We start from the raw sequence: 228,480 nt of genomic DNA on the forward strand, positions 1-228,480 counted from the left end.
GGACCCCGCACCCCGCACCCCGCACCCCGCACCCCGCGGCTGGCGCGGCAATCCGCATCCGCGCACCACCGGCTCATGCGCGTGCCGACACCCGGCGAAATGCATCTCCACTCACTGTAGACGCAACCCCACCTTGATTCCGGATCGTATGAATTAAGATGCAGCCGGCACTTCGGGGTGTCCGGTGCTGGGCGACAGAGGCAGTACGCAAGCCGTCGTCCGTACCGGAAGCAAAGGCCGTCCGCGCGATCGAACCGGGCGAGGCTCGACGAAAGCGCGGCATTCCATATCCATTGAATGGCACTGCTTATCAATATGCGCGGCAGGTTCGACCTGCTGCACGGGCAAGCACATGCCGTCAATCCAGAACAAGAGGATTGTGATGAAACCCGTTACCTGGACGGCCATGGCCGTCGTTCTCGCGTTGACCGCATGCGGCGGCGACGACGTCTCGACCAAGAGCGGTGCGTCGCAGTCGACACCGACCTCTCCCGGATCACCTTCAGGCACGACATCGCCCGGCGGCGGCTCGAACGGCGGCTCGAATGGCGGGCCGACCGGCGGCGGAACCACGCAGCCGCAGGCCGGCTGGTCGACGGCCGTCGCGGTGGACGGCAAGGGGCCGGAAGGCGACCCCAGCGTGACGATCGACGCGAGCGGCAATGCGCTCGCCACCTGGATGACCGTCGACCCGGCCAGTCCGTACGGCAACAAAATGTGGGGCGCGCGCTATGTCCCCGGTTCGGGCTGGCAAAGCGCGACGCGGCTCGACACGAGCGACGGTACGCATTCGATGAACGGGTTGACCGGCGTTCCGCCGCAGCTGGTCGGCAATGCGAGCGGCCAGGCGGTCGCGTTCTGGACCGAATGGATGCCGGGCCCCAACACGTACGCATTGTGGGCGCGCCCGTACAGCCCGGGCGCCGGCTGGGGCACGGCGTCCGAACTGGCAGCGGACATGAGTGGGTCGTCCTATACGGCCGGGATCGACAGCCAGGGCAACGCGCTCGTCGCCTGGACGCAGTCGATCAGCCTGCTCGATACGCGCATCGCCTGGACGCGCTATGCGCAGGCGGGACAGTGGTCGCCCACGGCGCTGATCCAGATGCCGGTGCAGACCGGGCCGGGTGCGGTGACCGGCGATACGGACAACGTGAGGCCGATGATGTCGGTCCTGTCGTCCGGCCGCGCGGTGCTCGCGTGGCGGCAGACCAACCATACGCATTCGGCGCTGTGGACGGCCACGTACGACCCGACCAACGGCTGGACCGACGTCAACCAGGCCGTGTCGAACACGAGCTTGTTTACGACGATCATCTCGCCGGCGGCCGGCATGGACGCGAAGGGCAACATCACGCTGGTGTGGGGGCAGCTCGACGTGACCGGCGGGCATCTCGAGACGACCACGATGGCGCAACGCTTCGTCGCCGGCACCGGGTGGCAGCCGGCCGCGCCGGTGGCGCCGGCGATCACTGAGCCGACCGGCTTCATCGCGACGCCGATGCTGACCGTCAACGACAACGGCATCGCGGCCGTGATGTGGGCGGAGGGCGGCGCGGTGCTGCAGGCGAGCGTGTCCGATGCCGGCGGAAACTGGGGGCCGCTGCAGCGGCTGACGGAACACCTGAACGGGGCGGCCGCCCAGTACCCGCCGCTGGTGATCGACGCGGCGGGCCACGTGACGGTCGCATGGCAGGACACGGGCTTGCCGGGCGCGTCGGCCGTCATCGCGGCCCGCTACCGGGACGGGGCGTGGAGCGCGTCGACGGTGGCGGCACAGAGCGCATCGTGGCCGGCGCTGGCCGTCAACGCGACGGGGTCGATGGCACTCCTCTGGCAATCGTACGTCGCGAGTATCGGCAGCCAGCTGCAGTCCAGTTTCTATACCCCGGGCTCGTGATCGCGTTGCGCGGGAAACCGAAGGAGAAGCCATGAAGAAGACCTTGCTTTGCACCGTACGGACCGCGCTGGGCGCCGCGGCCGCCGGCCTCGCGCTGGCCGGTTGCGGCACGACGCAGATGAACATGACCGACGTGCAGACATCGACCGCGAAGACGATCGGCCTTGCGTCGTCGGACGAAATCACGATCGCCAACGTGCAGTACGGGAAGAAGAACGGGCTCGGCGGCCAGCAGGTGAGTTACGACGCGACCACCGGCAAGGGGCGGCGCTTCACCTGCACCGTGTTCATGATTCCCGGCCTCACGCCGATCGACCGGCCGACGTACAACGACTGGGAATGCCATCCGCGTCGCTGACGCCCGCGCTGCCCGCCGCGCGCATGTCGATCGACGGCGCGGCGGGCACTGCGACGAACCCGCTGTCCACCGCCGCATTTTGGTCCGATAATCGACGAACCGATCCCTTCCTTTCCTGTCGGCTCGAATGAAAACTGCCATGGATCAAGCGGATGCCATCCCCGTCTTCAAGTTTCGTACCACCGACTATCCGGTGCGGGACCGATTCCACGTGTGGGTCAAGGACATGCTCTGCGACTACCGGCTGGACGACCTCGGCGACTACGGCGCGTTCAACGCGGAAGCGACCGGCGCGGCGCTCGGCCCGCTGATCTTCTCGAGCCGATGCTGGCGGTCGCGCGCGCCGACCTACTCGGTGCACCGCACGACGCGGCGGATCCGGCTCGACGGCCAGGATTCGGTCCGCTTCACGCTGCTGCTGGGCGGGCATCTTACGTGCCGCACAGGCGGGCCGGAACTGGTCAAGCGCGCGGGCGACCTGTTCGTCTATGACGTCGCGCAGGTCAACGATTGCCGGGTCGAGGCCGGCGACGTGATCAGCCTCGTGGTGCCGCGCTATCTGCTGCCGCCCCATGCGGCGAACGCGCACGGGCAGACGCTGGCGAGCGGTGTCGGGCGGCTGCTCGGCGACCAGATGCTGTCGCTGCACCGCAACCTGCCGAACCTGCGCACGCACGAATTGCCGAGCGTCGTGCAATCGTTGCTGCTGCTCATGAGCGCGGCCGTCGCCCCGAGCGCACAGGCGTTCGACGAGGCGCGCGGCCCGATCGACACCGCGCTGATCGAGCGCGTGCGGCGCTATATCGACGCGCACCTGCTGGAGCCCGACCTCGCACCCGAGCGGATCTGCCGGGACATCGGCGTGTCGCGGGCGCGGCTTTATCAGCTGTTCAAGGAAGAGGGCGGCGTGATGCGGCAGATCACGCGCAGGCGGCTGCGTCACGCGTACCACGTGCTCGGCGATCCGCAGCGCCGGCACCAGCGCATCGCGGAGATTGCATGGGCGCACGGCTTTCCGGACGAGAAGTACTTCCATCGGCTGTTCAAGGCCGAGTTCGGCCATACGCCGAAGGAAACGCCGGCATGCGCGGCGGCGCCGGTTCTGCTGCCGTTCGGCGCGGACGATGACAGCCGCTGGGGAGACGGCGGGCGACTGAAGGGGTGGACGCTACCGTTCGGGGTACTCAACAACTGAGCGGATCACGCGTGACGATTCAACGCGGAAGTCGCGCCATTCGTGCCATTCGCGCTCGCACGTCACGCCTCGTTCGCAGCGCTGTCGCCCATGTCGCCTTCGATCGCGGCCATCAGATCGTCGACGCCCACCATCAGCGCCCGAACCTGCCGCAGCGATTCGTACTGGTGCAGCACCGTGCGCCATGACGGCAGTTCCAGCAGCGCTTGCCAGACGGCGCCGAGGCCGTGGTGATCGGCATCCGTGCATTGCGCGAGCGCGCTCGCGTATTCGAGGCTCGCCGGCGCCGACAGCAACTGCATCCGGCTTGCGGCACCCAGCAGGCGCGGCGCCGGGTCTGCCGACGCATCGCAGCAGTACAGCACTTCGCGCTGCAATGCCGCGTCGTCGATCGTCAGCGCGCGCAGCGACGCGCCGTGCAGGCGTACCGTGCCTTCGCGCGTGTCGAACGCATAGACGGTGTCCGGATCGGCTTGCGCGAGCAGGCTCAGGCCGCGCAGCAGGCGCGGCAGATCGGTCGTCGCGGCATCCGCGGACGCTTTCGCTTCGACGAGAAACACGACGTGCCACGCGGCCGACGGATCGTCGCCGCGCGCGCGAGCGAGCAGCACCGCATCCCACTCGGTTTTCGCGCGGTCGTGCTTGGCCGGTATCGAGGCCGGCACGCGCATCGACGTGACCACGCGATACGTGCGCTGCGCATCGCTCGCGTCGAGCTGCGCGGCCAGGGCGTCGAGCGCCTGCGCGGCCAGCGCCTCGACGGCCGCGCCCCGCTGTTGCGACGTGACACCTTGCGCGACGGCGAGCGCGCTGCCTTCGAGCGGACCCTGGCGGCTCCACAGCGTGCGGTACAGCCGGACGTCCGGATCCGGCGCCAGCGCATCGAGACGCCGCAGCCGCCCGAGCGCGGCGCTGTCCTTCAGTCTGGCGACGTCCTGTTCGAACGCGGTGTCGGTCGCCATCTCCGGCCGCGCGAGCAGCTGCCGCAGCGCGGCGTCGAGATCATCCCACGACGCGCCGGCCGCGGCCGCATGCAGCCGCGCGAGCGGCTCGCGTTGCCATGCCTGCGCATGCCGTTCGAGCCGGGCCGGATGCGCGATCGTGTTGACGGCCGAGCGCAGCGCGCGCCGGTCCTGCTCGGCATGCGCGGCGAGCGAAGCGTATTCGCGCACGGCCGCCGCGCGATGCCGAAGCACCGCGGCCTGGAAGGCGGGGTCGCCGGATTGCGGGTCCATCGCGTCGCCGATCATCCGCGCGAGCGCATCGATGAAGCGGCGTTGCAATGCGGGGTCGGGCGTGCGGCCGTCGGCCTGCATCCGGCGCGCTTCCTCGATCGCGACGGCGATGACGACGGCCGGGTTCGCGGCGTCGGCCAGCGACGGCGCATGCACGAGCGGCGGCAACCGGTAGCGGCGATCGACGGTGCGCAGGACTTCGTCCAGCAGGGCGGGCAACGGTGTCGGCGGCATGGCGAATGACGGAAAGGCACGCGGTTCAAGCGTGACGGGCGTTGTGCAACGGTATCACGCAGCGTCGGCAGGCGGGGCGGGCGCCGCGTTCGTCGCGAGCCGCGCCCGCCGCTGAACGTCAGGCCGTCAGCCCGTCAAGCCGTCAGCGTCACCGACAGGCTGCCGAGTTCACCGAAGCGCACCGTCAGCGCATCGCCGAGCGGCACGTCGATCGCACCCGCATACGAACCGGTCGTCACGATCTGGCCGGCCCGCGCGCCGTCGCCGCGCGATGCGAGGAAATTGACCAGCCATACCAGCGGCTTGAGCGGATCGCCGTCCGGATGACGGCCGTCGATCGTGCGATTCAGCGCACCCTCGAACGACAGCGCGAGCGTCTCGAGCGGCACGTTCAATCCGTCGGGCACGACGGGACCCACGCACAATCCCTGGTTGAACTGCCCGTCGGCGAGCAGTTCGAACTTCGATGCGCGCGCGGGCTCCGCATAGCGGCAACCCAGCACCTCGAGCACGATGCGCACTTCGCGGATCGCGCCGCGCACGTCGTGCTCGTCGTACGGCTGCGCGCGGGCGGGCAGGTCGCGATCGAGCACGAACGCGATTTCCGGCTCGATCCGCACGATCGGGCCGCCGACGACGCGGTACGGCGCATCGGCTGCGCGGATCGTCGACGCGAAGATCGGCGCGACGATCACGCGGTCGGGCGGCGGCAGCGCGCATTTCCATCCGCCGATGGATTCGCCGAGCAGGTCGGCGACGCGATGCTGGATCGCGAGTGCGGTATCGACGTTCTCGGGGCGCAAGGCGTCGGGCAGCAGCGGGCCGGGCACGCCGGCATGGCGGGCGGCGACGAGATGCTGGGCGGCGCCGTCCACGCGTTCGGTAGTCGTTGTCATGTCGGTTGAGCGAGTTGAAAGTGAGCCGGCAAAAAAGGGCCGGACGAAGGTCGTAACGTCGATGATAGCGCCTTCGGCGGCATGGCCGCTCGGCAGCCCGGTTCGGCCACCGGGACGGCGCCCCGGCTGCTCCGCGTGGCGCTTTGCCGCACGACCCGCTGTCGGGGGAATCTTGATCGCCGTCAACCTTCGAACCGGCCGTCCGCCGATGATGGGCACATGGCCGCGCGCGACCGCGCCCGGCAACTCACCCCAGCGAGGTTCGCATGTACAAGAAGATCATGGTGGCCGTCGACGGCAGCGCTTCGTCGAAACAGGCGCTTGCCGAGGCAGTGAAGGTGGCACTGGCGGGCGACACGCACGTCAGCGCCGTCTATGTGGTCGACAAGTCGGTGCTGTTCACGTACGCGGGCCGTTTCGACCCGCACGCGCTCATCGAGGAAATCCGCGACGACGGGCGCAAGGTGCTGCGTGAAGCCGAACAGATCATCGCACTGGCCGGCGCGAAGGGCGAGGCCGAGCTCGTCGAAACCGAGAGCATCGGCGAGGACGTCGCGGAACGCCTGCAGCGTTACGTGACGGAGCGCGGGATCGACCTCGCGGTGGTCGGCACGCACGGGCGGCGCGGCATCCGGCGCGTGCTGCTCGGGAGCGTCGCCGAACGCTTCGTGCGCGGTGCGAAGTGCCCGGTGCTGCTGATTCGCGGCGATGATGCCGGCGAGCCGGCGTCCGCCGCGGCAGCCTGACGCGAGCGCGCGATGATACGTCGCCAGTACCGGATCGTCGTCGCGGCGATCGCCGTGTTCGTGTCGCTCGCGGGGATGATGGCCGTCGTGACCGGGCTGCTGTTCGACGCGACGATCGCGCTGCGCGGCGGCGCGATCGCGTTGATCGTCGGCGTGGCCTGCTTTGTCGTGATGCTCAACCCGGGGCCGAAGGGCGAGGGGTGACGCGCGGCCGGCGTCGGTTCTGTCCATGCGGCGCATGCCTGTGACAGGCTGACCGTTGCCGCGCGAAGCCGCAGACCCCGGCATCGCGCGCGTGTCTCGCAGCGCTCGAGGCGTTTTCGAGCGTCGGCGGTTCTGTCAAACTGGCGCCCATGACACCGCGCCTCGCCTCACCGCCTTCCTCCGATTCCGCGCCTGCGCCCGCAGGTTTTCCCGACGCCGACGAACTGGCCGCGCTGCGAGCGTGGTATGCGGGCATGACCGTGCGTCAGGCCGTCGAGCGCTATCTGCCCGATCGTCTCGGCGAAGGGCGCTCGGCGCGCGGCGTGATCGGCGGGATTCGCCGCCGCCTCGTGCGCGTCGCGCGGCAGGTCGGGCGACCCGACCTCGCGGAGCAGCTCGGTCATGCCGACAGCGCGCGCATCCAGATGGCGAAGGCCGCGACCGATGCGATCGGCGTGCTGCGCCATGCGCGCGCGCCGGTGCCGCAGATCAGCGACGACGTCGGCTTGTGGCTGCCGGCGCGCGCCGTCGTCGCACTGCGTGCGCACGGGATTGCGACGCTGGCCGACCTGACCGTGCGGATTCCGCGACGGCGTCAGTGGTGGCGCGCGATCGCGGGGCTCGGCATGGCGAGCGCGCGGCATATCGAGGCGTTCTTTTCCGCGCATCCCGACCTGACCGAGCGGGCGCGCGCGCTGATCGCGGCCACGCCGCGCAGCGGCATCGTGCCGTGGGAGCAGCTGAAGCTGCCGCACGAAGTCGACGGATCGAACGGCACGTTCCGCGCGCCGCGCGCAACCAGCACGCTCGACGCGGACAACGATTACGCGGCCGTGCACGCGTGGCTGTCGCTGCACGAATCGGCCGCGACGCGCCGCGCGTACCGGAAGGAAGCCGAGCGGCTGATCCTGTGGGCGATCGTCGAGCGCGGGCGCGCGCTGTCGTCGCTGACCACCGAGGATGCGGTCGCGTATCGCGCGTTCCTGCGCAACCCGGCGCCGCACGAGCGCTGGGTCGGGCCGGTGCGGCCGCGCGGCGCGCCGGACTGGCGGCCGTTTTCGGGCGGGCTGTCCGCGCGCTCGGCCGCGTACACGCTGTCGGTGCTCGGCGCGCTGTTCCGCTGGCTGATCGAGCAGCGCTACCTGCTCGCGAATCCGTTCGCGGGCGTCAAGGTGCGCGACACGCGCGGCGCGAATGCGCTCGACACGTCGCATGCGTTCACCGAAGGCGAGTGGCTGCTCGTGCGCACGATCGCGGACGGGCTCGAGTTTCGCAAGGACAAACCGTCCGGCGCGCCGCAGTCCGGCTGGACGCCGGCCGCCGCGCAACGGCTGCGCTTCATCCTCGACTTCGGCTATGCGACCGGGCTGCGTGCGAGCGAGCTGGTCGGCGCGACGCTCGGCGACATCGAAACGGACGCGCACGGCGATGCATGGCTGAAGGTGATCGGCAAAGGCAGCAAGGCCGCGCGTGTCGCGCTGCCGCCGCTCGCGCGCACGGCGCTCGACCGGCATCTGGTCGCGCGGCGGCTGCCGGTGACGCCGGTGCGCTGGCGCCCGGATACGCCGCTGATTCCGAGCCTCGCGGAAGACGGCGCGGCCGGCATCACGAGCGTGCGGCTGTGGAAGGTGATGCAGCGGTTCTTCGCGCAGACGGCCGCGCTCGTCGATGACGACAATCCTGCGCTCGCGCAGAAGCTGCGGCAGGCCAGCCCGCACTGGATGCGCCATACGCACGCGACGCATGCGCTCGCGCGCGGCGCGGAGCTGACGACGGTGCGCGACAACCTGCGGCATGCGTCGATCTCGACGACGTCGATTTATCTGCATGGGGACGACGTGAAGCGGGCGCGGCAGATGTCGAGTGCGTTTTCGGCTGACAAATGAGCTGGGGAGCAGGGGGAGCACGGTGCACGAGCGATTGCGCGACGATTGAACGGAACGACACCGCATCGGTGACGGTCAGAACGGTTATTCGATCACGGAGCGCATGAATGGCATCGAGTCAGGGAACCGTCGATTTCATCGTTGAGCAGATGGCTGCGGCGGGCGCCGTGTCGGCCCGCAAGATGTTCGGCGAATATGGCATCTACTGCGACGGCAAGATGGTCGCGCTGGTGTGCGACGACCGGTTGTTCGTCAAGCCGACGCCCGACGGGCGTGCGTTTCTCGGTGCGTGCGAGGAAGGTCCGCCGTATCCGTCGGCGAAGCCACATCTTGTCATCGGAGGAGAGCGCTGGGACGACCGCGAATGGCTGTCGACGCTGATCCGGATCACGGCCGCGCAACTGCCGGTGCCGGTGAAGCGGAGCCGATAGCGGTCGGCGTATTCTGTGAACCATGCGCGCTTCCCCCGCGCCCCCGCTGGAGCACAAGAATGGAGACATCCACATACCCGCAAGCCCCGCGCTACGCCCGCCGCGCCTGGCACGCGCTCGTCGCGGCGCTATGCGTCGGCTGGAGCGCGCTGTCGTTCGGCGCGGACGGCGCCGACGGCGCGGTGGCCCTGCTCGACCGTTACCACAGCCTCGGCGAGCAACTGAAGAACAACCCGTTCCACCGCCCGCTGTACCTCGAATCGTCCGAGGCATCTTCATCGCTGAAGGGCGATATCTACGCGGTCGTCGACTATCCGTTCGCCGTCGTGAACGGCAAGCTGAACGATCCCGCACAAGGCCCCGCGAACTGGTGCGCGGTGCTGATCCTGCACCTGAACACGAAGTACTGTCACGCGTCGACAGGCGGCAACGGCCCGGTGCTCGACGTGAACCTCGGCCGCAAGATCGAGCAGAAGCTGTCGGACACCTACCGCGTGCAGTTCCGCTACCGCGTGGCCGCCGCGACGCCCGACTACTTCCAGGTCGACCTGACCGCCGACAGCGGCCCGATGGGCACGAAGGATTACCGGATCGCGCTGGAGGCCGTGCCGGTCGGCGCGTCGCGCACGTTCCTGCACCTCACGTATTCGTACGGCTTCGGCACGGTCGGCCGCATGGCGATGAAGACCTACCTCGCGACGGTCGGCAGCGACAAGGTCGGGTTCACGGCCGCGAGCGGCGCATCGGCTGCGCAGCCGCAATACATCGGCGGCGTGCGCGGCTTGCTGGAGCGCAACACGATGCGCTACTACCTCGCGATCGACACGTATCTCGCGACGCTCGACAAGCCGCTCGACCAGCGCCTCGCGCGCTGGTTCGACGCGACCGAGCAGTATCCGCAGCAACTGCACGAAGTCGAGCGCGGCGCGTATCTGCAGATGAAGGCGCAGGAGGTGCAGCGGCAGCAGACGGCGCGATGACGCCGGCTGCCGCGCGCTGCTCGGCGTCGATCAGTTCGACGCGCCGCCGACCGTGCGAATGCTGTGCCACTGCCCCTGTTCGACGCGGAACAGCGTGTAGGGCGGCTTGATCAGGTCGCCGCGCTCGTCGAACGAGATCTTCCCGGTCACGCCCGTGACCGACACGCCCGGCAGGCTCGCGACGATCTTGCTGCGGTCGAGCGAATCGGCCTTGCGGATCGCCGCGATCATCGCGAGCGCCGCGTCATACGCAAACGGCGCATACAGCTCGACGTCCTGGTTGAAGCGCGCCTTGTAGCGCTGCGCGAACGCGATCGCCGACGGCAGCTTGTCGAGCGCCGGCCCCGGCTCGAGATCCTGCGTACCTTCGCCCGCATTGCCGGCGATCTTCAGGAACGCATTGCTTTTCAGCGCGCCGGCGCCGAACAGCTGCGCGCGGATGCCGAGCGAGCGCATCTGCTTGACGAGCATCGCGCCCTGTTCGTCGAGGCCGCCGAAGAACAGCAGGTCGATGTTGTTGCTCTTCATCGTGGTCAGGATGCCGCGGAAATCGACCGCCTTGTCGTTCGTGTATTCGCGGCCGACGATGGTGCCGTGCGCGTCCTTCACACCTTTCTCGAATGCGTCCGCGAGCCCCTGGCCGAATGCGGTGCGGTCGTCGATGATGCCGATCCGCCTGGCCTTCAGCTGCTCGACCGCGAAGCGTCCGGCGACCACGCCGCCGACGCCGTCGTGCCCCATCGTGCGGAACACGTTCTTGAAGCCCTGCATCGTCAGTTGCGGATTGGTCGAGCCGGGCGTGATCATCGCGACGTTCGCCTGCTTGTAGACGGCCGACGCGGGGATGCTGCAGCCCGAGTTGTAGTGGCCGACCACGCCGACCACGCCGTCGTCGACGAGCTTCTGGCCGACCTGGATCGCGATGCGCGGATCGGCCTGGTCGTCCTGCACGTCGAGCACGAAGCGCACGGGCTTGCCGCCGATGGTCGGGTGTTTCGCGTTCTCCTCGTCGAGCGCGAGCTGCGCGCCGTATTGCAGGTCCTTGCCGACGCGCGCGACCGGGCCCGTCAGCGGGCCGGCGAAGCCGATCTTGACGGTTTCCGGGTCCGCGGCCTGCGCGGACGCGGTGACCGTGCCGATCGAGCAGACGGCCAGCCATGCCAGCCAGTTACGACGATTCATGATGCCTCCTTGCAGTGGTGGAAGTGGCGGCGCGCGTCAGAATCGCGCGGCCCGGTAGGGGGTGAGATCCAGCGGCGGCGCACGTTGCGCGACGAGATCGGCGACGATCCGCCCGGTGATGCCGGCGAGCGTGACGCCGAGATGCTGGTGGCCGAACGCGTGGATCACGCGCTCGCTGCGCCGCGCGCGGCCGATCACGGGTACGCCGTCCGGCAGCGTGGGCCGAAAGCCGAGCCAGCTGCGCGTCGGCGCGCCGAGCGATGGCAGTGCCTCGCGCGCGGAGCGGGTGAGCAGCGCGACCAGCGAGCGGTTCATGCCGGCGTCGAAGCCGCCGAGTTCGACGGTGCCGGCCGCGCGCAATCCTTCGTCGAGCGGCGTCATGTAGAACCCGCGCTCGGCCCAGCCGACCGGCCGCGTGACGATCTGCTCGTGCGCGGCGAACTGCACGTGGTAGCCGCGCTCGGTGTCGAGCGGCACGGTGTCGCCGCACGCGGCGGCGAATGCGCGCGAGCGGGCGCCGGCGGCAATCACCACATGATCGAAGCGGCGCACGGTGCCGCCCGCATGCAGGCTCACGCCGTCGCCGACGGGCTCGATCCGTTCGACCTGCGCGCGTTCGAGCGTCGCGCCGCCGGTTGCCAGGTGCGCGAACAGTTCGCCGAGGAACCCGCAGGGATCGGAGAAATGCCAGCTCCCGTGGAACAGCACGCCGCGCGTGAAGATCGGCGCGAGCGCGGGCTCGAGCCGGCGGATCGCGTCCGCGTCGAGCGTGTCGAACGGCACGCCGAGCCGGCGCCGCAGCGCGAGCGACGGCTGCGCGGCGTCGAACGACGCCTGCCGTGCGTACAGATACAGGCATTCGCGCGGCCGCACGAATGCCGCGAGCCGCGACGGCGCGAGCAACGGCGCATAGCCGTCGGCGGCGCGCGTCAGCAGCGCGGCCAGCGCGCTCGCGCTGCGCGCGTGATGCGCGGGCGTCGACGCGACGAGGAACCGTGCGAGCCACGGCGCGCCGCGCAGCAGGTAAGGCCAGCGGATGCGCAGCGGGCTGTCGGCGCCGAACAGGAAGTGCGGCATGTCGCGGAACACGGACGGGCCGTTGACGGGCACGCAGCCATACGGCGCGAACGTCGCGGCGTTGCCGAACGACGCGCCATGGCCGACGCCGGCCGGATCGAACAGCGTGACGCGGTGCCCGTCGCGCTGCAGCCAGGCCGCCGCGCCGAGTCCGATGAAACCTGCACCCACGATGGCGATGTTCGCCATGTCGCCTCTCCTCCGGCACGCGTGATTCACACAAAGATGGGATAAAGAATCACACAGTAATTTTTTGTGTGCAATCAAAAAGCGATTGTATGGCGCTAGCGTTTACCCGATTTCAACTGGCTGTTTTGACTGACCTTTCGGCTGACGTTTGACCGGAAGGGGATGTCATATACAATCGCTGAGCAGCCTTGAACGGCAGACAAACGCTTTTTGTGTGGATACAGGCGACGAATGGCAGCAGACAAATTTTCCGGTGAGCGCGACGGCGACGCGCCGGCGCAGGCGAAGCGGCCGACCTATGTCGAGGTATCGAGTTCGATCGAGGCGGAAATCCGCAACGGCATGTACCCCCCGGGCAGCCGCCTGCCGCCGCAGCGCCAGCTCGCGACCGAGCTCGGCATCAACGTGTCGACCGTGTCGCGCGCGTACAAGGAGCTGCAGCTGCGCGGCCTCGTGATCGGCAGCAAGCGGCGCGGGTCGCTCGTCACCGGCGGCGCGATGCCGAGCATCGAGCCGGCCCGCGCGTCGCTCGCGGCGGGCAACGGGGTGATCGACCTGACGGTGAACCGGCCGGCGACCGGCGAGTTTCTGGCGTGCCTCGCGCAGACGTTCGGCACGCTGCCGGCCGATCCGCGGTTCGCGTCGCTGCAGGAATACCAGCCGCCGCAGGGCCCCGACTGGGCGCGCGCCGCGGGCGCGCAGTGGCTGGCCGCGCCGGGCTTCACGCCGTCGCGCGACCAGGTGGTCGTCACGAGCGGCGCGCAGCACGGGCTTTATGCGGTGCTGAACAGCCTGATCGGCACCGACGGCGTGATCGTCGCCGACCGGCTCACGTATTACGGCCTGAAGGCGCTCGCGCCGGTGTTCCAGTTCGAGATCGTCAGCGCGCCGGCCGACGACGACGGCCTGCTGCCCGACGAGATCGAGCGGATCTGCCAGCGCATGCCGGTCAAGGCGATCTTCGTCGTGCCGAACCTGCAGAACCCGACCGTGACGACGATGAGCCTCGCGCGCCGCATGGCGCTCGTCGACGTCGCGCGCCGCCATCACGTGACGATCATCGAGGACGACGTGTACGGGCCGCTCGTGCGCGACCGGCTGCCGGCGATCGCGGGCTTGTGTCCCGAGCTCACGTTCCATATCGGCGCGACGTCGAAGATCCTCGCGCCCGGGCTGCGCCTCGGCTACCTGAGCTGCCCGCGCGACAGCGTCGCGCTGTGCGCGGAAGCGGTGCGCACCACCGCGTGGATGCCCGCGCCGACGTCGATGCTGATCGCGACGGTGTGGATCGAGAACGGCACCGCCGAGCGGATCATGAGCGCGCAGCTGGCGGAGATCCGCGCGCGCGTCGATCTTGCGCGGGAACTGCTGCCGGCCGGGCACCTGAAGTCGGATCCCGCATGCATGTTCGTGTGGCTGCGGCTGCCGCCACCGTGGCGGGCCGACGACTTCGCCGCGAACGCGAAGGCCCGCGGCGTGATCGTGATGCCGTCGTCGACGTTCGCGGTGGATCGCGCGGAAATCGAGCACGGCGTGCGCATCAATCTCGCGTGTCCGGCGACCCGCGACGAGCTCGTGAACGGGCTGCGGATTCTTGCCGGCACGCTGAAGGACCGGCCGCGCGCGCTGTTCGGGTCGATCTGACGCGCGCCGTTCGCGCCGAGCCAACCCGCAACAACTTCGACGATCCGCCGCGGCAGCGGCGCTGTGCCGTCACGCAGGCGTGACATCGCGTGCAGCGGTGGCGGCTGGCGGTTCGCCGCCTGTATCGGGCCGGCCGATGGTGATCCTCACGCCGGGCGTCGGCGAACGGCCCGCATGCCTTGTTTTCACCGGAGCGCGGCCGCATCTCGTCCGGGCCCGATTCCCCGACCATCGAGACACGCGCTGGCGCGCGTGCCAATCGCCGCGGCGTTCTGGCGTGATTTTCACGGCTGCACGATCGCGGGTCGGCGCAACCCATCCCTGCCGGGCCTGTACTGCATTGCCGGATGCCGCGGACGCAACCGCGAACTGCGCGATCACCCGGTACCCCCTCGAATCCCCAGCCGCCGCCTCCCCAGCCGCTGCGTCAATTCATAAGACGTACAGTTCGCCCGAAATCGCAAATTCGCGCCGAACTGTACTCTTGTGTGCGTATCCGATGTGTGTACTCCGCGCCAACTGTTCTGCTTTTAAGATTCGATCATCAAGTGCACAGTGCCGCAAGCCCAGACGTCACGGGCCGCCCGGCGCATCTTCAAAAGCGAGCCACGGCGATGGAAAAGGCAAAACCGGAGGGAGCAATCAGGCATCACGACAGCCCGGTCGGCGGGCAGAACACGCGCGTATTGGACGCGCGCGGAGGGGCGCGCATGCGCGCGCCGGCAGGGAGCATGCGATGAAGCTCTACGAAAAACTCGCGGACGACATCGAACGCCTGATCCGCCAGGGCGTGTACCGGCACGGCGACCGGATTCCGTCGGTGCGGCAGGCAAGCCAGCAGCACCGGATCAGCATCACGACCGTGCTGCACGCGTACCTGCTGCTCGAAAGCCGCGGGCTGCTGGAAAGCCGTCCGCAGTCGGGGTACTTCGTGAACCTGCGGCGCGACGACAACCATGCACCGGTGCGCGAACTGCGCCCGTCGAAGCCGATCGCGATCTCGTCGTCGGTAGACATGAGCCGGCTCGTGCTGTCGACGCTGCGCTCGATCGGCACCGACGACGCGGTGCCGCTCGGCTCGCCGTACCCCGACCCGAGCCTGTTCCCGTTCGAGAAGCTGAACCGCTACGCGTATGCGGCCGGCCGCGACAAGTCGCTGTGGGGCGTGACCGACGGGCTGCCGCCCGGCCATCCGCGCCTGATCCGGCAGATCGCACGGCGCTACCTGGAAAACGGGATGTCGGTCGACCCGAACGAGATCATCGTGACGGTCGGCGCGACCGAGGCGATCAACCTGTGCCTGCAGGCGGTCGCGAAACCGGGCGACACGATCGCGGTGGAATCGCCGACGTTCTACGCGATGCTGCACGCGATCGAACGGATGGGGATGAAGGCGATCGAGGTGGCGACGCATCCGGAATACGGAATCGACATCGCGGCACTGGCGGCGATCGCGAAGTCGCAGCCGATCGCCGCATGCATGGTGATGCCGAACTTCCAGAATCCGCTCGGTTTCCAGATGCCCGATGAGCGCAAGCGCGAACTGGTTGAGTTCGCAACTAAAATCGACATGCCGATCATCGAGAACGGTGTGTATAACGAACTGTATTTCGGCGAGTCGCATCCGAGCACGCTGAAGTCCTACGACCGCAGTGGAATCGTGCTGCACTGCGCGTCGTTCTCGAAGAGCCTGACGGCCGCGTACCGGATCGGCTGGGCGTTGCCGGGCCGGTATCGCGATCAGGTCGAGAAGCTGAAGTTCCTGAACACACTGGCGACGCCGTCGCTGCCGCAGCTGGCGATCGCCGAGTTTCTCGAACGCGACGGCTACGAGCATCACCTGCGGCGCCTGCGCAAGGCGTATGCGCAACAGGCGAACCTGATGCGCGCGATGGTGTCGCGGTTCTTCCCGGAAGGCACGCGCATCTCGAGCCCGGCGGGCGGCTACGTGCTGTGGGTCGAGTTGCCGGCGCAGGTCGATGCGATGCGGCTGTACCAGCTCGCGCTGGAGCAGGGAATCACGATCGGTCCGGGCTACATGTTCTCGATCACCGACAACTACCGCAATTTCATCCGGCTGAACTACAGCAGCCCGTGGTCGCCCGAGATCGAGCAGGCGGTGATCGCGGTCGGCAAGCTCGCGGCGTCGTGCATGCGGTGAGGCGAAGGCCGGTGCGCGTCGCGTGCGCCGGCCTGCTCGATGCCGATATGCGGGCTGAACCGCGCGCCCGGGCGTCGATGTGCGGCGATCAGCGACTGCCGCGCGCAATGGCCAGCATCACGCCGAAGCCGACGAGCAACACGCCAAACGTGCGATCGATCCAGTGACGCAAGGACAGCAGGCGATCGCGGACGGCGTCGGCGGAGAAACAGAGCGCCACGAGACTGAACCAGCCCGCGTGCGCCAGCGCGATGAACAGGCCGTAGCCGATCTGCACCGGTAATGGCGTGTCGGGGCGGACCGCCTGCATGAACAGGCTGACGATGAACACGGTGGTTTTCGGATTCAGCGCGTTCGTCAGAAAGCCGGTGCGCAGCGCCGCCAGATCCGACAGGGGCGCGGCCTGCGTCGCGGGGCGGCCGTCCACGGGTTTGGCCGCGAGCATCTTCGCGCCGAGGTAGATCAGGTAGAGCGCGCCGACGAGCTTCACGGCATTGAATAGCCACAGCGACTGGCGGATCAGGAGGCCGACGCCGAGCAGCGTGTAGCTCACATGAACCGTCACGCCCAGCCCGATTCCCCACGCGGTGAGCAGGCCCGAGCGGCGCGACAGCATCAGGCTGTTGCGCGTGACCATCGCGAAATCCGGCCCGGGGCTGACGACGGCCAGCAGCGTGATGGTGACTACGACTATCCATTCCGTCATTGCATCGTCCTTTTGAAATTCATCGTGATGAGCGAATATTAGGGATCACGATTCGCGAGGAAAAGCGATGTTTTCTGACCAGGATGGTGAGCCTGACTCACATGAGGTTCGTACCAATCTGCCGTCGTTGATGGCCCTGCGCTGCTTCGAGGCGGCGGCGCGCCATGAGCATTTCAGCCGCGCCGCCGATGAACTGCATCTGACGCACGGCGCCGTCAGTCGCGCGGTGCGTCTGCTCGAGGACGATCTCGGTGTGGCGTTGTTCGAGCGGCGCAGTCGTCGGGTCTTCCTGACCGACGCGGGCCGCAAGCTGGCGCAGGCCGTTCATGACGGCCTGCATCTGATGAAACAGGCCGCGCACGAATTGCGGACCGAGGCGGCCCGCGCGCAGCGTTGGGTGCTGTCGTGCGAACCGACGCTGCTGATGCGCTGGCTGATTCCGCGCTGGCCGGATTTCCAGGCAGCTTACGCGGGCGTCGATATCCATCTCGCCGCGGCGGGCGGCCCGTTCTCGTTCGACAACGGCATCGACATGGCGATCCGCCGCAATGACTTTGCGTGGCCCGCCGGCTATCACGCGGAGCGACTGTTCGCGGAGAAGGTCGGTCCGGTGTGCCGGCCCGACAAGGTCGATGCGTGGTTTTCAGGCAGTCGGCATGACCGCGCGTTGAAGCGGGGCGCGCCGCGACTGCATACCCGGACGCGGCCGGACGCATGGAAGGAATGGGCGGCGGCCGCGCATCAGCCGGCGGGAAGCGGACGCGGGCAGATGTTCGACCATTTCTATTTCAGCCTTCAGGCGGCCGTCGCGGGGCTGGGTGTCGCGATCGGGCCGTGGCATCTCGTTCGCGACGACCTCGAAAGCGGCGTGCTGGTCGCGCCGATGGGTTTCGTCGAAGACGGCTCGCACTATTGCCTGCTGACGCCGGAGCCCGTGAAGGACGGAAGCGCACAAGCGGATCTGCTCGGCTGGCTGAAGGCGATGGCCTGACGTGTGAGCCGGACCGTCTTATAGCGCCAGCGACATCCAAAAATCCAAAAAAATGGCGCCGCGGCCATTCAGCCCGCGGCGCCATTGCGTATCGCCACGACGGGCATCACCCGCCGTAGCGCGACAGCATGCTTAGATCTGCACGGTGTCGGCGACTTCCTTGAAGTCTTCGATCTGGTCGAAGTTCATGTACTGGTAGATCTTGTCGCCGTTTGCCGTGAGCACGCCCATGTCGGCCATGTACTCTTCCTTGGTCGGGATCTTGCCCAGACGCGAGCAGATCGCCGCCAGTTCTGCCGAGCCGAGGTACACGTTCGTGTTCTTGCCGAGACGGTTCGGGAAGTTGCGGGTCGACGTCGACATCACCGTCGCGCCTTCGCGCACCTGCGCCTGGTTGCCCATGCACAGCGAGCAGCCCGGCATTTCGGTGCGCGCGCCGGCCGTGCCGAACACGCCGTAGTGGCCTTCTTCCGTCAGCTGCTTCTGGTCCATCTTGGTCGGCGGCGCGACCCACAGCTTGACCGGAATGTCGCGCTTGCCTTCCAGCAGCTTCGACGCCGCACGGAAGTGACCGATGTTGGTCATGCACGAGCCGATGAACACTTCGTCGATCTTGGCGCCGGCCACGTCGGACAGCGTCTTCACGTCGTCCGGGTCGTTCGGGCATGCGACGATCGGCTCGTGGATGTCGGCGAGGTCGATCTCGATGACGGCCGCGTATTCGGCGTCGGCATCCGGCGCGAGCAGTTGCGGGTCGGCCAGCCACTGCTCCATCGCCGCGATACGGCGCTGCAGGCTGCGCGGATCCTGGTAGCCCTGCGCAATCATCCACTTCAGCAGCGTGATGTTGCTGTTCAGGTACTCGATGATAGGTTCCTTGTTCAGGTGCACCGTGCAACCGGCTGCCGAACGCTCGGCCGACGCATCCGACAGTTCGAACGCTTGCTCGACCTTCAGGTCGGGCAGGCCTTCGATTTCGAGGATGCGGCCCGAGAAGATGTTCTTCTTGCCTTGCTTCGCGACCGTCAGCATGCCTTGCTTGATCGCGTACAGCGGAATCGCGTTGACGAGGTCACGCAGCGTGACGCCCGGCTGCATCTTGCCCTTGAAGCGGACCAGCACCGATTCCGGCATGTCCAGCGGCATCGTGCCGGTGGCGGCCGCGAACGCGACCAGGCCCGAGCCTGCCGGGAAGCTGATGCCGATCGGGAAGCGCGTGTGCGAGTCGCCGCCGGTGCCGACGGTGTCGGGCAGCAGCATGCGGTTCAGCCACGAGTGGATCACGCCGTCGCCCGGACGCAGCGCGATGCCGCCACGCGTGCTGATGAAGTTCGGCAGCGTCTGGTGCGTCTTCACGTCGACGGGCTTCGGATAAGCGGCGGTGTGGCAGAACGACTGCATCACGAGGTCGGCCGAGAAGCCGAGGCACGCCAGATCCTTCAGTTCGTCGCGGGTCATCGGGCCCGTGGTGTCCTGCGAGCCGACCGAGGTCATCTTCGGTTCGCAGTACGTGCCCGGGCGCACGCCCTGGCCTTCCGGCAAACCGCATGCGCGGCCGACCATCTTCTGCGCGAGCGAGAAGCCCTTGCCGCTGTCGGCCGGCTGGTGCGGCAGGCGGAACAGCGTCGACGGTGCGAGGCCCAGCGCTTCACGCGCCTTCGCGGTCAGGCCGCGGCCGATGATCAGCGGAATGCGGCCGCCGGCGCGCACTTCGTCGAACAGCACGTCGGACTTGACCTGGAATTCGGCGATCACGTTGCCGTCCTTCAGCGCCTTGCCTTCGTACGGGCGCAGTTCGACCACGTCGCCCATGTTCATCTGCGACACGTCGAGTTCGATCGGCAGCGCGCCGGCGTCTTCCATCGTGTTGTAGAAGATCGGGGCGATCTTGCCGCCGAGGCACACGCCGCCGAAGCGCTTGTTCGGCACGAACGGGATGTCTTCGCCGGTGAACCACAGCACCGAGTTGGTGGCCGACTTGCGCGAGGAGCCGGTGCCGACCACGTCGCCGACGTAGGCGACCAGGTGACCCTTTTCCTTCAGCGATTCGATGAACTTGACCGGGCCGCGCTTGCCGTCTTCTTCCGGCGTGATTCCGGGGCGCGCGTTCTTCAGCATCGCCAGCGCGTGCATCGGGATGTCCGGGCGGGTGGTGGCGTCCGGGGCCGGCGACAGGTCGTCGGTGTTGGTTTCGCCCGTGACCTTGAACACGGTGATGGTCAGGCTTTCCGGCACTTCCGGACGGCTCGTGAACCATTCGGCGTCGGCCCAGCTCTGCAGCACGGCCTTCGCGTGCGCGTTGCCCTGGTCGGCGAGTTCCTTCACGTCATGGAACTGGTCGAACATCAGCAGGGTTTTCTTCAGCGCGTCGGCAGCGACGGCCGCGACCGCTTCGTCGGACAGCAGCTCGATCAGCGGCTGGATGTTGTAGCCGCCGAGCATCGTGCCGAGCAGCTCGGTCGCGCGCTCGCGCGAGATCAGCGGGCAGGCCGTCTCGCCCTTCGCGACGGCGGCCAGGAAGCCGGCCTTCACGCGCGCGGCTTCGTCGACGCCGGCGGGCACGCGGTGGGTGATCAGGTCGAGCAGCGTCTGCTCTTCGCCTGCGGGCGGGTGCGCCAGCAGTTCCACCAGTTCGGCGGTTTGCTGGGCCGTCAGCGGCAGGGGGGGAATACCGAGCGCGGCGCGGGCGGCCACGTGAGCACGAAAGTTTTCAAGCATGGGGGACCTGCTGAGATTGCGTTTCAGGGGAAGGGCTTTCCAGGCACGCCGAGGCTGCTGTTCCGGACACTGCTTCACTGCTTGGACGGGATTCTAGTCGCAATATGGTCAGGCGTCAAATGTCTTATGTCTTATATAAGAGTTGCGGCGCGTGGCGGCTGAGCCGTCTTGCCGGGTATCCGGCGGGGGCGCATCGAAGCTGGATGCGAAGCGGGCGGAAAATCGCGAACTGCGTGGGCCGGAGCGGGACGGTTCGACGCAGGGGCGTGATCGTGAATTTGGGCCGTCGCTACGATGCCCTGACGGCGGGACGGCATTTCGCTTGCCCTTGGTGCGACGCTTGCCGGGGCAGCTTCCAGCTCCTATATCATTCGGGTCTGTCCATGCGGGGGAGCTGTACTCGCAGGCCGAAGGGCGGATTTCTCATGCCCGCATGCCGTCGAAGGCATCGATAGATTTTGGATATGCACCGGGAGTCGCTACGTGGAAAAGTCTGAGTTGCGGAATGATCTAGTGGAGTTGCGCGAACTCGTCCGCCAGTTCGTCGACGAGCGCGACTGGGACAAATTCCACACGCCGAAGAACCTGGCGACAGCGCTCAGCATCGAAGCGAGTGAATTGCTGGAGCCGTTTCAATGGCTCGTTTCGGGCGACAAGAGCGAACTTGGCGAAGCCAACCTGACGGCCGTCCGTCACGAGATGGCCGACGTATTGGTGTATCTGGTTCGCCTCGCGGACAAGATGGATGTCGATCTTTTTCAGGCGGTGCTTGAGAAGATGGAGCTCAACCGGGCAAAGTATCCGGCTGACAGAGTGAGGGGCGACTCGCGAAAATACTCTGAATATAAAAATCAGGAGAAATGAGGCTGGATGCAGGTCACGGCAAGTCGCGTGGCTTGATGATCCATTTGCCTGTTTCGTTGGCGGGGTTCATGACAACTTCGTTGCGACCGGAGATGTAGTCGACCCCAATTTGGGGGCTGGATGCAGCCTTTTCGTACGCGCGCATCGCGTTCTACATGACGCCGTTGTTCGGCACGCGCAAAGGCGCGCCGACGACGGCCGAAACCCCGAACCTGCTCGCCCGGCGCGAACGGATGCCCGCGCGTCCGGCCGTGCGGAAAGCGGCCGGCGCGCCGGCCGGCTACCCGACGTCGATCGACTACCCGTCCCGGATTTTCTTCGCGAGCTCGTCTAGCCGCCAGTCAGGCATCGGGCAGCCTAAGCCCGCCGGTCGCCGCCCGATGCGAACGGATCACCCGCCCGTCACCGGCGGGAAAAACGCCACCTCGCTATCCTCCCGCACGACGAATCCCCCGGTCACCATCTCGAGATTCACGGCCGCCCGCACGGGCCGGTCCATCCGCAACGCTTCGCCGCTGCGCGCGTCGCGTGCGGCGAGCGTGCCGCGCAGCGCGTCGACGGTGACCTCGTGCGCATCGATCTCGACGACTTCCTGATCGATATGCAGCTGTTCGCGAATGCTCGCAAAGTATTTGATCGTCAGCTTCATTGAAATGTCCCGGGCGAAATCGGCGGAATGGGCGAAACGGGCGGAATCGGCAACGCATCGACCGGCACGCTCAACCCCATCGCCGCATCGCCTGATCGTCGTGCGCCTTCGGCTCGACCCAGCCGGCCACGCCGTCGTGCCGGATCTCCTTCTTCCAGAACGGCGCATGCGTCTTCAGGAAGTCCATGATGAATTCACACGCATCGAATGCCGACGCACGATGCGCGGCGGCCACCACGACGATCACGACCGGCTGGCCGAGCGGAATGCGCCCGACGCGATGCACGATCCTGACCGCTTCGAGCCGCCAGCGCGCGCTGGCTTCCTCGACGATGCTCCAGAGCGCCTGCTCGGTCATCGTCGGATAGTGCTCGACTTCGAGTGCGATCACGTCGTCGACGTCGCCTTCGTTGCGCACGACACCGATGAAATTCACGACCGCGCCGACATTCGGATTCCGAACGATCGGCGCGATCTCGGTTCCAGCGTCGATCGCCGCGTACTGCACACGCACCTCGAAGCCGGCGGCAATCGCCGGCGGCGGCTCGGCGTGCGGCTCGGCGGGTTCGGCATGGGTGGCGTCACGCGACGGATCGTCGGGTGACGCGGCACGGGATTCGGTGAAACTCGTCATGACGGTTCTCCAGTAAGCGGTGCGCGCCGCCGAGCGCGGCAGCCGTCAGCCGCCGACGAGCGACATGCGCACGGTCGGATAGGTCTTGCCCGACGGCCGGGCCGCACGCGTGGCGCGCCGCTCGGAATAGCGGTCGTCACGCCGCGTCCAGCGCGCGCGCACGGCGTCGGCGAGGTGGTCGACCGATGCGCCGTCGTCGAGCCACGGCCGCAGGTCGGTGCCCTGCATCGCGAACAGGCATGTATAGAGCTGGCCGTCGGCCGACACGCGGGCGCGCGAGCACGTGCCGCAGAACGGATGCGACACGCTCGCGATGAAGCCGACCTCGCCCGCGCCGTCGATGTGCCGGCAGCGGATGGCGGTGGCGTCGTGGCCGGGTTCGCCGACGAGCACGAGCGGATAGCTCGCGTCGATGCGTTCGCGCATCCGCGCGGCCGGCACGACCTTGTCGCCGGACCACGCGCTCGCGCCGCCGACGTCCATGTATTCGATGAAGCGCACGGCCACGCCGCTATGACGGAAGTGGCGCACGAGCGGCAGGATCTGGTCGTCGTTCGCACCGCGCTCGATCACGGCGTTGACCTTCACGGGCGCGAGCCCGGCCGCCTGCGCAGCCTCGATGCCGGCCAGCACGCGCGCGACCGGCACGTCGGTGTCGGTCATCCGGCGGAACACGGCATCGTCGATCGCGTCGAGGCTCACGGTCACGCGCGACAGGCCCGCATCGCGCAGCGTGCGTGCCTTCGCGGCGAGCAGCGAACCGTTGGTCGTCAGCGCGATTTCGACGGGCTTGCCGTCGACGGTCGTCAGCGTCGCGAGCCGTTCGATCAGCGCTTCGAGATTGCGGCGCAGCAGCGGCTCTCCGCCGGTGAGGCGGATCTTCTCGACGCCGAGCGAGACGAACGCGCGCGCGATCTTCTCCAGTTGCGCGAACGACAGCCGCTCGGACGACGGCATGAACGCATAGTCGGGCCCGAAGCTGTCGCGCGGCATGCAATAGCCGCAGCGGAAGTTGCACTGGTCGATGACGGACAGCCGCAGATCGCGCAGCGGCCGCGCGAGCGTGTCGAGCGGGCGGGAGAAGGCGCCGGGCGATGCGCCGCCGGATGCAATGGCGGCCGGAGCGGAAGCGATGGCATTCACGATCGGTTTTTCGACCTGCATGAAGTGAGCGGAGCGGCGTCGCCGATCGGCCGCCTGTGTGCCGACGTGTCGGCGCACGGGTCGTGACGAGCCTCTTCGTGAGGATAGTCCGCCGGATTTTCCCGACAGGGACACAATCCCGCCCGAAATGCAGGAATACAGTTCGTGATCCTGCCTGCACGCAAGGCGGACATGACGCTCATCGGCATGCTCACGCAAGCCAGTGCGCGAAATCGTAATACGGCACCGCGTCGCCGCGCGCGATGCGTCGGCCGGCCGGCAGCCGCGCGAGCCCGCTCGCCTGAACGAGCGATTGCAGCGTGCCGGCGCCTTGTTGCCGCAGCGTATCGAGTACGGGCGCGCCATTGGCGTCGAGGGTGCGGCGCACGCGGACGACGCGCTCGCGCTGCGCATCGGGTTCGACGTCGATGTCGATCGGCAGCGACGGCACGGCCGGCAGGCAGTCGTCGCGCCCCTGCAGGCAGCGGATCAGCGGCGCGACGAACAGCGCGAACGCGGTCATCGCGGCGCCCGGATTGCCGGGCAGCAGCACCACGGGCCGTTCGTCGAGCCGCGCGAGCGCGACCGGCTTGCCGGGTTTCATCCGCACGCCCGACACCACGAACGCGGCGCCGAGCGCGGTCAGCGCGGGACGCAGCAGGTCCTTGTCGCCGACCGATGCACCGCCGACGCAGACGACCAGGTCGCAGCGCGCGGCCATGCCGCGCAGCGCCTGATCGACGGCGGCCGGCGTGTCGGCGGCGTGCTCGCTCGCCGCGACGCCGGCACCGGTTCCCGACACCAGCGCGGCGAGCATCGGCGCGTTGCTGTTGTAGATCTGCTGCGGCGCGCGCGGCTGGCCGCACGGGACGAGCTCGTCGCCGGTCGTCAGGATGCCGACCCGCAGCGGCGGCCGCACGTCGATGCGCGCGCAACCCTGCGCGGCGGCGACGCCGACGTGCATCGCGCCGAGCCGCATGCCGGCCGGCATCAGCAGGGCGCCCGCGCGCACTTCCTCGCCGCGGCGGCGGATATGCGATCCGCTGCGCTGCGGTGTGTCGAACGCAACCCAGCCATCCTGTTCGTGCGCGTGCTCCTGCATCACGACGGTGTCGGCGCCCGGCGGAATCAGGCTGCCGGTAAAGATGCGCGCGGCGGTGCGCGGCGCGAGCGGCGCCGGCGCGTCGCCCGCATAGCAGCGCTGCGCGACGCGCAGCGGCTCGCCGTGTTCGAGGTCCGCGTGACGGACCGCGTAGCCGTCCATCGCGCTCTGGTCGGCGGGCGGCTGGTCGAGCACGGCGGTGAGCGGCGTGGCGAGCACGTGGCCGGCCGCCTGCGCGACCGGGATGGAGACGGCCGCATGCGACGGCGCGAATACGCCGGCGAACTGCCGTTGGGCGGTGTCGAAATCGGTCAGGGGTTTCATCAAGCGGTGAGCGCCTGCGCTTGCGCAGGCGTCGGTTCGGGTAACGGGAGCGGGTCGGGCGACACGTATTCGACGAAGCCGTCGTTGCGGCAGAAGCCGAGCAGCCGCACGCCGGCTTCGCGGGCGACGTCGATCGCGAGCGAGGTCGGCGCCGAGATCGTCGCGATCATCGGGATGCCGACGCGTGCCGCCTTGCGCACGAGCTCGTAGCTCGCCGCGGCTGGACAGGAACACGAAGCCCGCGCCCAGGTCGGCGCGGCGCCGCGCGAGCCGGCCGATCAGCTTGTCGAGCGCGTTGTGGCGGCCGACGTCCTCGACGACTTCCAGCAACGTGCCGTCGCGCTCGCACCACGCGGCCGCGTGGATGCCGCCGGTCGCGTGCATCAGCGGCTGCGCTGCGGCAGGCGCGGCGCGCGCGCGACGGCGTCGGCGCCGATGCCGGCCGCCGCGCCCGCGCCGCGAGGCGCGGCGGATGCAGGTCGAGCTGCGCGATGCTTCGATCCCGCAGACGCCGCAGCCGGTGCGGCCGGCCAGCGCGCGCCGGTGCGCTTCAGCGCCATGAACGCCTGCTGCGCCACGGTGAGCCGCACTTCGGCGCTGCCGGGCCGGCATTCGCTTTCGATATCGAAGACGTCCGACGCGCGCTCGACGATCCCTTCGCTCAGCGCGAAGCCGAGGCCGAACGCGTCGAGGTCGATCGGCGTCGCCATCATCACCGTGTGCGCGATGCCGTTGAATACGAGTGCAACCGGCGTTTCGTCGACGACGCGATCGACGGTGTCCCGCGCGTCGCCGGCACGATGACGCGTCACATGACACGCGCGGGTGCCGGCCGGATCGTCGGGGCGGTCGCTGGGCTCCATGCGGGTTTCTCCAGGGGGATCGGCCGGCGCGGGCGCCGGGCGATCGAAACGGATTCTGCAGGGGCGGTGCGCGGGGTCGCGCTCGCTCGCCACGGGCAGGCCAGGAGCCGATGGTACGGGCGTTCGGCGGTGCCGCGGATGCACAGCGTTGCAGAGCGGAAAGCAGTACAGCTGAGGGCCTCGCGGCGCCGAAACGGGTTTTCCGTACACACATCTTCGGCCCCGGGGAAAGCACAGTTTCAGCGCACGTCCGCGCGATTGCGAGTATCGTCTGAAACGCGATATCGTCATTCACGCTTCGTTGCCGTGCACTGCGATCCGTCGTTGTGTGCACGTGCCGTCGCGAAGCCGTCGCGCGATTTCCTGCTTCGAGCTGACGTCCTCACAACCACGAGCAAATTACGGTCATGGAAATCTTCGATGCGTTCCATCTCGCCCGATTGCAATTCGCGTTCACGGTGTCGTTCCACATCGTGTTTCCGGCGATCAGCATCGGCATGGCGAGCTTCCTGGCGGTGCTGGAGTGGCGTTATCTCGTCACCGGCGACGCCGCCTACAAATCCATGTTCCAGTTCTGGTCGAAGATCTTCGCGATCGGCTTCGGGATGGGCGTCGTCTCCGGCGTCGTGATGGCCTACGAGTTCGGCACGAACTGGGCGGGCTTCTCGCGCGTCGCGGGCAACATCACCGGCCCGCTGCTCACGTACGAAGTCCTGACGGCCTTCTTCCTCGAAGCCGGCTTCCTCGGCGTGATGCTGTTCGGCTGGCAGCGCGTCAGCCCGCGCGCGCACTTCTTCGCGACGCTGATGGTCGCGGTCGGCACGCTGATCTCGACGTTCTGGATCCTCGCGTCGAACAGCTTCATGCAGACGCCGCAGGGCTACAAGATCGAGAACGGGCTCGTCGTGCCGGTCGACTGGTTCAAGATTATCTTCAACCCGTCGTTCCCGTATCGCCTCGTGCACATGACGATCGCCGCGTTCATCGTCGCGGGCTTCATCGTCGCCGCGTGCGGCGCGTGGCACCTGCTGAAGGGGCGCCGCGACGAGCCGGTCAAGCGCAGCTTCTCGATGGCGCTTTGGATGCTGCTGCTGCTCGCGCCGATCCAGATCGTCGTCGGCGACGCGCACGGGCTGAACACGCGCGAATACCAGCCGGCGAAGATCGCGGCGATCGAGGGGCTGTGGGAAACCGAGAAGGGCGGCACCGCGCTGAACCTCGTCGGGCTGCCCGACATGCAGGCCGAGACGACGCGCTATGCGATCCAGGTGCCGCACCTCGGCAGCCTGATCCTCACGCACAGCTGGAGCGGCGAGATTCGCGGGCTGAAGGAATTCCCGGCGCAGGACCGTCCGTATTCGCCGATCGTGTTCTGGACCTTCCGGATCATGGCCGGCCTCGGGATGCTGATGCTGCTCACCGCGCTGCTCGGCCTGCTGCTGAGAAAGGGCGGACGCCTGTATGAAACGCGCTGGTTCCAGTGGTTCGTCGTGTGCATGGGGCCGTCGGGCATCGTCGCGCTGCTGGCCGGCTGGATCACGACCGAGGTCGGGCGGCAGCCGTGGACCGTCTACGGCGTGCTGCGCACCGTCGATTCGGTCGCGCCGCTCAGCGCGCAGCAGGTCGGCGTGTCGCTGCTGATCTTCGTGGTCGTGTATTTCCTGGTGTTCGGAACGGGTATCTACTACATGCTGAACCTGATGAAGCGCGGACCGGCTGCCCACGCCGGATACATCGAGCTGCACCGGCATCCGGGGCTGCGCAAGAGCGCGCTGTCCACGCCGCTGAACGTCACCGAAGCGGAGTAAGCCATGCAGATCGATCTTCCTGTCGTGTGGGCCGCGATCATCGGCCTCGGCGTGTTCCTCTACGTGATGCTGGACGGCTTCGACCTCGGCATCGGCCTGCTGTTTCCGTTCTTCGACGCCAAGGTCGAACGCGAAGTCATGCTGAATACCGTCGCGCCGGTGTGGGACGGCAACGAGACCTTTCTGGTGCTCGGCGGCGCGGGCCTGTACGGCGCATTCCCGGTCGTCTACTCGACGCTGTTGCCGGCGAACTACCTGCCGCTGATCCTGATGGTGGTCGGGCTGATCTTCCGCGGCGCGGCGTTCGAGTTGCGCGCGAAGGCGAACCGCACGCAACACCTGTGGGATCTCGCGTTCATCGGCGGCTCCGCGCTGGCCGCGTTCTGCCAGGGCGTCACGCTGGGTTCGCTGTTGCAGGGCATCCGGATCGTGAACAACCAGTTCGCGGGCGGGCCGTTCGACTGGCTGTCGCCGTTCAGCCTGTTCTGCGGGATCGGCGTGCTCGTCACCTATGCGACGCTCGGCTGCGGCTGGCTGATCCTGAAGGTCGACGGTGAATTGCAGCGCAAGATGCGCGTGCTGATGAAGCCGCTCGCGGGCGTGCTGCTCGCCGTGATGGGCGTGGTCAGCCTGTGGACCGTGATCGGGCTGCCGGCCGTCGCGCACCGCTGGTTCGGCAGCGGCAACCTCGGCTGGTTCCTGCCGGTGCCGGTCCTCGTCGTCGCATGCGTGTGGGGCATCTTCCATACGCTGAAGCGCCGGCACGAGGCAACGCCGTTCCTGCTGACGCTCGCGCTCGTGTTCCTCGGCTATACCGGCCTCGTGATCAGCATCTGGCCGAACATCGTGCCGCCGTCGCTGACGATCTGGGATGCGTCGTCGAGCCATTCGAGCCAGCTGTTCGCGCTCGTCGGCACCGTGATCGTGCTGCCGATCATCCTCGTGTACAACGCGTTGCAGTACCGCGTGTTCCGCGGCAAGGTGCGCGAGGGCGACGCCGGCTATCACTGACCGGCGCGGCCGGTGACGGCGCGCGGTGTGCGGCGTGCGCGGGCGTATCATCTCGCGCAGCCGCCGTGCGGCTCGTCACCCGGCCCGGTAGCGATCGGACAGCGGCCCGCCACGCGCGGGCCGTCGCACATCGGGCGGCGGCGCTCCGCATTGCGTATTTCCTTGGCAGTCGAGACAACACCATGATCGTCAGACCACGACAAAACTGGCTCAGGATGCTGTTCGTATGGAACGGCTCCGTGCTGCAGTCGATCATTCCGCAACTCGGGTTCATGGCGGTCGTCAGCACGCTGGCGGTCTTCACGAACGGGCGCATCTTCGGCGAGAAGATTCCGCTGAACACCGCGCCGTTCACGCTGTTCGGGCTCGCGCTCGCGATCTTTCTCGCGTTTCGCAACAACGCGAGCTTCGAGCGCTTCAAGGAGGCGCGGCTTCTGTGGGGCAACCTGCTGATCGCCGCGCGCACCGTCACGTCGCAACTGCGGCGCTACCTGCCCGACAGCGTCGGCGACGCGGAGTGCAACCGGCTCGCCGATCTGCTGATCGCGTTCACGTATGCGCTGAAGCATCAGCTGCGTCATACCGATCCGGCGCAAGACCTGCAGCGGATTCTCGGCGCCGAGCGCGCCGCCGCGTTCGCGCACAAGTGCTACCAGCCCGTCGCGATTCTCGACGAACTGCGCGGCGGGATCGTCCGCGCGCTGGGCCGCGCGCCCGGCAGCGACGCGACGTGCTGGATGTTCGATGCGCAGCTGGTCGAACTCGGCAAGGCGGTGGGCGGCTGCGAGCGGATCCTGACGACGCCGATTCCGTTCTCGTACAGCGTGCTGCTGCATCGCACCGTCTATGCTTATTGCGTGCTGCTGCCGTTCGGCCTCGTCGATTCGACGGAGTTTTTCACGCCGCTGATTTGCGTGTTCATTTCGTACACGCTGATCGCGCTCGAAGCGATCGCGAACGAGGTCGCGGAGCCGTTCGGCCTCGCGCCGAACGCGCTCGCGCTCGATGCGATGGCGCGCACGATCGAACGGTCGGTGCTCGAGCTGGGCGATCGCGCGATGCCGGAGGAATTCGTGCCGGCATCGACGTATCAGATCACGTGAGCGGCACGGCGACGACGCGCGCGGCGGCACGCGTGATTCGGAGAACATCACATGCGCATCTACGTGACGAGCATCTTTGTCGACGATCAGGACAAGGCACTCGCGTTCTATACCGACACCCTCGGCTTCCGGTTGAAGAACAACGTGCCGGTGGGCGAGTACCGCTGGCTGACGGTCGTGTCGAAGGACCAGCCTGACGGCACCGAGCTGATGCTCGAGCCGAGCCATCATCGCGCGGTCGGGCCTTATCGTCAGGCGCTCTACGAGGACGGCATTCCGGCGGCGTCGTTCCAGGTCGACGATCTCGACGCGGAGTTCGCGCGGCTCGACGCGCTCGGCGTGCGCTTCACGCTGGCGCCGATGGACGCGGGGCCCGTGCGCGTCGCGGTGCTCGACGATACGTGTGGCAACCTCGTGCAGCTGATGCAGATGAAGTGACGCGTGGCGCGCGCGGTGTTCGACGCGCCGATCAAAGCGTCGGTGACGCTGCGTGAGGTTCAGTTCCTGATCGCATCCGCGTCCCACGCACCCAGCGCGATGGCTTTGCCCAGCATGCCGACGGTCAACGCGTCTCGATCGAACGTATGGGGCTTCCTGAGAATGAACTTGCGAACCAGGTGATACAGGAGCCCTTCACCCTCCATCAGGAAGTAACGCCCGAAATCGCAGTCGCCGCGATCCACACCGAATCGCGCGAAGAAGCGCTCCATGAAGATGTCCGCGTCGTCTCCGGTTTGTCCGAGATCGTCGGCGATCGAGGTCTCCGCGGTAATCCGCTGTTTGCTCGATACTGCCGCCTCCTCGCGAACGAATGCTTCCAGTGCTTCCCAAATGTGGCGGTCGTCCGTCATGGAATCCTGTCCTCCGGTTTTGCGATCTGGTTGTACCGGTAGCCGGTTCGAAGTGACATGTTTGTGTAGACTCGTGCTCGTTCAACGGAGCCAATCCCATGCAACTTCTCGACCACGTGTCCATCGGCGTTCCTGATATCGACCGGGCACGCCCCTTCTACGACGGTGTCATGGCCGCACTAGGCGCGGCCAAGGTTTACGACCGGCCCAACGCACTCGGCTATGGCGAACGCTGCAATGCAAACGACACCGCCTCGACTTTCCTGGCCGTGTATCTCGATCCCGCCGAAGTCGGAACGAGCAAGCGGCACTGGTGCTTCAAGGCCGCTTCTCGCGAGCAGGTACATGCATTTTTCGAGGCAGGGCTCTGCGCGGGCGGGCAGTCCGACGGCGATCCCGGATTGAGGCCGCATTATCACGCCGACTACTACGCGGCGTTTCTCGTCGACCCTGCCGGCAACCGGATCGAGGCCGTGTGCCACGCAGCGCCGTCGGCGCACGAGCGGTCGTGACGGTGCTTGCGGACGACTGACCGCGGCTTCGCGGTGTGCCGGTGGACATCGGGGTAAGCGCGGCGCCGGCATCGTGCCACGCCACGCCGCCCGGCCGCGTTTGCCGCGCACGGCTCAATCGAAATACGTGAGCCCCATCGCGCCTTTCACCTCGGCCAGCGTCGCGCCGGCCACCTCGCGCGCATGCATCGTGCCGCGCTTCAGGATCGCCATCACCTCCGCCTTGTCCGCCTCGAATTCGCGGCGGCGCGCACGGATCGGCTCGATCAGCGCCTGCAGCCGCTCGTTCAGCACGCGCTTGACGACGCTGTCGCCGAGGCCGCCGCGGCGATAGTGCGCCTTCAGTTCGTCGACCTTCTGCACGTCGGGCTCGAACGCGTCGAGGAACGTGAACACGACGTTGCCTTCGACCTGGCCGGGATCGCTGACGCGCAGGTGGTTCGGGTCCGTGTACATGTCCTTCACGGCCTGCGTGATCTCGTCCGGCGTCGAGCCGAGCGTGATCGCGTTGCCGAGCGACTTGCTCATCTTCGCCTTGCCGTCGATGCCCGGCAGCCGCGTGACCGCCGACAGCACGGCCTCGCATTCCACCAGCACCGGCTTGTCGACCGTCGCGTTGAAGCGGCGCACGAGTTCGTTGGTCTGTTCGATCATCGGCAACTGGTCGTCGCCGACCGGCACGTGCGTCGCCTTGAACGCGGTGATGTCGGCGGCCTGGCTGACGGGGTAGGTCAGGAAGCCGGCCGGGATGTCGCGCTCGAAGCCGCGCAGGCGGATCTCTTCCTTGATGGTCGGATTGCGCTCGAGGCGCGCGACCGTCACGAGGTTGAGCAGGTATTGCGACAGCTCGGCGAGCTCGGGCACCTGCGACTGGACGACGATCGTCGAGATCGCCGCGTCGATGCCGACGGCCAGGTAGTCGAGCGCGACCTCGATCACGTTCTCGGTGACGCGCTGGCGACGGCCCATGTTGTCGGTCAGCGCCTGCGTGTCGGCGAGCAGCAGGAACTGCGTCGCGTCGTGCTGCATCTGCACGCGCGCGCGCAGCGAGCCGATGTAGTGGCCGAGATGCAGCGGGCCGGTCGTGCGGTCGCCGGTGAGGATGGTCGGTCGGGTCGGGTGCGTCATGGTGTGGATTGGCTCCGGGTTATCGAAGCCACCAGCCATGATTCGGGCGCAGAAACGACAATGCCGCCATGGCTGGCGGCATCACGTTCGGGACATGCAAAAGGAAACGGGCCGCCTGGGTCAGGCGCGCCACCAGCGATGCACGTTCGGCGAGGCAGGTTTGGTTTCCATTGCGCGAGTATAGCGTAGTGCGGGGATGGGCGTGCTGCGTCAGCGTATGACCGACTCCATCGCGAGGTAGGCGGTTTCGGCCGACGGCCACAGCAGGTACAGCAAGCCGGCCATCAACAGCAGCGCGCCGGCGCGTACCAGCGGCGTGCGGTCGATCTCGCCCAAGGTGCGGATGTGCTGCTTGAGTTTCTTCATGCTTGCAGGCGCAACGTGCGCTACTCCAACGGTTGCTGCAACGGGTCGGGTGGGGCCGACGCCGGGGTGTTGCGGGGTTCGACGGGGGGCTGAGCCGGTGGCTCGGCGCGGCAAGGGATCGCGTGCGGGAGATCGAAAAGGGGAACGATCAGGTGCGCCGGATGCGTCTCGCCTAGTGATGCGCATCCTACCAGTTCGACGGCGTGCGCATAGTCAAGAATTGTGGGGTGGGGGACAGGTTAAAGGGACGCAACGTAAAATCAGCGGCATATGAACGGAGATGCTGTCCCGACTGCGGACCATTGCCGACGGCCCATGAAATTGCCGGATGAGGGCCTTGTCAGCAGGCCGTTTGTGCCGTTCCATACTGCGCACGTGACCGTGCATTCATTTCTTGTCGTGCAAGGTATTCGATATCGTGCGAATTCGATTGCGTCTGATTACCGCGGACCGTGGCCGGCAGATCCGATTGGCTTCCGTTCTTCTGATCGTTGGATGTGCCGCCTGTTCAAGGAACGATTCGCTTCCTCGCAACATGTCGCTGACTGCGTTCAATCCGCACCGCGAAGCGTTCGAATGCAAGCATGAAGCCGACGTTGTTCCTCGGATCGATCCAGAGGCAGATCGTTGGAATACGCGAGCGATCGCGCTCACCAGTTCGTTGCTGTGGCCGGATCAGCGCGACTATAGGGGGGCCGTCGAGTTATGGGCGAAGGCCGCCGAGCGCAAACACTGGAAGGCGATGCTGAATCTGGCGAATGCGTATGCTCGCGGCGAAGGCGTGGATGGTGATTCCGAACATGCTGTTCAAATCGCTGAACAGGCGATGAAACTCGGCATTCCGGCGGCCTACGATCTGATGGGCACGTATTACATGGACGGGATGGGGGTGAAGCAGGATGCGAGCAGAGCCTATGCATTCTGGCAACTGGCTGCGGATATGGGGAGTCCGAATGCGATGGCATATCTTGGGGGCAAGATGGACGCGATTTATGACGATCCCAAAGCAGGCTTTTGGGGTAATCGCAAGATTGCGCTTCAAATGCTGGAATGCGGTGTCGCGCAGGGTAACGGGCGTGCAGCATATGAACTGGGGACGACGATCATCGGTGATCGCCCAGAATTGGGCGAGAACAACCAACGTGCACTCAAAACCTTGCATGCGGGTGTGAAATTTGGGAGCGCCGAAAGTGCCGGATGGTTGAGCGCTTCATTTGGCAAGGGTGATCCGTTGGTCGGCCATGTCAAGGACGAGGCACGCGCCGAACGCTACGGAATTCTCGCCGACCGCCTCGAGCGCGATCCGGACCTTCGTCTGCCAAACCTTGACAAGGTCGTGCCGCTGCCGCCGGCCAAACTGCCCAAGTGGGACGGCAACAAAGCGACATTGATCGATGCGGCGAAACCGGCGCTGCCGGTTTCGGACACGCTTCCCGTTTCCGCCGGGCATCGCATCGACCGTGCACATACGCAGGAATAGCGTTGGGCAGTCTGGGCCGAACGCGGTGCTCTATGCCCGTTCCGCCAGCCGTGCTCGATCGCCCCAGCTTTTTTCTCGTCAACAACCACAAAAATGATCGTTTCGCCCTAGCGAGCCTGTCAGCAGAATGTCTCCATTCCCCCTCGCGCGACGACACGAGCATCGCCGCGAGCCGCACTTCAAGGAGACAGCCGTGGCAGTGGAAACAACCTCAATCGATACGCTGGTCGTCGGGGCCGGCCAGGCCGGCGTGGCCATGAGCGAGCACCTGGGCAAGCTCGGCGTGCCGCATCTCGTGCTGGAACGCGACCGCATCGCCGAGCGCTGGCGCACCGGGCGTTGGGATTCGCTGGTCGCGAACGGCCCCGCGTGGCACGACCGCTTTCCGGGCCTCGAATTCGACGGCCTCGATCCCGATGCGTTCGCCACGAAGGACCAGGTCGCCGACTATTTCGAAGCCTATGCGCGCAAGTTCGACGCGCCGATCCGCACCGGCGTCGAAGTGAAGAACGTCGTGCGCAACACGGGCAAGCCGGGGTTCATCGTCGAAACCTCGGAGGGCACGATCGAGGCGAACCGCGTGGTCGTCGCGACGGGCCCGTTCCAGCGTCCGGTCATCCCGCCGATCGCGCCGGACGACGCCAGCCTCGTGCAGATCCACTCCGCCGACTATCGCAATCCGGCGCAATTGCCGGACGGTGCGGTGCTGGTGGTCGGCGCGGGTTCGTCGGGCGTGCAGATCGCCGACGAGCTGCAGCGCGCGGGCCGGCAGGTCTACCTGTCGGTCGGCCCGCATGACCGCCCGCCGCGCGCGTATCGCGGCCGCGATTTCTGCTGGTGGCTCGGCGTGCTCGGCGAATGGGACAAGGAAGTCGCGACGCCCGGACGCGAACACGTGACGATCGCGGTGAGCGGTGCGCGCGGCGGCCACACGGTCGATTTCCGCGCACTCGCGCACCAGGGCGTGACGCTCGTGGGGCTGACGAAATCGTTCGACGGCGGCGTCGCGGTGTTCGAACGCGATCTCGCGGTCAATCTCGCCCGCGGCGACGAGAACTACCTGTCGCTGCTCGACGCGGCCGACGCATACGCGGCACGCAACGGCCTCGACCTGCCCGAGGAACCAGAAGCGCGCCGCATCCTGCCGGATCCGGATTGCGTCGCGCAGCCGATCCTCGCGCTCGACCTGGCCGGCGCCGGCGTCACGTCGATCGTCTGGGCGACGGGCTACGCGGTCGACTACGGCTGGCTGAACGTCGACGCGTTCGCCGCGAATGGCAAACCGCAGCATCAGCGCGGCGTGTCGAAAGAGCCGGGCATCTATTTCCTCGGACTGCCGTGGCTGTCGCGACGCGGCTCCAGCTTCATCTGGGGCGTGTGGCACGATGCAAAACATATCGCTGACCACATCGTCACGCAGCGCAAGTACCTCGACTATCACGACGCGTCGCGACGCCGCGCCGAGACGCGCACCGCGCACGACGACACGGCGCACACGGCGCAGGTCGATGCCTGCCCGCTCGTCGACGCGATCGACTGATACGCGCTCACGCCACGGCCCGCGCGCGGCAAGCAGCCCGGACGCGGCGCCCTCGCTACAACCCGAACCCGCCGCGACAGCTTCCGCTGCGGCGGGCGCACCCACCGTCAATCGAAGGACCTCGATGAGCCAGCCTACCCACACCCGTATCCGCATGTTCAACACGAAGGATACCTACCCGAACCAGACGCTCGACAACGACCTGTGCCAGGCCGTGCGCGCCGGCAATACCGTGTACGTGCGCGGTCAGGTCGGTACCGATTTCGACGGCAACCTGATCGGCCTCGGCGATCCGCGCGCGCAGGCCGGGCAGGCGATGAAGAACGTGAAGCAGCTGCTGGAGGAAGCCGGCAGCGACATCACGCACATCGTGAAGACGACGACCTACCTGATCGACCCGCGCTATCGCGAGCCGGTGTACCAGGAAGTCGGCAAGTGGCTGAAGGGCGTCTATCCGATCTCGACGGGGCTCGTCGTGTCGGCGCTCGGCCAGCCGCAGTGGTTGATGGAGATCGACGTGATCGCCGTGATCCCGGACAACTGGCAGCCGAACCGCGCATAGGAGCCGACATGACTTTCTCCATCGTCGGGCGCTGCCCGGAAACGGGCCAGCTCGGGATCGCGATCAGCTCGTCGAGCATCGCGGTGGGCGCACGCTGCCCTTGGGTGCGCGCGGGCGTCGGCGCGGTCGCGACGCAGAACATCACGCTGCCGGCGCTGGGCCCGCAGATCCTCGATCTGATCGAGCATCGGCAACTCGCGCCGGCCGCCGCGCTCGACCACGCGCTCAGCGCGAACGGCTGGAGCCAGTACCGGCAGGTCACGGTGATCGACGGGCAGGGGCAGACCGCGTGCTTCACCGGCAAGGAAGCGCTCGGCACGCACCATGCGGTGCAGGGCGAGCAATGCGTGGCGGCCGGCAACCTGCTGGCCGCGCCGGCCGTGATCGATGCGATGGCGCGCGCGTTCGAGCAGGCGCCCGGGCTGCTGGCCGATCGCCTGCTGGCCGCGATGCACGCGGCGATCGCGGCGGGCGGCGAGGCCGGGCCCGTGCATTCGGCCGCGCTGAAGGTGGCCGGCGACGTGACCTGGCCGATCGTCGACCTGCGCGTCGACTGGGCCGATGCCGATCCGATCGGGCAGCTCGATGCGCTGTGGCACGCGTATCGCCCGCAGATGCAGGATTACCAGACGCGCGCGCTGAACCCGACCGCCGCGCCGAGCTACGGAGTGCCGGGCGATGAGTGACACGTCGAGCCGCGCACTGCTCGAGCGGCTGATCGGCTTCGCGACGGTCAGCCGCGATTCGAACCTCGCGATGATCGAATTCATCCGCGATTATCTCGGCGGCTTCGGCGTCGAGAGCGAGCTGTTCTACAACGCGGAACGCACGAAGGCGAGCCTGTACGCGACGATCGGGCCGCGCGATCGCGGCGGCATCGCGCTGTCGGGCCATACCGACGTGGTGCCGGTCGACGGGCAGGCGTGGACGGTCGAGCCGTTCCGGCTGACCGAACGCGACGGCCGGCTGTACGGGCGCGGCACGGCCGACATGAAGGGCTTCATCGCGTCGGTGCTCGCGGCGGTGCCGGCGTTCGTCGCGCGGGCATCGAGCCTGCCGGTGCATCTCGCGTTTTCCTACGACGAGGAAGTCGGCTGTCTCGGCGTGCGGCCGATGCTCGACGCGCTGGCCGCGCGCGCGCACCGGCCGCGCCTGTGCCTGATCGGCGAGCCGACCGAACTGAAGCCGGTGCTCGGTCACAAGGGCAAGCTCGCGATGCGTTGCCACGTGAAGGGCGCGGCGTGCCACTCGGCGTACGCGCCGCTCGGCGTCAACGCGATCGACTACGCGGCGAAGCTGATCGGCCGGCTCGGCGAGATCGGCGCGGCGCTCGCGCGGCCCGAGCATCGCGACAACCGTTTCGATCCGCCGTTCTCGACCGTGCAGGCGGGACTGATCAAGGGCGGCCGCGCGCTGAACATCGTGCCGGCCGAATGCGAGTTCGACTTCGAGGTGCGGGCGCTGCCGGCGTTCGATGCGAACGACGTGCCAAGGAAGCTGCAGGATTATGCGGAATCCGAACTGTTGCCGAAGATGCACGCGGTGCAGCCCGATACCGACATTCGCCTGGAGCCGCTCGGCGCGTATCCGGGGCTCACTACGTCGCCGGACAGCGAAGCCGCGCGGCTGCTCGCGATGCTGAGCGGCTCCGACGCGTTCGGCACGGTCGCGTTCGGCACCGAGGGCGGGCTGTTCGGGCAGGCCGGCATTCCGACCGTCGTGTGCGGGCCGGGCAGCATGGACCAGGGGCACAAGCCCGACGAGTTCGTCACGGTCGAACAGCTGCACGGATGCGACGCGATGCTCGCCCGGCTTGCGGCGTATCTCGCTGAAGCGGGTTGATTCGATCGATCCGCACGACTCAGCCGACTCAGCGGATTCAGTCGACTGAGTCGGTCGGGTAGTCCTGCCGCTAACTGCACACCGCACGCTGCGCGCCCCCCGGCGCGTGCGTCTTTCCCCGTCGTTCTACCGCACCGATTCCGTGACGATCTGCGCAAGTCGCTCGCGGCAGAACTCGACGAACGACTGCGCCTGCTTCGTCAGTTGCCCGCGTTTGAGCCGTGCGCTCACGAGCCCCGACGGGCTGACCGTTTCGCTGAGGGCGATCGTCACGACGCGCCGGCCGTCGTACGTGTATTCGGAATGCGGCCGCGTGACGAGCAGCGAGAAGCCGAACCCCTGGCCGACCATCCCGCGCACCATCTCGATCGACGGCGAAGCGAACACGATGTTCGGCGTGAGCCCGAGTTCGTGAAACAGGCTGACGAAGTATGTTCGGCTCGGCAGCACGTCGAGCAGGATCATCGGCTCGACGCAGAGGTCGCGCAGCGAGACGTGCGACTGGCCCGCGAACCGGTGGTTCTCCGGCAGCAGCACGTACGGCTGCTGCGCCGGCATCAGCGGCTCGGTTTCGATCGTGCCGTCGAGATCGTGATCGTAGAGGAACGCGAGATCGAAGGTGCCGGCCGTGAGGCCCTGCACGAGCTCCTGCTGGTCGCCGTCGCGCAGCCGGATGTTGACGCCCGGGTAGCGCTCGCGAAAGCCCGCGATCAGTTGCGGCAGGTAGAGCGGGGCGACGGTCTCGAAGCAGCCGATATCGATCTGGCCGGTGACCACGTCGTTGTCGGCGAGCGCATTCTGTTCGAATTCGTGCGCGATGCGCAGCAGTTCCTGCGCCTTCCGGTAGAAACGCGTGCCGCTCGGCGTCAACGACACGCCCTGCGCGTGATGGCGGATGAACAGCTTCACGCCGAAACTCTCCTCGAGCCCCTTGATCGCGCTGGAGATCGACGGCTGCGCGATGAAGAGCTGGCGCGACGCCTCGGCGACGCTGCCGGATTCCACCGTCGTCACGAAATATTTCAGTTGCCGCAAAGTGTAGTGAGCCACGAGCACCTCTGTTACCGCTGTTACCCCTGATACCCCTGTTACTCGGCTCCGGCGCGTACGCGTCGCCGGCGCGCGCAACCGGGCCATCGTTTCGGGTAGCACCTTAACCGAAGAAAATCGGCGCCGCCGCTTCCGCTGCAGAGCTTTTTCGTATGTCCCGGAAATATTTTTAGTATTTTCCGGTCGCCGCATGCGTGGCGCACCATCGTCTCCAATCCGGATCGCGACAAAAGCGCGCACGCACCGGCGGGGCATGTCATCCGTCCACGCGCGTAGTGGCGTAGTGGGTGCCGGCGCGCCGATCGGCGTCGCCCGCGTGTCCGGACCCGATTGCAGGCGCGCGCACGGTCGCGCGCCGGCTGAAACGGCACGCGCGCATCGCCGCGCAGCACAGGAGACTTCGCCATGACGACCGCGGACCGCAACGCGTCCCCCATGATAGAGAAACACACGATCGGCTACGTGCCGCCCGCAGAACGCCACGGCAAGGTGCGCGACCTGTTCACGCTCTGGTTCGGCGGCAACATCGCGCCGCTGCCGATCGTGACCGGCGCGCTCGGCGTGCAGCTCTTTCACCTGAACCTGATGTGGGCGATCGTCGCGATCGTCGTCGGCCAGGCGGTCGGCGGCGTGCTGATGGCGCTGCATTCGGCGCAGGGGCCGCAGATGGGCATCCCGCAGATGATCCAGAGCCGCGCGCAGTTCGGCTCGTGGGGCGCGCTGCTCGTCACGGTGATCGCGGCGGTGATGTACGTCGGCTTCTTCGCGTCGAACATCGTGCTGGCCGGCAAGTCGGTGCACGGCATCGCGTCGTCGGTGCCGGTGCCCGTCGGCATCGTGATCGGCGCGGTGGGGTCCGGGCTGATCGGGATCGTCGGCTACCGGTTCATCCACATCCTGAACCGGATCGGCACATGGGTGCTCGGCATCGGCATCGTGGTCGGCTTCTGGATGATCCTGTCGCACGTGAGCACCGCCGATTTCCTCACGCGCGGCGGCTTCGATTTCGCCGGGTGGCTGGCAACGGTGTCGCTGTCCGCGCTGTGGCAGATCGCGTTCGCACCGTACGTGTCGGACTATTCGCGCTACCTGCCGGAAGACGCCGGCGTCGCGTCGACGTTCTGGGCGACCTATCTCGGCTGCACGATCGGCTCGACGCTCGCGTTCATCTTCGGCGCGGTCGCGGTGCTCGCGGTGCCGGCCGGCGCGGACACGATGGACGCGGTCAAGCAGGCGACGGGCCCGCTCGGCCCGCTGATGCTGGTGCTGTTCCTGCTGAGCGTGATCAGCCACAACGCGCTGAACCTGTACGGCGCGGTGCTCGCCGTCATCACGTCGGTGCAGACCTTCGCGTACAAGTGGATTCCGACCGCGAAGACGCGCGCGGTGGTGTCGGTGGTGATCTTCATCGCGTGCTGCTACGCGGCGATCGGCGCGTCGACCAACTTCGTCGGCAATCTCGTCGATCTCGTGCTCGCGCTGCTCGTCGTGCTGGTGCCGTGGACGGCGATCAACCTGATCGACTTCTACGTGATCCACAAGGGCAAGTACGACATCCAGTCGATCTTCATGGCGGACGGCGGCGTGTACGGCCGCTTCAATCCGCAGGCGCTGCTCGCGTATGCGATCGGGATCGTCGTGCAGATCCCGTTCATGAACACGCCGATGTATGCGGGCCCGATTCCCGCGCATCTCGGCGGCGCCGACCTGTCCTGGCTCGTCGGGCTCGCGCTGACGTCGCCGCTGTACTACTGGCTCGCGACGCGCGACAGCGCATACCGTCGCCGGCAGACGGGCGCGGCTCTGCCGCCGTCGGCGGCGCGGTAAGGCGCGTGCCGTTCGCCACGTGAAAACGAAGCGGCCGCCGCATCGGAGGCGATGCAGCGGCGGGGAGGCGGGGCGGCAGGCAGGTTCGGCGTCACGGCATGTCGCATGCGTGCCGGACGTCGCGAACCTGCCCGCCCGCGGATCACACGACCGCGGAACGCGCGACCCTCACCGGCACCGACTTGTACGACGGCGTGCCGCTTTCCTTGTCGATGTAATCGAGCGGCACGAGCACGTTCGCCTCCGGATAGTACGCGCCGACCGACCCTGGCGCGATGTCGTACTCGATCGCGGTGATCTTCTCGAGGCGCAGCGTGCGGCCCGAGGCGGTGATCGTCTCGATGTCGACGAGGTCGCCGTGTTCGAGCCCGTACTTCGCGAGATCCGCCGCGTTCATGAACAGCACGTCGCGCCGCCCGAACACGCCGCGATAGCGGTCGTCGAGCCCGTAGATCGTCGTGTTGTACTGGTCGTGGCTGCGCAGCGTGATCAGCCGCAGCACCTGCTCGGCGCCGAGCACGTCCGCGTCTTCCTTCACGCCCGTGTAGACCGAGAACATCGCCTTGCCGGTCGGCGTGGGCCACACGCGCTCGGTGGGCGGCAGCGGCAGGCGGAAGCCGCCCGGCGTGCGGATCCGTTCGTTGAACGCCTCGAAGCCGGGCACCGTCTTGTCGATCAGGTCGCGGATGCGGTCGTAGTCGGCGATCAGGTCGAGCCACGCGACCTTGCTGTTCGGCAGCGTCGCATGCGCGATCCCTGCGACGATCGCGGGCTCCGAGCGCAACGCGTCGGACGCCGGCTTGAGCTTGCCGGCCGACGCGTGGACCATCGACATCGAATCCTCGACGGTGATCGATTGCCGGCCGCTCGCCTGCATGTCGAGCTCGGTGCGGCCGAGCACGGGCAGGATGTAGGTTTCCTTCGCAACCAGCAGATGCGAGCGGTTCAGCTTCGTGCCGAGATGCACGCTGAGATCGAGCTTCGCCATCGCGGGGAACGACAGCTCGGGATCGGGCAGCGCGACCGCGAAGTTGCCGCCGAGGCACAGCAGCGCCTTGGCCTGGCCGTCGACCATCGCCTGCATGGCCTGCACGGCGTCGTGCCCGTGATGCGCGGGCGGCTTGAAGCCGCACACGTCCTCGATCTTCTGCAGGAACTCGGCCGACGGCTTCTCGGTGATGCCGACCGTGCGGTTGCCCTGCACGTTCGAGTGGCCGCGCAGCGGGCACACGCCCGCGCCGGGCTTGCCGAAGTTGCCGCGCATCAGCAGCAGGTCGGCGATCAGGCGCACGGTCGCGGTGCCCTTGTTGTGCTGCGTGACGCCCATCCCGTACGTGACGATCGTCGCGTTCGATTTCGCATAGGCGAGCGCGACCTGCTCGAGCTGCGCCTGGCTCAGGCCGCTCGCGCGCTCGATGTCGTCCCACGACGTGGCCTGCAGGTCGGTGGAGAACGCGTCGAAGCCGCTGGTGTGCTGCGCGATGAAGTCGCGGTCGAGCACGTCGCCGCGCTCGGCCTCGAGCTGCAGCAGCGCCTTCATGATGCCCTTCAGCGCGGCCGCGTCGCCGCCCGCGTCGACCTGGTAGTACGTCGACGCGATGCGCGTCGAACCGAACGACGCCATCTCGATCATGTCCTGCGGATCGGCGAAGCGTTCGAGCGCGCGCTCGCGCAACGGGTTGAACACGATGATCGGCACGTTGCGGCGCGAGCACTCGTGCAGCGTGCCCATCATCCGCGGATGGTTCGTGCCGGGGTTGTGGCCGATCGAGATGATCAGCTCGCAGTGGTCGAAATCCTCCAGCGAGACGGTGCCCTTGCCGATCCCGATCGACTGCGGCAGGCCGACGCTGGTCGGCTCGTGGCACATGTTCGAGCAGTCGGGGAAGTTGTTGGTGCCGAGCTCGCGCGCGAACAGCTGATACAGGTACGCGGCTTCGTTCGACGCGCGCCCCGACGTATAGAACTCGACCTGCTCGGGCGGCAGCGCGCGCAGCACTTCGCCGATCCGCGCGAACGCGTCGTCCCATTCGACCGCGCGGAACGTGTCGGTCGCGCGATCGTAGACGAGCGGATGCGTGAGCCGGCCCATGTTCTCCAGCTCGTAGTCGGACATCCGCAGCAGCGACGACACGGTGTTCGCCGCGAAGAACTCGGGCGTCACGCGCTTGGTCGTGGCCTCCCACGTGACGGCCTTCGCGCCGTTCTCGCAGAACTGGAACGTCGACTTGTGTTCCTTGTCGGGCCACGCGCAGCCGGGACAGTCGAAACCGTCGGGCTGGTTGGTCCGCATCAGCACGATCGGCGCCTCGATGGTTTCCATCTGCGTGCGCACGGCCTCGGCTGTCGCGCGAAGCGCGCCCCAACCGCCGGCGGGCCCATCGTACTTCCTGATGCCTGGCACTTCGCGTCGATTTGTCATGTGAATCTCCATGAGCCGGGCCCGCTGCGGGGTGGCTCGGGTTGCGCCGCGTCGCGGCGTGGGGCGGCGCCGTCCGGCGGACGGCGCCGGTCATGCGGGCCCAGGCATCCGGGCCCGCGTGGTATCAGTGCGCGTCCTTCTTCGCACCGGACGACTTCTTGCCGGATGCCTTCGCGACGGGCGGCGGCGTATCGGCCTTTGCTTCGTCATCCTTTTCATCGGCCGATGCCTTCGCGGCCTTGCCGTTCGGCCTGGCCTTGCCGTCGGCGTCCTGCTTCGCGTCCTTCGCATCAGGCGGCGCGAGCTTGTTGAACGTCACCGTGTCGCCGGCCGGGTCGTAGTCGACTTCGACGCGGTCGCCCGACTGAAGCTTGTCCGCGAGGATTTCCTTCGCGAGCTTCGTTTCGATGATCTGCCGAACTTGCCGCTTCAGTTCGCGCGCGCCGAACTCCGGCTGGTAGCCGGCTTCGGTCAGGTGTTCGACGAGCGAGTCGCCCATCACGAGCGTGATGTCCTGCGCGGCGGCGGTGCGCACCACGCGGTCGAGCTGGATCTGCACGATCGAGCGGATGTTCTCCTTCGACAGCGCATGGAACACGATCACCTCGTCGATCCGGTTCAGGAACTCGGGGCGGAAATGGCCCTTCAGCACCTGCATCAGCTGCTCGCGGATCGCCTTGTCGGTCTTGCGCGCGGCTTCCGGCTGCGTGAGGTTGTCCATGATGATCGCGGCGCCGAGGTTGCTCGTCGCGATGATGATCGTGTTGCTGAAGTCGACCACGCGGCCCTTGCCGTCGGTCAGCCGGCCGTCGTCGAACACCTGCAGCAGCACGTTGTAGACGTCCGGATGGGCCTTCTCGATCTCGTCGAGCAGGATCACGCTGTACGGGCGGCGCCGCACGCGCTCGGTGAGCTGGCCGCCTTCGTCGTAGCCGACGTAGCCGGGCGGCGCGCCGATCAGCCGCGCGACCGCGTGCCGCTCCATGTACTCGGACATGTCGATGCGGATGATCGCCTGCTCGTCGCCGAACACGGTCTCGGCCAGCGCCTTCGCGAGCTCGGTCTTGCCGACGCCGGTCGGCCCGAGGAACAGGAACGTCGCGATCGGCCGGTGCGTCTGGCCGAGCCCGGCACGCGACAGCCGCACCGCGTCGCTGACGGCGACCACCGCGTCGTTCTGGCCGACCACGCGCTCGCGCAGCTGCTCCTCCATCTTCAGCAGCTTCTGGCGCTCTTCCTGTGTAAGCTCGGACACCGGAATGCCGGTCAGCCGCGACACGACTTCGGCGACCGATTCGACGGTCACCTCGAGCGTCTCGGAACCGGTCTTGCGTTGCCACGCTTCCATCTTTTCGTCGAGCGACTTCTGCTTCTCGTTGATCTGTTCTTCGAACTGCTTCGCTTCGTCGAAGCGCTTGCGCGACGTCGCGTAGTCCTGCTCGCGCTTCAACTGCGCGATCTGCGCTTCGCCTTCCTGGATGTCGACGGGGCGCGACGTCGCGCCGATCCGCACGCGCGCGGCGGCCTGGTCGATCAGGTCGATCGCCTTGTCGGGCAGGAAGCGCGCGGTGATGTAGCGATCGGCGAACTCGGCGGCCGCGACGAACGCGTCGTCGGCGAACGTCACCTGATGGTGTGCCTCGAGGCTGTCGCGCAGCCCGCGCAGGATCACGATCGTCTGCTCGACGCTCGGCTCCGGCACGAACACCGGCTGGAAGCGCCGCTCCAGCGCCGCGTCCTTCTCGATGTGCTTCTGGTATTCGTTCAGCGTGGTCGCGCCGATCAGGCTCAGCTCGCCGCGCGCGAGCGCCGGCTTCAGCACGTTCGCGATGTCGAGCCCGCCTTCGCCGCCGCCCTGGCCCGCGCCGACGATCGTATGCAGCTCGTCGATGAACAGGATCAGTTCGTCGTGCTTCGCGGTCACTTCGTCGATCAGCTGCTTCGCGCGCTCCTCGAATTCGCCGCGATACTTCGCGCCGGCGACCATCGAGTTGATGTTGACTTCGACGAGCCGCTTGCCGCGCAGCACTTCGGGCACGTCGCCGTTCACGATTCGCTGCGCGAGGCCTTCGACGATCGCGGTCTTGCCGACACCCGGCTCGCCGATCAGCACCGGGTTGTTCTTCTTGCGGCGCGCGAGCACCTCGATCGTGCTTTCGATTTCCTGCGCGCGGCCGAGCACCGGGTCGAGCTTGCCCTGGCGCGCGATCGCGGTGAGGTCGCGGCCGAACTTGTCGAGATTCGGCGTGCCGGTCGGCGCGTCGACTCGGCCATCTTCCGCACCCTTGCCGACGACCTTCACGACCTTCTGGCGCAGCGCCTCGGGCGTCACGCCGTATTTCTTCAGCAGCGTGCCGGCGATGCTGTCCGGCACCGACGCGAGACCGATCAGCAGGTGCTCGGGGCCGATGTACGAGTGACCGAGGTCGCGCGACGCCTGGAACGCGTACTGCACGGCCTTCTTCACGCGCGGCGAGATCGACAGCTTGTCGAGCGACGCATCGGGGGAGGCCGTGCCGGTATGCGCGTGCTCGTCGATGTACGACTTGATGTCCTGCGGCGACAGCTTCAGTTCCTTCAGCAGCGCCGCGCACACGTCGGTGTCCGCGAGCGCGTACAGCAGGTGTTCGGTGTCGAGTTCGCCGCGGCGCAGCTCGTGCGCCTTCTCGGCCGCGCGCTGCAGCAGTTCGAGCGTCTGCTCGCTGAACGCGTCGGTCGGGTCGACCGACTCGCGCGGAATCTCCGCGGCAAGCGGCGACGTGTCGCCGGACTCGCCGAACAGCGACGACGCGCCGCCGCCCAGCAGCGAGTCGAACGGGTTCAGCATGCTCTGATGCCGCATCAGCTGGCGGAAGTGGTAGTCGCAGATCGAGATCGTCTTGCGCTCGCCGTCCTGCATCACGGTGGCGCGCGCGACGGCCGGCCGGGCGTGACAGATGTCGCAAAGTGCGGGCATGGTGGTCTGGCTCCTGTCAATGAACGTGAATCGAAACGGAAGTCCCGATGCGCGAGGGCACCGGGACGTGCCTGCCGCTCGACGCGACCGGCGGCGCGCGCGCCATGCCGGCGCCGTCGCGCCGCGCGCGCCGGCATGGCGACCGGCCGTGCTCGACGCCGGCAATACCGCTGCTTCGCGGCGCCTGCGCCATCACTTCGACTGCGTTCAAAATAGCGAATCGGCCCGGGGCCTCCAAGACACAGTTCCGCATCGGCCCGGCCGGGAATTGCACCCTCACAAGCGTGCGAGCATGAGACGCAAGGAGTACAGACGAGCGCGCATGCGGGTGCGGCGCGCGGGCTGCGCAAACGTGGCGGCGTGCGACGCGCGCGAAGCGCGGTGCGACATCGGCGCGCAGGGCGCCGGCAGCGAGCCAACGGGAAGGGGGACGCGCGACGCAATGCGGCGCGCGCGCATCGGCGCGAGCGCGCAGCGCGGCAGCGTGCGCGGACGGGTCAGGCCGGGCCGCGCGCGAACCGCAACCGGTGCGTGGCGCGAGGCCGCTGGCGAAGCGGGCGGGTTGCACGGTGCGGGCCGGACATGGCCCAACCGTGACGAGGCGGCGTCAGTCGGAGAGCGTCATCGCAAGTTTCTGCCGTGCGATCTGCTTCACGTCGATTGACAGTGCCGCATTCTGCAGACCATTGGCCCAGACGGAGAACGAATCCTCGATCAGGTTGCGGGAGTCGGGCGGCAGTTCGGCCAGCATCAGCGCCACCACGGTGAACAATACGGCGGTGTCGCCGGCCTGGCGGCTCGCGTTCGCGTCGACGGCCTGCTTCAGGCTGTCGATCGACGCTTGCAGTGCCTGTAGTGCTTCATTCGATTCGCTCATTTCTCGCTCCATGCAGGATGGTTCGATCAGCGACGAACGTGCGGCCGGCCATGCGGCCGGTGGGCGCGATGCCGGTCGGGCATCGCGCGGGCGGAACGTCAGGTCGCCGGGTTGCCCTGCGGCGCCACGGCCACCGATGCCTCGCTCGTCAGCATCAGGAACGTGAACGTTTCGCGCAGGTAAAGGCGAACGACCTTGTCGGTATGGCTCGTGTAGCCGATCGACACGTCTTCGCCGAGGTGCAGTTCATAGTCGCCGCCGCGGGTCGACAGCACGCAGCCGCCGCTGATCGCCGGCGCCCAGATGATCTCGCCGCTGACGATGCGCTTGATGTGGCCGAGGACCGGATAGCCCTGGTCGCGCGCTTCGCTGAGCGCCGTGTAGGCGTCCGAGCCGAGCACGACCGAGTACGGGCCGTCGACGCCGGCGAGCCGCAGCGCTTCCAGCGCGTCGCTGATCGCGTCCGGATACGCGCTGACGTCGGCCGGCAGCGTGAGCTTGCGGTTCGACGTGCCTTCACGGATGCCGACGATGTCCGCGGCCAGATAGCCGTCGAAGATCGCGCCGTCTTCCGCGAACGCGAGGCGTTGCGCGGCGTCCTTCGCCGGCTGCCAGTCGGCATCGCGCGCGCCGCGCTCGACGCTGTCGATCGCATCGCGGCTCAGCTCGAACGGCACCGTCAGCTCGACGATCGTGCGGACTTCGCGCAGCCGTGCGCCGACCAGCTCGCGCGGCGCGGCGACCTCGCGCAGATGCCCGGTGCCGACGGCCGACAGCTCGGGGCCGGCCGGGCCCTCGACGTCGACCACGCGGCGCCCGGCCACCGAGCGCTTGAAGGTGCGTGCGACTTCTTCCTCGATCTGCTCCCAGGCGGACGAGGAAATCGGCGCGAGTTCGCGGTGCAGGTTATTCATAGGCTTTGGCTCCTTTCAGCGATCCGATGTTCAGCGAGCCGTCACGACGCGACTCGGGCGATGCGGGGGCCGGCTGCGCGGCGGTGGCGGTGGCTTCGGCGCCCGGTGCGGGGCGATCGGCGAGCGCCTCGAGCAGGTCGGCCGACGGCACGAAGAACAGCGAGCCGGTGACCGCGCGGCTGTAGTCGAGCAGCCGGTCGTAGTTGCCGGGCGGGCGGCCGACGAACATGTTCTCGAGCATCTGCTCGATCGGCGCCGGCGAGCGCGCGTAGCCGATGAAGTAGGTGCCGAATTCGCCGGAGCCGGGGCGCCCGAACGGCATGTTGTCGCGCAGGATCTTCACTTCCCGGCCGTTCTCGTCGAGCGTGGTCAGCGAGCTGTGCGAGCACGACGGCTTCACGTCCGGCGCCAGCTCGATGTCGGACAATTTGGTGCGCCCGATGATGCGCTCCTGCGTCTCGACCGCGAGCGCGTTCCAGCCGGCCATGTCGTGCAGGTACTTCTGCACGATCACGTAGCTGCCGCCCGCGAATTCGGCGTCTTCGTCGCCGATCACCGTGAAGTCGACCGCGTCGCGGCCTTCCGGGTTCTCGGTGCCGTCGACGAAGCCGATCATCGCGCGCTGGTCGAAGTTGCGGAAGCCGTGCACCTCGTCGACGACCGTGACCGCGTCGCCGAGCGCGCCGAGCAATTGGGTCGCGAGTTCGAAGCACAGGTCCATCGCGTCGGCGCGGATGTGCAGCAGGATGTCGCCGGGCGTCGCGATCGCGACGCGCTGGCCGGCGCCGAATTCGCGGAACGGATGCAGCGACGCGGGGCGCGGATCGCCGAACAGCGCATCCCAGGCGTCGGCGCCGAAGGCGCATACGCAGGACAGGTTGCCGTCCGGCACGCGCTTGCCGACCGAGCGCACGAGCGCGGCGATGTCGCCGCACCACGCGCGGATCGTGTCGGCGCGCTCGGCGCCGGGGTTGACGGTGGCAACGAGGAAGATCGCGCTGCGTGTGACCGGGCTGTGAACGGCCTGGGAAAGCGGGGGACGGGTTTGCATCGCGGCCTGCCGGTCAGTCATGTCGGGACGGACGGGCCGCGGATGCCGCGGCGCGCGAAGACGAACGGTTGGACTGTGTCATGCGACTGTTCTCTTTGTGACATGCGGATGAAGGACGTTGCGCGGGCATCGCGCAACGGGCCGCAGCGGCGGCGGCCTGCCGCCCGGGCGCGCAAGGGGGAGGCAGGCTCGGTGGCCGCGCGTTCGCCCGGCGCGCGACCTCGCCGCACCGCGTAACGTCGTCGAGCATGCAATCTAGCAGCTTCGGCGGGTCTTTGGAACACGTATCGCCAATCTGTCATTCGAATGGGTTGATCGGGGTCCGATTCTGCGTCGCGGGCCTGCAGCTGTACTCCTGAAACCCGCGGCGCTGTGCTCTTGAGCGGGCGTGGCGCGTGCAGTAGATTAGGTTCGCTCCGCCCGCCGACGAGGACCATCATGATGAACCTGCTGGAAGCGATGCGTATTTATGTCGCGGTGGTCGAGCATGGCGGGGTGTCCGCCGCGGCGTCCGAACTGAAGCTCGGCCGCGCGCAAGTCAGCGAGCGGCTGGACCGCCTCGAACGGTATCTCGGCTGCCGGCTGTTGCTGGCGCGTGCGGGCGGCGACGTGGCGTGTACCGATGCGGGCGTCGCGTTCCACCAGTGCTGCCGGCGCACGCTGTCCGCGGTCGCGCAGGCCACCAACGCGGCCGGTGCGTGCGCAACCTTTCCCGATGCGCGCGTCGCGGGCTTTCCGCCGCCCGAAACCATCCGCCGTGTCGACCCAGCGTCGATCGCGGCACAACCCTCATTGCACCGGTCATCGCCTTGAATACGTCCACTGTTTCCGCCGATACGGCCGCCGAGCGCATCCGCCGCCGCTTCGGACACTTCCTTCACGCGGCCGAGCTGGCCGGGCTGATCGTGATCGGTCTCGCGACCGCGTTCGCGATGACGCAGGAAGCGTGGAAGGTCGTGCTCGCGGGCGAGGTATCGCTGACCGACCTGCTGCTGATGTTCCTCTATCTCGAAGTGCTCGCGATGAACGTGCGTTACCTGCGGCTCGGCCGGCTGCCGGTGCGCTTTCCGCTGTTCATTGCGATGACGTCGCTCGCGCGCGACCTGATCCTGCGCGGCGCAACCGACAGCCCCGAGCGGATGCTGATGACCACGTTCGGAATCGTGCTGCTCGCGGTAGGCGTGCTGATCCTCAGCTTCGGCCAGCATCGCTTTCCGGCAGAGGTCGACGACGTCGAGGACGATGTGCATGCGCGTCGGTGATGCGTGTGCGCGCGGGGCCGATCGATGGGGGTGTCGGTTCGGTAGTTCATTTCGTTATACCGAGATTGATTCGGTGCGGCGCCGACTCGCGGCTGCCGCGTTTCCATCTGTTCACCACACGCTTGCGATTTGAGGTTTGATCGCCAAACTGTCACTTACATTCGCCGAAATGACGCAGTAGGATGCCGATCCTTCTCATGATGGATTTCGCATTGCTATCCGCCTTCAATTTCGGTAATGGACGTGGCTCGCACCGGAACGCCCGCGGCCGGACACGGCTATCCGGCTTCGTGCAGCGGCACGGCACGCGCACCTGTGCGTCGCAAGCTGGTTCACCGCTGGCGGGGCGAGGCGGATGAAGCTCTACGAGAAATTCGCGAACGACATAGAGAGACTCATCCGGCAACGCGTGTATCGACATGGCGATCGTGTGCCGTCGGTGCGGCAGGCAAGCCAGCAGCACCGGATCAGCATCACGACCGTGCTGCACGCGTACCTGCTGCTCGAAAGCCGCGGGCTGCTGGAGAGCCGCCCGCAGTCGGGGTACTTCGTGAACCTGCGCAACGACGACGGGCACGCGCCGGTGCGCGAGCTGCGGCCGTCGAAGCCGATCGCGATCTCGTCGTCGGTGGACATGAGCCGGCTCGTGCTGTCCACGCTGCGCGCGATCGGCACCGACGACGCGGTGCCGCTCGGCTCGCCGTACCCGGACCCGAGCCTGTTCCCGTTCGAGAAGCTGAACCGCTACGCGTACGCGGCCGGCCGCGACAAGTCGCTGTGGGGCGTGACCGACGGGCTGCCGCCGGGCCATCCGCGCCTGATCCGGCAGATCGCACGGCGCTACCTGGAAAACGGGATGTCGGTCGACCCGAACGAGATCATCGTAACGGTCGGCGCGACGGAGGCGATCAACCTGTGCCTGCAGGCGGTCGCGAAACCAGGCGACACGATCGCGGTGGAGTCGCCGACGTTCTACGCGATGCTGCACGCGATCGAACGGATGGGGATGAAGGCGATCGAGGTCGCTACACACCCGGAATACGGAATCGACATTGCGGCGCTGGCGGCGATCGCGAAGTCTCAGCCGATCGCCGCGTGCATGGTGATGCCGAACTTCCAGAATCCGCTCGGCTTCCAGATGCCCGACGAGCGCAAGCGCGAACTGGTTGAGTTCGCAACTAAAATCGACATGCCGATCATCGAGAACGGCGTGTACAACGAACTGTATTTCGGCAATGCGCACCCGAGTGCGCTGAAGGCGTTCGACCACAACGGGATCGTGCTGCACTGCGCGTCGTTCTCGAAAAGCCTGACGGCCGCGTACCGGATCGGCTGGGCGTTGCCGGGCCGTTATCGCGAACAGGTCGAGAAGCTGAAGTTCCTGAACACGCTGGCGACGCCGTCGCTGCCGCAGCTGGCGATCGCCGAGTTCCTCGAACGCGACGGTTACGAGCATCACCTGCGGCGGATTCGCAAGGCGTATGCGCAGCAGGCGAACCTGATGCGCGCGATGGTGTCGCGGTTCTTCCCGGAAGGCACGCGCATCTCGAGCCCGGCGGGCGGCTACGTGCTGTGGGTCGAGTTGCCGGCGCAGGTCGATGCGATGCGCCTGTACCAGCTCGCGCTGGAGCAGGGCATCACGATCGGGCCCGGCTACATGTTCTCGATCGCGGACACCTACCGCAATTTCATCCGGCTCAACTACAGCAGCCCGTGGTCGCCGGACATCGAACGCGCGATCGTCACGGTCGGCAAGCTCGCGTTATGACCTGAATCGCGTCGCGCACGTCATGCGGCGGATAGCCGTCGACCGGGTCGGGATAGAGCACGCACAGAACGGTCGCCATCGGGTCGCTCCTCGTGACGGGATGAAGGCCGGGCGGTACGCGGATTGCTCGGCTCGCCGGCCCCCCGCGCACGCGCATCCGGCGTGTTGCGCCGCAACGTCGATGACGTTCCACGCCGGTCGCGGATCGCGTACAAGCCACAGTCCGTGTTTGCGTGCGCTGCGGGGTCGTCCGTACCTGTTCTTTTCGGCAAGGACGCCGATAATGGGATCGTTACCCCACACTCCGGGAGCCACGCCATGTCCGGAAGCGACGCCTCGTCTTCACGTCCCGATCTCGCGCAGGGGATCGCGCTCGATGACCTCGCCGACGGCGCGATGATCGAGGGCCAGGTCGGCGACGCCACGGTGCTGCTGGTGCGCCGCGCCGACGAACTGTTTGCCGTGGGCGCGCAATGCCCGCACTACGGCGCGCCGCTCGCCGACGGGCTGCTGGTCGGCGATACGATCCGCTGTCCGTGGCATCACGCGGCGTTCTGCTTGCGCACCGGCGAGCTGTTGCGCACGCCGGCGCTCGACGGCCTGACATGCTGGCGCGTCGAGCGGCGCGACGGCCGCGCGGTCGTGCTCGATGCGCGGCCAGCCGCATCGCCGCCCGCGCTGAATGCGGCGGGGCTGCCCGCATCGGTGGTGATCGTCGGCGGCGGTGCGGCCGCGATCGCGGCGGCCGTGACGCTGCGCCAGGAAGGCTATCCGCATGCGATCACGCTGCTGAGCGCGGACAGCGAGCCGCCGTACGACCGGCCGAACCTGTCGAAGGACTATCTGGCCGGCACGGCCGAAGCCGACTGGCTGCCGCTGCGCGGCGCGTCGTTCTATACCGACCAGCGCATCGACGTGCGCTGCGGCACGCGCGTCACGCGGATCGATCCCGCGCAGCACGCGGTCGAGCTCGCGGACGGCAGCCGCGTCGGCTACGGCGCGCTGCTGCTGGCCACCGGCACCGAGCCGAACCGGCTGACCGTGCCGGGTGCGGATCTGCCGCACGTGTGCGTGCTGCGTTCGCGGGCCGATTGCGATGCGCTGATCGGCAAGCTGAAGACGGCGCGGCGCTGCGTCGTGGTCGGCGCGAGCTTCATCGGCCTCGAAGCGGCCGCCGCGCTGCGCACGCGCGGGCTCGACGTGCAGGTGGTCGCGCCCGACGCGCATCCGATGGCGCGCGTGCTCGGCGAAGCGCTCGGCGACACGATCCGCGCGCTGCACGAAGCGCACGGCGTGGTGTTCCATCTCGGCGCGACGCCCACGCAGATCGCGCCGGAGCGCGTGACGCTGTCGAACGGCGACGCGCTGCCGGCCGATGTGGTGGTGGTCGGCATCGGCGTGCGTCCGGACCTCGCGCTCGCGCAGGAGGCGGGGCTCGCCGTCGATCGCGGCGTGACGGTCGACCGTTTCCTGCGGACGAGCGCACCGGACATCTACGCGGCCGGCGACATCGCGCGCTGGCCCGATCCGTTGACGGGCGAACGCATACGCGTCGAGCACTGGGTCGTTGCTGAGCGGCAGGGCATCGCCGCGGCGCGCAACATGCTCGGCCAGCAGCGGCCGTTCGACGCGGTGCCGTTCTTCTGGAGCCAGCACTACGACCTGACGGTCCGTTATGTCGGACATGCAGAGCAATGGGACCGCGTCGAGATCGACGGCGACCTGCGCGCGCATGACGCGTCGGTCGCGTTCTGGCGCGGCAACGCACGGCTCGCGGTCGCGACGATCGGCCGCGATCTCGACTGCCTGCGCGCGGAAGCGGCGCTCGAGCAGCAGGGGACGACGCGCGCGTGAACGGGCTGCCGACTGTGCGCTGACCGGTACACGCTCTGGAAAAATAGTTGCGCACACAACTGTAATCGAATCGTCGTGACTTGCACAGAGACCGCCGAACCTGACAGGCGCCCGTGACTTTCGACGGCGGTTGCTCGACCGAGGTGATCGCGGCGCCGTTCGCGATCATGAACCCGAGCGCGAACAATCCGGCATTTCCGGTGCCGACATGGAGGCGCAGTCGACACGATGCGCCGCACGGCCGCGCTGGCCGCCGCAATCGGCGTGTCGATCGACGACGACGCACCGGCCGGCTGACCACGCACCGCACCCACCCCTGCGCGCACGGGCGCGCGCCTTGCTCGAACAGTGTGACGGTACTTGCACCGTTACCGCTTTCGACAAGGAGGGCCTGACATGAAAGCAGTCGTATTTCACGGCATCGGCGACATTCGCATCGATACGGTACCCGACCCGCAAGTCGTCGACGTGACCGATGCGGTCGTGCGCCTGACGGCCAGCGCGATCTGCGGCACCGACCTGCACATGGTGCGCGGCACGCTCGGCGGGATGAAGCCGGGCACGATCCTCGGCCATGAGGGTGTCGGCATCGTCGAGACGGTCGGGCGCGACGTGCGCAACCTGAAGCGCGGCGATCGCGTGCTGATTCCGTCGACGATCGCGTGCGGCAGCTGCGTGTACTGCCGCGCGGGCTACACCGCGCAATGCGACGTCGCGAACCCGGGCGGGCCGCGCGCGGGCACCGCGTTCTACGGCGGCCCGGCCGACACGGGGCCGTTCGACGGGCTGCAGGCCGAATACGCGCGCACGCCGCTCGCGAACGCGAGCCTGATCCGGTTGCCGGACGCGATCGACGACGACCGGGCGATCCTGATGTCCGATATTTTTCCGACCGGCTACTTCGGCGCGCAGCTCGCGGAAGTGAAGCCGGGCGACACGGTGGCCGTGTTCGGCGCCGGGCCGGTCGGCCAGTTCGCGATCGCGAGCGCGAAGCTGATGGGCGCCGGGCGCGTGATCGCGATCGACCGCATCGCGTCGCGGCTCGAGATGGCCTGCGCGCAAGGCGCCGAGACCATCGACTTCTCCGAGGAAGACCCCGTCGACACGGTGCTGCGGCTCACCGGCGGGATCGGGGTGGATCGTGCGATCGATGCGGTGGGCGTCGACGCGATGCGCGCGACGCATGGGCCGGCCGCCGCCGACCACGACGCGGCGCGTGCGTTCGATGCGGAAGTCGATGCCGTCGCGCCGCGCCGCAAGCCCGACGGCCGCTACTGGACGCCCGGCGACGGGCCCTCGCAGGTACTGCAATGGGCGGTACGTGCGGTCGCGAAGGCGGGCACGGTCGCGGTGATCGGCGTGTATCCGCCGCAGGCGCGCGTGTTTCCGGTCGGCGAGGCGATGAACCGGAACCTCACGATCAAGATGGGCAACTGCAATCACCGGACCGTCACGCCGCACCTGATCGAGCTCGTGCGCAGCGGTGCGTTCGACCCGGCGTCCGTGCTGACGCGCTGCGAGCCGCTGACGAACGCGATCGACGCGTATCGCGCGTTCGACGTGCGCGAGCCGGGCTGGCTGAAAGTGAAGCTGACGCCATGACGCTGCGAACCGCAACGAGGAGTGCTGCCATGAACGGGTTCCATGATCTCTACGACAACTGCATGGCCGCGTGTGACGCGTGCGCGCATGCATGCGACGCGTGTACGGCGGGGTGCCTGGCGGACCCCGACACGCACGCGCTGGCCGCTTGCATCGCGCTCGACATCGAGTGCGCGCAGCTGTGCCGCCTTGCCTCGGCCGCGATGGCGCGCGACAGCGTGCTCGCGCCGCAGGTGTGCGCCCTGTGCGCGCGTGCGTGCGAGGTGTGCGCGGCCGAATGCCTGCTGCATGCGCACGACCATTGCCGGCGCTGCGCGCTGGCATGCGATGCGTGCGCGGCGATGTGCCGCGCGATGGCATGAGCGGCTACGGCGCGCCGTGGACCTTGCGCGCGACGCGCTCCAGCAGCGCGTCGAGCACCGCCATCTCGACGGGCTTCACGAGGTGATCGTCGAAGCCCTCGCTCGCGGTGCGCGCGAGATCGGCCGGGCTCGCATGGCCGGACAACGCGACGCAGGTCGTGCCGGCCAGCGCATCGATCGCGCGCAGTTCGCGCAGCAGCGTGAAGCCGTCGACGTCGGGCATCGACAGGTCGACGAGCATCAGGTGCGGAACGATGTCGCGCGCGAGCGCCAGCGCGTCGTCCGCGTGGTACGCGACGCGCGGCGCGTGGCCCTTGATCCGCAGCAGCACGGCGAGCGTGTCGGCGGAGTCGCGGTTGTCGTCGACGATGACGATGCGCAGCGGCGCGCCGGCCGGCGGCTCGGTCGTGCGCGGCGCCGGCGCCGGCGCGTCGTCACCGGGCGTCGGGCGCATCGCGCGCTCGAGCGGCAGCCGCACCGTGAACGTCGCGCCATGGCCGGGGCCGGCGCTTTCCGCGGCGATCCTCCCGCCATGCAGCTCGACGAATGACCGGCAGATCGCGAGGCCGAGCCCGAAGCCGTCCGACGCGCGCCGGCCCGGCACGCTTTCCTGTTCGAACAGGTCGAAGATCGATTCGAGCGAACCCGGCGCGATGCCGACGCCGTGATCGGTGATGCGAATCGCGACGACCGATCCTTCGGCGCTCGCGCTGACGTCGATGCGCCCGCCCTGCGGCGAGAATTTCGACGCGTTGTCGAGCAGGTTGTGCAGCACCTGCACGAGCCGCGCGGCGTCGCCGCGCACCACCAGCGGATCGGCCGACAGGTCGACGCGAATGTTCTGCTCGCGTGCGGCCAGCTTCGGCTGGATGCTTTCCACGCCGCGGCAGACCACGTCGCGCACGGTCACCGGCGCGTGGTCGAGTTGGACCTTGCCGGCGGTGATGCGCCCGACGTCGAGCAGGTCGTCGACCAGCCGCGTCAGCTGTCCGACCTGGCGATGCACGGCGTCGCGGCATTGCGCGAGCGCGGGCGCCGGATCGGGCAGGCTCTGCAGCACGCCGACCGAATTGCGCAGCGGCGCGAGATGGTTGCGCAGCTCGTGCGCGAGCATCGCGATGAACACGCTGAGCCGGTGCGTCGACACCTCGAGTTCGGCGAGCCGCTTGCGCTCGGTCATGTCGCGCGTGATCTTGATGAAGCCGGCCAGCTGGCCCGCATGGTCGTGCACGGCCGTGATCGTCACGCTGGCCCAGAACAGCGAACCGTCCTTGCGCACGCGCCAGCCTTCGTCCTCGAAGCGGCCGTGCACGACGGCTTCGCGGAGCCCGAATGCGGGCCGCCCGGCGACGATCGCATCGGGCGGATAGAAACGCGAGAAATGGTGGCCGACGATCTCGGCCGTCCGATAGCCCTTGATGCGCTCCGCGCCCGCGTTCCACGTCGCGACGTTACCGTGCGCGTCGAGCATGAACACCGCATAGTCGGTGATCGCACCGACGACGGTCTCGAAACGGAACTCGGCGAAGCGGTGCAGCAGGTCGCGTGCATCGGCGGGCCCGAGCGGCGGGTGGAGATCGGAAATGGCGTCGTCTTTCTTCATCGGAACGGCAAGTCGGATGCGGGCGGAGGAACGCCGCCCCGCCGCGGCCGGACGAGCCGGCTGCGGCCATTCAAATCGGATTGACACCCCGAAAGCATAAGGGAGGTCGAATCGCCTGATCAATGGGGGCGCATGGCCTGTGCCGCGTCGCGCCCGCAGTGCGAAATCCTGCCGGTGGCGGCCCGGCGACGGCGGCGCGGCATGCCGATTGCGTCGCCCTCCGGTCCGCACGCCGCGGCCGGCCCGGCGCGAAAGCCGGCCTCCGGCGGCGGCGCGCCGCTTCACGGCTACCCGAGGGCATCGACATGAACAGCACCCTGAACCCCGACAACGAACCGGCCGGCCCGGACGACGACAACTTACGGCGCGGCCGCGACGGCCGCGCGCTGGGTCCGAGCGATTCGTCCGACAGCGGCAGCGACACGGCCGGCGCGCGGCGCCATCCGTTCGACGTCGATTCGCCGCTCGACGAGCACGCGCTGGAGCGCGGCGACGCGGCCCTCGACAGCGATACGGACCGCGCGGGCACCGGCGAGCGCGCGTCGGCGGACGGCGACGCGGGGCTCGAGGAAGGCGCCGATATCGAGCCGGATCGCACGGAACGGCTGAGCGAGCCCGGCAGCGTCGAGGATCCGGATGCGCCGGACGAACCGGGTGCGGGTGGCGCATAGGGTCGCTGCACGGCGACCATTCGCGCAAAAACTGCAATTGCGTTGCAGATAGGGGCGTCCGGCCACGGGCGCCGGGCAAAGGGTGCCCGGCCAGGTGCGCCCTGCCAGGGCCCCCTGCCGAAGCGCGACGATCCGCATTGCCCCCGTCAGCGCTGCGTGGCGATCGCGACGTGGACCGCGATCGTCGGCGCGGTCGTGCCGCCCTGGGGTCCGCCGCGCCGCCGCGGTGTGCTGGCCAACGGGCGGCACGCGACTTGCATCAACCTGACCGACGTGCGCCGCGACGCGACATGGGTCCCGGTCCGCACGCGGCACAGGCGCGATCAGGCACAGGCGCGATCAAGGAGGGACACGATGCAACGACGATCTCCCGGACGGCAAGCCGAACGGAGCGGCCCGCCCGACTGGCAGGAGCGCGGCGAACGCGCGTACCGGGACACCGGCGAGCGCGATTTTCGCGGCGACGAATCCCGGCGCCACGATGCCGACTACGAATCCGCGTACCGGCGCTTCGCGAGCGAGGACGTCGGCCCGGAAGACTGGGGCAGCGAATGGAGCGAGCGCTCGGCCCGCTCGTCGGCCGAACAGCGCGGCGCAGACGCCGGCGCCGACTGGCGCGGTGCGCCGGGCGGGCCGGGCGGTTCGCGCGATCCGGCGTGGGAGTCCGGGCGCGGCGACGGCAACCGCGGCCGCACAGCGGAAGGCGGCCAGGGACGTGAAGGCGCCCATGCCGACCAGCCGCGGTTCCGCGGCCAGCACCGGACGGGCTGGCATGGCGGCGAGGGCGACTACGACGCCTACAACGGGCGCGACCAGCGCCGTGCCGATGCGTCCGGCCTGTCGCGCTTCGGCGACGCCGCGCAACGCGAGGCCATGCGGCATCGGCGCGGCCCGAAAGGCTATACGCGTTCGGACGAGCGGATTCGCGAGGACGTCTGCGAGCGGCTCGCGCATGCGCTCGACATCGACGTGAGCGATGTCTCCGTGCAGGTGCGCGACGGCCGCGTCGAACTCGACGGTACCGTGCCGCAGCGCTGGATGAAGCACGACATCGAGGACATCGCCGACGGCTGCATGGGCGTGCGCGACGTCGAGAACCGCGTGCGCGTGCGCCGCGACGGCGAACAACCCGATACGGGCATGGTGCTGCATCCGTCCCAACGCACGGTTACGCCGACGCAGCCTGCGGCGCGCGATCCCGAACCGGGTAGCGGCGCCGGCCGCGAGCGCGATCCGCGCCGTTGACGGCCGATGCGCGGGACGACCCGGCCAAGGCCGCGGACACAGCCAATGCGCGCATGACGACCGGCTCTGACGACGGACCGCGTGACGACGGCGACATTCGCGACGATCGCGACTCGAGCGCCAGCGCGCCGCGCGACGGTCGTGGCCGCGACGCACGTGGCCTGCGCGCGCGCATCGCGGTCGAGCTGTGGCGCGCGATCCGGCATTACCGCGCGCGCGTGCTGGCCGCGCTGGCGCTGCTGCTGCTCGCGAAGGCGGCGGCCGTTTCGGTGCCGCTGCTGCTGAAGGACATCGTCGACGGGCTGGGCCGCGCGGCCGGCCAGCCGGTCGCGCTGCCGGTTCTGCTGCTGTTCGCGTATGCGGTCGTGCGCTTCGCGGCGAACGCGCTGAACGAAGTGCGCGACATGACGTTCGTGCAGGTCACGCAGCACGCGGTCGCGTCGTTTACGGTCCGCACGTTCGGTCATCTGCACCGGCTCGGCGCGCGCTTTCATTCGCAGCGCGAAACCGGCGCCGTCGTGCGCGACCTCGAGAAAGGCACGGCCGGGATCGGCTACCTGCTCGGCGTCGCGGTGTTTACCGTCGTGCCGACCGCGATCGAGATCGGCTCGGTGCTGGTGATCGTGATCGGCAAGTACGGCGGCGGCTTCACCGCGATCATCCTCGTCACGTTCGCCGTCTATGCGGGCTACACGACCGTCTTCACGCGCCGGCGGATGCGCTACCAGCGTCGCGTGAACGTGCTCGAGGCCGAATCGAACGCGCGCGTGGTCGACAGCCTGCTCAACGTCGATACCGTCAAGTACTTCGCGCGCGAGGACGTCGAGCGCAGCCGGCTCGAACGCGTGCTCGACGCATGGCGCGAGGCCGGCGTCGACAACCAGTACGCGCTGTCGACGCTGCATATCGGGCAGAGCGCATGCATCGGCGCGGGCATCGCGGCGGTGATGCTGCTCGCCGGCCAGCATGTCGCGCGCGGCACGATGACGGTCGGCGATCTGGTGCTGATCAACGCGTACATCATCCAGATCAGCCTGCCGCTGAATGCGCTCGGCTTCGTGTTCCGCGAGGCGCACGACGCGATGACGAACATCGAACGATTGTTCGGCCTGCTCGACGCCCGCGGCAAGCCCGGCGAGGAGGGCGACGCGCCGGGCGCGCAGCCGCTCGCGGTGCGCGGCGGCGCGATCGAGTTCGAGCACGTCGACTTCGGCTACGAGCCGAGCCGGCAGATTCTGTGGGACGTGTCGTTTCGGGTCGAGCCGGGACAGTCGGTCGCGGTGGTCGGCGGGAGCGGCTCGGGGAAGTCGACGCTCGCGCGGCTGCTGTTCCGGCTGTACCAGCCCGATGCGGGGACGATCCGGATCGACGGCCAGGACCTGCGCCTCGTGACCGAGCGCAGCCTGCGCGATGCGCTCGGCATCGTGCCGCAGGACACGATCCTGTTCAACGACACGCTGGCCTACAACATCGCATACGGCAAGCGCGACGCGACGCGCGGCGAAGTGATCGCGGCCGCGCGCGGCGCGCAACTCGACGCGTTCATCGAACGGCTGCCCGATGCGTACGACACGCGTGTCGGCGAGCGCGGCGTGCGGCTGTCCGGCGGCGAGCGGCAGCGTGTCGCGATCGCGCGCGCGCTGCTGAAGGCGCCGCCGATCGTCGTGTTCGACGAGGCGACGTCGGCGCTCGATACGCGCTCGGAGCGCGCGATCCAGCAGGAACTGATGCGCGTCGCGCGGCACCGCACGAGTCTCGTCATCGCGCACCGGCTGTCGACGATCGTCGATGCGGACCGGATCCTCGTGATGGAGCATGGCCGGCTCGTCGAGCAGGGCACCCACGACGAACTGCTGGCGAGCGACGGCGTGTATGCGCAGATGTGGTCGCTGCAGGCGAAGCAGCGCGAACTGGAGCGCACCGAGGCGAAGTTCGCGCTGCAGCCGGTGCGGATCAACCCGCTGGTGGCGCAGGTGCTCGATGCGCTGGCGGAAGCCGCCGCGCGCCGCGGCGTGCCGGTGTTCCGCGAGCTGTCGAACGAGGATCTGGTCGTCAAGGCCGATCCGGCCGCACTGCGGCGCTTCGTGTGGGAGCTGTGCCGCGGCGGGATCGACACGAGCGGCGGCGGGCGGGTCGAGGTGCGGACCGCGCGGCACGACCCCGACGCGCGGATCACGATCACGTGCACCGGCGTCGACGCGCCGGAGCTGTCGCTGGCCGATCTCGAACGGCTGCAGGGCGCGATCGAGGACGCGGGCGGCTACGTCGTTCGCGAGCGCGACGACGTCGGCGTGACGTTGCACCTGTCGCTACCGCTGTGCGCGGTCGCGCCGGCGTCGCTGCAACCGGCCGACGCGGCCGCACCGAATTCCGGGCCGGGCGCCGTTGCGGCCGCGGACGCGAAACCGCTCGACGGCGTGCGCATCGCGTGCGTCGACGATCACGACGAGGCGCGCGAAGCGCTTGCCGCGCTGCTGCAGGTCGCCGGTGCGGAGGTGCGCGTGTTCGCGTCCGGCCACGCGCTGCTCGACGAGATGCGGAACACGCGCCGCGCGGACTGGCCGGCGCTCCTGGTATGCGACATCGACCTCGGCGCCGACGAGGAAGACGGCTACACGGTGATGCGCCGCGTGCGCCAGCTCGACGCCGAGCGTGCGCGCGACGGCCGGGCGCCGCTCGAAGCGCTCGCGTTGTCGGGCCATGCCCGCGAGCGCGACCGCACGCGCGCGGTCGAAGCGGGTTTCCACGCCTATCTGACCAAGCCCGCGGCAGCGGCCGACCTGATCGCGACGCTGCGGGCGCTCGCGCTTTCCTCCGGAGATATCCATGCCGAACCTTTCGAATCCGACGCCCCCCGAAGTCCTGACCGAGCGCCGCGCCGGTAGCGCGTTTGCCGACCGCCAGGCCGCGGTCGCCGCCGTCGAGCTGCTGTTGCCGACGTTGTCGGCCGCGTTGCAGAGCGACTTCGTCGGCGACAGCGGCTGCCTGCACGTCGTGATCATGGATCCGGCGCTCGGGCCGCGCGACGCGGCGTTCGAGGATGCGATCCTGTACGAGTTCTCGCTGCCCGATCCGAAGGACTGGGATGCCGATTATCGTGCGTACGCGCGCGCGAAGGCGCGGCTGTCATGGGAAACCGGCCGCGACGGCCACGTCGTGCAGGCGCTCGAGCCGTACCGGCTGCGCGCGGGCGACACGAACCTGTGGGGCGGCGTCGCGCAGCACGGCATCGTGGTCGGCGTGTCGGGCGCGCAGCCCTGGTTCGACGAGGCGTTCGCGGGCTGCATCGCGCACTGCCTGCGTGCGCTCGCGAAGCACCGCGCGCAGGCGACGCCGGACGCGCTCGCGATCTGAGCGCAGGCGAGCGGGCCCGTTTTTACAGCCGGTTATAAAAAAGCCAGCGCGCGCGCGGGGCAGCGCGATGTGGCGCGGGCGTTCGCGCAATGGCACGGTTTTCGCTGTACCTCTGTACGACGTTTGTCACGACAAATGTCATCGCCGCGATCTTTCGGACGCTTGCAGGAGGTGCATGTTGAACCCGACTCACGATCCAGCCCGACCGTTGTTGGCCGGTCGCACCGCGCTCGTGACGGGCGGCGGTCGCGGCCTGGGCGAGGCCATCTGCGAGGAACTGGCGCAACACGGCGCACACGTGATCGTTGCCGATCTCGACGGCGATCGCGCGGCGGCCGTCGCGCAGCGCCTCGAGCGGCATGGCGGCCGCGCGGTCGGACGGCCGCTCGACGTGCGCGACGAGGCGTCGGTGCTGCAGGTCATGCACGACGCGCGCGAGGCGCTCGGCGACGTCGACGTGATCGTCAACAACGCGGCGATCGACGTGACCGCGCCGATCGACGACGTCAGCGTCGCCGCCTGGCAGCAGGTGATGATGACCAACCTGTTCGGCCCGTACCTGATGTGCCACGCGGCCGTGCCGATGATGAAGGCCCGCGGCAGCGGCCACATCGTCAACATCGCGTCGACCGCATCGAAGCGCGCATGGCCGAATGCGTCCGCGTATCACGCGACGAAGTGGGGGCTGCTCGGGTTGTCGCATGCGCTGCATGCGGAGCTTCGGCCGGCCGGCGTGAGCGTGTCGGCGATCGTCGCGGGCGGGATGCGCACGCCGTTCCTGCTCGATCGCTTCCCCGACATCGACGTGGACACGCTGCAGCCGCCGGAACACGTCGCGGCCGCCGTGCGTTTCGTGCTGACGCAGCCGCCGGGCACCGTCGTGCCGGAACTGATGGTGCTGCCGATGAAGGAGACGTCATGGCCGTGAGTCGCGCGCGACGGTTGCCCGGCGCGGTGCTGCTCGACAAGGACGGCACGCTGCTGGAGGACCTGCCGTACAACGTCGACCCCGCGCGGATGCAGCTTGCGCCGGGCGCCGCGCGCGCATTGCGCACGCTCGGCGCGACGGGCATGCCGATCGCGGTCGTGTCGAACCAGCCGGGCGTCGCGCTCGGCTACTTTGCCGAATCGAAGCTTGGCGCGGTCCGTCAGCGTCTCGCCGAATTGTTCGAAGCGAACGGCGCGGTGCTGGCGGACTTTTTTTATTGCCCGCATCACCCGGCGGGCAGCGTGCCGCGCTACACCTGCGACTGCATCTGCCGCAAGCCGCGCCCGGGGATGGTGCGCCGCGCGATCGCCACGCTCGGCGCGGTCGCCGAATGGAGCTGGATGATCGGCGACATTCTCGACGACGTCGAGGCCGGCCGCGCCGCGCGCTGCGGCACGATACTCGTCGACCGCGGCAACGAGACGCAATGGCGGCTCGATGCCGCGCGCACGCCGCACCATGTGGTCGACCGGCTCGACCTCGCCGCCGACCTCGTCGCGCGCGAGGCCGTGCGCCGCCACGGCTCGTGGGTGCGGCGATGAGCGCCGCCTGGGATCGCGCGCGACGCATTCTGTGCGTGCGCCTCGACAGCCTCGGCGACGTGCTGATGACGACGCCCGCGCTGCGCGCGCTGAAGGAGAGCGGGCGCGGCCGCCGGCTCACGCTGCTGACGTCGCGCACCGGCGCCGCGCTGGCGAAACACCTGCCGATGGTCGACGACGTGTGGACGTACGACGCGCCGTGGGTCAAGCATCCGGACGTGCGCGGCGATCCGGTCGTCGATCTCGACATGATCGACCGGCTGCTGGCCGGCCGTTTCGACGCGGCCGTGATCTTCACCGTATACAGCCAGAGTCCGTTGCCGGCCGCGATGATGTGCTGGCTCGCGGGCATCCCGCTGCGGCTCGCGCATTGCCGCGAGAACCCGTACGAACTGCTGACCGACCGCGTGCCCGAGACCGAGCCGGATTCGCGCGTGCGCCACGAAGTCGCGCGCCAGCTTGCGCTGGTCCGCGCGATCGGCGCGAAGACGTGCGACTGGCGCATGGCGTTCGAGCCGGGCGATGCGGCGCGACGCGCGCTGCACTCGCGCTTGCGCGCGGCGCTGCTGCGGCATCGGCGGCCCGCGCGGCCGGCGCCGGCGCAACGCGCTGGCTGGTCGTGCATCCGGGCGCGGAGCGCGGCATCGCGGCGCTGCCGGCCGAGCGCTTCGGCGACGTGGCCGCGCGGCTCGCGCCGCTGTTCGACGGCATCGCGGTGACGGGCGGCGCCGACGAGCGCGCGCTCGTGGATGCCGTGTGCGAACGCGCGGCCGCGCGCCGTGCCGCTCGCCGGCGTGCTGCCGCTCGGCGAGCTCGGCGCGCTGATCGAGACGGCCGACCTGCTGCTGACGAACAACAGCGGCCCCGTGCATCTCGCGGCCGCGCTCGGCACGCCGGTCGTCGATCTGTACGCGCTGACCAATCCGCAGCACACGCCGTGGCGTGTGCCGCACCGCGCATTGAACGTCGACGTGCCGTGCCGCAACTGCTACCGCAGCGTCTGCAACCAGCCCGGCCATCCGTGCCTGCTCGGCGTGAGCGTCGACGATGTCGTCGAGGCGACGCACGGCTTGTTGCGCCGCAGCGCGCGCCATGCGCAACACGCGGCCGCGCGCGCCACCTTGCACGCTGCCGAGCCGGTCGCGGCGAACGCGTCGAGCGGGTCGAACGTGATTCCGTTCGCGCAAGTCATCACGAGGACCTGACGCATGCCTGCTCCGACCTATACGCTCGGCATCAATGCCGCCTTTCACGACAGCGCCGCGTGCCTCGTGCGCGACGGCGCGGTGATCGCGGCGGCCGAGGACGAACGCTTCACGCACGTGAAGCACGCGAAGCGGCCGGTGCCGTTCTCGACTTGGGAGCTGCCGTTTCACGCGATCGACTATTGTCTGGCGGAAGCGGGCATCGCGCTCGCGGACGTCGACCATGTCGCGTATTCGTACGATCCGTGGCTCGAACTGGACCGTCACGGCGACGCGCCCGAGCTGACGCTGCCGCTCGCACCGTCCGCGCATGCGCGGCGTGCCGACGGCGCATCGCCGTGGCATCCGTTGTTCCTGTCGTCGATCGTGAACGCGCCGCGCCAGCTTGCGGGCGGCGCGCCGCACCACCTGCAGCGGCGCTTTCGCGGCGTCGCGCACGACGGGCCGTTTCGCTGGCATTTCATCGAGCACCATCTCGCGCACGAGGCGAGCGCGTTTCTCGCGGCGCCGTACGAGCACTGCGCGGTGATGACGATGGACGGGCGCGGCGAACGCGCGACGACGAGCTACGGCGTGTTCGACGGCCAGTCGTACCGGCGGCTCGGCCAGGTCAACCTGCCGCATTCGCTCGGCCTGCTGTACGAGCGCGTGACGCGCTACCTCGGCTTCCTGCATTCGTCGGACGAGTACAAGGTGATGGCGCTCGCGTCGTACGGCAAGCCGGTGTTCGCGGACGCGATGCGCAAGCTGGTGAGCTACAACGGCGACGGGCGCTACGAGGTTGCCGACGGCGATCTCGTCGCGCTGTTCGGCGCGCCACGCGAGCGCGGCGGACCGATCGAGCCGCATCACTGCGACATCGCGCATGCGCTGCAGCTGGTGCTCGAGGAAACGACGCTGCAGGCGGTCGACTGGCTCGCGGCCGAGAGCGGCGAGCAGCAACTGGCGATGGCGGGCGGCGTCGCGCTGAACTGCGTGATGAACGCGAAGATCCGCGATCGCGGCCCGTTCGACGACGTGTGGGTGCAACCGGCGGCAGGCGACGCGGGCACCGCGCTCGGCGCCGCGCTGTGGACCGATTTCCGCATGCGCGGGATGCGCGGCGACTGGCGGATGGATCACGCGTATCTCGGGCCGTCGTACGGCGACGAAGCGATCGAGGCGTTCCTGAAGGAAGCGCGGCTGCCGTACCGGCGGCTCGCGGACGTCGCCAGCCAGACGGCCGCGCTGCTCGCGGCAAACCGCGTGATCGGCTGGTTCCAGGGCCGCATGGAGTTCGGGCCGCGCGCGCTCGGTGCGCGCTCGATCCTCGCGTCGCCGATCGATCCGGACATGCAGCGCAAGCTGAACCGGATCAAGGATCGCGAGGACTTCCGGCCGGTTGCGCCGGTCGTGCTCGAAAGCCACGCACACCACTGGTTCAACGGCGGGCGGCGCACGCCGCTGCGCGCGCCGTTCATGCTGTTCGTGTACGACATCGCGCCCGGCGCCGAGGCGACGATTCCGGCGGTGCGCCACATCGACGGCACCGCGCGCGTGCAGACCGTCGACGCACACCAGCATCCGCTGCTGCATGCGCTGCTGTCCGAGTTCGACGCGCTGACCGGCGTGCCGGTGCTCGTCAACACGTCGTTCAACACGCGCGGCGAACCGATCGTCTGCACGCCGCGCGACGCGCTCGAGTGCTTCTGGACTTCGCCGCTCGACGCGCTCGTGATCGGTTCGTTCCTGCTGGAGAAGCCGAGATGAACATGCGCGACACGCAACTGCCGCCGGTCGTGTCGGTCGTCGTGCCGACGTACCGGCGGCCCCGCCTGCTCGAACGCTGCCTCGACGCGCTGTGCGCGCAGGTGTTCGATCCGACCACCTACGAGATCGTCGTCGTCGACGACGACCCGGCCGGCAGCGCATGGGAAACCGTCGACGCGTGCCGTGCGCGCATGACCGACGTGCCGGTGATCCGCTACATGACCGCGCCCGATACGCAGGGGCCGGCGGGCGCGCGCAACATCGGCTGGCGCAGCGCGCGCGGCGCGCTGATCGCGTTCACCGACGACGACACGATTCCCGATCCGACCTGGCTGCGCCACGGCGCGGCCGCGCTGCTGGCCGAACCGTCGGCGGCGGCCGCGGCCGGGCGCATCGACGTGCCGTTGCGAGCGCGCCCGACCGACCACGAGCGCGACGCGGCCGGCCTCGCGCATGCGGAATTCGCGACCGCGAACTGCTTCGTGCGGCGCGCGGCGCTGGAGCGCGTCGGCGGGTTCGACGAGCGCTTCACGCGCGCATGGCGCGAGGACGCCGACCTGATGTTCGCGCTGCGCGAGCACGCGGGGCCGATCGTCGGCGTCGACGCCGCGCGGATCGTGCATCCGGTGCGTCCCGCGCGCTGGGGCGCGAGCATCGGCCAGCAGTCGAAGGTGTATTTCGACGCGCTGCTGTACAAGAAGCATCGCGCGACCTACCGGCGTCATATCCGCGCGATGCCGCCGTGGAATTACTACGCGGCCGTGTTGTTCGCGCTCGGCGCGCTCGGCTGTTTCGCGGCCGGATGGCGTGTGCCGGGCATCGCGTGCGCGACGGCCTGGGCCGTGATCACGGCCGCATTCTGCGCGAAGCGGCTGCGCGGCACGCGGCTCACGCCGTCGCATGTCGCCGAGATGATCGTCACGTCGATCGCGATTCCGCCCGTGTCGCTGTACTGGCGCGTGCGCGGTGCGCTTCACTTCCGGGTGTTCTTCCTATGATGCTCGAATCCGTTTCGTCGTCCGGTCCGATGCGCATCGCGGTGTTCCGCGCGCTGCAGCTCGGCGACATGCTGTGCGTGGTGCCGGCGCTGCGCGCGCTGCGGCGCGGCGAGCCGGACGCGCGCATCACGCTGATCGGCTTGCCGTGGGCGCGCGAGTTCGCATCGCGCTTCTCGGACTACATCGACAACTTCATCGCGTTTCCCGGCGCGCCGGGCCTCGGCGAGCAGCCGGACGCCGAGCCGGCCGCGCGCGAGGCGTTCGTCGCGGAATGCCGCGCGCGCGACTTCGATCTCGCGATCCAGCTGCACGGCAGCGGCGTGCAGACCAACGCGATCGTCGCGTCGCTCGGTGCGACGCGCACCGCCGGTTTCGTGCCGCCCGACGGCGGCACGACCGCGCTCGACTGTGCGCTCGTCTGGCGCGACGGCGAGCCCGAGGTCACGCGCTACCTGGCGCTGACCCGCAAGCTCGGCTATCCGGACTGGGGCGACTACCTGGAATTTCCGCTGGGCGGCCTCGACTACGCGCTGTGGCACGTGCTGTGCGACGAGCATGCGCTCGATCCGGGCCGCTACGTGATCGTTCATCCGGGCGCGCGGATGGCGTCGCGGCGCTGGCCGGTCGAGCGTTTCGCGAGCGCGGCACGCCAGCTCGCGGACGACGGCTGGCAGATCGTATTGACCGGCACGCGCGCGGAACTCGCGCTGGCCGGCGCGTTCGTCGAACATCTCGCGCGGCCGTGCGTGAACCTGTGCGGGCGCACGCCGCTCGGCGCGCTGGCCGCGCTGATCGGCCGCGCGCGGCTCGTGCTGTGCAACGACACGGGCGTGTCGCATGTCGCGGCGGCGTTCGGCACGCCGAGCATCGTCGTCGCGTGCGGCAGCGACACGGTCCGCTGGGCGCCGCTCGACGCCGAACGCCATCGCGTGCTCGCGCACTATCCGGCCTGCCGGCCGTGCGCGTTCGACACCTGCCCGTACGGGCACGAGTGCGCGACGGCGATCGGCGTCGACGACGTGATGGAGCGGGCGGGCAAGCTGCTCGCGGAGGAGAGACGTCATGTCACGTAAGCGCTTGCGCGTGCTCACCTGGCACGTGCATGGCAACTATCTGTATTACCTGTCGCAGGCGCCGCACGATTTCTACATCGTGACGAAGCCGCAGCATCCGCCCGGTTACGCGGGTCGGGTCGGGCACCTGCCGTGGGGCGACAACGTGTACGAGGTGCCCGTCGAGTGCGTGCGCGACACCGAGTTCGACTGCGTGCTGTACCAGCATCACAATCACTACGCGCACGACCGGTTGCGGCTCCTGAGCGACGCGCAGCGCGCGCTGCCGGCGCTGTTCGTCGAACACGATCCGCCGCGCGAGCACCCGACCGACACGCTGCACCCCGTGCAGGACCCGAACGTGTTGCTGGTGCACGTGACGCCGTTCAACGCGCTGATGTGGGACAGCGGCGTCACGCCGACGCGCGTGATCGAGCACGGCGTGCTGCTGCCCGACAGTGTCGAGTATCGCGGCACGCTGCCCAAGGGCGTGACGGTCGTGAACCACCTCGCGCGACGCGGGCGGCGTCTCGGCGCCGACCTGTTCGAGACCGTGCGTCACAGCGTGCCGCTCGATCTGGTCGGGATGGGCTCGGCCGAACTCGGCGGCATCGGCGAGGTGCCGAATCCGGCGCTGCCGCAGTTCCTGTCGCACTACCGCTTCTTCTTCAATCCGATCCGCTACACGAGCCTCGGGCTCGCGGTGATCGAGGCGATGATGATCGGGCTGCCGATCGTTGCGCTCGCAACGACGGAGATGGCGCAGCTCGTGAGGAGCGGCTGCAACGGGGTCGCCGATACGCGGCCTGCCGTGTTGATCGACGCGATGCGCATGCTGCTCCGCGATCCGGACCTCGCGCGCGAATGGGGCGCGGCGGCGAAGCGCGACGCGTGCGAGCGGTTCGGGATCGAGCGGTTCGTGCGCGAGTGGGACAGCGCGTTGTGCGACGTCGCGGCGTAGACCGGGCGGCTGCCGTCGCGGCCCGGTTACGGGTTCGTTGCGCCGGCGGATACCGGCGCTCGGGCTGCGGCCGCACCGTCGCACCGGCGGTGCGCTGGCGCCGCTGGCGCTGCCCGCGGCGGGCGTCGGTGGCAGCCGCGCCGCTCGCCGCGTTGCGCTCGTGTTCGGGCACAGCGCGAGCCGGTTGTACAGCGTCTTCAGGCTGATGCCGAGCGCCTTCGCGGTGCGCGGCTTGTCGCCGTTGAAATGGCGCAGCGACGCGACGATGAAGCGCTGCTGCGTATGCGCGAGCGTCGTGCCGATATGGAGCGTCATCGCGTTGTGACGCACCTCCTCGCGCGGCGGCTGGCGGCGCAGCAGCTGCAGTTCGATCTGCTCGTCGGCGAGAATGAACGCGCGCTCCAGCGCGTTGCGCAGCTCGCGCACGTTGCCGGGCCACGTATAGGCGCGCAGCGCCTTCATCGCCTGCAGCGACAGACGCTTGCGCGTGCGATGCCGCGCATTCAGCCGCTCGACGATCTGCAGCGCGATGTCGCCGACGTCGTCCTCGCGCTGCCGCAGCGCGGGCACGTGCAGCGCGATCGTCGCGATCCGGTAGAACAGATCCTCGCGCAGCCGGCCGCTGCGCACGGCCTCGACCGGATCGTGATGGGTGGCCGCGACGATCCGCACGTCGAGCGGAATCGCTTCGTGACCGCCGACGCGCACGATCGTGTTCGTCTCCAGCGTGCGCAGCAGTTTCACCTGCAATTCCGCCGGCATTTCCGCGATTTCGTCGAGAAACAGCGTGCCGCCGCGCGCGGCTTCGAACATGCCCACATGTTGCGCGATCGCGCCGGTGAAGCTGCCTTTTTCATGTCCGAACAAATGGGATTCCGCGATGTCCTTCGGAATCGCCCCGCAGTTGACGGGCACGAACGGCCCGCGCCGGCGCGGGCTCATGTCGTGGATGAGCCGCGCGACGATGTCCTTGCCGGCGCCGCTCTCGCCGACCACCAGGACGCTGACGCGCGTCGCGGCGACACGCGCTACCTTCAGCAGCAGGTCTTGAATCGTTGGCGAGCGGCCGAACAGCCGCGCGCCGTCATCGTCGGATTTCGACATGAGTGTATCGAGTTGGAAGTATTGACCGAAACCGTCGAGGAGCAGGCGAAAAAATGACCGCCACGCATCATTTTTTCATGTGGAAAGCATACCTTTTATGCCCGTTTCGCCGGATTGAATCTTGCAATGCGGTGGTCGACGACAGATAGATTTATTCGATGATCGGCGAAGGCACGACGCACTTCTTCTATACTTCTAGGCACGCGTTTGTCACTGCAGGACAGCTAATTTGCTCATTCGTGTGCGGTGCGGATGTGCCGCCGGGTTCCGGCGTCGTACCCCGCATCGCACGCCCGCCGCGGTTTCGGCCGACGCCTTGCGCCCGGGCCGCACCCACCAGGAGCTTCGATGCCTTATGTCCTGATCGTCGAAGACGACGCCGATACGCGAACGATGCTCGCGACCCTCGCGCAAGCGCAGCAGCTTGCATGCGACACGGCCGCGACGCTCGAAGAAGCGCGCACGCTCGTCTCGACGCACACTCCCGATCTCGTGTTGTGCGATCTCGTGCTGCCGGACGGCAACGGCATGGATCTGTTCGACGCGTTGCCGAAGCGCGCGCATTGCGAAATGGTGCTGACCACCGGTCACGCGAGCCTCGAAACCGCGATCGACGCATTGCGGCGCGGCGCGACCGACTATCTGGTGAAGCCGATCAACATGCAGCGGCTGAACAGCATCTTCGCGCGCGTGCCGCGCACCACCGCACTGCATGAGGAAATCGCCGAACTGCGCTCCGAACTGAAGCGTCTCGGCCGCTTCGGCCGGATGCTCGGCAGCTCGCCCGCGATGCAGGCCGTCTACGATGCGATCGGCCGCGTCGCGCGCACCGAGGCGTCGGTGCTGCTCACCGGCGAGTCGGGCACCGGCAAGGAACTCGCCGCGCAGACGGTGCACGACCTGAGCCTGCGCCGCCGCGGCCCGTTCCTCGCGGTGAACTGCGGCGCGATTGCCGCGAATCTCGTCGAGAGCGAGATGTTCGGCCACGACCGCGGCAGCTTCACCGGCGCCGAGCGGCAGCACAAGGGCTTCTTCGAACGCGCGGACGGCGGCACGCTGTTCCTCGACGAAATCACCGAGATGCCGGTCGAATCGCAGGTCAAGCTGCTGCGCGTGCTGGAAACCGGGCGGCTCACGCGGCTCGGCTCGACGCGCGAGATCGACGTCGACGTGCGCATCGTCGCGGCGACCAACCGCGATCCGGAAGCCGCGATGGCCGACGGCAAGCTGCGGCCCGACCTCTATCACCGGATCAACGTGTTCCCGATTCCGCTGCCGTCGCTGAGCGAGCGCGGCGACGACATCCCGATGCTCGCCGACGCGTTCCTGCAGCACTACAACGAGGAAAGCGGCCGCAATCTGCGCTTTGCGCCCGCCGCGCGCGAAGCGCTGAAGTCCTACGCATGGCCCGGCAACGTACGCGAGCTGCGCAACTTCGTGCAGCGCGCGAGCATCTTCGCCGACGCGGACGTGATCGACACGCTGCCGCCGCCGATCATGGACGAACTGTCGAACATGGTCGACGCGCACGAGGATCGCGTGACGGTGCCGTTCGGCACGCCGCTCGAGGAAGTCGACCGCAAGCTGATTCTCGGCACGATCGCGAAATGCGGCGGCGTGAAGGCGCAGGCGGCCGAAGTGCTGGACGTGAGCCTGAAGACGATCTACAACCGGCTCGCGCAACTGGAAGACGAAGCGGAAAAACCGGACTCCTGATGTCGTGCCGGGCGCGCTCATGCGCGCCCGCCCGCGCGGCGACGCGCGTCGTCGTCGAGCCGGCGGCGCATGCGTTCGACGTGCGGCGGCAGCGCGCACCGTTCGCGCAGGATCCACGGCAGGCCCGCGAAGGCGGGCACGATGCCGCGTTCGCGCCACAGGCGCGGCAGCATGCGGACGGTATGCGCGAGCGCGGCGCGGGCCGGCCATCTGAGCCACGCGGTCCACACCGCGTTGCGGGCGGACACGCTCGCGCGCGTCTGCACGTCGCGTTGCTTCGAAGGGTAATGATGAACCGTCAGACGCGGTGCATAGACGAGCCACGCGCCCGCGCGATACAGGTCGAGCGCGAGCAGCGCTTCCTCGCCGCCGAGGAAGTAGCGCGGATGATAGCCGCCCGCGGCCACGAACGCGTCGCGCCGGAATGCGCTCGCGCCGGCCAAGAGCCCGAGGATCGGGCGGCCCGGCAGCGCGACGGGCGCATCGAGCGGGCTGTCGGCCATCAGCCGGCAGGTCGGGTCTTCGCGCCGGTCGGGGCCGACCAGCACGCGCGCGGTGACGGCCGCGACATGCGGGTACGCATCGAGCAGGTTCGCGGCTTCGGCGAGCGAGCCGGGTGCCCACCACGTGTCGTCGTCGCAGAACGCGACGTGGCGCGTGCGGGCGACGGCCGCGCCGAGATTGCGGCCGGCGGCCCCGAGATTGGCCGGCGCATGCACCAGCGTCGCATGAGGAAAGCGGCTGTGCATGAGCGCCGCGGTCGCGTCGTCCGAGCCGTTGTCGACGACGACGATCGCCGGCCGGTCGGGCAGCGCGGAGAGCCGCGCCAGCGTGCGCGCGAGCTCCAGCGAGCGCCGGCAGGTCAGCACCACCGCGGTCACGCGTGGTTCGCGCGGCGGCAGCACGACACGCGCGGGCGTCACGCGGACGTGCCGTCGCATTCGAGCCGCCAGTATGTTTCGGGTTCACGGAGATCGGCACGCATATGAGGCTCCAACAGCGCAATCTGGCTCGCATACGCGTCGACGGCGGCGGCCTTCGCTGCCGCCGTGTCCATGCCGTTGCCGCCCGGCGCGCCGACCGGGTGGCCGATCCAGCCGTGCTCGCGCCAGCCGGTCACGCGCCGGGCCATCAACCCGTCGATCCGCCGGTACGGCACATCCTCGTAGAAGCGCCACACGCGCGCTGCGTCGCCGGCCCGGCCGTGATCGCGCAGCAGCGCCAGCACGGCCTGCTGAACCTGCAGGTGATCGCGATGGAACAGGCCGGCCGGCGCCAGCACGCCGAAGCCCGGGTGCGCGTCGATCACGTCGGCCACGCGCGCGGCGATTGCCGCCGACGCGGCCGGCGTGCCGTACTGGTCGTCGAGGAAGTCGAGCCAGACGGGCCGCGCATCGAGCAGCGCGAGCGCATGACGGTCCTCGTCGCGGCGCCTGCGCATCGCGTCGTCGGCCGTGCGGAATCCCGCGCGACGGTCCCACGGCGGCGCGGCCGCACCGTGTTCCGGAATGCCCGCGAACACCGTGACGACGACCGAGCCCGGTGCCTGCGCGAGCAGCTGCCCGCAACTGAATACGGCGTCGTCGAGGTGCGGCGAGACGACGAGCCAGCGTGTCGGAGCGGTCATGGTATGAAGGTCTCCCAGGTCAGCACAGGCGGCCGAGCAGGTGACGTGCCCGTCCGGCTGCGCGTGGCCGGCTGCCGCCGGTGGGTCGGCAGGAGGGTGTCCGATGTTTGAATTTGCGCGGCCGCAGGTCGGAAATTACGCAACCGCCGTGATGTTCGTCGCGATCGCCACCGTGCTGCAGGCGCTGGCGATCCGCTTCGGCGGCGTGAACCTGTCGCTGATCCTGTACTACCCGATGCTGGCCGGCGCGGCCTGGGTGACGTCGTTCCTGTTCGGGATCGTGTCGACCGTGGTCAGCGGGCTGCTGATCTGGACGCTGTTCCTGTCCGATCCGGCCGCGTACACCGGGCCGCTGTCGGCCCGGCTCGTGCAGCTCTTCGTCTTCCTGCTGGTCGGCATGCTGGTCTGCGCGGGCGCGGCGATGCTGCACCACGCGCGGCTCACGAACGACGTCGCGCGCCGGCGTGACGCGGCCGCGCGGCGGCAGCTCGAAGCCGTGCTGCAGTCGCTGCCGCACGGTGTGATCGCGACCGACGGGAAAGGCCGGGTGACTTACCTGAATGCGGTGGCGGCCGAGCTGGCAGGCTGCGGCGTGGACGAGGCGACGGGCCGGCCCGTGCGCGACGTGCTGCGCCTGTTCGATCACGACGGCCGGCGCGTGCAGGCGACGCCGCTCGAGCGGGCGCTCGGCGGCGCGCATGCGTTGTCCGACCGGCACTGGCTGCACGGCGCCGCCGGCAGCACGCCGGTGCCGATCGCCGAGGCGGCGGCGCCGATCGCCGATGCGGACGGCAACATCGACGGCGCGGTGCTGCTGTTCTGCGATGCCGGCGTGGCGCGCGCGCGCGCCGACAAGTCGCGGCTGCAGCTCGCGGTCGTCGAGGCATCGCCGGACGCGATCGTCGGCGTCGACGGCGAGGGCCGCATCGTCAGCTGGAACCCGGCCGCGCAGCGGATCTTCGGGTACGACGAGTCCGAGGCCTACGGGCGCCCGTTCGAATCGCTCGTCGCGATGCGCTGGCTGCAGCGCAATCCGTTGGCCGAAACGTTCGACGCGATGCGCGAACCGGTCGGCCCGCTCGAACTGCTGTGCGTGCGCCGCGACGGCCGGCGCTTTCGCGCAACGGTATCCGCATGCCCGGTGCGCGGCGACCTGCGCGCCAGCGTCGCGCTGTCGCTGACGCTGCGCGAGACCGGCGCGCAGCGCCGCCGCGACCTGCGCGCGCACCGCTCGCTGCAGGGCGCGCGCGACGCGCGCGACCAGGCCGATACGTCGAACCGCCTGAAGGACGAATTGCTCGCGACCGTGTCGCACGAACTGCGCACGCCGCTGAACGTGATCTACGGCTGGGTCGAGGTGCTGCGCAATTCGCGCGAAGACGGATTGCAGCAGCAGGCGATCGACGCGATCGATCGCAGCGCGCGTTCGCTCACGCGCATGGTCGGCGACATCCTCGACGCATCGTCGCTCGCGACCGGCAAGCTGCGGATCGATTCGATGCCGGTGGACGTGGTGCGGCTGTTCGCCGATGCGACGGGCACGTTCCAGACGGCCGCGTCGTCGGCCGGCATCGCGCTCGAATTCGACTGCGCCACGTCCGCATGCGTGGTGTCGGGCGACGCGGAGCGCTTGCGGCAGATGCTGTCGAACCTCGTGTCGAACGCGCTGAAATTCACGCCGGCCGGCGGCGCGGTGACGGTCACGCTGTCGCGCGACGCCGGGCACGCGATGCTGACCGTCGCCGATACCGGGCAAGGCATCGCGCCGGATTTCATCCCGTACGTGTTCGACATGTTCCGCCGCGCGGAAGAGTCGCCTGCCTCGTCGCGGCGCGGGCTCGGGCTCGGCCTGTCGATCGTGCGGCATATCGCCGAGCTGCACGGCGGCACGGTCAGCGTCGCAAGCCCGGGCCGCAATCGCGGCGCCACGTTCACCGTGACGTTGCCGGCCGGCTGGCAGCCGGCGGGGGCGATGGCGTGGAGCGTCACGCCGGACGACGTCGCGCGCGGTACGCCGATGCTCGAGTCGCAGCGCATCCTGATCGTCGACGACGACCCGACCACGCGTGCGAGCCTGACCGCCGCGCTGGCAACGCTCGGTGCGGTCGTCGCGGTCGCGTCGTCGGGCCGTGACGCGCTCGCCATCGTCGCGGAGGTGAAGCCGACCGTCGTGCTGTCCGATCTGGCGATGTCCGACGGCGACGGCTTCTGGCTGCTCGATGCATTGCGCCGCGGCGGCGCGAACGGCGGCAGCCCGCCCAACCTGCGCGTGCTCGCGGTCACCGCGCATGCGGGCCTCGGCGACGAACGCCGCGCGCTCGAGGCGGGCTTCGACGGCTATCTGTGCAAGCCGGTCGACGTGCGCGAGCTGGCCCGCCGGATCGCGCGCGTGACGACGCGCGACGGGTGATACGCGGCGGATACGCGACGACCGTCGCCCCGGGCACGCGACGACGCGGCGTCGTGTCACGTCGTGCCGTTCACGTCGCCGCCCCCGGCCGGTTCCGTGTGCTGATCTGCGCGAGCATGTGCGACGCGATCCGCGTGCTGCGCACGAGATCGCCCGGCGTGTGATTCGCGACCTGCCGATGGATGAAATACCGCGCGGTATGCGCGAGCCCGCTCGCGAGCGGCGTCGTCGCGCGCCAGCCGAGGCGCCGGTGCGCGGCGTCGAGATCGGGCCGGCGCTGACGCGGATCGTCGGACGGCAACGGACGGAACTCGATCGCGACCGTCGCGCCGACGATCCTCACGACCTCGCGCGCGACGTCGATCATCGCGATCTCGTCGTCGCTGCCGAGGTTCACCGGCTCGCAGGCGTCGCCGGGTTCGTCCATCAGCCGGATCAGCGCATCGACCATGTCGTCGACATAGCAGAACGAGCGCGTCTGCCTGCCGTCGCCGTAGACGGTCAACGCTTCGCCGGCCAGCGCCTGCGTGATGAAGTTCGACACGACGCGCCCGTCGGCCGGATGCATGCGCGGCCCGTACGTGTTGAAGATCCGCGCGATCCGCACGTCGACGCCGTACTGGCGGTGATAGTCCATGAACAGCGTTTCCGCGCAGCGCTTGCCTTCGTCGTAGCACGCGCGGATGCCGATCGGGTTCACGCGGCCGCAGTAGCGCTCGTCCTGCGGATGCACGTCGGGGTCGCCGTACACTTCGCTCGTCGATGCCTGCAGGATGCGCGCCTTCACGCGCTTCGCGAGGCCGAGCAGGTTGATCGCGCCATGCACGCTGGTCTTGGTCGTCTGCACCGGGTCGCGCTGATAGTGCACGGGGGACGCCGGGCATGCGAGGTTGTAGATTTCATCGACCTCGACGTACAGCGGAAACGTCACGTCGTGCCGCATCAGCTCGAAGTTCGGCGCATCGCGCAGGTGCGCGATGTTGTCCTTCGCGCCCGTGTAGAAATTGTCGACGCACAGCACGTCGTGCCCGGCCGTCACGAGGCGTTCGCACAGATGCGAACCGAGAAACCCGGCGCCGCCGGTGACGAGTACCCGTTTGCGATCGTAGCCCTTCATCATGCATTCTCCTTGCGGTGGGCGAGTACGCCCGGCGTGGTCGCGACGGGCGTGCGGCGGCTGCCGGCCGCCGTGCCGGCACGTTGCGGATGCGCGACGTCGCGGTAGATGTCGACGAGGCGGTCGGTCACGCCGCGCCATGTGTAGAAGCGGTGGGCGCGCAGATAACCGGCCCGGCCGAGCGCATCGCACAGCGCCGGTTGCGCGCGCAGCTGCACGAGCCGACCGGCGAGCGCGGCCGGGTCGCGCGGCGGCACCAGGTAGCCGGTGACGCCGTCGTCCACCGTCGTGCGGATGCCGCCGACGTCGCTGCCGATCACCGGCGCGGCACATGCCATCGCCTCGACCGGCGTGATGCCGAACGGCTCGTACCACGGCGTCGTCACGAAGACGTCCGCCGCGCTGTAGTACAGGTGCAGCGCGTCGCGCTCGCGCCGGCCCACGAACGTCACGCGTTCCGCGATGCCGGCGTCGTGCGCGAGCGCGGCGAGGCGTGCGAGTTCCGGATCGCGCGCCGGGTCGGGCGTCGCGTGGCTGCCGCCGACGATGTAGAGCCGCGTCGGCCGGTTCGGGTCGCGTGGCATCCGCGCGAGCGCGTCGATCACGGTGTCGATGCCCTTGCGCGGCACGAGCCGCCCGAGCTGCAGCACGACGAACGCATCGTGAGGCCAGCCGAGCCGCGCACGCGCATCGACGCGCGGCACCGGCCGGAATTCACCCGCATCGAACCCGCAGGGCACGATCTCGATGCGCGCGGCATCGGCGCGATAGTGCGTGGTCAGGTCGAGCGCATCCTGCGGGCACTCGGCGATCAGCCGGTCCGAGCGGCGCGCGAGCGTGTCCTCGATCGCGAAGCGTTCGTCGGGGAAACCGTCGGCCGCGCCCTGATGCAGCCGGCGCACGCGGCCGAGCGCATGGAACGTCATGACGAGCGGAATCCCGAGACGCTGCTTCACGCGCAGCGCGGCCTCGCCCGACATGAAGAAGTTCGCGTGCATCACGTCGACCGGGTCGGGCTCGCGCCGCATGCGCGCGGTCATGTAGTCCGCGAACGCACCCATGTACGGCAGCAGCCGTTCCTTCGGCACGGCGGCGGGCGGCCCGGCCGGTACGTGGATCACGCGCATGCGCGGGCCGATCTGCACGACTTCCGGCAGGTGCGGATCGTCGCAGCGGGTGTAGACGTCGACGTCGAGGTCGCGCTCGGCCAGCTGCTTCGCGACGTTCGCGACGTAGATGTTCTGGCCGCCCGCGTCCACGCCGCCGATCACCCCCAGCGGTGACGCATGTTCACTGATCAACGCGATTCTTTGCATGGTATTGCTCCCGAGGTCGGGGCCGCGCCGGCGAGCCCCGTTGCGTCCCTCTTCGGCAATCGCCATGCCCGTCACTTTGCGGGCGGCACGCCCGGCCCAGGTGCCGAAAAAATTACAACGGGTTGGATGAAAGGGCGTCCGATCGGCGGGCCGCGCGGGGATGCGGGCGGTTGCGCGCGGCACGCGATTTGCGACACCCGGACGTCCGCCGGCCACGCCGGCCTCACGATAGGAGGTCACGATGAAGGTATTCCCGCTGCAAGCCCGCGCACCGCGATTCCGCCGTCATCCCGCCAGCCGTCTCGGCATGGCGGTCGCGATCGCCGCGGCCACCGCCTGTATCGCCGTCGCGCCGAACGTGTTCGCCGCCGGAGACGACGGCTCGGCATCGTCATCCATGTCGTCATCGTCATCGTCGTCGATGACGCATTCGAGCACCGGCACGAAGATCCGCGACGCGACCATCACGACCAAGGCGAAGGCCGAGCTGGTCGGCACGAGCGGCCTGTCGGCAGGCGACATTCACGTGAAGACGCGTCACGGCGTCGTGATGCTGACCGGCAGCGTGCCGGACGAGCAGCAGCGCACGCAGGCCGTCGGTGTCGTCAGGCAGATCGACGGCGTGCAGGACGTGCGCGACCAGCTGACCATCCGCCCGAAATAACCGGCCCCGCAGAAGGAGTCCAGTGATGAACTGCATGCTCAAACCGGTCGGCGAGCAGACGATCGTGATCACGGGCGCCACCAGCGGCATCGGCCTCGTCACCGCGCGCAAGGCGGCACGGCGCGGGGCGAAGCTGGTGCTGTTCGCGCGCAACGCGGACGCGCTGAACACGCTGTGCGACGAAATCCGCCAGCACGGCGGCCTCGCGGTGCCGGTCGCCGGCGACGTCGGCATTCTCGAGGACCTGCAGCGCGCGGCCGCGACGGCGGCCGATACCTATGGCGGCTTCGACACCTGGGTCAACAACGCGGGCGTGTCGATCTTCGGCACGGCGGCGGCGGTGCCGCTCGAGGATCAGCGCCGGCTGTTCGACACCAACTACTGGGGTGTCGTGCACGGCTCGCTCGTCGCGTCGGATCATTTCCGGCGCAAGAGCGATTTCCACGGCGGCGCGATCATCAACATGGGCAGCGAGGCGTCCGACGCGCCGGTGCCGCTGCAGAGCGCGTATGCGGCATCGAAGCACGCGGTGAAGGGTTTCACCGATTCGCTGCGTCTCGAGCTCGAGTCCGATCGCCTGCCGGTGTCCGTCACGCTGATCAAGCCGGCCGCGATCGACACGATGTTCGTGATGCACGCGAAGAACTACATGAACGTCGAGGCGCGGCTGCCGCCGCCGATCTACGACCCGGAGCTCGTCGCCGACGCGATCCTGTTCGCGGCGGCGCACCCGCGCCGCGCGCTGTTCGTCGGCGGTGCCGCGAAGCTCACGTCGGCCGGCGCGTATCACGCGCCGCGCCTGTTCGATCGCATCGCGGCCACGCTGTTCTCGCGCGGCCAGCGCACGGTGCGCCCCGCGCGGCCGCGCGACGACAACGCGCTGTACGAGTCCCGCCATGCGCTGCACGAGCGCGAAGGGATGGACGGGCCCGTGCTGCGCGCTTGCGCATACAACGCGGTGGTGCAGCGGCCGAAGGTCGCGGGCGCGGTCGCGCTGGGCGCGGCGGCGCTGATGGTGGCCGCGTTCGCGCGGTCGCGGCGCAGCCCGACGTAATGGCGTGCCTTTCCGTTTTTCAATCGAAGGAGGTTTCCATGTCATCCCGACAACATACGGGCCACGAATACAGCCACGCGCGCGCGCATGAAGGCGAGCGCGAGCAGCAGGATCACGACAAGGGCGGCCACCAGAGCGGGCACGGCAAGGCGCCGAGCCCGGTCGACGTGCAGAAGGCGCTGAAGGGGATGGACTATCCGGCGAGCAAGGCGGAGGTGGTCGAGTGCGCGGAGCGCTCGCACGCCGATCCGCGCGTACTCGACATGCTCAGGCAGATCCCCGATCGCGAATACGGCACGCCGGCATCGGTATCCAAGGAACTCGGGCGCCTGATGTGAGCGCACCCGCGTCGCGTCGCGCCCGCGCTCGCGTGCGCGGCACCTTATGGCCACGAGGAGCACGACCATGGCGATGATCGTCGCAGGCCGCTTCACGACGTTCGATGAAGCGGAAGGTGGGGCGCGCCACCTTTACGAGCGCGCGTTCGGCCCGGACGACGTGTCGATCTTCTTCCTGAACCCGGGCGGCCAGCACGCGCGTTTTCCGATCGGCGGCGACGTGTATGCCGATACGGCCGCGAAGCCCGGCGGGCGCGGCGCGCTGGTCGGCGCGCTGCGCGGGCTGCTGATCGGCGCGATCGTCGGGCTGATCGTCTATGCGTTCGGCGTGCGCTACTGGTTCGTGCCGGCCGCCGGTGCGCTCGCCGGTGCCTATCTCGGTGCGTTCGGCGGCGCGCTCGGCCGGATGCGCGGCGAGCAGGCCGAAGGCAAGGGCATGCTCGCGAAGACCGAAACCGGCGTGATCCTGGCCGCGCGCGTGACGTCGACGACCGCGGCCACCGCGGAAGACGTGCTGCGTGCGACCGGCGCGCAAGCGATCGAACGTGTCGAAGGCGACTGGCAGGACGGCGAATGGCGCGACTTCGATCCGGTGCGCCGGCCGGACGGCACGACGCAGGGCACGCCGCGCTGAGCATGCCGTTTCTGCACGCGCTTGCAACGCGGCGCGCGGCGCCCGTGCATCGCGCGTGCACCGGGCCGGGCCGCCGCGCGGCATGCCGCTTGCGACGTCTCGCCGACACCCGTTCAAGGAGGAACCCATGACGACGGCAAAGACCCTGCCACCCCAGGAACAGGCCCGGCAGCCGGGCACCGAGCGGGACATGCATCCGAAGCCGCGCGACGAGGCGGCCGACTACGTCGGCAGCGGCAGGCTCGCCGGCAAGGTCGCGCTCGTGACGGGCGGCGACAGCGGGATTGGCCGCGCGGTCGCGATCGGTTTCGCGAAGGAGGGCGCGGACGTCGCGATCGTCTACCTGAACGAGTCGGACGATGCCGCGCACACGAAGCGCCTGATCGAGCAGGCGGGCCGGCGCTGCGAGGCCATCGCTTGCGACGTCGGCGACCGCCGGCAGGCGCGCGACGCCGTCGCGCGCACGGTCGAGCGGTTGGGGCGCCTCGACGTGCTGGTCAACAACGCGGGCGAACAGCATCCGCAGCCGGGCATCGAGGACGTGACCGAGGAACAGCTCGAGCGCACGTTCCGCACGAACGTGTACGGCATGTTCTTCTGCACGCAGGCCGCGCTGCCGCACATGAAAGCGGGCGGGCGCATCGTCAACACCGCGTCGGTGACCGCGTATCACGGCAGCCCGAAGCTGCCCGACTACTCGGCGACCAAGGGCGCGATCGTCGCGTTCACGCGTTCGCTGTCGATCGAGCTGGCCGAGCGCGACATTCGCGTGAACGCCGTCGCGCCGGGGCCGATCTGGACGCCGCTGATCCCGTCGACCTTCACCGCCGAACAGGTCGCGACGTTCGGCTCGAACGTGCCGCTCAAGCGGCCGGGGCAGCCGGACGAGCTGATCGGCTGCTATGTGCTGCTCGCGTCGGACGGCGCGAGCTACATGACGGGACAGACCTTGCATCCGAACGGCGGCTCGATCGTCGGCGGGTGATGATGCCCGCCACACCAGGAGAAAGCGCATGAAACAACCCAACTGGACGATCGCGGCGCTCGCCGCGGGCGTGCTCGCCATGGCGGGGCTCGCGCAGGCACAGGCGCCGAGCGAGCCGCCCGCGTCGAATTCGCATGTGCCGGGCGGCGTGATCAACCCGTCGTCGGGCGCCGCCGGCGCGGGCGATCCGGGCATCGCGAAGGCGCCGCAGCGCGGCGATGCGGAATTCGTCGACAAGGCCGCGCTGGCCGGCAAGGCCGAAGTGCAGGCGAGCCAGCTCGCGTTGAAGCAGGCGCAGTCGCCGGACGTGCGCGCGTTCGCGAAACGCATGGTGGCCGACCACGGCAAGGCGAACGCGAAGCTCGACGAGGTCGCCGCGCGCGCGGGCATGAAGCCGCAGGTCGAGCAGATCCACGACCCGGACGTCGAAGCGCTGCGCGGCAAGAGCGGACACGACTTCGACACGGCGTATGTGGCCGCGGCCGGCCCGGACGCGCACAAGAAGGCGGTCGCGCTGTTCGAGGACGAGGCGCGCGGCGGCCAGGACGCGCAGCTGCGGGCGTTCGCGACCGCGGCGCTGCCGACGCTCAGGCATCACCTGAGCATGGCGGAAGCACTCCAGCGCAAGGTGGGCGCGCAGTAACGCGTGCCCGGTTCAACCCCAGGGCCGCGCGGGCGGCCCGTTTTTTCGGAGAAGCAGTCATGGGCCAACGGCAATCGAAGCACGAAGGCATCCTGGCGTTGCTGTGCCAGGCATACGAAACCGAGCTCGGCGGCGCGAAGATCTACGAGGCCGCGCTCAAGTGTGCGACCGACGAGGACCTGCACAAGGAATGGGAGAAGTACCACCGCGAAACGATGCATCACCAGGAAGTGCTGCGCAAGGTATTCGACACGCTCGGCCTCGATCCGGATACGCAGTCGCCGGGGCGCGCCGCCGTGGCGGCGACCGGCAAGTCGCTCGTCCAGGTGATCGAGCAGGCGAAGAAGCAGGCCGACCCGGCGGTCGCGCAGATCGTCGCGGCCGAGTGCGTGGTGCTCGCCGAGACGAAGGACCACCTGAACTGGGAGCTGATCGGCTATGCGGCCGACCAGCTGCGCGATCGCGACGCGGCGAAGGCGCTGAAGGCCGCGCACGACGAGGTGGAGGCGGACGAGGACCATCACCTGTATCACACCCGCGGCTGGGCGCGCGAGATGTGGATCGACTCGATGGGCTTCAAGGCGGTGCTGCCGCCGCCGGAAGAAGTGAAGAAGGTCGAGTCGGCGGCCGATGCGGCGCGGGCCGAAAAGTCGCGCGGCAAGATGATGTGACGCTGCCGGTCGGGCAATCGGGCGACGCCGCTCGCGCGGCGTGCCCGGTTGTCGCCCGATCGTCAGGGTCGTTCGCTTTCCACGCCGTCCGTCACGCGTGAACGGTTGCAGGCGCAACCATGCCGTCCAGATCAGCTCAGCATGTCCGCGGCCATCACGACCACCGATGCCGCCATCAGCGCGACCGCCAGCCACCCGAACACCTTCGACGCGATGCCGCTGCCCGGCTGGCCGGCCGCATCGCGCCGCTGCGACAGCAGCATCACGAGCACCAGCATCGGCACCGCCGCGACGCCGTTGAGCACCGCGCTCCAGTACAACGCCTTGATCGGATCGACCGGGCTGAAGCAGATCGCGATGCCGACGATCACGCAGCCGGCCAGTACCGCATAGAACGCGGGTGCGCGCCGCACCGGTTCGTTCAGCCCTTCGCGGAACCGCCACGCCTCCGCGCAACCGTATGCGGCGCTGCCCGCGAACGCGGGGATCGCGAGCAGCCCGCAGCCGACGATGCCGAACGCGAACACGACGAATGCCGCCTCGCCGGCGATCGGGCGCAGCGCCTCGGCAGCCTGCGCGGTGGAGCCGATGTCGTGCTTGCCGTGCGAGAAGCACACCGCCGCGCCGATCACCATGATGCAGAACGACACCGCGTTGGTGACGATCATCCCGGTCCAGGTGTCGAACGTGATGCGCCGCCCGGTTTCACGGCGCGCGCCGGGCGTGCACGCGGTGTCGCCGTTGCGGCGCTCGACCTGGGTTTCCTCGACCTCGAGCGCGGCCTGCCATACGAACAGGTACGGGCTCAGCGTCGTGCCGAGCACCGCGACCGCCGTGGTCGCATAGTCGTGCGTGAACGCGATGTGCGGCAGGACGATCGCGTGCAGCAGGCCGCGCCAGTCGATGTGCACGAACCCGAGTTCGAGCACGTAGGCGAGCAGGCCGAACGTCATCCATTTGAGCCAGCGCGCGTAGCGTTCGTAGGACAGCAGCACCTGCAGCGCGAGCGACGCGATGCCGTAGACGGGCGCATACCAGTAGCTGCGGCCACCGGCGACGAGCGCGGTCGCATCACCCATCGCGGCGAGGTCGGCGCCAACGTTCACGACATTGACGATCACCACCATGACGATCAGGGCCTTGGCGAGTCGGGCGGAGAACTGCTCGCGGATGCCGGCCACGAGGCCTTCGCGGTTGGCGCGTCCGATGAATGCCGCCGCAAGCTGCACGGCCACCATCATCGGCAGCGTGATCACGATCATCCACAGCATGTGGAAGCCGAACTGGCTGCCGGCCTGCGCATAGACGGCGACGTTGCTCGGATCGGCGTCGGACGCGCCCGCGAGCAGGCCGGGGCCGAGCCGACGGTACCAGGGCTTCGCGGCGGTGGTGGCGGCCGGGTCGGTTGTGGCGGCCGGGGTGTCGCGCGACGCGCCGCCGCGCAGGTCGCTCATTCGGCGTCTCCCGATGCCTCGTGCGCGCCGCCGTTGCCGCGCGCGAGGCGGGACGCGGTGCGCAGCGCGTCGACGAGCGTCCGGTACGCATGCTCGCGCGAATCGGCGCCGCGTGTGCGCAGCACGTAGGACGGGTGATAGGTCGCGACGACGAGACAACCGTCCGGCGAGCGCACCGGCTTGCGCGTGCGCTCCAGCGTCGCGTCGTTGTCCTGCAGCACCGCGCGCAGCGCCGTCGCCCGAGCGCGACGATCACGCGCGGGCTCCACGCGTCGAGCTCGCGTTCGAGCCAGTAGCGGCAGGCGGCGACCTCGGCTGCGCGGGCGTCTGTGCAGCCGCCGCTTGCCGCGCGGTTCCCATTTGAAGTGCTGACCGCGTTGGTCAGGTAGACGCTCGTGCGTGCAATGCCGGCCTCGTCGAGCGCGCGATCGAGCATGCGGCCCGCCGCGCCGACGAACGGGATGCCCGCGCGGTCCTCCTGGTCGCCCGGCTGTTCGCCGACCAGCATGATGCGCGCGTCGACGGGCCCGGCGCCGGGCACCGGCTGCGTCGCATGTTCCCACAGCCCGCAGCGGCGGCATGCGTCGAGCGTGGCCGGTGTGTCGGCGGCGGCCGGGACCGCAGCCGGTTTCGTGCTCGGGTCGCGCTTCATGCCAATCCTCCGGTGCAGGCCGACGCCGCGCGCGCGAAGCGGCATGCTCGGGCGCGCGCGACAAGCCGATCGAAGGCGTTGCCGGGGCGGAACATCGGCAGTGTGTGCATCGGCGGCTCCCGTATCGACGATATCGACGAGATGCAGCAACCGGCATGCCGCGTGCGGTCGCGATGGACGCGTCGTGTGTCGGAGCCGCATCCGGTGATGGCGGGGGACAGGGGGTCCAAGCAGCCCCCGGCGATGCTCCAGCCGCCTTGCACGGTACGACTTGCAAAACGGCATCGAGCGGCCCGGAGCGGCCTAGAGCGCCGTCGTGCGGTGCTCAGCCGCCTGCCGTGCGCGCCGCGGCGGCGCGTCCCGCCGCGAACGCCGCCACGCCGGCGCAAACGAGCAGCGCCGCACTCATCGCGAAGGTCGCGCGATAGCCGTGCAGGTCGTACAGCAGGCCGCCTGTCGTCGCGCCGAGTGCGATCGCGAGCTGCACGACCGCGACCATCAGGCCGCCGCCGGCTTCCGCGTCATGCGGCAGCGTGCGCGCGAGCCAGGTCCACCAGCCGACGGGCGCGGCCGTGCCGGTCAGTCCCCACAGGGCAAGCAGGCCCGCGGTGGCGGCGGTCGACGCGCCGCACCACACGAGCGCGACGGCGATCGCGGCCATCAGCAGCGGGGTGACGCCGAGCGTGCGGTACAGCCCGTTCTTCAGGCACGCACCGATCAGGATCGTCCCCGCGACCCCGGCCACGCCGATCGCGAGCAGCATCAGCGACAGCGTGGCATTGCCGACGTGCGTCACCGTTTCGAGGAACGGCCGCAGGTACGTGAACAGCGCGAACTGTCCCATGAACAGCAGGCTGACGGCCGCCATGCCGAGCGCGACCGGCACGCGGCCGAGCAGTGCGAGCGCATTGGCGGGCGCCGCGTGCGATGCGGCCTTCATCGGCGGCAGGCTGACGAGTTTCCAGCCGAACGCGAGCGCCGCGACCGGCACGACGCAGAAGAATGCCCAGCGCCAGCCGACGATGCCGCCGAGAAAGCTGCCGAGCGGCGCCGCGACGACGGTCGCGAGCGCGTTGCCGCCGTTCACGATCGCCAGCGCGCGCGGCACCTGGGCATCGGGCACCAGCCGCATCGCGGTCGCGGCCGACATCGACCAGAACCCGCCGATCGCAACACCGATCAGTGCGCGCCCCGCGATGAAGGCAACGTAATTCGGTGCGAATGCAACGATCGTGCCGGAGACGATCGTCAGCAGCGTCAGCACGAGCAGCAGCCGCTTGCGATCGCGCCGTCCGGCCAGCGACGCGATGAACAGGCTCGTCACGAGCGCGAAGGCGCCGGACACGGAAATGGCCTGGCCCGCCTGGCCTTCGCTGACGTGCAGGTCGGTGGCGATCGGCGTCAGCAGGCTGACCGGCATGAATTCGGACGCGACGAGCGCGAACGCGCCGAGCGCCATCGCGAGGACGGCGCCCCATGCGGCGGTTTGAACGGGCGCGGGGCGCCGGTCGGAAGTGGCAACGGCTTGCATCGTCGAAGCGGTGCGGATCGTGGGCGAAGGGGCGGCGTCGGTCAGTCGCAGCGCGCGGCGGCCGCGCCGCGATCGGCCAGATGCGTGCGGGCGCCGGCATCGTGCGCGGCCATGACGCGTACGGACGCGGCCTGGGCATCGTCCACCCACGTGCGCGGATTCGCGCGTGCCGGATTGAAGCCGGCGGCTTCGTAGCGAATCATGTCTTCGCGCACCTGCTCGCGCGTCAGGCCCTGCGCATGGGCGAACAACGGGCCGGACACGACAAGTGCGGCGACGAGAAGGCGAAGAGCGGATTTCACGAGACGGACTCCGGAAAGGAATGCAGGGGAGATCCCCAAAAGTCGGCTACGGCCGCACGGGGACCCGAAGGCTTCGCAGTCTATCGACCCACGATCGATCGATTAAGTAGCGCGGCGCGCTTGGACTTATAAGTCAGTCTAATGAATGGACGGAAGCCGTACCGGGTGGCGCGCGGCGCGTCGGTGCTAGGATGGGCGTCCGTTTCGACAGGAGCCGCCCGACATGCCGCGCGAAAACCTCAACGATCTGCTGGCGTTTCTCGCGGTGGCGCGCGACCGGAGCTTCACGCGCGCGGCGGCGCGCCTCGGTGTGTCGCAATCGGCGCTGAGCCAGACGGTGCGCGATTTCGAAGCGCGGCTCGGCGTGCGGCTGCTGACGCGCACGACGCGCAGCGTGTCGACGACCGAAGCGGGCGAGGAACTGTTCCGGACCGTCGCGCCGCGCATCGACGAGATCGAAACGAAGCTCGCCGCCGTGGCCGATTTCCGCGACAAGCCGGCCGGCGTCGTGCGGATCACGGCCACCGAGCATCCGATCGACACGATCATCTGGCCGAAGCTCAGGAAGGTGCTGCCCGACTACCCCGACATCCGCGTCGAGTTCTCGGTCGACTACGGGCTGTCGAACATCGTCGAGGAGCGCTACGACATCGGCGTGCGCTACGGCAACCAGGTCGCGAAGGACATGATCGCGGTGCGCATCAGCCCGGACATCCGGATGGCGATGGTTGCGTCGCCGGCCTATCTCGACGGCCGCAAGCCGCCGAAGACGCCGCAGGACCTGCTCGATCACGATTGCGTGACGCTGCGGCTCGCGACCGCGAAGGGCATCTATGCATGGGAGCTGAAGAAGGGCAGGAACGAGATCCAGGCGCGCGTGAACGGGCGGATCACCTGCAATACGCAGCCGCAGATGCTGCAGGCGGCGCTGGACGGATTCGGCATCGCGTTCGTCACCGAGGACATCGTGCTCGACCACGTGCACGCCGGCAGGCTGCGCATCGTGATGCCGGACTGGTGCCCGGTCTTTCCCGGCTATCACGCGTACTACCCGAGCCGCCGCCAGGCGTCGCGCGCGTTTTCGATCGTGATCGATGCGTTGCGGCATCGCGCGTAGCGCGGCGGCGGAGCCGGGCATCTCCGGGCTGGGTGTGGCTGCCCGAATCATGCAAAATACCGGGCATTCGAGATGTGGAGACACGGCCCGTGGGAATCAACTTCGATTTGACCGATTTGCAGGCGTTTCGCGCGGTGGTGGAGCTGGGCAGCTTCCGGAAGGCCGCCGAGGCGATCAGCATTTCACAGCCCGCGTTGAGCCGCCGGATCGACAAACTGGAGGAAGCGCTCGGCGTGCGTCTGTTCGAGCGCACCACGCGCAGCGTCTCGCTGACCACCGTCGGCCGCGTGTTCGCGCCGAGCGCCGAGCAGTTGCTGGACGATCTCGACGTCGCGCTGCTCGGCATCCGCGACGTTTCGTCGAGCCGGCTCGGTCACGTGACGATCGCGTGCGTGCCGTCGGTCGCCTACTACTTTCTGCCGAACGTGATCGCAAGCTATCACCGCCGCTTTCCGCGCATCCGGGTCAAGCTGCTGGACGCGAGCGCGAACGAGGTGCTGAGCGCCGTCATCAGCGGCGAGGCCGATTTCGGCGTGAGCTTCATGGGCAGCCAGGAGCCCGAGGTCGAGTTCAAGCTGCTGCTGCAGGAGCGGTTCGTCGCCGCGTGCCGGCGCGACCATCCGCTCGCGCGCAAGAAGCGCGTGACCTGGAACGAGCTTTACGAGTACGAGTACGTGTCGGTGGACAAGACGTCCGGCAACCGCCTGTTGCTCGACCAGGCGCTGACGAGCGTCGCGCCGCGGGCGCCGAGCGTGTGCGAGACGCGCCACGTGACGACCATGCTCGGGCTGGTCGAGGCAGGGCTCGGCGTCGCCGCGGTACCGTCGATGGCGATGCCCGGGCACGACCATCCGCTGCTCACGAGCGTGCCGCTCGTCGAGCCGGCGGTCAAGCGCCGCGTGGGCATCGTGAAACGGCGCGGACGCCCGCTCACCCCGGCCGCGGAAGCGTTTCACCAGGCGGTCGTCGATGCGAAGCGCGGCGATGGATCGAAACAGGTGGCGCATGCGGCGAATACGGCCGGAACATCGGGCAAGACCGCATCGTGACGCTGGCAAGACCGCTTCGTTCGCTCTACGTGCAGGTTCTGCTGGCGATGGTGCTCGGCGTGAGCGTCGGCCATTTCTGGCCGTCGGCGGGCGCGATGCTCAAGCCGCTCGGCGATGCCTTCGTCGGCCTCGTGCGGATGATGATCGCGCCGGTCGTGTTCTGCACGATCGTGTCGGGCATCACGTCGCTGGCGAACGGGACCGCCATCGGGCGCACGATCGTCCGCGCGCTGGTGCTGTTCTATCTGTTGACCGCCGCCGCGCTCGCCTTCGGGCTCGTCGCCGCGTTCGTGCTGCAGCCGGGCGCCGGCATGCACGTGGACGTGCGCCATCTCGATGCGAGCGTCCTTGCGCCCTATACGCGGCATGCGCCGCCGCGCGGCTTGGTGGAGTTCGCGTTGAGCGTGATCCCGGACACGATGCTCGGCGCGTTCCAGCAGGGCGAGGTGCTGCCGGTGCTGCTGCTGGCGCTGCTGTTCGGCTTTTCGCTCAATGCGGCTCCGCAGGCGGGCCGGCCCGTGCTGGCGCTGATCGACGGCGTCGCGCAGATCGTCTTTCGCGTGCTGGCGATGATCATGCGGCTCGCCCCGCTCGGCGCATTCGGCGCGATGGCCTTCACGGTGGGCCGCTTCGGCATCGGCTCGGTCGGCTCGCTCGCGCGGCTGATGATGTCGTTCTACATGGCCTGCGGGCTGTTCGTCGCGCTGGTGCTCGCACCGCTCGCGCGGTTGCACGGATTCGCGTTGTGGCGGCTGCTGCGCTACCTGCGCGAGGAGCTGCTGATCGTCCTCGCGACCTCGTCGACGGAGCCGGTATTGCCGCGGCTGATCGTCAAGCTGGAGTCGCTCGGTTGCGACAAGGGCGTGGTCGGGCTCGTGCTGCCGGCCGGCTACTCGTTCAACCTGGACGGCACCGCGATCTATCTGACGCTCGCGGCATTGTTCATTGCGCAGGCGTGCGACGTGCCGCTGTCCGCGCCGCAGATCGCGGCGATGCTGGCCGTCATGCTGCTGACGTCGAAGGGCGCGGCCGGCGTGTCGGGCAGCGGGCTCGTCGCGCTCGTCGCGACGCTTGCCGTGATGCCCGACCTGCCGGTTGCCGGGGTCGCGCTGCTGGTCGGCATCGATCGCTTCATGTCCGAGGCGCGTGCGCTGACGAGCGTGATCAGCAATGCGTGCGCGGTGATCTTCGTATCGTCGTGGGAAGGGGCGTGCGATCGTGCGCGTCTCGTGCGGGTGCTGAACGCGGCCGGGCCGGAAGGCCCGAATGGCGCCGACGATGCCGGGGCCGGCGCCGGGCGCGACGGGAAGGCGGTCTGACGCGCGCCTTCCCGGGTTGCGGGCTCAATGCGCGGAGACGGAATCCAGCCCGGTCGATTTCACTTCCGGCTGCACGTCGGGCGACGCGAGATAGTCGAGGAGCGCCTTCGCTTCCTCCGGATGCTGCGCGCCGACCGGGATGCCGGCCGCGAAGCGCGTGACGGACTGCAGCGCTTCGGGAATCTTGCCGACGAAGGTCGCGCCCTTCACGGGCAGCAGTTCGCTCACCTGCTGAAAGCCGATTTCGTAGTCGCCGTTCGCGACCACGGAGGCGACCGGGATCCGCGGGATCATCTTCGCCTTCGATTTCACCTGGTCTTCGATGCCGAGCTTCTTGAACAATTCCCGCTCGATGTAGACGCCGCTCGCGCTGTCCGAGTACGCGATCGACTTCGCATGCAGCAGCGCTTCCCTGAGGCCGTCGGCCGAGCTGATGTCGGGTTTCGCCGCGCCGTCGCGCACGACCATGCCGATCCGCGAATCGGCCAGCTCGACGCGCGATCCGGGGATCACCTTGCCTTGCTTGATCAGGTCGTCGAGCGCGTAGCCGACCATGATCACCGCGTCGGCCGGCTCGCCGCGCGCCAGCCGGTTCGGAATCGCTTCGGGCGACTTGCCCATCGACGGGCCGAGCGCCGTGTCGAGCGTGTTGCCCGTGCGGGCCGCGAACTGCGGGCCGAGCCGCTTGTAGGCGGCGGTGAAGCCGCCCGAGCTCATCACGTGCAGCTCGGCGGCCTGTACGTTCGCGGCGATTGCGGAGGTGGCGACGAGTGCGGTCGCGCACAGTTTCAGGAGCAGGTTCTTCATGGTCGTGGTCGTGGCCTGGGTCGTGCGAAGTCGGGGCAGGGGGTTCGGCATCAAGCGTCAGTGCGCCGGTGTCAGCGTCGCCGGATGGCGGCGATAGAGTACGAACGTCGCGAGCAGCGCGCACACCGCGGCGAGGCTCATCCAGTAACCGGGTGCGGCCTTGTCGCCGGTCATGTGAATCAGCGCCGTGGAGATGGCGGGCGTGAAGCCGCCGAACACGGCCGTCGCGAGGCTGTAGGCGAGTGAGAAGCCTGCCACGCGCACCTCGACGGGCATCACTTCCGTCAGCGCGACGACCATCGCGCCGTTGTAGATCCCGTACATGAACGACAGCCACAGCAGCACAAGCAGCATGTTGATGAACGACGGCGCATGCGCGAGCAGCGACAGCGCGGGGTACGCGGTGGCGATCGCGAGGACCGTCATGCCGACCAGCAGCGGCCGGCGGCCGATGCGATCGGACAGCGCGCCGCCGATCGGCAGCCACACGAAGTTCGACACGCCGACGCACAGCGTGACGAGCAGGCTGTCCGCGGTGCTCAGGTGCAGGACCGTCTTGCCGAACGTGGGCGCGTAGACGGTGATCAGGTAGAAGCTCGTGGTCGTCATCGCGACCAGCATCATGCCGGCGACCACGACACCCCAGTTGTGCGCCAGCGTGCCGAACACTTCCTTCATGCTCGGGCGGTGCCGGCGCGCCTTGAACTCCTGCGTTTCCTCGAGCTTGCGGCGCAGCATGAAGATGAACGGCACGATCATGCAGCCGACGAAGAACGGCACGCGCCATCCCCACGCGGCGATCGCCGATGCGCTCAGCCATTGATTGAGCGCGAAGCCGAGGCCGGCCGCGACGACGATCGCGACCTGCTGGCTGGCCGACTGCCAGCTCGTGAAGAAGCCCTTGCGGCCGGGCGTGGCCATTTCGGCGAGATAGACCGACACGCCGCCCAGTTCCGCGCCTGCCGAAAAGCCCTGCAGCAGTCGCCCGATCAGCACGAGCGCGGGCGCGAGCAGGCCGATCGTCGCATAACCGGGGACGAACGCGATCAGGATCGTGCCGCTCGCCATGATCGCGAGCGTGACGATCAGGCCCTTGCGGCGGCCGACGTCGTCGATGTACGCGCCCAGCACGATCGCGCCCAGCGGCCGCATCAGGAAGCCGGCGCCGAAGACCGCGAAGGTCATCATCAGCGAGGCGAACTCGTTCGCGGTGGGAAAGAACACGGCGGCGATCTGCGTCGCGTAGAAGCCGAACAGGAAGAAGTCGAACTGCTCGAGGAAGTTGCCGGCCGTCACGCGGAATACCGCGGCGGCCTTCGAACGTCCGGTCGAAAGGCTGGGCGAGGGGTGCATCAGGGTGTCTCCAGAGAATGCGGGAATGGCGCGGGGCGCGACCGATTGTCGTTTTGGCAATGTTCGCCCGGAGACGGGGAAACGTTAAGTGCGAATTTTGGAAGGATTGATGTTGTCTGGTTATCAATCGGGTGGCGCGCGCCACGACTGTCGCGCGCCCGGCAGGTGGCCGCGACGCCGGCTTCACGGGACCGGGCCGGCCCGGCGATCCGTCACGAAGAAAGCCCAAAAAAAGCCCCGCTTTCGCGGGGCACGTCGGCTAATACACCGGCAAATCGAGAGCGATCAATGCTGGTCGCGCGCGCGCGGATCGTTCAGGTCCTCGGTCGGATCGGTCAGCCCGAGCTCGTCGCCCGCGCTCCAGTACGGCGTGCTGCCGTAGTACTCGTGCAGCGGCTCGGCCCATTGCGGGTCGGCCATCGCCGGCCAGTGATCCTTGTCGAAGCCCGGCGCGTTGCGGATTCGCTCGGATGAGACCGACAGCAGGAAACACTTGCGCTCGGTATCGAGCGTGAGCGCGCTCCACGGAATCGCAAGCAGCTTGTCGCCGATGCCGAGCAGGCCGCCGCTCGACAGCACGGCGTACGCGACGCGGCCCGAGCGCACATCGAGCATGATGTCCTTGATCTTGCCGACGTCGTCGCCATCGGTCGTATAGACCTTGTCGCCTTCCAGCGTGTCGGCTGCCATCACGTCCGGGCCGGGCCCGGCCGCGGTTGCGGCCCCCTTGCCGACGATGCGGGTCTGTCCTTGAGTCTGCATGGTTGTCCTCCTGGCTGCGTGGAGCGCGACCGTGCCCGGGATGGGCCCTGCGGGTCGCGCGGGTAGTCGGGGCGGGGCGCGAATGGCCCCGTCACGTCTGCTTCGGTTGCGACACGCCTTCGAGCGTGTTCGCGACGTCGTCGCGTGCGGGGCCGGCCGTGCGCGTCGCGATGTCCGCGAGCGACAGCATGCCAACGAGCCGCTTGTCGTGATCGACGACGGGCAGGCGGCGCAGTTGCGCGTCGGCCATGTAGTGCTGGATCTCTTCCAGCGAATCGTCCTCGAAACACCATTCGATCGGACCCGACGCGACTTCGTGGATCCGCGTTTCCGGCGGCTTGCCGGCCGAGATCGCGCGCACCGCGAGATCGCGGTCCGTGACCATGCCGATCAGCCGGTTGTTGTCACATACGGGCAGCGCGCCGATGTCATAGCGCTCCATCAATTGCGCCGCATGACGGATCGAGTCGGTCGGCGCGATGCGCACGACGTCCTGCGACATGATTTCGTTGACGCGTTGCATGAAGTCCTCCTTGCGTGTTGAATCCGGGCCGTGTGAGCCGGCGAGTCCGGGCCGTACGGGGCAACAAGCGGGGCAGCAAGCGGCGTGCCGTTCGGCAGCGGTGTCCGTCGAGTGCCGGCCGTCATTCGTCGCGGCGTCGGGCGGGGTCCTGCCACGGGCCGTCGTCGTGCGTGCCCGGCGGCGTGTCGGGCTCGATGCGCGTGACGCCGCCGGTCGCGGGCGGATCGCTCGCGGGGAACGTGTCCTCGAGCTGCTTGTCGATATGGCGCTCCGAGTGGCGCGTCTTCGTTTGATCCTGGTTCTTCAACGGCGGCGACGGATCGCGCTGCGGTTGGTGCGGCGCGTCGCGGCCGGTTCGGGTCGATTCCTTCATGGCTGGGCTCCGAGGCGGTGACGATGACGCGGTGATCGCGCAACGGCCGTGCCTGTCGCGACCGCGCGGCACGGGACTTGCCGCTTCTTCGATGGATGACCACGCAGGACGACGACGCAGGATGCCGGCCACAACGCGCGGTGCAATGCTCCGCACACACACGCAAATCAAGCGGGAGGCACGATGACGATTCCCAAACGGCGGCCAGGGGTGCGCTATGAGATCAACGTATGCGGCGGCGGGTTCGAGTCGGTGAAGAGCCATTTCAGCGCGTGGAAACAGGAGCCGCTGATCTACCGGCCCGATCGCCGGATGTTCGAAGGCAAGGCCGATGTGCGGCCGCTCGGCGACGAGACATTCGGCTCGACCGAGCCGGCGCGGTTCGCGCTGCAGCGCGCGTGCGAGCCGGCCGATCCGTATGCGCTCGCCGCGCGGGTGCGCGACGACGACCACGAGCTGTGGCTCGTAATGGCTGCGTATGACGCGTAGCGCGCTGCCCTTGAAAGAATTGCAGCGCGCGGTGTAGCGAAGGCACGGCGTACGGCGGGGTGGCGCGCCCGACCGCGCGCCGGCGCGCGGAAAGGCGGCGTGCGAGGCGGCGTGCACGCCGGCACGCAGACGGCACGCAGCTTGCGGCCCTGCCTTTCGTGGACGATCGGGCGGCGCACGCCGCGCCAATCGATCAGGCCCCGCGAGGACGACGCAACGATCGAATGCCCCCGATGAACCGAGACCCCGCCCAGTCGCTGCACCGGCCCGAACCGCCGATACCCGACGTCGAACCGGACCCCGAGCCGCCCGCGCCGGATGACTTGCCGCCCGGCACGCCTGAACCTTATCAGGATCCGGAAGGCGACCCGCCCGGGCATCCGCCGCCGGAGCGCGAGCCGCCGACGCGGGCGCCGCCGATTCACGCGCGGCCGAACCACGGGCTGCCGATTCCTGTGCGGCCGATTCACGCGCTTCCGTTTCTTGTGCCGCCGATTCCTGTGCGGCCCGTTCACGCGCCGCCGATCCACGCGCCGCCGACCGGCGTGTCGCCGATTGCGTCCATCCCACCCACGGAGAGCCCACGATGAGCATCAGCGTGAAACCCGGCATGCTGCGCGACGTGGCCGAGACGCTCGGCCGCCATTTCGAGGCGCGCGCGATGCCGTTCCATGCCGAGGAGCAGCCGGCCGGCGCGCTGCATTTCGGCTTTCGCGTCGACGGTCATCCGGCGTCGCTGACCGTGACCTTCGACGCCGACGCGTTCGCGGCGCTCGAGCAGGCCGGTATCGAGCGGCAACGCGGCGCACTGATGCGCGTCGCGGCCGAATTCGACACGATGATGGCGCGCCGCGCACCGAACGCGTATGCGGGCGATTTCCATTTCAACCGGCTCTGAGCCGTGCCGTCACGGCCGGCCCGGTGCCGCGCACCGCACTTCACGGAGGAGGTTCCGATGAAACCGATCCAGACGACACGCGTGTGCGCTTGTGCGTTCGCCGCTGCGTGCGCGCTGGGCGCATGCACGCAACCGCAGGGCCCCTACGGCACGCGTGGCGCACCGCCGGCGCCGCCGGACGGCCACGGCGCGTCGCCGACCACGACGATGCCGGACGCGAATACGCGTTACGACACGCGCCCGTCGCCGTACAACACGCTGCCGCCGGGCGCGACCGGCGGCGAGCCGGTCGACGTGCCGCCGCCGGGGCCGAACGGCACGCAGGGCGGTCAAACGCTGCCGGGCACGCCGCCGCCGATGCAGTACTGACCGCGGCACCCTGCACGGATGCCGCGCAACGATCCTGCCTGCGAGGACATATTCGCGCGACGGCGACGGCATATCCGCGCGGAGCGAATGCCGTGCCCCCTAACTTGCTGGCGCTTGTAAAAAAGGGGGCGCCCGGGGCCGCGGCCGACGGGGTACGAACGCGCGAGAGCCCCGCCGGACGGCGCTTCGCCTCCCTGGCACGGTAGCTGCATGGATTCGCATAAACGCATTCCGCACACCGTCAGGAGGGCATCGATGTCCGTCACGCTTGCGCTCCAGATGCGACAGCATCTGGCACTCACGCCGAGGCTTCAGCAGTCGCTTCGCCTGCTGCAGTTGTCTTCGCTCGAATTCCAGCAGGAATTGCGACAGGCGCTCGACTCGAATCCGTTTCTCGAAGATGGGCAGGGCGACGAAGAAGCCGCCGACGCGCCCGAACCCGAGGCCGAAGCCGCGCCGCCCGAGCCGCCACCCGAGCACGAGGAAGTGCGCCCGCCGGACGGCGACGTGTCGTACACGGCCGCGCCGACGACGCGAGGCACCGGGCGACAGGCCGACGACGCGGGCGACCAGTCGCCCGGCGAGTGGATGGCCGCCGAGCCGTCGCTGCACCAGCAGCTGCACGACGCGTTGCGGCTCTATCCGCTGAACCGGCGCGACCGCGAGGCCGCGCGCATCGTGATCGACGCGCTCGACGAAGACGGCTACCTGCGTCAGGAGCTGGGCGAGCTGCTGATCGCGGCCGATCCGGCGCGGCTGCTGTCGGAACAGGATCTCACGGTCGCGCTACGGCTCGTGCAGATGCTGGACCGGCCGGGCATCGCCGCGCGCTCGCTGTCCGAATGCCTGCTGCTGCAGCTCAACGCGATTCCGGCCGGCACGCCGGCGCTCGCGGAAGCGAAGGCCATCGCGCGCGACCATCTCGAACGGCTCGCGCGCCGCGAGACGGCGGAGATCCAGCGGCGCCTCGGCTGCAATCAGGCGACGATGCAGGCCGCCTGCGCGCTGGTGCGCGCGCTCGATCCGCGCCCCGGCAATCACTACGGCAGCACGCGCGGCGACTACGTGATACCCGACGTGATCGTGCGTCAGGTGCGCGACGAATGGATCGTGACGATCAACCCGGCCGTGCTGCCGCGCGCGCGGCTGCACGAGCGCTACGCGACGCTGTTCGCGCAGTCGAGCGGCGAGCGCGATTCGCCGCTGGGCCAGCAGCTGCAGGAAGCGCGCTGGCTGATCCGCAACGTGCAGAAGCGCTTCGACACGATCCAGCGGGTCGGCGAATGCATCGTCGCCCGGCAGCGCGACTTCTTCCGCTACGGCGAGATCGCGATGAAGCCGCTCGTGCTGCGCGACATCGCCGAGGAGCTCGACCTGCACGAATCGACGGTCTCGCGCGCGACGGGCAACAAGTACATGGCCACGCCGCACGGCACGTTCGAGTTCAAGCATTTCTTCCCGCGCAAGCTTGAGGCGGCCGGCAAGGGCGTGTGCTCGGCGTCCGCCGCGAAGGTGCTGATCCGCGACATGATCGCCGCCGAGCGCCATAACGATCCGCTGTCCGACGTCGCGCTCGCGCAGAACCTCGCGGGCCGCGGCATCCTTCTTGCGCGTCGTACCGTCACGAAGTATCGCCAGGCGATGAAGATTCCGCCGGCCGACCTGCGCCGGCGCGACGCCGCATGACGATACCGTCCGAACCGCGCGCGGCCCGCCCGTGAGCCACACGGACGTCGCGCGCCACCGAGAGGAGGAAAGCCATGCCAGCCAAGTCCCAGGCACAGCAACGCGCCGCAGGAGCCGCCCTGTCGGCCAAGCGCGGCGACACGAAAATGAAGGACCTGAAGCCGCCTGCGAAGTCGATGGCCAAGTCGATGAGCGAAAAGGAACTCGAAAAAATGGCTTCGACGCCGGTCCACGGCAAACCCAGGCACAAGCACGATTCGTGATCGACGGCGACACGCATCGGCGATCACCGTTCTTCAGGACTCCAGGAGGCATTCATGCTTCGTTACGCCATCATCTTCCTCATCATCGCGCTCGTCGCCGCCTTGTTCGGCTTCGGCGGCATCGCGGCCGGCGCGGCCGAGATCGCGAAGATCCTGTTCTACATCTTCGTCGTGATCTTCCTGGTCACGCTGCTGCTGGGGGTTGTCAGGCGATGACGACCGCCCCCGACCGTTCGCAGCGCATCGCGGAAATCGAGCATGCGCTCGCGAACGGCTTTCCGTCGCAGTCGACCGTCGTCGTGCATGCGGACGACGCGTCCGGGCGGCTGACGATCCAGGTGTCGTGGGTGCGCGTGCCGTCCGATGAAGACGCGCGTCAATGGCGCTGCGCGGTCGACCTGCGCTTCGATCCGGACGTGCTCACGCGCTATGCGTCGCTCGGCGCGGCCGACCGGCTGCGCGTGCGCACGCAGCTGTGCGACCTCGCGCGGCGCGCGGTCGACGAGCACAAGCCGCGCGTCGAGGACGCCGAGATCGAATGCAGCGTCGCGCTCGACGTGACGCGCGCCGAACTCGACCGCGCGTTGCGCGCGCCCTGACCGACGCAACCCGCATCGACGCTTTAGCCGCCGTCGCGACACGCGCCGTGCGGCGCGTCCATGCCCGTGACGGCTTCTGGTGTGTGCCGCCACGCGCTCGCGCACCCGGCAAAGGAGAACACGCATGGCATCGCGGATGATCTGGAAAGGCGCGATCAGCTTCGGGCTCGTTCACGTGCCCGTGCAGCTGTTTCCCGCGACGCGCACCGTGAAGCCGTCGTTCCGGCTGCTCGACAAGCGCTCGATGGACCCGGTCGGCTATCGGCAGATCAACAAGCGCACCGGCAAGGAGGTCGCGCGCGAGGACATCGTGCGCGGCTACGAGTACGAGAAGGAACGCTACGTCGTGCTGACCGACGAGGAGATTCGCGCGGCCAATCCGGAATCGACGCAAACCGTCGACATCCTGACGTTCGTCGACGCGGACGCGGTATCGTTCCTGTATCTCGACACGCCGTACTACCTCGTGCCGGACCGCAAGGGCGAGAAGGTCTATGCGCTGCTGCGCGACGCGCTGAAGGACAGCGGCAAGATCGGCATCGCGCTCGTGGTGATGCGCGACCGCCAGCATCTCGGCGCGCTGATTCCGGTCGGGCCGCTGCTCGCGCTCGACACGCTGCGCTGGCAGGAAGAACTGCGGCCGCTCGACGAACTGACGGTGCCGGCCGACGACGCGAAACACGCGGGCGTGACCGCGCGCGAGCTCGGGATGGCGAAGAAGCTGATCGACGAGATGGCGGGCAAGTGGACGCCGGACGAGTATCACGACACGTTTCGCGACGACATTCTCGAGCTGGTCGAGCGCAAGGTGCGCGCGGGCAAGATCGAGGAGATCGAGGAGCGGCCTGCGCAGACGGGCCGCGCGGCGACCAACGTGGTCGATCTGACCGAGCTGCTGAAACGCAGCCTGAAGGGCGGCGGCGGTGGCGGCGCGCGCGCGGCGGGCCCGCGCAATGCGGGCGACGACGAGGGCGCGGAGGCGGAAGCGTCGTCTTCCTCCGCGTCGTCTTCTTCTGCGTCGTCGCGCGGCGGCGCGCGCCGCAAGCCGGCTTCGAAGGCCGTGCCGAAGGGCTCCGCCGAGAAGACGCCGGCGGCGAAGCGGACGGCCGCGAAACGTGCCGCGACCGGCGAGCATGCGGCGAAGAAAACCGCCGCGCGCCGCAAGCACGCCGCATGACGCGCGGCGACGCGAGGTGACACGATGGCCGGCAAGCTCGATCCCTATCGCCGCAAGCGCCGCTTCGACGCGACGCCGGAACCCGAAGGCGCGCACGGGCGGCGGCGCGCGAAGGCGAGCGCGACACCTTCCGGGCGGGCGACCCGGCGTGCCGGCCACCCGCTGCGCTTCGTGATCCAGGAGCACCACGCGCGGCGCCTGCATTACGACTTCCGGCTCGAACTCGACGGCACGCTGAAGTCGTGGGCCGTGCCGAAGGGGCCGAGCGTCGATCCGTCGGTGAAGCGCCTCGCCGTGCAGGTCGAGGATCATCCGCTCGAATACGCGTCGTTCGAAGGCGAGATTCCGGCCGGGCATTACGGCGCGGGGGCGGTCATCGTATGGGACGAAGGCACCTGGACGCCCGACGGCGGCCTCGCGCAGGCACGCGACGGCTATCGCGCGGGCAAGCTGACGTTCCGGCTCGACGGCGAAAAGCTGCACGGCGGCTGGGCGCTCGTGCGCAGCGGACGGCAGGAGGGGCGACAGGTGCAGTGGCTGCTGATCAAGGAGCGCGACGACGACGCGCGCAGCGAGGCCGAATTCGACGTCGTCGGCGAACTGCCGGGGAGTGTGCATGACGGGGCGGCGTCGGCGACGCGTGCGGATGCCGCGGGCCGCTCGACGCGCGCGCGCGGAGCGCAACGCGGCCGGCGCGACTCGACCGACATGCGTGCCGCAGCGCATGACGATCATAGCCGCGATGGCCGCGATGGCCGCGATGGCCGCGACAGCCGCGACAGCCGCGACAGCCGCGACAGCCGCGACAGCCGAGAAAGCCGAGAAAGCCGAGAAAGCCGAGAAAGCCGAGCCCGCCGGCCCGCCGATCCGTCCGAGATCGACGGTGCGGTACGCGCGCCGCTGCCCGAGCGCGTCGCGCCGCAACTCGCGACGCTGGTCGACGGCCCGCCGACGCAGGGCGACTGGCGCTACGAACTGAAATTCGACGGCTACCGGATCCTCGCGCGCATTGCGGGCAAGGGCGCCCGCCGACACGTGAAGCTGATGACGCGCGAAGGCCGCGACTGGACCGCGAAGCTGCGCGCGCAGCGCGACGCGCTCGCGGCGCTCGACGTCGACGACGCCTGGCTCGACGGCGAGGCCGTCGTGCTCGGCAGGAACGGTCTCCCCGACTTCCAGGCGCTGCAGAACGCGATCGGCGCCGGGCATTCAGATGCGATCACGCTGTTCGTGTTCGACCTGCCTTGTCTCGACGGTTACGACTTGCGCGACGCACCGCTCACCGCGCGCCGCGCCCTGCTCGAACCGCTGCTCGCCGACAGCGACCCCGCGCGGCTGCGCTTTTCGCCGGATCTCGGCGACGACGTCGCATCGCTGATCGCGAGCGCCTGCGATACCGGCCTCGAAGGGCTGATCGGCAAGCGCGCGGAATCGCGCTATCGCGGCGGGCGCTCGCCCGCGTGGATCAAGCTCAAATGCCGGCGCCGGCAGGAGTTCGTGATCGGCGGTTACACCGAGCCGTCGGGCAGCCGGCACGGCTTCGGCGCGCTGCTGCTCGGCGTGCACGAGCCGGCAGCGGCCGGCAAGCGGCGGCGCGGGCCTGCGCCGCTGCGCTACGTCGGCCGCGTCGGCACCGGCTTCGACACGCGGATGCTCGACCGGCTCGCACCGATCCTGCGCAAGCAGCAACGCGATACGACGCCGTTCGATCCGCCGCCGCGCGAACGCTCGCGCACGCGCGTGCACTGGATCGAACCGACGCTCGTCGCCGAATGCGAATTCGCCGAGTGGACCGGCGACGGCATCGTGCGGCAGGCCGCGTTCATCGCGCTGCGCGAGGACAAGCCGGCGTCGCAGATCGTCCGCGAAGTGCCGAAGCAACCGGAAACGGAGGGGGCGATGGAGCGACGCCAGACCACGCATCACGAAAAGCGCGAACGCAAGCACGCGGAGCACGTCGATCGCACGTCGCATACGTCGCATACGTCGCATACATCGCATACGTCGCACGCCGAGCACGCCGAGCATGCCAATCACGCAGATCGCCCCGATCAAGATGCAACGGGCCGCAAGCACCACGCACGTTCACGCCCGTCCCCCCACGCAGCACGCGACGATACCGATTCCGACGCGCTCGGCCGCGTGCGCATCACCCATCCGGAGCGCGTGCTCGATCCGCAGAGCGGCACGCGCAAGATCGATCTCGCGCATTACTGGCAATGGGTCGCGCCGTGGCTGCTGCCGGACCTGAAGGGCCGGCCCGTGGCGCTCGTGCGCGCGCCCGGCGACATCGCGGGCGAGCTGTTCTTCCAGAAGCATGCGGAGCGCCGCGAGATCCCGTTCGTCACGCAGCACGCAGGACTCGATCCGGGCCACGGTCCGCTGCTGTCGCTCGACAGCGTCGACGCGCTGCTCGGCGCCGCGCAGATGGGCACGATCGAGCTGCATACATGGAACGCGCACGCGTCGAACATCGAGCGGCCGGACCGGATCGTGTTCGACCTCGATCCCGATCCGGCGCTGCCGTGGAGCGCGATGACCGACGCCGCGCAGCTCGTGCGCGGGCTGCTCGACGAACTGGGCCTCGCGTCGTTCTGCAAGACGAGCGGCGGCAAGGGGCTGCACGTCGTCGTGCCGATCGCGCGGCACCTGGGCTGGGACGACGCGAAGGACTTCTCGCGCGCGCTCGCGCGGCATGTCGCGGGCGCGCTGCCCGACCGTTTCACCGCGACGATGGGCGCGCGTCACCGGCGCGGCAAGATCTTCATCGACTACCTGCGCAACGGCCGCGGTGCGAGCACAATCGCCGCGTATTCGGTGCGGGCGCGGCCCGGGCTGGGCGTGTCGGTGCCGCTGCGCTGGGACGAGGTGCCAACCACCACGGGCGGCGCGCAATGGACGATCGACACGCTGCACGAGCGGCTCGACCGGCTGAAGCGCGACCCTTGGGAAGACTATGCCGGCACGCGGCAGCGGATCACCGCGCAGATGCGTGCGCGTCTCGGCATGTCGTGACCGCGCCGTCAGCGCCGACGCTGCTGCAGGCGGTGATACCAGTCCATCAGCGGCGTCGCGGACACGCCGTGCGCGATCACCGACGCCGACACGACGGCCAGCACCGGCGCCGCGAGCGGCCGCACCGCGCTGGACGGCCCGTGCTCGAGCGCGAACAGCAGGTAGTAGAACGAGCCGATCCCGCGTATCCCGAACCATGCCAGCAGCCGGCGCTGCGCCGGCGTCGCGCGCGAGCCGGCGAGCGCCGGCAGCACCGCGAGCGGCCGCACGGCGACGAACAGCGCGACGGCGAGCGCGGCCGAGCCCCACGTGAAGAGCGGCGTCGTCAGCGTGGCGAGCACGCCGCCGATCATCGTCATCACGAGCGCCTCGGCGATCCGCTCGAGCTCGATCGTGAAGTCGAGCACCGATTCGGTCATGAACGCGTGCGCTTTCTCCGGGTGTTTCTCGGTCGCGACCACGTCTTCCGAATCGACCCGGCCGATCACTTCGCGCGGCCGGCGGTCACCGCTCGCGCGATGCTCGACGCGGCGCATCGCGACGCCCGCGGCGAACGTCGCGATGAAGCCGAACGTATGCGCGAGCTGCGCGGCACCGAACGACAGCACGATCAACGCGAGCGCGAAGAAGCCTTCGAACCCGAGTGCCTGCGCATGACGGGTGCGCAGCCAGCCGATCGCGGTGGTGGTCGCCGCGCCGAGCATGCCGCCGATCGCGGCCGCGCCCGCGATGCCCCACAGCGCGGCCAGCGCGAACGCGCCCGACAGCGGCGGCGGCCCGTGCGGCGCATCGGACGCGCCGCACAGCGCGAGGCCCGCGAGCGCGAACGGCAGCGCGATGCCGTCGTTCAGGCCGCCTTCGCCGGACAGTGCGAAGCGCACCAGGTCGCGATCGCCGGGATCATGCACCTGCACGTCGTGCGCGAGCACCGGGTCGGTCGGCGCGAGGATCGCCGCGAGCAGTAGCGCGGGGCCCCAGCCGAGCCCGAGCGTCAGGACCGCGCAGCCGGCGAGCAGCGGCACCGTGACGATCATCGCGAGCAGGCCGAGCCGGCACGGCACGCGCCACAGCGGGTCGGACAGCGGCACGCGCAGCCGCAGCCCGATCGCGAACAGCGATACCAGCAGCGCGACCTCGACGATCTCGCGCAGCAGCGGCGCGTCGCGCTGGATGTCGAGATGCAGGAGCCCGGCGCCGGACGGGCCGAGCGCGACACCGAGAGCAAGATAGATCATCGCGCTGCTGCACGGCAGATGGCGCAGCGCCGACGTCACGATGCCCATGCCCATCAGCACCGCGCCGATGATCAGATACCACAACGTTTCATGCATGCGGGCAGGCCGGGCAGGTCGACGGTGAACCGGCGGGGGCCGTCACGGCTTGCGGCCGAACGCCTCGCGCAGTTTGCGCTTCGCACGTTCGAGCGTCGCGCGGCGCGTCTTCGGCAGGTTGCGGCCCGCGCGGTTCACGTAGAAGTTCAGCATCGACATCGCCGACTGGAACGGTGTTCCCTTGCGTCGGCGGCTGTGTTCGGCCGAGCGCTTGAGCGACGCGGCGATCTTGCCCGGGTCGTCGGACTTGAAGATCTCGGGCTCGATGTCGAGCGCATCGCTTCGTTGCATGACGTCGGCGGACCAGCGCTTGCGGTGCTGCGGATCGTTGCTGCGCGCACGGCCCGGGCGGCGCGTCGCGCGTTTGCCGTGCGGATGGGAAGCTGAAGCTGAAGGCATGGCAGGGCTCTCCCTATGGAATCGGGATGGATCGCGGGTCTTGGGTGTCCGGGTGGTGCCGCAATTCGCGTGCCGCCTGTCGGTGGCGGCACGGGCCTTGCTGAATCGAAGGCGCAGGCCATTCCACTACGGCGGTTCCATTGAGGGAGAGCGCTCCATGAAGCCAGCATCCGAATCGAAATCTGCCGCGCGCCGGATCCTCGCGTGCGCGGCCGTCGTGCTCGTCGCGGCCGCACCGGCCGCATGGGCACAGAATTCGCAACGTTCCGACGAGGGCACCGGCGCGCCGATCCTGTCGCCGCCGGACACGTCGGCGCAGGGCAGCGGCGGCAACCTGTCGAACGGCAACACGGCGGCGCCGCCGCCCGCGACCCGTATGCAGGCGCCGCGCGGCACGGGTCCGCGCGGTCAACCGGACGTGCGCAGCAAGCCCGGCGGCATGACTGGCGCCGGGGCCGGCAGCATGGGCGGCGGCGCGACGGGCGGCACCGGCAGCACCGGAATGGGCAGTACCGGCAGCGGTACCGGCAGCACCGGAATGGGCACCCCCGGTACGGGCAGCACCGGTACGAGCGGTGCCGGCGGCAGCGCGGGCATGGGCGGTGCCGGTGCGGCCCCGGGCGGAACTGGCGCGGGCGCCGGCAATAGCCGCTTGCCGGGGACGACCGGCTCGGGCGGTGGCAGCACGGGCAGCGCGGGGTCGAGCGGCTATTGACGATCACGGCGTCGCGCCGGCGCCCGGCGCGGCGCGCTGGCGGCGCTACCCGCGAGGCCGGCCTGCCGCCACTACGCAGGAGGACAACATGCAATCGAATTCCCGGATCTCGCTCGACGACGATGCGCTGGACGCCGACGCCGCCGAGACCGAGGGTCTCGATACGACGGTTCATGTCGACGTCGCGACCGGCAGGATCATGTTTCATGCGGCGTGGGCGCTCGCGCCCGATGCGCCGCGCGATACCGCGCGGCACGCGGTCGTGCTCGCGCTCAACTGCGACACGATGGAGCGCTATGCGGACCTCGACGAACCCGCGCGGATGCGCGTGCACGCGATGCTGCACGACAGCGTGCAGGCCACGCTCGACGCGCTGCCTGACGTCACCGAGGACCTGACGCTGACGATCGAGCTGACCGACGCGATGCTCGACGCCGCGCGGCACCTGCAGTGAGCGCGGGGCCGGCACCGGCCGGCGGCGGGTACGGCCCCGCATGCAGGCCGCCGGGCGGGTGCCTCCGATAGTCGCGGGTATTGCCGGCGTCACGTTACATCCGTCGTTGAAATCTTTGCAGGCGCCGCGCGGCGCTGTCCAATAGGCGCACGCATCACGCCGCGACGCGCATGCGCGCCGCCAACCGCCAACCGCCGATCGCCGATCGCGGGTCGCGCCCCATCAAGGCGGCGCCGCGCCGGCCGCCATCCCGACGGGCGCGGCACGCCCATTGCTGCGTCGATGGATACAGCAGGGTACGGCACATCCGGTGCCACAACACGACAGGGAGCGATTCATGATCGGCAAGCTGGATCATTGCAAGGTAGCGATACTCGCGGTCGACGGCTTCGAGGAAGCCGAGCTCGTCGAACCGCAGCGGGCACTGACGGCAGAGGGCGCGCAGGTCGACGTGATTTCGCAGAAGCGCGGCGAGATCCAGGGGTTCAGGCACGTCGACAAGGGCGATCGCGTAAAGGTCGACCGCACGTTCGACGATGCGCGCGAAGGCGATTACGACGCGGTCGTGCTGCCGGGCGGCGTGGTCAACGGCGACGCGATCCGGATGCTGCCGGCCGCGCGCGAATTCGTGACCGCGGCCGTCGGCGCGGGCAAGCCGATTGCCGCGATCTGTCACGGCGGCTGGCTGCTGGTGTCGTCCGGGCTGGTGGACGGCCGCACGATGACGAGCTGGCCGAGCCTGCAGGACGACATCCGCAATGCGGGCGGCAAGTGGGTCGACCAGGAGGTCGTGCGCGACGGCAACCTGATCACGAGCCGCAAGCCCGCCGACCTGCCCGCATTCAACGGCGCGCTGGTGCAGTGCCTCGCGTCGCGGGGGCCCTGAGCGATGCCGGCCGAACCCGTTCGCCACGTGACGCTGACCGACGCGCCGCCCGAGTTCGACGGTGCGGCGCTGCTGATGCGTTTCGTCGTCGAGGTCGACGGGAAGCCGCAAACCTGCACGATCACGGTCGAAGCGCTCGAGGATCATTTCGGCGCGCGCTCCGCGCTCGAAGCCGACTTGCGCGACGCGTTCGAGCGCGGCCGCGCGCGCATCGAGGCGGCGTGCGCGGACGTGCTGGTCGACGGCAAGGGCGGCGTGGAACTCCACAGCGGCTACTTCCGCGTGCGCGACAAGGCGGCGGGCAAAACCGCCCGCGCCGGGATGTTCCGTTCGCGGAAGTCGTGAGTCGGTGGGGCATGCGGCGCGTGCCGCTGCCGTGCCGCAGTGCGCCCGTGCCGTTCCATTCGCACCATTGGGCGCCATTACACGCCGTTGAAAACTTTGCAGCGGCCCCCGAGCGCCTTGAAGTGACACATCACGCCGCGCGCCGGCCGGGCGCCGGGCCGCTCCGTCCCAGATACTGGCACATTCCCTGCATGTCTCCTCAGATCGCGGCGCACGATTCGCGCCTGCGCCGGCGCGATGCCATCGTCGTATCGCGCCAAGCCGTCAAATGGGGGAGACAACATGCTGACCGCACATGAATTTGCCGCACTATTCCTGGTCCATCGCGCGCCGGAACAGATCCAGGCCGACCGCGAAGATATCGTCGCGTTGGTGGAACAACACCTGATCGAGATGCGCGCCGACGCATCGGGCGCGAGCCGGCTCGCCCTGACGCCGGACGGGCTGTCGATCGTGCAGCGCATGCTGCGGCACGCCGGGCGCGGGTTCGGCAGTGCCGACGCGTGATGCCGAACCGCGCGGCTCAGTGCGCGATCGCGACCGGTGCGTTGACCTGCACGGCCGGCGTATCGCCGTCGAACGGCGGCGCGCACTGGAAGCGGTCGATCACGCCCGGTTCGAACAGCAGGCAGCAGGTCGAGCCGCCGTACTGGAAATAGCCGATCTCGTCGCCCTTGTCGATTCGCTGCCCCGGCACGACCTCGATCACGCACGACGACACGTCGCCCATCCCGACGAACACCGCGGCTACCGTCCCGATCCCCGGGTCGTCGCAGTCGATCGCGACCACCGCGCGCGCGGCGACGGCCGTCATGTAGCCCTGCGAGTCGTTGAGCCCGGCCGGGTCCGGGCCTTCCGCTTCCGCGACCGAGTAGTAGGTGCCGTCGACCCGGTACGCGTGCGTGACGGTGCCGCGCACCGGCGCGTGCCAGCGGTGATAGTTGTACGCGCTCAGATACGCCTGGTAGAGGTCGCCGCCGACGAAGCGCTCGGCAAGCGGCAGCCGCGCGGGCGTGAAGATGTCGCGCAGCGAATACGGCTGCCCCTTGATCCAGAACCTGTCGCGGATCTTCACGCTGGATTCGGTGTGATACGGCGCGGCCTCGCACGCGCTGACGATCACGTGCGGATCGTCCGGCGCCGCGACCGGCCGCGCACCCGCGCGAAAGCGCCGCGTGAAGAAGTCGTTCCACGAGTCGAAGCCCCAGTGCGGCTGGTCCTCGCGATACTGGAACTGCGACAGGCCGACGCGCGTGCGCGCTGCATCGCAGAACCAGCCGTCGGGCGGCGACGTGTCGAGATGCGCGCGCGAATGCGGGCCGCCGAGGAAGTCGCACCACACGTTCAGCACCTGCTTCAGGTGCGCGTTGACCGCCGCGTCGCGAAACACCGCGTGGCCCGACGGCATGCACATCGGCCAGTCGAGAAACGCGTTCAGCGGGCACACGACCAGGCTCGTTTCGCTGAACGGCGGCGTGTAGGTCATCAGGTGGTCGATCACGGTCATCAGTTCGCCGATCGATGCGTAGCCGAGCATGCGGCCCGCTTCGAGCGCCTCGTCGATCGCGCGGGTGAGGCTCATGCGCAGCACCGCGTTGTCGTCGAACAGCCGCGCGAGCGCCTGCACGGCCGGCGTGCGCAGCTGTTCGCCGGCCTGCGCGCGCGCTGCGTTCGCAATGTTCGCGCGGTACCCGGCCATCTGCGATTCCTCACGGGCCATCCATTCGCCGAGACGGTGACGCGTTGCGGGCGGCGTGCTGCGGTCGATCGGCATGGTCGGCTCCGGAAAGGGTTGCGGTACGAAACGGGGGAGCAAGGCGCTTGCCCGACAGGCGGCACCCGAATTGCTGCGCATCTCAACGAAGGTCTCTTTCAATGAGCCGGGAGGGCACACATGAACGTAGCTTCGAATGCGCGACAGACCCAGGACGCGACGTCGACCGACGAGCGCCGCGGCAGCGAACAGCGGACCGTCGCACCGACCCGCACGCGGGCGCGCGTGCGCGCGGCGACGTCCCGCGACGGCACGCGGCGAAACGAACGCAGCAGCGGGAACGGGCCGGTGGCGCCGACCCGCAAGGAAGGGGCGGGCGAGCCGCAGTGGGAGGATGACGGCGGCGCGATGCCGCCCGAAGAATGGTCGTGACGGTGTGACGCGGCCGGGATCGATGCGTTACCGCCGGTTCGGGTAGCGGTTCCGGCCGAGCCCGGCGTCTTGGTTGCGATGCCTCCTGAGGCCGCGCGAAAACCGCGCCTCCGCAACCAGGCCAACAGAAAAAATTTTTGGACACCATGCATCTATTCCATATTTCGATTATTATCGAAACATGGAAACGAACGAAACCATTGACGCCCTCGCGGCGCTCGCCCACGAGTCCCGCCTCGCGGTTTTCCGCGCCCTCGTGCAGGCGGGGCCGGAAGGCATGCCGGCCGGGCAGATCGCCACGCTGCTGGACGTGCCGCCGTCATCGCTCTCCTTTCATCTGAAGGAACTGGCGCATGCGCAACTCGTCACCAGCCGCCAGGAAGGCCGTTTCGTCTTCTACTGCGCGAACTTCGCCACGATGAACGGCCTGCTGGCTTACCTCACGGAGAACTGCTGCGGCGGTAATCCCTGCTCGCCTGCGGGCACATGTTCCCCGGCCAAGGAGCAACAATCATGAAGCGCTTCCACGTGCACATCAGCGTGCCGAACCTCGCTGACAGCATCCGTTTCTATTCGGCGCTGTTCGCTGCCGAGCCGACCGTCGTCAAGCGCGACTACGCGAAGTGGATGCTCGATGATCCTCGCGTCAACTTCGCGATTTCGCACCGCGGCGCTGCGCCCGGTCTCGATCACCTTGGTGTACAGGTCGAAAACGAAGCCGAGCTGGCGGAAATGCACACGCGTCTCAACGGCGCGTCGCTGCCGGTCGACGAGCAAATCGGTACGGCGTGCTGCTACGCGCGCTCCGACAAATACTGGACGGTCGACCCGCAAGGCATCGCCTGGGAGACGTACCAGACGCTCGGAGACGTGCCGACCTTCGGTGAATCCCGTAATTCGCAGTCGGCCGAATCGAATGCCGATGCTTCTGCTTGCTGTACCCCTGCGCGCGGCAAGCCGATCGGCGTGCCGGTGAAATCATCCTGCTGCTGAGGTCCATCCATGAGCGACAAGCCCTACAACGTGCTGTTCATCTGCACGGGCAATTCCGCCCGATCGATCCTGTCCGAAGGCCTGATGAACCAGCTTGGCGATGGGCGCTTCGTCGCCTATTCGGCCGGCAGTCATCCGAAAGGCGAGGTGAATCCGTTCGCGCTGCGCGAACTGGCGCGTTGGCAATTGCCGACCGACGGGTATCGAAGCAAGAGCTGGGACGAGTTCGCGGCGCCTGAAGCACCCCCGCTCGATTTTGTCTTCACCGTGTGCGACAAGGCCGCTGGCGAAGTCTGCCCGATCTGGCCCGGTCAACCGATCACCGCGCACTGGGGCGTCCCCGATCCGGCCGAAGTCGAAGGCTCCGACGAACGGAAGCAGCAGGCCATGCACGACGCGGCGCTGACGTTGAAGCGTCGGATCGACCTGCTTCTGTCATTGCCGATCACCAAACTCGATAACGTCGCGCTGCAGAAATCGGTGCGTGAAATCGGCCAACAGTAATTTTGGATGTACTGACATGACCACGAATGTACTGATTCTCTGCACCCACAATTCAGCACGAAGCGTGCTGTCGGAAGGGATGCTGAATCATTGGGCCGCGAAGCTCGGCAAGGACGTGCGGGCATACAGCGCCGGCAGTGCGCCGAGCGGTCGCCTCAATCCGTTCGCGCTGGAAGCGCTGACGAACGCCGGCGTCGACGTGAGCGGCTACCGCAGCAAGAGCTGGGACGAGTTCACTGTTGATGGTGCGCCCGAGATGCGCGTCGTCATCACGGTATGCGATAGCGCAGCGGCAGAGACGTGCCCGTACTGGCCCGGCAGTCCCGTCAAAGTCCATTGGGGCTACGCCGATCCGTCGAACGCGACGGGCGGCGATGACGGGAAGCGTCTCGCCTTCGAACTGACGCGGCAAGCGATCGGCTATCGCATGCTGCAGTTGCTGGCACTGCCGCTCGATCGCATGAGCAATGCCGAACTCCAGGCGGCGTTGACCGAGATCTCACAAAACTGACCATTCGGATGGCGATCTGCGGAAACGAGCGACCGCCAACGACTTCAAGACTGAACACCTCGCAATGAACACTTCCAATGTCGCCCCGCCGGGCAAGGCCGTCGTAAAGCCTTCCATCAATTTCTTCGAGCGCTACCTGACGGTGTGGGTCGCGCTGTGCATCGTCGCCGGCATTGCGCTCGGCCAGGTGCTGCCCGGCGTGTTCCAGCAAATCGGCCGCATGGAGTACGCGCAGGTCAATCTACCGGTCGGGCTGCTGATCTGGGTGATGATCATCCCGATGCTGGTCAAGGTCGACTTCGGGGCGTTGCATGAAGTGCGTCAGCACGTCAAAGGTATCGGCGTCACGCTCGTCGTGAACTGGCTGGTCAAGCCGTTCTCGATGGCGTTTCTCGGCTGGCTGTTCATCCGGCATCTGTTCGCGCCGATGCTGCCGGCGGACCAGCTCGACAGCTACATCGCCGGTTTGATCCTGCTGGCCGCCGCGCCGTGCACGGCGATGGTGTTCGTGTGGAGCCGGCTGACCGGCGGCGATCCGCTGTTCACGCTGTCGCAGGTCGCGCTGAACGACAGCATCATGGTGATCGCGTTCGCGCCGCTGGTCGGGCTGCTGCTGGGGATGTCCGCGATTACCGTGCCGTGGGCGACGCTGCTCACGTCGGTCGTGCTCTACATCGTGATTCCGGTGATCCTCGCGCAGATCTGGCGCAAGGTGTTGCTCGCGAACGGGCAAGCTGCGTTCGACGCCGCGATGGCGAAGATCGGCCCGTGGTCGATCGCCGCGCTGCTGGCCACGCTCGTGCTGCTGTTCGCGTTCCAGGGCGAAGCGATCCTGAAGCAGCCGCTGGTGATCGCGCTGCTCGCGGTGCCGATCCTGATCCAGGTGTTCTTCAACGCCGCGCTCGCATACTGGCTCAATCGCGCCGTGGGCGAGAAGCACAACATTGCATGCCCGTCGGCGCTGATCGGCGCGTCCAACTTCTTCGAGCTGGCCGTCGCGGCCGCGATCAGCCTGTTCGGTTTCCATTCCGGCGCGGCGCTCGCGACCGTCGTCGGCGTGCTGATCGAAGTGCCGGTCATGCTGCTGGTGGTGCGCATCGTGAACCGGTCGAAGGGCTGGTACGAGCGCGCTTGAGCAAACCACGGAATCCATCCATGACCGACCGACTGACCGACCTGCCGCAACTCGACGCCGATCTCTTTCGCGTACCGGACGCGAGCCGCTTGCGGCCGGCGTCGCCGTCGACGCATCCGCCCCGTCTCCTGCTGCTTTACGGTTCGCTGCGCGAGCGTTCGTTCAGTCGCCTGCTGGTCGAGGAGGCCGAGCGCCTGCTCACGGCGATGGGCGCCGAGGTGCGCGTGTTCAATCCGAGCGGCCTGCCGCTGCCCGACGATGCGCCCGAAAGTCACCCGAAGGTGGTCGAATTGCGCGAGCTGGTGATGTGGTCGGAGGGGATGGTCTGGTGCTCGCCGGAACGACATGGCGCGATGACCGGCATCATGAAGTCGCAGATCGACTGGATTCCGCTGTCGGTCGGCGCGGTGCGGCCGACGCAGGGCAAGACGCTTGCGGTGATGCAGGTCAGCGGCGGCTCGCAGTCGTTCAATGCGGTAAACCAGATGCGCGTACTCGGACGCTGGATGCGCATGCTGACGATCCCGAACCAGTCGTCGGTGGCCAAGGCGTTCATGGAATTCGACGAAGCGGGGCGGATGAAGCCGTCGGCCTATTTCGATCGCGTCGTCGACGTGATGGAGGAACTGGTGAAGTTCACGCTGCTGACGCGCGACATCGGCCCGTATCTGGTCGACCGGTACAGCGAACGGAAGGAAAGCGCGGACGCGTTGTCGAAGCGGGTGAATCAGCGGGGGATTTGAACCGTACGGGTACCGCTCATCCAATCGGGAATCGATGTCATGCAACTTCGTTCTGCAGCGTTATCCGACCTGGCCGCGATCGAGGCATTGCTTCGCGCGTCGAACCTGCCGACTGCGGGTGTCGCGGAGCATCTGGAAAACTTCATCGTGCTCGCCGATCCGCCCGCGTTGACCGGATGCGGCGGTATGGAATACCACGGAGACTTCGTGCTGATCCGGTCGATCGCCGTCGCACCGCGCGCGCAAGGGAGCGGCGTCGGCCGCGCGATCGTTGCGCGGCTGATCGCGACGTGCCGCGCACGCTCGGTCCATGCGATCGGGTTGCTGACGACGACCGCGGAGGACTATTTCGCCGGTTTTGGTTTCGTGCGCGTCGCCCGCGAGGATGTACCGCGCCCGTTGCTGGCGTCCAGCCAGTTTCAAGGCGTGTGTCCGGACGCTGCCACTGCCATGTTGTTGGCGTGTTGAGCGGAAATGCTGGAACGCGGTGAGATGGTTCGCCTGGGGGCGCCGACCGTCTTTGCACAAATCCGATTACCGCTACCGGCTCATCGTATCGGCTGCCACCAGCGCCGCGACCGGCAACGCGGCAAGACAGCGATCGAGCCGCAGCATGCCGTCCGTCGCCTCGACTTCGCGCCCGCCGTTCAGCCAGTCGATCCACCGCTCGCTCGCGCCGCGCGGCAACACGATCGCGGTATCGCCCCATTCCCGAGGCGCGATGCGCGGCACCCCCGGCACTTCGCCGAGCAACCGGCACGCGAGCCGCGTCACGACGACCACGACCGTCGCCGTCGCGTCGCAGCGTGCGAACGCGAGCGCATGCCGCCCGAGCCTGCCGCGCACGCGCAGCGGCACATATGCACCATCCGAGAACGTTGCCGGCCAGCGGGCGCGCAGCGCGAGCATCCGCTCGACAAGTGCGCGCTTCACGCGTGCGTCGGGCCAGTCCCGCAGGTACGCGGCGACCGGTTCGTCGACCCGCTCTGCCGCGAGCTGCGCGAACGGCACGTCGCGCCGGTTGTCCGGATCGACCAGCGAGTGATCCCATGACTCGGTACCTTGATACAGATCGGGCACACCCGGCGACGCCATCCGCAGCGCCGCCTGCGCGAGGCTGTTGACGACACCGGCCGGCCCGATCCGCGCGACGAACCCATGCAGCCGGTGCACGAAATCGCCCGCGCCATGCGGCGTCAGGATCGCGCGGACGAACCGTTCGCAGTCGCGCTCGTAGTCCGCGTCGGGTGCGAGCCAGTCCGTATGCTGTTTCGCTTCGCGCAGCGCCTTCGTCTGCCAGCGCACCACGCGCCCGGCAAGCGTCGCCAGCCCGTCCGCATCGTCGGGCGCGAGCGCCGGCGGCCAGCAGCCGACGAGCGTCTGGTACAGCAGCGCTTCCGCAGCCGGCCCCGGCGCCCACGCGAGATCGCGATGCGCGCCGCCGCGCCGCGGCTGATTCAGCGCGGACCAGTCGAGCGACACCGCGCGCCACAGGTCCGGCACTTCACTGAGCACCGCGAGCCGCGCGCGCGCATCTTCGCCGCGCTTGTGATCGTGGGTCGCGGTCGCGACGAGCGTGTGCGGAACGGTGCGCGCGCGACGGCGGTTGCGTGCATGGAACGCCCCGCGCGACAGACTGAAATCGCCCGCATCGGCACCGACCTCGTTGCGCGACAGCAGCCGGCCGTAGCGATAGTTGGCGGTATCCTCGACGCCCTTCGCGGCGAGCGGCGCGGTGAGCTGCGCGAACGCGCCGCGCGCCGCGTGCAGCGCCTCGGCATCCGCGCGCGGCGCGCGCAGGCCCGGCAGCCCGAGCCAGCCGGCGACGCGATCGAGCGCGTAGCGGTCGGACGGATCGATCGTCGCGCACGCCGCGTCGTACGCGTGCGCCAGCACGCGACGATCGGCGCCGGTCGGCTCGTTGCCGGGTGTCGGGTACATCCGGTACACGGGAAGGTGCACGGCGAGTTCGCCCAGCACGCGATGAATCGCGATCCGGCTGAGGTCGCGCGTCGCGGGTGCCGCGCGCGCAATGCGGTGCAACGCCCGCGCGACGCGTTCGTGCTCGCCGGCGAGCTGACGCTTCAGCACGCGCCGCTTGCCGTCCACCGCCTCCTGCGCGAACGACCGTGCCGATCCCGACACGGCTGCCCAGTGCGCGGCGAGCGGCGCCGCGCCGGCCGGATCGTGCAGCAGCGCGGCGACGTCGTTCATGAAGTCGTAGCCGGTCGTGCCGTCGACGCGCCAGTCTTCACGCAGCGTCTCGCCCGGCGCGAGGATCTTCTCGACGACGAGATAAGGCTGCTCGTCGCGCTGCGCGGCGAGCCGCGCCTGCAGGCGGCGGCAGTACGCGCCCGGGTCGGCGAGGCCGTCGACGTGATCGACGCGCAGGCCGTCGAGGCAGCCGGCCGCATGAAGCGCCAGCGGCAGCGCGTGCACCGCGTCGAACACCGCTTCGTCCTCGACGCGCACGGCCGCGAGGGTCGCGATGTCGAAGAACCGCCGCCAGTTCAGCTCGTCGGCGGCCGTGCGCCACCACGCGAGCCGGTAGTGCTGGCGTTCGAGCAATCGATGCAGGCACGCGCGCGAGCGTGCGCGGCGCGGATCGGCGCCGCGCAGTATCGCGTCGAACGCATGCGGGCCCTGGGCGGCGGCGTAGTCGCGCAGTGCCGTATGCGCATCCGCGAGCCGCGTGCTGCCGCGCACCGGCGCGGCGGCGAACCGTTCGGCGAGCGCGTTCAGGTCCGCACGGTTGGCGATGCGCAGGATCTCGGCGTAGGTCGCGGCGGCGACCGGCAGCGTCCTGCCCGGGCATGCGATGAAGAAGCGCCCGCTCGACGGCTCGGCGCCGAGCGCGACGTCGCCGGCGGCGAGCGCGTCGCCGTAGGGCGCGCCGAGGCAGGGCAGCAGCACCTTGCCGTGGAGCGTCGCGTCAGGCGGATGCCAGTCGATGTCGAAGTAGCGCGCGTACGGGCTCGCCGGCCCCCATTCGAGCACGTCGTTCCACCAGCCGTTCGATGCGCCGCCGACGCCCATGTGGTTCGGCACGATGTCGGCGATCACGCCGAGGCCGCGCGCGTGCAACGCGTCGACGAGGCGGCGGAAGCCGGCCGGGCCGCCGAGTTCCGCGCTGATCGTGTGATGGTCGACGGTGTCGTAGCCATGCAGCGAACCGGGCTCGGCCGTCGTGATCGGCGACAGGTACAGGTGGCTCACGCCGAGCCGCGCGAAATAGTCGGCGTGCGCGGCCGCGTCGTCGAACGTGAAGCCGGCGTGCAGTTGCAGTCGCAGGGTCGCGCGCGGAATCATACGTCCTGCTCCCGGGCGCGGCGTGCGCGCTCGAGCGCCGCGATGCGTCTGCGTACGTCGGCGTCGAACAGCGCGTCGACCGCGCGCGGCAGCCGGCGCAGCCAGTTCGGATGGCCGCGCGGCGGGCCGGGGAGATTCGGTTGGGCGTCCAGTGCGAGCAGATCCTCGAGCGGCACGATCGCGAGCGGCGACGGGCTGCGCGCGACATACGCGAGGACTGCATCGACGGGTGGCGTGTCGGCAGGCGGTACCGGATCACCGGGCGGCGCGCAGCCCGCTTGCTGCAACGCGCGCCATAGTGCCGCGCGCTCGGTCGCGCGTTCGGCCTGGGCCGCAGTGAGGGCGAGGTCGGGGGCGGGCGGCGGCGTGTCGCGTGTTTGGGGCACGCCGTGACCGACATCCTTGGCGGGGTGCTCGTCACGCAAAGCAGGTTTGTTTCGTTCGTAACGTCCCGCTCCGTGTGCGGCCGCGGCGCGACCGATGTCGTCACCGACATTACGCGCGCTCGCGGTGCGTTGCGTTTGGCCACTCCCGTCGTCGGTGCGTGCATCCTCGGAGGCATCTGCATCTGCATCTGCATCACCTAACCCCCGCCGCCACTCGAGATCGACACCACGCCACCAACCCGCCACGGTCGGCAGATCGTGCGTCGACGTCATCGCGACCGTGTCGCGATCCCACGCCGACGGCGGCCGAAACGCGCCATCCGCCTCACGCTCGAACCACAGCACGCGCATTCCCGCGATCCCCCGCGCGCCGAGCCGCTCGCGAAACCCGGCCGGCACCGTGCCGAGATCCTCGCCGATCGCGACCGCGCGATGCCGTGCCGCCTCCAGCGCGACCAGCCGCACGAGATCGTCGAGCGGATAGTGCAAGTACGCGCCGTCGCGCGGCGAGCCGCCATCCGGCACGATCCACATCCGCGCGAAGCCGAGCACGTGGTCGATACGGACCCCGCCCGCCTGCGCGAAGGCGGCGCGCAACAGGTCGACGAACGGCGCGAAGCCGGTCACGCGCAGCGCGGCGGGCGTCCACGTCGTCACGCCCCAGGCCTGGCCGTCCGCATTGAACAGGTCGGGCGGCGCGCCGACCGACACGCCGCGCAGCAGCGTCGTGCCGTGCGCCCACGCGTCGCTGCCCGCGCGATCGGCGCCGACCGCGAGATCGGCGATCAACCCGATCGCCATCCCGGCCTCGCGCGCCGCATGCTGTGCGTTGCCGAGCGCGTCCGACGCACACCATTGCAGGAACGCATGGAACGCGATCGTCTCGGCATGCGCGTGTGCGAACGCGTCGACCTCGGCCGAGTCCGGCATGCGCCACGGCGCGGGCCATTGCCGCCAGTCCGCACCGATCCCGTGTTCGATGCAGAACGCCTGCAGCGCATCGAAGCGCGCGTGTGCGTCGAGCGCCGCGCCGCCTGCCGTACGGAATTGCTCGAACGCGTCGCGCAACGGCCCGCCGTTCGCGCGCCACGCATCGAAGCACGCGCGCAAGCGGCGCAGCTTCAGCGGCAGCACGTGCGGCCAGTCGATCAGCGGCGTATCGGGCGCGGGAGCGCCATGTGCCGCCGCGCCGTGCATCCGCTGCACGATATCGGCCCCCGGCACCGCGTCGCAGTCGAGATACGCGACGTTGTGCCAGCGCCGCGACGACGGCGAATACGGGCTGTCGTGCTCGGGCAGTGCCGGATAGCCGGCATGCGTCGGGCTGATCGCGACCGCGTGCGCGCCGTGCCGCGCCGCATGCCCGGCGAGGCCGGCGAGCGCGGTGTAGTCGCCCGCGCCGTCGTCGCCCGTGCGGCGCAGGCTGTACAACTGGGCCGCGATGCCCCAGCGGCGCTGCGCACCTGCCACGCCGTCGTCGGCAGTGAACGGCCGCATACGCGGCGGCGCGATGGCGAGCCCGATGCGTTGCTCGCCGATCTCGAGCGCGTGATAGCCGGGCACCGCGAGCGGCGGCAGTGCGCCGGATTCGCCCGCGTCGGCCACGCGAGCGTCGACGTGCTCGCCCGTTTCGAGCGCGATCCGCAAGCGCGCGCCCGGCGGCGCGACGCTGCGCGGGAGCGTCAGCGGCACGCCGGCGTCGCCGGTGACGACCTGCGGCGTTGCGTCCCGGTCATCGGTCAGCGCGGCCGCGCTGTCGACCCGCTCGATCGGCGTGCCGCATGGCCAGCCGAGTGCATCGACGAGCGCGACGAGCGCGTCGTCGCCCACCCGCCGCGCGATGCCGCCCGAGTCGATCCAGTCGGGCGCCAGCCCGGCCGCACGCGCGAGATCTGCGATCGGCACGTCGGTCGTCATTGTCGTGTGTGCCCGTTCGTGCGGTGATGGAGCGCATCGCGGTTGACCGCACCGTCGCGCCATGCGATGCAGGTGCGCGCGGGCAGCCGCCGCTCGGCCAGACGGTCGCGCGCGCGCGGCGGCGTCTCGAACACGATCTTGCCGACCGGCAGCATCGGCAGCAGCGCGTCGCGCGAGGCGGGGTTGAATGCGAGCGTGAGCGTGCTGCCGTCGCCGAGCCGCCAGCGCGCGACGAGCGCCTCCGCGCTGCCGTCACCGTCGCGGTTGCCGCTGCCGCTGCCGGCGGCGGACAGCAGCTCGACGCCGAGCGCCCGGGCGCCGGGCAGGTGCGGCGTCACGAGCGCCGCGCGCACGGCCAGCGCGCTGCGGTAGAAGCGCCGCCACGCGTCGGCGTCGGGCCACGTGTCCGCACCGGCATGACCGGGCGACGAGCGAATGAACGTGCCGATGTCATTCGGATCGGGAATCGCGTCGCGATGCGCGGGATCGGCGAACGCGGAAAACGCGGCGAACTCGCGGCGCCGGCCTTCGCGCACCGCGTCGGCGAGCGCGCCGCGATAGTCGGTGAAGAACCGGAACGGCTGCGTGCTGCCGATTTCCTCGCCCATGAACAGCAGCGGCACCTGCGGCGCGAGCAGCATCAGGGCAGTTGCCGCACGCACCGCGTCGTCGTTCGCGAGCGCGCGCAGCCGCTCGCCGAAGGCGCGGTTGCCGATCTGGTCGTGGTTCTGCAGGAACGTGACGAACGCGGTCGGCGGCAGGTGCGCGCTCGGCTCGCCGCGCGGCGCGCCGTCGTGCAGCGGCGACGGTTCGCCCTGGTACGCGAACCCTTCGCCGAGCGTGCGCGCGAGATGGCGCAGCGGCGCATCGGCGTACGCGCGGTAGTAGCCTTCGCGCTCGCCGGTGAGCAGCACGTGCGCGCTGTTGTGGAAGTCGTCGTTCCACTGCGCGTCGAAACCGCCGGGGCCGAGCAGGCTCGCCCGATTGCGCTCGTCCTCGAGCACCAGATGCACGTGGCGCGCGTCGCCCGCATACGCGCGCACGCGGCGGGCGAGCTCGCGCAGCCATGCATCGTCGTCGATCGCATGCGCGGCGTCGATGCGCAGGCCGTCGAAGCGGAATTCGTCGAGCCAGTACAGTGCGTTGTCGATGAAGAACACGCTCGTCTGCGCATGCGAGAAGTCGATCGCGGGCCCCCAGGCGGTCTGCCGGTCCGCGCGGAAAAATCCCGGTGCATAGCGCGGCAGCAGGTTGCCTTCGGGGCCGAAGTGGTTGTAGACGACGTCGAGCAACACCTGCAGCCCGAGCCCGTGCGCGGCGTCGACGAGTGCCTTCAGTTCCTCGGGCCGTCCGTACGACGCCGCGGGCGCGAACGGCAGCACGCCGTCGTAGCCCCAGTTGCGCGCGCCCGGGAACGCGTTGACGGGCATCAGCTCGATCGCGGTCACGCCGAGCGCGGCAAGCTCGGCCAGGCGCCGCTCGACGTTCGCATAGCCGCCGCATGCGCCGACGTGCAGTTCGTACAGCACCGTCTCGTGCCACGGCCGCCCGCGCCACGCGTCGTTGCGCCAGCGGTACGCGGTCGGGTCGACGACCTGGCTCGGGCCGTGCACGTCATGCGGCTGGAAGCGCGATGCGGGATCGGGTGCCACGAGACCGTCGTCGAGCAGGAAGCGGTACAGCGTGCCGGGACCGCACGGCGCGACGACCTCGAACCAGCCGTCCCCGGCCGGCAGCATCGCGACGCGCCGTTCGCCGTGCAGTTCGACCGCGGCGGTGCGGCTCGCGGGCGCCCACAACCGGAAGCGCGTGTGTTCCGTGTCGAGGCAGGTCGCGCCGAACGACGACACGAATGCGTGCGTGCCGGGCGGATGGGCGGTGCGTGACGTCATGGCGGCTCCTCACGAGGACGGGCGGGTGGCACGGCCGCGACGGCGATCACGGCCGCGTGCGCGGCGACGTCGCGGCCGGCGTCGGGCCAGCCGCGCGGGCCGCCGTCGGGCGACGCGGTGTCGAGCAGCACGCGATAGTCGAGCACGGGGGCGGGCAACTTGAACGTGATGACGTGGGTCGACGCATTCAGCATCACGAGCAGCGCCTCGGTGCGCCCGGTGCGGCCGGTGCCGACGCGCCGCATCGTCAGCGCGCGACGCTCGCCGTCCTCCCACGCGGGCACGCTCAGCGGGTCGCCGCGCTCGTCGAACCAGTCGATCTCGCGCATGCCCGGCGCACCGTCGCGGTCGCCGGACGGATAGCGCGGCGCCGACATCAGCGGATACATGCGGCGCAGCGCGGCGAGCCGCGACACGAAGCGCGTCATCTGCGCGCCTTCGTCGCTGCGCGCGAGATCCCAGTCGAGCCAGGACAGTTCGTTGTCCTGGCAATATGCGTTGTTGTTGCCGTGCTGCGTCCTGCCGAATTCGTCGCCGGCCACGATCATCGGCGTGCCGAGCGCGGTAAACAGTGTGGCGAGCATCGAGCGGGCGACCCGCGCGCGCAGGTCGCGGATCGACGCGTCGTCGGTGGCGCCTTCGACGCCCCAGTTCGCGCTGCAGTTGTCGCCGTGGCCGTCGTGGTTGTCCTCGCCGTTCGCTTCGTTGTGCTTGTCCGCATACGACACGAGATCGGCGAGCGTGAAGCCGTCGTGCGCGGTGATGAAGTTGACCGACGCCCACGTGCGGCGCCGGTGATGATTGAACAGGTCGGCCGAGCCCGCGAGCCGCGCGGCGAGTTCCGGGCGCTGCCCGGCGTCGCCGCGCCAGAAGCGCCGCACGGTGTCGCGAAAGCGGTCGTTCCATTCGGCGAAGCCGGGCGGGTGGCGGCCCAGCTGATAGCCGCCGGGGCCGAGATCCCACGGCTCGGTGATCAGCTTGCGCTGCGCGAGCAGCGGGTCCTGCCGCAGCGCGTCGAAGAATCCCGCGCCCGGCTCGAAGCCGTGATCCTCGCGGCCGAGCGTCACGCCGAGATCGAAGCGAAAGCCGTCGACGTTGAACGCGCTCGCCCAGTAGCGCAGCGAATCCATCACCATCTGCACGACGCGCGGATGCGACAGGTTCAGCGTGTTGCCGCAGCCGGTCTCGTCGACGTGGTAGCGCGGGTCGTCCGGCCGCAGCCGGTAGTAGCTCGCGTTGTCGAGGCCGCGCCACGACAGCGTCGGGCCGAGCTCGTTACCCTCGCACGTGTGGTTGTAGACGACGTCGAGCACGACTTCGATGCCGGCCGCGTGCAGCTGCCGGATCGCGATGCGCATCTCGTCGAGCCGCCGCGTCGACAGGTAGGCCGGCTCCGGCGCGAAGAACGCGGCCGTGTCGTAGCCCCAGTAATTGCGCAGCCCGCGGTTCACGAGCGCGCGCTGCTGCAGGAACGCGTGCACCGGCAGCAGCTCGACCGTCGTCACGCCGATCGACAGCAGGTGATCGATGAACGCCGGATGCGCGAGCGACGCGAACGTGCCGCGCTCCGGCGCGCGCAACCCGGCGCGGCGCATCGACGCGCCGCGCACGTGGGTCTCGTAGATCACGGTGCTGCGCCACGGCACGTCGGGGCGCCGGTCCATGCTCCAGTCGAACGCCTCGTCGACCACCACGGCCTTCGGCATCGCGGGCGCCGAGTCGCGGCGATCCATCGACAGGTCCGCGCGGTTCGAATGCACGCGATAGCCGAACAGCGCGTCGGACCAGCGAAAGTGGCCGACCAGCTTGCGCGCGTACGGGTCGAGCAGCAGCTTGGTCGGATTGAAGCGATGGCCGTGCTGCGGCTGATACGGGCCGTCCGCGCGAAAGCCGTACACGGTGCCCGGATGCGCGTTCGGCAGGTAGCCGTGCCATACCTCGTCGGTGCATTCGGGCAGGTCGAGGCGCGCGAGCTCCTTGCGGCCGGTCGGGTCGAACACGCACAGCTGGATACGCTGCGCATGCGCGGAAAACACCGCGAAGTTGGTGCCGAGGCCGTCCCAGGCCGCGCCAAGCGGATGGCAGCGGCCGGGTTCGAGACGGGCGGGCAGGGCGGTCGGCATGGGGATCGTCTCCGTGTCGAGGGCGCCGGGTGTCAGGCCGGGCTCAGCCACAGCGTCGCGAGCGGCGGCAGGCGCAAGGTGGCCGACCACGACTCGCCGTGCGCGGGGATCGGCTCCGTCGACACGGTGCCGTCGTTGCCGGCATTCGTGCCGCCGTACACGGCGGCATCGGTGTTCATCAGTTCACGCCACTGCCCGGGCGCGGGCAACCCGACGCGATAGCCGGCACGCGGCACCGGCGTGAAGTTGCAGACCGCGACGACGAGACGCCCGGTGTCGTCGCGGCGCGCGAACGCGAACACGCTGTTGTCGCGATCGTCGCCGATCAGCCACGCGAAGCCGGCCGCATGGCAATCCAGCGCATGCAGCGCCGGTTCGGCCGCGTACGCGCGGTTCAGGTCGCGCACGAGCCGCTGCACGCCGCGATGCGCGGGCGCGTCGAGCAGGTCCCAGTGCGGCGTCGCGTCGTGCGCGAACTCGGCCCATTGCGCAAATTCGCTGCCCATGAACAGCAGCTTCTTGCCCGGATGCGCCCACATGAAGCCGAAGTACGCGCGCAGCGTCGCGAGCCGCTGCCACGCGTCGCCGGGCATCTTCGCGGCGAGCGAACCCTTGCCGTGCACGACCTCGTCGTGCGACAGCGGCAGCACGAAGCGCTCGGAGAACGCATACACGAGCCCGAACGTCATCCGGTCGTGGTGATAGCGGCGATGGATCGGATCCTCGCGCAGATACGCGAGCGTGTCGTGCATCCAGCCCATGTTCCACTTGAAGTCGAAGCCGAGCCCGCCGTCGCCGGTCGCCGCGGTGACACCCGGCCACGCGGTCGATTCCTCCGCGAAGGTGACGATGCCCGGCGGCGCGAGCGTACCGTGCAATGTGTCGTTCAGCGTGCGCAGGAACGCGACCGCTTCGAGGTTCTCGCGCCCGCCGTGGATGTTCGGCACCCATTCGCCTTCCCGGCGCGAGTAGTCGCGGTACAGCATCGACGCGACCGCGTCGACGCGGATCCCGTCGACGTGGTAGCGGCGCGCCCACGCGAGCGCCGACGCGACGAGGAACGCGCCGACCTCGTTGCGCCCGAGGTTGAACACGCAGGTGTTCCAGTCGGGGTGCATGCCCTCGCGCGGATCGGCGTGCTCGTACAGCGCGCTGCCGTCGAACTGCGCGAGGCCGTGCGGATCGTTCGGGAAATGCGCGGGCACCCAGTCGACGATCACGCCGATGCCGGCCGCGTGCGCGCGGTCGACGAAGCGCGCGAAGCCGTCGACCGGCCCGAAGCGCGCCGACGGCGCGAACTGCGCGAGCGGCTGGTAGCCCCACGAGCCGCCGAACGGGTACTCGGAGATCGGCATGAACTCGACGTGCGTGAAGCCCATGCCGCGCACGTACGGGATCAGCCGCTCGGCGAGTTCGTCCCAGGTCGAACTGCGGTCCATTTCCTCGGGCACGCGCTGCCACGATTCCGGATGCACCTCGTAGATCGACCACGGCACTCGAAAGCGGCGCTCCGGATGCGGCCGCGCGTGGATCCAGCCGTCGTCGTGCCACGCGAACGCGTCGAGCGCCGCCGTGTCGGCGACCACCGATGCGGTGCGCGGCGGCGCTTCGGTCGCGCGCGCGCACGGATCGGCCTTGTGCGGCAGCACGCGGCCGTCGCTCGCGCACAGCTCGTACTTGTAGTGCTCGCCGGCGCCGAGGTCCGGCACGAACAGTTCCCACACGCCCCACGGGCGCCGCAGCCGCATCGGATGACGGAGGCCGTCCCAGGTGTTGAAGTCGCCGACCACCGACACGCGCTGCGCGTTCGGCGCCCATACCGCGAAGCGCACGCCGTCGATGCCGTCGACGCGCGTGGGCGTCGCCCCGAGGCACTCGAGCACGGCGGCCGGGTCGCCGGCCGCGAACCGCGCGAGCGCCGCGTCGTCGAGCAGCGTGCCGAACGCATACGCATCGTCGGTCACCTGCCGCGTATCGGGCCACTCGATCGCGAGCCGGTAGTGGCCGTCGCGCGCGATCGTCCCGGCGAAGCAGCCGGCATCGTCGACGCACGCGAGCGTGCCGAGTTCGTCGCCGTCGGGCGTCACCGCGCGCACGCGCCGCGCGCCGGGCAGCAGCGCGCGCACGACGATCCGCCCGGCATCCCGGTGCGGGCCGAGGCACGCGAACGGGTCCGGATGGCGCCCGGCGAGCAGCGCATCGATATCGTGGCGGTCGAACAGCGTGTCGGTCATCGGGTGCCTCCGTCGTCGGGTTCACCGTGCGTGTCGAGCAGGCGTTCGACGAGCGCGGCGAGCCCGCCGACCGGCACGCCGAGCCAGTCGGGGCGGTTCGCGGCTTCGTAGCACAGCTCGTACGACGCCTTGTCGATCAGGAACAGCGCGAGCAGGCGATCGGCATAACGCGGGTCGACGAAGCGTTCGGGCGCCTGCTCGGCGGCCGCGCGATAGCATTCGACGAAGCGGTCGGCGGCGGCCTGCCCGAAGCGGTCGAACAGCGCGCGCTTGCGGCCGGCCGCCTGCGGCGGCGCCTTCTCGATCACGAACTGCGCGGCCGCGCTCACGTACGACAGCGAGCGCAGGAAGCCGGCCACGTCGCGCAGCGGATGCGACTTCGCGCGGCGCCGCTCCAGCGGGCGCGCGGGCTCGCCCTCGAAGTCGATCAGCAGCGCATCGCCCTGCACGTCGAGCACCTGGCCGAGATGGAAATCGCCGTGGATCCGCGTGCATTGCGCGTCGAGGGTGCGCGGCACCAGTTCGCCGAGCGCCCGCACGGCCGCGTCGCGCGACGCGAGCAGCGTGTCGGCCACGGCCCGCTCGGCGGGGGCCAGCGTATCGAGCCGCGTGCCCAGCACGTCGAGCGCGTGCTCGAACGACGCGATCGCATCGCTGCGCCAGTGATCGACGCGTGCCGGGGTCGCGCGCTCCGGCGCGAACGCCGGGTCGTCGGACGGCTGCGCGAGCGCGACGTGCAACTGGCCGAGCCGCGTGCCGACGATCCCGGCGAACGCCGCGTAGCCGAGCAGCGCGTCCGGTTCCTCGCCGGACTCCGTTGCGTCGCCTTCGTCGACGGCCGGCAGCGCGAGCTCGTCGACCGCACGTCTCAGGAAGTCGAACGAACGCGTCCACGCGTCGCCCTGGTTGTCGACGTAGCGCTGCAGGATCGCGACCGTATGCGGCGTGCCGTCCGGATCGACGTGCACGACTTCGCCGGCGAGCGTCGCGGTGTTCGCATAGCCGATCCGCGTCAGGTGGCGGCTCATCTCCGCTTCCGGATGGATCCCGTGCGCGACCTTGCGCACCAGCTTCAGAACGATCGCGTCGCCGATCACGAGCGAGCTGTTGCTCTGCTCGGCCGCGAGCCAGCGCACTTCGGCGTCGTCGCCGGGATCGAGCGCGGCGAGCGCCTGCTCGGGCAGGAAGTCGAGGCGGCCGCCGTCGGAAGTCGGCACCGTCGCGCCGTCGCGCAGCTTGCGCAGCATCCCGCGCGCGAACGACGGCAGCGCGAACGCGTCGGTCAGGTAACCGACGGTATGGCCGCGCCGCACGCGCGCGAGCGCGAGCTGCGCGAACAGCGGCTGCGACGTCTCGCCGCCCCACGCGGCGGCCAGCGGCACGACGTAGCGTTCGACCCCGCCGTCGCTCGCGGATACCCATGCTTCCGCGTACTGGAACGGCTCGTCCGGCATCGGCGTGACGACGTTCAGCCACGCGTCGCCGATCTTGCGGTCCTTCGACGCGAACCAGCGCCGCCGCGCGAGCCACGACGCGAGCGCATCGTGCGCGAGCGCATGCAGCTGGCCGACGTCCGGCCGCGCGTCGCCGCGCCGCATCACGATCGTCACGTACTCGGGCAGCGGCTGCGCGTGCGGCTGCCGCCACGACGGCTCGCGGCCATGCTCGGACAGCACGAACCACAGGAACCCGTACGGCGGGAAGGTGAGGAGATACGGGAGCTGGCCGACCGGCGGAAACGGCGAATCCGACGTCATCTCGATCGGCACGCGGCCCGCGAATTCGGACAGGTCGAGTTCGACGGCCTGCGACGCGCGCGACAGGTTCGCGACGCACAGCACCGTCTCGTGGCCTTCGAGTTCGCGCAGGTAGGCGAGCACCTTGCGGTTCTCCGGGCGCAGGAAGCGGATCGTGCCGCGCCCGAACGACTGCGTCGCGCGGCGCGTCGACAGGATGCGCCGCGTCCAGTTCAGCAGCGAATGCGGGTCGCGCGTCTGGGCTTCCACGTTGATCGCGTCGTAGCCGTACAGCGAGCCCATCACGGGCGGCAGCACCAGCAGTTCCGGGTCCGCGCGCGAGAAGCCGCCGTTGCGATCCGACGACCATTGCATCGGCGTGCGCACGCCGTCGCGGTCGCCCAGGTGGATGTTGTCGCCCATCCCGAGCTCGTCGCCGTAGTAGATCACCGGCGTGCCGGGCATCGACAGCAGCAGCGAATTGATCAGTTCGATGCGGCGCCGGTCGCGCTCCATCAGCGGCGCGAGGCGGCGCCGGATGCCGAGATTGATCCGCGCGCGCCGGTCGCTCGCATAGGTCTGCCACAGCAGGTCGCGCTCCGAATCGGTGACCATCTCGAGCGTCAGCTCGTCGTGATTGCGCAGGAACACGGCCCACTGGTTGCTCGGCGCGAGCGCCGGCGTCTGCCGCATGATGTCGACGATCGGGAAGCGGTCCTCGCTCGCGATCGACATGTAGATGCGCGGCATCAGCGGAAAGTGGAACGCCATGTGGCATTCGTCCTCGTTGCCGAAGTATTCCTGCACGTCTTCCGGCCACTGGTTCGCCTCCGCGAGCAGCATCCGGTTCGGGTACTCGGCGTCGATCGTCGCGCGGATCCGCTTCAGGATCGCATGCGTTTCGGGCAGGTTCTCGTTGTTGGTGCCTTCGCGCTCGACCAGGTACGGCACCGCGTCGAGCCGCAGCCCGTCGATGCCGAGATCGAGCCAGAAGCGCATCACCTGGATCACCTCGCGCACCACGGCCGGGTTGTCGAAGTTCAGGTCCGGCTGGTGCGAGTAGAAGCGGTGCCAGTAGTACTGGCCGGCGATCGGGTCGTGGGTCCAGTTCGACGTTTCGGTATCGAGGAAGATGATCCGCGTGCCCGCGTATTTCGTGTCGGTGTCGGACCACACGTAGTAGTCGCGATGCATCGAGCCGGGTTTCGCGCGCCGCGCGCGCTGGAACCACGGGTGCTGGTCCGACGTGTGGTTGATCACCAGCTCGGCGATCACGCGGATGCCGCGTGCGTGCGCTTCGCGAATGAAGCGCCGCACGTCGGCGAGCGTGCCGTAGTCGGGATGCACGTCGCGGTAGTCGGCGATGTCGTAGCCGTCGTCGCGGCGCGGCGACGGGTAGAACGGCAGCAGCCAGATGGTGTCGACGCCGAGCTCGGCGATGTAGTCGAGCTTCGCGATCAGGCCGGGGAAGTCGCCGATCCCGTCGTTGTTCGAGTCGTAGAACGACTTCACGTGTACCTGGTAGATGATCGCGTCCTTGTACCACAGCGGATCGTCCGCGCAGAGCGCGGGCGCGCGGCGCCGCGCACGGCGCCGGCGCGGCGTGCCGGCCGGGGCGAGCGACGGGAACTGCGCGCGCCGCACGTCGTCGAGGGAGTCTTCGCGTTTCATCATGCGTGTGCTCCGGAAGGGCCCCGGGCACCGCCCGGGTCGGGCGCCGCCGCTCGCGCGGCGCCGGGAGACGGCGCGAGCCGCCAGATCGCATAGGGCCGCACGTGCGGGTCGAGCGACACGTACTGGCGATGCCCGCGCCAGGTTTCGGCGCGCGCGGCGTCCTGTTCGAGCGCGTCGAGCGGTTCGCCGTCGACGAGCCCGAGGCCGCGCCACAGCGACGCATCGAGCATGAAGTTCGTGGCCTGCGGATGCCACGGGTCGAGACTGATCGCGACCGCGACGACGCTGTCGTGCGCGGGCGTCGCCTTCACGAACACGAGCACCTGGTCGTTGTCCGCGTCGGCGAACGTGAGGCCGAGGTGGGTCTGCAGCGCCGGATGCTCGCGCCGCGCGCGGTTCAGCCGCGCGACCTCGCCGCCGATGTGCACGGCCTTGGCCCAGTCGCGCGCGCGCAGCTCGTATTTCTCCGCGTCCGCGTATTCCTCGCTGTCGGGCAGCGGTGCCGATTCGCCGATCTCGAAGCCCGAGTACAGGCCCCACGAGCCGGCGAGCGTCGCCGCGAGCGCCGCGCGGATCACGAACTGCGAGCGCGGCGCGTTCTGCAGGTGGCGCGGATTGATGTCGGGCGTGTTCACGAAGAAGTTCGGCCGGAAGAACTCGCGCGCGGGACCGGCGCTCAGCTCGGTCAGGTAGTCGATGAATTCGTGCTTCGTCTCGCGCCAAGTGAAGTACGTATACGACTGCGAGAAGCCGATCTTCGCGAGCCGGTACATCATTCCGGGCCGCGTGAACGCCTCCGACAGGAACACGACGTCCGGATGCCTGCCGCGCACGTCCGCGATCATCCACGCCCAGAACGGCAGCGGCTTCGTGTGCGGGTTGTCGACGCGGAAGATCCGCACGCCGGCTTCGACCCAGAACAGCACCACGTCACGCAGCGCGAGCCACAGGTCGGGCAGCGCGTCGGGCGCATAGAAGTCGGGATTCACGATGTCCTGGTAGCGCTTCGGCGGATTTTCCGCATAGCGCAGCGAGCCGTCGGGCCGCCATGCGAACCAGCCCGGATGGGCGGCGAGCCACGGATGGTCGGGCGAGCACTGGATCGCGAAATCCAGCGCGATTTCGAGCCCCTGCGCGCGCGCCGCATCGATCAGCGCGCGGAACGACGCGAGCGTGCCGAGCTGCGGATGCACGGCCGTGTGGCCGCCGTCCGGCGAGCCGATCGCGTACGGGCTGCCGACATCGTCGGGGCCGGCCTTCAGCGTGTTGTTGCGGCCCTTGCGCGCGGTCGTGCCGATCGGGTGGATCGGCGGGAAATACAGCACGTCGAAGCCCATGTCGCGAATGCGCGGCAGTTGCGCGATCACGTCGTCGAACGTGCCGTGCCGGTGCGGGTCGTTGCTCGCCGAGCGCGGGAACAGCTCGTACCAGCTGGAAAAGCGTGCGGCGCGGCGCTCGACCTCGACCGGGTAGACGGTCTCGTCGTGCGTGACGAACGGTCGGTAGCGCAGCGCCGCGTAGGCGTCGGCGAGCGCGGGTTCGCCGATCAGTGCGAGACGGTGTTCGTGCGACGCGTCGTCGAAGTCGGCCGCCAGCCGTTCCATCTGCCGGACCGCGTGCGGACCGTCCGGCGCGGCGCGCTTAAGCGCGGTCGCGAGCAGCAGCTGCGCCTCGCGCACCTCCAGCGTCACGTCCTGGCCGGCCGCGCGTTTCTTCGCGATGTCGGTGACGAGCGAGGCCCAGTCGTCGCGCCACGCGATCACGCGGAACGCGTGGCGGCCGAGCCGCTCGAGCGCGATGCGCGCGTGCCAGCGGTCGTTCGGTTCCGCGACGAACGGCACTTCGCGCCAGTCGTCTTCGTCGTCCGCGCGCCACTGCAGCGCGGCCGCGAGATGCGCATGGCCGTCGGTGAAGATCGATGCGTGCACAACCAGCGTTTCGCCGATCACGCGCTTGATCGCGAAGCGGCCGCCGTCGACCGCCGGCTCGACGCGTTCGATCGCGATCCGGTCGGCCGCGAGCGCGGCGGACAGCGCGGCGCGCTCGTCCGCGGCACCGGCGCGCGTGGTCGCGGGCGGCGCGCGCCGCGCGTCGAGCAGCGCGTAGCCGCCGGGTTCGAGCGTGAAGGCGGCCAGCGCGACCGGTGCATGCGTGTGCGTGCCCGCCGGCGTCGCGACCTGCGTGAAGCCGCCCGGCACACCGGGCAGGATCGTCGCGGGATCGACCGGCGCGTCGGCATCGAGAGCGGGATTCAGCGCGACCAGCAGTGCCGCGTCGTCGTGCTCGAGCGACGGGCCCATGCCGCGCAGCAGCGCGGTCGCGGCCGCGCCGGGCGCGCTCAGTTGCGCGATTTCGCCGCGCCCGGCCGCAAGCGGCGTCGCGCGGCGCCACGCATTCGCGTCGGCGATCGCGCCGGACAGGTCGAAGCGCGCGACGTCGAACGCGGCGCGATAGCGCGCGGCGTCCGCATCGCGCACCATCAGCGGCAGCGCGACGCCGCGCTCGAAGCCCATCGGCACGAGCCAGCCGGTGCCGAGCGCCGCCGCGGTCCACAGCGCGCGGTGGTACGCGCGGGCGAGCGTCTCGTCCGGCGCGTCGTGCCAGTCGTCGGCGAGACGCGGGCCGTCGAAGGCGTCGGGAAACGCGATCGGCGAGCCGATGCGGCGCAGCAGCCGGTGCTCGTCCGCAAACCACGGCGAGCGCAGATCCCACCAGCGTACCGACGAGAACACCGCGTCGAAGCCGGCTCCCTCGAGTTGCGCGAGCGCGTCGCGCGCATGGCCGGGCACGCCGGCCAGCACCGCGACGTCCGGGCGCGCGCGCCGCAGCGCCGCGCGCCAGCCGGGCCACCACGCGGCCGGCAGGTGATGCGGCGCGTCGATCAGGAAGCCGGCCGCGCCGGCGTCCGCGAACGCGGCGAGATGCGTGCACCACCACGCGGCGAGCGCGTCGTTCGTCGCGTCGTCGCCGACCCGCGCATGGGCGACGTCGAGTTCATGCGCGCCGCAGCGCGGATCGATCAGCGCGTCGTCGTGCGCGCGCTCGGCGTACCAGTCCGGATGCTCGGCGCGCAGCGGATTGTCGCGCGCGATGCGGTCGGGCACGACTTCGAGCAGCACGCGCAGCCCGTGGCCGTGCGCGAGCTGGGCGAGCCGCGAGAAGGTTTCGAGCGCGCCGGCGCGCGTCGCGAACGTCGCGGCCGGCCGGTGGAAGTCGGCGACGTGGCGCGGAAAACCCGCGACGCTGGCGGCCCAGAAGCCGCCGATCAGCACGTGATCGAAGCCCATGCCGGCGATGTGCGCGAACGTGCCGGGCCACGCGTCGAGCGGGCCGACGAGGCGCGCGTCGCAGAAGTAGAGGTGGGGAGCGAAGGGCGGGGTGGCGTTCATGGGATGGCGGGTCCGGGCGTCGGCGAACGGTAACGGCCGTGCGCCGCAACCCGCGTGCCTGCTGCGCGGCGCCCGGCGCGGCAACGTGCGGGCGCCATGCCGGGGGCGGCACCCTGTCCTTTTTACATGAACGCGGGAGGGTCACTGCATCGCGCGCATGGCCCATGCCTCGGCGTCCGGCGTCGTCACATGCGCGGAATCGAGCGAATGTCCGAACTGTCGCCGGCGGCCGGATCGTCGTCCGTTTCGGGAAGCGGCGCACCGGGGTCGTAGCGCACCGGCGCACCGCGCTCGATCCGGTGCGGAAACGGCGGCGGGGTATCGACGTCGTCGCCGAAGCGCGCGCGCACGAATGCGCGCAGCAACGCGGTGCGCGCGTCGGGCGCGCGTGCCGCGCAGGTCGACGGGCCGTCGATGAAGCACGCATCGCATTCGACGCCGTCGCCGCGCCGCGCGATCCGCAGATCGCCGACGCGATCGAGCACCGCCCCCGCGTCGGCCCAGGATGCCGACGGCGCGAAATGCGCGTCGAGGCGCCGCAACGCATCGCACGCGGCGGTCACGATCACCTGCGGCTCGACGGCCGTGAAGTACAGCGTGTTTTCGTCGTCCGCGCACAGTGCGCGCGCGCACCAGTAGTCGAGGGCCGTTCCGTCGAGTTCGTCGGTTCGCATGGGCTTGCTCCGTCAGGTTTCGTCGGCGCGGTGCGCGTCGCGCGCGGGCGGCGTGCCAGGCGCGGACCGCGCACGCATGCGCGCGACGAGCGGGTAATGATCCGACGCGCGCCGGGCCAGCATGCTGCGATGCACGGTCACGTCGACCAGCAACTCGCCCGGATGGATCCAGATCCGGTCGAGCGAGAACACCGGGTACAGCGTCGGGAACGTGCGCGGCGCCGGCGCGCGGCGGAACCGCGTGACCAGCGCCTGCAGCGCGCGGCCGCGCACGAACCATTCGTTGATGTCGCCCATCAGGATCACCGGCATCGCACCGGTGTCGAAAGCGGCGAGCAGCCGCTGCACCTGGGCGCTGCGTTCGTTCGCCGACAGCCCGAGATGGGTCGCGACCACGCGCAGCGTGCCGGCGCCGCAGTCGATGTCCGCATCGAGCGCGCCGCGCGGCTCGCGCGGGTGGAACGACAGGTCGAGCGTGCGCGCGGCGCGGATCGGGCAGCGTGACAGCACCGCGTTGCCGTAGCGGCGCTCCGGCGTGTCGATGGTCGGGCCGGCCACCGCGTGCATGCCGGTCGCGTCGCGCAGGTGCGCGAGCACGTCGGGCGCGCGCGTGCCGCCGAGCGGCACTTCCTGCAGCGCGATCACGTCCGCGTCGAGCTCGTGGATCACCGCCGCGATTCGATCGGCCGCGCGCGCGGGCCACGCACCGTAGCCGCCGCGGATGTTGTACGTCGCGATGCGCAGGTCGCGCCCGCCCGGCGCGGCGGCGGGCGGCCCGTCCGACGTGACGATGTCCGGCGGCGGGGCCGGCTGTCGGCTCAGCACCATCGTCGCAGCACCCTGACGAGCAGCACTGACACGCCGACCAGCGCGACGCCGATCGCCGCGAGCCACGCGAATGCGCCGGGGCCCGGATGCCGGAAGGCGGCGGTCAGCTGGTGCGCGAACGTGACCGTCAACACGATGCCCGGCAGCATCCCGATCGCGGTGCCGACCAGGAAGTCGCGCAGGCCGATGTGCGAGGCGCCGGCGACCAGGTTCACGATCGTAAACGGCGCGATCGGCAACAGCGGCAGCACGGCGCATCGCGGACCACGCCGCGCGGCGATGTGTTCGCTGAGCCGGTTTCGCGCGTGCGCCGCGGCGAATCGGCGCACCGCGTCGCGCCCGAGGCCAGCGGCCGATCCCGTAGGGTCGCGCGCGGCCGTCAGCGAGCCGACGCGCGTAGCGAAGCGCCGGCCACGCGCCGAACACGAGCCCCGTCGCGGCGATCAGCAGCGTGATCGGCACCGACAGCGTCGCCGCGACCACGTAGCCGGCCAGCAGCAGGGCGGGCGCGCCCGGCAGTGCCGCGGCGCGGGCCGCCGCCTGCGCGAGCGCTGCGACGTTCAGCGCCTTGCCGAGCGGCGAGAAGCGCCACGCGAACGCGAGCGCCGCGATCAGCAGCACAGCCGCGCCGAGCGCGAGGAAGCGCGCGGTCAGCGGGCGATGCTGCTCGCTCGGCAGGAATTCGCGGACGAACCGGTCCGGCTCGATCGGCTGCTCGGGGTCGAGCCGCGCGCTGACCGGCACCAACGCGTCGAGCTGCGGCGTCACGACCGGGTCGAGCACGCGCAGCGTGCGGCCCGGTTTCGCGCGCAGCCGGTCGAGCGCGGCGTTCGGCCGGTCGCCTTGCGCGAACGCAGCGGCGACCGTGGCCGGCGGCGTGCCGAGATGTTCGGCCAGCAGGCGGTCGCGCAAGCCGGCGATCGCGGCGCGGATGTGCGGCTCGCCCGCCGCGACGAGCGCGATGCAGCATTCGGTGTCGAGCACCATCGACCGGTTGTTCAGGTTCGCGCTGCCGATCACGATGCATTCGTCGTCGACGATCTGGATCTTGCTGTGCACGTTCACGCACGCGTCGCCGAGGCCGTCGACGTGCGGGTACAGCAGCCGGTAGCGGCCGAAGCGGTCGGCGGACTTGAGCGTGTCGTGCAGCCGCGCGCGCAGCACGCCCATCGTCGCTTCCTGCAGCCAGCCGCTCTGCACGCGGGGTGCCACGACCGTCACGTCCGGCCCGTGCGGGTCGGCCAGTCGCGCGGACAACGTTTCGCGCACCACGGCCGCGGTGAAATACTGGTTCTCGATGTACAGGTGGCGCCGCGCGGCGCGAATCGTGTCCTCGACGAGCGCGCGCACCTGTCGCACCGGCTCGCGGTCGCGGTGGCGCGGCGCCGTGTACGCGATGCCGAGCCGCACGTGGTTCACGTCGACGCGCGCGCCGGGCGGCCACGGATCGACGTCATCGTCACGCTCGAGATGGCGCTGCGCGCGGATCGCGATCGGACGCCCGCATGCGTTGCGCCAGCGCGTGCGCGCCTGCTCGCCGATCGCGGCGGCCGCGTCGCCGTCGAACATCGCCTGCACGTCGTGAAACGGGCCGTACGGCATGCCGCGGGCGTCACGGCGGCGCGGATCGTCGGCCGCGTGCGCGGGCGTATCCCAGCGCTCGCGCGTCAGGTCGAGCCCGCCGACGAACGCGAGCCGGTCGTCGATCACGACGAGTTTCTGGTGATGCGACGCGCCGCGCGGATGGGTGTCGTCGAGGCGGAACCGGATGCCGCGATGCGCGCGCCACGCGGCGCGATAGACGGGCGGCCAGTCGCGCTCCAGCGCGTAGATCATCGCGAAGTCCCACGCGAGCACGTAGATGCGCAGGTTGTGGCGCGCGGCCGCGAGCGCGTGCAGGAACGCGCCGAGCGTGTCGGGCAGCCCGTCGCCGGCGGCGTCGGCCGGCGCGAGGTGCATCCGGCTGTCGACGTCCCAGCCGACGATGAACACCGTATGGCGCGCCCGCCGCAGCGCGGCGCGCAGCGTCGCGAAATACGCGGCGCCGTCCACCAGCATCGCGAAGCGGTCCGCGCTGCGGATCGTGTCGCAGTTGCGTCCGCATTCGAGCAGGCCGTGTCGCACCGGTTCGTCCGTGCGCGAGGGGGCGGCCGCCGCGTCGGCGGGGCCCGCCGTCGCGACGGCGGCGCGCGGCTTGCGGTCCGGCGCGATCATCGGGTGTCGACGTCCAGGCCGCCGTCGATGCGTTGCAGCAGCGCGTCGCAACGTGCGCGCAGCGCCTGCAGTTCCGGCGAACCGGCGTCGAGCCGGACGCGTTCGCCGTGCTCGGGTTCGCCGTACGCGGCCGCGACGTCGTAGATGCGTTGCGCGATCGTCGCGGACGCGTTCGCGATCCGGATCCGGTCGAGCCAGCCGCATTCGGCGTGATGGCACGCGAGCCACGCGCGCAGCGCGCCGACCACGCGGCTGGTGGTGAGCCAGGCGCCGCCGCGCATGCGCGCGGCCAGCTGGCTCGACACGAGATAGGAAAGCAGGTCGGTCTGGGTCACGCGAAACTCCTTGACGAGGTGTCGGGACTGCAGGTCCGCACGCCGGCGATGCCTTGCAGGGATTCGCAGATCGCCGCAAATTCCGCGCCGCTCGTGCGCGAGAACGATATCGAGATGTCGTCGGTGTCCGGATCGTCGTCGGACTGCTGGACGATGAACCGCTTCACGCGCACGCGGCCCGCGCCGAGCGTGTCGTGCAGGACGCCGAGCGTCAGGCCGCCGCGCTCGACGACGAGCCGCAGCGTGCGCTGCTGCCGCTGCGCGATGAAGCGGCGCTCGAGCGGCTTCACGCCCGCCAGGATCGCGAGCACGATCGCCGTCGCGCCGATCGACGCGACGTACATGCCGCCGCCGGCGGCCAGGCCGACGCCGGCCACCGCCCACAGGCTCGCGGCCGTCGTCAGCCCGCGCACGACTTCGCCGCGCAGCAGGATCGAGCCGGCGCCGAGAAAGCCGATGCCCGAGACCACCTGGGCCGCGACCCGCGACGGATCGAGCACGACGCCGTATTGCCCGCGCACGTCCTCGAAGCCGAAGGTGGAGACGAGCATCACGAGGGCCGAGCCGACGCACACCAGCATGTGCGTGCGCAAACCGGCGGCCCAGTTCAGCCGTTCGCGTTCGAGCCCGATCACGCTGCCGAGCAGCGCGGCGAGCAGCAGGCGTCCGACGAGTTCGATATGGCCGATCATCGCGGCCTCCTTTGTTGTCTGGCGGACCGGAGCGGTTCGATATCGGGCACGAACGCAAGACACGTGCCGGGGCGGCCGATAGCGGGCACGGCGCGTGCGCGCGGGGCCGACGGCGCGCGCGGCGGTCATGCGGCGCGCATTTTTTGCATCGCCATCGCAGATAAGTACAGGAGGCCAGGATGCAACATCAACAGGACGCACAGGTTCGCGACCCGTATCGCGGCCACGAGATTCGCGTATGGGCGCGGCGCAACGCACGCGGCGCGTGGGGCGACGAGGTGCAGGTGTATGTCGACGGTGCCCGCATCGAGCTGATCGTGCCGGAGCCGGCCGGCTCCGAATGGTCGACGCAGGAGGAGGCGCTGCGCGCGGGCGTCGAGCGCGGGCGTTATCTGATCGACAAGCGGGTCGATGACGATTGATTCGGGGCGAATCGAATCGATTCGACCGACCCGACCCGATTCGATCAACAGGGCGCGTGTGCGCGGTTCGGCTGTTTCGTGACTGCATGCCGACGCCGCGCGCGACCGGATCCGCTAACGCGAACAGTCTACGGCCGTGCCGCGATCTCGTCGAGATGCCACAGCAGATCCGCCGGATCGTCGTACACGCGCAGCGCCCCCGCGCGTTCCAGCTCGTCGCTGCCGTAGCCGCCCGACAGCAGCCCGACGCCCAGCGCACGGCAGCGGCTCGCGGCGAGCATGTCCCAGATGCTGTCGCCGACCACCACCGTGTGCTCGATTGGCACGTTCAGCTTCGCCGCGGCCGTCAGGAACAGGTCGGGATCCGGCTTCGCATACTTGACCTGGTCGCGCGTGACGACCACGTTCTTCGCCGGATCGACGCCGAGCGCCTCGAGGTTGATGGCGGCCGTTTCCATCCGCCCGCTGGTCGCGATCGCCCAGCGGATGCCCGCGTTCGACAGCGCGGCCAGCAACTCGCGCGCGCCCGGCAGCGGCCGGACCTGCGCGCGCAGCCGCTGGTACGCGGCCGCGTGCAGCCGCGCGAGCCGCTCGACGCGCTCGGCGTCGATGTCGCCGGCCGTCTCGCGCAGCAACTGGTTCAGGAACAGGCCGCCGCTCATCCCGATCTTGCGGTGGATGCGCCATACCGACAGTTCGATGCCTTCGGCATCGAGCGCTTCCTTCCACGCGAGCACGTGCTGATAGACGCTGTCGACGAGCGTGCCGTCGAGATCGAACAGAAACGACGTTTCAATGCGCATGTGAATCTCCCGGCCCGATGACGTTCGGGCAAATCGTCCGTGAAATATCCTTCGACGCATTATCGGCGCGCGGCCGTGTCATCGCCATGTCCCGGCGGCGCGGCCCGCCGCGGCATGTCATGTGCCGCTGGTACAATCGCGCCGACGCGCCGGGCCGGCTGCCCGCGCCCCCAACCTTCGTCGAATTCCCGTATGGCAACCCCGGACGCCGTCAGTTCCGAACAGTCGTGGTGGGGCGTTCTGGCCCTGGCCCTTGCTGCCTTCATCTTCAATACCACCGAGTTCGTGCCCGTCGCGCTGCTGAGCGCGATCGGCGACAGCCTGCGGATGCCGCCGACCGACGTCGGCCTGATGCTGACGATCTACGCATGGGCCGTCGCCGTCGTGTCGCTGCCGCTCACGTTCGTCACGCGCCACGTCGAGCGTCGCAAGCTGCTGAGCTGCGCGCTGCTGGTGTTCGTCGGCAGCCATGTCGTGACCGGCGTCGCGTGGAATTTCACGGTGCTGATGATCGGCCGGCTCGGCATCGCGTGCGCGCACGCGGTGTTCTGGTCGATCTCCGTTCCGCTGGCCGTGCGGCTCGCGCCGAGCGACCGGAAAAGCCGCGCGCTCAGCCTGCTCGCGATGGGCACGGCGATCGCGATGGTCGCCGGCATTCCGCTCGGGCGCGTGATCGGCGAGGCGCTCGGCTGGCGCGTGACGTTCCTCGTGATCGGCGGCGCGGCGGCCGTCGCGCTGCTGATGCTGCGCATGACGCTGCCGGTGCTGCCGAGCCAGGGCGCCGGATCGCTTTCCAGCATTGGCGCGTTTCTCAGGAAGCCGGCGCTCGTGGCGCTGTATGCGATCACCGTGCTGGTCGTATCCGCGCACTTCACGTCGTACACGTACATCGAGCCGTTCGTGCAGAGCGTCAATCATGCGAGCAGCAGCCGGATTACCTACGTGCTGATCCTGTTCGGCGTGGCCGGCATGCCGGCCGCGCTCTGCTTCAATCGCGTGTTTCCGGAACGGCCGGCCGATTTTTTGCTCGCGTCGATCATCGCGCTGTCGGCCTGTCTGCTGATCCTGTTCCCGAGCGCGCTGAACATCGTCACGCTGTCGGTTCACACGCTGGTGTGGGGCGGGGCGATCGTCTGCTTCGGGCTCGCGATGCAGGCGTGGGTGCTGAAGCTGGCGCCCGAGGCGACCGATCTCGCGGTGTCGATCTTTTCCGGGCTGTACAACGTCGGGATCGGTGCCGGTGCGTTGCTCGGCAACCATATCGCCGGGGATTTCGGCCTGCCGTGGATCGGCACGTTCGGCGGCGTGGTCGGGATCTTCTCGGCCGGGATTGCCTGGGCCGCGTTGCGGCTGCATGAGCGGCGGGCGTTGGCGTAGCTGCCGCTGGGCCGGCGGGGGCGGCGATCGTGCCGCCGGCGCGTTGCACTGATCGCTGCGGCCGCGTCAATGCACAGGATGCTTACCGGCACGCGATGCGGCCGGTCACGACGCCGCGCCCGCGCGGTGCGCGCTCGCTGGACGCCTTCAGCCTCAAACTCAATCGTTGTCCGACTTCAGGCACGCGTGCTTGGCATGCGTGATTTCGCGTGGCGCCGCATGGGCACGCCGATCTGCCTCCATGCGTTCCCTGATGCTGCGATGCGTGAGCGGAAAATCGCGCAGTCGTGGCGCGCAGCACAACATACGTATCTGGAGGGGTCACCCAAGCTAATCCTCGTTCGATTACGACGATGCCTGGTATTGTCGGGACGTTGGGATGGATATGGGGCGCCCATGACGCTACCTCAACTAATTCGTTTATGACCGGCGACGCAACTCAGGCATATTTGTCCGTACCGACGCCGTTTGATGTGAATGCATTTATTGCGATAACACATTCCTATGGCGGAAGCACTGCGCTTGAGCTTGGAATCGCGTCGCCGGGGAAAATCTCCTTTGGCGTCTCGCCATTTAGTCATGCCGTCCCTTTGAATAACCCGAAGAAATAGGAATTTATATGGTCGCGCCAGGTGGTCCGGACGAAGAGACATGGTCCAAAATGAGCAAGAGTTCCCGTAGAAATTACTGGATTGTTGTGACTGCATTTTGGATGATTTTCGCGGGATTGTTGATTAAGAAGTATATATTTGACTGATCGGCAATCAAGATTGCCGATCAAATATAAGTGATTTAATAATAACGACAATTGTTAAGCGGCTGACGGTGTTACAGATCACGGCCTTGTTATCGCTCGGGGTTCACGCACAGCAGGCACCCACCGCAGAAGATCGAGCTGCCGCCGCACGTGTGAACGCGGAACAGGATCGACAGGCGCAGCAGCAACGCGACGCGCAGCAGCGCGACGCCGCGCTTCGTGTCCGTTCCGTGCGATCGGAAGTGCCGCGCGTCGAAACTTATCCGACGTTGCCGAGCGAACAGCCGTGTTTCCGTATTGACCGCTTTGCGCTCGACGTGCCGGATTCGTTTCCCGATGCCGCGAAGTCGGCCGGTGCGTCCGCGCTGCCGATGGATCGCTTCGCCTTCGCGCGCGAATGGCTCGGCCACTACGCGGGCCAGTGTGTCGGTAAGCAAGGCGTCGATACGATCGTCAAGGCGTTGTCTCGGGAAATCTTGGCGCGCGGCTACATCACGACGCGCGTGTTGCTGCCGGAACAGGAGTTGGCGACCGGCACGCTGAAGCTTGCGTTGATTCCGGGCGTGATTCGGCACGTTCGTTTCGCCGACGAGAAATTGCGCGGCACGTGGAAGACCGCGTTCCCAACCGGTGACGGCGAAGTGCTGAACTTGCGCGACCTCGAACAAGGTCTAGAGCAAATGAAGCGCGTCACCAGTCAGGACGTGTCGATGCAAATCGTCCCCGCTGACCAACCGGGCCAAAGTGACGTGGTGCTGGACGTGAAGCGCGGCAAGCCGTGGACCGTCGTCGCGTCGATCGATAATTCAGGCACACGCGCAACAGGCAGACTGCAGGGCAATCTGTCGATCGGCATCGACAACCCGCTTGGCTTGAACGACGTGTTCAACGTCGGCGTCAGTCAAGACCTCGAATTCGGCGACAAGCGCCTTGGGTCGCACGGTTGGAATGGCTTCTATTCGATTCCGTGGGGCTACTGGACCGCTACGATTGCGGCGTACACGAACACCTACTATCAACAAATTGCCGGCGTGAACCAGACGTTCGTCGCGAGCGGCAATTCGAAGACGCTGGATTTCAAATTGGCGCGCGTGCTGCTGCGCAGTCAGAACGATGTGTTCGGCGGGTACGTCCGCTTGTCGCGTCGCTTCGGCGAAAGCTTCATCGAAGATACGGAAATCACGCAGCAACGCCGCAACACAACCGTCATCGAATTCGGCCTGACCGATCGTCACTACTTCGATGGCGCACAGTTTGACGGCACGCTCGCTTATCGCCAGGGTGTCGGCGGCCTCGGCGCGCGGGACGACATACTCGCGGCCGGTGGTGGCCCGACCTACCGCTACAAGATGGCGGTGGTGGATGCGAATCTGTCGGTTCCGTTTGCGATCGCCAAGCAGCCGTTCCGCTACGTGACGAGCATTCACGGCCAGTACACGGGCAATACGCTGTATTACATTGATGACTTGACCATCGGTAGCCGCTACACGGTGCGCGGTTTCGACGGTGAAACGATGTTGGCGGCAGCACGTGGCCTGTATTGGCGCAACGAGTTGCAAATGCCGATCGGCCAAACGGGCCAAGCGATTTACGCCGGGCTGGACTATGGCCGCGTGTGGGGCCCGCAGCCGGTCGCGCTAGTCGGAACGCAGCTTGCCGGCGCGGTGATCGGCGTCAAGGGCAGCGTCGGGACGCGCTTCGGGGGATTCGGCTATGACCTGTTCGCAGGAACGCCGATCTACAAGCCGTCCGGTTTTCCAACGGCCCGGGTAACGCTCGGGTTCCAGGTGACGGCGCAGTTTTGATAACGACGCGACGGAGCCGCCCGGCGCGGCGCGGACCGGACGACGCCGGCGAGGACCAGGAACCGACGGTGTTTCCGACCGCGCGGATCGCCGCAGTCTAGTCCGTGAGTCACGAACCGCGTCCCCGCTGTCCGCACGTCTTCGCGATACCGTGCTCAGCGACAACCTTAATGCGCGACGTGCAACCTCACAAATTTCCGAGGGTTCCGCATTTCTTGGTCAACGACGACCGACGAAGTGACATCTTTACTTCGCAAACGGTGGCGACTTCATTTTGGTCTACGCGATGCGGCCCGCCAGTCCTGAGCCCCGCCGCATCGAGCTGCCTGAGCTTCGCATAAAGCGTCGTACGTGAAATACCGAGCTGCCGCGCGGCCGCCGACACATTGCCGTCGTGCTCGCCGAGCGCCCGGCGGATCGCGTCGAGCGACTGTTCGTGCAGGCTCCCCAGAGGGCTGGCGGCCGGCGCCGCGTTGCACACGTCGGCGGCTTCTTCGAGCACATCGGCGTGGCGCGCCGTCGTCGCCCGATCGAGCGGCGCACGCACCGTGCGCACCCATACGTGGCTACCATCGTCCCGCGCGATCCGTTGCGGCGTGCGCGCAGGCGTCAGCAGGCGGCGCTGTTGCGCGGGCGTCGCACCGGGAAACAGTTGCCGAAGATCGACCGGCGCGATCGGCCCTTCGGGCGCGAGGTCGAGCATCTGCCGCGCGAGCCGGCTCACCGCGCGCACGCGGCCCGCTTCGTCGAGCGCGACGACCCCGGCGAGCGGCGTGCCGAGCCAGCGCGGATCGTGTTGCACCTGCAGCAGATGGCAGTCGCGCAGCATCGCATACAGCCGCTGCTCGGCGGACAGCGCCGCATGCCGGAACTGCTCGCGCAGTTGCACGACGTTGCGCCGGCCGATGCCGGTGATGTCGAGCGCGCCGATCACCTCGCCGTCGAAGCCGACCAGCGGCACCGCGAGACAGAACACCCGCGAAAACTCGTCGAGATAGTGCTGCGCGCCCGCAACGACGGCCTCCGTGCCGTCGTGAATCACGCAGCTCGGTGCGGTCGTGCCGATGTTCGGTTCGACGATCCGGCGGCCGGCGACGATCGGCGTCAGCAGCGTGTCGTCGCATTGCGGGCTGCGCCGCGCATGGACGATCGTGCCGCGCGGATTGACGCAGAAGATCGTCCACTCGCTGCCGCCGAACGCGGCCCACAGCTGCTCGATCTCCTGCGCGACGCAGCGTAGCAGCCGCCGGTCCGCGCGCGGTTCGTCGAACTCGCGCTGCATTTCGTAGCGGGCGGTTTGCCACGGCCGGAGCCCGGCGTCGCGCGAACGCAGCCACGAGCGCGCGACCGCGGCCGGCAATGCTGTTTCCGGCAGCGGCTCGCCCGCCGCGAAGCGGGCGCGGAGCCGGTCGAGGTCGACCGGCCGTGCAAGGGATTCGGGGGCCGTCTTCACGCTGCGCTCCATTTGGGGGTCGAGTGTCCGGGGCCGGGCGTGGCGGCCCGGCGTGTCGCGCGAATGCGTAATATAGCCCGGCGCCCGCAGCGCGGTATTTTCCCGACAGGGGCGCCGCCGATCGCAGCCCGATCGCAGCCCGATCGCAGCCCGATCGCAGCCCGATAGCCACGATGGCCACCGATGGCCGGCGGCGCCCCCGCGCTCAATGCGGCAAACGCAGGATCGGCTTGAGCGTGATGCCTTTGCTGCTGTCTTCCGCCGCCTGGTTGATCTGGTCGAGCGGATAGAACTTCACCAGCCGGTCGAACGGAAACCGTCCTTGCAGATACAACTGCACGAGCTGCGGAATGAACGTCTGCGGCACGCTGTCGCCTTCGACGATGCCGCGGATCGTGTGGCCGCCGAGCAGCAGGCTGTTCACGTCGAACTCGGCCTTGGTGCCGAGCTTCGGCGCGCCGACCACGCCCATCGTGCCGCGCGAGCCGAGCGCATCGATCCCTTGCGACAGCACGGCCGGCAGTCCGGTCGACTCGAGCGCGTAGTCGACGCCGCCGCCGGTGATCTCGCGGATCGCGTCGACGACGTCGACTTCCTTGCTGTTGATCGCGTGCGTCGCGCCGAGCTCCAGCGCCAGCGCGAGCCGCGACGGCACGATGTCGACGGCGATGATGGTGGTGGCGCCCGCGACGCGCGCGGCCATCACGGCGCTCATGCCGACCGCGCCCGCGCCGAAGCTCGCGAAGCTGCTGCCCGTGCGCACCGCGAGCGAATTGATCACGGCGCCCGCGCCAGTCTGGATCCCGCAGCCGAGCGGCCCGAGCAGTTCGAGCGGCGCCTGCGTCGGCACCTTGATCGCGTTGTTTTCGCGGGCGAGCGCGTAGCTCGCGAACGACGACTGCGCGAAGAAATGATCGTGCAGCGGTTGCCCGGCTGCGTCGCGGATCGCGGTCTGTCCGTCGGCGTCGGCGCCGCCGAAGTTCAACCCGAAGAACTGGCGGCAATATGCACCGTGGCCGCCGACGCACGACGCGCAGTGGCCGCATGCGCCGTAGGTGAGCACGACGTGGTCGCCCGCGGCGAGCGTCTTCACGTTCGGGCCGACCGCCTCGACCACGCCGGCGCCTTCATGACCGAGCACCGCCGGCAGCGGCACCGGGTAGTACTGGTCGCGCACGATCAGGTCGGTGTGGCACAGGCCCGTCGCGACGACGCGCACCAGCACCTCGTCGCCGCGCGGCGCGCGGATCCGGGCGGATTCGATCGAGAAGGGCGCGCCGGCGGCACGGGCGACGGCCGCGGTGACGGCGCGCGTATCGTTTTCGGTGTACATGGTCGGTCTCCTCGTCAAAGCGGGTAAAGCGGCGCTTCACCCTTGATCGTCAGCCACTGCCACTGCGTGAATTCTTCCCAGTTCGCGCTGCCGCCGATGCTCGAGCCGTTGCCCGATGCGCCGACGCCGCCGAACGGGTTGATCACTTCGTCGTTGACCGTCTGGTCGTTGATGTGCAGCAGCCCGGTGTTCAAGCGCTCGCCGATCCTGAGCGCGCGCCCGACGTCGGCGGACAGGATCGCCATCGACAGCCCGTATTCTGTCCGGTTCGCGAGCGCGATCGCCTCGTCGTCCGTATCGAACGGCACGACGATCGCGACCGGCCCGAAGATCTCTTCGTCGAATGCCGGGTTGCCCGGCGCGACGCCGCTCAGCACGGTCGGCTCGAAGAACAGGTCGCGATGGCCGCCGCCCGTCTCGACGCGTGCGCCGGCCCGACGGGCCGCGTCGACCACGCGCGCCGCATGATCGCGCTGCGCGGCGTTGATCAGCGGGCCGAGGCCGACGTCCGTGGTCGCGGGGTCGCCGACGCGCAGGCTTTGTGCCTTCTCGACGAGCTTCGCGACGAAGCGGTCGTGAATCGCGCGCTGCACGAGCACGCGGCCGGTTGCCATGCAGATCTGGCCTTGATGCAGATACGCGCCCCATGCGGTGTTGGCAACGGCGCGATCGAGATCGGCGTCGTCGAGCACCATCAGCGAGTTCTTGCCGCCGAGTTCGAGCGACACCTTCTTCAGGTGGCGGCCCGCCGCTTCGCCGACCTTGCGCCCGGCCGCGGTGGAGCCGGTGAACTGGATCATCGCGACGTGCGGATCGGCGACCAGCGCCGCACCGGCCGCGCCGTCGCCGGGCAGCACGTGCAGCACGCCTTCGGGCAGGCCGGCCAGCTCGAACACGCGGGCGAGCGCGACGCCGCCGCATACGGCCGTGCGCGGATCGGGTTTCAGCACGACTGCGTTGCCGAGCGCGAGCGCCGGTGCGACCGCGCGCATCGCGAGGTACAGCGGGAAGTTGAACGGCGAGATCACGCCGACCACGCCGCGCGGGCGGCGGCGCGCGAGCGACAGCCGGCCGGCCGCCGACGGCAGCACTTCGCCGGCCGCGCGCGACGGCAGCCCGGCTGCTTCGTGCAGTGCCTTGATCGTGACGGAGGTTTCGAACGACGCCTTCGCGCGCGTCGAGCCGCTTTCGCGCACGAGCCAGTCGACGATCGCATCGAAGTGCGTTTCGGCGACGGCTGCGGCGCGGCGCAGGACCGCCGCGCGGTCGTCGTAGGGCAGGGCGAACCAGGCGGGCTGTGCGCGATGGGCGGCGGCCGATGCGTCGGCGATTGTCCCGGCATCCGCGAGACCGATGCGGCCGAGTGTGTTGCCCGTTGCTGGTTCGATTACGTCGGCCGTGTGCGGGCTCGCGTGCCAGCGGCCGGTGAAGGTCTTGCCGCGCCAGATGTCGGCGTCGAACAGGGCGGTGTTGCTGCTGCTATCCATGTAGTCTCCTCACGAAATTCCGATCGGCCGGAGCGGGCGTTGCGCCGCCCGACCGGCATGCGCGCGAGGGTAGGCGGGTGAGGAGAGGCGGGGCTATACGGGTTTATTCCCACCCGGCGCGGCCGCGCGGATCGGTGGGTCTCTGCGATTTGGTGTGCGGAAACTGAACAGTCGGTGTGGGGATTGTTGGTGCAGTAGGAGCTGCGCCGTGCCTGACAACGCTCATCGCGCGAATCTGTGCCAAGACCTGCGCTCATGTTTTTCCGGATCGGCAGTCACCGACGGTGGATTCAACCCGTCGATGCAACGAATTGATGAAAGCACCCATTCGGCGGAGTTCTATTTGGGTGAAACTGATCGGCCCAATTGCGGAGTGTGTGGCAGTTGCTTCCATGCACCGCCAGTGCGCTCGTAAAAATGAGGACACAGCAAATGGTCACAATCTTTGCTCCGCTCTACGACCTGCTGAAGTTCCATTCGCCCTTGTGCGGAAGACGATTCGCAGAAAGCAAGGAGATCACGCGCTGGGGCAACCGCGACAAAGCCCAGTGGGGCAAGATGGGACCCTGAACCAGAATTCGTCCAGAATTTCGCAAAGACGGTATGGCGACGTCGTGTTTCTGGGTTCGATCGAGTATGAAATATCGTCAAATGCGTGCGATATCATATTGGCGATTTGATACGATGTTTGGCGTATCAATGGGATGAGCGTCGTTCTCCGTCGCCTACATTTTCCCAACAATGATTTCGATATAGTGAGAGCGACGTGATCACCGGTCCGGACGTTCTTGCCTCCGCGGCCGTGCGGGGTATCTGAGAGGAAGGAAGAACAAAATGGAAGCCAGGGCATCCTCGGTCGGGGATCTGTCGTCGAGCGGTCTTTTTGACGCTTTTCACCGGGGCATTTTGCAGAATGATCGGCTGCTGAAACTCGATACGCCCCTTGGCGCGAATACCCTCGTTGCATTACGTGCCGAGGGGCATGCAAAAATAGGGCGCGACTATCGGTGGACTGTCGATGTAGCGTCGATGCGCACCGATCTTACGCTTCTGTCGTTGATGCATCAGGCCGTCACTTTGTGGATTCAGCAGGAAACCGCGCCATTCGCTGAGTCGGCCTACCTTCCCGTCCACGGCTTTGTACACCGTATCGGGATGCTGGGTGCAGATGGTGACCTGGCTGTCTACCAGCTAGAGATCTCGTCGGCTTTGCACTTCCTCGGGCATACCCGCGACGATCATTTTTGGCTCGAAAAGGATGCACGGGAGATTCTGGCGAATGTGTTCGACCGATATCCGCAGCTGCAAGGTCTCTATCGATTCGACACCGTCAGCACCCCGCGGGTGCGCTCGTATTGCAGACAGGCAGAGTCCGACCTGAATTTCGTCCATCGGCTGCTCGAGGATGAGGGTTGGTATTTCTACTGGGAACACGCGACCACCCAGTCAGGGGAGCCACCGAAGACGACCCTGGTCATCGTCGACCGTCTTTCCTCGCTACCCCAGCCAAAGGATGCGACCTATACTCGCGGCAACGCGAGCAATGAAAGCAATGGCGTAGCGCAATGGGCAGCTATCCAGACGCTCCAGAGCGTGCGTTATACAACGCGTTCATTCGACTACAAGCGCCCGAATTACGACTTCGAGGCAGTTAGCGAAATCGAGTCGACGACCTACGAGACCGAGCAGCGGCGACAACGTGAAACGCAAAGCATCCCGACGGTGCCAATGGAGGTCTTCGAATCGACGCCGTATGGGTATCCCACCACGGATGCCGGTGGATCTCGCGCGCAATTGCGCACGCAGGCCTGGGATGCACAGGCATTGCGCTACGCGGCAGTCGCCGGATTGCGATGGATCGACGCTGGGACGCGTTTCGTGCTGCAGGACCACCCCCGGCATTCGAGCGCGGACGCCAAGCACCGCGAGTTTGTCGCAATCGAAGCGCGATGGCTCGTCGAAAACAATGTGCCTATCGCTCGCCAGGGAGCTGCTTTCCCGCACAGTTTGCAGCGGCGAGTTTCCGATGCAAAAGCAGTTCGCGGGAGCGATTTCCAGTCGCCGCCACACCCGGCCGACGGCGAAACTGGATTCTTCGTCGTCGACGTCGAAGCTCAACCCACGACTATCGAATATCGGAGCCCGTTCGAGCACCGCAAACCAATCATGCATATCGAGCATGCGATCGTGGTGGCGCCAGAGGGGGAAGAAGCTTGGGCCGACGAATCGAATCGAATTCGCGTGCGGCACGCATGGGATCGCCAGAGTCCTTCAGGGGCTTTCAATACATCGCCGTTGCTGTTGTCGTTGCAGTCCGACACCGGGAATTCGTACGGCTCCGTACACGTTCCGCGCGCGGGCGAATGGGTGGCGATTAGCCACTGGGGCGGCGATTGTGATCGCCCGTTCGTGCTTGGACGGCTCAATGGCGGTACGACTCCACCGCCTTGGCATACGAATGTGTTGCTATCGGGTTTTCAGTCGAGTGGGTTCGGCGGTACGGGCGCTTTCAACTCGTTCGTTCACGACGACTCAACCAATCAAGGTGCGACGCGACTGACCTCCTTCACGGGTTCAAGCTACAGCTCGTTCCATCAGGGATATCTGATCAGCCAAGACCGGAACAAACGTGGGCGTTACCTTGGTGCCGGTTTCCAGATTCACACCGACGACTACGGCGCGGTACGAGCGAACCGCGGCCTTTATTTGAGTACGCATGCCAAAGCGCACGACGCAGAGCAGCTCGACGTCGTTGAGGCGAGGGATCAGCTGACGCGATCGGGCATGCTTGTTGAATCGCTATCAAGCGCCAGCGCGATGGCGCAGGCCGAGTCGCTGGAGGGAAGTCAAGACACTCTGAAAGCCGTAGCCAAGGCCACCGAGCATCCCATTTCAGGACAAACGTCCGGGGGTAGGACCGATGGCGGCGGAACAGGGGAGGCCAACGGATTCGCCACCCCGATGATCATGATGGCCACGCCAGCCGATATCGGATTAACGTCCCGACAGTCGACTAGCATCGCAGCGGATCGACACATCAATCTGACCAGCGGCGAACACACTCACCTTGCCACGGGCAAATCCCTCATCGTTGCGGCCGCAGAAAAGATCAGCCTGTTTGTGCAAAAGGCGGGGATGAAACTGTTCGCTGCAAAGGGCAAGGTCGAAATTGCTGCGCAAAGCGACGCGTTGAGCCTGTTCGCCGATCGCGACGTAACGGTTACCAGCAATCAAGGTAGAGTCGTAATCGAGGCGAAGCAGGAGCTGATTCTGAAGTGTGGTGGCTCGTACATTCGCATCACCGCGGAAGGTATCGAAGACGGCTCGCGAGGACCTCGTACGATCAAATCGGCCTCATTCAGTCGTCAAGGTCCGAGCTCGATCGCTGAACACATGAACAGCTTGCCTAAGACTGCGTTCAACGACCCCTACGTGCTTCGCCACTCGATCACAGGTGAAGTGCTCAAGAATCACCCGTACGAGTTCGTACGGAGCGATGGAACAGTCATCAAAGGCGTGACGGATGAACTCGGTAAGACTTCGGTGCAGAAGAACGTGGACGTCGAGACGATGACTGTGCGTGTGTTGCCTCGCACGCTCAACGACGTCGGCTAGCGGTCCGAATCGTGGATCTCGTCAATCGCCGTCAGCACATCTTGAATCTCTCCGATCAACCGCAGTAATCGTAGGTACCGGTATGGGTCCGAACAATTCCGGCAGCAACAACGCAGCGAAGCAATCCGATACGGTCGTCATTCAAGGGCAGCACGAGCCAGGCGGTGGGTCGTCCGCAAAGGTGACGTTAACGCCGGATGCCAACAAATGCACTAAAGAGTTTCATTGCGACCCGCGGCCACCTATCCCGGTGATTTTTATTCCCGGGGTGATGGGCTCCCTGCTAATCAACAGAAATACCGGGCAGGAGATTTGGAATCCGCCGAATGAAACCAACCGCGCTGCGATAGCATTCGGCTGGAATGGATACTTCTCAGATGCGTCGGAGCGCGAAACAAAGTACGACACATCGTCGGCAGTCGTCTCCACGCTCGGCGCGATCGTGACGACGGGTTGCGATCTGACGGCCGACGAAGCGCGAAGGCGAGGTTGGGGATCGGTCCATTCGAAGAGTTACCATGGATCGCTCGCTTGGCTTGAGCGCGAGCTCAACCACCCGATGAAGGCGGGAAAGCTCCTTGGCGCCTGGGCAAGCGGTGACCCGAAAGGTGAAGACTTCACTTTGAATCCGGTCATCGGGACAGCGCCATCGAGCTACGGCGCGAATGGTCCGGGTATCGACCCGCTTAAGGTCGACTCGGATGAATTTAAGAAGTTCTGCCAGTACCGATATCCGGTGTATGCGATCGGCTACAACTGGTTGCAATCGAATCTGCTGTCGGCCGAAGACGCTGTGAAGGGCGTTGACTATGTCGATCAGAAAACCCACAAGAAATACCATTTGATGGGCATCAAGGAGATCTGCGCCGAGAACAAGGTAAAGAAGGCAATCATCATCACCCACTCCATGGGGGGGCTCGTCGCCCGCATGGCTTCAGTGATAGCGGGTTACGACGACTTGATGTACGGCGTGATCCACGGGGCGCAGCCAGCGACTGGTGCGCCGTTGGCCGCACGACGGTTTCGCGCCGGCGCTGAAGGGGAGGGCGCAATCCTCAATAAGGTACTCGTGGGGCGCAACGCGCCGGAATTCACGGCGATCACGGTCAATGCACCCGGGCCGTTGGAGCTCCTTCCGATGCCCGACTATCACGACTATGAACCATGGTGGGTTGTTCGCGACATGAAGCGACAGGAAGTACTCGCGCTGCCGAAGAAGAACGACACGCTGAAGTTGTTCACGTCACAGGCGTGGTACGGCCTGGTCCCCAACCAGTCCGACGCAATGCTCGATCCTGCTGGAATTGCCAAACAGCGCCTGCAAACGACTCAGCCTGGCATGACGCTGCAGAAGAACTTTCTGACGACAATGCAGGACGTGGTTGACCGCCAGCATCAACTGATAAACAACTATCATCCGAACACCTTTGCCTTCTACGGTAACGGTCCCTTGCGACGGTCGAGCGAGGTTGACCCGACAAAGGGCGGTACAGCCAAGGCTCCTACCAAGCAGGAGACCACCGCACCAGCGGATAAGCTGCTCACCTTCGGCCGAATCTATTGGCGTGGTGACTTCCCAGCAGGTACGACCGAAGAGGACCTGATGAAGGCCGAACTCTTGAGCGACGACCGGAAGGGCCAGGTCCGTATCCGCGTCAAGGGGCTTGTCTGTACACTCTTTGCGGAGATCATGGATCCCAATTTTCCGCAGGAGCGAGGCTTGATCTTTGGGGATGGCACGGTGCCGAGTTGGTCTGGGGAATCCGTCGCACGTGGCTTGAGGGCCGGTGTCCCTGGCGAAAAGGCGAAGGGTGTGCAGATCGCCTTCACGCAGAACGGGTTTGATCACCAAGGCTGCTTCGGGCATCCGTGGGCGAAGTGGGCCACACTCTATAGTATGGTCAAGGTCGCAAAATCGATCGACGTTCCCGTATGACAACATTAAACCAGTTCACAAATCGAATCGCAGTCGCGCTCGTGGCCTTCTCGGTAGGGATGGCCGCGTGCTCGAAGAGTAATCCGTCGGAGTTGCCTATGACCACCCCCGTGATGCACGACACCCGCCCGTGGTGTATTGGCCGTTTCGTTGTCGACCTTCCCCATGATGCAGAGGTGTACAACCAAGAATATAAGTACATGGGGTACTCGATCGATGTAGCGAAGAACGTAGGTCAACAGGAATTCGGACGGAGAGTAGAGGCGCGCGAGCACGAGCTGAAGACCAAGCTGCGGGTTGATCCGCATAATTCCTTCTCGCCGACGAAGACACCGTGGCTCCATCAGGCGGTACAGCCCAATGACTACTCGCGTCTCTTTGTTTTCGGGCGATACGACGTCCCGCCCGCCGAGCTCTCATACGACGTGGAAGGGTACGCGTGGTCGCACGACACGCAATTCACCCTGAAGAACAAGTTCGGCGATGGCTATGACCAGAGCGCGGTCCAGAATGCGTCCGAGATCCTGCGAAATATTCGTCCGCGTGATGAAGGGGACGTGCCGAACGATGGCGCATTTTGCTTTAACGGCGGCCTGATCGGCGGCAAGCAACTTCCGGCTTTCGATGCCACCGTCGCGGCCGGTCTTGTTCCGGGGCGACCGTCTAATCTGATCGTGAAGCTGCGCGAATCTGTTGCTGCCGATCAGAAGGCGTCGCTGTTGAGCGGGCTTTCGGAATTTGAGGCTCAGCTGAAGCCGTACGCGGGGCACTATAAAATATTGCGAAAGGGCAAGCGTCAAGTCGCCGGCATTCAAGCCGAGGAAATTCTCGTCGACATCCATGAAGATGGCGTCCAGAAGTACCAGTTCTATCTGTTGGCGGCCGGGGTAGAGGGAGATCCATCAAAACCGCACACCGCCATTCAATTGTTGTTCGGCGCGGAACCTGACGCGGTGAATCCCGCCTCCGTGACGGCGTCACCAGTGAACGAGGAACAGGCCGTCCAGGCGTGGGATACGGTCCTGAACAGCTTCCACTATCGTGGTGCCGCGAAGTAAGGAGGACGTGGAGGAATGCCGCGCTATGACATTGTGAAGGGCGATCTGACAACCGTTGGCGGAGTGGTGCAGGGCGGGGATGGGGCAGACCTGATAAATGGTCGCGAGCAAGCCTACGAATATGATCCCGTCTTTTGTCCAGTCTGCAAAACCGTCGGGAAAATCGCGTGCGATGGCCCGCGGATTTCTACCACCGGTCCCGATGGCCGGCAGGCAGCGCTCAGTGACGATCTTTGCATCTGTCTTTGTACTCCGCCACCACGTCTGGTCGCCTCGCAGACGACGTCGTGTAGCGACACTTAACGTACCGCAAAAGACATGAATCTGATCACTCAACTCCCCGACCGCACCACTCATGACCTGCGGCGGGATTTTGTAGCCATTCAGGCAGTGAGTCTCGCGTCGATATTATCGGAATCCAGCCAGGCTCGACGGACCGTGGCCGGCGGTTGGTAGCGATGAGCGCTGTGGGGCCGGCGCTCGTTATAGAACTGCCGCCAGCGTTCGATGATCACCTTGGCCTCGGCGCGGCTGCGGAGCCATTCGCCGTTTAGCAATTCGTCTCGCAGTTCGCCGTTGAAGCTTTCGACGAATCCGTTTTGCCATGGACTGCCAGGCGCAATGAAGGCCGGACCGATTGCAGCGTCTCGCAGCCAACGCATGACCTTGGCAGCGGTAAATTCGGCGCCGTTGCCCTCGCCGAGTTCGCTGCCGTACTGGCTCAACGTCCCGACTGCGAGCGCTTCGTGCGCCCGTTGAGCGATCCCGCACAGCAGGATTTGGTGGCTCTAGTCACCCGGCGACGCCAGCTCGTGGCCATGCAACTCTCCGAGCGTCAGCGCCTGCGCCTGGCTCGCCCGGTCACGCACCCGAGCATCCAGAGGCTGCTCGAGGCGATCGCTTGTCAGCTTGAGGATGTCGACGCCAAGATGCTCAGTCACATTGAGCGGCACCGCGCCGTCATGTCCGAGCTATTGCAAGACGTGCCTGACATCGGTCGCGTCTCCGCGACGACCATGATTGCCGAATTGCCTGAACTGGGTCATCTCAATCGACGCCAAATCTGTGCTCTGGTCGGCGTGGCACCCTATGCGAAGGATTCTGGCTCCAGCAGGGACCGTAGGCGCATCGCCGGCGGGCGCTTCGAGGTGCGGCGCGCGCTATACATGGCAACCCTCACCGCGACTCGTTTCAACCCGGCCGTTCGCGCTTTCTACGAACGTTTGGTGGCCGCTGGCAAATTTAAGAAGGTGGCCTGGCCTTGATCGCCTGTATGCGCAAGCTCATCACCCACCTCAATGCCATCGTCCGTTACCACCTAAATGCTCAAAATCCACCCCTCACTGGTTGACATTCAACACGGTTACTCAGGTCACTACGAGGGGCGGTCGTTCCGAGACACATACGTTGACTTCTAACGTATGTGCGTACGCCATATAAATGGGATTTCTCTACAGGACTACGCCAAAGCCGATGGCAGCGAGCTTCCGTCCTCGAATGTTCCGAGAAGCCTGCGCGCTTCTTTCAATAGGCGCTCAATTTGGACGAAAGGTAAATTTTTCTCAAATAGGGAAACCTCCAGCGAATTTTTGGCATCGCTGCGAAATACTTCGGCAACAACCTCTCCATTGTCGTTCAAGAGTTCGAGTCCGAGTCCGTCGCGCAAGACGTCTGATGCCGTTTGAAGTCGAAATTCCCTACTTACATTTCCGGTCATGAGGACTGGTCCTTAAAGTGTCGACGACGTGGGACGTGCCGTCCAACGGCCGCTTCGGGCCGTACATGGAAATTCGCCCATCAGCCCGATTGAAGGTTGGCTACGCAATCGTTGAACGCCTGTGCGAAATGCGGATTGGATAAATCGATACCGACACGCGCTAGCGAAAGCAACAATTGTTCGACGCCTTCAACGACCCTACGATGCGTCCGTTTTCAATGGGATCGCTGAAGCTGGGGAGCGCTTCCGGCAAGTCGGAGTCGATACTTGCGATTCCGTCTTCAACCCTGAGATCGATTCCGAACGGTAGCAAGAACTCTCGAGTCTTGTTCATATCTGGATCTCCACGTCGTCTGCTGCCTCATTGTCTACGATCTCGGGACCCCCGTCGACTGACCGTGGTTGGCCGATTGCGGGCGTGTGCCGATATCAGAGAAAACTTGCGCTGTCGTCGGTTGCGCTCTTGGCCGCTCGGTCCCGTCAACGAGCTTGCTTGCGATCAGAGTCGCACCTTGCCTTCGGCTTGCCACACGCCGCAAACAGAGAGTTAGTGAGCGTCGAGTGCTTCCTGCCGGAAATTCTTGAGCAAGCCGGGCCACGCGGTTCGCGCAACCCCACGTGCTCATGCTGACGTCCATAGGCAACGCAACACCTGAATGCCGCGGCATCGCGCCTCCTGCAGCAGCTACGGCGTGTACTGTCAGCTTCTGATGGATGAGGAGCCTCTGCGTCGGGCGTCGATATCCGCGTACCGATGTTTTTCGTTCGTCCGCAGAAACCGACGCCGAAGCCGAAGACCGGACGGCCAACCCCGCGTGTTTCCCCTCAGGAAAACCCTGATCGGCTCAGGCAGCCCACCGGTTGTCAGCCGATTTCCCCCCACCGAAAGCAGCCGCACCGCACCCCGCCCAAGCAACACCCCGGACACGCAAGACCGCGCTCCAGCAAGCCTCTCAGCCCGCATACCTAGCCAAAAAAGGTATGGTGCGCCGCAATATCAAGCGCATTCAAGCGATTTTCAATACCTCCCAGGTATCAAAAAGCGAGACCAAAAGTATTGGACGCTCCATTTCCCCGCCGCGTATAAATCCGTCCCATGAACTCCCCACACGCAGCGTGCCCCATGTCCCCAGTCACCATCGAACGCATTGAAACCCGCCTCGTCGACCTGCCGACGATCCGTCCGCACAAGCTGTCGGTCGCCACGATGCGCGGCCAGACGCTGATGCTGGTGAAGGTGACCTGCAGCGACGGCGTGACGGGCCTCGGCGAAGGCACGACGATCGCCGGGATGGCCTACGGCCCGGAAAGCCCGGAAGCGATGAAGCTCGCGATCGACGCGTATCTCGCACCGGCGATCATCGGCAAGGATGCGACGCGCGTCCAGACGCTGATGGCGTTCCTCGGCAAGCTCGCGAAGGTCAATCATTTCGCGAAGAGCGCGCTCGAAACCGCGCTGCTCGACGCGCACGGCAAGCGCCTCGGCGTGCCGGTCAGCGAACTGCTCGGCGGCCGCCGGCGCGATCGCCTGGCGGTCGCGTGGACGCTCGCGTCGGGCAACACCGCGACCGATATCGCCGAAGCCGAACGGATGCTCGACCTGCGCCGCCACAACGTGTTCAAGCTGAAGATCGGCGCGAAGGCGCTCGACGCGGACATCCGGCACGTGGCCGAGATCAAGCGGGCGGTGGGCGAGCGTGCCTCGGTGCGCGTCGACGTGAACATGGCATGGAGCGAAACGCAGGCCGCGCGCGCGATTCCGGCGCTGGCCGATGCCGGTTGCGAACTGGTCGAGCAGCCGGTCGCGTCGGCCGCGGCGCTCGCACGATTGATGCGCCGCTTCCCGGTCGCGCTGATGGCCGACGAAATCCTGCAGGGCCCGGACAGCGCGTTCGAGATCGCGAAGCAGCACGGCGCGGACGTGTTCGCGATCAAGATCGAGCAGAGCGGCGGCCTGTTCGCGGCGCAACGCGTCGCGGCGATCGCGGATGCGGCCGGCATCGAGCTGTACGGCGGCACGATGCTCGAAGGCGCGTTCAGTACGGTGGCGTCCGCGCATCTGTTCGCGAGCTTCGCGAACCTGCAGTGGGGCACCGAACTGTTCGGACCGCTACTGATCACCGAAGAGATTCTCGCGACCCCGCTCGACTACAGCGATTTCGAGCTGACCGTGCCGAGCGGCCCGGGCCTCGGCATCGAACTCGACGAAGCGAAGGTCGCGCGCTTCACCCGCGACGGGCTGACGAAAGTCGCCCGCTGACCCGCGACAACCCGCGACAACCCGCTCACGTACCAGGACATCACGATGCTTTTCCACGTACGCATGGACGTCAACCTCCCGGCCGACCTGCCGGCCGCGGTGGCCGACGAGATCAAGACCCGCGAGAAGGCGTACTCGCAGGAGCTGCAGCGCAGCGGCAAGTGGCGCCACATCTGGCGCATCGCCGGCGAATACGCGAACTACAGCGTGTTCGACGTGTCGGGCAATGCCGAGCTGCACGAGATCCTGACCGGCCTGCCGCTGTTCCCGTACATGAAGATTTCGGTGACGCCGTTGTGTCGCCACCCGTCGTCGATACACGACGGCGACGTTTGAGCCACGGAGCCGCCGCTTCTGCAACGGCGAGCACCCCGGGTCACCTTTCCCCAAATACACGTGGAGACACCATCATGAGCGTCAAAGTTTTCGAAACCAAGGAAGTGCAGGATCTGCTGAAGGCCGCGTCGAACGCGGGCGCTAACGGCGCTAACGGCGGCGACGCGCGCACGCAGCAGATCGTGCTGCGGCTGCTCGGCGACCTGTTCAAGGCGATCGACGACCTCGACATCACGCCCGACGAAGTGTGGGCCGGCGTGAACTACCTGAACAAGCTCGGCCAGGACGGCGAAGCGGCGCTGCTCGCGGCCGGCCTCGGCCTCGAGAAGTATCTCGACATCCGGATGGACGCCGAGGACGAGGCGATCGGCCTCGACGGCGGCACGCCGCGCACGATCGAAGGCCCGCTGTACGTCGCCGGCGCGCCGGTGCGCGACGGCGTCGCGAAGATCGACCTCGATGCGGACGCTGGCGCGGGCCCGCTCGTGATCCACGGCACCGTGAAGGATCTCGACGGCAAGCCGGTGGCCGGCGCGCTGGTCGAATGCTGGCACGCGAACTCGCACGGCTTCTATTCGCACTTCGACCCGACCGGCGCGCAGAGCGAGTTCAACCTGCGCGGCGCGGTGAAGACGGGTGCGGACGGCAAGTACGAGTTCCGCACGCTGATGCCGGTCGGCTACGGCTGCCCGCCGCAGGGCGCGACGCAGCAGCTGCTCGACCGCCTCGGTCGCCACGGCAACCGCCCGGCGCACGTGCACTTCTTCGTGACGAGCGACGGCCACCGCAAGCTGACGACCCAGTTCAACATCGACGGCGACCCGCTGATCTGGGACGACTTCGCGTATGCGACCCGCGAGGAGCTGATCCCGCCCGTCACCGGCAAGACCGGCGGCGCCGCGCTCGGGTTGAAGGCCGACGCGTACCAGGACATCGAGTTCGACTTCGTCCTGACGCCGCGCGTCGAGGGCAAGGACAACCAGATCGTCGAACGCCTGCGCGCTTCCGCCACGGCATAACCGCCCGACGGCTCGGCGGCGCGCAGGCGCCGCCGCCGGCCGGGCTCCCGCGAGATTCAATCGATACCGATGCGAGCGTGCTTGCAGGACCCGGCACGCGCACAGGAGGAACCAACATGTCCGCCACGATCGACCCCACCACCGAACTGGACCACCTGCTCGCCACCGCCGTGCAGGACGACAAGGAGGCCGGCATCTTCCGCTGCCGCCGCGACATCTTCACGAACGAGGCGCTGTACGAGCTCGAGATGAAGCACATCTTCGAGCGCAACTGGGTGTACCTCGCGCACGAAAGCCAGATCCCGAACAACAACGATTACTACACGACGTGGATCGGCCGCCAGCCGGTCGTCATCACGCGCGACAAGACCGGCGAGCTGCACGCGGTGATCAATGCATGCGCGCACAAGGGCGCGATGCTGTGCCGCCGCAAGCACGGCAACAAGGGCAGCTTCACGTGCCCGTTCCACGGCTGGACCTTCTCGAACACCGGCAAGCTGCTGAAGGTGAAGGACGAGAAGACGACCGAGTATCCGGTGCAGTTCAACACGCACGGCTCGCACGACCTGAAGAAGGTCGCGCGCTTCCAGAACTATCGCGGCTTCCTGTTCGGCAGCCTCAGCGACGACGTGCTGCCGCTCGAGGACTACCTCGGCGAGGCGCGCGTGATCATCGACCAGATCGTCGACCAGGCGCCGAACGGCCTCGAAGTGCTGCGCGGCAACTCCTCCTACATCTACGAAGGCAACTGGAAGATGCAGATGGAGAACGGCTGCGACGGCTATCACGTGAGCACCGTGCACTGGAACTACGCGGCGACGATGGGCCGCCGCAAGGAGGACGGCACCAAGGCCGTCGACGCGAACAGCTGGAGCAAGTCGGTCGCGGGCGTATACGGATTCGACAACGGCCACATCCTGCTGTGGACCAAGACGATGAACCCCGAAGTGCGGCCCGTGTACCAGCACCGCGACGAGATCAAGGCGCGCGTGGGCGAAGTGCAGGCCGACTTCATCGTGAACCAGACGCGCAACCTGTGCGTGTACCCGAACGTGTTCCTGATGGACCAGTTCAGCACGCAGATCCGCGTGGTGCGCCCGCTCGGCGTCGACAAGACCGAAGTCAGCATCTTCTGCTTCGCGCCGAAGGGCGAGAGCGACGCTGACCGCACGACGCGGATCCGCCAGTACGAGGACTTCTTCAACGTGAGCGGCATGGGCACGGCCGACGACCTCGAGGAGTTCCGCGCGTGCCAGGCCGGCTACGCGGGCATCACGGCGATGTGGAACGACCTGTCGCGCGGCGCGCCGCTGTGGATCCACGGGCCGGACGAGAACGCGAAACGGATGGGGCTGAACCCGCGCATGTCGGGCGAGCGCAGCGAGGACGAAGGGCTGTTCGTGTGCCAGCACGAACACTGGGTGCACGTGATGCGCGATGCACTGAAGCAGGAACGCGGGGAGGTGGAAGCATGAACATCGATTACCGGACCATCTGCGCGGCGCTGTATCGCGAAGCGCGCCTGCTCGACGACCGCGAGTGGGACGCGTGGCTCACCTGCTACACGGAAGACGTCACGTACTGGATGCCCGCGTGGGACGACGACGACCGGCCGACCGACGATCCGCACAGCCAGATCTCGCTGATGTACTACGCGGATCGCGGCGGCCTCGAGGATCGCGTGTTCCGGATCAAGACCGAGCGCAGCGGCGCGTCGACGCCCGAGCCGCGCACCAGCCACAACGTGACGAACGTCGAGGTGCTGGCCGAGCGCGACGGCGAGGTGGACGTGCGCTACAACTTCCACACGCTGAACCACCGCTACCGCGTGACCGATCACTTCTTCGGCACGATGTTCGTCACGTTGCGCCAGGTGGGCGACGCGCTGCTGATCTCGAACAAGAAGATCGTGCTGAAGAACGACTACATCCGGCAGGTGCTCGACGTGTACCACGTCTGACGCCGATTGTTTCGACCAGTAATACAGGGAGACGAGGTCATGTCCACCTACAAGATTGCACTGAACTTCGAGGACGGGGTCACCCGCTTCATCGACTGCAAGGCCGGCGAGAAGGTGCTCGACGCCGCGTTCCGCGCGAAGATCAACCTGCCGATGGACTGCTCCGACGGCGTGTGCGGCACCTGCAAGTGCCGCGCCGAAAGCGGCAGCTACGACCTCGGCGACGACTACATCGACGACGCGCTCACCGAGGACGAGAAGGACGGCGGCCTCGTGCTGACGTGCCAGATGGTGCCGCACAGCGATTGCGTGATCGCGGTGCCGAGCTCGTCGGTCGCGTGCAAGACGGGCCACAGCGCGTTCGCCGCGACCGTGACGAAGGTCGACCCGCACAACGACGCGGCGATCGTGCTCGAACTCGACGTCGACGCTGCCGCACCGGTGTTCCTGCCGGGCCAGTACGTGAACATCGGCGTGCCGGGCAGCGGCCAGCACCGCTCGTACTCGTTCTCGTCCGCGCCGGGCGACACGAAGGTCGGATTCCTGATCAAGAAGATTCCGGGCGGTGTGATGAGCACGTGGCTCGAATCGGCCAAGCCGGGCGACACGCTCGAACTGAACGGGCCGCTCGGCAGCTTCTACCTGCGCGACGTCGCGCGGCCGCTGCTGTTCCTCGCGGGCGGCACGGGTCTCGCGCCGTTCCTGTCGATGCTCGAGGTGCTCGCGCGCAGCGGTTCGCAGCAGAAGGTGCACCTGATCTACGGCGTGACGCGCGATCTCGACCTCGTGCTGGTCGACGCGATCGAAGCGTATGCGGCGAAGCTGCCGAACTTCAGCTTTGCGACGGTCGTCGCCGATCCGGCGTCGAGCCACGAACGCAAGGGCTGGGTCACGCAGCACATTCCGGCCGATGCGCTGAACGACGGCGACGTGGACGTCTATCTGTGCGGCCCGCCGCCGATGGTCGACGCGGTGCGCCAGTACTTCGACGATCAAGGCGTGAAGCCCAACAGCTTCCACTACGAGAAGTTCACCCCGAACGTGACGGCAAAGGCGGCATGACCATGCAACGATTCTCCGGAAAGGTCGTCGTCGTCACCGGCGCGGCGCAGGGCATCGGCCGCGGCGTCGCGCTGCGCGCGGCGGCCGAGGGCGGCCAGGTGCTGTTCGTCGACCGCGCGGACTTCGTGGCCGAGGTGGCCGCCGAAGCGGCGGGTGGCAACACGGCCGGCTTCGTCGCGGATCTCGAGACCTACGACGGCGCGCGCGCGGCGATGGCGTGCGCGGTCGCGACGTTCGGCCGGATCGACGTGCTGATCAACGGCGTTGGCGGCGCGATCCGGATGCGGCCGTTCGCCGAGTTCGAACCCGAGCAGATCGACGCCGAAATCCGCCGCTCGCTGATGCCGACGCTCTACAGCTGCCACGCGGTGCTGCCGCACTTGCTGGCCGCGGGCGGCGGCACGATCGTCAACGTATCGTCGAACGCGACGCGCGGGATTCGCCGCGTGCCGTACTCGGCGGCGAAAGGCGGCGTCAATGCGCTGACGGCGGCGCTCGCGATGGAATACGCGGAGCACAACGTCCGCGTGGTCGCGACCGCGCCGGGCGGCACCACGGCGCCGCCGCGCCGCGTGCCGCGCAATGCGGCCGGCGACAACGCGCAGGAGCAGGCGTGGATGGCCGAAGCGGTGCGGCAGGTGACCGATTCGACGTTCTTCAAGCGCTACGGCACGCTCGACGAGCAGATCGCGCCGATCCTGTTCCTCGCGTCGGACGAGGCGAGCTACATCACCGGCACGGTGCTGCCGGTCGCGGGTGGCGATACGGGTTGAGGGGCGCGCTTCTTCCGACACGTGCGCGCCGCAGCCCGGCGTGCGCGCGAACGACCATCCAACAACCATCCAACAACCGGCCGGCGCCGACACGCCGGCCCCGGAGACACTCATGCCCAAACGCGAAGCGATCATCCCCGCCGGAATGGAAGCCGTGTACGAAAAAATCGGCTACGCGCCGGCGGTCAAGGTCGGAGATACCGTCTATGTATCCGGCCAGATCGGCCGCGATGCCGCGATGCAACTCGTCGAAGGCCGCGAGGCGCAGATCGTGCAGGCGTTCGAGAACCTGAAGCGGGTGCTCGAGGCGGCCGGCGCATCGCTCGACGACGTGGTCGACCTGACGACCTTCCACACCGACATGCGCGACCTGCCGCTGTTCATGGAGGTACGCGACCGCTATCTGCATGCGCATCCGCGGCCCGCGTGGACCGCGGTCGGCGCGCACATGCTCGGCGGCTCGCCCGGTTACATCGTCGAGATCAAGGCCGTCGCGGTGCAGGCGGACTGATACGCGCCCCCTTCACGCCGTAATTCAAAAACGATAAACGGATCGCCCCCGCAACGACGGGTCGATCCTGGAGACGCTTTCATGACTGCTGCTTCCGTTCGCTCGATTCCCGCGCTGATCGACGACGCGCCGCTCGGCGCGTTGCAGATTCGCGTACTCGCGCTGTGCGTGCTGATCGCGCTGCTCGACGGCTTCGACACGCAGGCGATCGCGTTTACCGGCCCGGCGATCCTCGCGTCGTTCCGGCTGCCGGCGGGCGCGCTCGCCCCGATCCTGACCGCCGGGATCGTCGGCATGACGATCGGCGCGATGACGCTCGGCCTCGTCGGCGACCGCATCGGCCGCCGGCCGGCGATCATGATCGGCCTCGCACTGTTCGGCAGCGCGACGCTCGCGACCGCGTGGGCCGGCGACCCGCGCCACATCCTTGCGCTGCGCTTCGTCGCTGGGCTCGGGATGGGCGGCTGCACGCCGGTGCTGCTCGCGCTCGCGGCCGAATACTGTCCGGCCCGGCTGCGCGGCGCGGTGATGACGGGCGTGCTGCTCGGCCTGCCCGCCGGTGCGATGCTCGGCGGGCTGCTCGCCGCGCGCATGCTGCCGGTGATCGGCTGGCCGGGGATCTTCGTCGTGGGCGGCGCGGCGCCGCTCGCGGTGCTCGGCCTCGTCGCGCTGCTGCTGCCGGAGTCGCTGTTTTATCTGGCGTCGCGTGACGACGCACGCGCGCAGCAGCGGGTACGGGCGACGCTGTCGAAGATCGTCGCACAGGCGCTGCCGTCCGACGCGCGCCTGTCCGTGCCCGAAGAGGCGACGACGAAAGCGAGCGTGGCCGCGCTGTTCCGCGACGGCCACGCGGGTAACACGCTCGGCATCTGGGCGATCTACCTGCTGAACTGGATCGCATGGTTCATGCTGCTGTCGTGGCTGCCGACGGTGCTGAAGGCGGCCGGCCTGACCGCGCAGCAGGCGCCGGTCGGCACCGTGATCGTCAATGCGGTGTTCATCGTGTGCGCGATCCCGCTGTCGATCGTGCTGCCGCGCGTGAATACGCGCAACCTGCTCGGCGCGATGTTCGCGTCCGGCATCGCGATCGCGCTCGCCCTCGGCTACGCCGGCACGAACTGGGCGCTGGTGTTCGCGCTCGTCGGCGCGGCCGGGTTCGGCATCGGCGGGCAGCAGATCGCGCTGAACTACCTGATCGTCGGCGCGTATCCGACCGCGCTGCGCGCGACCGCGACCGGCTGGGCGATCGGGATGGGCCGCGCGGGCGCGATCGCCGGCTCGGCCGTCGGCGGCACGTTCCTGGCGTGGGGCGGGCCGTCCGGATTCTTCCTCGCGCTGGCCGTGCCGCTCGCGGGCGCCGCGCTTGCCACGCTCTGCCTGCGCCCGGGCCGGTCCGACGTCGAAGCGGCGCCGGCGATGCCGCACTGAGCGCGTGAACCGGCCGGTCCGGTTCGTACGGTTCGATTAGTCATACATGTCGATCGCGACCGGGGTTCAGCGGTGGATCGCCGCCCGCAACCGTCTCACATCCTGCTCCGACACCGGTGCGGCGCGATTGCCCCACGCGCCGCGCACATAGCTGATCACCGCGGCGATCTCGCTGCTGGTCAGCGCACCGCGCATCGCCGGCATCCGCTGCACGGGCCCGTGCGTGCCGGGCGCCGGCCGTGCGCCTTCCACGACGATCCGGATCGCGCTGGTCGGATCGGCCGCGAGCACGGCGGAATTGCCGGCGAGCGGCGGCCCGCGCTCGGGCACGCCCGCGCCGTCGGCGCCGTGGCAACGCGCACAGAATGCTGCATACACGCCGGCTCCCGGCGCCTGCTGGCCGCCTTCCGGCCGCGGCCCGGCGGCCGTCAGCCGCGGGACGCCGACGCCGAGCGGATTCGTCGCGGCGGTCGGTTGCGCGGGCAACGACTTCAGGTACACGGCGATCGCGTGGCGGTCCGCATCCGTCAGCCGCGCGGTGCTCTCGGCGACGACCGGTGCCATCGCGCCGAACACGGCACCGCGCACCGCGTGGCCGCTGCGCAGGAACGCGGCGAGGTCGTCGGTGGTCCAGCGCCCGAGGCCGTCCGCATCCGCGCCGGTCAGGTTCGGCGCGAACCAGTGATCGTTGATGCCGCCCGTCAGGAACGCGGGACTGCGTTCGTCGTAGCCGCGCTCGTTGTAGGCCGGGCCGCGCGGCGTATGGCATGCGCCGCAGTGCCCGAGCCCCTGCACGAGATACGCGCCGCGATTCCATTCCGGCGATTGCGACGGCTGCGGCGCGAAACGGTCGTGGTTCGCGAACGCGAGGCTCCACAGCGCGAGCGCCCAGCGCTGGTTGAACGGAAACGGCAGTTGCGTGAGCTTCGCAGCGCTCGCGGACGGCGCCACGCCGCGCATGAAATACGCATACAGCGCGCGCACGTCGTCGTCGGTCATGCGCGCGAACGACGGGTACGGCATCGCCGGATAGAGCCGGCTGCCGTCCGCGCGCACGCCGCGCCGCAACGCGTCGTCGAACTGCCGCAGCGTGTAGTCGCCGATGCCGTGCACCGTGTCCGGCGTGATGTTCGGCGCATAGATCGGTCCGAACGGGGAATTCACCGGCTGGCCGCCCGCGTACGGCGTGTGGTCGGCCGCGTCGTGGCAGGCCGCACAGTCGCCGGCGAACGCGAGATAGCGGCCGCGCGCGATGGTCGCGGCATCGGCGCTCGCGGCGGCGGCGGCGACGACCGGGCGACGGGCGGCGGCCGCGGACGCCGCGGATGCCGCATCGCGCGGCGTGGCGGACGCCCCCGACGATGCCGAATCCGACGCCGTCGCATCGCGCGACCGCGACAGCCGCCGGTCGCTTTCCACCCGCGCCGACATCGATGCCCCGGCATCGGCTGCCGCGCGAATCTTCACGAACCGCCAGCCCGATGCGGGCTCGGCTGCTTCGGCCGCCGACGCGGCGTCGGCCGTATCGCCGGCGGACATCGCGTGGTCGTCGCGCTGCATGTCGCATGCGGCGAGCGCGGCGCACGCGGCGAGCGCAACGCCGGCGCGGCGCCGCGGAACGAGACGCGCCGGGCGCGAAACGATCGAAGCGAGCGCAGCGAACGAGATCAGCGCCATGGACTGCACGGCCCCAGGAAAGCGGTGACGATCCCCGTGAACACGAGACCGATCACGAACCCGAGCGCGGCGAGCATCCCGCAGCGCGCGAGGAATCGCGTGCTGTCGTCGCGCGTCGCGGCCTCCACATCGGCGTCATGCCGGCGTTGCCAGGTGCGCACGAGCCACGTGGCGAAGACGGCCGCCAGCGCGAACGCGCACGCGGCGATCAGCGCGAGCCACACGCCGACGTGCGCCCAGCGCGGCACCGCCTGCGCGACGCCGAGCGGATAGCAGGCGGTCGACGCGAGCGTTTCGGATGCGAGCATCTGCGCGAACCACAGCGCGGGCGCGCCGACCAGGCCGGCCGCGATCGCGAGCAAGGGCGTCCACGAGCGTCGCGCGCCGTTCATCCCGGGCTCCTGAGCCAGTACGGCGACACGTACAGCGCGGTGAAGATGAACAGCCACACGATGTCGACGAAGTGCCAGTAGAGCCCGCCGACCGTCAGCGCGACGCGTCGCTCGCGGCCGAAGAAGCCGGCGGCGGTCCACCCGGCGAGCAGCGCGAGGATCACGAGGCCGGCCACCACGTGTGCGAGGTGGAAGCCGGTGATCGTGAAGTACAGGCTGCCGTACAGATGCGCGGTCGGGCCGTACGGATGGTCGCGCCACTCGTGCAGTTGCACGAGCGCGAACGCGACGCCGAGCGCCAGCGCGACGGCGAGCGCGGCCACCGCGCGGGCCTGCCTGCCGGCCCGCACCGCGCGCTCGGCGAGCCACACGAACCCGCTGCTCGACAACAGCACGACCGTATTTCCGGCCGCGAGTCCGAGCTTAGGCATCCCTTCGGGCGGCCACGGCGCGGCCGCTTGCGACTGCAGGTAGAAATAGCAGAACAGCAGGTAGCCGAACAGTCCGGCCTCGGTCACGATCAGCGTGATGACGCCCCACCAGCCGCCCGCGCGTTCGCCATAACTGCGACCGGCAACGGCTCGACGCACGCGCCGGCGCGCCGGCGGCACCGCGGCCGACGGCGCCGTTCCGGATCCAGCCGGCGGCGCCGACGCGCCTGCGTGGTATCGCGGGCCGGCAGGCGTGCGCGCTGCCCGAGCGTGCGGCGTGGACACAGCCACACGGCGTCCCGATCGCGCAGCCGGCGACGGCCGCGCACACGAGCGTCGGCGAGCGCGCCAGCATCGCGGCGCACACCGCGGCGCGAGCAGCGCGAGCACGAGCGGCACGCTGCTGTCTTCGGGCATCTTCAGGATCGCGCTCGGCGTCGCCGCGAGCGGCGTGACCGCGAGCGCCTCGCGCCCGTCGGCGAGCCGGTAGCCGACCTGCACGCTGGTGCGCTTCGCGTCGTCGCGCGTTTCCCACAGCGGGTGCCGCGACGCCACGAGCGGCAGCACCGCGAAGTTGTACACGGGCGCGGGCGACGCGACCGACCATTCGAGCCCGGCCGCGCCCCACGGATTCCCGCCGGCGCGCGCGCCGCGCCGCGCGCTGACCAGCGCGTTGACGACGAACATCACGATCCCGATGCCGAACACGAACGAGCCGATCGTCGTCAGCAGGTTCGACGTGTCCCAGCCCATTCCGGACGGATAGGTATAGATGCGGCGCGGCATCCCGAGCAGCCCGGAGACGTGCATCGGGAAGAAGCCGAGGTTGAAGCCTACCAGAACCACCCAGAACGTCAGGTATCCGAACCGTTCGTTCATCATGCGTCCAGTGAATTTCGGGAACCAGTACGTGAGCCCGCCGAGCACCGGGAACACGTTGATGCCGAGCAGCACGTAATGCAGGTGCGCGACGACGAAATACGTGTCGGTCAGCTGCCAGTCGAGCGGCACCGCGGCCGTCATCACGCCGGACACGCCGCCGATCACGAACATCAGCACGAAGCCCGCGAAATACAGGAACGGCGTGCGGAACACCGGGCGGCCGGTCCAGATCGTCGCGAGCCATGCGAACACCGCGACCGCGCTCGGGATCGAGATCAGCATGCTCGCCGCGCCGAAGAACGCGAGCGCGAGCGGCGCGATGCCGGTCGCGAACATGTGGTGGACCCACACCTCGAAGCCGATCAGCATCGTCGCCACCGTCGATACCGCGACGGCCTCGTAGGCGACGAGCGGCCGGCGGCAGAAGGTCGGCAGCGCGTCCGACACGATCCCCATCGCGGGCAGCACGACCACGTACACCCACGGGTGCGCGAACATCCAGAACAGGTGCTGCCACAACAGCGGCCGCCCGCCGTTCGCGACATCGAAGAAGTGCGTGCCGGCATTGCGGTCGAGCCACAGCAGCAGGAACGCGAGGCTCACGGACGGCACCGCGACGAGGTTCGCGACCGATGCGGTGAGCGTGCCCCACACGATGATCGGCAGCCGGTCGATCGACATCCCGTGCGCGCGCATCCGCAGCAGCGTGACGACGAAGTTCGCGGCGCCGCCGGTCGTCGAGACGCCGAGCAGGATCATGCCGAGCGCATAGATGTCGATGTTCGCGCCGGCGCTGTAGTCGAGCGACGTGAGCGGCACGTAATTGAACCAGCCGCCGTCCGGCACCGCGCCGAGCGGGAAGCTCGCATACAGGAACAGCCCGGCGAACAGGAACGCCCAGTACGAGAAAGCGTTCAGGCGCGGGAACGCCATGTCGCGCGAGCCGAGCATCAGCGGCCACAGATAGTTCGCGAAGCCGGACAGCACCGGCAGCGCGTACAGGAAGATCATCGTGACGCCGTGCATCGTGAACAGCGCGTCGTATTGCGCGGGCGTGAGCACCGTCGCATCCGGCCGCGCGAGCTGGATGCGCATCACGAGCGCCTCGACGCCGCCGAGCAGCAGGAACGCGAACGCGGTGACGATGTAGCGCAGCCCGATGCGCTTGTGGTCGACCGTGCCGACCCAGCCGCGCCAGCCGGGTTCCGATTCCCACAGGCCGGCCAGTTCGCGCTCGTGCGCGGATCCGGGCGGCGCTTCGCCCAAGTCCGGCACGCGGCTGAGCGGGGCGGGCGGGTCGCGGGCAACGGCCATCGTCATCCTCCGTTCAGTGCAGCGTCGCGAGATACGCGGCGAGATCGTCGGCGTCGCGCGGCGCGAGCGCGAACGACGGCATCAGCGTCTGCGGCTTGATCTGCTGCGCCTGCGCGAGCCAGCGCCGCAGGTTGTCGGGCGTGTTGTCCAGCGTGCCGGCCGCGAGCAGCCGGCGCGACCCGAGATGCGACAGGTCGGGGCCCGCGTCGCCGGCCGCGTCGTGCCACGTACGGCATGGCAGCCCGCGCAGCGCGCGGCGAACAGGCGCTGGCGCGCTGCTCGGCGCCGGCCGCCGGGGCAGGCGCCGGCTGCCGCTGCGCGGCGAGCCACGCGCGAAACGCATCGGGCGGTTCGGCCACGACCTCGAACGCCATGTGCGCGTGCTGCGCGCCGCAGTATTGCGAGCACTGTCCGCGATAGACGCCCGGCCGGTCGGCCTGCAGCCACTGGTGATTCGTCTGGCCCGGGATCGTCTGCGTCTTGCCGGCCAGTTGCGGGACCCAGAACGCATGGATCACGTCCGCACTCTTCGGTTCGACCGCGACGGGTTCGCCGACCGGGATGTGGATCTCGTTCGCGGTGACGAACGCGGCGCCGCCCGCGTCGTCCGGATAGCGGACGGCCCACCACCAGTCGTGCGCGGTCACGACGATCGTGAGCGTGGGCGGACGCGGCGGCGCTGCGACCGCGCCGAGCACGCGCAGCATGTAGACCAGCGCGCCGAACAGCAGCGCGATCGAGATCGCGGAGCCGACCGTCACGATCGCGAGCCCGCTGCCGTGACCGCCGCCCGCCTGAGCGCGGCGGCGAAACATCGCGATCAACAGCAGCACCGCGATCGCCGCGCAGACGAACGTGCACAGCGCGAGCAAGGCCCAGCCGAGCACGAGCACCGGATCTGCAGCGGGGCCGGCAGCATGCGCGACGTACGCGAGCGGCAGCGGGCCGGCGGGTGACGCAGAAGCGTCGGCCGCACGCGCTGCCCGCGGCGCGACGATGCACGCGGCCGCGGCGATGCCGGCGATGCCGGCGATGCCGGCAATACCGGCGGTATCGGCAATACGGCACGCATTCATGAACGGCGGGACGAGCAAAGGCGACTCCTTGCCGGATCCGGCGGCGTGACGACAAACCGTTCGCGGCGGAGCAAGTTCCGTGCGCGGACGGCGCGCAGGCGAGGCGCCCGGCGTTGTGCACGCAACGTGCAGCGCGTTACAGCCGGCTTGTAAATCGGGCGACGGTTCATCGTTCGGGGGCAGGGTGCCGCGGCCCGTGCGATATCCGGCACGCAGTTTGCTACGCCGATCGTGTTACGGCCGGCAACCCGGGAATGTCTCGGCGGCGTGCCGGCCACCGCGAACAAACAGGAGGAATCGACCGTGAGGACCGTCGCGATCACGAGTGCGAGTGCCGGGCGCGGCCGGGCCGCCACTCATGCGTTCGCGCGACGCGCTGCCAAGGTCGCGCTGCCTGCCCGCGATCCGCGCACGCTGCACGACACCGCATGCGAAGTGTGCGCGCATGGCGTCGAGGCGCCGCCGATCGCCGTCGACGTCGGCGACGCCGCCGCGCGCAAGCTGAACCGGTGAGCGCGATGCTAATCGAGGACTACGCGCTGATCGGCGACGGACGCAGTGCCGCACTCGTCGGGCTCGGCGGCAGCATCGACTGGCTGTGCTGGCCGGACTTCGATTCGCCGCCATGCTTTGCCGCACTCGTCGGCACGCCGGACAACGGCCGCTTCCGCATCGGGCCGCGCGAGCCGGGGGCCCGCGCGACGCGCCGCTACCTGCCCGGCAGCGCGGTGCTCGAAACGACGTTCGAGACGTCGTCCGGCCGCGTCGTCGTGATCGACTGGATGAACTGGGCGGCGCCCGACCCGTGCCTGATCCGCAGCGTGCGCGGCGAGCGCGGCACGGTCGAACTCGACGTCGATCTCGGCGTGCGCTTCGACTATGGCCACGCGCTGCCGTGGTGCCGGCGGCTCGGCCGGCGCTGGCGGATGATGACGGGCGGCGATGCGATGTGGCTCGATACCGACGCGCACCTCGACGTGCGGGACGACCGGCTCGTCGGCACGCAGCGGATCGCCGCGGGCGAGCGCGCGGATTTCTGCATCAGCTATGCGCGTTCATATGACCGGCCGCCGCCCTTGCCGGATGCGTACGCGTCGCTGCGCGACACGCTCGCGTCGTGGCGCGCCTGGTCGACGTGCAATACGGCGCAAGGCCCGTATCGCGACGCGATCGAGCGCGCGCTGATCACGGTGAAGCTGCTGTCGAGCGTGCGCACCGGCGGCATCGTCGCGGCGCCGACGAGCTCGCTGCCCGAATCCTTCGGCGGCATGCGCAACTGGGACTACCGGTACTGCTGGCTGCGCGACGCGAGCTTCACGCTGCGCGCGCTGGTGCGCTGCGGCTACCGCGACGAGGCGGCGCGCTGGCGCGACTGGCTGGTGCGCGCGATCGCCGATCATCCGGCGCAATTGCAGGTGCTGTACGCGGCCGACGGCGGCCGGCGGGCGGACGAATGGGAAGCCGCGCACCTGGCCGGTTACGAAGGCGCGCGACCGGTGCGCTTCGGCAACGCGGCGGCCGAACAACTGCAGCTCGACGTGTACGGCGAAGTGCTGGCCGCGCTGTACCAGGCGCGCCGGCACGGGCTGCCGCCCGACGACGACGCATGGATGCTCGAGCGGCGGCTGCTCGCGCATCTCGCGACGATCTGGCGCGAGCCGGACGAAGGGATCTGGGAAGTGCGCAGCGGCCGGCACCCGTTCACGTCGTCGAAGGTGATGGTATGGGCGGCCGTCGAAAGCGCGTGCCGCTCCGCGCACGCGTTCGATCATCACGCGCCGCTCGACGCGTGGCGGCGCTTGGCCGACACCGTGCATGCGGACGTCCTCGCGCGCGGCTACCACGCGAAACTCGGCCGCTTCGTCGACCGCTACGACGGTGACGGGCTCGACGTGAGCCTGCTGCTGATTCCGCTGACGGGGATGCTCGACGCGTCCGACCCGCGCGTCGCGGCGACGGTCGCCGCGATCGAGCGCGAGCTGGTCGAGGACGGCCTGCCGTTCCGTTATCGCCCGCCACGCTTCGACGATGGTTGCGAGGGCAACGAGGGGGCGTTCGTCGCGGCCGGCTTCTGGCTGGTGCAGGTGTACCGGATGCAGGGACGCGACGCCGACGCGCACGCGTTGTTCGAGCGGCTGCTGCGCCTGCGCAACGACGTCGGTCTGCTGGCCGAGGAGTACGACGTGAAGGCGCGGCGCATGTGCGGGAATTTCCCGTTCGCGCTCGCGCAGGTCGGCCTGGTCAACGCGGCGCTCGCGCTGCAGGACGGCGGCGACGACGTCGACATCGGCTGACCCACCGCGCTGCGCCGCGCCGCACGCGACGGGGCGGCACGACACGCGCACCGCGCCGTCCCGCCCGTGATGCGCTACGACCGGCTTGTCCCGCCCTTGCCACCGTGTTCGCCGTTGCCCGGCAGCACGGCCGACAGAACCTGCCGCGCGGTCTCGACGATCACGTTCGCCTCGCGTGCGTCGCCCTTCACCAGCGTTTGCGCGAAGTGCTTCGCCTGCTGCAGCGTCACGTGCGGCGGCAGCGGCGGCACTTCCGGATCGCTCTTGACCTCGAGCACGACCGGACGGTCGGACGCGAGCGCCTCGTCCCACGCGGCGCCGAGCTGCGCCGGGTCGTCGACGTAGATGCCCTTCAACCCGAGCAGCGTCGCGAAGCGATAGTACGGCACATCCGGAATCTGCTGCGATGCGTCGAACTTCGGGTCGCCTTCCATCACGCGCTGCTCCCACGTGACCTGGTTCAGGTCCTCGTTGTTCAGCACCATGCAGATCCAGCGCGGATCGGGCCATTGCCGCCAGTACTTCGCGACGGTGATCAGCTCGGCCATGTTGTTCATCTGCATCGCGCCGTCGCCGACCATCGCGATCACGGGGCGCGCCGGGTGCGCGAACTTGGCGGCGATCGCATACGGCACGGCGGCGCCCATCGACGCAAGCCCGCCGGACAGCGAGCCCATCATCCCGCGCCGCATCATCAGGTCGCGCGCATACCAGTTTGCGCAGGAGCCCGAATCGCTCGTCAGGATCACGTCGCCGGGCAGCCGTGGCGACAGTTCGGTGAACGCGCGCTGCGGATTCACGCCGCGACCGGGGCTCGCCTTCGCGGTCGCGCGTGCCGCGAGCGTGTCGCGCCAGTCCGTATTCCATTTCGCGATCCGGTCGCGCCAGCCGGTGTCGTCCCGTTCCTTCAGCAGGGGCAGCAGCGCGCGCAACGTCTCCGCGCTGTCGCCGACGAGGTTGACCTCCATCGGGTAACGCAGGCTCAGCATGTCGGCCTTCAGGTCGATCTGCACGCCGCGCGCCTCGCCTTCCTTCGGCAGGAATTCCGAATAAGGGAAACCGGAGCCCACGACGAGCAGCGTGTCGCATTCGCTCATCAGCTCGTAGCTCGGCCGGGTGCCGAGCAGCCCGATCGAGCCGGTCACCCACGGCAGGTCGTCGGGCAGCGCCGCCTTGCCGAGCAGCGCCTTCGCCGCGCCCGCGCCGAGGCGGTCGGCCACCGCGATCACCTCGTCGGTCGCACGCAGCGCGCCCGCGCCGACCAGCATCGCGACGCGCTTGCCGGCATTGAGCACGTCGGCCGCGCGCTGCAGCTCGTCGGGATAGGGCACCACCTTCGGTGGCGTGTAGCCGATCCCCGAATGCACGGTGCCGTGCGCGCGCTTCGGCGGCGTGTAGTCGAGCGACTGGAGGTCGTTCGGCAGCACCAGTGCGGTGACCGTGCGCGCACCGAGCGCGATGCGCACCGCGCGGTCGACCAGGTGGCGCACCTGGCCCGGCACGACGGCAAGCTGGACGAATGCGCCCGCAACGTCCTTGAACAGCGCCGGCAGGTCGACTTCCTGCTGGTAGTGGCCGCCGAGCGCCGCGCGCGCCTGCTGGCCGACGATCGCGAGCACCGGCATGTGGTCGAGCCGCGCGTCGTACAGGCCGGTCACGAGGTGCGTGGCGCCGGGGCCCGAGGTCGCGACGCACACGCCGAGCTCGCCTGTAAATTTTGCATGCGCGGACGCCATGAAGGCGGCCATCTCCTCGTGGCGCGCCTGCACGAACGCGATCTTGTCCTCGGCCCGGCTGAGCGCGCCGAAGAAGCCGTTGATGCCGTCGCCCGGGTAGCCGTAGATGCGGCGCACGCCCCAGTCATACAGTCGCTCGACGATGAAATCCGCCACTGTCGCCATGCCGTTTCTCCTTGGTTCGGGATGAGCCGATGCGCCGCGTGCAGGCGATCGCCGTGCGCGGCGTTGCCGGGCGTCGCGCAATGCGCGTGCCGTGCGGGCGTGCCGGCTGCGTCGGGTACGGGCGTTGCAGGCAGGCGTTGCACGCGAAGAGCAGGCAACCGACCGTTCAATTCCCGAGGAGCCGTGACATGGATGCATTCACCCGCCGCCCGGTGCGCGCGGCCCGGCACTGCGCTGCCTGCGCACTGCTGGTCGCCGCCGCGGCAGCCGTATCGCCGGCCGGGGGGCAATTGCGCCCGCCCGACACCGTGACCGTTCCCGACACCTCGACCCAGGCGTACAAGCGCGCCGACCGCAGGATGATGGATGCGATGGAGGGCGCGCGTTATTCCGGCGACGCCGATCGCGATTTCGTGTCGCAGATGGCGCCGCATCACCAGGGTGCGATCGACATGGCACGGGTCGAGCTGAAGTACGGCAAGGACCCGACGCTGCGGCAGCTCGCGAGCCGCATCGTCGCCGCGCAGCGCGACGAGATCGCGTTGATGGAGCGCTGGCAGAAGATGCACGGCGCGACGCCGTGAGCGCCGGCCATCACGCGGTTGAGCGGGCACGGTCGGTCGTGTCGCGGCGGGCCGCATCCGCGCAGGGGGCGTGGGCATGACCGACGGCGGACGCCGCATGCCCGCGGTCAGGACCCCGGCGGGTGATCCTACAATTGCAACTAACGGTCAGTCACATGCCCGCCCGCGACACGGATACGCACGCGCGGCGGCAACGCACGTCGCCCGACGCTCACGCATGAACCGGCTCGCAGGCCTCGGCCGGCTCGTGTACCGCGCCATTCGACGCGCGTCAACGACGCATGCCGCGGTTTTCGCGCCCGGCACCGTCCACGGCCGACGGTGCTCGCCGGTCGCGGAATTTTCAAGCGCTTGTCATTTCGATCGCCCCGTCGCAGAGTAAGCCACGCGGCCCGGATGCCGCACCGGCGTGCGCGCAACGCCGCCGCGGCGGCGGCGTTGCGGCGAGGAACGGCTCATGCTGCACGTGTCGGCGAAGCCCGGCTGTCCCGGGTATCGACCACGGTGCTCCCATGACTTCCAGAACACGCTCGAACAACCCGTTGTTGAATCTCGCGGTAGCCGTCGCGTGCGGCGCGGCGGCGATGTATTTCCTCGATCCGGCGTCGGGCCGGCGGCGGCGCGCGTACGTGCGCGACAAGGCTGCCGCGGGCCGCCACGGCGTGGTCGACTACGCGAATACGCAGGCGAAGCGCGCGGCCGACCATGCGCGCGGCGCGATCGCGGGGCTGCGCGCCGACTGGCTCGCCGGCGACGCGGACGACGCACTGGTCACCGAACGCGTGCGTGCCGCGCTGGGCCATCTGGTCGGGCGTCCGCGTGACGTCGACGTGACCGTCGAGCACGGGCACGTGCGCCTGAGCGGGCAGGTGGAAGAAGCGGAACGGCATGCCGTCGTCGACGGCGTGGCCGCGCTGCGCGGTGTGCAGACCGTCGAGGACGCGATGGGCGCACGCAGCGAATACAAGGCGCCGCCCGGCGGCCCGACGCACTGACGGCGACATCGGCTGCGCGCCGGCGGGCGCGGTGAACGAAGCACGACACGAATCCGGCGCACGCGTGGCGGCCGCAACGTCCGTCACGCCGCGCCTCATCCGGAGAACCGCTGATGACCGATCGTCCCTATCCCGCCACGACGCCCCCGGCACCGGAGCCCGACGCGCACCACGCGCTCGAAAGCCTGCTCGGCAGCCTCCACCGCCATGGCTTCCTGCGCTTCGCGAACGAGGTCGTCAGCGCGAATGCGCAGATGGCCGAGACGTTCGTCGGCGCGTTCGACAAGCCCGGCATGCAAAGCGGCATGCAGAACCTCGCGGCACTCGTGACGGCGCTGTCGCGGATTCCGCCGGAGCAGTTCGGCAAGGCCGTGTTCGCGGCCGCCGACGCGCTGCATCACATCGGCGCGTGGCAGCCGGCCGAGCATGAACACGTCGCGCCCGGCGTGCGCGGCGCGTACCGGCTGTTGCACGATGAAGCGCTGTGGGACGCGCTGACGCCGCTGCTCGAAGGGTTGAAGGTGTTCGCGCAAGGCCTCGCGCGCGAGCCGGAGAATCCGGCGTCGTCCGCGCTCGGCGACAAGCCGGCGGACACGTGACGGCGGCGGGCGCACCGACCCGCGGCATGCAAGGGTTGCGCTGGCTCGCGATCGTTGCGCGTTCCGTCGTCGGCGGCGACAGCGGCATCGTGCCTAGCGGCACGCGCGCGAAAACAGCAGCGAATCGGCGTCGTTGAAGCGGATCCGCACCGGATCGGCATACCCGGCCTTCTGCGCGACGCGGATCGACGCGACGTTGGTCGGTGCGATCAGGCACACGCTGCGTTCGAACCGGTTCTGCGCATCGAGCCAGCCGAGCGCATGCGCCAGCGCCTCGGTCGCATAGCCCTTGCCGTGCGCCCAGCTCGCGAGCGCCCAGCCGGCTTCCGGCACGCCGCGAATCGGCGGCTCGACCGCGCGGTGGAAGTCGGCGAAGCCGAGATCGCCGACATAGCGGCCCGTTGTCTTCTCGCGGATCGCCCAGTAGCCGTAGCCGAGCAGCGGCCACAGCCCGCGATACGCGAGCAGCCGCATCCACGAGTCGCGCGGCGCCGACGGCTTGCCGTTGAAGATGTGCTCGACGACGGTCGGCTCGGTCCACATCGCGGCAAGCGCGTCGAAGTCGCCGAGCGGATGGCCTTCGAGGATCAGGCGGGGCGTGTCGAGAACCGGCGGGGACGTGACGGGCGGCAGGGCGCGGGAGGTCATCGGGCGTTCCATGAGGAAAGGAAGGCGAAGGCGGCACGGTGCGCCGCGCTTGGGTCCCGTACGATACCGCGGAAACCGCGGCGCGGCCGCAAATCCCCGCCGGCAGCGGGGCATGCGAATCGCATCGCCGGAATAGCCGTCGCCCGACGGGGGGGCGGCACGGGATGGCGGCCGCGTGACGGCGGCGCGCCCGTGCCGGCCGTTTCCTGTTTCCTACTTCCGGCTTTTCAGGAAGTTGCGGCCGTGCGCGGTGATCGATGCTCCGGAACGGCCATGCGCGGCATGGCTGACGAAGCCCGCGCCGACGAGTTCCTGCTCGACCGACCAGCCGAGCGCCGGCGCATCGCGGCCGTAGCGCACGTCGGCGAGGCGCTCGAGCGCCCAGAGCGCGGACGCGGACAGGTTGGGGGTATTGGACGTGACGTTGTCGTTCATCGCTTCCTCAGGGGACGGGTGATTCAGGGTGAACGGCACGAGGCCGTGGGATCGGGCGACGCGGCGCGCCGGGGCGTCAGCCCGCCTGCAGCAGCGGCAACAGCGCCTGGAGCGCGGCTTCCTCGTCGGGGCCGGTGGCAAGCATCTGCGCCGACGTGCCGCCATGCATCTGCAGCGCCGCGATGGCCGTTGCGTCCTTCGCGCTGCCGCTGAGCCCGTTGGCGAGCAGCAGTATCTCGCTTTGGAAGCGGTGCGCCGCCGCGACGATCGCGTCGCGGGACGCGGCCGCACGGCCGCGGTTCCATGCGGGGCCGATTTCAACGTAGACGACGGTTGCCACGTGCGGATCAGCCTCGGGGAAAATCGCCGGAACGGCGTGCAATGGCCGGCCGGCAGCACGGCGCGAACGCGCGGCGCGCGGCTTCCCGACGGGGCGCCGCGCGCCGTGCATCGGGTGCCGGTGCGGCATTCATCTCGAACATGTCGACATCCTCAGCGAAACCGCCATCAAGTCCGGCGAATGATCGAAGGCTGACGATTATAATACGGCAACTGGATTATGTGTATTGCATTATAATGTCGTGTGCGCGTTGCGCTGCCCTGCCGATCCGTGGATCGCAGCGGTGCGCGCGCGGTCCGGGCCACGTGCTTGCGTGCCCGGTATTTTTTTTCGATTGACCTGAACCCCCACCGAATGGAAGCTGCAATGAACGCCGCCCCCGCCTGCCCGCAATGCGCGATGGAAAACACCTACCCGGACGGCACGCTTTACGTGTGCGCGGACTGCGGCCATGAATGGTCGGCCGGCGCCGGCGCCGAAGCGGGCGACGAACCGGCGGGCGACGTCGTCAAGGATGCGAACGGCAACGTGCTGTCGGACGGCGATTCCGTCGTGCTGATCAAGGATTTGCGCGTGAAGGGCTCGTCGATCACGCTGAAGATGGGCACCAAGGTGAAGAGCATCCGTCTCGTCGGCGGCGATCACGAAGTCGATTGCAAGACCGACATGGGCGGCTTCATGCTGAAGGCCTGCTACCTGAAGAAGGTATGACCGCACGCGGCGCGACCGACGCTCCGATCAACCGGGCCTGCCGAGCATGAGCGAGGATCGAGCGTCCTATGACGCATTCCTGCAGTTCCTGGCGATGCCGTTGAACGACGGCCGGCCGTTCGTGCTCGAGACGAAGCACGCGGTGTCGCTGCACTTCGACCACTTCGGCACGCAGAGCTTCATGTCGCTGCAGGATCCGGTCAGGCTCGAACTCGGTTATACGCGCGTGATGATGGGTTTCTTGCTGCTGCAGCCGGTGCCGGCGCGCATCTGCATGATCGGGCTCGGCGGCGGATCGCTCGCGAAATACTGCTATCGGCACCTGCCCGACACGGCGATCGACGCGATCGAGATCAACCCGGACGTGATCGCGCTGCGCGACGTGTTCCGGATTCCGCAGGACGACGCGCGCTTCGCGGTGGTCTGCGCGGACGGCGCCGACTACGTGGCAAGGCCCGAGGTCCGGGCGGACGTGATCCTGCACGACGCGTTCGTTGCCGACGGCATGCCGGGCAGTTGCACGGGCGTGGCCTTTCTCGACGCGTGCCGTGCGCGGCTGAGCGAAACGGGCGTGCTCGCGATCAACTTCATGGACGACGATCCTGCGTTGCCGCGGCATCTCGAGCAACTGCGCGCGGTGTTCGACGATTCGTATGCGCTGGTGCCGTGCGGCGACGACAACAACTTCATCGCGTTCGCATGGAAGAACGGCAACCCGTTGCCGTCGCTGCGGATCCTGCTCGAACGCGCGCTCGGGTTCGGTTCGGCCGGCGCGCTCAATCTGTCGTCCACCGCCCGGCGCATGAAGGCCGGGGAGGGCATCGATCCCGCGCGGCTCGTGTGGCGCGCGCGTGAACATGCACGGTGGGAGATCTGCGCGTGACGGCGCCGGGTTCGGCCGGGCTTACTTCACCCGCTTGCCGAGCGTGCTCTTCGTCTTGTACGTGACGCCGTGTTTGTCGAGATACTCGCGGATCAACTGACGCACGACTTGCGACGGCGTGAGATCCTGCTCCGCGCAGAGCAGGTCGAACGCTTCTTTCTTCGCGGGGTCGATCAGGACGGTCAGGCGGGCGGTTTTCGTTTCCATCGTGAGGCGGGCGCGGTCGATATGTTAATCAAATTATAATCCATCCGTTTTTGCCGCTCTGTCCGAATGCGCGATTGTGGTGTGCGAGCGAACTCGCGACGCCGGCATTCGCGCGCTGAGAACGGATCGTCGATCGCGCGGCAAACATGATAACCGGATTATCATACCCTGTTGGCCGTATGGGGCTTTAAGTACAATGTCGGACGTGGCTGCCGGCGCCGGCCTGCCCAAGCGGCGCCGGCTTTTGCGCGATGGGTGCCGGCCGCTTCCGTTTCCATGCGGCCCGTGCGGGCCGTCACCGCGGCGCTGCCTGGCCGCTGCTTCGCCATTACTACACGCCACTCCGCTACACGCCACTCCGATATCCGCCTCATGACCCCGATCAAGTTCGTTCTCCGCTATACGGCGATTCCGTTTGCAGCCATCGTGGCCGTCGTGGTGTGGGCCGTCGTGCCGTCGTCGAAAGAGATCGACGCGCGGCAATATGCCGCGCTGTCGCGCGGATACGCGAGCTTTCCGCTACCGTTTCGGCATGAGATATCGGAAGCGATGGAGCAGGGCCGGATCAGCGACCGCCATTACCAGACGCTCGTGCGCGATTCGCTGGGTAATGGCGTGGCGCTGGACTGGCCGGCGTCGGGCGTCGCCGACGTCGCTGCCGAGCGGCAAAGGCTGGCCGAACTGCTGAAGACCGATTCGGGTCTGGAGGAACACAAACAATGAAGATTGCGCTGGTTTCGGCGGCTTTCGTGATGATTATCGGAAGCCTGGTTTTCGCGTTGTATTTCATGAATCACGACCGCGGCGGAAGCAAGCGGATGGCGTGGTCGCTGGCGGCGCGCGTGGGCTTGTCGATCACGCTGTTCCTGTCGCTGCTGATCGCGTACCGGCTCGGGTGGATCGAACCGACGGGGCTGCCGATCGGGCGGTGATGCGCGGCATTCGGTCGCGCGTCGACCGGTGCGCCGGGCGCCGGTGATCTGGATCGCCGATCCGATACGGGAGAAGGGAGAACCGGCCGATCGAGCCGGGCGACCCAATCGCACCGGGCCTGCCGATCTTCGCGCCGTAGCGAACGGGCATGCGCGCGACCTGGCCGGTGCGTTGCCGTGGCGAGCTCGCGCATTCGTGGCGGCGAACCGTCAACCCACGACCAGATGAACGACGATCAGCAGCAGCGCAATGAATGCGCCAAGCGCAACGAACGCGGCAATGACTACCGCGAACGGGTTGAGTTGCGTGGCATCCGCTTCGAGATTCTTTCGTTTGTTGACGCCGAGAAACGCCAGGAAGACCGCGCGGAACGCACGCACGATCTGGTCTTTTCCTTTTTCAGTCATACAGTTTTCCTTCGCCTCAATAAAAGTTGCAGGGATACCGATACCGCGCGTCGCGACGCGCGTGAGCATCGCGTTTCCGTTTGCACGCGGATCGTTCGGTGGCAGTGCGCCGGGGCCGGCTTGCGTTCGAACGAGACGACGTCATGGATCCGGATATCCGCGCCTCATCGGCCGCCTGAAGGATTGCTGCGGGCATCCGCTTCAAGCTCCGCGTGATCGGCAGGCGGTCAGGATGCCGCGCAGCAAATCGACCGGAGGGGGCGGGCATCCGGGGATGGTCACGTCGACGGGCAGCACCGACGAAACGGGGCCGCACACCGCATAGCTGTCGGCAAAGATGCCGCCCGTGCATGCGCACTCGCCGGCCGCGACGACGAGTTTCGGCGCCGGCGTGGCGTCGTACGCGGCAAGCACGGCGGCCTTCATGTTCAGCGTGACGGGGCCGGTCACGAGCAGCAGGTCCGCATGGCGCGGGCTGGCGACGAATTTGATCCCGAGCCCTTCGATGTTGTAGTACGGGTTGTTCAGCGCGTGGATCTCCAACTCGCAACCGTTGCACGAACCCGCGTCGATCTGCCGGATGCACAAGGCGCGGCCGAGGAGGTCGAGTATGTCCTGACGAATCTGCTGCGCCTCGTGTCGCCATGCGGCTTCGGTGGCCGGCACGGGTTCGTCGGGAAAGTCGGTGCGCGCGAATTGACGGATGAGTTGCCACATCAGAGATCGTGCCCCGCGTAGTTCAGGTTGAACGACTTGTTGATCAGCGGGAAATCGGGAACGATGTTGCCGATGATCGCGTGCTCGAGCGCCGGCCAGTTCTGCCAGGACGGATCGTGGCAATGGCAGCGCGCGATGGCATCGCCCGATGCCGTCTCGAGCGCGACGAACACGTCGCCGCGCCAGCCTTCCACCCAGCCGATGCCCGCGGATGGCGCCGCCGCGGGCATGACGGCGGCGGCGATCGGCCCCTCCGGAAGATTCGCGAGCAGGTCGGTCATCAGGCGCAGCGATTCGTCGATTTCGGCAAACCGCACGGCGACCCGCGCCGCAACGTCGCCGCGCGCATCGCTTGCGGCCTGGACGGCCAGGTCGTGGTACGGGGCCGGCCGCAGGTTCGCGCGCACGTCGAAGCTCTGGCCGCTGGCGCGGGCGGCCATGCCGCGCACGCCGAAATGCGCGACGACGTCGGCGTTCAGGCGGCCGGTGCCGAGAAACCGGTCCTGCAGCCCGGACTGGTCCTCGTAGATCTTGCGCATCACGTGCACGTCGCGTGCAATGCGTTCGCACTGTTCGGTGAGGATCGCCGCGTCTTCCGGATCGATGTCGACGGCCAGCCCGCCCGGCACGATCCGGTCCATCAGGTAGCGATGCCCGAAGACGCCGCCGTTGGTCCGGATCCAGTTCTCCTTGAGCCGCGAGAACTGCGCGAGACCGAACGCGAATCCGGCATCGTTGCCGAGCGCGCCGAGGTCGCCGAGGTGATTGGCGATGCGCTCGCGCTCGAGCAGGAGGGCGCGCAGCACCAGCGCACGCGCCGGCACGGCCGTGCCGCATGCCTGTTCGAGCGCCATGCAATAAGCCCACGAGAACGCGACGGTCGAGTCGCCGGCGATCCGGCCCGCAACGCGATGGCCGTTCGATGCGGCCGTCCGTTCGAACAGCCGTTCGACGCCGCGATGTACATAGCCGAGCCGTTCCTCGAGCCGCAGCACCTTCTCGCCGACGACGGAAAACCGGAAATGGCCCGGCTCGATGATGCCGGCGTGAATCGGCCCGACCGCGATTTCATGCACGCCGTCGCCGGCCACCTGCACGAACGGATAATCCGCTTCGTTCGATTCGAATCGCTCGATGCCGGTTGCCTGCTTCTGCAGCGGAAAGTAGTCGTCGGGCCAGTTGCCGTGATTGAGCCACGGGCGCGTGTCGCGCGCATCGCGCGCGCGCAGGCCGGTCAGGTCGAAAATGGCGCGCTGCATGCGCGTCGCGGCGGGAAACATGCCCGCGAGATCGGGATAGTCGCCGTCGGCCCGCGGTTCCGGCCCGGTCGCGAGACGCACCCACAGGACGCCGTCGTCGCATTCGTACGCCGCATTGACCGAAAATACGCGCGCGCGCGTTTCGCCGCCCCACATCGCGACGAGCCGGCTTCGTTCGCTCCGCGCGGCATGCGCGATGTCGAGCCAGCGCGGTTCGTCCACGTCAACCACGGCAGCCGGAACCTGGCCTGCCGCGTGCCGCAGGCGCGTCGAGCCGTCCGCCTGAATCAAGTCGAGTCGCATCGTTCACCCCGCCAGCATCGTCGCCGCCTGGCGGTACCACATGGCCAGGTAAGGCGGCACGTACAGGCCCAGCATCAGGCCGAGTCCCAGATGCACGAACACCGGCAGCAGCGCCGGCCGGTGTTCGAGCGGCGTCGCCGTCGTCGTTTCGCCGAACACCATCCGCTGCACGCGCGCGAAGATCGCCGCGAACGCGACGGCGAGCCCGAGCAGCAGCAACGGTGCCGTCCACGGGAGCGTGTTCATGGCCGTCGTCAGGATCAGGAATTCGCTCGCGAACACGCCGAACGGCGGCAGGCCGAGAATCGCAAGCGTGCCGAGCATCATGGCCCAGCCGACCGTCGGGCTGACCTGCAGCAGCCCGCGAATGCCGTCGATCGCCTGCGTGCCGGCCTTCTGCGCGGCGTGGCCGACCGCGAAGAAGATCGCCGACTTGACGAGGGAATGGACCGTCATGTGCAGCAGCCCGGCGAACGTCGCGATCGGGCCGCCGAGCCCGAATGCGAACGTCATCAAGCCCATGTGCTCGATCGACGAGTACGAGAACAGGCGCTTCACGTCCTTCTGCCGGAACAGCGAGAACGACGCGATCAGGACCGACACGAGCCCGAACCCGACCAGCAGCCGCCCCGGCAGGCCATTGCCGAGCGCGCCGTCGGCCAGCACCTTGCAGCGCAGCACCGCGTACAGCGCGACGTTCAGCAGCAGGCCGGACAGCACCGCCGAAATCGGCGTCGGACCTTCGGCGTGCGCGTCCGGCAGCCAGCTGTGCATCGGCACGAGGCCGACCTTGGTCCCGTAGCCGACCAGCAGAAACACGAAGGCGATCGACACGATCGTCGGGTCGAGCTGCGTCTTGACGGCGGCCAGGCTCGTCCACAGCAGCGCGTCGCCGTCGGTCAGCTGCCGGCTCGCGGCGAGGTACAGCAGGATCGTGCCGAACAGCGCCTGGGCGATGCCCACGCCGCACAGGATGAAGTACTTCCATGCGGCTTCGAGGCTCGCGGCGGTTCGGTAGACGCTGACGAGCAACACGGTGGCGAGCGTGGCGGCTTCCATGGCGACCCACAGCACGCCGACGTTGTCGGTCAGCAGCGCGAGCAGCATCGCGAACATGAAGAGCTGATACATGCTGTGATAGAGCCGCATCCGCGCGGCCGTCATCCGGCCGCGGGCTTCCTCGATCTGCATGTAGGGCCGGGAAAACAGCGAAGTCGTCCAGCCGACGAACGCCGTGAGCGCAACGAGATAGACATTGAGCGGATCGACGAAGAACGCGCGTCCGAATGCGAACGACGGGCCGTGCTCGACGGTGCGCGCGGCCAGCACCAGCGTCGCCGCGAAGGTCAGGAAGCTGAAGCCGACGTTCAGATGGCGCGCGACCCGGCTCGGCCGCACGCAGGCGAGGCACGCGGCGCCCGCGAGCGGCAGCCCGAGCACGGCGAGCACGACGTGGGCGTCATTCATCTTTGAGTTTCTCGAGGTGATGGATGTCCAGGCTGTCGAACTGCTCGCGAATCTGGAACATGAAGACGCCCAGAATCAGGATGCCGATCAGCACGTCGAGCCCGATGCCGAGCTCGACGATCATCGGCATGCCGTTGGTCGCGGCCGCCGCCGCGAAGAACAGCCCGTTTTCCATCGACAGGAAGCCGATCACCTGCGGAATGGCCTTGGCGCGCGTGATCATCGCCATGAACGACAGCAGCACGCACGCAAGCGCAATGCCGAGCGTGCCGCGCGCGACCGAGGTCGCGAGCTGGCTGATCGGCGCGGCGACATTGAACGCGACGATCACGAGGACGATGCCGATCAGCAGCGTGGTCGGGATGTTGATGAGCGGCTCGACGTCGGTCTTGACGTCGAGCCTGCGCACGAGCCGATACAGGAACCACGGGATCACGCCGACCTTCAGCACGAGCGTCAGCCCGGCGGATACATACAGGTGCACGTCGGCCGTGACGAAGCCGAGGATCAGGTTCGCCGACACGAGCGCGACGCCCTGCAGCGTATAGAGATGGATCAGGGACAGGATCCGGCGCTGGCTCAGCATCGCGAACGACAGCATCAGCAGCACGGCCGCGAGGAAGTTGATCAGTTGTGTCGCGTAGGCGTGCATTCATGCCCCCAGCAGCAGGTGGACGAGCATGCCGATCACGGCCAGCAGGAAGGCCGTGGCCAGGAATTCCGGTACCCGGAAGATGCGCATCTTCGCGTTGGCCGTTTCGACCACGGCGAGCGCGACACCGCCTGCCGTCAGCTTGATGAAGAGCACCGGCACCGCCAGCAGCAGCGCGACCGGATCGCCCGCATTCGCGATGCCCCACGGCACGAACAACGCGAGACCGATGCACGAATACGCGAACAGCTTGAGGCTTGCCGCCCATTCCATCAACGCAAGGTGCCGCCCCGAATATTCGAGGATCAGCGCCTCGTGGATCATCGTGAGCTCGAGGTGGGTGGTCGGATTGTCGACCGGCAGCCGCGCATTTTCGGCCAGCGCGACCAGCGTGAACGCGATGCCGGCGAACGCCAGGCTCGGATAGATCGTGAGCTCGCCGCGGCCGAGCGTCGCGACGATGCTCGTCAGCAGCGTCGACTGCGTGATCAGCGAGGCCGACAGGAGCACCATCAGCAATGCCGGCTCCGCGAGGAAGCCGATCAGCATTTCGCGGCGCGCGCCGAGCGTGCCGAACGCCGTGCCGACGTCCATCGCCGCGAGCGACAGCGCGACGCGCGCGAGCGCGAACAGGCCGACGAGCGCGATCGCATCGGCGGCGGGCGACAGCGGCAACTCGGTCGACAGGGTCGGCACGATTGCGCACGCGAGCGTCATGGCGGCCCAGACGACATAGGGCGCGCCGCGGAACACGGGGCTCGCGCCGTGCGCGATGACCGATTCCTTGTTGAACAGCTTGTGGAGCATCCGGTACGGCTGCCAGATGGACGGCGCGCGCCGGTTCTGAAGCCAGGCGCGGCATTGGTTGACCCACCCCGTGAGCAATGGCGCGGCCGCGATCGCTATCACGATTTCGAGAGTCTGCGAGATGACGCCGGACAGGGTTACCATCGTCTCACCAACATCAGCAGCACGATCAGCACGACGAAACTGTAGGTCAGGTAAACCGCGATCTTGCCCGTCTGCAGGCGGCCCGCCCAGTCGGCGATGCGTTGCGTGAGCGCCGCGACGCGCGCGTAGAGCGCGGACCAGGTGCGATCGGTCACCGACACCCGGTAGGCCGGCCGGGTGTCGAACGGCGACGGCAATTGCCGCTCGATGTGCAGCAGCGGTGCGAAGATTTCGCGGATCGGCTGCCCGAATCCTTCCGCCGTATCCTGCATGCGCGCGGTCGTGAACGGGAAGCCGCAGCCCCACGGGGCCGCGCGGCGCAGCCGGCCGTGATAGAAACGCCGTACCAGCACCCACGCGAGCCCGCAGCAGGCGATGAAGAACAGCATGAACGCAGCCGGCATGTAGCTCGCGCGAGCGGCCGACACCGGTGCGAACAGCAGCCAGCCATGATTGTCCGCGCCGACGCCGGCGCCGACCAGCGTGTGCGTGACGCGATCCAGCAGCTTGACGAACTGGGCTGGCATCAGCCCGAGCAGCACGCTGGCGGCCGCGAACCAGCAGAACGCGAGCCGTTCCCACGTGTTCGCGTCGCGGGCGCGGTTCAGCTTCGCTTCTCTCGGTTGCCCGAGGAACACGATGCCGAAGAACTTGACCATCGTGTAGCCGGCCAGCGCGGCCGACATCGCGATCAGCGCGGCGGCGATCGGCACCGTCATGGCGAGTACCGAATCCGGCAACCGCGGCGCGAACAGAAAGCCCTGCAGCAGCAGCCACTCGGCCACGAAACCACTGAGCGGCGGCAGGCCCGCGCTGGCCGCGACGCCCGCGAGCACGGCCCACGCGGTCCACGGCATGAAGCGAATCAGTCCGCCGAGCCTGCCGAGGTTGCGCTCGCCGGTGGCGTGGAGCACGGCGCCCGTGCCCAGGAACAGCAGGCTCTTGAACGCTGCATGCGCAACGATCTGGTAGAGCATCGCGGTCAGCGCGAGCGCGGACAGGCTCGTCATCCCGTACGCGCGAAACAGCACCGCGAGACCGAGCGCGACGAGCATCAGGCCGACGTTGTCGATCGACGAATAGGCGAGCAGGCGCTTCATGTCGACCTGGATGGTGCTGAACACCACGCCGAGCAGCGCGGTGCCGAGCCCCAGCATCAGCAGCAGCACGCCCCACCACGCAATCTGCACGTGCAACAGGTCGAACAGCACGCGCAGCAGGCCGTACAGGCCGACTTTCAGCACGAATCCGCTGAGGAGCGCCGAGACCGGCGACGGCGCCGCGGGGTGCGCCTCCGGCAGCCACACATGCAGCGGGAAGATCCCCGCCTTCGCGCCGAACCCGACGAGCGCGAACAGGAAGGCGAACGACGCGGGCAACGCATCCAGCGACTGCGCGCGCAGGTTGGCGAAGGTGTAGTCGCCGGTGCGCGCCTGCAGAATGCCGAAGCAGAGCAGCAGCGCCAGCGCGCCGACGTGCGAGATCAGGAAATACAGGTAACCGGCCCGGCGGATCTCGCCGATCCGGTGGTTGGTCATGACGAGAAACGTCGCGGACAGCGTCAGCGTCTCCCAGGCGACCATGAATACATAGGCGTCGTCGGCGATCAACACCAGCGCGATGCTTGCGACGCAGACGTGGTATTCGAAGCAGATCAGCCCGGGCGCGGATCCTTCGCCCTTGCGGAAATAGCCGGCTGAAAAGGCGCCGATCCCGGTGCTGACGAGGCCGAGCACGAACAGGAAATAGCCGGACAGGCGATCGAGACGCAGATGAAAGGGCAGGCCGGGAAGCCCGATCGGCAGCACCGCGGCAGACGGTTCGGCAAGGATGCCGGCGAGGCCCGCCGCGCCGACGAGCAGTCCGACCAGCGCACCGAGCGGAAAGAGGCCGTGGGCAACCAGTCGCGTGCGGCGCAGCGCCCCGAGCCCCAGCGTGCCGACCGCGAGCCACGCGGCCACGGCCAGCAGGACGAAATGGACGACCGGCACGGGTGCCATCCGGAATGTCTCCAGTACGCTCGGGTTGGACGAGGTGATGGAAAGGCCGCCTCTTCCGCGACCTGTTCCTGCCCGCATTATGACACCGAAAGACGAATCAGGATAACAAGGTATGATAATGCCGTTATCATGAAAGTCTCATGGCACCCTGGATGGAACGGGCGACCGTGGCGGTGTGCCGCGGCGCGCCGGGTTCCGCTCGGGGCGTCGTTGTCTCCCGATCCGGGCGAATGAGGGAAGATCCTATGCCAGCGCAGTACTTCCGAAGCCTGACGGGAAAACACCGCAGCGCGGCCGCGAACCGCCAGCTCGGGTTTTCGCTTGCCTTTGTCGCCGGCGCAACCAATGCCGGCGGTTTCCTCGCGGTCAAGCAATACACGTCGCACATGAGCGGGATCGTGTCGGCGATCGCGGATCAGACCGCGCTCGGCGACATCCGGCTCGTGCTGGCCGGGGTGGGTTCGCTCGCGTCGTTTCTGGTGGGTGCCGGCTGCTCGGCCGTGCTCGTCAACTGGGGGCGGCGCCGCGGCCTGCAGAGTCAGTATGTGCTGCCGCTGCTGGTCGAAGCGGCGCTGCTGCTACTGTTCGGGCTGCTCGGCAGCCATCTCGCGCTGTGGGAAGCGTTCTTCATGCCGGTCACGGTGATCCTGCTGTGCTTCATCATGGGGCTGCAAAACGCGATGATCACCAAGCTGTCGGGGGCGGAAATCCGCACGACGCACATGACGGGCATCGTGACGGACCTCGGCATCGAACTCGGCAAGCTCTTTTACTGGAATCGTTCAAGTGCCGACGTGCACGCGCAGACGGTGATCGCGAACCGCGCGAAGCTCAGGATTCACGCGACGATGCTGGCGTCGTTCTTCGTCGGGGGGCTGGCCGGCGCAATCGGCTTCAAGCATGTCGGCTACGTGTCGACCGTGCCGCTGGCCGCGGCACTCGTCACGCTGGCGATCGTGCCCGTCGTCGACGACGTGCTCGACTATCTCTATCGGCTTGACCGCCGGTCGTGAGCCTGCACGAGGTGAAACGAAACCCGACCGTACGTTGGCGGCGGCCTATCCTGCTCGAGGCGCCGTCGCCGAGCCCGGGCCGCACGCGCGTGCCGAATGCTCTCCGGCGCGGTACGCAAGGGCCGATGCATTATAATTAAATTAGCATATTGCCGACTCTGCCCTGCAATGGAAACGAAAACCGCACGCTTGACCATCCTGATCGATCCCGCCAAGAAAGAGGCGTTCGACATGCTCTGCGCGGAGCAGGACCTGACGCCGTCGCAAGTCGTGCGGCAGTTGATTCGCGAGTATCTCGAACAACACGGCGTGAGCTACAAGACGAAAAGCGCGCTCGGCAAACGGGTGAAGCGAAGCGCGGACTGAGTTCGCGAGCCGCCTGGACGTCGATTTCCCGGTGCGCATGCCGTGCGCATGCCAGGGTCGGTATGGGCATCCTTCCGTGTCACGTACTTCGTGCCATCCGCACGGGCCATCTTGAACCGGGCATCGTCTGCAGGAATCCTGAATACATCGCGTAGCGCGATCATGTCCGGATTGGTTTCGATCGCATCGATGATCACGCCGCGCAGATTCCGATAACTGCGCTCCATGCCCGATCGATCCCGGTAGATATGTTGTCGGTGGGGAGCGCGTGCAGCGCACTGCGACGACAAGCGGGTTCGCCGTAGGTAAGCGCGCGGCGTCACGCTTCCCGGCGAAAGCACGCCGCGAGCACGAAGCTGCCCGCGGCGGTCTTGCCGTCGATCTCGGGATCGCCGCAGACGATCCGGATGCTTTTTACCTCGGCGCCCATTCTCAGCGTGATCGATGGACCCCTCACGCGCAGATCCTTGATCCGCGCGACCACGCCGCCGTCCGACAGCATTGCCGTTCGCGTCCTTGACGACTCGCCTGGCCGATTCGTCAGCGGATTCGATGCCGGCGCCCGCCGACCATTCATGACCTCTGTCCGCGCACAGATGCAGTGTGCCGTTCGGGCAGGTGTATTCCATTGCGCATTGCGGGCAGGCGGGGGCACCGTTCGCGGCTTCCATCGGACGGATTCGAGCCGGTCGGCGGCAAAAGCGGGCGGATGCCTGCTTCGCCGGAACGGGCGCCGTGCCGTCGGCTCGCAGGCGGGCCGACCAAGGGGCGGGCGCACACAACATTATAATGAAATACACATTCTATGAATGCTGTCTTATAATTCAGCCTTGCCGCCGATCGCCGGAATTGAGGGCGGATTCGCGGAGGTAGCCGACATGTTCGATCTGGATGGGATGCTGCTGTTGCCTGATCGACGGCCCATATCCCTGCCGGAGGTCGCGGGGAGCCGGGGGCTTGTCGTGGTGGGCGTCGGGCGCGGTGGCGAGCGCGGCTTCCAGATGGTCCACCGCTTCCATGATGTGGGCGAGCGGCTCGCGGCCGCCGGTATTCATCTGGCGTTCGTCTATCCGCGGGAATCGGCTCGGCATGTGATGGATCCCATCTCGGTGGCCAGTGCGCGGTTCCGGCACCACCCGCGCCTGCTGCTCGATGCGGATGGCTGCTGTTTCGCGCAGGGCGTGCCGCCTCGATTGCTCCGTGCCGTGTATCTGAGCGGCGCAATGCAGCGTCTCGCCGGTTTCGAAATCGACGTGCGCAACGCGGCATGGGAAACCGAGTTCCAGGCGTTCCTGATGGCCTGCCGGATCGGCCCGTCCCACTGAATACCAGCATCCCTCTCACGCCACACGCGAGGAACATGGCAACCGTCGTCTATTTCGAAGCAGGTCCCGCCTGGAGCCGGAACGGTGCGACCGCCGTGCGCGATGCGCTCGTGGTCACGGCGCGCCGTTTCGACAGCGACATCCTGCTGATCGCCAATGGGCGGCGCGGGAATGCCAAGGACGGCATGGCCATGTCATCGCTGCAGGTGCGTCGCGGCGCATCCGCGCAAGTCCTTGCAAGCGGTCCGGACGAAGAGGCGGCGCTTCGTGCGCTCCTGCCCTTGCTTCAAGAGGGCTGACCCGCGTGCCGCCTGTCGATTTTCCGTTCCTGGGCCTGCGCGCGGCTTCCCCGGCCGAGATCGCCGACAAGCCGATCGTCGTGGAAACCGAGCACCTCGTCTCGCTGTGCTTCGACGGCCGTGGCATGCAAAGCACGATGCTGCGGGAGGCTCCGGACGCGCTCGCACTCGGCTATACGCGCACGATGATGGGGTTCCTGCTGTTTCAGCCGGAACCCGCGCATGTGGGCTTGATCGGGCTCGGCGGCGGTTCGCTCGTGAAGTATTGCTATCGGAACCTGCCGAACACCCGTCTCACGGCAATCGAAATCAATCCGGAAGTGATCGCGCTTCGCGACCGGTTCCACGTTCCACCCGATGACGCACGACTGACGATCATCTGCGCGGACGCGGCGCGGCACCTGTCGACGACCGCGCACACATTCGATGCGCTGTTGCAGGATGGTTTCAATGCGGACGGCGCGCCGTCCGAGCTCTGCAGCGCAGCCTTCTACGATACCTGTCGCGCGCGACTGAACGACGGCGGCGTGCTCGTCGTCAATCTGCTCGGCGACGATCCGCGACTCGGTGATTGTCTCGCGAGTCTGCGTGAGACGTTCGGCCCTTCCGTCGCAATCGCACCGGCGGAAGACGGTGCGGGCAACGTGATCGCCTTCGCCTGGAAGAGCGACGCACCGCTGCCGTCGCTCGAGGCACTCATCGAACGTGCGGATCGGCACTGCGGCCACCACGGCATCGACCTCGTCGATGCCGCCGTACGCATCGAGGTCGGCGCCCGTTACGACTGGACGCGCTTGAGTGCGTGTCTTGCCGATTGAGTCCGATACATGCGGCACCCTTGATCATGATCAAACTCCTGGAGACGCCATGAGCGATAACGAAGCTTCGACCGTTCCGACCATCTCGGCATCCGCGATCTGGGCGCTGGAGCGCCTTGCCGATATTCGTTACGGTCGCGATACACCCGCACTTGGCTGGTCCATTACCCGCGAGCTCATCGGCGCAGGATTCGTGCGCTATCCGACGAACGGCCGCGGAAGCGTCTCGATCACGGCAGCCGGACAGACGTTCCTGAAGAACCGGAAATAGTTCTGGTCGGCGTCGCTCGCGAATCGCACGGTCGCGTCGATCCGGGCATCCATGCCGGGGCGTTCATGTCATGGGCGGTTGCGTTTGACAGGGAAGCGTCAACGCGCCAGGGTGCGGCTGCGAATTGCGGTGGCGCGCGAAGATGAGCAAGCGTGCCGCTGCGGACATGACGAAAGGCTGAACGTGCTTTCCTACCTGCGGTTACTTTTGCGCGACGCAAATTTCGCCGGCTTCCCGTGATTCGTTTTCAATCGACGCCGATCGATCTGGGCATCGACGGTGTGCCGCATTCGGGTTGGGAAGTCGCGATACTCGCGGCATCCGGCGGTATCGTCGGCGCGGCGACATACAGCCTGGCGCCGCGAACCGATCGGGTATATGTCCATCGACTGGAAATTCTCCCGACGATGAGGCGCCGCGGCTACGGTCTCGCCTTCCTGTCGTATCTGCATCGAACGTACCAGTTGCCCATTACTCCCATCGACGACGGGCCTGAGGCCCGGTCGTTCTGGCGCGCCGCGAGATCCTTTCAATCCGGAGCCTGGCGGGTTACGTCCGGACAATCATCCGACGAGTTCCGCGACGCGCTGCTTCAATGGCGGCATCGGCAGGCGGTCATGCTCGGCTAGGGTCCCCCGTCGGCAAAATCATCGGATTCCTAGGCGAACCTGCATGACGCCGTTCGCACAAGCGGCCTTGCTCGCTGGTCATGCGCGACATAGATTGTCTTCATCGAGGTCCGACTTTCTGGAGGGGCCATGGAACTGCTCGTGGAACGCGTTGACGTATGGGCGGCCACCATCGAGGACAAGCCGGGCGGTCTTGCACACGTGCTGAACGCGTTGCGGGATGCCGGCGTGGATTTGCAATTCATCGTCGCCCGGCGCACCCAGGAAGCACCCGGCAAAGGGGTGGTATTCGTCGCGCCGCTGCAGGGAGATCGGGAGACCCGTGCTGCCACGCAGGCGGGATTCAGTCCTAGCTCGAGCCTGCACTCGATTCGTGTGATGGGGCTGGACCAGATGGGGATCATCGCGGAGCTGACCCAGAAACTGTCGGACGGCGGGATCAATCTCCGCGGCGTATCCGCCGCCGTGCTCGGCTCGCAGTTCATTGCCTATCTAGCGCTCGACTCGCTGGCCGACGCCGAGCAGGCGACAGACATCCTGCAAAGGCCCTGAATTGCCGCTTCAGTCGACTGCCGGGTGAGGCGGGGCGCCTTTCACGGCTGAATCTCGCGTGCGGTGCATCGGGCGTTCGGCGCGGTCTGCCCGATCTTCGACCGGATGAGGCCGCCGCGGAATATCGACGGCCAATCGATTGCGGCATGCGCGCGGGCGACGCGCCGCAGCGGCGCTTCGTTCGCGTGATTTGCCGCGTACGTCTGCCGTGTTCCTGTGTCTTCGCGTACCTTCGCGTGCCTTCGCGTTTCGTCATGCCGTGTGCGGCAAACACGGGCGAGCGGGCAGGGGATCGATTGACCCGGCGTATTTGTTCGTGTTCGAGTTTTTAATAAAAACAGATGCATTGTGATAAGAATACTTATCCTGTCTTATCCATTCAGCATCGCCGATTCCCCCGCTTGTCGCTTTCGTTCGCTGGTCACCACTGGCGGGAGTTCGCAGCCGTCCCTTCCACATTGGCTGGCTGACCGTCATCCATGGCTTCGTCGCGTTCGTCGCCCATCGCAAGCCGCGTTTGTCGGGGGGCATCGGATTTTCGGTTTCCTGTGGGCCGTACTGGATTCGAACCAGTGACCAACGGACAAAAAGTCGGCCGCTCCACCAGCTGAGCCAACGGCCCGGTTCGTCCGATGTCCGCCCGCCACCACGGCACTTTTCGTGTTTGCCCTAGCGGATTTCGATCGTGCGACTCACGGTCTGTGTCGGCTCCGACTTTGGCACGGTCAACGTGAGTACACCGTTATCGAACTTTGCCAACGTGCGATCGGGGTCGGCGTAGTCCGGCATCGGGATCGTGCGGATGAAGCTTCCGTGGGCGCGCTCCAGCCGGTAACAGCCGTTTTCCTCGCTGCGTACGTCCTGCTTTTTCTCTCCGCGCAGCACGATTGCCCCGTCCTCGACGCTCACCTTCAGATCTTCGCGCGCCATTCCGGGCAGTTCGGCGGTCACGCGCAGCACCGGTCCTTCATCGACGACGTCGATGCGCGGCTGGAAGCGCGATGAACTGAAGTCGCCGAACCATCGTTCGAGCGCGCCACGGCCTGCGAGCGGGTCATGAAGGAATTCCTCCACCGCACGCCACGGCTCACGTGAGAACAGTCGCGGAATGTCGGGCCACGCGGCCCGCCACTGTTCGCTTGACGGCGGGTTTTCCGGGCCTTCCGCGTCGGACTTGCGGGCAGTTCCGCGAAGGAACTTGAAGGGGTTCCACTTTTTCGGATCGGTATTCATGGCATCCTCCGATTCAGCTTCAATCCGTTTCGAGCGTGGCGGCCAGCCCCTCGGGCAGCAAGCGTGCCCCGAGCCTCGACTGCGCCGGGCATGCCGCGATCGATCAGTTGCACCGCGTACTCGAGCGCATCGCGCTGCGTTTCGGCCGCGCTTGTCCAGCGCTCGCCGAAACGCGGCGGATGCCGGTCGGCCGACACCTCATCGTTCCGTTCGATCCGGACGATGGCGATGTAGCCATCCGGCGCGGACGTGCGTGTCGCGATCGTCGCATGGGCACGGTGCGGACAAGGACCGCATGCCCTCTCCAGGACTCCTGAGCGACATCGGAAACCGGTGCCTCCCGCGCCTGGTTCGCGACGGGCGGCGGCGTTTTCCCCGCCGCCCATCTTCCCGACCCGCCGTTGCCGCAGGGTCAGCCGGTCCTGACTTCGATGCGCCGTGGGCGAGCCTCGTCGCGACGCGGGATCGTCAGCTTCAACACCCCGTCCTGGAGGCTTGCCTCGATCTTCGACGTATCGAAGTCCGGTGACAGCGTGAACGTCCTCGCGAAGTGCGGCTCCCGGACCTCGGCATGCTGCAGGCGCAGATTTGCCGGCGTCGGCACCACCGCCTCGGCCTCGATCGAGAGGCTGCTGTCGTGAACCTTGACGTCCAGCTTGTCCTTCGTCACGCCGGGCAGATCTGCCCACAGTGTGACGCCCTGATTGCTCTCGTAGATGTCGACGGCCGGGGTGAGGGTGATCCGGCGCGTGGCCTGTTCCGCGTCGCGGCGCGTGACTGCGGATGGGTCGCGTTCAGCCAGTTTGGTCATGTCGTTCATGATCGGCTCCTCGAGTTACTGGACGGTGATGGCGCGTGGCTTGGACGACTCGCGCTTGCCGATACTGATCGACAGGCAGCCATTTTCGTAGCGCGCCTGGACCTTGTCGGGATCGGCGGTGTCGGGCAGCTCGATGACGCGCCGGAAGGCGCCGACGAAGCGCTCCTGCGCATACGTACGCGTCTCGCTTTCAGTGTCGGGTTGCGTCGATTTGCGTTCGCCGCTGAGGGTCAGCAAGCCCTTGTCGATCGACACGTCGAGTTCGGCGGCGTTGACGCCCGGGGCGAAGGCGACGATCTCGATCGACTCGTCCGTCGCGCCGATGTTGATCTGAGGAAATGCGCCGAGCCGGCTCGCGCGGATGCTGGACGGGAAGCCGCCGAAGAGTTGCGCCATCTGCTGCTGCAGGCGGTCGAACTCGCTGAAGAAATCGGTTCCGAAGTAAAGATCGCTCATGATCGTATCCTCCTGGATGGCAATCGGGAGGCGAACGGGCCTACGCGCTCCAGTTCGCCTGCCGGACTGCCGGCAAACAAATCGAAACACGCAGCGCGCGGGATGAAACGGTTCGCGCGTCTGCCTGAGCGAAACTCAAGATAGGCACTCTGCGGAAAATTTCAAGGGGCGGCGGCAGATTTTTGCACTTGAAATTCCGGTGCTGGAACCTATCATCGCAGCGGCTTGGAACTGCATGCGGAGGACGCCATGGAATTCGATACGGACTGGCTTACGCTGGGCAGGCATCGTATCCGGCTGCGCTCGACGAAGGGCTTTCCGACCGAGACGATGCGCACCGTGACCGAGGTCGTCAGGCTGGCGATCGACAACAACATGAGCGCGCGGGCGCGACTCGTCGAGATCGTCTGCCGGCAGGAAAAGACCTACGACGTGCTGGTCGGCACGACGATGGCGGAGGACAAGACTTGTGCACCGCAACTTGAAGCCGCGGTCGCGGTCGTGCTGGGCCTGTTGCCCGAGCAGATCAACATCACGGTCACCCCGGTCACGCAAAAGGAGGTCGATCTGCACTTCGGCGTGTACGAGCGGATGCTGTCGGAGAAGCTGAGTTCGACGCCGCCGATCCGCTGACCGAGCGGTTCGGCGCGCCGCCGTACGGCCGGCGCAGGTTCGCGTCTGCCGACATGCCGGCGCGGGGCGGGCACGGCGGCAACGATCGCGGAATGGGGCACCAGACCGACGCCGGACGTCGGATTGGCGATCCACCTGGACCGGCGCACCCATGTGCATGCTTCATGCCCGTCCTCAACCGTGCGTCGGCCGAAGCGCGCGCCCCATCTCCGCGATCGGCATCGCCGCGATCGAATTCAGCAGCCGCGTCTCGCCGGCGTCCGGGCGTGCGATTGCCCGCACTTCCTCGAGCGTCTGCGCGACATGGCGATCGAGCGGTTCGAGAAAGCGCTGCAGCTCGCTTGCCGCCGCTTTCTCCCTGAGCCCGAGCGCCTGACCGAACGCGATCAGCGCGGCCGCATCGATTTCGACAAAGCGCGTCGCGTTGCCGAGCGGCATCGTCAATTCGCAGTGCGGCCAGTGATCGCCGCGATGGTCGGGGCGGTGCGTCGGCGTGTGATACACGACCGTGCTGACGATGTCGTAGAACGGCGCGAGCCGGTAGCCGCGCGCGTCGACGAAGAACGACAGGTTCTTCAGGTGCGCGTCGGCATTGCCGACCACCACGTTGAACACGGTCCAGCGGAACACCGACAGGCGCGCCAGCGCGCGCGTGCTGGTGCGCTCGATCGCGCGGGCGAGCTCCTGCGCGTTCGCGCGCTGGTACTTGAAGCCGCGGTCGTAGTTGAGCAACTGCATCGCGTCGATCGTATGCACGCGTGCGGCCGGCGCCGACGCGACGTCGCGGTCGAACCGGTCGATCACGTAGCACGCGGACGGCGCGCGCAGGAAGTGCACGTCGGGGACGTCGAGCCCCATCTTCTGCGCGAGCTTCATGCAGAAGAATTCGTTGATCGCCGAGTGCGGGTAGCCGGCCGCGCGCATGTCCGGCTTGAGCAGGTGCATCGACGGCTCGCTGCCGACCGGCTCGTACAGCGCGTAGTCGGGTGCATCGCCGCGCAGCACCAGCAGCAGCTTCTGCTGCGCACCGGCCGCCGACATGCGCTTGGGCGCGGTGGCCGTCAGCGCGCGCTCGGGCATCGCCCGGATCCGGCGTTCGAGCTCGTCGAGCGGCAGCGGCTGCAGGCTGCCGGGCGCTTCCCGTTCGCCGTCGGCCAGCAGCGTCAGCGCGCCGGCCGATTCGCGCCCGAAGTACGCGAGCAGGCCCCACGCGTCGGCGGCGTCGACCTTCGCCTCGCGTGCGAGCGAGGTGCGCATGCCTTCCTCGGGCAGCAGGTTGTCGAAGAACCACTGGACCGGGCGATCGGTCGACGTGTCGGTGTAGGGGCCGGCGCGCAGCGCGAACGCCGGGGACAGCGGATAGGCGGCCGGGGACGCGAGCCATTGCGGGTCGTACGCGAACGACCAGATGCCCTTGTCGTCGGTCAGCGTGCCCATGCGCACGCCGTTGGCGGACGCGATCAGCGTTCTAGCCGCCATGGCTGCTCCTGCGGCGTTGCGCGGCCTTCAGCGCGGTGGCTTCCGAAATCTCGACCGACGACTCGGCGTACAGGCGCACGCCCAGTTCGCCGAGCAGCAGCATGACCTTGCCGATTTGCGCGGTCGGCTTTCCGCCTTCCACCTGGCTGATGAATTTCGGCGACAGCCCGGTCGCGTTCGCGAGTTCGTCGCGCGTGAACCCCTGCTGGAGCCGCGCCGCGCGGATGAGGTGGGCGAGCGCGCCGATCGTGTCGACGGACTGGGACTCCGACATGACGTTCTCCGTGCTTCGTATCTGATCGGGAACAGTATTGCACAACTCGCCGGCCGGGGCATCATTTCGTATCCGTACAGGAACGGAGCGGCGAACCGGGGAGCCGGTACGTCGTTTCGTACCCGATCGGGTACCGGGAGGCGCGGAAGCGTGACGCAGGCGATTTTCGTATCCGAACGGATGCGGAGAAGGACGGGACCGTGACGGCGGCCCGGTCGCATGCGCGCGCGACGACTGAGCGGTCAGGGCGCTGGCCGTGCGCGCGGCGACACGCCGACACTGCGACAGGCGCGCGAGCCGGGCCCGAACCTTGCGCGCCGCAAGCGTCGTCCGCGGCCACGCCGCGACGCATCACGCAAGAAGATTTACAGGGAGGCGCGCATGGAGCCGATGCCGGTCGTACTTCAGTGGGATGCGGTCCTCGTCAGGATCGTCCTGGCGCTCGTCGCGGGCGGGCTGATCGGCCTCGATCGCAGCGAATCCGGCAAGACGGCAGGGCTGCGCACGACGATCTTCGTCTGTCTCGCCGCGTGCCTGGCGATGCTGCAGGTCAATGCGCTGCTGCCGCAGGCCGGCAAGCCGCAGGACGGGTTCTCGGTGCTCGACCCGATGCGCCTGCCGCTCGGCATCCTGACCGGGATGGGCTTCATCGGCGGCGGCGCGATCCTGCATCGCGACGGCCTCGTGTCCGGCGTGACCACGGCCGCGACGCTGTGGTTCGTCACCGTCGTCGGACTGTGCATCGGCGGCGGCCAGCTGTCGCTCGGCGCGCTCGGGCTCGCACTCGCCCTCCTGGTCGTATGGCCGCTGCGGTTGGTCGAGCAGCGCGTGCGCAGCGTCAGGACTGCGCTGGTCACGGTCGAGTACGAACTGGGCTCGACGGCGCGCGAGCGCCTGACGACCGGGCTGCACAATGCGGGCTTCGCGTGCCGCACGCGCGGTTTTCGCGAAACGGCCGCGCGTGCGTTGCGCGAGGAAGAACTGCTCGTGAAGTGGCGCGAACCGGCCGACGCCGATGCGATGCTGCGTCAACTGATCCGGATCGTCGAATCGGCCGGCCTGACGTCGATCCGCTGTTCCGAGGAGAACTGAGCCGCACCGCGCTTGCCGGAACGTCGGCGGGTTGCATGCCTGACGGCTGGGAGTCGAGTACATCGTGGTTTCTCCTGCATTGTGAATACGCGTCGAAAATCGTGCTCGAGGAGAGCATGACGTCCACGCACCTGCGATCCGCGATCCGCGATCCGCGATCCGCGATCCGCGATCCGCGATCCGCGATCCGCGATTTGCGGTGCGGGGCCCAAAGCGCGTCATCGCAGCCTGCGTGGCGGGCAACCGTGCGTCGAGAATGTCGCATCGGATTCTGCAATGGTGTTCGAGCAAACACCAATGCGGATAGCCGGGCTGACTCGGCTTTCGATGGCGCGACGTCCGTTGCATCGTCCACCGGCGCACGCGTCGCCGACGCAACTCGGCAATAGGAAAAAAATGCTGTGTTGTGCGGATCGTGATTTTCCGCTCGCTGCGGCCCGTTTCAACTAGAATGCACGCACTTTCCGGTGCCCTCCATGACGACCGCACGTTCCCGCAACCGATTGACCGCCTGGCTTGGCATTTTTGCCATGTGGCTCATCGTCATTGCGCCGAGCGTGAGCCAGGGCCTCGCCGCTCGCGACGCGGATACGCCGATCGCACCGATCTGCTCGGTCGACCGGCAGTCGGACGCCGACCATCACGCGCCGGCGGTCCACTTCGATGCGTGCGGATATTGCGATCTGCTCGCCCATCACGTGCCGGCACCGGCATCCGCGATACCGCAACTGCACGCGGTCGAAAGCTACGGCGTCGAACAACCTTCGGCTTCGCTTGCGTTCGTCTCTCGGGACGTACGCCGGGCAGCACGCCCCCGGGATTCACCGTCCTTCATCTGAAGCAACTATTTCCGGCCATATAGAGCGCTTCCGCAGAATCGCGCGGAACGCCTTTGGTCGCTCGTTTGTAATTTGGACACGCCACATCCGTGCATCCGCGACACGCGGATCGCGCGTGCGCGTCCGTGCCAGATGAAAGTTGGATGACATGCGAATCGAATCGAAGAAAACCGTCGACGCGGCCCTCGCCGCGCTCGTCTGCCTGACCGGCCTGACCCTGCCGATGGCCGCCCGCGCGTGCGCAACCTGCGGCTGCTCGCTGAGCACCGATGCCGCGATGGGCTATTCGGCGATGCCCGGCTGGCGCATCAGCCTGGACTACACCTTCCTTCCGCAGAACCAGTTGCGCAACGGGACGAGCGCGGTATCGCCCGGCGTGCCGGCGGCGATCAATGCGGCGGGCGGCAGCCAGGAAGTCGAGCACCAGACGATCAACCGCTACTGGAACCTCGGGATCAACTACAGCCCGAACCCGAAGTGGAACTTCAGCGCCATCGTCCCGTTCATCGACCGCGGCCACTCGACGTACGGCAACGCGACGCCGGATCAGCTTACCCCCGACAACCTGAGCGGCGTCACGAGCAAGGGGCTTGGCGACATCAAGCTGATCGCCAGCTATCAGGGCTTTTTGCCGACCCACAATCTCGGCGTGCAGCTCGGCGTCAAGCTGCCGACCGGAAAATACGGCGGCCAGAACGTACTGACGGGCGCCAGTGTCGGCCGCAGCCCGGTGTTCTTCTCGTCGGGCCCGAACGGCGCGAACGGCCAGGCCCTGGATACCAGCCTGCAGCCCGGTACCGGCAGCACCGACGTGATCGTCGGCGCGTACTACTACCAGCCGATCAGCCAGAACTTCGATGCATTCGTCAACGGCCAGTTCCAGTCGGCCGTGTTCGAGAACCTCCACGGCCTCGGCCAGGACTTCCGGCCCGGCAACCAGGCGACGGTCAGCATCGGCCTGCGCTACGAAGCGAACCCGAGGATCGTCCCGCAACTCCAGATCAACGTGACCCGCAAGAGCGCGGACCAGGGCGCACTCGCCGACACTGCCAACACGGCGGGCACGGTCGTCTATCTGTCGCCCGGCGTGACGGTGAACGTCGTGAAGAACCTGAACGTGTATGCGTTCGTCCAGAAGTCGCTGTATAGCCGCCTCAGCGGCTATCAGCTATTCCCGCGCTGGTCGGGCACGGTGGGAGCGAGTTATGCGTTCTGACATGGACAGGTCGCCGCGCACCGTGCGCGGCCGGTCGCGACGCGACTGGCTGCGCACGGCTGCAGGCGTGGCGGTGGGTGCCTGTGTCGGCGGCTGGCTCCCGGCCGCGCAGGCCAACGGTCTGGCAGTCGGCCGTCCCGCGCCCGGACTGGTTCTGCACACGATCGACGGACAAAGCATCGCCACCGAGGATCTGCGCGGAAACGTCGTCATCCTGACCTTCTGGGCGACCTGGTGCGAGCCCTGCCGAACCGAGCTCCCGCTGTTGTCCGCGTATGCCGCGCGTCATGCGGCGAAAGGCCTGCGCGTGCTCGGCTTCAGCCTGGACGGGCCGGAGAGTCTCGCGGACGTCCGGCAAGTGGCGGCCGGCTTGAGCTTTCCGGTCGGCCTGCTGGGCAGTGCCTACGCTGGCGCATATGGCCGCGTCTGGCGCATCCCGGTGAACTTCACAATCGACCGGAACGGGCTCCTCGTCGACAACGGCTGGGATGATCCGAAGCCTGCCTGGACAGCTGATCGCCTCGAGCGCGTCGTCACGCCGCTGTTGCATGGTTGAAATGGCGGCGAAATCAACTGAACCCCGTGAACTGATTGATCGCGGGTATAGCAACAGGGGAATCGGCTGTCGTGCCGAGCCGATGTACAATCGCGCGCCATGAACGCACTTCGCCACTTTCTGCACCGGCTTGGCGTCGCGCGACAGCTACTGTGGATTCTCATCCTCGTGTCACTGCTGTCTCGCGCGCTGATGTCGGGCGCCGTGATGCTCGATCCGGACGGTCCGGATGCGGGCTCGGTGGTGCTGTGCTCCGGCCGCGGTCCGCTGATCATCGGCGCGACCGCGCTGACAGCGCGTTTCGACGCGAGCGCGCCGATCACGCCGGCCAACGATGCACTGGCGCTCGTCAACGTGCTCAAGCACGGTACCGACGCCGGCAAGCCGGCGTCCGCCGATAGCAGCAACGGCGTCTGTGCGTTCAGCGCGGCACTGTTCGCCGCACTGGTGTCGTTCGTACTGCTCGTGCTGCTGTTTCCCGCCGCGGCTCCGCGGCGCTTCCGCCTTCCGCCCGACGGTGTTCTCCCTGCGCGATCGATATTCGACGATCGTCCACCCTCCCGGGCCCCGCCTCAGTTCTGCTGAACGTTCCGGTGTATTGCCCGTGCGCGTCGACGTGCGCGGGGTTTCATGCCGTTCGTTTCGCTGAACCTGCATCATCAATTCAACCGAATGCTCGCGCCGCGCGTGTGACGTCGGCATGCGCGCCGCTTGCGCGTGCCGCGCGTCGCACGTTCCGCCGCAGCACGTATGCCATTTCGACCTGCGCGTGCCGTACCGTGCCGCCGCCGGTCGGTGCCGCGCGTAACCTGCGACGTCGTTGTCGCTGCCGGGTTGCGCATCACGTCGCGACGAGGGCTGCCCCTTCCGATCGACGACAACGAGGAGGTAACACTATGTCGACCGCCGTCGAGCAGGCGATCTCGCCCGCTCGCTCCGCAAGCGCCGGTTACCGGACGCTCTGGCGCTGGCATTTCTACGCCGGCCTGTTCGTGATGCCGTTCCTCGTGATCCTCGCGATCACGGGGACGCTGTACTGCTTCCAGCCACAGATCGAGCCGTTGCTGTATCCGCATCGGCTGATCGTCGCGCCGCGCGATACGCCGAAACTCGATGCCGACACGCTGCTCGCGAAGGCGCGCGGCGCGATGCCGGCCGGCGCCACGCCGGTGTCGATCCAGGTATCCACGGCACCGGATCGCAGCGCAGAGTATGTATTCCGGCTGCGCGACGGCCGCCGCGAGAGCGTCTACGTGAATCCGTACGACGGCAGTGTGCTCGGCACGCTGAGCGTCGAGCGCCGGCTCATGCAGGTCGACCGGATGCTGCATCGCAAGCTGCTGCTCGGCAAGACCGGCGAACTGCTGATGGAGCTTGCCGCGTGTTGGACCTTCGTGATGATCGGCACCGGGGTCGCGCTGTGGTGGCCACGCGGCGCGGCAAGCGTCGGGCGGGCGCTACGGCCAGACCTCTCGCTGCGCGGTCGGCCGCTGTGGAAGAACCTCCACGCGACTGCGGGCATCTGGCTCGCGGCCGGCACGGTGGCGTTCATCCTGACAGGGTTGCCATGGTCGGGCTCGTGGGGCAAGAGCTTCAAGGCGCTCGCCGCGACCGTGAACCTCGGTGAGCCGGACGGCGCGTGGGGCGGCTCGTCGGTGCGCTCGACGCGCCCGGGTATCGCGACGGTGCCCGCGCGAGCGCCGGCTGCGACACCGGCCGGCCATCACCACGAATCGGGCGGGCCGATGCCGGGGATGGTGATGGACGACCTGCCGCTGCCGCAAACGCCATGGGCGGTCGGCAACGTGCCCGTTCCGCATTCGCCGTCGGCGCCGACGCCGGCACCGCTGCCGCTCGCACGCGCGATCGCGTTCGTCGCCGGGCTCGGCGTGACGAACGGCTACACGCTCGCGTTGCCGGCGGGCGCGGACGGCGTGTTCACCGCGTCGTACTTCCCGGCCGACCCTGAAGCGGAGCGGACGATCTACATCGACCAGTACAGCGGTGCCGTGCTGAAGGACGTCCGCTATGACGACTACGGCGCGGTGTCGAAAGCCGTGTCGTACGGCACATCGCTGCACATGGGTCGTTACTTCGGGCTCGCGAACCAGATCGTCTGTGCGGTGCTGTCGCTCGGGCTCGCCGCGATGGCCGTCACGGGCGCCGTGATGTGGTGGAAGCGCCGCCCGGCAGGGAAACTGGGTGCACCCACGCGCGAACGCGGTGCACCGCGGATGCGCGCCTGGATCGCGGGGCTCATGCTGCTCGGCATCGTGTTTCCGTTGATGGGGACGACGATCCTCGGCGTCTGGCTGATCGACCGGTTGCTGTTCGGCCGTGCGGCGCGCACGGCGGCCTGATTCGTTCCGCGCCGGCGCGCAGAGCACGCCGACGCGACAGGCCCGAGCCACGGCGTGGCTCGGGCTGTTGGCGCTGGTGTTGGCGCTCGTTTCGCCGGTCGTCTCGCAACTGCGTGCCGGTGAACAAAATCCCGGCATGCCCGTCGCGGCGATTTGCTCGGCGACGGGCGTCGTCTCCGTGGTCCACGCCGACCCTCACACGCCATCAGGCTCGCATCTCGATCGCTGCGGCTATTGCGGATTCCTCGCCGGTCATCCGCCGCTGCAATACGCAGTTCACTTCCCCGATTCCCCGGCCGTGCAGCACGTGCTGCACGAGCCGCCGATCCCGCTCGGCCGCCGCCCGGCAGCGCGCTATGCACTCGCTGCGCGCGGGCCGCCGCTCGCGCGTTCCTGACGCGTTTCGCGAGCGAGCCACCGCACGACCGCGCGAGCCCGCTCGTCCCGATTGCCCGCACTGCCGATGCCCCGGCCGTGTCCGCGCGCGGCAGCGACTGCCGTGCGCGGCGCGGCGCATCGACCCATTACACCCATTTCATACGCATAACGACATGTTTCCCTTATCCCGCATGGCCATCGCGCTGTCTGGTGCGATCTCCGTCCTTTCCGCATCGGCCGCGTGCGCGCAGAGCGCTGCCGCGACGACCGGCGCGCCGGCCGCATCGATGTTGCCGGCGATCACGGTCAACGCGAACCGCACGACGGATTCGCTGACGTCGAAATCGACCAACGACCTGAAGCGTACGCTCGACCAGACCGTCGGCGCGGTCGGCTTCGTCGACGCCGACAGCTTCAAGAACACCTACGCGTTCACGCTGCGCGACGTGCTGAAGGATGTGCCCGGTGTGTTCGTCGAGAATCGTTACGGACAGGAACTGCGCCTGTCGGTCCGCGGCTCGGGGATCGCGCGCGGCTACCACACGCGCGGCCTCGAGATCCTGCAGGACGGCATCCCGACCAACCTCGCCGACGGCAGCGGCGATTTCTACCAGATCGATCCGCTCGCGCTGCAAGCGGCTGAAGTCTACAAGGGCGGCAACGGTCTCGCGTACGGCGCGTCGACGCTGGGCGGGGCGATCAACTTCATTACGCCGACGGCGTACACGGCCGACGCACCGAACATCCTGCGCGTCGAAGGCGGCAGCTACGGCACGGTCCGCACGAGCGCGCAGCTCTCGCGCGTGATCGGCCCGCTCGATTTCCTCGCGAACTTCAGCGTGAATCACGCGGACGGCTATCGCGCTCATGAACGCGGCCAGTACGAGCAGTTCAACGCGAACGTCGGCTACCGGTTCAGCCCGACGGTCGAGACGCGCTTCTACGTCGGCGTGTACGTCGTCGACCAGTTGCTGCCCGGCACGCTGTCGCTGTCCGACGCGCTGAACAATCCGACGAAGGCCGCGCCGAACGCGCTATCCGGCGACCAGGCGCGCAACACGCGCACCGAGCGGATCGCGAACCGGACGACGGTGAAGCTCGATTCCGGCGAACTGCAGTTCGACACGTGGGCGATTCACAAGAGCCTGTATCACCCGATCTTCCAGGCGCTCGACCAGGACGGCTGGACGTACGGCTTCGCGCCGCGCTATACGGGCCACCTGACGGTGGGCGGGATGCGCAACGACCTGATCGTCGGCGCGCGCTTCTTCGGCGGACGCACACAGGCGAACCAATACGTGAACGTCAACGGCGACAAGGGCAGGCAGACGCTCGACTCGACGCAGATGGCGTTCAACTACGAGGCCTATGTCGAAAACCGGCTGTTCTTCCTGCCGACGGTCGCGCTGATGACCGGCGTGAAGGCGCTGCGCTCGGTGCGCGAATACATCGACAACGGCGGGCTCGCGACCGATCGGGCCTACAAGTCGACGAGCGCGACCTACAGCGGGATCAATCCGAAGCTCGGCCTGCTGTGGCAGCCGGACAAGAACACGCAGGCCTATGTCGACATCACGCGCAGCCAGGACGTGCCCGACTTCGGCGATCTGACGCAGACCTTCTCGAACACGACGCGCTTCACGCCGCTCGCGTCGCAGCACGCGTGGACGCTCGAGTTCGGCACGCGCGGCACGCGCGACCGCATGAGCTGGGACGTGACCGCGTATCGCTCGATCGTGCGCGACCAGTTGCTGCAGTACACGACGAACCCGGACGTTCCGGCGTCGACGTTCAACGCGAACAAGACGGTCCTGCAGGGCATCGAGGCCGGCGCGTCGGTCGAGCTGTTCCGCAACGTCACGGGCCGCGGCGTCGGCGACAGGATCACGCTGTCGGGGCTCTGGAACCTGAACGACTTCCGCTTCAAGGATGATCCGCAGTACGGCAACAACCGGATCGCGGGCGTGCCGCTCAACGTGCTGCGCGCGACGCTTGGCTACTCGCGTCCGAGCGGCTTCCACATCGCTGCGACGCTCGACTGGGTGCCGTCGGGCGCGTGGGCCGATGATGCGAACACGCTGCGCGTGCCGAGCTACACGCTGCTGGGCCTGCAGGCCGGCTACGACTTGCGCAACGGGCTGTCGCTGTTCGTCGACGCGCGCAACCTGACGAACAAGCGCTACGTGAGCGACATCAGCACGGTCGCCAACGCGCGCACCGCGAGCAGCACGGCGATCTTCTACCCCGGCGAGGGCCGCAGCATCTTCGCCGGCATGCGTTACGCGTTCTGAGGAGAGCAACGATGAAACGTTCCAGTCTGACCCGTTCGACGCTCGTGCTGCTGGCCCTTCATGCCCCGGTGTCGCACGCGGCATCTTCCACGGTTGAAACGCCCTGATTCCGAGCTCGACCACTGGCCGTTGAACGGCGATTCCCGATCACGCGATTTTCGCATTCGATCCATTCATGCGGTCGCATCTTTACCCGATCGATTGTGTGACAGACATTTCCAATGAGCAAAAGAGCATATCCAGCAACGTGGTTCATTCCGGCATGCTTCGCCGTCGCCCTGACGGCGCAGGCGGAGCCCGTCCAGCAACAGGACTGGGATCGTGACGCAAGCGAGCCTGCCAAGGCGCATCGCAGCAGCGCCGCGACAGCACCGAAATCAGCACCTCCCGGCGCTTCTGGCAACACCGATTCGACATTCGTGCTGGGCACCATCGACGTGAGCGGCGCGCGAACGGGCTCCCTGACAACGAAGAACATCCTGACGTCCGTCGACAGGGTCGACGCTGACCATATCGAGAACCGGAACGTGCGCAGCCCCTGGGAACTGTTCGGCCAGATGCCGGGCGTGCTGCTGACCGACTTCAATCAAGGCACGACGTCCGGAAAATTGTCGTTTCGCGGCTTCAACGGCGAAGGCGAGATCAATGCGGTCAAGCTTCTGATCGACGGCGTCCCGTCGAACAGCAACGACGGCAACATGCCGTTCATGGATGCCGTGTTTCCGCTCGAGATCGATTCGCTCGAGACGGTGCGCGGCACCAACGATCCGCGCTACGGCCTGCACAATATCGCCGGCAACGCGAGCATTGCGACGCTGACGGGCGGCAACTACGCGCGCGGCCGAATCGGCTACGGGAGCGACAACACGTTCGACGCGGAAACGGTCGCGGGCCGGGAGACGGATACGTTCTCGCAAAACTACGCGTTCGGTTATCGCCAATCGCAGGGATCTCGCGATCATTCGGACATGGACAAGGCCGGACTGGCCGGAAAATGGTTCTACAGTCCGACGTCGAACGTACGTCTCGGCCTCTCTGCGCGTTACGCGCGCGTGTCGGCGGATGAACCGGGCTACCTGACCGATGTGGACGCACGCACGCATCCGACCGAGTCTTACGCGTTCAACGCGACCGATCGTGCAACACGAGAAACCGGCCAGTACGCGCTGGTTGCAGACGTCGATCTCACCAACCGCCTGTCATGGTCGTCGACCGCGTACATGAACACCTTCCGCGAGCGGCGCTGGGTGACGTTCTCTGCATCGACGAGCCAGCAGGAGCGCTTCTCGGACGAGCGACATCTCGGCTTCCTGAGCACGCTGACGTTTCGCCCGCAGGTGAATTGGTTACGCGATCTCGCATTGGAAGCGGGCGCGAGCGGCGAGTGGCAAGACGACGTGAGCCGCCGCTGGCTGACGAACCAGCACGTGCGCACATCGCAGACCCGAGATCAGGCGTTTTCGTACGATTCGTGGGGGGCGTATGTGCAAGCCGTCGTCAAGCCGACCGACACGCTGAAGATCATCCCGGCCTACCGGATCGATGTGCTGAGCGGCCAGTTGACCAATAACCTGACCGGCAAGCGCTACGACATGAATGACTACGGCCTGATCCAGCAGCCGAAGATCAGCGCGGTCTACTCGCCGTGGCATGGCTACAGCTTCTACGGCAATTACGGGCGTTCGTTTCAGGTTGGCGTCGGCGCGGGTGCGTACAAGATTCCGCCGCGCACGACCGACCTTGCACCTTCGATCAATGACGGCTGGGAGATCGGCATGAAGTTCCAGCCGGCAGACTGGATCGATGGACGCGTTGCCTACTGGGAGCAGCTCGCAACCAACGAAGTCCGCCGCAAGCTCAACGATCCGACCGGCGACTACGACAACCTCGGCAAGACAAAGCGCCGCGGCGTCGACCTGCAGGCGAACCTGCGCATGACGCGGGACGTCGCACTGTGGTTCGCGTACACGTACCAGATGGCACGCATCGTCGATCCGGGGCCAACGAGTCCGGGCAGCGCCGGCAAGCAGGTCGACCACGTGCCGAACCATCTGCTGTCGGCAGGTGTCGACTATCAGGCGACGACCGATCTTCGCCTGTCCGCATGGGCGAACGCGCAAAGCGCGTACTACCTCGAACAAACGAACACGAAAGGCAAATTCGGCGATGCGGTCACGGTGAATGCGCGTGCCGCATATCGGCTGTCAAAATCGATGACCATCGACGTGCAGGTGACGAATCTGTTCAACCGTTTCAACGAGTACGTGTGGTACGACGGCACGCAGGCGCTCCATTCGCCGGCACCGGGACGTGCGGCGTTCGCTTCATTGACCGTGAGCTATTGACACGATGATGCGTGACCTCGCACAAACCGGAACCCGCAAGCGCAGGATGCGCGCCGTGTGGCTGCGCATCCATCTTTGGCTTGGGCTGACAGTGGGCGCGCTGCTGGCGGTGATCGGCCTGACGGGCAGCGCGCTCGTCTTCTACACGACGATCGACGAAGCGTTCGAGCTGCCGGCAATCGGGTACACGTCGATGCCGAACGACGCGCCGACCTACGAATCGATCGTGCGGCTGCTGAAGCGCACCTGGCCGGACCGGAACCGCGGCTGGCGCCTGGAGCTTCCATCGGATACGTCGCCCCTCATCCGCGCACGCTACTATCGGCCCGGCGAGAAGGCGGACAGGGCGTTCGCGCCGCTGCTCGTCTGGATCGATCCGCGTTCCATGCGGATCGTGCATCACGCATTCTGGGGCAACACGCCGATGACGTGGCTCTACGACATGCATTACACGTTGCTGATGGATGGAGCAGGACGGCAGATCGTCGGCTGCGTTGGGCTCGTTGCGCTGATATCCGTCGGCTCGGGGTTATATCTCTGGTGGCCGAGAAGGCGGAGTTTGCGCGCCGCGTTGACGGTCAGATTCAACGCAAGTCGGCAGCGTACGACCTACGATCTGCACAAGATCGGCGGTGTCTATCTGCTGCCTGTCGTCGCGATCCTGATCGTGACCGGTGTGCTGCTGAACATGCCCGAGACGTTTAACCCGATGATCGGGCGGGTGTCGCCGCTGTTCGTGCCGCCGACGTGTAAAGGCGTTCCCGGCCCCCGACAGATCACGCTCGACGAAGCGCTGAACGCGGCCCGACAGCGCTTTTCCGATGCAACGCCACGCTGGCTCGAAACGCCTGACGGTCCGCAGGGATGCTATCGCTTCCGGCTGCACCGGCAAGGTGAGCCCGGTTTCCGGTTCCCTGCCACGACCGTATGGGTCGACGCCTACACCGGTACCGTGATCGGCGCGCGCGACGTCGCGACCCAGTCCGCAGGCGATACGCTTCTCGGGTGGCTGCATCCGTTGCACAGCGGTGAGGCGCTCGGGCTGCCCGGACGTATTGCCGTCCTTGTGTCCGGGTTTGCGTTGCCGCTGCTGTTCGTGACTGGTGTGTTGCGCTGGCGGCAAAAGAGTACGGCGAAGCGCGCGGGCACGTCCGACGTCGCGATCAAGGTCGGCGAATCCGCTCGATGACGGCCAGCCGGTCGATCTCGTTCGCAGAGGGCACGATCGTAACGCGACGCGTCGTGGCCCTGCAGCGCGACGCTTTTTACCGCTCCCCACTTGTTGGCGGCACGAGCCTGCGCGCATGGTCGCTCAGCCTGCGTCACGCGCTGGATCGCCTGGATGACACGACTCGGCGACATCGACGTTCCCACAATGAGTGCCTCGATCTGCGGGCGTTCCGTGCCTTGACGGGCTCGGAGCAACGGCGCAGCGGGATGGTCCCCACGAAAGTGGGGTATTTGACCCACTGCATCTATGAAGACGCTGTATCACGCTCGTTCTGATAGTGGCAGGATGTGCAAACGGTGTTGTGCCAGCCCGGCGTCTGCGAGCGCTGGTTATCTCGTGGATGTGTGGCTCCGACACCTTCGACAATCGCTTGCCGCCCTTACCCTGGAGAAGCAAATGAAATCGAATCTCAGCCGGCAGGCCCTGCTTGCCGTGGCGCTCGCCGGCGTAGCTGCAGCAGCCGTCGCGGCCACGTCGGAGGAAGCCAAAGTGATGTGCTATGGCATCGCCAAGGCCGGCCAAAACGACTGCGGGAGCAAGACCGGCGTGCATGGCTGCGCGGGTGAGGCGAAGGTCGACTACGACAAGGGCGACTTCAAGATCGTGCCAGCGGGCACTTGCGCAGAACTGGGCGGGACGGTCAGCCCCTGATGTCGCGAAGCGATTGTCGCAGCATGCCGGTGTTCTCATGATCGCAATCGATCCAGTTGCCACCGCGCCATCCGGCATCGGCATCGGGCTGCGTCACGCCCACTACGCTGACTTTCTCGCAGCACCGCCCGTGGTGGACTGGGTAGAAGTGCATTGCGAGAACTATTTCGGCGATGGCGGCTATGACCTGCACGTGCTCGACACCGTGCGACGCGATCTGTCGGTCAGCCTGCATGGCGTCGGCCTTGGGCTCGGCTCGGTCACCCCGCTTGACGCCGGTCATCTGGGCAGGCTCAAGCGCCTCGTCAAGCGGATCGAACCCGCGGTCGTCTCCGAGCATCTGTGCTGGGGCGCGACGGCTGCCGGTCATCTGAACGACCTGTTGCCGATGCCGCTGACCGACGCGACGCTCGCTCACCTCACGGCGCGAGTCGACGAAGTGCAGGAGGTACTCGGCCGGCCGATCCTGCTCGAAAACGTTTCCACCTGGCTCCGGTTCAACGATGACCGGTACGGTGAAACGGTATTCCTCTCCGAACTGGCTCGGCGAACCGGATGCGGCGTACTCCTCGACGTCAACAATCTATACGTGAACCAGTGCAATCACGGAGAGAACGCGATCGCGGCAATGGACGCGTTGCCGCAGAGCGTGGTCGGCGAAATCCATCTTGCGGGCCATCGTGTAACCGGTGCCGCTGTAATCGATGACCATGGCTCACGTGTCGCGCCCGCTGTCTGGAGCCTCTATGAATATGCACTCCGCAGGTTCGGCAACGTGCCAACGTTGATCGAATGGGACACGGACATTCCGCCGATGAGCGTGCTGGTCGACGAAGCCCGGCTCGCGCGCGCAGCGCAGCTCCGGGCAGGCGAGAACGTGCGACAGGAAATGAAGGCGACTCAAGGGCAGGAACGTGATGGCCTTACACCTTGAATTGCTCCAGCAAATGTTCGCGAGCGCACTTGACGATCCGGAGCAGGAGGAGGCCCTGCTCAGACTCGTGAAGCCGTTGTCGCCGGTCGCCGGCGGCGCTCTCGATCAAGTCGGTGCACATGCGACGGCTGAATCGCAGCTTCCGGTAGCCACCGGTTCCGATGAGGCGCTGCACCAGCGCGTCGGACTATACCGGGGCAACGTCCGCTCGCGCTGGCGCGCGGCGCTCGCGACCGCATATCCTGTGTTGCTGGCACTGGTCGGGGATGCATATTTCGATGCGCTGTCCCTTGCCTATGTCCGTGCGCATCCGTCCGGCAGCGGTGACCTCAATCGCTTCGGCAATGCAATGCCGGCCTTTGTCGGCGAATACGAGCGAGGCTCGCGCTTTCGATATTTTGCAGATGTGGCGCGCCTCGAGTGGGCGCTGCACGTTGCCTGCTTCGCCGCTGACGCTTCGGCATTTACACCGCAGCAATGGGTCGAACTCGGTGACGAGCACCTGCTGGATGCGCAACTCGCGGTGCATCCGGCCTGCACGGCCATCGCCTCGGATTACGCCATTGCAGACATCTGGCGCGCGCATCAACCAGGTGGCACTTTTCCGCAACGAATCGACGGACCCACGTGGACGCTCGTCGTCCGTCCAGTGTGGCAACCCACGGTGCTCGTTCACTCGGAGGCCGCGCACGCGGCCTTCATCGCACTACAAAGTGGAAGTACCCTGGCCGTTGCACTCGACGCAGCATGTGCGATCGATCCGGAATTCGATTTCGCCACGCAATGGCACACGTGGATAGCATCATCGGCAATTACCGGCGCGGCCGCAGGCACGGCACGGTCGGTTTGACCTGTGTTTGGGTGACGATGAACTGATCGTCGCTGCTGCCGCGTTTACGGCGACTGTGCGCCCCAACGTAGATGAGACTATGGGTCGGGTATGAACTCCACCCTGACTGAGCCATCAGCGTTTCCTTGATGTTAGGATCTGGTCGTTCCAGCCCCATTCCCCGGCGGCTACGAATGCGGGCGTTCGAACGTTTTGTCATTGCGGTAAATTTTTTCGGAGATTTTCACATGGACAGACGTGACGCACTATTCGGTACCGGGCTGCTGGCGCTTTCCGCATTGGCCACAATTGAACGTGCCTCGGCCCAGGAAAGCGCTCCTGCGCAAACCCCTCACATGCATCATGGTGGTCACTACAGCGCGCTCGCCGATGCGGCGGGCGAGTGCGTATCAACGGGCCAGGCGTGCGTGAGCCATTGCATTGGTCTTCTGGGCAAGGGGAACAAGGATCTGGCAGCCTGTGCAACCAGCGTGTCACAGATGCTTGCTCTTTGTGGCGCGCTACAACAACTTGCCAACCAGAACGCGCACTACCTTCCGGCACTCGCCAAAGTCACGTTGGATGCATGCAACGATTGCGAGGCGGAGTGCAAAAAACATGCTGACCGACACGAGCCGTGCAAGGCGTGCATGGAGTCATGCCGCGCATGTGCTAACGCGTGCCGCGCAGCGCTGGCAACCTGAACCGCAGCGGGTTCTTCCGTCCTCCGATAGCAATTCCACTTCTGCCTGGCGGTCGCAACTGGCGGCCGCCATCTCCGATTCAGCCTCTTTGCGGGTTTCCACCTAACCCAAAGTCCAACCATCCCGTCGCAGATTTTCCGCATACTGATTGCATCGACGTCTCGTGGGTCTGCCATGCCCAGCCGTTGCCGTCAGAAGATCGGGGCTTTCCTCGGGATCTTCGCGATCCTGCTGAGCGTGGTCGCGCCGACGATATCCCAGACGCTGCGTGGCGCGTCGGCCGAAGGCGCGCATCATTCCCATCATGCGCATCACGCGACTGTAGTCGCTCATCTCGCCCAAGCTGGGTCTGCCGCACACCATCATGGTTCCGATTCATGGCCGGGTTGTGACGCGTGCCCGTATTGCAGCTTGATTGCGCACATACCGACGCTGCCTGGCGCGCTCGTGGCATTCGGCATCCCTGCGCAACCGGCCGGGTTTGTCACGCCGGTTGTGGCTGCGGTGTTTCGTCCATACACGGTTCTGACACGCGCGCAGCCTCGCGCCCCTCCCGTATTGTCCTGATCCCCCGCTGATGGCATTCCCGCGATGCTCGCGCATTGAACGGCATCGCTGTGTCGTCGCGCGTCTGTTGCGGCGACGCCTACATAATCAACCAGGACATCACCATGCGAACCACTCGCAAACGGGGCGCCGTGGCGCTATGCGCGCTCGCTCCTTGCCTCTTTTCAGTTGATGCGGCAGCCCATGCGGTGGCCGGCAATCGCGTGTTTCCTGCCACGATGGCGGTCGACGACCCCGGCGTCGGCGACGAACTGAACCTTGAATTCGGCCATCTGCAGTCCAGCACGGATGACGGCGACAAGCAGAACACCAATACGACGACGCTCGAATGGGACAAGCGGATCACGCCGAGCTTCCAGCTTTCCGTGACGGGCACGTACGTCAACCTGAACGCGCCGAACGGCGGCTCGGCGAGCGGTTTCGACAACTTCGCGATCGGCGCCAAATACCGCTTCTACGTGAACGAAAAACACGAGTTCATGGCCTCGGTCGGCGCGACCGCAGAGTTGGGCGGGACCGGGGCGCAGTCGATCGCCGATCCACACTCGGCGATCACGCCGACGCTCTACTTCGGCAAGGGCTTCGGCGACCTGCCCGACAGTCTGAAATACCTGAAGCCGCTGGCGATCACAGGAACCGTTGGCCCGCGCCTGACATTGAACAGTGCCGATCCGAATTCGTTGAGCTGGGGCGTCACCGTGCAATACAGCCTGCCTTATCTGCAGAACTTCGTGCAGGACGTGGGGCTCAAGACGCCGTTCAGCAACCTGATCCCGGTTGTCGAATTTCCAATGAGTACGTGCACCGCCAGTCCATGTTCAGGCCACACGACCGGGACGATCAATCCCGGCGTGATGTGGGTGAATCGCTGGGGCCAGTTCGGCGTCGAAGCGCAGATTCCCGTCAATCATGCGAGCAGCGCCGGCGTCGGCGTGCTGCTGCAAGCCCATCTGTTCCTGGACGACGTATTGCCGAACTCGCTCGGCAAACCGATTTTCGGCAAAGGAGATTAGCGATGAAGCTATTCACCAGTCGCCTGCGCGACTACGGCGCGGCAACCATCGCAGCAGTCATGCTGATGCCGTCTGCCGCGTTCGCGCACGTGTTCCCGCAGACCCAGTCTCCGTCGGCGGGCGCCGAAGTGCCGGCGCCAGCTAACGTAACGATTGTGTTCGACGGGCCGCTCGAACCCGTATTCAGCTCGCTGACCGTCAGCAATTCGGCGGGTAAGCAGATGAACACCGCGAAAGCGCAGGTCAATCCCGGCAACAGGAAGTCGATCAGCGTTGCGCTGCCACCGCTGCCTGTCGACCGGTACACCGTCCATTGGGTGGCAGTGGCCTCGGATGGACATCGTACGCATGGCGACTATTCGTTCAGGGTGAAGTGATGGAGCCGGCGATGGTATTCGCATCGATCGTGGTTGCGCCGAGAGCGGCTTGTCGAACCAGCGCCGCGCGCTGCCGCGCCGCGGCAGGGCTGGGTCCGTCCAGTCTGCGGTGGGCGCAACCAGGAACCGTTCATACAGCAGGAAATCTTCGCGCGTGAGGCTCGAGAGCGGCTTGTCAAGCGCACGTGTGGCCCATACGAGCAGGCGCACGAGCTCCTTGCGACAGCTGCGCAGCATGTGGGGCGAGCCCACGTACTCCGCCAGCCACGGGCGCACGGCGCCGACGTCCGTGTCGGCCGAAATCTGTCGATGCGCGCCGCGAAGCGCTCCCGCTGAGCCACATGGCAACACGCACGCGTGTCGCTCGGCGAGGCGATGGAGGTTGCGGACGAAACCGACGGTGGCGTTGAGGCGCACAAACTGGCTGTCAGGCACGGTTACGTCTTGGCGCCGCCGCGGGCTGAAGCGCCAGATTTTGCATCCGGAGGACACTGTTTTGCGAAATCGGTCTCTTGCTAAGCCCATGATTTGGTGTGGAATTTAGAATGAAGCCGCCAGGTTTTGCACGAGAAGGACGATTACCCCATTCAGCATTCTGGATCCGGCAGCGTTCAGCGCCCGGCCTCCGCACCGGCGCCGTCGTGCGCATCGCCGTCCGTCCCCGGCCGGCTCATCGCGAGATGGAGCGCGGCCGGGTCGACCGGTTTCACGAAATGCTGCAGAAACCCGGTCGCGAGACAGCGTTCGCGATCCGCGTTGCGGCCATAACCGGTCAGCGCGAGAAAGATGCACGGCGTGACCTCGGTGATCGCCTTCAGCCGCCGCAGCAGCTCGTAGCCGTCCATCACCGGCAGCCCGATGTCGAGGATCGCGACGTCGGGGCGATAGGCGCGGTACGCGGCCAGTGCGGTGACCGGGTCGTGCACGACGGCGACCTCGTGACCGGCGTCGCGCAGCCATTGCGCGAGCGTCGACGCGGCATCCTCGTTGTCGTCGACCAGCATCACGCGCCGGCCGGTGCGGCCCGGCGCCAGGTCGCGGATGCCGGGCGGCGGCTGCGGCACGGTGACCGCCACCGTTTTCGGCCGGTATTCGGGCAGCGTGATCGTAAACGTGCTGCCGCAGCCGGGGCCCGCGCTGTCCGCGCGCACCGTGCCGCCGTGCAGCGTCACCAGGCTGCGCACGAGCGCAAGGCCGATGCCGAGGCCGCCATGCGCCTGTTTCGCTTCGCCGTCGAGCCGGTAGAACGGCTCGAAGATGCTGTCGAGACGATCGCGCGGAATGCCGGCGCCGTTGTCGCACACCTCGACGATCGCGGTGTCGTCCGCGCCGCGCGCCGCGCGCAGCGTGATGTCGCCGCCCGGCAGCGTGTATTTCGCCGCGTTGGTCAGCAGGTTCGCGACGGCCTGCGACAGCCGCACCGGGTCGCCGTGGCAGCGCGCGTCCGGATCGGCGTCGACCTGCAGGCGGTGGCGGCGCTGCTCGAGCAGCGGGCTCGCGATCTCGACCGCGCGGTCGGCGATGTCGGCGAGCCGCACGGCTTCCTTCTTCAGCGTGATCTTGCCGCGCGTGATGCGCGACACGTCGAGCAGGTCGTCGATCAGCCGGACCATGTGATCGAGCTGGCGCTGGATGATCGCGATCTCGTTCGGCGTCGCGTGGCCGTCGCGGTTGCGGATCAGCTCCAGCGCGAGCGAGATCGGCGTCAGCGGATTGCGCAGCTCATGACCGAGCACCGCGAGAAACTGGTCCTTGGCCTGATTCGCGTCGCGCAGCTCGCCCAGCAGCCGGTCGCGCTCCGCGTTCGCGGCGACGAGCTTCTCGCGCGCGGCGACGTGCTCGGTCACCTCGACCGCACTGACGATCACGCCCAGCCCGTCCGCGAGCGGCTGCGGATTGAAATGCAGCCGATACACGCGGGCGCCGTCCGGCTCGGGCCGGTCGCGGTGCTCGCCGATCGTCGTCGAGCAGCCCTGCGCGCGGGCGGCTTCCAGCGCGCGCACGATCTCGGGCGCATCGCCGCCGGGCAGCACCGCCGTCAGCGGCTGGTCGACGATGTCGGTCCGGCCGCACAAGGCCGAGAAGCGGTGATTCGCGAGCACGATCCGGTGCGCGGGGCCCGACAGCAGCGCGATCGGCAATGGCGCGTGCATCAGGACGCCGTTGCGTTGCTGTTCGGCATCCTCGCGGCGGCGGATCTCGTCGCTCAGCGCGCGCGAGCGCTGCTGCGCCAGCGCCAGCGTCGGGTACAGCCCGCCTTCGTCGTCGCGCAGCGATGCGACGGGCAGGATGCGGCGGTGCAGCGCGCATACGTGGCGGAACATCTCCGACTGCTCGGCGTTCGCAAACGCATCGTGCGGATAGCCGCAGTAGAGCGAGAAGCGGTACCGCTCGATCAGCGCGTTCCATAGCGCTTCCACCCGCAGCGCCGCGGCGTACCGGTTGCGCGCGCACAGCAGCGCGACCATTTCGCCGAACGCATGCACGGGCCGGCCGGCGCGGATCGCCGCTTCGACGATCGTGCCGATCGAGCGGCGAAAGCGCGCGGGGTCGGGCAGGTCGCCATTCATGAAGCTGTCGAGGAGCGCATGCGCGCTCGACATGAAGATGCGGCCGCGGGCCGCGCCGCCGGCCGATGCACCGAGCGTGTGCAGGCGTTCGTGCACCGCGGCGAGGCAGGCGGGCCGCGCGATCACGATCGCGCTGCCGCCGGCGCTCAGCGCCTGGGCCGCGAACACGGCGACTTCCGACATGAGCTGCGCGTCGGACTCGTAGAACTGGACGAAGTGATCGGCCCGCATTGGTGCCGATTCCAGCAGGGGAGGGACTGTTTTCATCGCTCACGACCAGGCAATGCCGTTGGCGGCCGGCGATTCCGTGCCGCGGCCATATCCGGTCCGGCGCGCGCAAGCTGCGTGCCGGACCGGCACCGATGCCCGGCGACGCCGCGGCATCGGCCCGGCCCACGCGGGCGGTGCCGGATGGCGCTGCATTTGTAAATACTGCAGAAAGCCCGCGTCGGGTGGCGGACGCCCGCCTGCCGGCCCCGCCGTCCGAGCAGCGATCTTTATCGCTGCAGCAGATAAACGTATCCGAATCGCTTCGTTGACGCAGTGCGGCACGCGCTCGTAGATTCGCATCTTTACCGAATCAAGGGCTGTACCGTGACGACTTCCGCCATCCGCGCCGCAATATCGACGCCCGCCTTGCCGCCGGAGGCCGGCGCGCAGCGATTCGACATCGTCCCGTTCGATGCGCCGCTCGGCGCCGAAGTCGTCGGCATCGACCTGTCGCAACCGCTCGGCGCCGCCGATTTCGCGCGCATCCATCGCGCGCATCTCGACCATCACGTGCTGGTGTTTCGCGACCAGCGCATCACGCCGGCCGAACACATCGCGTTCAGCCGCCGTTTCGGCCCGCTGCAGATCCACGTGCTGCACCAGTTCGCGCTGCCCGCGCATCCGGAAGTGCTGATCGTGTCGAACATCGTCGAGAACGGCAAGCCGATCGGGCTCGGCGACGCCGGCCATTTCTGGCACTCCGACCTGTCGTACAAGGAAAAGCCGAGCCTCGGCTCGCTGCTGCATGCGCAGGAGCTGCCGGCCGAGGGCGGCGACACGCTGTTCGCGAACATGCATCTCGCGTGGGACACGCTGCCCGCGCACCTGCGCCGCGCGGTCGAAGGGCGGCGTGCCGAGCACACGTATCTTGCCCGCTATGCGGAGCTGCAGGCGCGCAGCCCGTGGCGGCCGAACCTGTCGGCCGAGCAGATCGCGCAGGTCGAGGCGGTGGTGCATCCGGTCGTGCGCACGCATCCTGAAACGGGCCGCAAGGCGTTGTTCGTCAGCGAGCATTTCACGACGCGCATCGTCGATCTGCCCGAAGACGAAAGCCGCGCACTGCTCGACGAACTGTTCGCGCACAGCGTGCGCGCGGAGCATCTGTATCGGCACCACTGGCGCGAGCACGACCTCGTGTTCTGGGACAACCGCTCGCTGATGCATCTCGCGGCCGGCACGCCCGACCATCTGCGCCGCAAGCTGTACCGCACCACGATCGAAGGTGACGCGCCGTTCTGAACGGCACGTCCTGGTTCGCCGCCTCATTCTCACTGGAGTTCCGATGTCGTTTCCGCTTTCGCCGGCCCTGCGCCGCACGACCCTGGCCGCGCGCCGCGCACTGGCCGCCACGCTCACCGCGGCGCTCGCACTGGCCGCCGCCGGCACGCCGCAAGCCGCGCACGCGGAAGGCCGCATCCGCATCGCCGAGCAGTTCGGCGTGGTCTACCTGATGCTGAACGTCGCGCGCGACCAGCAACTGATCGAGAAGGAAGGGCGCAAGGCCGGCCTCGACATCAAGGTCGACTGGGTGCGCCTGTCGGGCGGCGCGGCCGTGAACGACGCGCTGCTGTCGGGCGCGGTCGACGTCGCCGGCGCGGGCGTCGGGCCGCTGCTGACCGTGTGGGATCGCACGCGCGGCCGGCAGAACGTGAAGGGCGTCGCGTCGCTCGGCAATTTTCCGTACTACCTCGTCAGCAGCAACCCGAACGTGAAGACGATCGCCGACCTGGGCGCGAAGGACCGCATCGCGGTGCCGGCCGTCGGCGTGTCGGTGCAGTCGCGCGTGCTGCAGTACGCGGCCGCGAAGCAGTGGGGCGACAAGCAGTTCGACAAGCTCGATCCGCTCACGCAGGCGATCCCGCATCCCGACGCGACGGCCGCGATTCTCGCGAACAGCAACGTGATCACGGGCCACTTCGGCAATCCGCCGTTCCAGGAGCAGGAACTCGCGGGCAATCCGAACGCACACATCGTGCTGAATTCCTACGACGTGCTCGGCGGCCCGAGTTCCGCGACGGTGCTGTACGCGACGGAGAAGTTCCGCGACGAGAACCCGAAGACGTACCGCGCGTTCGTCGCCGCGCTCGCCGACGCCGCGCACCAGATCGCGGCCGATCCCGAGCGCGCGGTCGATACCTATATCCGCGTGAACGGCTCGAAGATCGATCGCGCGTTGCTGCTGAAGATCCTGCGCAATCCGCAGGTGCAGTTCAAGACGGCCCCGGAGAACACGCTGAAGCTCGCGCAGTTCATGTATCGCACCGGCGCGATCCGCAACGAGCCGAAGTCGTGGCGCGACTACTTCTTCGACGATCCGGCGACGGCCGGCGGCAGCTGAGCGGGCGTGGCGCTGCGGCGCCGCGATCGACGCTTATGCGTCGACGCGGTTTCGATATGTGCAATCGTTGGTTGGGCCGCGCGCGGTGCCGCCGTATGTTGATGCTTTACCCGCAAGAGTTTCGATCGTGAACGCCACTTCTCCCCGAATCGGGCTGCCGCCGTACGCGGCGCGCGGCGCCGCCGCACCGCCCGCCCAACCCGTCACCGACACCGACGCGGCGAGCAGGCCGGCATCCGCGTCCGCGCCGGCCGGCGCGCACAGCGAGCGCCTGCTGGCGATCGATCGCGTGAGCCTCGAATACCGGAGCGGCGCGCGGATCGTGCGCGCGACCCATCAGGTCAGCTTCGACGTGTATGGCAGCGACCGTTTCGTGCTGCTCGGCCCGTCGGGGTGCGGCAAGTCCACGTTGCTGAAGGCGATCGCCGGCTTCATCGAACCCGTGTCGGGCTCGATCGCGCTCGACGGCCGGCCCGTGCAAGGGCCGGGCCCCGACCGCATCGTCGTGTTCCAGGAATTCGATCAGTTGCCGCCGTGGAAGACGGTCGTCGAGAACGTCGCGTTTCCGTTGCGCGCGGCCGCGAAGCTGTCGCGCGCCGAAGCACGCGAGCGCGCGCTGCACTATCTCGACAAGGTCGGCCTCGGTGCGTTCGCCGATGCCTATCCGCACACGCTGTCCGGCGGCATGAAGCAGCGCGTCGCGATCGCGCGTGCGCTGGCGATGCAGCCGCGCGTGCTGCTGATGGACGAACCGTTCGCCGCGCTCGACGCGCTCACGCGCCGCAAGATGCAGGAGGAACTGCTGCGCCTGTGGGACGAGTTCCGCTTCACGCTGCTGTTCGTCACGCATTCGATCGAGGAGGCGCTCGTCGTCGGCAACCGGATCCTGCTGCTGTCGCCGCATCCGGGCCGCGTGCGCGCGGAGCTCAACAGTCACGACCATTCGCTCGACAGCGTCGGCAGCGGCGACTTCCGCGACCGCGTCGCGCGCATTCATCATCTGCTGTTCGATACCGACGTAGCAGACGAAACGCGTGCAGCACCGGCCACGGAGGGCATCGCATCATGAGCACGATCGATCCGGTCCTGCCGCCGCTGCCGCCCGTACGCGCCGAATACGTGCGCGCGCTCGACCCGCCGCCCGACGCCGAACGTGCGGCGCCCGCACCGCTGTGGCGCCGCATCGTCGGCGCGAGCGGTTTTCGCCGCGCGGTCATCGCACTCGTACTGATCGCCGCATGGGAAATCATCGCGCGTATCGTCGCGAACGACCTGCTCGTGCCGACCTTCGGCGCGACGCTGGCCGCGTTCGTGCAGGGCATCGCGTCGGGCGAACTGCTGGTGAAGACGGGCATCTCGATGTCGGTGCTGCTGCGCGGCTATGCGCTCGGCGTATTGCTCGCGTTCGTGCTGACTTCGCTCGCGGTGTCGACGCGCATCGGCCGCGACGTGCTGTCGATGCTCACGTCGATGTTCAATCCGCTGCCGTCGATCGCGTTGCTGCCGATCGCGCTGCTGTGGTTCGGGCTCGGCACCGGCAGCCTGCTGTTCGTGCTCGTGCACGCGGTGCTCTGGCCGCTCGCGCTCAGCATGTACACGGGGTTCGCCGGCGTGCCGGCCACGCTGAAGATGGCCGGGCGCAACTACGGCCTCACCGGCCTGCGCCAGATCGTGCTGATTCTCGTGCCGGCCGCGCTGCCGTCGATCCTGTCGGGGCTGCGCGTCGGCTGGGCGTTCGCGTGGCGCACGCTGATCGCGGCCGAACTCGTGTTCGGCGCGAGCGCGGGGCAGGGCGGGCTCGGCTGGTACATCTTCCAGAACCGCAACGAGCTGTATACCGACCGTGTGTTCGCGGGCCTCGCGGCCGTCATCGTGATCGGCCTGCTCGTCGAGCATCTCGTGTTCGATACGCTCGAACGCGTGACGGTGCGCCGCTGGGGCATCCCGCACTGACCGTATCGATGCGCGTGCGCGCCGCATTCCCGGCGCACGCATAACCAAAGCTGAAATCGGTTTTTCACGCGCACCGGATGCGTCCCTATACTTTTCGGTGCTGCCTGCGGGCTGCGGCGACGGCCTGCGCAATCGTGCGGCGAGCCGTCGCTTTTCGACGATGAGGAACCGCTGCATGAATGCCCGTCATGGTGCCGAACCGCAAGACGCGTTGCGCGCCGCGCTCGCCGCACTGCCCGAACTCGCGACGGCGATCGGGCGCGACGCCGCGCAACGCGAGGCGCGTCGCGAACTGCCGTTCGAAGGCTTCGCGCTCTTTCGCCGTTCCGCGCTCGGCGTGCTGAGGATTCCTGTCGAACGCGGCGGCCTGGGCGGCACGCTGGTCGACCTGTTCGAGACGATCGCGACGCTCGCGGCCGCCGATTCGAATCTCGCGCACGCGCTGCGCATCCACTACGACCTGACCGAGACGCTGCGGCTGTCGCCGCGCACGCCGTTCAACGACGTGCAGCTCGAGCGCGCGCTGGCCGGCGCGATCTTCGGCGGCGCGTCGACCGAGCGCGGCACGTCGCGGCCGGGCGAGAACACGACCGTGCTGCGCCGCGACGGCGCGCACCATCGCGTGACGGGCCGCAAATACTATTCGACCGGCACCGCGTTTGCCGATTTCGCGCGCATCAACGTGGAGAACGAGCAGGGCGACGCGCTCGCCGTGATCATCCCGGTCGCGCGCGACGGCGTGCAGGTGCTCGACGACTGGGACGGCATGGGCCAGCGCATGACCGCGAGCGGCAGCCTGTTGCTGCACGACGTGCAGGTATTCGCGGACGAAGTCGCGGCCCGCGACGGCTCGACGCTCGTCGGCCGCCATTGCGGCGCGCTGCGGCAGCTTCATCTCGTCGCGACGGGCGCGGGCATCGTGCGCAACGTGGTGGCCGACGCGCGCCGCTACGTGCTCGAGCATGGCCGGCCGGTGCTGCACAGCCCGGCGGCGAGCGCGCGCGACGATCATTTCATCCAGCAGATCGTCGGCGAGCTGTCGGCGCACAGCCACGCGATCGATGCGCTCGTGCGCGACAACGCGCGTGCGCTCGACCGCTCCGCGGACGCGATCGAGGCCGGCGCGGCGGACGCGCACGAACGCGTGCTCGACAGCGCGCTCGCGACCGCGCGCACGCAGCTGATCGTCGGCAAGCTCGCGCTGTACGCGGCCGAACGGCTGTTCGAAGTGGGCGGCGCGTCGGCGACCGCGCGCGTGCACAACCTCGACCGGCACTGGCGCAACCTGCGCACGATCTTCAGCCACAACCCGCTGCTGCACAAGGCGCGGGTGATCGGCGACTACGACCTGAACGGCGTGACCACGCACCTGACCGAAGGACGCGTGTTCTGATTCCGCTGCGCCCGCAGCCCACTTTCCGGGAGCTCCCCGATGACGACCCGCACCGGCCACCTGCACCTCGGCGCGTTCCTGTATCCGACCGGCCATCACATCGCCGCGTGGCGCCATCCCGGCTCGCAGGCGGACGCCGGTGTCGACTTTCGTCATTACGTGCGGCTCGCGCAGGCGGCCGAGGCCGCGAAGTTCGACCTCGTGTTCCTCGCGGACGGCGTCGGCACGCGCGGCGACGACGTCGAATTCCTGAGCCGCACCGCGCACAGCTACGTCGCGCAGTTCGAGCCGCTGACGCTGCTGTCGGCGCTCGCGGCCGTCACCGAACGCATCGGCCTCGTCGGCACCGCGTCGACGAGCTTCAACGAGCCGTTCCACATCGCACGCAAGTTCGCGTCGCTCGACCACATCAGCGGCGGCCGCGCCGGATGGAACCTCGTCACGTCGTCGAGCGCGCACGAAGCGCGCAACTTCAACCGCGATGCGCATTTCGATCACGGCGAACGCTATGCGCGCGCGGAGGAATTCGCCGACGTCGTGCGCGGACTGTGGGACAGCTGGGACGACGACGCGTTCGTGCGCGACCGTGCCAGCGGCCGCTTCTTCGACCCGGACAAGCGCCACGTGCTCGCTCATCGCGGCCGCTTCTTCCGGGTGGACGGGCCGCTGAACGTGCCGCGCGCGCCGCAGGGGCAACCGGTGATCGTGCAGGCCGGCTCGTCGGCGGCCGGCACGCGGCTGGCCGCGCGCACGGCCGAGGTGATCTTCACCGCGCAGCAGACGCTCGACGACGCGGTCGCGTTCTACGCGGACGTGAAGGGGCAGCTTGCCGCGTTCGGCCGCGACCCCGACACGCTGAAGATCATGCCCGGCGTCTTTCCGGTGGTCGGTCGCACCGAGAGCGAGGCGAAGGAGAAGTTCGACGCGCTGCAGGCGCTGATCGACCCGAAGGTCGGACTCGCGCTCGTGTCGGGCCTGACCGGCGGCGTCGACCTGTCCGCCTATCCGCTCGACGGCCCGATCCCGCCGCTGCCGGAAACGAATGCGAGCAAGAGCCGGCAGACGCTGACGCTCGAGCTCGCGCGCCGCGAGAACCTGACGATCCGCGAGCTGTACCTGCGCATCGCGGGCGCGCGCGGTCACTGGCAGCTCGTCGGCACGCCGGAGCAGATCGTCGATGCGCTCGAGGAACGGTTCGTGCATTACGGCGCGGACGGCTACAACGTGATGGCGCCGACCCTGCCCGGCGGCCTCGACGATTTCATCGCGCTCGTGCTGCCCGAATTGCGTCGTCGCGGGCTGTTCCGCAGCGACTACGCCGGCAGCACGCTGCGCGATCACCTCGGATTGCGGCGCCCCGCGGCGCGGCGCGCGTCGGCCGTGCCCGGCGCCGCGGCGGCCTGAGTTCAGCGCCGCAGGCCGGCGTCGCGCAGCAGCGGCAGCACGCGTGCGCCGAAGAAGTCGAGATCCGGCCTGAAGTCGTAGAAGCTCAACTGGATGCCGTCGATGCCCGCGCGATGCAGCCGCACGATGTAGTCGGCGACTTCGTCGGGCGAGCCCGTGATCGAGATGTTGCCGCCGATCGCACGCGCGGCCGCCTGCGCGCGTTGTTCGAAGCCGCCGCGCCACGCATGGGCGTCGCTGTCGAAGCGGTGGAAGCTGCCTTCGTCCGCATGCGCGACGATCGCGTCGCGGTACGCGCGCGCCTCGGCCGCCGTCTCGCGGCAGATCACGAGCGGATTGAGCAGCGTGCGGATCGTCCGGCCGCGCGCGGCGGCGGCCGCCTTCACGCGGGCCGTATGCGCGGGCAGCGCGTCCAGCGCGAGATCGACGTCCGGGCCGGCCGGGCTCGTGACGAACACGATGTCCGAATAGCGGGCCGCGAAATCGATGCCGGCGTCGGAGCCGGTCGCGTTGATCAGCAGCGGGCGGCCGTAGCGCGGTTTCGGCGTGACGAACGCGCCGGAGAGCCGCCAGCTCGACAGCGCGGGCGCATAGCTGAAGTTGTCCGGCTGGGCCCACAGCTGGCTGACCGCGTCGACGAACTCGGCGGCCATCTCGTAACGACGGTCGTGCTCGATCCGGTTCCAGCCGAACATCTCGTGTTCGATCGCGCGGTGGCCGGTCACGACGTTGATGCCCCAGCGTCCGCGCGAGATGTGATCGAGCGTCGCCGTGAACTTCGCGAAATGCAGCGGATGCCACGGCCCGTAGAGCACGTGGCTCGTCGCGACGAGGATGATCCGTTCGGTGCGCGCGGTGAGCGCCGCGAGCGTCATGAACGAGTCGAGCGCCTGGCCGTCGAACACGCCGCCGTAGCCGCCTTTCGGCAACCACTGCGACAGCGCGAACACGAGATCGAAGCCGAGCGCCTCGGCGCGCGCGACCAGGTCGGCGTTGTAGTCGAACGTCCAGTCGGTCGAGCGCGGCAGCGTCGAGGCGCTCCAGCCGCCGGCCTGGATCGGCAGGAACAGCCCGAGCATCAGCGGCTGCGCGAGCACGCGCGACGCGGGGCTGGCGGGGAAATCGGCCGGCGAACGGACGTCGACGAACGGCGACGCCACGAGCGGCGCGTCGGCCCGAGCGGCGGCGGATGTGTCGGTCAAGGTAGGCTCCTCCCTGCGCGGCGCGCTGGCGCCGAACGAAAAAATCCGGCACGCGATGCCGGCAGTCTTGCCGGGCCGTTCTGCGTCGTGCCGGCCGGTGGATCGCGTCGCGTCACAGTCGTCCCGGTCGCGGGTCGGGCACGAAGCCGTCGCGATTCGGCATCCTGACGCGCGGCAGCGTGCGCGCGTCGAGCGTCGTGTCGTCCGGCACGATGCCGT

207 protein-coding genes, 1 tRNA gene and 13 pseudogenes (1 of these 221 only partly in view) are annotated in these 228,480 nt (G+C 68.2%); 135 read left to right on the forward strand and 86 right to left on the reverse strand.

Annotated features, from left to right (window positions below; all coding sequences use genetic code 11):
- The first annotated feature begins 382 nt into the window (after positions 1–382).
- The 3 genes from PL79_RS24485 (at position 383) to PL79_RS24495 (ending at position 3,453) form a co-directional block, all read left to right on the forward strand.
- Entirely contained in the window at positions 383–1,900 is a 1,518-nt protein-coding gene (locus tag PL79_RS24485; RefSeq protein ID WP_044848118.1) for a hypothetical protein, read from the forward strand.
- A 31-nt stretch (positions 1,901–1,931) separates the two neighbouring features.
- Positions 1,932–2,258, forward strand: a complete 327-nt coding sequence (locus PL79_RS24490; protein WP_044848119.1) for a hypothetical protein — start codon at positions 1,932–1,934, stop codon at positions 2,256–2,258.
- A gap of 139 nt (positions 2,259–2,397) precedes the next feature.
- The gene (locus tag PL79_RS24495; protein WP_044848120.1) at positions 2,398–3,453 is read left to right on the forward strand and encodes a helix-turn-helix domain-containing protein; all 1,056 of its coding nucleotides are present in this window, start codon (positions 2,398–2,400) and stop codon (positions 3,451–3,453) included.
- A 62-nt stretch (positions 3,454–3,515) separates the two neighbouring features.
- Here the strand turns inward: PL79_RS24495 and PL79_RS24500 are convergent, their stop codons facing one another.
- The gene (locus PL79_RS24500) at positions 3,516–4,922 is read right to left on the reverse strand and encodes a hypothetical protein (RefSeq protein WP_044848121.1); all 1,407 of its coding nucleotides are present in this window, start codon (positions 4,920–4,922) and stop codon (positions 3,516–3,518) included.
- Positions 4,923–5,056: 134 nt separating this feature from the next.
- The gene (locus PL79_RS24505; RefSeq protein ID WP_044848122.1) at positions 5,057–5,818 is read right to left on the reverse strand and encodes a 2-keto-4-pentenoate hydratase; all 762 of its coding nucleotides are present in this window, start codon (positions 5,816–5,818) and stop codon (positions 5,057–5,059) included.
- A gap of 266 nt (positions 5,819–6,084) precedes the next feature.
- Between PL79_RS24505 and PL79_RS24510 the strand changes: the two genes are divergently transcribed.
- The 5 genes from PL79_RS24510 to PL79_RS24530 all read left to right on the forward strand — a co-directional run bounded on the left by PL79_RS24510 (position 6,085) and on the right by PL79_RS24530 (position 10,065).
- Positions 6,085–6,564: a universal stress protein gene (locus PL79_RS24510; RefSeq protein WP_044848123.1), complete on the forward strand. Its 480-nt coding sequence runs from the start codon at positions 6,085–6,087 to the stop codon at positions 6,562–6,564.
- Between the two features lie 12 nt (positions 6,565–6,576).
- Positions 6,577–6,768 carry a DUF2964 family protein gene (locus PL79_RS24515; RefSeq protein ID WP_044848124.1) on the forward strand — a complete coding sequence of 64 codons (192 nt, stop codon included), beginning with the start codon at positions 6,577–6,579 and terminating at the stop codon, positions 6,766–6,768.
- Positions 6,769–6,917: 149 nt separating this feature from the next.
- Positions 6,918–8,654 carry a site-specific integrase gene (locus PL79_RS24520; RefSeq protein ID WP_044848125.1) on the forward strand — a complete coding sequence of 579 codons (1,737 nt, stop codon included), beginning with the start codon at positions 6,918–6,920 and terminating at the stop codon, positions 8,652–8,654.
- Between the two features lie 107 nt (positions 8,655–8,761).
- A complete protein-coding gene (locus PL79_RS24525) occupies positions 8,762–9,085 on the forward strand; it encodes a TfoX/Sxy family protein (RefSeq protein ID WP_044848126.1) in 324 nt (107 codons plus the stop codon).
- 59 nt (positions 9,086–9,144) lie between these two features.
- Complete coding sequence (locus PL79_RS24530; protein WP_044848127.1) at positions 9,145–10,065, forward strand: hypothetical protein; 921 nt, start codon at positions 9,145–9,147, stop codon at positions 10,063–10,065.
- Between the two features lie 30 nt (positions 10,066–10,095).
- Here PL79_RS24530 and PL79_RS24535 read toward each other — a convergent pair whose 3' ends face one another.
- Both PL79_RS24535 and PL79_RS24540 read right to left on the reverse strand, forming a co-directional pair.
- Complete coding sequence (locus PL79_RS24535; RefSeq protein ID WP_044848128.1) at positions 10,096–11,247, reverse strand: branched-chain amino acid ABC transporter substrate-binding protein; 1,152 nt, start codon at positions 11,245–11,247, stop codon at positions 10,096–10,098.
- Between the two features lie 36 nt (positions 11,248–11,283).
- Entirely contained in the window at positions 11,284–12,513 is a 1,230-nt protein-coding gene (locus PL79_RS24540) for an NAD(P)/FAD-dependent oxidoreductase (protein WP_044848129.1), read from the reverse strand.
- Between the two features lie 231 nt (positions 12,514–12,744).
- Between PL79_RS24540 and PL79_RS24545 the strand changes: the two genes are divergently transcribed.
- Together PL79_RS24545 and PL79_RS24550 are read left to right on the forward strand one after the other, a co-directional pair.
- Positions 12,745–14,157: an aminotransferase-like domain-containing protein gene (locus tag PL79_RS24545; protein ID WP_044848130.1), complete on the forward strand. Its 1,413-nt coding sequence runs from the start codon at positions 12,745–12,747 to the stop codon at positions 14,155–14,157.
- A gap of 736 nt (positions 14,158–14,893) precedes the next feature.
- On the forward strand, positions 14,894–16,318 hold the full coding sequence (locus tag PL79_RS24550; RefSeq protein WP_044848131.1) for an aminotransferase-like domain-containing protein: 1,425 nt from the start codon (positions 14,894–14,896) through the stop codon (positions 16,316–16,318).
- Positions 16,319–16,406: 88 nt separating this feature from the next.
- Here PL79_RS24550 and PL79_RS24555 read toward each other — a convergent pair whose 3' ends face one another.
- Positions 16,407–17,024, reverse strand: coding sequence for a LysE family translocator (locus PL79_RS24555; RefSeq protein WP_044848132.1), 618 nt, complete (start codon positions 17,022–17,024; stop codon positions 16,407–16,409).
- Between the two features lie 67 nt (positions 17,025–17,091).
- Between PL79_RS24555 and PL79_RS24560 the strand changes: the two genes are divergently transcribed.
- Positions 17,092–18,015 carry a LysR family transcriptional regulator gene (locus PL79_RS24560; protein WP_044848133.1) on the forward strand — a complete coding sequence of 308 codons (924 nt, stop codon included), beginning with the start codon at positions 17,092–17,094 and terminating at the stop codon, positions 18,013–18,015.
- Between the two features lie 132 nt (positions 18,016–18,147).
- Here the strand turns inward: PL79_RS24560 and acnB are convergent, their stop codons facing one another.
- The gene (acnB, locus tag PL79_RS24565; protein ID WP_044848134.1) at positions 18,148–20,733 is read right to left on the reverse strand and encodes a bifunctional aconitate hydratase 2/2-methylisocitrate dehydratase; all 2,586 of its coding nucleotides are present in this window, start codon (positions 20,731–20,733) and stop codon (positions 18,148–18,150) included.
- A gap of 483 nt (positions 20,734–21,216) precedes the next feature.
- On the opposite strand from acnB, the gene PL79_RS24570 reads away from it, so the two are divergent.
- The gene (locus PL79_RS24570) at positions 21,217–21,597 is read left to right on the forward strand and encodes a nucleotide pyrophosphohydrolase (RefSeq protein ID WP_044848135.1); all 381 of its coding nucleotides are present in this window, start codon (positions 21,217–21,219) and stop codon (positions 21,595–21,597) included.
- Positions 21,598–21,988: 391 nt separating this feature from the next.
- Here PL79_RS24570 and PL79_RS24580 read toward each other — a convergent pair whose 3' ends face one another.
- The 7 genes and pseudogenes from PL79_RS24580 to PL79_RS37055 form a co-directional block, all read right to left on the reverse strand.
- On the reverse strand, positions 21,989–22,246 hold the full coding sequence (locus tag PL79_RS24580) for a MoaD/ThiS family protein (protein WP_044848136.1): 258 nt from the start codon (positions 22,244–22,246) through the stop codon (positions 21,989–21,991).
- 70 nt (positions 22,247–22,316) lie between these two features.
- On the reverse strand, positions 22,317–22,880 hold the full coding sequence (locus PL79_RS24585; RefSeq protein ID WP_044848137.1) for a molybdenum cofactor biosynthesis protein MoaE: 564 nt from the start codon (positions 22,878–22,880) through the stop codon (positions 22,317–22,319).
- A gap of 45 nt (positions 22,881–22,925) precedes the next feature.
- A complete protein-coding gene (moaA, locus tag PL79_RS24590) occupies positions 22,926–24,044 on the reverse strand; it encodes a GTP 3',8-cyclase MoaA (RefSeq protein WP_044848138.1) in 1,119 nt (372 codons plus the stop codon).
- 190 nt (positions 24,045–24,234) lie between these two features.
- Positions 24,235–25,449 (reverse strand): molybdopterin molybdotransferase MoeA, encoded by a 1,215-nt coding sequence (locus PL79_RS24600; RefSeq protein ID WP_044848139.1) that lies wholly within the window; start codon positions 25,447–25,449, stop codon positions 24,235–24,237.
- Positions 25,449–25,652, reverse strand: a pseudogene (locus PL79_RS36915) (formate dehydrogenase accessory sulfurtransferase FdhD); the annotation flags it as partial. The gene PL79_RS24600 and the pseudogene PL79_RS36915, both read right to left, overlap by 1 nt.
- 73 nt (positions 25,653–25,725) lie before the next feature.
- Positions 25,726–26,061: pseudogene (locus tag PL79_RS36920) on the reverse strand (formate dehydrogenase accessory sulfurtransferase FdhD); the annotation flags it as partial.
- Positions 26,031–26,603 (reverse strand): annotated as a pseudogene (locus tag PL79_RS37055) (formate dehydrogenase accessory sulfurtransferase FdhD); the annotation flags it as partial. The pseudogenes PL79_RS36920 and PL79_RS37055, both read right to left, overlap by 31 nt.
- Positions 26,604–26,719: 116 nt before the next feature.
- Here PL79_RS37055 and PL79_RS24615 point away from each other — a divergent pair.
- The 4 genes from PL79_RS24615 to PL79_RS24630 all read left to right on the forward strand — a co-directional run bounded on the left by PL79_RS24615 (position 26,720) and on the right by PL79_RS24630 (position 30,672).
- Positions 26,720–28,120, forward strand: a complete 1,401-nt coding sequence (locus tag PL79_RS24615; RefSeq protein WP_044848141.1) for a cytochrome ubiquinol oxidase subunit I — start codon at positions 26,720–26,722, stop codon at positions 28,118–28,120.
- A 3-nt stretch (positions 28,121–28,123) separates the two neighbouring features.
- The gene (cydB, locus tag PL79_RS24620; RefSeq protein ID WP_044848142.1) at positions 28,124–29,131 is read left to right on the forward strand and encodes a cytochrome d ubiquinol oxidase subunit II; all 1,008 of its coding nucleotides are present in this window, start codon (positions 28,124–28,126) and stop codon (positions 29,129–29,131) included.
- Between the two features lie 182 nt (positions 29,132–29,313).
- Positions 29,314–30,234, forward strand: coding sequence for a bestrophin family protein (locus PL79_RS24625; RefSeq protein ID WP_044848143.1), 921 nt, complete (start codon positions 29,314–29,316; stop codon positions 30,232–30,234).
- 51 nt (positions 30,235–30,285) lie between these two features.
- A complete protein-coding gene (locus PL79_RS24630) occupies positions 30,286–30,672 on the forward strand; it encodes a VOC family protein (RefSeq protein WP_044848144.1) in 387 nt (128 codons plus the stop codon).
- 59 nt (positions 30,673–30,731) lie between these two features.
- Here the strand turns inward: PL79_RS24630 and PL79_RS24635 are convergent, their stop codons facing one another.
- Complete coding sequence (locus PL79_RS24635; RefSeq protein ID WP_044848145.1) at positions 30,732–31,085, reverse strand: DUF1493 family protein; 354 nt, start codon at positions 31,083–31,085, stop codon at positions 30,732–30,734.
- A gap of 98 nt (positions 31,086–31,183) precedes the next feature.
- Here PL79_RS24635 and PL79_RS24640 point away from each other — a divergent pair, with 98 nt between their 5' ends.
- Positions 31,184–31,597 carry a VOC family protein gene (locus tag PL79_RS24640; RefSeq protein WP_044848146.1) on the forward strand — a complete coding sequence of 138 codons (414 nt, stop codon included), beginning with the start codon at positions 31,184–31,186 and terminating at the stop codon, positions 31,595–31,597.
- Between the two features lie 114 nt (positions 31,598–31,711).
- Here PL79_RS24640 and trpS read toward each other — a convergent pair whose 3' ends face one another.
- Together trpS and PL79_RS36245 are read right to left on the reverse strand one after the other, a co-directional pair.
- The gene (trpS, locus tag PL79_RS24645; RefSeq protein WP_044848147.1) at positions 31,712–32,725 is read right to left on the reverse strand and encodes a tryptophan--tRNA ligase; all 1,014 of its coding nucleotides are present in this window, start codon (positions 32,723–32,725) and stop codon (positions 31,712–31,714) included.
- 210 nt (positions 32,726–32,935) lie between these two features.
- The gene (locus tag PL79_RS36245) at positions 32,936–33,091 is read right to left on the reverse strand and encodes a hypothetical protein (protein ID WP_193759875.1); all 156 of its coding nucleotides are present in this window, start codon (positions 33,089–33,091) and stop codon (positions 32,936–32,938) included.
- A gap of 535 nt (positions 33,092–33,626) precedes the next feature.
- Here PL79_RS36245 and PL79_RS24650 point away from each other — a divergent pair.
- The 5 genes from PL79_RS24650 to argE all read left to right on the forward strand — a co-directional run bounded on the left by PL79_RS24650 (position 33,627) and on the right by argE (position 38,515).
- Entirely contained in the window at positions 33,627–34,571 is a 945-nt protein-coding gene (locus tag PL79_RS24650) for an SEL1-like repeat protein (RefSeq protein ID WP_235879320.1), read from the forward strand.
- Between the two features lie 193 nt (positions 34,572–34,764).
- The gene (locus PL79_RS24655; RefSeq protein WP_044848148.1) at positions 34,765–36,111 is read left to right on the forward strand and encodes a flavin-containing monooxygenase; all 1,347 of its coding nucleotides are present in this window, start codon (positions 34,765–34,767) and stop codon (positions 36,109–36,111) included.
- A gap of 124 nt (positions 36,112–36,235) precedes the next feature.
- Positions 36,236–36,673, forward strand: coding sequence for a RidA family protein (locus PL79_RS24660; RefSeq protein ID WP_044848149.1), 438 nt, complete (start codon positions 36,236–36,238; stop codon positions 36,671–36,673).
- 8 nt (positions 36,674–36,681) lie between these two features.
- A complete protein-coding gene (locus PL79_RS24665) occupies positions 36,682–37,359 on the forward strand; it encodes a DUF1028 domain-containing protein (protein WP_044848150.1) in 678 nt (225 codons plus the stop codon).
- Positions 37,352–38,515 carry an acetylornithine deacetylase gene (gene argE / locus PL79_RS24670; protein ID WP_044848151.1) on the forward strand — a complete coding sequence of 388 codons (1,164 nt, stop codon included), beginning with the start codon at positions 37,352–37,354 and terminating at the stop codon, positions 38,513–38,515. Before PL79_RS24665 ends, argE begins: the two co-directional genes overlap by 8 nt.
- A 126-nt stretch (positions 38,516–38,641) precedes the next feature.
- Here argE and PL79_RS24675 read toward each other — a convergent pair whose 3' ends face one another.
- Positions 38,642–39,565, reverse strand: coding sequence for a LysR family transcriptional regulator (locus tag PL79_RS24675; RefSeq protein WP_044848167.1), 924 nt, complete (start codon positions 39,563–39,565; stop codon positions 38,642–38,644).
- 405 nt (positions 39,566–39,970) lie between these two features.
- On the opposite strand from PL79_RS24675, the gene PL79_RS24680 reads away from it, so the two are divergent.
- Complete coding sequence (locus tag PL79_RS24680) at positions 39,971–41,392, forward strand: purine-cytosine permease family protein (protein WP_044848152.1); 1,422 nt, start codon at positions 39,971–39,973, stop codon at positions 41,390–41,392.
- A 142-nt stretch (positions 41,393–41,534) separates the two neighbouring features.
- Here the strand turns inward: PL79_RS24680 and PL79_RS24685 are convergent, their stop codons facing one another.
- The 5 genes from PL79_RS24685 to PL79_RS24705 all read right to left on the reverse strand — a co-directional run bounded on the left by PL79_RS24685 (position 41,535) and on the right by PL79_RS24705 (position 49,633).
- Positions 41,535–43,814 carry an FdhF/YdeP family oxidoreductase gene (locus tag PL79_RS24685; RefSeq protein ID WP_044848153.1) on the reverse strand — a complete coding sequence of 760 codons (2,280 nt, stop codon included), beginning with the start codon at positions 43,812–43,814 and terminating at the stop codon, positions 41,535–41,537.
- Positions 43,815–43,938: 124 nt separating this feature from the next.
- Complete coding sequence (locus tag PL79_RS24690; protein WP_044848154.1) at positions 43,939–46,770, reverse strand: ATP-dependent Clp protease ATP-binding subunit; 2,832 nt, start codon at positions 46,768–46,770, stop codon at positions 43,939–43,941.
- A gap of 607 nt (positions 46,771–47,377) precedes the next feature.
- Entirely contained in the window at positions 47,378–47,647 is a 270-nt protein-coding gene (locus tag PL79_RS24695; RefSeq protein WP_044848155.1) for a hypothetical protein, read from the reverse strand.
- A 98-nt stretch (positions 47,648–47,745) separates the two neighbouring features.
- Positions 47,746–48,561: a family 1 encapsulin nanocompartment shell protein gene (locus PL79_RS24700; RefSeq protein ID WP_044848156.1), complete on the reverse strand. Its 816-nt coding sequence runs from the start codon at positions 48,559–48,561 to the stop codon at positions 47,746–47,748.
- Positions 48,554–49,633, reverse strand: coding sequence for a Dyp-type peroxidase (locus tag PL79_RS24705; protein ID WP_044848157.1), 1,080 nt, complete (start codon positions 49,631–49,633; stop codon positions 48,554–48,556). Before PL79_RS24705 ends, PL79_RS24700 begins: the two co-directional genes overlap by 8 nt.
- Before the next feature lie 417 nt (positions 49,634–50,050).
- Here PL79_RS24705 and PL79_RS24715 point away from each other — a divergent pair, with 417 nt between their 5' ends.
- The 6 genes from PL79_RS24715 to PL79_RS24740 all read left to right on the forward strand — a co-directional run bounded on the left by PL79_RS24715 (position 50,051) and on the right by PL79_RS24740 (position 56,460).
- Positions 50,051–50,425: a LysR family transcriptional regulator gene (locus PL79_RS24715; RefSeq protein WP_235879321.1), complete on the forward strand. Its 375-nt coding sequence runs from the start codon at positions 50,051–50,053 to the stop codon at positions 50,423–50,425.
- Positions 50,422–50,874, forward strand: coding sequence for a phosphate-starvation-inducible protein PsiE (locus tag PL79_RS24720; protein ID WP_044848158.1), 453 nt, complete (start codon positions 50,422–50,424; stop codon positions 50,872–50,874). The genes PL79_RS24715 and PL79_RS24720 overlap by 4 nt, the downstream gene beginning before the upstream one ends.
- A 355-nt stretch (positions 50,875–51,229) precedes the next feature.
- The gene (locus tag PL79_RS24725; protein ID WP_044848159.1) at positions 51,230–52,642 is read left to right on the forward strand and encodes an aminotransferase-like domain-containing protein; all 1,413 of its coding nucleotides are present in this window, start codon (positions 51,230–51,232) and stop codon (positions 52,640–52,642) included.
- A 318-nt stretch (positions 52,643–52,960) separates the two neighbouring features.
- Entirely contained in the window at positions 52,961–54,496 is a 1,536-nt protein-coding gene (locus PL79_RS24730) for an FAD-dependent oxidoreductase (RefSeq protein ID WP_044848160.1), read from the forward strand.
- Positions 54,497–54,892: 396 nt separating this feature from the next.
- On the forward strand, positions 54,893–56,098 hold the full coding sequence (locus tag PL79_RS24735) for a zinc-dependent alcohol dehydrogenase (protein ID WP_044848161.1): 1,206 nt from the start codon (positions 54,893–54,895) through the stop codon (positions 56,096–56,098).
- Positions 56,099–56,127: 29 nt separating this feature from the next.
- Positions 56,128–56,460 carry a ferredoxin gene (locus PL79_RS24740; RefSeq protein ID WP_044848162.1) on the forward strand — a complete coding sequence of 111 codons (333 nt, stop codon included), beginning with the start codon at positions 56,128–56,130 and terminating at the stop codon, positions 56,458–56,460.
- Positions 56,461–56,464: 4 nt separating this feature from the next.
- On the opposite strand, the gene PL79_RS24745 is transcribed toward PL79_RS24740, so the two are convergent.
- The gene (locus tag PL79_RS24745) at positions 56,465–58,063 is read right to left on the reverse strand and encodes a PAS domain-containing hybrid sensor histidine kinase/response regulator (protein ID WP_044848163.1); all 1,599 of its coding nucleotides are present in this window, start codon (positions 58,061–58,063) and stop codon (positions 56,465–56,467) included.
- A gap of 305 nt (positions 58,064–58,368) precedes the next feature.
- On the opposite strand from PL79_RS24745, the gene PL79_RS24750 reads away from it, so the two are divergent.
- The 11 genes and pseudogenes from PL79_RS24750 (at position 58,369) to PL79_RS24800 (ending at position 70,828) form a co-directional block, all read left to right on the forward strand.
- Positions 58,369–58,734 carry a hypothetical protein gene (locus PL79_RS24750; RefSeq protein WP_044848164.1) on the forward strand — a complete coding sequence of 122 codons (366 nt, stop codon included), beginning with the start codon at positions 58,369–58,371 and terminating at the stop codon, positions 58,732–58,734.
- Positions 58,735–59,088: 354 nt separating this feature from the next.
- The gene (locus PL79_RS24755; protein WP_044848169.1) at positions 59,089–59,979 is read left to right on the forward strand and encodes a BON domain-containing protein; all 891 of its coding nucleotides are present in this window, start codon (positions 59,089–59,091) and stop codon (positions 59,977–59,979) included.
- A gap of 53 nt (positions 59,980–60,032) precedes the next feature.
- Entirely contained in the window at positions 60,033–62,864 is a 2,832-nt protein-coding gene (locus PL79_RS24760; protein ID WP_044848170.1) for an ABC transporter transmembrane domain-containing protein, read from the forward strand.
- Positions 62,806–63,333 carry a hypothetical protein gene (locus PL79_RS24765; RefSeq protein WP_082088721.1) on the forward strand — a complete coding sequence of 176 codons (528 nt, stop codon included), beginning with the start codon at positions 62,806–62,808 and terminating at the stop codon, positions 63,331–63,333. The genes PL79_RS24760 and PL79_RS24765 overlap by 59 nt, the downstream gene beginning before the upstream one ends.
- A 175-nt stretch (positions 63,334–63,508) precedes the next feature.
- Complete coding sequence (locus PL79_RS24770; protein ID WP_135801136.1) at positions 63,509–64,261, forward strand: SDR family oxidoreductase; 753 nt, start codon at positions 63,509–63,511, stop codon at positions 64,259–64,261.
- Positions 64,252–64,863: a D-glycero-alpha-D-manno-heptose-1,7-bisphosphate 7-phosphatase gene (locus tag PL79_RS24775; RefSeq protein WP_044848165.1), complete on the forward strand. Its 612-nt coding sequence runs from the start codon at positions 64,252–64,254 to the stop codon at positions 64,861–64,863. The genes PL79_RS24770 and PL79_RS24775 overlap by 10 nt, the downstream gene beginning before the upstream one ends.
- Positions 64,860–66,068: pseudogene (locus PL79_RS24780) on the forward strand (glycosyltransferase family 9 protein). Before PL79_RS24775 ends, PL79_RS24780 begins: the two are co-directional and overlap by 4 nt.
- Positions 66,069–66,071: 3 nt before the next feature.
- Positions 66,072–67,817 carry a carbamoyltransferase family protein gene (locus PL79_RS24785; protein ID WP_044843353.1) on the forward strand — a complete coding sequence of 582 codons (1,746 nt, stop codon included), beginning with the start codon at positions 66,072–66,074 and terminating at the stop codon, positions 67,815–67,817.
- Positions 67,814–68,815 carry a glycosyltransferase family 2 protein gene (locus tag PL79_RS24790; RefSeq protein WP_044843354.1) on the forward strand — a complete coding sequence of 334 codons (1,002 nt, stop codon included), beginning with the start codon at positions 67,814–67,816 and terminating at the stop codon, positions 68,813–68,815. Before PL79_RS24785 ends, PL79_RS24790 begins: the two co-directional genes overlap by 4 nt.
- Entirely contained in the window at positions 68,812–69,888 is a 1,077-nt protein-coding gene (locus PL79_RS24795; RefSeq protein WP_044843355.1) for a glycosyltransferase family 9 protein, read from the forward strand. The genes PL79_RS24790 and PL79_RS24795 overlap by 4 nt, the downstream gene beginning before the upstream one ends.
- The gene (locus tag PL79_RS24800; protein ID WP_044843356.1) at positions 69,878–70,828 is read left to right on the forward strand and encodes a glycosyltransferase; all 951 of its coding nucleotides are present in this window, start codon (positions 69,878–69,880) and stop codon (positions 70,826–70,828) included. The genes PL79_RS24795 and PL79_RS24800 overlap by 11 nt, the downstream gene beginning before the upstream one ends.
- A 164-nt stretch (positions 70,829–70,992) precedes the next feature.
- Here PL79_RS24800 and PL79_RS24805 read toward each other — a convergent pair.
- A pseudogene (locus PL79_RS24805) lies at positions 70,993–71,932 on the reverse strand (sigma-54 interaction domain-containing protein); the annotation flags it as partial.
- 348 nt (positions 71,933–72,280) lie between these two features.
- Between PL79_RS24805 and PL79_RS24810 the strand changes: the two are divergent.
- Positions 72,281–73,648 (forward strand): sigma-54-dependent transcriptional regulator, encoded by a 1,368-nt coding sequence (locus PL79_RS24810; RefSeq protein ID WP_044843358.1) that lies wholly within the window; start codon positions 72,281–72,283, stop codon positions 73,646–73,648.
- 17 nt (positions 73,649–73,665) lie between these two features.
- Here the strand turns inward: PL79_RS24810 and PL79_RS24815 are convergent, their stop codons facing one another.
- On the reverse strand, positions 73,666–74,589 hold the full coding sequence (locus PL79_RS24815; RefSeq protein WP_044843359.1) for a glycosyltransferase family 2 protein: 924 nt from the start codon (positions 74,587–74,589) through the stop codon (positions 73,666–73,668).
- Positions 74,568–75,275 carry a PIG-L deacetylase family protein gene (locus PL79_RS24820; RefSeq protein WP_044843360.1) on the reverse strand — a complete coding sequence of 236 codons (708 nt, stop codon included), beginning with the start codon at positions 75,273–75,275 and terminating at the stop codon, positions 74,568–74,570. The genes PL79_RS24815 and PL79_RS24820 overlap by 22 nt, the downstream gene beginning before the upstream one ends.
- A gap of 103 nt (positions 75,276–75,378) precedes the next feature.
- On the opposite strand from PL79_RS24820, the gene PL79_RS24825 reads away from it, so the two are divergent.
- A complete protein-coding gene (locus tag PL79_RS24825; protein ID WP_044843361.1) occupies positions 75,379–77,685 on the forward strand; it encodes a hybrid sensor histidine kinase/response regulator in 2,307 nt (768 codons plus the stop codon).
- A gap of 70 nt (positions 77,686–77,755) precedes the next feature.
- Here PL79_RS24825 and PL79_RS24830 read toward each other — a convergent pair whose 3' ends face one another.
- Both PL79_RS24830 and PL79_RS24835 read right to left on the reverse strand, forming a co-directional pair.
- The gene (locus PL79_RS24830; RefSeq protein ID WP_044843362.1) at positions 77,756–78,802 is read right to left on the reverse strand and encodes a UDP-glucuronic acid decarboxylase family protein; all 1,047 of its coding nucleotides are present in this window, start codon (positions 78,800–78,802) and stop codon (positions 77,756–77,758) included.
- On the reverse strand, positions 78,802–80,118 hold the full coding sequence (locus tag PL79_RS24835; RefSeq protein WP_044843363.1) for a glycosyltransferase family 4 protein: 1,317 nt from the start codon (positions 80,116–80,118) through the stop codon (positions 78,802–78,804). The genes PL79_RS24830 and PL79_RS24835 overlap by 1 nt, the downstream gene beginning before the upstream one ends.
- A gap of 241 nt (positions 80,119–80,359) precedes the next feature.
- On the opposite strand from PL79_RS24835, the gene PL79_RS24840 reads away from it, so the two are divergent.
- The 7 genes from PL79_RS24840 to PL79_RS24870 all read left to right on the forward strand — a co-directional run bounded on the left by PL79_RS24840 (position 80,360) and on the right by PL79_RS24870 (position 85,107).
- Complete coding sequence (locus PL79_RS24840; protein ID WP_044843364.1) at positions 80,360–80,782, forward strand: BON domain-containing protein; 423 nt, start codon at positions 80,360–80,362, stop codon at positions 80,780–80,782.
- Positions 80,783–80,807: 25 nt separating this feature from the next.
- Positions 80,808–81,836, forward strand: a complete 1,029-nt coding sequence (locus PL79_RS24845) for an SDR family oxidoreductase (RefSeq protein WP_044843365.1) — start codon at positions 80,808–80,810, stop codon at positions 81,834–81,836.
- Between the two features lie 38 nt (positions 81,837–81,874).
- Entirely contained in the window at positions 81,875–82,174 is a 300-nt protein-coding gene (locus tag PL79_RS24850) for a DUF2795 domain-containing protein (RefSeq protein WP_044843366.1), read from the forward strand.
- 67 nt (positions 82,175–82,241) lie between these two features.
- A complete protein-coding gene (locus tag PL79_RS24855) occupies positions 82,242–82,808 on the forward strand; it encodes a hypothetical protein (RefSeq protein WP_044843367.1) in 567 nt (188 codons plus the stop codon).
- Between the two features lie 127 nt (positions 82,809–82,935).
- Positions 82,936–83,793 (forward strand): SDR family oxidoreductase, encoded by an 858-nt coding sequence (locus tag PL79_RS24860; RefSeq protein ID WP_044843368.1) that lies wholly within the window; start codon positions 82,936–82,938, stop codon positions 83,791–83,793.
- Positions 83,794–83,821: 28 nt separating this feature from the next.
- A complete protein-coding gene (locus PL79_RS24865; protein WP_044843369.1) occupies positions 83,822–84,436 on the forward strand; it encodes a DUF4142 domain-containing protein in 615 nt (204 codons plus the stop codon).
- A gap of 59 nt (positions 84,437–84,495) precedes the next feature.
- The gene (locus PL79_RS24870; protein ID WP_044843370.1) at positions 84,496–85,107 is read left to right on the forward strand and encodes a DUF892 family protein; all 612 of its coding nucleotides are present in this window, start codon (positions 84,496–84,498) and stop codon (positions 85,105–85,107) included.
- Between the two features lie 131 nt (positions 85,108–85,238).
- Here PL79_RS24870 and PL79_RS24875 read toward each other — a convergent pair whose 3' ends face one another.
- The 5 genes and pseudogenes from PL79_RS24875 to PL79_RS24895 all read right to left on the reverse strand — a co-directional run bounded on the left by PL79_RS24875 (position 85,239) and on the right by PL79_RS24895 (position 89,046).
- Positions 85,239–86,561 carry an NRAMP family divalent metal transporter gene (locus PL79_RS24875; protein WP_044843371.1) on the reverse strand — a complete coding sequence of 441 codons (1,323 nt, stop codon included), beginning with the start codon at positions 86,559–86,561 and terminating at the stop codon, positions 85,239–85,241.
- A complete protein-coding gene (locus tag PL79_RS37240) occupies positions 86,558–86,830 on the reverse strand; it encodes a hypothetical protein (protein WP_135801137.1) in 273 nt (90 codons plus the stop codon). The genes PL79_RS24875 and PL79_RS37240 overlap by 4 nt, the downstream gene beginning before the upstream one ends.
- Positions 86,830–87,498 (reverse strand): annotated as a pseudogene (locus tag PL79_RS37245) (uracil-DNA glycosylase); the annotation flags it as partial. The pseudogene PL79_RS37245 and the gene PL79_RS37240, both read right to left, overlap by 1 nt.
- Before the next feature lie 40 nt (positions 87,499–87,538).
- Positions 87,539–88,744 (reverse strand): MFS transporter, encoded by a 1,206-nt coding sequence (locus PL79_RS24890; RefSeq protein ID WP_044843372.1) that lies wholly within the window; start codon positions 88,742–88,744, stop codon positions 87,539–87,541.
- Positions 88,745–88,785: 41 nt separating this feature from the next.
- On the reverse strand, positions 88,786–89,046 hold the full coding sequence (locus tag PL79_RS24895; protein ID WP_044843373.1) for a DUF4148 domain-containing protein: 261 nt from the start codon (positions 89,044–89,046) through the stop codon (positions 88,786–88,788).
- 223 nt (positions 89,047–89,269) lie between these two features.
- Here PL79_RS24895 and PL79_RS24900 point away from each other — a divergent pair, with 223 nt between their 5' ends.
- The 3 genes from PL79_RS24900 to dctA all read left to right on the forward strand — a co-directional run bounded on the left by PL79_RS24900 (position 89,270) and on the right by dctA (position 92,531).
- Entirely contained in the window at positions 89,270–90,163 is an 894-nt protein-coding gene (locus tag PL79_RS24900) for a LysR family transcriptional regulator (protein WP_044843374.1), read from the forward strand.
- An 89-nt stretch (positions 90,164–90,252) separates the two neighbouring features.
- Positions 90,253–91,212, forward strand: a complete 960-nt coding sequence (locus tag PL79_RS24905) for a LysR family transcriptional regulator (RefSeq protein WP_044843375.1) — start codon at positions 90,253–90,255, stop codon at positions 91,210–91,212.
- Entirely contained in the window at positions 91,209–92,531 is a 1,323-nt protein-coding gene (dctA, locus tag PL79_RS24910) for a C4-dicarboxylate transporter DctA (protein WP_082088427.1), read from the forward strand. Before PL79_RS24905 ends, dctA begins: the two co-directional genes overlap by 4 nt.
- A gap of 24 nt (positions 92,532–92,555) precedes the next feature.
- On the opposite strand, the gene PL79_RS24915 is transcribed toward dctA, so the two are convergent.
- The 5 genes from PL79_RS24915 to PL79_RS24935 all read right to left on the reverse strand — a co-directional run bounded on the left by PL79_RS24915 (position 92,556) and on the right by PL79_RS24935 (position 96,349).
- Positions 92,556–93,338, reverse strand: coding sequence for a substrate-binding domain-containing protein (locus tag PL79_RS24915; protein WP_044843377.1), 783 nt, complete (start codon positions 93,336–93,338; stop codon positions 92,556–92,558).
- Between the two features lie 57 nt (positions 93,339–93,395).
- A complete protein-coding gene (locus PL79_RS24920; protein WP_044843378.1) occupies positions 93,396–94,691 on the reverse strand; it encodes an MFS transporter in 1,296 nt (431 codons plus the stop codon).
- Between the two features lie 285 nt (positions 94,692–94,976).
- Entirely contained in the window at positions 94,977–95,453 is a 477-nt protein-coding gene (locus PL79_RS24925) for a PRC-barrel domain-containing protein (protein WP_044843379.1), read from the reverse strand.
- A 91-nt stretch (positions 95,454–95,544) separates the two neighbouring features.
- Complete coding sequence (locus PL79_RS24930; RefSeq protein ID WP_044843380.1) at positions 95,545–95,976, reverse strand: CBS domain-containing protein; 432 nt, start codon at positions 95,974–95,976, stop codon at positions 95,545–95,547.
- Between the two features lie 121 nt (positions 95,977–96,097).
- Positions 96,098–96,349 carry a hypothetical protein gene (locus tag PL79_RS24935; RefSeq protein ID WP_044843381.1) on the reverse strand — a complete coding sequence of 84 codons (252 nt, stop codon included), beginning with the start codon at positions 96,347–96,349 and terminating at the stop codon, positions 96,098–96,100.
- A 183-nt stretch (positions 96,350–96,532) separates the two neighbouring features.
- Between PL79_RS24935 and PL79_RS24940 the strand changes: the two genes are divergently transcribed.
- The 10 genes from PL79_RS24940 (at position 96,533) to ligD (ending at position 104,845) form a co-directional block, all read left to right on the forward strand.
- The gene (locus PL79_RS24940) at positions 96,533–96,838 is read left to right on the forward strand and encodes a hypothetical protein (protein ID WP_044843382.1); all 306 of its coding nucleotides are present in this window, start codon (positions 96,533–96,535) and stop codon (positions 96,836–96,838) included.
- A 233-nt stretch (positions 96,839–97,071) separates the two neighbouring features.
- A complete protein-coding gene (locus PL79_RS36730; RefSeq protein WP_235879322.1) occupies positions 97,072–97,428 on the forward strand; it encodes a hypothetical protein in 357 nt (118 codons plus the stop codon).
- A complete protein-coding gene (locus PL79_RS24950; protein WP_044843383.1) occupies positions 97,425–97,736 on the forward strand; it encodes a hypothetical protein in 312 nt (103 codons plus the stop codon). The genes PL79_RS36730 and PL79_RS24950 overlap by 4 nt, the downstream gene beginning before the upstream one ends.
- A 57-nt stretch (positions 97,737–97,793) precedes the next feature.
- Positions 97,794–98,105: a hypothetical protein gene (locus tag PL79_RS24955; protein WP_044843384.1), complete on the forward strand. Its 312-nt coding sequence runs from the start codon at positions 97,794–97,796 to the stop codon at positions 98,103–98,105.
- A gap of 255 nt (positions 98,106–98,360) precedes the next feature.
- Positions 98,361–99,791, forward strand: coding sequence for an RNA polymerase factor sigma-54 (locus tag PL79_RS24960; RefSeq protein ID WP_044843385.1), 1,431 nt, complete (start codon positions 98,361–98,363; stop codon positions 99,789–99,791).
- 74 nt (positions 99,792–99,865) lie between these two features.
- On the forward strand, positions 99,866–100,054 hold the full coding sequence (locus PL79_RS24965; RefSeq protein ID WP_044843386.1) for a DUF3008 family protein: 189 nt from the start codon (positions 99,866–99,868) through the stop codon (positions 100,052–100,054).
- 54 nt (positions 100,055–100,108) lie between these two features.
- Positions 100,109–100,270, forward strand: coding sequence for a DUF1328 domain-containing protein (locus PL79_RS24970; protein WP_044843387.1), 162 nt, complete (start codon positions 100,109–100,111; stop codon positions 100,268–100,270).
- Entirely contained in the window at positions 100,267–100,653 is a 387-nt protein-coding gene (locus PL79_RS24975; protein ID WP_044843388.1) for a DUF3022 domain-containing protein, read from the forward strand. Before PL79_RS24970 ends, PL79_RS24975 begins: the two co-directional genes overlap by 4 nt.
- A 124-nt stretch (positions 100,654–100,777) precedes the next feature.
- Positions 100,778–101,830: a non-homologous end joining protein Ku gene (ku, locus tag PL79_RS24980; RefSeq protein ID WP_044843389.1), complete on the forward strand. Its 1,053-nt coding sequence runs from the start codon at positions 100,778–100,780 to the stop codon at positions 101,828–101,830.
- Between the two features lie 24 nt (positions 101,831–101,854).
- Positions 101,855–104,845 carry a DNA ligase D gene (gene ligD / locus PL79_RS24985; RefSeq protein ID WP_044843390.1) on the forward strand — a complete coding sequence of 997 codons (2,991 nt, stop codon included), beginning with the start codon at positions 101,855–101,857 and terminating at the stop codon, positions 104,843–104,845.
- An 8-nt stretch (positions 104,846–104,853) separates the two neighbouring features.
- Here the strand turns inward: ligD and PL79_RS24990 are convergent, their stop codons facing one another.
- Both PL79_RS24990 and PL79_RS24995 read right to left on the reverse strand, forming a co-directional pair.
- Positions 104,854–106,176, reverse strand: coding sequence for a cation:proton antiporter (locus tag PL79_RS24990; protein ID WP_044843391.1), 1,323 nt, complete (start codon positions 106,174–106,176; stop codon positions 104,854–104,856).
- 42 nt (positions 106,177–106,218) lie between these two features.
- The gene (locus PL79_RS24995) at positions 106,219–106,575 is read right to left on the reverse strand and encodes a DUF3175 domain-containing protein (RefSeq protein ID WP_044843392.1); all 357 of its coding nucleotides are present in this window, start codon (positions 106,573–106,575) and stop codon (positions 106,219–106,221) included.
- 157 nt (positions 106,576–106,732) lie between these two features.
- Here PL79_RS24995 and PL79_RS25000 point away from each other — a divergent pair, with 157 nt between their 5' ends.
- The 5 genes from PL79_RS25000 (at position 106,733) to PL79_RS25020 (ending at position 109,482) form a co-directional block, all read left to right on the forward strand.
- Positions 106,733–107,290, forward strand: a complete 558-nt coding sequence (locus PL79_RS25000; protein ID WP_044843393.1) for a hypothetical protein — start codon at positions 106,733–106,735, stop codon at positions 107,288–107,290.
- Positions 107,291–107,378: 88 nt separating this feature from the next.
- Entirely contained in the window at positions 107,379–107,744 is a 366-nt protein-coding gene (locus PL79_RS25005) for a DUF3022 domain-containing protein (protein ID WP_044843394.1), read from the forward strand.
- Positions 107,745–108,081: 337 nt separating this feature from the next.
- Positions 108,082–108,630: a type 1 glutamine amidotransferase domain-containing protein gene (locus tag PL79_RS25010; protein ID WP_044843395.1), complete on the forward strand. Its 549-nt coding sequence runs from the start codon at positions 108,082–108,084 to the stop codon at positions 108,628–108,630.
- 3 nt (positions 108,631–108,633) lie between these two features.
- Positions 108,634–108,975 (forward strand): DUF1488 domain-containing protein, encoded by a 342-nt coding sequence (locus PL79_RS25015; RefSeq protein WP_044843396.1) that lies wholly within the window; start codon positions 108,634–108,636, stop codon positions 108,973–108,975.
- 282 nt (positions 108,976–109,257) lie between these two features.
- A complete protein-coding gene (locus PL79_RS25020; RefSeq protein WP_044843397.1) occupies positions 109,258–109,482 on the forward strand; it encodes a hypothetical protein in 225 nt (74 codons plus the stop codon).
- A gap of 16 nt (positions 109,483–109,498) precedes the next feature.
- Here PL79_RS25020 and PL79_RS25025 read toward each other — a convergent pair whose 3' ends face one another.
- Positions 109,499–110,749: a phosphatidylserine decarboxylase family protein gene (locus PL79_RS25025; protein WP_044843398.1), complete on the reverse strand. Its 1,251-nt coding sequence runs from the start codon at positions 110,747–110,749 to the stop codon at positions 109,499–109,501.
- A gap of 120 nt (positions 110,750–110,869) precedes the next feature.
- Between PL79_RS25025 and PL79_RS25030 the strand changes: the two genes are divergently transcribed.
- The 8 genes from PL79_RS25030 to arsN2 all read left to right on the forward strand — a co-directional run bounded on the left by PL79_RS25030 (position 110,870) and on the right by arsN2 (position 115,475).
- The gene (locus PL79_RS25030; protein ID WP_044843399.1) at positions 110,870–111,121 is read left to right on the forward strand and encodes a hypothetical protein; all 252 of its coding nucleotides are present in this window, start codon (positions 110,870–110,872) and stop codon (positions 111,119–111,121) included.
- 181 nt (positions 111,122–111,302) lie between these two features.
- Positions 111,303–111,638, forward strand: coding sequence for an ArsR/SmtB family transcription factor (locus tag PL79_RS25035; RefSeq protein ID WP_044843400.1), 336 nt, complete (start codon positions 111,303–111,305; stop codon positions 111,636–111,638).
- A complete protein-coding gene (locus PL79_RS25040; protein WP_044843401.1) occupies positions 111,635–112,114 on the forward strand; it encodes an ArsI/CadI family heavy metal resistance metalloenzyme in 480 nt (159 codons plus the stop codon). The genes PL79_RS25035 and PL79_RS25040 overlap by 4 nt, the downstream gene beginning before the upstream one ends.
- A 9-nt stretch (positions 112,115–112,123) precedes the next feature.
- On the forward strand, positions 112,124–112,618 hold the full coding sequence (locus PL79_RS25045) for an arsenate reductase ArsC (protein ID WP_044843402.1): 495 nt from the start codon (positions 112,124–112,126) through the stop codon (positions 112,616–112,618).
- Positions 112,619–112,634: 16 nt separating this feature from the next.
- Complete coding sequence (locus PL79_RS25050; protein WP_044843403.1) at positions 112,635–113,129, forward strand: arsenate reductase ArsC; 495 nt, start codon at positions 112,635–112,637, stop codon at positions 113,127–113,129.
- 64 nt (positions 113,130–113,193) lie between these two features.
- Positions 113,194–114,264: an ACR3 family arsenite efflux transporter gene (gene arsB / locus PL79_RS25055; RefSeq protein ID WP_044843404.1), complete on the forward strand. Its 1,071-nt coding sequence runs from the start codon at positions 113,194–113,196 to the stop codon at positions 114,262–114,264.
- Positions 114,265–114,284: 20 nt separating this feature from the next.
- Positions 114,285–115,007: an arsenical resistance protein ArsH gene (arsH, locus tag PL79_RS25060; RefSeq protein WP_044843405.1), complete on the forward strand. Its 723-nt coding sequence runs from the start codon at positions 114,285–114,287 to the stop codon at positions 115,005–115,007.
- A gap of 87 nt (positions 115,008–115,094) precedes the next feature.
- Positions 115,095–115,475: an arsenic resistance N-acetyltransferase ArsN2 gene (gene arsN2, locus PL79_RS25065; RefSeq protein WP_235879323.1), complete on the forward strand. Its 381-nt coding sequence runs from the start codon at positions 115,095–115,097 to the stop codon at positions 115,473–115,475.
- 72 nt (positions 115,476–115,547) lie between these two features.
- On the opposite strand, the gene treY is transcribed toward arsN2, so the two are convergent.
- From treY to PL79_RS25125, 12 genes and pseudogenes are all read right to left on the reverse strand, one after another.
- A complete protein-coding gene (gene treY, locus PL79_RS25070) occupies positions 115,548–118,316 on the reverse strand; it encodes a malto-oligosyltrehalose synthase (RefSeq protein WP_044843407.1) in 2,769 nt (922 codons plus the stop codon).
- Positions 118,313–120,619 (reverse strand): 4-alpha-glucanotransferase, encoded by a 2,307-nt coding sequence (gene malQ, locus PL79_RS25075; protein ID WP_044843408.1) that lies wholly within the window; start codon positions 120,617–120,619, stop codon positions 118,313–118,315. The genes treY and malQ overlap by 4 nt, the downstream gene beginning before the upstream one ends.
- Entirely contained in the window at positions 120,616–122,511 is a 1,896-nt protein-coding gene (gene treZ / locus PL79_RS25080) for a malto-oligosyltrehalose trehalohydrolase (protein WP_044843409.1), read from the reverse strand. Before treZ ends, malQ begins: the two co-directional genes overlap by 4 nt.
- Positions 122,508–124,634, reverse strand: coding sequence for a glycogen debranching protein GlgX (glgX, locus tag PL79_RS25085; protein WP_044843410.1), 2,127 nt, complete (start codon positions 124,632–124,634; stop codon positions 122,508–122,510). The genes treZ and glgX overlap by 4 nt, the downstream gene beginning before the upstream one ends.
- A gap of 32 nt (positions 124,635–124,666) precedes the next feature.
- Positions 124,667–126,868: a 1,4-alpha-glucan branching protein GlgB gene (glgB, locus tag PL79_RS25090; protein WP_044843411.1), complete on the reverse strand. Its 2,202-nt coding sequence runs from the start codon at positions 126,866–126,868 to the stop codon at positions 124,667–124,669.
- Entirely contained in the window at positions 126,865–130,275 is a 3,411-nt protein-coding gene (gene treS, locus PL79_RS25095) for a maltose alpha-D-glucosyltransferase (protein ID WP_044843489.1), read from the reverse strand. Before treS ends, glgB begins: the two co-directional genes overlap by 4 nt.
- Positions 130,275–133,667: an alpha-1,4-glucan--maltose-1-phosphate maltosyltransferase gene (locus tag PL79_RS25100; protein ID WP_044843412.1), complete on the reverse strand. Its 3,393-nt coding sequence runs from the start codon at positions 133,665–133,667 to the stop codon at positions 130,275–130,277. Before PL79_RS25100 ends, treS begins: the two co-directional genes overlap by 1 nt.
- A gap of 185 nt (positions 133,668–133,852) precedes the next feature.
- Positions 133,853–134,341, reverse strand: coding sequence for a phage protein NinX family protein (locus PL79_RS25105; protein ID WP_044843413.1), 489 nt, complete (start codon positions 134,339–134,341; stop codon positions 133,853–133,855).
- Between the two features lie 12 nt (positions 134,342–134,353).
- Positions 134,354–135,169 carry an endonuclease/exonuclease/phosphatase family protein gene (locus PL79_RS25110; RefSeq protein ID WP_044843414.1) on the reverse strand — a complete coding sequence of 272 codons (816 nt, stop codon included), beginning with the start codon at positions 135,167–135,169 and terminating at the stop codon, positions 134,354–134,356.
- Positions 135,160–137,383: pseudogene (locus PL79_RS25115) on the reverse strand (VTT domain-containing protein). Before PL79_RS25115 ends, PL79_RS25110 begins: the two are co-directional and overlap by 10 nt.
- On the reverse strand, positions 137,380–137,718 hold the full coding sequence (locus PL79_RS25120) for a hypothetical protein (protein ID WP_044843416.1): 339 nt from the start codon (positions 137,716–137,718) through the stop codon (positions 137,380–137,382). The pseudogene PL79_RS25115 and the gene PL79_RS25120 overlap by 4 nt, the downstream one beginning before the upstream one ends.
- Positions 137,715–138,410 carry an MgtC/SapB family protein gene (locus PL79_RS25125; RefSeq protein WP_044843417.1) on the reverse strand — a complete coding sequence of 232 codons (696 nt, stop codon included), beginning with the start codon at positions 138,408–138,410 and terminating at the stop codon, positions 137,715–137,717. The genes PL79_RS25120 and PL79_RS25125 overlap by 4 nt, the downstream gene beginning before the upstream one ends.
- 179 nt (positions 138,411–138,589) lie before the next feature.
- On the opposite strand from PL79_RS25125, the gene PL79_RS25130 reads away from it, so the two are divergent.
- Positions 138,590–138,832 carry a DUF6566 family protein gene (locus PL79_RS25130; protein WP_044843418.1) on the forward strand — a complete coding sequence of 81 codons (243 nt, stop codon included), beginning with the start codon at positions 138,590–138,592 and terminating at the stop codon, positions 138,830–138,832.
- 128 nt (positions 138,833–138,960) lie between these two features.
- Here the strand turns inward: PL79_RS25130 and PL79_RS25135 are convergent, their stop codons facing one another.
- Positions 138,961–139,635: an HAD family hydrolase gene (locus tag PL79_RS25135; RefSeq protein WP_044843419.1), complete on the reverse strand. Its 675-nt coding sequence runs from the start codon at positions 139,633–139,635 to the stop codon at positions 138,961–138,963.
- Between the two features lie 192 nt (positions 139,636–139,827).
- On the opposite strand from PL79_RS25135, the gene PL79_RS25140 reads away from it, so the two are divergent.
- The 3 genes from PL79_RS25140 (at position 139,828) to PL79_RS25150 (ending at position 143,574) form a co-directional block, all read left to right on the forward strand.
- Positions 139,828–141,012, forward strand: coding sequence for a sugar transporter (locus PL79_RS25140; RefSeq protein ID WP_044843420.1), 1,185 nt, complete (start codon positions 139,828–139,830; stop codon positions 141,010–141,012).
- A gap of 287 nt (positions 141,013–141,299) precedes the next feature.
- Positions 141,300–141,623, forward strand: a complete 324-nt coding sequence (locus PL79_RS37250; RefSeq protein ID WP_135801138.1) for a polymorphic toxin type 22 domain-containing protein — start codon at positions 141,300–141,302, stop codon at positions 141,621–141,623.
- 214 nt (positions 141,624–141,837) lie between these two features.
- Positions 141,838–143,574 (forward strand): ShlB/FhaC/HecB family hemolysin secretion/activation protein, encoded by a 1,737-nt coding sequence (locus tag PL79_RS25150; protein WP_235879324.1) that lies wholly within the window; start codon positions 141,838–141,840, stop codon positions 143,572–143,574.
- Positions 143,575–143,761: 187 nt separating this feature from the next.
- Here PL79_RS25150 and PL79_RS25155 read toward each other — a convergent pair whose 3' ends face one another.
- From PL79_RS25155 to PL79_RS25165, 3 genes are all read right to left on the reverse strand, one after another.
- Entirely contained in the window at positions 143,762–145,027 is a 1,266-nt protein-coding gene (locus PL79_RS25155) for a helix-turn-helix domain-containing protein (RefSeq protein WP_235879325.1), read from the reverse strand.
- Between the two features lie 205 nt (positions 145,028–145,232).
- Complete coding sequence (locus tag PL79_RS25160; protein ID WP_044843422.1) at positions 145,233–146,360, reverse strand: NAD(P)-dependent alcohol dehydrogenase; 1,128 nt, start codon at positions 146,358–146,360, stop codon at positions 145,233–145,235.
- A gap of 14 nt (positions 146,361–146,374) precedes the next feature.
- Entirely contained in the window at positions 146,375–147,847 is a 1,473-nt protein-coding gene (locus PL79_RS25165) for a benzaldehyde dehydrogenase (protein ID WP_044843423.1), read from the reverse strand.
- A gap of 432 nt (positions 147,848–148,279) precedes the next feature.
- Between PL79_RS25165 and PL79_RS36250 the strand changes: the two genes are divergently transcribed.
- The 5 genes from PL79_RS36250 to PL79_RS25185 all read left to right on the forward strand — a co-directional run bounded on the left by PL79_RS36250 (position 148,280) and on the right by PL79_RS25185 (position 154,759).
- Positions 148,280–148,417 (forward strand): hypothetical protein, encoded by a 138-nt coding sequence (locus PL79_RS36250; RefSeq protein WP_193759876.1) that lies wholly within the window; start codon positions 148,280–148,282, stop codon positions 148,415–148,417.
- A 264-nt stretch (positions 148,418–148,681) separates the two neighbouring features.
- Positions 148,682–151,462: a type VI secretion system Vgr family protein gene (locus PL79_RS25170; RefSeq protein WP_044843424.1), complete on the forward strand. Its 2,781-nt coding sequence runs from the start codon at positions 148,682–148,684 to the stop codon at positions 151,460–151,462.
- Positions 151,463–151,544: 82 nt separating this feature from the next.
- A complete protein-coding gene (locus tag PL79_RS25175) occupies positions 151,545–153,398 on the forward strand; it encodes a lipase family alpha/beta hydrolase (protein WP_044843425.1) in 1,854 nt (617 codons plus the stop codon).
- Between the two features lie 98 nt (positions 153,399–153,496).
- Positions 153,497–154,456 (forward strand): T6SS immunity protein Tli4 family protein, encoded by a 960-nt coding sequence (locus PL79_RS25180; protein ID WP_044843491.1) that lies wholly within the window; start codon positions 153,497–153,499, stop codon positions 154,454–154,456.
- A 15-nt stretch (positions 154,457–154,471) separates the two neighbouring features.
- The gene (locus tag PL79_RS25185) at positions 154,472–154,759 is read left to right on the forward strand and encodes a PAAR domain-containing protein (RefSeq protein WP_082088429.1); all 288 of its coding nucleotides are present in this window, start codon (positions 154,472–154,474) and stop codon (positions 154,757–154,759) included.
- A gap of 80 nt (positions 154,760–154,839) precedes the next feature.
- Here the strand turns inward: PL79_RS25185 and PL79_RS25190 are convergent.
- Positions 154,840–155,148: pseudogene (locus PL79_RS25190) on the reverse strand (integrase core domain-containing protein); the annotation flags it as partial.
- A gap of 3 nt (positions 155,149–155,151) precedes the next feature.
- On the opposite strand from PL79_RS25190, the pseudogene PL79_RS25195 reads away from it, so the two are divergent.
- Positions 155,152–155,807, forward strand: a pseudogene (locus tag PL79_RS25195) (transposase); the annotation flags it as partial.
- A gap of 108 nt (positions 155,808–155,915) precedes the next feature.
- On the opposite strand, the gene PL79_RS25200 reads toward PL79_RS25195, so the two are convergent.
- Positions 155,916–156,173, reverse strand: a complete 258-nt coding sequence (locus tag PL79_RS25200) for a hypothetical protein (protein WP_082088430.1) — start codon at positions 156,171–156,173, stop codon at positions 155,916–155,918.
- A gap of 1,123 nt (positions 156,174–157,296) precedes the next feature.
- Between PL79_RS25200 and PL79_RS25210 the strand changes: the two genes are divergently transcribed.
- The 9 genes from PL79_RS25210 (at position 157,297) to PL79_RS25250 (ending at position 165,522) form a co-directional block, all read left to right on the forward strand.
- Positions 157,297–158,433 (forward strand): muconate/chloromuconate family cycloisomerase, encoded by a 1,137-nt coding sequence (locus tag PL79_RS25210; RefSeq protein ID WP_044843426.1) that lies wholly within the window; start codon positions 157,297–157,299, stop codon positions 158,431–158,433.
- Positions 158,434–158,478: 45 nt separating this feature from the next.
- Entirely contained in the window at positions 158,479–158,769 is a 291-nt protein-coding gene (gene catC / locus PL79_RS25215) for a muconolactone Delta-isomerase (protein ID WP_044843427.1), read from the forward strand.
- A gap of 74 nt (positions 158,770–158,843) precedes the next feature.
- The gene (gene catA / locus PL79_RS25220) at positions 158,844–159,788 is read left to right on the forward strand and encodes a catechol 1,2-dioxygenase (RefSeq protein WP_044843428.1); all 945 of its coding nucleotides are present in this window, start codon (positions 158,844–158,846) and stop codon (positions 159,786–159,788) included.
- A 116-nt stretch (positions 159,789–159,904) separates the two neighbouring features.
- The gene (locus tag PL79_RS25225; RefSeq protein ID WP_044843429.1) at positions 159,905–161,263 is read left to right on the forward strand and encodes a Rieske 2Fe-2S domain-containing protein; all 1,359 of its coding nucleotides are present in this window, start codon (positions 159,905–159,907) and stop codon (positions 161,261–161,263) included.
- Entirely contained in the window at positions 161,260–161,748 is a 489-nt protein-coding gene (benB, locus tag PL79_RS25230; protein WP_044843430.1) for a benzoate 1,2-dioxygenase small subunit, read from the forward strand. The genes PL79_RS25225 and benB overlap by 4 nt, the downstream gene beginning before the upstream one ends.
- Positions 161,749–161,787: 39 nt before the next feature.
- A complete protein-coding gene (gene benC, locus PL79_RS25235) occupies positions 161,788–162,810 on the forward strand; it encodes a benzoate 1,2-dioxygenase electron transfer component BenC (RefSeq protein ID WP_044843431.1) in 1,023 nt (340 codons plus the stop codon).
- Positions 162,807–163,583 (forward strand): benzoate diol dehydrogenase BenD, encoded by a 777-nt coding sequence (gene benD, locus PL79_RS25240; RefSeq protein WP_044843432.1) that lies wholly within the window; start codon positions 162,807–162,809, stop codon positions 163,581–163,583. Before benC ends, benD begins: the two co-directional genes overlap by 4 nt.
- 112 nt (positions 163,584–163,695) lie before the next feature.
- Positions 163,696–164,094: a RidA family protein gene (locus PL79_RS25245; RefSeq protein ID WP_044843433.1), complete on the forward strand. Its 399-nt coding sequence runs from the start codon at positions 163,696–163,698 to the stop codon at positions 164,092–164,094.
- 81 nt (positions 164,095–164,175) lie between these two features.
- On the forward strand, positions 164,176–165,522 hold the full coding sequence (locus tag PL79_RS25250) for an MFS transporter (protein WP_044843434.1): 1,347 nt from the start codon (positions 164,176–164,178) through the stop codon (positions 165,520–165,522).
- Positions 165,523–165,588: 66 nt separating this feature from the next.
- Here PL79_RS25250 and PL79_RS25255 read toward each other — a convergent pair whose 3' ends face one another.
- The 4 genes and pseudogenes from PL79_RS25255 to coxB form a co-directional block, all read right to left on the reverse strand.
- Complete coding sequence (locus tag PL79_RS25255; protein WP_044843435.1) at positions 165,589–167,199, reverse strand: cytochrome c; 1,611 nt, start codon at positions 167,197–167,199, stop codon at positions 165,589–165,591.
- Positions 167,190–167,591, reverse strand: a complete 402-nt coding sequence (locus tag PL79_RS25260; protein WP_044843436.1) for a hypothetical protein — start codon at positions 167,589–167,591, stop codon at positions 167,190–167,192. The genes PL79_RS25255 and PL79_RS25260 overlap by 10 nt, the downstream gene beginning before the upstream one ends.
- Positions 167,588–170,218: pseudogene (gene ctaD / locus PL79_RS25265) on the reverse strand (cytochrome c oxidase subunit I). Before ctaD ends, PL79_RS25260 begins: the two are co-directional and overlap by 4 nt.
- 13 nt (positions 170,219–170,231) lie before the next feature.
- A pseudogene (gene coxB, locus PL79_RS25270) lies at positions 170,232–171,294 on the reverse strand (cytochrome c oxidase subunit II).
- Between the two features lie 303 nt (positions 171,295–171,597).
- Here coxB and PL79_RS25275 point away from each other — a divergent pair.
- Both PL79_RS25275 and PL79_RS25280 read left to right on the forward strand, forming a co-directional pair.
- On the forward strand, positions 171,598–171,807 hold the full coding sequence (locus PL79_RS25275) for an SDR family NAD(P)-dependent oxidoreductase (RefSeq protein ID WP_235879326.1): 210 nt from the start codon (positions 171,598–171,600) through the stop codon (positions 171,805–171,807).
- A 5-nt stretch (positions 171,808–171,812) separates the two neighbouring features.
- On the forward strand, positions 171,813–173,588 hold the full coding sequence (locus PL79_RS25280; protein ID WP_044843494.1) for a glycoside hydrolase family 15 protein: 1,776 nt from the start codon (positions 171,813–171,815) through the stop codon (positions 173,586–173,588).
- A 74-nt stretch (positions 173,589–173,662) separates the two neighbouring features.
- Here PL79_RS25280 and PL79_RS25285 read toward each other — a convergent pair whose 3' ends face one another.
- A complete protein-coding gene (locus PL79_RS25285) occupies positions 173,663–175,489 on the reverse strand; it encodes a thiamine pyrophosphate-requiring protein (protein ID WP_044843439.1) in 1,827 nt (608 codons plus the stop codon).
- A 188-nt stretch (positions 175,490–175,677) separates the two neighbouring features.
- Here PL79_RS25285 and copM point away from each other — a divergent pair, with 188 nt between their 5' ends.
- From copM to PL79_RS25300, 3 genes are all read left to right on the forward strand, one after another.
- Positions 175,678–176,073: a CopM family metallochaperone gene (copM, locus tag PL79_RS25290; protein WP_044843440.1), complete on the forward strand. Its 396-nt coding sequence runs from the start codon at positions 175,678–175,680 to the stop codon at positions 176,071–176,073.
- Positions 176,074–176,585: 512 nt separating this feature from the next.
- A complete protein-coding gene (locus PL79_RS25295) occupies positions 176,586–177,068 on the forward strand; it encodes a BON domain-containing protein (protein ID WP_044843441.1) in 483 nt (160 codons plus the stop codon).
- 113 nt (positions 177,069–177,181) lie between these two features.
- On the forward strand, positions 177,182–177,667 hold the full coding sequence (locus PL79_RS25300; RefSeq protein ID WP_044843442.1) for a hypothetical protein: 486 nt from the start codon (positions 177,182–177,184) through the stop codon (positions 177,665–177,667).
- Positions 177,668–177,760: 93 nt separating this feature from the next.
- Here PL79_RS25300 and PL79_RS25305 read toward each other — a convergent pair whose 3' ends face one another.
- The 3 genes from PL79_RS25305 to PL79_RS25315 all read right to left on the reverse strand — a co-directional run bounded on the left by PL79_RS25305 (position 177,761) and on the right by PL79_RS25315 (position 179,090).
- Positions 177,761–178,315, reverse strand: coding sequence for a GNAT family N-acetyltransferase (locus PL79_RS25305; RefSeq protein ID WP_235879327.1), 555 nt, complete (start codon positions 178,313–178,315; stop codon positions 177,761–177,763).
- Between the two features lie 213 nt (positions 178,316–178,528).
- Positions 178,529–178,750 (reverse strand): hypothetical protein, encoded by a 222-nt coding sequence (locus tag PL79_RS25310; protein ID WP_044843444.1) that lies wholly within the window; start codon positions 178,748–178,750, stop codon positions 178,529–178,531.
- Positions 178,751–178,826: 76 nt separating this feature from the next.
- The gene (locus PL79_RS25315; RefSeq protein ID WP_044843495.1) at positions 178,827–179,090 is read right to left on the reverse strand and encodes an HPr family phosphocarrier protein; all 264 of its coding nucleotides are present in this window, start codon (positions 179,088–179,090) and stop codon (positions 178,827–178,829) included.
- Positions 179,091–179,456: 366 nt separating this feature from the next.
- On the opposite strand from PL79_RS25315, the gene PL79_RS25320 reads away from it, so the two are divergent.
- Positions 179,457–179,801 carry a zinc ribbon domain-containing protein YjdM gene (locus PL79_RS25320; protein WP_044843445.1) on the forward strand — a complete coding sequence of 115 codons (345 nt, stop codon included), beginning with the start codon at positions 179,457–179,459 and terminating at the stop codon, positions 179,799–179,801.
- 46 nt (positions 179,802–179,847) lie between these two features.
- Complete coding sequence (locus PL79_RS25325; RefSeq protein WP_044843446.1) at positions 179,848–180,684, forward strand: spermidine synthase; 837 nt, start codon at positions 179,848–179,850, stop codon at positions 180,682–180,684.
- A gap of 21 nt (positions 180,685–180,705) precedes the next feature.
- On the opposite strand, the gene PL79_RS25330 is transcribed toward PL79_RS25325, so the two are convergent.
- On the reverse strand, positions 180,706–180,891 hold the full coding sequence (locus PL79_RS25330; protein ID WP_044843447.1) for a ribbon-helix-helix protein, CopG family: 186 nt from the start codon (positions 180,889–180,891) through the stop codon (positions 180,706–180,708).
- A gap of 372 nt (positions 180,892–181,263) precedes the next feature.
- Here PL79_RS25330 and PL79_RS25335 point away from each other — a divergent pair, with 372 nt between their 5' ends.
- The gene (locus tag PL79_RS25335) at positions 181,264–181,614 is read left to right on the forward strand and encodes a hypothetical protein (protein WP_044843448.1); all 351 of its coding nucleotides are present in this window, start codon (positions 181,264–181,266) and stop codon (positions 181,612–181,614) included.
- Entirely contained in the window at positions 181,611–181,823 is a 213-nt protein-coding gene (locus PL79_RS25340) for a DUF2909 domain-containing protein (protein WP_044843449.1), read from the forward strand. Before PL79_RS25335 ends, PL79_RS25340 begins: the two co-directional genes overlap by 4 nt.
- Positions 181,824–182,033: 210 nt before the next feature.
- Here the strand turns inward: PL79_RS25340 and PL79_RS25345 are convergent, their stop codons facing one another.
- From PL79_RS25345 to hyfB, 7 genes are all read right to left on the reverse strand, one after another.
- Positions 182,034–182,231, reverse strand: coding sequence for a DUF2970 domain-containing protein (locus PL79_RS25345; RefSeq protein WP_044843450.1), 198 nt, complete (start codon positions 182,229–182,231; stop codon positions 182,034–182,036).
- Positions 182,232–182,432: 201 nt separating this feature from the next.
- Positions 182,433–182,948 (reverse strand): NADH-quinone oxidoreductase subunit B family protein, encoded by a 516-nt coding sequence (locus tag PL79_RS25350; protein WP_044843451.1) that lies wholly within the window; start codon positions 182,946–182,948, stop codon positions 182,433–182,435.
- Entirely contained in the window at positions 182,948–184,510 is a 1,563-nt protein-coding gene (locus tag PL79_RS25355) for a hydrogenase large subunit (RefSeq protein ID WP_044843452.1), read from the reverse strand. The genes PL79_RS25350 and PL79_RS25355 overlap by 1 nt, the downstream gene beginning before the upstream one ends.
- Before the next feature lie 3 nt (positions 184,511–184,513).
- Positions 184,514–185,977, reverse strand: a complete 1,464-nt coding sequence (locus tag PL79_RS25360; protein WP_044843453.1) for a hydrogenase 4 subunit F — start codon at positions 185,975–185,977, stop codon at positions 184,514–184,516.
- Positions 185,970–186,629: a formate hydrogenlyase gene (locus PL79_RS25365; protein WP_044843454.1), complete on the reverse strand. Its 660-nt coding sequence runs from the start codon at positions 186,627–186,629 to the stop codon at positions 185,970–185,972. The genes PL79_RS25360 and PL79_RS25365 overlap by 8 nt, the downstream gene beginning before the upstream one ends.
- Positions 186,630–187,580, reverse strand: a complete 951-nt coding sequence (locus PL79_RS25370; protein ID WP_044843455.1) for a respiratory chain complex I subunit 1 family protein — start codon at positions 187,578–187,580, stop codon at positions 186,630–186,632.
- Positions 187,574–189,580: a hydrogenase 4 subunit B gene (gene hyfB / locus PL79_RS25375; RefSeq protein ID WP_044843456.1), complete on the reverse strand. Its 2,007-nt coding sequence runs from the start codon at positions 189,578–189,580 to the stop codon at positions 187,574–187,576. The genes PL79_RS25370 and hyfB overlap by 7 nt, the downstream gene beginning before the upstream one ends.
- Before the next feature lie 245 nt (positions 189,581–189,825).
- Here hyfB and PL79_RS25380 point away from each other — a divergent pair, with 245 nt between their 5' ends.
- Positions 189,826–190,593 carry a YoaK family protein gene (locus tag PL79_RS25380; protein WP_044843457.1) on the forward strand — a complete coding sequence of 256 codons (768 nt, stop codon included), beginning with the start codon at positions 189,826–189,828 and terminating at the stop codon, positions 190,591–190,593.
- A 168-nt stretch (positions 190,594–190,761) separates the two neighbouring features.
- Positions 190,762–190,959: a ribbon-helix-helix protein, CopG family gene (locus PL79_RS25385; RefSeq protein ID WP_044843458.1), complete on the forward strand. Its 198-nt coding sequence runs from the start codon at positions 190,762–190,764 to the stop codon at positions 190,957–190,959.
- A 319-nt stretch (positions 190,960–191,278) separates the two neighbouring features.
- On the opposite strand, the pseudogene PL79_RS25395 reads toward PL79_RS25385, so the two are convergent.
- Positions 191,279–191,630, reverse strand: a pseudogene (locus tag PL79_RS25395) (alkylphosphonate utilization protein).
- 207 nt (positions 191,631–191,837) lie between these two features.
- Here PL79_RS25395 and PL79_RS25400 point away from each other — a divergent pair.
- From PL79_RS25400 to PL79_RS25425, 6 genes are all read left to right on the forward strand, one after another.
- Entirely contained in the window at positions 191,838–192,284 is a 447-nt protein-coding gene (locus PL79_RS25400; protein ID WP_044843496.1) for a hypothetical protein, read from the forward strand.
- A gap of 35 nt (positions 192,285–192,319) precedes the next feature.
- Complete coding sequence (locus PL79_RS25405; protein WP_044843459.1) at positions 192,320–192,583, forward strand: HPr family phosphocarrier protein; 264 nt, start codon at positions 192,320–192,322, stop codon at positions 192,581–192,583.
- Between the two features lie 5 nt (positions 192,584–192,588).
- A complete protein-coding gene (locus PL79_RS25410) occupies positions 192,589–193,401 on the forward strand; it encodes a fused MFS/spermidine synthase (RefSeq protein ID WP_044843460.1) in 813 nt (270 codons plus the stop codon).
- 49 nt (positions 193,402–193,450) lie between these two features.
- Complete coding sequence (locus tag PL79_RS25415) at positions 193,451–193,672, forward strand: hypothetical protein (RefSeq protein ID WP_082088431.1); 222 nt, start codon at positions 193,451–193,453, stop codon at positions 193,670–193,672.
- Positions 193,673–193,908: 236 nt separating this feature from the next.
- Complete coding sequence (locus PL79_RS36740; protein WP_235879328.1) at positions 193,909–194,301, forward strand: hypothetical protein; 393 nt, start codon at positions 193,909–193,911, stop codon at positions 194,299–194,301.
- 129 nt (positions 194,302–194,430) lie between these two features.
- Positions 194,431–194,853 carry an ACT domain-containing protein gene (locus PL79_RS25425; protein WP_044843461.1) on the forward strand — a complete coding sequence of 141 codons (423 nt, stop codon included), beginning with the start codon at positions 194,431–194,433 and terminating at the stop codon, positions 194,851–194,853.
- A gap of 549 nt (positions 194,854–195,402) precedes the next feature.
- Here PL79_RS25425 and PL79_RS25430 read toward each other — a convergent pair.
- The 4 genes from PL79_RS25430 to PL79_RS25450 all read right to left on the reverse strand — a co-directional run bounded on the left by PL79_RS25430 (position 195,403) and on the right by PL79_RS25450 (position 197,362).
- Positions 195,403–195,475, reverse strand: a tRNA-Lys gene (locus PL79_RS25430).
- 47 nt (positions 195,476–195,522) lie between these two features.
- Entirely contained in the window at positions 195,523–196,086 is a 564-nt protein-coding gene (locus PL79_RS25435) for an Hsp20/alpha crystallin family protein (protein WP_044843462.1), read from the reverse strand.
- Between the two features lie 412 nt (positions 196,087–196,498).
- Entirely contained in the window at positions 196,499–196,906 is a 408-nt protein-coding gene (locus PL79_RS25445) for an Hsp20/alpha crystallin family protein (RefSeq protein ID WP_044843463.1), read from the reverse strand.
- Between the two features lie 15 nt (positions 196,907–196,921).
- Entirely contained in the window at positions 196,922–197,362 is a 441-nt protein-coding gene (locus tag PL79_RS25450; RefSeq protein WP_044843464.1) for an Hsp20/alpha crystallin family protein, read from the reverse strand.
- A 249-nt stretch (positions 197,363–197,611) separates the two neighbouring features.
- On the opposite strand from PL79_RS25450, the gene PL79_RS25455 reads away from it, so the two are divergent.
- Complete coding sequence (locus PL79_RS25455; protein ID WP_044843465.1) at positions 197,612–197,995, forward strand: hypothetical protein; 384 nt, start codon at positions 197,612–197,614, stop codon at positions 197,993–197,995.
- Positions 197,996–198,169: 174 nt separating this feature from the next.
- On the opposite strand, the gene PL79_RS25460 is transcribed toward PL79_RS25455, so the two are convergent.
- Both PL79_RS25460 and PL79_RS25465 read right to left on the reverse strand, forming a co-directional pair.
- Positions 198,170–199,474 carry a HipA domain-containing protein gene (locus tag PL79_RS25460; RefSeq protein WP_044843466.1) on the reverse strand — a complete coding sequence of 435 codons (1,305 nt, stop codon included), beginning with the start codon at positions 199,472–199,474 and terminating at the stop codon, positions 198,170–198,172.
- Positions 199,464–199,748 carry a helix-turn-helix domain-containing protein gene (locus tag PL79_RS25465; protein WP_044843467.1) on the reverse strand — a complete coding sequence of 95 codons (285 nt, stop codon included), beginning with the start codon at positions 199,746–199,748 and terminating at the stop codon, positions 199,464–199,466. The genes PL79_RS25460 and PL79_RS25465 overlap by 11 nt, the downstream gene beginning before the upstream one ends.
- Positions 199,749–200,129: 381 nt before the next feature.
- Between PL79_RS25465 and PL79_RS25470 the strand changes: the two genes are divergently transcribed.
- The 17 genes from PL79_RS25470 to PL79_RS25550 all read left to right on the forward strand — a co-directional run bounded on the left by PL79_RS25470 (position 200,130) and on the right by PL79_RS25550 (position 217,131).
- Positions 200,130–200,840, forward strand: coding sequence for an MgtC/SapB family protein (locus PL79_RS25470; protein WP_044843468.1), 711 nt, complete (start codon positions 200,130–200,132; stop codon positions 200,838–200,840).
- Between the two features lie 476 nt (positions 200,841–201,316).
- Positions 201,317–201,679: a DUF2946 domain-containing protein gene (locus PL79_RS25475; RefSeq protein ID WP_044843469.1), complete on the forward strand. Its 363-nt coding sequence runs from the start codon at positions 201,317–201,319 to the stop codon at positions 201,677–201,679.
- Positions 201,680–201,902: 223 nt separating this feature from the next.
- A complete protein-coding gene (locus PL79_RS25480) occupies positions 201,903–202,895 on the forward strand; it encodes a transporter (protein WP_235879352.1) in 993 nt (330 codons plus the stop codon).
- Positions 202,885–203,451, forward strand: a complete 567-nt coding sequence (locus PL79_RS25485; protein ID WP_044843471.1) for a peroxiredoxin family protein — start codon at positions 202,885–202,887, stop codon at positions 203,449–203,451. The genes PL79_RS25480 and PL79_RS25485 overlap by 11 nt, the downstream gene beginning before the upstream one ends.
- Before the next feature lie 99 nt (positions 203,452–203,550).
- Positions 203,551–204,036, forward strand: a complete 486-nt coding sequence (locus PL79_RS25490) for a hypothetical protein (RefSeq protein ID WP_044843472.1) — start codon at positions 203,551–203,553, stop codon at positions 204,034–204,036.
- A gap of 311 nt (positions 204,037–204,347) precedes the next feature.
- Positions 204,348–205,811: a PepSY-associated TM helix domain-containing protein gene (locus PL79_RS25495; RefSeq protein WP_044843473.1), complete on the forward strand. Its 1,464-nt coding sequence runs from the start codon at positions 204,348–204,350 to the stop codon at positions 205,809–205,811.
- A complete protein-coding gene (locus tag PL79_RS25500) occupies positions 205,789–206,208 on the forward strand; it encodes a DUF2946 family protein (RefSeq protein WP_044843474.1) in 420 nt (139 codons plus the stop codon). The genes PL79_RS25495 and PL79_RS25500 overlap by 23 nt, the downstream gene beginning before the upstream one ends.
- 154 nt (positions 206,209–206,362) lie before the next feature.
- The gene (locus PL79_RS25505) at positions 206,363–208,480 is read left to right on the forward strand and encodes a TonB-dependent receptor family protein (RefSeq protein WP_044843475.1); all 2,118 of its coding nucleotides are present in this window, start codon (positions 206,363–206,365) and stop codon (positions 208,478–208,480) included.
- A 419-nt stretch (positions 208,481–208,899) separates the two neighbouring features.
- Positions 208,900–210,825 (forward strand): TonB-dependent receptor, encoded by a 1,926-nt coding sequence (locus tag PL79_RS25510; RefSeq protein WP_044843476.1) that lies wholly within the window; start codon positions 208,900–208,902, stop codon positions 210,823–210,825.
- Positions 210,826–210,832: 7 nt separating this feature from the next.
- On the forward strand, positions 210,833–212,014 hold the full coding sequence (locus PL79_RS25515) for a PepSY-associated TM helix domain-containing protein (protein WP_044843499.1): 1,182 nt from the start codon (positions 210,833–210,835) through the stop codon (positions 212,012–212,014).
- A gap of 438 nt (positions 212,015–212,452) precedes the next feature.
- A complete protein-coding gene (locus tag PL79_RS25520) occupies positions 212,453–212,707 on the forward strand; it encodes a BufA1 family periplasmic bufferin-type metallophore (RefSeq protein ID WP_044843478.1) in 255 nt (84 codons plus the stop codon).
- Positions 212,708–212,744: 37 nt separating this feature from the next.
- Complete coding sequence (gene bufB, locus PL79_RS25525) at positions 212,745–213,641, forward strand: MNIO family bufferin maturase (RefSeq protein ID WP_044843479.1); 897 nt, start codon at positions 212,745–212,747, stop codon at positions 213,639–213,641.
- Positions 213,625–214,491 (forward strand): HvfC/BufC N-terminal domain-containing protein, encoded by an 867-nt coding sequence (locus PL79_RS25530; protein WP_135801139.1) that lies wholly within the window; start codon positions 213,625–213,627, stop codon positions 214,489–214,491. Before bufB ends, PL79_RS25530 begins: the two co-directional genes overlap by 17 nt.
- A 173-nt stretch (positions 214,492–214,664) precedes the next feature.
- Positions 214,665–215,174, forward strand: a complete 510-nt coding sequence (locus PL79_RS25535) for a four-helix bundle copper-binding protein (RefSeq protein WP_207671182.1) — start codon at positions 214,665–214,667, stop codon at positions 215,172–215,174.
- Positions 215,175–215,348: 174 nt separating this feature from the next.
- Entirely contained in the window at positions 215,349–215,741 is a 393-nt protein-coding gene (locus tag PL79_RS37255; protein WP_082088434.1) for a DUF2946 domain-containing protein, read from the forward strand.
- A gap of 104 nt (positions 215,742–215,845) precedes the next feature.
- Positions 215,846–216,754, forward strand: a complete 909-nt coding sequence (locus PL79_RS25545; protein ID WP_044843501.1) for a hypothetical protein — start codon at positions 215,846–215,848, stop codon at positions 216,752–216,754.
- Between the two features lie 2 nt (positions 216,755–216,756).
- A complete protein-coding gene (locus PL79_RS25550) occupies positions 216,757–217,131 on the forward strand; it encodes a copper resistance CopC family protein (RefSeq protein ID WP_044843480.1) in 375 nt (124 codons plus the stop codon).
- Positions 217,132–217,158: 27 nt separating this feature from the next.
- On the opposite strand, the pseudogene PL79_RS36750 reads toward PL79_RS25550, so the two are convergent.
- Both PL79_RS36750 and PL79_RS25560 read right to left on the reverse strand, forming a co-directional pair.
- A pseudogene (locus PL79_RS36750) lies at positions 217,159–217,482 on the reverse strand (site-specific integrase); the annotation flags it as partial.
- 260 nt (positions 217,483–217,742) lie between these two features.
- Positions 217,743–219,932 (reverse strand): hybrid sensor histidine kinase/response regulator, encoded by a 2,190-nt coding sequence (locus PL79_RS25560; RefSeq protein ID WP_044843481.1) that lies wholly within the window; start codon positions 219,930–219,932, stop codon positions 217,743–217,745.
- Positions 219,933–220,295: 363 nt separating this feature from the next.
- On the opposite strand from PL79_RS25560, the gene PL79_RS25565 reads away from it, so the two are divergent.
- The 6 genes from PL79_RS25565 to PL79_RS25590 all read left to right on the forward strand — a co-directional run bounded on the left by PL79_RS25565 (position 220,296) and on the right by PL79_RS25590 (position 227,059).
- Positions 220,296–221,210, forward strand: a complete 915-nt coding sequence (locus PL79_RS25565; protein WP_044843502.1) for a TauD/TfdA dioxygenase family protein — start codon at positions 220,296–220,298, stop codon at positions 221,208–221,210.
- A 43-nt stretch (positions 221,211–221,253) separates the two neighbouring features.
- On the forward strand, positions 221,254–222,309 hold the full coding sequence (locus PL79_RS25570) for an ABC transporter substrate-binding protein (protein ID WP_044843482.1): 1,056 nt from the start codon (positions 221,254–221,256) through the stop codon (positions 222,307–222,309).
- 127 nt (positions 222,310–222,436) lie between these two features.
- On the forward strand, positions 222,437–223,378 hold the full coding sequence (locus PL79_RS25575; RefSeq protein WP_415750569.1) for an ABC transporter ATP-binding protein: 942 nt from the start codon (positions 222,437–222,439) through the stop codon (positions 223,376–223,378).
- Positions 223,375–224,262, forward strand: coding sequence for an ABC transporter permease (locus PL79_RS25580; RefSeq protein ID WP_044843484.1), 888 nt, complete (start codon positions 223,375–223,377; stop codon positions 224,260–224,262). Before PL79_RS25575 ends, PL79_RS25580 begins: the two co-directional genes overlap by 4 nt.
- 175 nt (positions 224,263–224,437) lie before the next feature.
- On the forward strand, positions 224,438–225,655 hold the full coding sequence (locus tag PL79_RS25585) for an acyl-CoA dehydrogenase family protein (protein ID WP_044843503.1): 1,218 nt from the start codon (positions 224,438–224,440) through the stop codon (positions 225,653–225,655).
- A 39-nt stretch (positions 225,656–225,694) separates the two neighbouring features.
- Complete coding sequence (locus PL79_RS25590; protein ID WP_044843485.1) at positions 225,695–227,059, forward strand: LLM class flavin-dependent oxidoreductase; 1,365 nt, start codon at positions 225,695–225,697, stop codon at positions 227,057–227,059.
- 2 nt (positions 227,060–227,061) lie between these two features.
- Here the strand turns inward: PL79_RS25590 and PL79_RS25595 are convergent, their stop codons facing one another.
- The gene (locus tag PL79_RS25595) at positions 227,062–228,261 is read right to left on the reverse strand and encodes an LLM class flavin-dependent oxidoreductase (protein WP_044843486.1); all 1,200 of its coding nucleotides are present in this window, start codon (positions 228,259–228,261) and stop codon (positions 227,062–227,064) included.
- 112 nt (positions 228,262–228,373) lie between these two features.
- Positions 228,374–228,480: the end of a c-type cytochrome gene (locus tag PL79_RS25600; RefSeq protein ID WP_082088435.1), read on the reverse strand. Its footprint extends 451 nt past the window's final position; the window shows 107 of its 558 coding nt (coding positions 452–558); its start codon lies off the right edge, out of view; the stop codon is at positions 228,374–228,376.

The organism is Burkholderia sp. USMB20 (assembly GCF_000949135.2).
Classification (GTDB): domain Bacteria; phylum Pseudomonadota; class Gammaproteobacteria; order Burkholderiales; family Burkholderiaceae; genus Burkholderia.

Coding starts and splice junctions, on each gene's coding strand:
- PL79_RS25330 (WP_044843447.1), bottom strand. CDS start 180,891: ATGGAAACGAAAACCGCCCGCCTGACCGTCCTGATCGACCCCGCGAAG.
- treY (WP_044843407.1), bottom strand. CDS start 118,316: ATGATTCCGCGCGCGACCCTGCGACTGCAACTGCACGCCGGCTTCACG.
- PL79_RS24660 (WP_044848149.1), top strand. CDS start 36,236: ATGAGCCAGCCTACCCACACCCGTATCCGCATGTTCAACACGAAGGAT.
- PL79_RS24820 (WP_044843360.1), bottom strand. CDS start 75,275: ATGACCGCTCCGACACGCTGGCTCGTCGTCTCGCCGCACCTCGACGAC.
- PL79_RS25460 (WP_044843466.1), bottom strand. CDS start 199,474: ATGGCGGCTAGAACGCTGATCGCGTCCGCCAACGGCGTGCGCATGGGC.
- PL79_RS25250 (WP_044843434.1), top strand. CDS start 164,176: ATGACTGCTGCTTCCGTTCGCTCGATTCCCGCGCTGATCGACGACGCG.
- PL79_RS24725 (WP_044848159.1), top strand. CDS start 51,230: ATGAAGCTCTACGAGAAATTCGCGAACGACATAGAGAGACTCATCCGG.
- PL79_RS25105 (WP_044843413.1), bottom strand. CDS start 134,341: ATGCGAACCGACGAACTCGACGGAACGGCCCTCGACTACTGGTGCGCG.
- PL79_RS25405 (WP_044843459.1), top strand. CDS start 192,320: ATGGCAACCGTCGTCTATTTCGAAGCAGGTCCCGCCTGGAGCCGGAAC.
- PL79_RS24495 (WP_044848120.1), top strand. CDS start 2,398: ATGGATCAAGCGGATGCCATCCCCGTCTTCAAGTTTCGTACCACCGAC.
- PL79_RS24745 (WP_044848163.1), bottom strand. CDS start 58,063: ATGAAGAAAGACGACGCCATTTCCGATCTCCACCCGCCGCTCGGGCCC.
- PL79_RS24775 (WP_044848165.1), top strand. CDS start 64,252: ATGGCCGTGAGTCGCGCGCGACGGTTGCCCGGCGCGGTGCTGCTCGAC.
- PL79_RS25005 (WP_044843394.1), top strand. CDS start 107,379: ATGCAATCGAATTCCCGGATCTCGCTCGACGACGATGCGCTGGACGCC.
- PL79_RS24955 (WP_044843384.1), top strand. CDS start 97,794: ATGAAACCGATCCAGACGACACGCGTGTGCGCTTGTGCGTTCGCCGCT.
- PL79_RS25050 (WP_044843403.1), top strand. CDS start 112,635: ATGACCACGAATGTACTGATTCTCTGCACCCACAATTCAGCACGAAGC.
- PL79_RS25570 (WP_044843482.1), top strand. CDS start 221,254: ATGTCGTTTCCGCTTTCGCCGGCCCTGCGCCGCACGACCCTGGCCGCG.
- PL79_RS24580 (WP_044848136.1), bottom strand. CDS start 22,246: ATGAAGCTGACGATCAAATACTTTGCGAGCATTCGCGAACAGCTGCAT.
- PL79_RS25110 (WP_044843414.1), bottom strand. CDS start 135,169: ATGGTGCTGAGCCGACAGCCGGCCCCGCCGCCGGACATCGTCACGTCG.
- PL79_RS25100 (WP_044843412.1), bottom strand. CDS start 133,667: ATGAACGCCACCCCGCCCTTCGCTCCCCACCTCTACTTCTGCGACGCG.
- PL79_RS24630 (WP_044848144.1), top strand. CDS start 30,286: ATGCGCATCTACGTGACGAGCATCTTTGTCGACGATCAGGACAAGGCA.
- PL79_RS24705 (WP_044848157.1), bottom strand. CDS start 49,633: ATGACTGACCGGCAGGCCGCGATGCAAACCCGTCCCCCGCTTTCCCAG.
- PL79_RS24990 (WP_044843391.1), bottom strand. CDS start 106,176: ATGCATGAAACGTTGTGGTATCTGATCATCGGCGCGGTGCTGATGGGC.
- PL79_RS24845 (WP_044843365.1), top strand. CDS start 80,808: ATGAACTGCATGCTCAAACCGGTCGGCGAGCAGACGATCGTGATCACG.
- PL79_RS25245 (WP_044843433.1), top strand. CDS start 163,696: ATGCCCAAACGCGAAGCGATCATCCCCGCCGGAATGGAAGCCGTGTAC.
- hyfB (WP_044843456.1), bottom strand. CDS start 189,580: ATGGCACCCGTGCCGGTCGTCCATTTCGTCCTGCTGGCCGTGGCCGCG.
- arsB (WP_044843404.1), top strand. CDS start 113,194: ATGAACACTTCCAATGTCGCCCCGCCGGGCAAGGCCGTCGTAAAGCCT.
- PL79_RS24555 (WP_044848132.1), bottom strand. CDS start 17,024: ATGACGGAATGGATAGTCGTAGTCACCATCACGCTGCTGGCCGTCGTC.
- PL79_RS24690 (WP_044848154.1), bottom strand. CDS start 46,770: ATGCCCGCACTTTGCGACATCTGTCACGCCCGGCCGGCCGTCGCGCGC.
- PL79_RS25385 (WP_044843458.1), top strand. CDS start 190,762: ATGGAAACGAAAACCGCACGCTTGACCATCCTGATCGATCCCGCCAAG.
- PL79_RS24950 (WP_044843383.1), top strand. CDS start 97,425: ATGAGCATCAGCGTGAAACCCGGCATGCTGCGCGACGTGGCCGAGACG.
- PL79_RS25340 (WP_044843449.1), top strand. CDS start 181,611: ATGAAGATTGCGCTGGTTTCGGCGGCTTTCGTGATGATTATCGGAAGC.
- PL79_RS25260 (WP_044843436.1), bottom strand. CDS start 167,591: ATGAACGGCGCGCGACGCTCGTGGACGCCCTTGCTCGCGATCGCGGCC.
- PL79_RS25470 (WP_044843468.1), top strand. CDS start 200,130: ATGGAGCCGATGCCGGTCGTACTTCAGTGGGATGCGGTCCTCGTCAGG.
- PL79_RS25010 (WP_044843395.1), top strand. CDS start 108,082: ATGATCGGCAAGCTGGATCATTGCAAGGTAGCGATACTCGCGGTCGAC.
- PL79_RS25560 (WP_044843481.1), bottom strand. CDS start 219,932: ATGCGGGCCGATCACTTCGTCCAGTTCTACGAGTCCGACGCGCAGCTC.
- PL79_RS25535 (WP_207671182.1), top strand. CDS start 214,665: ATGCGGGCGTTCGAACGTTTTGTCATTGCGGTAAATTTTTTCGGAGAT.
- PL79_RS24760 (WP_044848170.1), top strand. CDS start 60,033: ATGACGACCGGCTCTGACGACGGACCGCGTGACGACGGCGACATTCGC.
- PL79_RS25335 (WP_044843448.1), top strand. CDS start 181,264: ATGACCCCGATCAAGTTCGTTCTCCGCTATACGGCGATTCCGTTTGCA.
- PL79_RS24665 (WP_044848150.1), top strand. CDS start 36,682: ATGACTTTCTCCATCGTCGGGCGCTGCCCGGAAACGGGCCAGCTCGGG.
- PL79_RS25545 (WP_044843501.1), top strand. CDS start 215,846: ATGCGAACCACTCGCAAACGGGGCGCCGTGGCGCTATGCGCGCTCGCT.
- PL79_RS24920 (WP_044843378.1), bottom strand. CDS start 94,691: ATGCACCCCTCGCCCAGCCTTTCGACCGGACGTTCGAAGGCCGCCGCG.
- ku (WP_044843389.1), top strand. CDS start 100,778: ATGGCATCGCGGATGATCTGGAAAGGCGCGATCAGCTTCGGGCTCGTT.
- PL79_RS24810 (WP_044843358.1), top strand. CDS start 72,281: ATGCCTTATGTCCTGATCGTCGAAGACGACGCCGATACGCGAACGATG.
- PL79_RS24730 (WP_044848160.1), top strand. CDS start 52,961: ATGTCCGGAAGCGACGCCTCGTCTTCACGTCCCGATCTCGCGCAGGGG.
- PL79_RS25590 (WP_044843485.1), top strand. CDS start 225,695: ATGACGACCCGCACCGGCCACCTGCACCTCGGCGCGTTCCTGTATCCG.
- PL79_RS25350 (WP_044843451.1), bottom strand. CDS start 182,948: ATGTGGCAACTCATCCGTCAATTCGCGCGCACCGACTTTCCCGACGAA.
- PL79_RS24935 (WP_044843381.1), bottom strand. CDS start 96,349: ATGAAGGAATCGACCCGAACCGGCCGCGACGCGCCGCACCAACCGCAG.
- glgB (WP_044843411.1), bottom strand. CDS start 126,868: ATGACCGACACGCTGTTCGACCGCCACGATATCGATGCGCTGCTCGCC.
- PL79_RS24970 (WP_044843387.1), top strand. CDS start 100,109: ATGCTTCGTTACGCCATCATCTTCCTCATCATCGCGCTCGTCGCCGCC.
- PL79_RS25495 (WP_044843473.1), top strand. CDS start 204,348: ATGTCGACCGCCGTCGAGCAGGCGATCTCGCCCGCTCGCTCCGCAAGC.
- PL79_RS24815 (WP_044843359.1), bottom strand. CDS start 74,589: ATGCGACGGCACGTCCGCGTGACGCCCGCGCGTGTCGTGCTGCCGCCG.
- PL79_RS24560 (WP_044848133.1), top strand. CDS start 17,092: ATGTTTTCTGACCAGGATGGTGAGCCTGACTCACATGAGGTTCGTACC.
- PL79_RS24535 (WP_044848128.1), bottom strand. CDS start 11,247: ATGAATCGTCGTAACTGGCTGGCATGGCTGGCCGTCTGCTCGATCGGC.
- PL79_RS24740 (WP_044848162.1), top strand. CDS start 56,128: ATGAACGGGTTCCATGATCTCTACGACAACTGCATGGCCGCGTGTGAC.
- PL79_RS25520 (WP_044843478.1), top strand. CDS start 212,453: ATGAAATCGAATCTCAGCCGGCAGGCCCTGCTTGCCGTGGCGCTCGCC.
- PL79_RS24490 (WP_044848119.1), top strand. CDS start 1,932: ATGAAGAAGACCTTGCTTTGCACCGTACGGACCGCGCTGGGCGCCGCG.
- glgX (WP_044843410.1), bottom strand. CDS start 124,634: ATGCCGACCGCCCTGCCCGCCCGTCTCGAACCCGGCCGCTGCCATCCG.
- PL79_RS25320 (WP_044843445.1), top strand. CDS start 179,457: ATGAACGCCGCCCCCGCCTGCCCGCAATGCGCGATGGAAAACACCTAC.
- PL79_RS25550 (WP_044843480.1), top strand. CDS start 216,757: ATGAAGCTATTCACCAGTCGCCTGCGCGACTACGGCGCGGCAACCATC.
- PL79_RS24940 (WP_044843382.1), top strand. CDS start 96,533: ATGACGATTCCCAAACGGCGGCCAGGGGTGCGCTATGAGATCAACGTA.
- PL79_RS24520 (WP_044848125.1), top strand. CDS start 6,918: ATGACACCGCGCCTCGCCTCACCGCCTTCCTCCGATTCCGCGCCTGCG.
- PL79_RS37255 (WP_082088434.1), top strand. CDS start 215,349: ATGCCCAGCCGTTGCCGTCAGAAGATCGGGGCTTTCCTCGGGATCTTC.
- PL79_RS25370 (WP_044843455.1), bottom strand. CDS start 187,580: ATGGTAACCCTGTCCGGCGTCATCTCGCAGACTCTCGAAATCGTGATA.
- PL79_RS25045 (WP_044843402.1), top strand. CDS start 112,124: ATGAGCGACAAGCCCTACAACGTGCTGTTCATCTGCACGGGCAATTCC.
- PL79_RS25015 (WP_044843396.1), top strand. CDS start 108,634: ATGCCGGCCGAACCCGTTCGCCACGTGACGCTGACCGACGCGCCGCCC.
- malQ (WP_044843408.1), bottom strand. CDS start 120,619: ATGACGACCGACGTGCCGATCGCAGATCTCGCGCGTGCGGCCGGGCTG.
- PL79_RS25485 (WP_044843471.1), top strand. CDS start 202,885: ATGCGTTCTGACATGGACAGGTCGCCGCGCACCGTGCGCGGCCGGTCG.
- PL79_RS25400 (WP_044843496.1), top strand. CDS start 191,838: ATGTTCGATCTGGATGGGATGCTGCTGTTGCCTGATCGACGGCCCATA.
- PL79_RS24930 (WP_044843380.1), bottom strand. CDS start 95,976: ATGCAACGCGTCAACGAAATCATGTCGCAGGACGTCGTGCGCATCGCG.
- PL79_RS24870 (WP_044843370.1), top strand. CDS start 84,496: ATGGGCCAACGGCAATCGAAGCACGAAGGCATCCTGGCGTTGCTGTGC.
- PL79_RS25200 (WP_082088430.1), bottom strand. CDS start 156,173: ATGACCGGAAATGTAAGTAGGGAATTTCGACTTCAAACGGCATCAGAC.
- PL79_RS25000 (WP_044843393.1), top strand. CDS start 106,733: ATGAAGCCAGCATCCGAATCGAAATCTGCCGCGCGCCGGATCCTCGCG.
- PL79_RS24765 (WP_082088721.1), top strand. CDS start 62,806: ATGCCGAACCTTTCGAATCCGACGCCCCCCGAAGTCCTGACCGAGCGC.
- PL79_RS24545 (WP_044848130.1), top strand. CDS start 12,745: ATGGCAGCAGACAAATTTTCCGGTGAGCGCGACGGCGACGCGCCGGCG.
- PL79_RS24530 (WP_044848127.1), top strand. CDS start 9,145: ATGGAGACATCCACATACCCGCAAGCCCCGCGCTACGCCCGCCGCGCC.
- PL79_RS25530 (WP_135801139.1), top strand. CDS start 213,625: ATGGCCTTACACCTTGAATTGCTCCAGCAAATGTTCGCGAGCGCACTT.
- PL79_RS24995 (WP_044843392.1), bottom strand. CDS start 106,575: ATGCCTTCAGCTTCAGCTTCCCATCCGCACGGCAAACGCGCGACGCGC.
- PL79_RS25025 (WP_044843398.1), bottom strand. CDS start 110,749: ATGCCGATCGACCGCAGCACGCCGCCCGCAACGCGTCACCGTCTCGGC.
- PL79_RS36730 (WP_235879322.1), top strand. CDS start 97,072: ATGAACCGAGACCCCGCCCAGTCGCTGCACCGGCCCGAACCGCCGATA.
- PL79_RS24755 (WP_044848169.1), top strand. CDS start 59,089: ATGCAACGACGATCTCCCGGACGGCAAGCCGAACGGAGCGGCCCGCCC.
- PL79_RS24505 (WP_044848122.1), bottom strand. CDS start 5,818: ATGACAACGACTACCGAACGCGTGGACGGCGCCGCCCAGCATCTCGTC.
- PL79_RS25135 (WP_044843419.1), bottom strand. CDS start 139,635: ATGCGCATTGAAACGTCGTTTCTGTTCGATCTCGACGGCACGCTCGTC.
- PL79_RS25580 (WP_044843484.1), top strand. CDS start 223,375: ATGAGCACGATCGATCCGGTCCTGCCGCCGCTGCCGCCCGTACGCGCC.
- PL79_RS25185 (WP_082088429.1), top strand. CDS start 154,472: ATGCCGCGCTATGACATTGTGAAGGGCGATCTGACAACCGTTGGCGGA.
- catC (WP_044843427.1), top strand. CDS start 158,479: ATGCTTTTCCACGTACGCATGGACGTCAACCTCCCGGCCGACCTGCCG.
- PL79_RS25345 (WP_044843450.1), bottom strand. CDS start 182,231: ATGACTGAAAAAGGAAAAGACCAGATCGTGCGTGCGTTCCGCGCGGTC.
- PL79_RS24960 (WP_044843385.1), top strand. CDS start 98,361: ATGTCCGTCACGCTTGCGCTCCAGATGCGACAGCATCTGGCACTCACG.
- PL79_RS25490 (WP_044843472.1), top strand. CDS start 203,551: ATGAACGCACTTCGCCACTTTCTGCACCGGCTTGGCGTCGCGCGACAG.
- PL79_RS24840 (WP_044843364.1), top strand. CDS start 80,360: ATGAAGGTATTCCCGCTGCAAGCCCGCGCACCGCGATTCCGCCGTCAT.
- cydB (WP_044848142.1), top strand. CDS start 28,124: ATGCAGATCGATCTTCCTGTCGTGTGGGCCGCGATCATCGGCCTCGGC.
- PL79_RS25360 (WP_044843453.1), bottom strand. CDS start 185,977: ATGAATGACGCCCACGTCGTGCTCGCCGTGCTCGGGCTGCCGCTCGCG.
- PL79_RS24640 (WP_044848146.1), top strand. CDS start 31,184: ATGCAACTTCTCGACCACGTGTCCATCGGCGTTCCTGATATCGACCGG.
- PL79_RS25475 (WP_044843469.1), top strand. CDS start 201,317: ATGACGACCGCACGTTCCCGCAACCGATTGACCGCCTGGCTTGGCATT.
- benD (WP_044843432.1), top strand. CDS start 162,807: ATGACCATGCAACGATTCTCCGGAAAGGTCGTCGTCGTCACCGGCGCG.
- PL79_RS25450 (WP_044843464.1), bottom strand. CDS start 197,362: ATGAGCGATCTTTACTTCGGAACCGATTTCTTCAGCGAGTTCGACCGC.
- PL79_RS24695 (WP_044848155.1), bottom strand. CDS start 47,647: ATGAGCGAATCGAATGAAGCACTACAGGCACTGCAAGCGTCGATCGAC.
- PL79_RS25310 (WP_044843444.1), bottom strand. CDS start 178,750: ATGAACGACAACGTCACGTCCAATACCCCCAACCTGTCCGCGTCCGCG.
- PL79_RS24890 (WP_044843372.1), bottom strand. CDS start 88,744: ATGCAAGCCGTTGCCACTTCCGACCGGCGCCCCGCGCCCGTTCAAACC.
- PL79_RS24830 (WP_044843362.1), bottom strand. CDS start 78,802: ATGAAGGGCTACGATCGCAAACGGGTACTCGTCACCGGCGGCGCCGGG.
- PL79_RS24825 (WP_044843361.1), top strand. CDS start 75,379: ATGTTTGAATTTGCGCGGCCGCAGGTCGGAAATTACGCAACCGCCGTG.
- PL79_RS24785 (WP_044843353.1), top strand. CDS start 66,072: ATGCCTGCTCCGACCTATACGCTCGGCATCAATGCCGCCTTTCACGAC.
- argE (WP_044848151.1), top strand. CDS start 37,352: ATGAGTGACACGTCGAGCCGCGCACTGCTCGAGCGGCTGATCGGCTTC.
- PL79_RS25585 (WP_044843503.1), top strand. CDS start 224,438: ATGAATGCCCGTCATGGTGCCGAACCGCAAGACGCGTTGCGCGCCGCG.
- PL79_RS24800 (WP_044843356.1), top strand. CDS start 69,878: ATGTCACGTAAGCGCTTGCGCGTGCTCACCTGGCACGTGCATGGCAAC.
- PL79_RS24680 (WP_044848152.1), top strand. CDS start 39,971: ATGACGACCGCGGACCGCAACGCGTCCCCCATGATAGAGAAACACACG.
- PL79_RS25300 (WP_044843442.1), top strand. CDS start 177,182: ATGACCGATCGTCCCTATCCCGCCACGACGCCCCCGGCACCGGAGCCC.
- treZ (WP_044843409.1), bottom strand. CDS start 122,511: ATGACGTCACGCACCGCCCATCCGCCCGGCACGCACGCATTCGTGTCG.
- PL79_RS24635 (WP_044848145.1), bottom strand. CDS start 31,085: ATGACGGACGACCGCCACATTTGGGAAGCACTGGAAGCATTCGTTCGC.
- PL79_RS36250 (WP_193759876.1), top strand. CDS start 148,280: ATGGTCACAATCTTTGCTCCGCTCTACGACCTGCTGAAGTTCCATTCG.
- PL79_RS24540 (WP_044848129.1), bottom strand. CDS start 12,513: ATGGCGAACATCGCCATCGTGGGTGCAGGTTTCATCGGACTCGGCGCG.
- PL79_RS25170 (WP_044843424.1), top strand. CDS start 148,682: ATGGAAGCCAGGGCATCCTCGGTCGGGGATCTGTCGTCGAGCGGTCTT.
- PL79_RS24715 (WP_235879321.1), top strand. CDS start 50,051: ATGATGAACCTGCTGGAAGCGATGCGTATTTATGTCGCGGTGGTCGAG.
- PL79_RS25030 (WP_044843399.1), top strand. CDS start 110,870: ATGAACGTAGCTTCGAATGCGCGACAGACCCAGGACGCGACGTCGACC.
- PL79_RS25515 (WP_044843499.1), top strand. CDS start 210,833: ATGCGTGACCTCGCACAAACCGGAACCCGCAAGCGCAGGATGCGCGCC.
- PL79_RS25285 (WP_044843439.1), bottom strand. CDS start 175,489: ATGGCGACAGTGGCGGATTTCATCGTCGAGCGACTGTATGACTGGGGC.
- PL79_RS24925 (WP_044843379.1), bottom strand. CDS start 95,453: ATGCAGACTCAAGGACAGACCCGCATCGTCGGCAAGGGGGCCGCAACC.
- PL79_RS24850 (WP_044843366.1), top strand. CDS start 81,875: ATGTCATCCCGACAACATACGGGCCACGAATACAGCCACGCGCGCGCG.
- PL79_RS25505 (WP_044843475.1), top strand. CDS start 206,363: ATGTTTCCCTTATCCCGCATGGCCATCGCGCTGTCTGGTGCGATCTCC.
- PL79_RS24855 (WP_044843367.1), top strand. CDS start 82,242: ATGGCGATGATCGTCGCAGGCCGCTTCACGACGTTCGATGAAGCGGAA.
- benB (WP_044843430.1), top strand. CDS start 161,260: ATGAACATCGATTACCGGACCATCTGCGCGGCGCTGTATCGCGAAGCG.
- PL79_RS24485 (WP_044848118.1), top strand. CDS start 383: ATGAAACCCGTTACCTGGACGGCCATGGCCGTCGTTCTCGCGTTGACC.
- trpS (WP_044848147.1), bottom strand. CDS start 32,725: ATGACGCACCCGACCCGACCGACCATCCTCACCGGCGACCGCACGACC.
- PL79_RS25180 (WP_044843491.1), top strand. CDS start 153,497: ATGACCACCCCCGTGATGCACGACACCCGCCCGTGGTGTATTGGCCGT.
- PL79_RS25425 (WP_044843461.1), top strand. CDS start 194,431: ATGGAACTGCTCGTGGAACGCGTTGACGTATGGGCGGCCACCATCGAG.
- PL79_RS24700 (WP_044848156.1), bottom strand. CDS start 48,561: ATGAATAACCTGCACCGCGAACTCGCGCCGATTTCCTCGTCCGCCTGG.
- PL79_RS24525 (WP_044848126.1), top strand. CDS start 8,762: ATGGCATCGAGTCAGGGAACCGTCGATTTCATCGTTGAGCAGATGGCT.
- PL79_RS24915 (WP_044843377.1), bottom strand. CDS start 93,338: ATGAAGAACCTGCTCCTGAAACTGTGCGCGACCGCACTCGTCGCCACC.
- PL79_RS25225 (WP_044843429.1), top strand. CDS start 159,905: ATGTCCGCCACGATCGACCCCACCACCGAACTGGACCACCTGCTCGCC.
- PL79_RS25165 (WP_044843423.1), bottom strand. CDS start 147,847: ATGGATAGCAGCAGCAACACCGCCCTGTTCGACGCCGACATCTGGCGC.
- PL79_RS24585 (WP_044848137.1), bottom strand. CDS start 22,880: ATGACGAGTTTCACCGAATCCCGTGCCGCGTCACCCGACGATCCGTCG.
- PL79_RS24750 (WP_044848164.1), top strand. CDS start 58,369: ATGAACAGCACCCTGAACCCCGACAACGAACCGGCCGGCCCGGACGAC.
- PL79_RS25125 (WP_044843417.1), bottom strand. CDS start 138,410: ATGATCGGCCATATCGAACTCGTCGGACGCCTGCTGCTCGCCGCGCTG.
- bufB (WP_044843479.1), top strand. CDS start 212,745: ATGATCGCAATCGATCCAGTTGCCACCGCGCCATCCGGCATCGGCATC.
- PL79_RS24795 (WP_044843355.1), top strand. CDS start 68,812: ATGATGCTCGAATCCGTTTCGTCGTCCGGTCCGATGCGCATCGCGGTG.
- PL79_RS24875 (WP_044843371.1), bottom strand. CDS start 86,561: ATGAGCGACCTGCGCGGCGGCGCGTCGCGCGACACCCCGGCCGCCACA.
- PL79_RS25435 (WP_044843462.1), bottom strand. CDS start 196,086: ATGAATACCGATCCGAAAAAGTGGAACCCCTTCAAGTTCCTTCGCGGA.
- PL79_RS25280 (WP_044843494.1), top strand. CDS start 171,813: ATGCTAATCGAGGACTACGCGCTGATCGGCGACGGACGCAGTGCCGCA.
- PL79_RS25365 (WP_044843454.1), bottom strand. CDS start 186,629: ATGCACGCCTACGCGACACAACTGATCAACTTCCTCGCGGCCGTGCTG.
- PL79_RS24510 (WP_044848123.1), top strand. CDS start 6,085: ATGTACAAGAAGATCATGGTGGCCGTCGACGGCAGCGCTTCGTCGAAA.
- catA (WP_044843428.1), top strand. CDS start 158,844: ATGAGCGTCAAAGTTTTCGAAACCAAGGAAGTGCAGGATCTGCTGAAG.
- PL79_RS24770 (WP_135801136.1), top strand. CDS start 63,509: ATGTTGAACCCGACTCACGATCCAGCCCGACCGTTGTTGGCCGGTCGC.
- ligD (WP_044843390.1), top strand. CDS start 101,855: ATGGCCGGCAAGCTCGATCCCTATCGCCGCAAGCGCCGCTTCGACGCG.
- PL79_RS24965 (WP_044843386.1), top strand. CDS start 99,866: ATGCCAGCCAAGTCCCAGGCACAGCAACGCGCCGCAGGAGCCGCCCTG.
- PL79_RS25130 (WP_044843418.1), top strand. CDS start 138,590: ATGCAACATCAACAGGACGCACAGGTTCGCGACCCGTATCGCGGCCAC.
- PL79_RS24900 (WP_044843374.1), top strand. CDS start 89,270: ATGCCGCGCGAAAACCTCAACGATCTGCTGGCGTTTCTCGCGGTGGCG.
- PL79_RS25465 (WP_044843467.1), bottom strand. CDS start 199,748: ATGTCGGAGTCCCAGTCCGTCGACACGATCGGCGCGCTCGCCCACCTC.
- PL79_RS25455 (WP_044843465.1), top strand. CDS start 197,612: ATGGAATTCGATACGGACTGGCTTACGCTGGGCAGGCATCGTATCCGG.
- acnB (WP_044848134.1), bottom strand. CDS start 20,733: ATGCTTGAAAACTTTCGTGCTCACGTGGCCGCCCGCGCCGCGCTCGGT.
- PL79_RS24650 (WP_235879320.1), top strand. CDS start 33,627: ATGTCGCTGACTGCGTTCAATCCGCACCGCGAAGCGTTCGAATGCAAG.
- PL79_RS25040 (WP_044843401.1), top strand. CDS start 111,635: ATGAAGCGCTTCCACGTGCACATCAGCGTGCCGAACCTCGCTGACAGC.
- PL79_RS25175 (WP_044843425.1), top strand. CDS start 151,545: ATGGGTCCGAACAATTCCGGCAGCAACAACGCAGCGAAGCAATCCGAT.
- moaA (WP_044848138.1), bottom strand. CDS start 24,044: ATGCAGGTCGAAAAACCGATCGTGAATGCCATCGCTTCCGCTCCGGCC.
- PL79_RS25255 (WP_044843435.1), bottom strand. CDS start 167,199: ATGGCGCTGATCTCGTTCGCTGCGCTCGCTTCGATCGTTTCGCGCCCG.
- arsH (WP_044843405.1), top strand. CDS start 114,285: ATGACCGACCGACTGACCGACCTGCCGCAACTCGACGCCGATCTCTTT.
- PL79_RS25035 (WP_044843400.1), top strand. CDS start 111,303: ATGGAAACGAACGAAACCATTGACGCCCTCGCGGCGCTCGCCCACGAG.
- PL79_RS24865 (WP_044843369.1), top strand. CDS start 83,822: ATGAAACAACCCAACTGGACGATCGCGGCGCTCGCCGCGGGCGTGCTC.
- PL79_RS24685 (WP_044848153.1), bottom strand. CDS start 43,814: ATGACAAATCGACGCGAAGTGCCAGGCATCAGGAAGTACGATGGGCCC.
- PL79_RS24735 (WP_044848161.1), top strand. CDS start 54,893: ATGAAAGCAGTCGTATTTCACGGCATCGGCGACATTCGCATCGATACG.
- PL79_RS25325 (WP_044843446.1), top strand. CDS start 179,848: ATGAGCGAGGATCGAGCGTCCTATGACGCATTCCTGCAGTTCCTGGCG.
- PL79_RS25305 (WP_235879327.1), bottom strand. CDS start 178,315: ATGACCTCCCGCGCCCTGCCGCCCGTCACGTCCCCGCCGGTTCTCGAC.
- PL79_RS25140 (WP_044843420.1), top strand. CDS start 139,828: ATGGCAACCCCGGACGCCGTCAGTTCCGAACAGTCGTGGTGGGGCGTT.
- PL79_RS25380 (WP_044843457.1), top strand. CDS start 189,826: ATGCCAGCGCAGTACTTCCGAAGCCTGACGGGAAAACACCGCAGCGCG.
- benC (WP_044843431.1), top strand. CDS start 161,788: ATGTCCACCTACAAGATTGCACTGAACTTCGAGGACGGGGTCACCCGC.
- PL79_RS24615 (WP_044848141.1), top strand. CDS start 26,720: ATGGAAATCTTCGATGCGTTCCATCTCGCCCGATTGCAATTCGCGTTC.
- PL79_RS24515 (WP_044848124.1), top strand. CDS start 6,577: ATGATACGTCGCCAGTACCGGATCGTCGTCGCGGCGATCGCCGTGTTC.
- PL79_RS25160 (WP_044843422.1), bottom strand. CDS start 146,360: ATGTACACCGAAAACGATACGCGCGCCGTCACCGCGGCCGTCGCCCGT.
- PL79_RS25415 (WP_082088431.1), top strand. CDS start 193,451: ATGAGCGATAACGAAGCTTCGACCGTTCCGACCATCTCGGCATCCGCG.
- PL79_RS25210 (WP_044843426.1), top strand. CDS start 157,297: ATGTCCCCAGTCACCATCGAACGCATTGAAACCCGCCTCGTCGACCTG.
- PL79_RS24500 (WP_044848121.1), bottom strand. CDS start 4,922: ATGCCGCCGACACCGTTGCCCGCCCTGCTGGACGAAGTCCTGCGCACC.
- PL79_RS24860 (WP_044843368.1), top strand. CDS start 82,936: ATGACGACGGCAAAGACCCTGCCACCCCAGGAACAGGCCCGGCAGCCG.
- PL79_RS36245 (WP_193759875.1), bottom strand. CDS start 33,091: ATGAAGAAACTCAAGCAGCACATCCGCACCTTGGGCGAGATCGACCGC.
- copM (WP_044843440.1), top strand. CDS start 175,678: ATGGATGCATTCACCCGCCGCCCGGTGCGCGCGGCCCGGCACTGCGCT.
- PL79_RS24550 (WP_044848131.1), top strand. CDS start 14,894: ATGAAGCTCTACGAAAAACTCGCGGACGACATCGAACGCCTGATCCGC.
- PL79_RS25355 (WP_044843452.1), bottom strand. CDS start 184,510: ATGCGACTCGACTTGATTCAGGCGGACGGCTCGACGCGCCTGCGGCAC.
- PL79_RS24600 (WP_044848139.1), bottom strand. CDS start 25,449: ATGAAACCCCTGACCGATTTCGACACCGCCCAACGGCAGTTCGCCGGC.
- PL79_RS24790 (WP_044843354.1), top strand. CDS start 67,814: ATGAACATGCGCGACACGCAACTGCCGCCGGTCGTGTCGGTCGTCGTG.
- PL79_RS25020 (WP_044843397.1), top strand. CDS start 109,258: ATGCTGACCGCACATGAATTTGCCGCACTATTCCTGGTCCATCGCGCG.
- PL79_RS24975 (WP_044843388.1), top strand. CDS start 100,267: ATGACGACCGCCCCCGACCGTTCGCAGCGCATCGCGGAAATCGAGCAT.
- PL79_RS25295 (WP_044843441.1), top strand. CDS start 176,586: ATGACTTCCAGAACACGCTCGAACAACCCGTTGTTGAATCTCGCGGTA.
- PL79_RS25445 (WP_044843463.1), bottom strand. CDS start 196,906: ATGAACGACATGACCAAACTGGCTGAACGCGACCCATCCGCAGTCACG.
- PL79_RS24835 (WP_044843363.1), bottom strand. CDS start 80,118: ATGCAAAGAATCGCGTTGATCAGTGAACATGCGTCACCGCTGGGGGTG.
- treS (WP_044843489.1), bottom strand. CDS start 130,275: ATGAAACGCGAAGACTCCCTCGACGACGTGCGGCGCGCGCAGTTCCCG.
- PL79_RS24625 (WP_044848143.1), top strand. CDS start 29,314: ATGATCGTCAGACCACGACAAAACTGGCTCAGGATGCTGTTCGTATGG.
- PL79_RS25480 (WP_235879352.1), top strand. CDS start 201,903: ATGGCCGCCCGCGCGTGCGCAACCTGCGGCTGCTCGCTGAGCACCGAT.